This window comes from Streptomyces sp. RLA123, from assembly GCF_056270165.1.
The window spans coordinates 5,550,499-5,780,454 of sequence record NZ_JBWDOR010000003.1; the positions used below are offsets into that span (position 1 = coordinate 5,550,499).

The window sequence follows — 229,956 nt, forward strand, 5'->3', positions numbered from 1 at the left end:
CCGTTGATGTCAGATCCGGATGTCAAAGACCCCCAGCCCTGCCCGGCTGGGGGTCTTCTCGCTGGTGGGCGTGGACGGTTTCGAACCGCCGACATCTGCCTTGTAAGGGCAGCGCTCTACCGCTGAGCTACACGCCCGCTGGACATGCGAAAGCACACCCTACCCTGCCATACCCCCTGCCCAGCAATCGCACGCCCGCGGTCAGGAGTAGGTCACGCGGAGTTCCTTCACGCCGTTCAGCCAGGGGGAGCGGAGGCGGCGGGGGGTGCCGGCGAGGCGGATGGCGGGGGAGATGTCGGCGATGGCGTCGAAGATCAGGTCGATCTCGAGGCGGGCGAGGCCGGCGCCGAGGCAGAAGTGGGGGCCGCCGCCGCCGAAGCCGAGGTGGGGGTTGGGGTCGCGGGTGATGTCGAACGTGTCGGGGGCGGTGAAGACCTCGGGGTCGTGGTTGGCGGAGGCGTAGAAGAGGCCGACGCGGTCTCCGGCGGAGATCCTGGCGCCGCCGAGTTCCGTGTCCCGGGTGGCGGTGCGCTGGAAGGACGTGACCGGGGTGGCCCAGCGGACGATCTCGTCGTCGGCGGCGGTGCGCGGGCGCTCGGCGCGGAAGAGGTCCCACTGCTCCGGGTGGGTGAGGAAGGCGTGCATGCCGTGGGTGATGGCATTGCGGGTGGTCTCGCTGCCCGCGACCGCCAGGACGAGGACGAAGAAGCCGAACTCGTCGCTGGTCAGGCTGCCCTCGTCCTCGGCGGCGACGAGCGTGGTGACGATGTCGGGGGCGGGGCGGGCCTTGCGCTCGGCAGCCAGGTTCATGGCGTACGAGATGAGCTCGACGGACGCCTGGGCGGCGGTCTCCTCGGTGACCGCGAGTTCCGGGTCGTCGTAGCCGGTCATCCTGTTGGACCATGCGAAGATCCTTGCCCGGTCCTCCTGGGGGACGCCGATGAGTTCGGCGATGGCCTGCAGGGGCAGTTCGCACGCGATGTCGGTGACGAAGTCGCCGCTGCCCCGCGCGGCGGCCTCGGCGACGATGCGGCCGGCGCGCTCGCGCAGGGCGTCCTCCAGTGCGCGGACGGCGCGCGGGGTGAAGCCCCGCTGCACGATCCGGCGCAGCCGGGTGTGCTCGGGCGGGTCCATGTTGAGGAGGATCAGCCGCTGGACGTCGATACGGTCGCGCCGCATGCGCTCTTGGAAGCGGATGATCGCGGTGTTGGCACGCGAGGAGAAGACCTCGGGGCCGGTGGACACCGTCGTCACGTCGGCATGCCGGGTGACCGCCCAGTAGCCGTCGTCGCCGAAGCCGGCGAGGCCGTGCGGCTGGGGGATCCAGGCGACGGGGGCGGATTCCCGCAGGACGGCGAACTCGGGGAGGGGAACACGCTCCTGGTTGAGGCCGGGGTCGGTGAAGTCGAAGCCGTCGGGGAGGGCGGGGCAGGCGTGGCGCGTGGTGCGGGTGGCAGGGGGCATCGAGGGCTGTCTTCCGGCAGGTGGGGGATGTGGGCGGCCGGGCCGCGATCTGATGGGTCGTCAGTTACGGGTGTCGACGGTAGTTGCCGCCCCGCCACGTGGCAAGGACCTCCCGCGCGTCCTCGTGCACACCCCTTGCGCCCCTGTACCGGCGGTAAGCAGACTGCCTGACGCAAAGAACCGGAACGCGTACGAGCCGCCGCCGCGAAAGGGCGAGGTACATGGCCGCTGAACCCGTCATCGTCGAAGCCGTACGCACCCCCATCGGCAAGCGCGGCGGCACGCTCGCCGGCCTCCACCCCGCCCATCTGCTCGGGCAGACGTACCGCGAACTGCTCGCCCGCACCGGCATCCAGCCCGACGCCGTGGAGCAGATCGTCGGCGGCACGGTCACGCAGGCCGGGGAGCAGTCGGGGAACCCGGTACGCACCGCGTGGCTGGCGGGCGGCCTGCCGTACGAGACCGCGGCGACGACCGTCGACTGCCAGTGCGGCTCCTCGCAGCAGGCCAACCACATGGTCGCCAACATGATCGCGGCCGGCGTGATCGACATCGGCATCGGCTGCGGCGTGGAGGCCATGTCGCGGGTGCCGCTGGGCAGCGACTCCCGGCACGGTCCGGGCAGGCCCTTCCCGGACGAGTGGAACGTGGACCTGCCCACCCAGTTCGAGGCCGCCGAGCGCATCGCCCGGCGCCGCGGGCTGACCAGGGAGCATGTCGACGGGCTCGGGCTGATCTCCCAGGAGCGGGCGGCGCGCGCCTGGGCCGAGGAGCGCTTCAAGCGGGAGACCTTCGCGGTGCAGGTGCCCACCACCGAGGAGGAGCAGTTCGCCGGGCAGCGGCTGTGGCGCCCCGCCGACCGGGACGAGGGCCCGCGCGACACCAGCATGGAGGCGCTGGCCGGGCTGCGGCCGGTCATGCCGGCGGCCGTCCACACCGCCGGGAACTCCTCGCAGATCTCCGACGGTGCCGCGGCGGTGATGTGGGCGTCCAAGCGGGCGGCGCGGGCGCTGAAGCTGCGCCCGCGGGCCCGTGTCGTGGCCCAGGCACTGGTCGGCGCCGATCCCCGGTTCCACCTCGACGGGCCGATCGACGCGACGCGGGCTGTGCTCGGCAAGGCGGGCATGACCCTCGACGACATCGACCTCGTCGAGATCAACGAGGCTTTCGCCTCCGTGGTGCTGTCCTGGGCACGGGTCTTCGGCCAGGACCTGGAGAAGGTCAACGTCAACGGCGGGGCCATCGCGCTGGGGCATCCGGTGGGCGCGACCGGTGCTCGCCTGATCACCTCGGCTTTGCACGAACTGGAGCGCACGGATCGCGAGTTCGCCCTGATCGCGATGTGCGCGGGTGGCGCTCAGGCGACCGGGACGATCATCCAGCGGATCTGAGCGCGGCAGTGCGGCCCCGGACGGGACCGTCAGATACGGGTCTTGCGCCCCGTGAGCAGCACACCGAGACAGAGGACGGCGACCAGTCCCGTGCCGGCCACCCACCACACCGAGCCCCCGCCGGAGGACTCGGCGCGCTGCTCCGGCGGGGGTACGAGGGCGCTGAGCCGGGCGATCGGATCCCGGGTGGGGTTGTCGGTCGCGTACGCGGCGAGGGCCAGTTGGGCCAGTGCGGCAGGGTTGTCCTGCGACCACCCCTCGCCGTGGGCGGCCAGCCAGTTGTAGGCGCCCCGGGCGGCGTCGAGGTGGCCGCCGGCGGCGAGGGCGACCACCGTGTCGGCGGTGGTCCCGAAGTCGGGCATCTGCGGACCGGAGCTGAAGTAGCCCCCGCCCTCGTCCAGTTGGCGGACGAGCCAGGTGGCGCCCGCGTCGGCGGCGCTGCCCTCGCAGGCCGTGCGCGGCGGCATGTCCTGGGCGGGTGCCTCCACGACGAACCCGGCGCCCTCGGCGGCGCGCACCGCGTCCGCGGTGGCCTTGGCGTTCGCCGCCGGGCCTCCCGTGCCGCTCTCCCGCCGGTAGGCGAAGGCGCCGCCGTCCTTGTGACTGCAGGGCAGTTGCAGGGCGCGCAGCGCGTCGTACGGGTTCATCCCGTCGGTGGTCACGGACTTCACGTCGGTCCCGGCTGCCTTGAGGGCGCCGATGGCGACGCCGGTGGAGTCCGCGTCGGTGGTGCCCCCGGGGTTGTAGGACCAGCCGCCGTCCCGGTTCTGCACCTTGGCGAGCCAGTCGGCGCCGCGCCGGGCGGCGAAGTCGTTGCCGTGGGCGGCCAGGGCCTGCACGGCTATGCCGGTGGCGTTGGTGTCCTCGGTCGCGGTGTCGCACGGCACGGTCGGGTCCGCGCGGTACGAGGCGAAGCCGCCGTCCGCGCACTGCTGCCCGGCCAGCCAGTCCACCGCTCCCTCGGCCGGCGGGGTGTCCGCGGCGTGGAGTGCGAGCAGCGCGTACGACTGGCGCCACACGCCGTCGTACGTGGGGTCCGCCGCGCCGTAGAGGGCGGCGGGGCGCGTCGCGGGGGCGGGCGAGGCGGCGATCGCCAGGGTGCTGAAGGCGGCCAGGGCCGCCGCCGCGGTGCGGCGGAGAAGCATCGGCGGGTGCCTTTCGGTCGAGCGGTCGCGCGCGGCGGGGGAGCGCGGGACACGGCACCGGACGGGTCGTTCGGCCACACTTTAACCGGATGGCGGTACCTGGTTGTGACCACCCCGTGCGGCGATGCTCACACGACTCTCACAACGCCCTTACCGGAACGGCTCATACCGCCGCGTATGCGACCAGGCTCCTGCCTGCCGGGGACCGCCATGACTGGAACGGGTATCAGTTCCCCGGCGCGCCCGGTTCCGGTGACGCGTCAGCAGAGCGCGATGGCCCCCGCTCGGCCGGCCCCCCGCTCAGCCCGCCGGCTCCGCGGGGGCCGCGAGGTCGATCAGACGGCACGCGGTCTCGAGGTCGACCTCGACCTGGGCGATGGAGGAGCGGCCCGAGAGCCAGGTGACGAGCGCCGAGTGCCAGGTGTGCTCGATGACCCGGACGGCGGACAGCAACTCGGCGTCCGGCGGCCCGTCCAGCCGCATCGCGTCGAGGATGATCGCCGTAGTCAGCCGCGACACCGCGTCCACCTCGGGGCTGACCGAGCGGTCCGCGAAGGTCAGGGCGCGCACCATCGCGTCCGCGAGGTACGGATCCCGCTGCATCGCGCGGAACGCCCGCATCAGCGTCTCCGCCACCCGGTCCGCCGGCCCGGCGGCCGCGGGCGGGCGTTTGCGGAGCGTCTCGTGGAGGTGTTCCAACTGGTCCTGCATCGTGGCGACCAGCAGGTGGATCTTGGACGGGAAGTAGCGGTACAGCGTTCCCAGCGCGACATCCGACCGCTCGGCGACCTCGCGCATCTGCACGGCGTCGAAGCCGCCCCGGCCCGCGAGCGCCGCGCTGGTGCGCAGGATGCGGCGGCGCCGGGCTTCCTGACGTTCGGTCAGCGGCACCGGGGGCGGCTGGGGAGCTGCGGTCATCTGGCCCAATCCGGTGTGCGACGCGAGGATTCACCCCAGATTACCGCGCTCTCCCCATCCGCGGCGGGCTGTCCCGGACCCTTCCGGCGCCCCGTCAGGAACCCCCTCAAGACCCCCGCGGGACCCCTGTCGAGGGCCCCCGCGGCCGTGGTGCGGGGCGGTCGTGAGCGGCCCGCCGCGGGATTTCCCGGCGGGTTCCCGCACAGTGGCGCGAATCACCTGTCCCGGCCCAGGGTGCCCGCGCCGGGACAGGTATCTTCAAGCTCTCGGGCAACTCCCGGGTAACCGAATCTGGAACTTGTTCTAGCGAGGCGCGGGCGGCTACGCTCCGGCCGAAGTGCAGTGAGAAGGGGGCCGTGAGTGACCGCAGAGGCCAGGCCGCTCCGGATCGCGCTGCTCACCTACAAGGGGAACCCGTTCTGCGGGGGCCAAGGCGTCTACGTCCGCCATCTGTCCCGCGAACTCGCCCGGCTGGGCCACAGCGTCGAGGTGATCGGCGCCCAGCCCTACCCCGTCCTTGACGTCGTGGACGACCCCGATGGCGCAGTGACCCTCACCGAACTTCCCAGCCTGGACCTCTACCGCCAGCCGGACCCCTTCCGCACCCCGGGACGCGGTGAGTACCGCGACTGGGTCGACGCCCTCGAGGTCGCCACGATGTGGACCGGCGGCTTCCCCGAGCCGCTCACCTTCAGCCTGCGGGCCCGCCGTCATCTGGTCGCCCGGCGCGGTGCGTTCGACGTCGTCCACGACAACCAGACGCTCGGGTACGGCCTGCTCGGCGGCCCCGGCGCGCTCGGCGCGCCGCTGGTGACGACCATCCACCACCCGATCACCGTCGACCGGCAGCTGGAACTGGACGCCGCGCAGGGCTGGAAGCGTCGCGCCTCGGTGCGCCGCTGGTACGGCTTCACGCGGATGCAGAGGCGGGTCTCCCGCCGGCTGCCGTCGGTGCTCACCGTCTCCGGCACCTCCCGCCGGGAGATCGTCGACCACCTCGGGGTGCCTGAGGACCGGGTGCACGTGGTGCACATCGGAGCCGACACCCGGCTGTTCTCGCCCGACCCCTCGGTGCCCGAGGTGTCCGGCAGGATCGTCACCACCTCCAGCGCCGACGTTCCCCTCAAGGGCCTCATCCACCTCGTGGAGGCGCTCGCGAAGGTCCGCGCCGAGCAGCCCGACGCGCACCTGGTCGTGGTCGGCCGGCGCGCCGACGACGGTCCGGTCGCCGCCGCCATCGAACGCCTCGGACTCTCCGGCGCCGTGCGGTTCGTGAAGGGCATCAGCGACGCGGAACTCGTCGACCTGGTGCGCAGCGCCCAGGTCGCCTGCGTGCCCTCGCTGTACGAGGGCTTCGCGCTGCCCGCAGCCGAGGCCATGGCGACCGGCACCCCGCTGGTCGCCACCACCGGCGGTGCCATCCCCGAGGTGGCCGGCCCCGACGGCGAGACCTGCCTGGCCGTTCCGCCGGGCGACTCCGGCGCGCTGGCCGCCGCGCTCGGCCGGCTGCTGGCCGACTCCGGGCTGCGCCGCAGCCTCGGCCGCGCCGGCCGTGAACGCGTCCTGGCCCGCTTCACCTGGGAACGGGCCGCCATCGGCACCGCCGAGCACTACCGCGCGGTGATCGAGGCCGCCGGCGGCATGCGGCCGCCCCACGCCGCACGCACCCCCGCCACCCAGGCGGCGCGGATCTGATGCCGCGCCCCACACGACCGCCGCAAGAGAAAGGCGACGCTCCGTGCTGACCGTCGATTTTTCCCGGTTCCCCCTCGCCGCGGGGGACCGCGTCCTGGATCTCGGGTGCGGCGCGGGCCGCCATGCCTTCGAGTGCTACCGGCGTGGTGCGGACGTCGTCGCCCTGGACCGCAACGGCGAGGAGATCCGCGAGGTCGCCAAGTGGTTCGCCGCCATGAAGGAGGCGGGTGAGGCCCCGGCCGGCGCGACCGCCACCGCCATGGAGGGCGACGCGCTCAATCTGCCGTTCCCCGACGACAGTTTCGACCGGGTCATCATCTCCGAGGTCATGGAGCACATCCCGGACGACAAGGGCGTGCTCGCCGAGATGGTGCGGGTCCTCAAGCCGGGCGGCCTGCTCGCCGTGACGGTGCCGCGCTACGGACCGGAGAAGGTCTGCTGGGCGCTGTCGGACGCGTACCACGAGGTCGAGGGCGGCCACATCCGCATCTACCGGGCCGACGAGCTGCTCGGCAAGATCCGCGAGGCCGGCCTGCGCCCCTACGGCAGCCACCACGCGCACGCGCTGCACTCCCCGTACTGGTGGATCAAGTGCGCCGTCGGCGTGGACAACGACAAGGCCCTGCCGGTGAAGCTGTACCACAAGCTGCTGGTGTGGGACATCATGAAGAAGCCGCTGGCCACCCGGCTCGCCGAGAACGCGCTCAACCCGCTGATCGGCAAGAGCTTCGTCGCGTACGCCACCAAGCCGCACACCCCGAAGGCGGGCGTCGACGCGTGAGGCAGACCGAACACCTCGTCCTGCCCGGCGTCCTGACCTCGCAGCAGGCGGCGGCCACCGTCGCCGGCATCGTCGCGGTGCAGCGCCCCGACGGCGCGCTGCCGTGGTTCGCCGGCGGCCACCTCGACCCGTGGGACCACGTCGAGGCCGCCATGGCGCTGGACGCCGCCGGCGAGTACGACCGTGCCGACGCCGCCTACACCTGGCTCGCCCGCCGGCAGAACCAGGACGGTTCCTGGTACGCGGCGTACGGCTACGCCGACGGCGCCGAGGGCGAGCCCACCGACCGCGGCCGGGAGAGCAACTTCTGCGCCTACATCGCGGTCGGCATCTGGCACCACTACCTGTCCACCGGGGACGACGCGTTCGTGGAGCGGATGTGGCCGGTGCTGTACGCGGCGATCGAGTACGTGCTGGAACTCCAGCTGCCGGGCGGCGCGATCGCCTGGAAGCGGGAGGAGGACGGGACGTACCCGCGCGAGGCGCTGCTGACCGGCTGCTCGTCGATGTACCAGGCCCTGCGCTGCGCACTGGCCGTCGCCGAGCACCGCGAGGACCCGCAGCCCGACTGGGAGCTGGCCGCCGGCGCGCTCGGGCACGCCGTGCAGAGCCACCCCGAGCGGTTCCTGGACAAGGACCGCTACTCGATGGACTGGTACTACCCGATCCTCGGCGGCGTGCTGCGCGGCGCGGCCGCCAAGGAGCGCCTGGAGTCCCGCTGGGACGACTTCGTCGTGCCCGGCCTCGGCGTGCGCTGCGTCGTCCCCAACCCGTGGGTGACCGGCGGTGAGAGCGCCGAACTCGCCCTCGCCCTGTGGGCGATGGGCGAGTCCGACCGCGCCGTGGAGCTCCTGGCCGCGATCCAGCACCTGCGGGCCGAGGACGGCATGTACTGGACCGGGTACGTCTTCGAAGCGGATGCGCGGACAGGGGGCGCCCCGGCGTTCTGGCCGCAGGAGCGGACGACCTGGACCGCGGGTGCCGTGTTGCTGGCCGTCGCCGCCCTGGGAGGGGACGAGGCGACGACGGCGGTCTTCGGAGGCGACCGGCTTCCCCTGGGACTCGTCCCGGAGGCCGCGGGCTGCTGCTCCGGCAGCTGAGCCGGCCGGGGTGCCGGGTGTCAGGCCCGGTTGACCCGTCCTGCCACGGCGTGCCCGACGATCAGGTAGACCGCCGCCGGCAGACCGTAGTTCAGCAGGGTGCGGGCCCACTCCGAGTCGGGGGAGAAGATGTTGTGGGCCCAACCGCCGAGCCAGGTCGCCATGTCGTGGATCCACTCCACGAGATCGTTCGCCCGGTTGGCGTCGAGCATCCACAGCACGATCCACAGGATCAGGATGAATGCCGCCACATCCGCCACGACCATGATGATGGTGGCGGCGAGATTGCCGCGATATCGTCTGGACATACCTGCCGTCTTGCCCCGATCGGGTGACTGAAACGTCGGTCCCCGGCCAGTGCCTGACTCCCCGTATGGCCTGCTGCGCTGGCCGGTCGGCGGACCCCGGGTGAGGATGCGATCACGCACCGCATCCCTCACCGGAGAGTCCTTCATGCCCCTGCGCCGCGTCCTGACCGCCTTCCTGATGGCGGGTCTGCTCCTCCTCGTTCCCGCCTGTGGCGGCGACTCCGACACGACCGGAAGTGCCTCCGGCACCGCGAGCCCGACGGCCTCGGTGCAGAAGCAGAAGCTGGCCAAGACCCGCTTCGTCGCCAACGCCGGCCTCGCCGCCGGCGCCACCTACCAGTGGATCGTCAAGCCCTACCGGGCGGGCAAGTTCAAGAAGGGCGCCGACGGCCGCAAGACCGCGCTGGTCAAGGCGGGACTGGCCGGGGCGTTCGCGTACAACCGGCTGAAGGCCGCCTCCAACAACGCCAAGGGCGACCCCACCCTGTCCAAGGTGGTCGCGCCGCTCACGGCCGGTATCGACGCCCTGAAGAACCTGCCGTCCAAGCTCCGCAAGGGCGAGGGCACGGACGACGTGGTCGGCACCTTCCAGGACGCCATCACCAACGTGAAGTCGGCCGGCCAGCAGGGCGGCGCCAAGGTCACCGACCAGATCCCGTCCCTGGGCCAGCTCACGGGCGGCTGATCCCCCGTCGGCCCACCCCGTGGACGACAGAGCTGTGCCCCGGACCGTACGGTCCGGGGCACAGCTCTGTCGTGGACTGCGTCAGACCTGCTGCGTGGGGTTCGCGACGGGGGCGGCAGCGGGCGCGGGCGTCGTGCCGGCCGCCTCGTACGCGGGCGGCGCAGGCGGCGGCGCCATCATCGGCTGCGGGGCGGCGGGAACCCTGCTCCGGGCGGCCAGCCCGCGGAAGAAGTTGATCACCATCAGGACCGGCAGGATGAACGCCTTGAAGAAGATGACGTACCCGCCGCCGTCGAAGATGAATCCGAGGTAGATGCCGTAGCCGGTGAAGGCGAGACCGGCGAGCACGTTGAAGGCACGCCAGCCGCCGCTGAGGCCGGCGGAGTTGACCGCACCGATGATGATCATCGCGACGCCGCTGATGATCAGCAGTACGACGTACCAGGAGAAGAGCGGCTCGGCGCTGAAGTCGAGGTTCACTGAGATTCCCGTATGCAGATGTGACGATCGAGTGATCGCGGGGACAGGCGCGTACGGTACCGGTCCCCACGAACATTCATGCGTTTTATTTACCTGCGCTTGGGAAAGCAGTTCGCCCCACCGGCGGGGCCGGTGGGGCGAACTGGTGAAGGGTGCCGGGACGGTCAGCCGCGCTGGATGCCGCTGGTGTCCTGGAGGACGCCGCGACGGCCGTCCTGGGTCTGGGCGACGAGGGACTGGCCGTGCTGGTCCACCGCCAGGTACCAGGTGCCCGGGGTGAGTTCGGCGATCGGGGAGCCCGAGCCGTCCTCGGCGTACAGCGGGCGCGCCACCGGCACCGCGAACCAGAACGCCGCGAACTCCGCCGCGGGCTGCTGCTGCGGCTGCTGCTGTTGCGGGTAGCCGTACTGCGGCGCACCGCCGTCGAAGGGCTGCTCCGGGGCGGGTTGCTGCCCGGGGTAGCCGTAGCCGGTCTGTCCCGGCTGCTGGGCGCCCGGGTAGGGCTGGCCCGGCTGACCGTACGGCTGCGGCTCCTGCGGGCGCGGCGCCGGCAGCAGACCCGCCTTGAGGGCCGGCAGGCCCTGCAGGGAGAGCAGTATCACCGCGGCCAGCGCGGCGGCGGCGATGAAGGACAGGTAGGCGCCGGCGCCCAGCTCCCACGCCTCCTGACCGTTGAACAGCGACCACAGCGCGTCCCACGCCGCGGCGACCGCGAGCACCGCGCCCCACTGCTCCAGGCCGATGCCGAGCACCTTGCGGCCCTCGGGCTGGAAGCGCGCGGCGACGAACAGACCCGCCGCGATCAGGCCGAGCAGGTGCACCGACGGCAGCAGCGGGAACAGCTCGCTCTTCCACGCGCCGGCCCCGCACGCGTCGGAGCTGCATCCCTTGAGCGTGTAGAAGTTCAGGAACGAGGCGATCAGCAGCAGGAGCGCCGCGCCGATCACCGCGCCGTCTCCTCGGGTGAGGGAGCGGTTATTCACTAGGGGTCCTTCTCAGTCGTCTCGTCGTCGCTCTAGCCACGTGGTTCCCCATCGTATGGGGGGTGTTGCCGGCGGATGCGCCCGGTACGGCCTCCGGTGACAGGATCGGGACCCAACGCTCACCTGCCGCTCACCCACGGCCCTCCAAGTACGCCGTGATGCCGTCCGCGATACCCTGCGCGGCCTTCTGGCGCCATGCCGCGCTGGACAGCAGCGCCGCGTCCTTGGGGTCGCGCATGTTGCCGCACTCGATGAACACCTTCGGCACCCTGCTGAGATTGAGCCCGCCCAGGTCGCCGCGGACGTCCAGGCCCGTGCCGTGGCCGATGTAGTTGGACGGCTTCGTGGCGGTCGCCTGCTTGAAGTGGTTCTTGAGGGCGGTGCCCAGCAGCCGCGAGGGCTTGACGATCGCCCGGGTGTCCGCGACGCCCTTGTGGACGGAGGCGGGCAGGATGACGTGGAAGCCGCGGTTGCCGGCCGCCGAGCCGTCGGCGTGCACCGACACCACCGCGTCGGCCTTCGCGTTGTTGCCGATCCGGGCCCGCTCGTCGATGCACGGGCCGTAGGGGCGGTTGCCGTCCTGGGTGTACTTCACCGTCGCCCCCCGGGCCGCGAGCAGCTTGCGCACCCGACGGGACACGTCCAGCGTGTACGACGCCTCCGGGTACCCGGCGTTGGTGGCCGTACCGGTGGTGTCGCACTCCTTGCGGGCGGTGCCGATGTCGACCTTGCGGGCGATCTGGCTGGTGTGCCGGTTGTTCGTGGGGTTGTGGCCCGGGTCGAGCACGACGACCCGGCCCGCAAGCGGCTTGGTGGTCTGGGTTTTGGCGTCCGACGTTCCGGGCGAGTGCGGGGAGCCCGACGGCAGCGCCGCCACGCTCTGGGGGACGTCGCGGTCGCGCCCCTGGTCCGAGGGGTCGCTCGTCGCGCCCCACACCAGCCACGCCGCCGCACATGTCGGCACCAGCGCCGCGGTCACGACCACGGCGGTGCTGCCCATCGTCTTGAACACGTCCGCGATGCTATCGGCCGGGCGGGATTGCCGGGCCCGTACGCCGCAGGACATGCAGTGAACCGGTCACGGAGAGTTCGGTGAACGCCCCCGACTCCAGGGCCCGGCGGTAGATCCGCCACGGCGCCTGACCGCCGTCGGCGGGGTCCTCGAACACGTCGTGGATCACCAGCAGGCCGCCCTCGGCGAGATGCGGCACCCAGCCCTCGTAGTCGTTCGTGGCGTGCTCGTCGGTGTGGCCGCCGTCGACGAAGACCAGGCTCAGCGGCTTCCCCCACACCGCGGCCACCTGCGGGGAGCGGCCCACGACCGCGATCACGTACTCCTCCAGGCCGGCGGCGTGCAGCGTCCGCCGGAACGCCGGCAGCGTGTCCATCCGGCCCACCGCGGGATCGACCAGCGTCGGGTCGTGGTACTCCCAGCCGGGCTGCTGCTCCTCGCTGCCGCGATGGTGGTCGACGGTGACGGCGACGGTCTTCGCCTCCCGCGCGGCGGCGGCCAGCAGGATCGTGGACCGGCCGCAGTAGGTGCCGACCTCCAGCAGGGGCAGCCCGGGCAGCCGCGTGGCCGCGTCCACGGCGGCGGCGTACAGCGCGAGGCCCTCGTGCGGGGGCATGAATCCCTTGGCCGCGGTGAACGCGGCGAGCGCGTCCGCGGGGGGTTGGGGGGTGGGCATGCCCCCATCGTGCCCTACCGTACGACCGGGCTTTCCCCCCGCCCTCCCGCCCTCCCCCAACCCGGCGCGGTTCGGCTGTGGGGACCCCCACGGCGCTCGCGGTTTACCCCCACATCAATCGGCATCGACACCGCGGTCGCCGCTGCCCCTCCCGCAGCTACGGCTGGGGGAGACCCCGCCACACCCCCTCCGGGTGGGTGGGGCGACTGACGGCCGGTGGGGGTGGTGTCTGGGGTGTGACGGGTGGGCATTCGTGGGCGCTGCGCCAACGGCTGCCTGCGCACGGTCCCGTCCATAACCCCCCACCGGGGATCAGGCGCGAACCCTACGGAGGGGGCGGGGGTGTTGGGGCACCCCCGGCCGAAGGCTGGAGGAGGGCGGGGGGGGAAAACTTAGAGCCACCCGTTGTGGCGCGCCGCCCGCACCGCCTCCGTGCGGTTCCGCGTCCCCGTCTTCCCGATCGCGGAGGACAGATAGTTCCGCACCGTGGACTCCGAGAGCCGCACCCGCGTCGCGATGTCCGCGACCGTCGCCCCGTCGACGGCCGCGTTGAGGACGTCCTTCTCGCGCGCGGTCAGCGGGCTCGGCCCCGTGCTGAGGGCGGCGACCGCGAGGGCCGGGTCGATGACCTGGTGCCCGGCCAGGACGCGGCGGATGGCCGCGGCCAGCTCCTCGACGGGGCCGTCCTTGACGAGGAAGCCCGCGGCGCCGGCGTCCATCGCGCGGCGCAGATAGCCGGGGCGGCCGAAGGTGGTGAGGATGAGGACCTTGCAGGAGGGCAGCCGCTCCCGCAGTTCCGCCGCCGCGTCGAGCCCGCTGCGGCCGGGGAGCTCGATGTCGAGCAGCGCGACGTCCGGCCGGGCCTCCAGGGCGGCGGCCACGATCTCGTCGCCCGCGGCGACCTGCGAGACGACCTGCATGTCGTCCTCCAGGTCGAGCAGCAGCGCGAGGGCGCCGCGCATCATGCCCTGGTCCTCCGCCAGCAGGACCCTCACGAGACTGTCGGCGCTGCTCATGCGGCCTGTTCCTCCTCGACCGGAAGCTCCGCGACCACCCGGAAGCCGGTACGGGACGCCGCTCCCGCCCGCAGGGAGCCGCCCGCCGCGGCCAGCCGCTCGGTGAGGCCCTTCAGGCCCGAACCGGAGGTGACCGGCTCCGAGCCCACGCCCTGCCCGTCGTCGGTGATCTCCAGCCGTACCTGCCCGCCGCCGCTGGCCAGTGCGATACGGCAGGAGGCCGCGCCGCTGTGCCGTACGACGTTGGTGACCCCTTCCCGTACGACCCAGCCCAGCAGCGCCTCGGTCTGCGGCGGCAGGGGCGGGCCGGTCTCCACGACGACCGCTTCGACGCCGGCCGCGGTGAGCGCCGAGCGGGCCCGGTCCAGTTCGGTGGACAGGCTGCCCTCGCGGTAGCCGGTGACGGCCTCGCGGATCTCGGTGAGGGCCTGCCGGCCGACCGCTTCGATGTCGGCGACCTGGGCCAGGGCGGCGTCGATGTCACGAGGGGCGAGCCGCCGGGCGGCCTCGGACTTCACGACGACCACCGAGAGGGTGTGGCCCAGCAGGTCGTGCAGGTCGCGGGAGAAGCGCAGGCGCTCCTCGGCGACGGCGTGCCGGGCCAGTTCCTGCCGGGTGGCGCGCAGTTGCGCGATGGCGTCGAAGAGCCGCAGCATCGCCGCCGTCACCAGGCCCGAGATCAGTGAGCCGTAGCCCACGGAGACGCCGTTCCACAGATCGGCGCTGCGCCAGCCGGAGACCAGGCCCGCGGACAGGGCGAGGCCGACCAGGACGAGGCCCATGTGACGGCCGCGCACGACGATCCCGACGGCCAGCGACAGCAGCGGGAAGAACAGCAGCCAGCTGCCGCCGTAGCCGATGGCGAGCGCGTACGTGAGGGCGCCCAGCGGGAGCAGCAGCAGTCGCGGCACCCCGAGCGCCACGGCTCGGGGCTTGAAGGCGGTGAACGCGACGGCTACGTAGAGGGAGTTGAAGGTCAGCAGGCCGAGCCCGCCGAGCCAGGGGTTGGACGCCTCGCCCTGGAGGAGGTGGGAGAGCGCGCCCACGCCCATCAGCAGCCAGGGCAGGAAGCTCAGGGGGGTGGGGGCCTTGAGGTCCTCGATCGCCTCCGAGATGTCCCGCGGGCCGCGCGGGCGCCGCCGCTCCCACGCGCGCCAGGCGCGGGACGTCCACGGCGCCCGTGCCGTCCCGCACTCCTCGGACATCGTCATGGCCGTCCCGCCTTCCTCGTGCGTGCCTCGTGGCGTGTTCATCACACGGTGCGTGCCGAGCGACGGTACGCGTACACCGCGTACGCGCCGAACGCCGCTGTCCAGCCCGCCAGTACCACCACCGTGCCCAGGTGCGGCGCGGTTCCGCCGGTGACGCTCCAGCCGAGCTCCCCGAAGCGGTGGGACGGGGTCCAGCGGGAGACCGCCCGCAGCCAGCCGGGGAAGAGCGAGGTGGGGAACCACAGGCCGCCGACCACGGACAGGCCCAGGTTGCAGGCGACGTTGACCACGCCGGTGGTCTGCGCGGTCAGCCGGTAACCGTTGCCGAGCCCGAGCAGGGTGAACGGCGCGGTGCCGGCCCACAGCAGGGCGGCGACCGCCGCCCACTGCCACGGCCGCAGGTCGACGCCGTTGACGATGCCTCCGGCCAGCAGGACGGCGATGAGCGAGGGGAGCACGGTGACCGAGCCGCTGAGGCAGCGCCCGACGACCACCTGGGACGGCGACATCGGGGTGATGCGCAACTGGCGCAGCCAGCCGTGCCCCTTGTCCTCCGCGACACCGGTGCCGGCGGCCAGGGCCGAACCCAGCGCCCCGTACGCGGCCATGCCGATCATCGAGGCCAGCGCGGCGGCCTTGTCCTCATCGGAGCCGGAGACGCCGAGGTTGGTGAAGAGCAGGTACATCATGACCGGCATGCCGATCCCGAAGATCACGTATCCGGTGTCCCGCAGGGTGCGGCGGATCTCCAGCGCGACGTAGGCGAGCAGCATCAGACGGTCTCCTCGGTGAGATCGGTCGGGGCGGTGAGCGGGCCGGCCGGCGTGCCGTCGGCGTTCCGCGAGGTGAGGGTGAGGAACGCGTCCTCCAGACTGGCCGCGGTGACCTCCAGGCCGCGGATCATGCCGCGTTCCGCGAGCGCGACCACGGTGGCGTCGGAGTCCGAGCTGCGCAGGTGGGCACGGTCGCCGCGGACCTCCACGGAGACCACGCCGGGCAGTCGCCGCAGGCCCTCGGTGGCGGCGCCGGCCAGGTCGAGGGCGACCAGGTTGCCGCCCACCGCGCGCTTGATGCGCTCGCCGCTGTCGTCGGCGACGATCCGGCCGCGGTCGATGACGACGATCCGGTTGGCGTTCTCGTCCGCCTCCTCCAGGTAGTGCGTGGAGAACAGGATCGTGTTGCCGTGCGCGGCGTAGGCCCGCATGGAGTCCCAGAAGGCGCGCCGTGCCTCGACGTCGAGGGCGGCGGTCGGCTCGTCCAGCACGACCAGTTCGGGGTTGCCCGCCAGGGCGACCGCGAAGCGCACGCGCTGTGCCTGGCCACCGGAGAGCCGGTCGGCCCGGCGGTCGGCGAAGTCGGTGAGCCCGGCCAGTTCCAGGGACTTGGCGACGGGCAGCGGATCGGGGTAGGTGCGGGCCACGAAGGTGAGCAGCTCCCGCACGGTGACCCGGGGGATCGGCCGGCCGTCCTGGAGCATCGCGCCGACCCGTCCGGCCCGCACCGCCTCCTGCGGGGTGCCGCCGAAGAGCCGGACCTCGCCGCTGTCCGGGGTGTCGAGCCCCAGCAGGAGGCTGATCGAGGTGGACTTGCCCGCCCCGTTGCGACCGAGCAGGGCCACGGACTCACCGCGCCGGATCTCCAGGTCCACCTCGTCCACGGCGCGCACCGCGCCGAAGGTCTTGACCGCCCGGGTGAAGCTCACAGTCGTCGTCATGCCCACGACGGTACGGGGGGAGGACCGGGCAGGGGCAGAGGGGAAAGTACGCGGTTCCCCGGGACAAATGTCATGGGAGGCGCGGTGACTGACGGAATGTCAGCTCATCGGCAGGACGGGCGGGCGGCCTCCGCGAGACCCTCGCGGAGGCCGGGGTACCGCTCGCTCAGCGCAGGTGGGAGGTGTCGTTGAACAGCCGCACCGAGGCGTTGCCGTCCGCGAAGTACGCCACCGCGGAGAGCGCCGCCGCCGACAGTTCCATGCGGAACAGCGACTCCGGCGGCGCGTTCAGCGCGAGTCGCAGGAGCGTCTTGACCGGAGTGACGTGCGTGACGACCAGGACGGTGCGGCCCGCGTAGCGCGCGATCATCTTGTCGCGGGCGAGGGCGACCCGCCGCGCGGTGGAGGCGAAGCTCTCGCCGCCGGGCGGCGCGACCTTGGGCGAGGCCAGCCAGGCCGTCAGCTCCTGCGGGAAGCGCTCCTTGACCTCGCCGAAGGTCAGCCCCTCCCAGGCGCCGAAGTCCGTCTCACGCACGCCGTCCTCGATGCGCACGTCGAGGCCGAGCCGCTGCGCGACGATCTCCGCGGTCTGCCGGGTGCGCTTGAGCGGGGAGGACACGACGGCCTGGACGGTGCCACGGTCGGCCAGCAGGTCCGCCGCCCGGCGCGCCTGCCACAGCCCCTTCTCCGACAGCTCCGGGTCGGTGCCGCCGCTGCCGGAGAATCGCTTCTCCGGGGTGAGCGGGGTCTCGCCGTGCCGCAGCAGCACGAACGTGGTCGGGGTGCCCATGTCGGCGTCGCCCCAGCCCACCGCGGTCCCGGACTCGCCGAGCGGCTCGGGGTCGTCGTCCACCGCCGCCGGCACGACGGCCTCCGCCGCGGGGGCCGCAGCCGTCGCGAGGGCGGCCGTGGACCGGCTCGGCTCCCACTGCCGGCCCCGCTTGCCCGCGTCCATCGCCTCGTTGGCCAGCCGGTCGGCGTACTTGTTCTTCTCGCGCGGGATCCACTCGTAGGTCACCTGCGCGGGCGGCAGGACCGAGCGGGCCTCGGCGGCGAGCGGGCGCATGTCCGGGTGCTTGATCTTCCAGCGGCCCGACATCTGCTCCACGACGAGCTTGGAGTCCATCCGCACCCGCACCTGCGCCTCGGGGTCGAGCGCCCGGGCGGCCCGCAGACCGGCGATCAGACCCCGGTACTCGGCCACATTGTTGGTGTGCGTGCCGATGAACTCGGCGGCCTCGGCGAGCACTTCGCCCGTGGCGGTGTCGCACACCACGGCACCGTACCCGGCCGGGCCCGGGTTGCCCCGGGACCCGCCGTCGGCCTCTACGGTGAACGTCCGGGCCATTACAGGCCGGACTCGGGCGTGCGGACCAGGATGCGGCGGCAGTTCTCGCAGCGCACGATCGCGTCGGCCGCCGCCGTGCGCACCTCGTTCAGCTCGGTGATGTTCAGCTCCAGCCGGCAGCCCTCGCAGCGCTTCTGGTAGAGCCGGGCCGCGCCGACGCCGCCGGACTGCGCCCGCAGCTTGTCGTAGAGCTTCAGCAGGTCGGCCGGGACCGCACCGGCCATGATCTCCCGCTCCTTGGCGGCCGTCATGCCCTCGGCGTCGATCCCGCGCTGGGCCTCGTCCCGCCGGGTCTCGGCCTCACCGGCCTTGGCCTGCACCGAGTCCAGGCGCCCGGTCAGCTCCTGGACCCGCTCCTGGAGGGACTCGCGGCGCTCCATGACATCCAGGACGACGTCCTCCAGGTCGCTCTGCCGCTTGGCCAGCGAGACGATCTCGCGCTGGAGGTTCTCCAGGTCCTTCGGCGAGGAGACGGCGCCGGAGTCCATCCGCTCCTGGTCGCGGACGGCGCGCTTGCGCACCTGGTCCACGTCCTGCTCGGCCTTGATCTGCTCGCGGGCGGTGTCGCTCTCCTCGGTCTGGGCGGCGACCAGCAGGTCGCGCAGCTGCGTCACGTCGGAGGAGAGGCGCTCGATCTCCGCGTGTTCGGGAAGGGTCCGGCGCTTGTGGTCCAACTGCGCGATGCGCGCGTCGAGTGCCTGGACCTCGAGGAGTCGGATCTGGTCTGCGGGCGCGGCGTTCAGCGGGGGGCTCCTGAGGTCGTGGGTTCGAGGGAGACGTGCGGGACGTGCGGAGGGGCAGTGGCGGTGGCGTGGGCCGTCCACGGGTCGGTGACGGCGTGCGACACATGGGTGCGCACGTCCCAGCCGTTCCGTTCCGCGACCTCGTCGAGCCGGCGCGCGGCCTGCTCGCACCAGGGCCACTCGGTCGCCCAGTGGGCGGCGTCGACGAGTGCCGGGGGGCCTGCCTGCTGCGCCTCCGACACCGGGTGGTGGCGCAGGTCGGCCGTCACGTAGACATCGGCCCCGGACCTGCGCACGTCGTCGAGGAAGCTGTCGCCGCTGCCGCCGCACACCGCGACGGTGCGCACCTGCCGCCGGGGGTCGCCCGCGACGCGCAGCCCGGTCGCCGTCACCGGCAGGCCGCGGGCCGCCCGCTCGGCGAACTCCGCCAGCGTCATCGGCTCCGGCAGTTCGCCGAGCCGGCCGGCGCCGCGGCGCCCGGCCGGGTCCGTCGGGTCCGGCACCAGGGGGCCGGTGACGCGCAGTCCGAGGGCGGCCGCGAGGGCGTCCGAGACCCCGGGGTCGGCGCGGTCGGCGTTGGTGTGGGCGACGTGCAGCGCGACGTCGTTCTTGATCAGGGAGTGCACCACGCGGCCCTTGAAGCCGGTCGCGGCCACCGTCGTGGTGCCGCGCAGCCAGAGCGGGTGGTGCGTGACGAGCAGATCGGCGCCGAGGCGGATCGCCTCGTCGGCGACCTCCTGGACCGGGTCGACCGCGAAGAGCACCTGCCGGACCTCGGCGTCCGGGTCACCACAGACCAGGCCGACGGCGTCCCACTGCTCGGCCCACTCCGGCGGCCAGAGGACTTCGAGGGCGGCGATGACGTCGGACAGTTTCGGCACGGGGTCGAGGTTACCGCGCCGGTACCGGGCGGCAGGAATTCCCGGCTGGTCATGAGCACACCGAACGCACGAAGTCCGACGGAACCGGACGAGAGCCACCCTTATGTGTGAAGCACACCGACTCGTGTCGGGCGGCTGCGCGTGCGAAAACTAGCGTCGTGGTCAGGAGGTGAGCCACACCGATGACAGCCTGCGCAACCGAGACCGGCACCGGCGCCGGCGCCGTGCCGCGGGCCGGGTTCACGATCGCCGCGGACGGCTCCTACGCCGCGTGCCTGGTCCGGACGCCCGACGGCGGGGACGGCTGGTACCCCGAGCGCTGGACGCTCGGCGGGCCCGAGCCGTACACCGTGCCGCTGCCCGGCAACCAGCCCGAGGAGGAGTGCTCCGAGGTGCTGCCGCTGCCCGACGGCCGGGTCCTCATCCGCCGTCGCGTCGCCGACCGGCACGACGTCGCGCTGCTCTACCCGACCGGTCCCGGCACCGGCGAACTGCTGCTCGGCTCGGTCCCGGACGGCCCGGGCGGCCAGGACAGTGAGGTGCGCCTGCTGCCGCCGCCCGCGTCCGGGCTCGCGTTCGCCCTCGCCTACGACCCCGTGGTCACCCGCACCTCGGTGTGGCTGGTCCACGACGGCAGCGACGGCCCGCCACGCAGGCTCGCGGAGATCCACGGCCGCTGCGGGGGCGGCGCGTGGCTCGACCGGGCGGGCGGTGTGCTCGCCCTGGACCGCGAGACGGACGGGACGGTCAAGACCGTCGCTGTGGACCTGCGGGGCGGCGGCGCGGTCAGCCCGCTGCTGCAGATCACCGATGACAGCAACGACCGGCTGCTGCTCGCCGAGCCCGACAGCGGACTCCTCATAGTCCGCAGCGACGCCACCGGTGAGGACCGCATCGGCTGGGGCGTGCTCAGCAGCAGGCAGCCGATGCGGTTCGCGGAGTGCCTGCGCGTCCCCGACGCCGTCCTCACCCCGTTCGCCGCGCAGCCGGGCCAGGTGCTGATGCCCGAGTCCTGCGCGGTCGCGCTGCGTGCCGACGGCCCGCACGGCACGTCGCTGGCGGTCTGGCGGCCGGGGGAGCGCCGTGCCACCTGGCTCAACGCCCCCGAGGGCTGGCTCGCCGGGACCGGTATGTGGTCGCCGCGGGGTGTGCTGCGGCTGCCGTACGCGTGCGTGCACTGTCCCTGCGGCATCGTCGACTACGACGCCCCCGCGCCGCTTCCGCCGTCCCTGACCGCCGTTCCCGAGGGGGCCTCGGAGCCCGCGCCGGAGGAGTCCAGGAGCAGCCCGGTCCTTCCTCTGCAGAAGGCGCCGCTGGCGGCTGGATCATGACCGGTAGACTCCGACCGGGGGCTGCGCTGCCATTTCGGCGTGCGGTGGTACGACGGCGCGTCGGCAGCACGGTTCCTGCGCCCCGTAAGCCACCGACAGAGAGTCCTCGCATGTCAGACTCCCGATTCGAGAACGCCGCCGCGAGCCGGCAGGACGCGGCCGATCTCCATGGTCGCCACCGCGGCCCCGCCTCCTCCGAAGAAGTGCCCGCCGCGCCGCACGGCAGGCACCGCCGCATGGAGGCGTCCGGCGACGACGACTGAGCCGGACGGAACGTTCAGGCTCCCCGCAGACCGGCCGCCGTCCGCGCCAGCGCGCGGACGCGGGGCCAGTCGCGGGACCGGAGCGCGTCCCGCGGGACCATCCAGCTCCCGCCGACGCAGGCCACGTTCGGCAGCGCCAGGTACTCCGGCGCACGGGCCTGGTCGATGCCCCCGGTGGGGCAGAAGCGCACATCCGGCAGCGGCGAGGCCAGTGCCCTGAGGTACGCCGTGCCGCCCGCGGCCTCGGCGGGGAAGAACTTCAGCTCTGTCACGCCGCGTTCGGCCAGCGCCACCACCTCGGACGCGGTCGACACCCCCGGCAGATACGGCACCCCCGTCGCCCGCGCGGCGCCGAGCAGCCGCTCGGTCCAGCCGGGACTGACCAGGAACCGCGCCCCGGCGTCCACCGCCGCGGCTGCCTGCTCCTCCCGCACCACGGTCCCGGCCCCGACGAAGGCCTCGGGCACCTCTCGGGCGACGGCCCGGATCCCGTCCAGCGCGGCGGGAGTCCGCAGCGTGATCTCCACGACCGGCAGCCCGCCGTCCACCAGGGCCCTGGCCAGCGGCACCGCGTCGGCGGCGTCCTCCAGCACGACGACGGGGATCACGGGGGCGCGGTCGAGCAGCATGCCCGGGATGCTGCCGGGGCGACGCGACTGGCGCAACAGTCGTTGCAGCCCGCGCAACGCCGGTGTCTCAGTGGACGTCCGTCACCAGCACGTCGATGCGCCCCGGACCCTGCACCTCCACCCGGAAGCCCAGCTCCCGCAGCGCGTCGGCCAGTTCGGCCGGGCCGCCCGGCCGGGCCCCCGACTCCAGCAGGGCGCGCACCATGCGCCCCTTCGTCGCCTTGTTGAAGTGGCTGACGACCGTCCGGGTCTCGGCCTGCACGACCCGCACGGTCGCCGTCCGCCCGGCCAACGCGCCCTTCGGCTTCCACGCCGCCGCGTACGCCGACGACCGCAGGTCCAGCACGAGGCCACCACCGGCGGCCTCCGCCGCCTCCGGCAGGACGTCCGTCATCGCGTCCCGCCAGAATGTGCCGAGCGCCCCCGTCGCGGGCAGCCTGACGCCCATCGAACAGCGGTAGGCCGGGATCGCGTCCTTGACGCCGACCGCGCCCCACAGCCCCGAGAAGATCAGCAGCGAGCGCGCCGCGCGCCGCTTCGCCGCCGGGCTGAGCGTGGCCAGGCCCAGCGCGTCGTACAGCACCCCGGTGTAGATCTGCCCGGCCGGGCGCGCAGGAGCACGGTGCAGCCCGGCGTTGCGGGCCACCTCGCCGCGCAGGCCGGGGCTGAGACCCAGCACGTCGGCCGCCTTGAGTACGGCGTCGGCGTCGTCGCTCGCGCACAGCCCCACCAGCTCGTCCAGCACCGTGCGCCGCGCGGCGGTGAGTCCGGGCAGCGACAGGGCGTCCAGGTCCACGGCCTTCCCGGTGGCGGGAGCGGCCTTGCCCTCGGACGGCGGCAGCAGGACGAGCACGGTGGTTCTCCTTCACGTTCTCCTGTGTTCGTGAAGCCTACGGCCGCCGGAATTACGCTCGCTCCATGCCTCGTCGCCCCCTGCGCGTGAAGGCCGCCGACGGCGAGCCGCTGCGGAACGCGCTCAGTGCCCTGCGTACCGAACTGCACGTGCCCGCCGCCTTCCCGCCCGCCGTGCTCGCGGAGGCGGAACAGGCGGCCCGCACACCGGGCGTGAACGGCCACGAGGACGCCACCGGCCTGCCGCTGTTCACCATCGACCCGCCCGGCTCGCGCGACCTCGACCAGGCGATGCACCTGGCCCGCCGCGACGGCGGCTGACGCGTGCACTACGCGATCGCCGATGCCGCCGCCTTCGTCGCACCCGGCGGCGCGGTCGACACGGAGGCCCAACGCAGGGTCACCACGCTCTACTTCCCCGACGTCCGCGTCCCGCTGCACCCCACCGTGCTCAGCGAGGACGCCGCCAGCCTCCTGCCCGGCCGGGACAGGCTCGCCGTGCTGTGGCGCATCGACCTGGACGCGGACGGCGGCGTCACCGGCGTCGACGTCCGCCGCGCCCGGGTGCGCAGCCGCGCCCGGCTCGACTACGCGGAGGTGCAGCGCGACCTCGACGACGGCACCGCCGAGGAACCGCTGGCCCTGCTGCGGACCATCGGCCGGCTGCGCCAGGAACAGGAACGGCGGCGCGTCGGCATCTCCCTCGACGTGTCCGAGCAGGAGGTGGTCGAGCAGGGCGACGGCTACTCCCTGGAGTACCGCGCTCCGCTGCCGGCCGAGTCCTGGAACGCCCAGATCTCGCTGCTCGCCGGTATGGCCGCCGCCGAGCTGATGATCGCCGCGGGCACGGGCATCCTGCGGACGCTCCCGCTCGCCCCGCACGGCGAGGTCGCCCGGCTCAGGAGGGTCACCCAGGCGCTGCACATCGACTGGCCGCACATGACCTCGTACGCCGAGCTGATCCGCTCCCTGGACCCGGCCGCACCGGGCACGCCGCCTTCCTGCACGAGGCCACCAGCCCTTCCGCGGCGCCGACTACACCCCGTTCTGGCCCGGTCACCCGGCCTCACCGCTGCTGCACGCCGCCGTCGCCGACGCCTACACCCACTGCACGGCGCCGCTGCGCCGCCTGGTCGACCGCTACGCCGGGGAGTTCTGCCTCGCCGCCTCCGCCGGCCGCACCCCGCCGGACTGGGTCACCGGCGCCTACCGCGACCTGCCGCAGCGGATGCGCACCGGCTCCCAGCTCGCCGCCCGCATAGAGGGCGCCTCCGTCTCCGTCGTCGAGGCCGCCCTCCTCAAGGACCGGGTGGGCGACGTCTTCGACGCCTACGTCATCGACGTCCGCGAGAACGACCCCACCGCCGGCACCGTCCATCTGTGCGACCCCGCCGTCGTCGCCCGTGTCAGGGGCGGCAGCGTGCGCCTCGCCGAGGCCGACGTGGAACGGCACACGCTGCTTTTCGCCCCGGCATGATCGCCGGGTAACATGGCGGCACGGCAGACGAGCCGAGTGGACGGCCGCGTCAGGACCACGGTCCTGCCGAGGAACGTCCGGGCTCCACAGGGCAAGGTGGTGGGTAACGCCCACCCGGGGTGACCCGCGGGACAGTGCCACAGAAAACAGACCGCCGGGAGCCGCAAGGCACCCGGTAAGGGTGAAACGGTGGTGTAAGAGACCACCAGTGCCCAGGGTGACCTGGGCAGCTAGGTAAACCCCACCTGGAGCAAGGTCAAGAGGGGCGCTGTAACAGGTGCTCTGCGCGGACGTTCGAGGGCTGCCCGCCCGAGTCCGCGGGTAGACCGCACGAGGCCGGCGGCAACGCCGGTCCTAGATGGATGGCCGTCGCCCGGCCGGCCGCGAGGCCGACCGGGACACAGAACCCGGCGTACGGCTCGGCTCGTCTGCCGCTTCGCGTACGCCGGGCCCGGCCGGCGCTCTCAGTGGAAGCGCTTGACGAATCCGAGCGCGGTCTCGGCGACTTCGCGCCAGCCGCTGTCGATGGTCAGCGAGTGACCGCGGCCGGGGATCTCGGTGACCTCGGTGACGGCGTGCTCGTTGCGGTGCTGCTTCTTGTGCGAGGCGTGGGTGACGGCCCACGGCACGGTGTGGTCCTTCTCGCCGGAGACCAGCAGCAGCGGACCGCGCTCCGCGGTCTCCGTGTCGACCTTGGTCCCGCTCCACGGGTTGAAGTCGGCGACGGCGGCCTGGAACAGCGGCTCGCCGGGTGCGGGCACGGCGAATGTCCCGTACAGCTCGCGCGCCTCCTCCTCGCTCACCGCGTTGGCGAAGGCGTAGCGGAACCGGTCGTAGGTCAGCGGCACCGTGCGGTGGAAGTCGGCCGGATTGCCGAGGACCGGGCCGCCGAGCGCAGCGAGGAGAACGGCAGCGGCAGCACGCCCTGGAACGGCGCGGGATCGATGGCGACCGATGCGGCCGACAGGCCGCGTCCGGCGAGGATCCGGGTGATCAGGCCGCCGAAGGAGTGGCCTATGACGGCCGGCTTGCGGTCCAGCCCGCCGATGAGGCCGGCGAAGTGGTCGGCGACCTCTGGCGACCCCCTTGCGGGCGAAGACCTCGGGATGGGCGTTGGCCTCCTCCACGGTCTCCGGGTCGTCGGGCCATCCGGGGGTGACCGGGGTGTACCCGGTCTCCTCGAACAGGGCGGCCCAGCGGTCCCGGCCACTGGGCAGCAGCCAGAGCCCGTGGACGAAGACGACCGGGGGCCGGCCCGAGGCCTCGGCCTGCTCGATCCGCTCGGCGTCGTCTGCGGCGGTCACGGGAACCACTCCTGTTCGCGAGGGGGTTGGCGGCCCTCACCCTCGCAAACGCCGCCGGGCCCAGGGGGCCCGGCGGCGTGGATGTGCACGGTGCGAACAGATCCCGGCACCGTGGGAGGAGATCAGCAGTTCTTGTAGTCCGAGCGTGTGCTGTTGTAGCCGCAGGTGTCGGCCTTGGCGCCGCCGGCCTTGCGCAGGGTCGCGGTGTCCTTGTCGTTGTTCCAGACGTACCAGTCGCGGTTCTGGAAGCGGTTGCCCGCGGTGTTGCGGCCCGGGCCCGTGTGGACCTTGACGGTCTTGCCGGCGCCGAGGGAGTAGGCGCCGAAGGTGTACGTGTGGCGGGACGCGTCGGTGAGCGTCCAGCCCTTCAGGCTGACCGCGCGGGACGTGGAGTTGGTGATCGTGACCCACTCGGCGTTGAGGCTCGCGTCGGAACCGCGGTCGGCGCCGGGGCTGTTGTAGTAGATCTTGGCGAGGTGGACGGAGCCGGCGGCCTCGGCGGCGGGGGCCGCGAGGGTGAGCGTGGCGGCGGTCGCGGATATCGCCGTGAGCAGGCAGGTCAGCGTGGTACGGGTGCGCATGATGCGGGTTCCCCCCAAGGGTGGCGCGAATTCGATGGGTCAGCGTACAGAGAACGTGCACGAACAGCGCACGGAATCTTCACATGTGGCGGCGGGCGCGTGCGCGGCGCCCTCCGCCGCCCGTCGGCCACGGGTGCGGTCTGCGCCGCGCGGCGACGTCCTCGGCCCAGCCGGTCAGCACGATGGCCGCGCCGATCAGCGGCCAGGCCATGAGGAACTGGAACCAGGTGGCGTCCAGCGGCAGATGGGCCTCGAAGAAGGGCACCTCCCACATGCGGTCGATGAGCGGGACGCTGAGGAACAGCGCGACCTCGTGCCACAGATAGACCGTCACGGCACGGGCGTTGAGCAGCCCCACCGCGCCGTCCGCCACCGGTACGCGGCTCAGCCGGCGCGGGCGGAAGCGGAGCAGCACGAGGACGAAACCGACCGACCACAGCGCTTGTGCGAGCGGGATCTCGCCGAGGTCGAAGCCCTCGTCGGTCGGATGCGTGAGGGCGAACCAGCCGCCCGCCGCGAGGCAGAGCGCCGCCAGGCCCAGCACGGTGCGGGCGCGCAGCGCGTCCAGCCGCCCGTCCCGGTGCGCGAAGCCGAGCAGCCAGCAGGCCCCGAAGGTGGCCAGGTCGACGGCCGGGGTGAGCGCGGGCTCGGTCAGCGGGAGCCGGTCGTACTGGGCCAGGACGACCAGCACCCCGCACACGGCCAGGCAGGCCCTGGGCGCGGCGCGGAAGGCCTTGAGCAGCCACGGCGAGAGCAGGACCAGCCACAGATAGGTGCGGATGTACCACAGCGGGTCCGTCATCTGCTCGGCCCAGGCGATGCGGGGCGGGTCCGCCAGCGGCAGGACCCACAGCAGCATCCGCGGCCAGGAGCGGATGTGCCAGCCGTGCACGAGCATGGCGCCCACGACGACCGCCGCGAACAACCAGTACGGCACGAGCAGCCGCCGCGCCCGGCTGCGCAGCACCGAGGCGGCCGGGCGCTTGAGCGAGTGCGCCATCAGCGAGCCGGCGAGCGCGAACATCACGCCGATGGACGGGAAGGCGAAGGTCAGCCACGCCCAGTTGAAGGTGTGGAAGACCACCACCCGTACCAGGGCCAGCGCCCGGAGCAGGTCGAGATAGCGGTCCCGGCCCCCGCCGCCTCCCCCGGCGGCACCCGCCGTGGCGGCCGCACCGGCCGGGGCTCCGGCGGTCGCGAGGGGAGCGCCGCCCCGCGCCGGCGGCCCGTCCGGGCCGCCCGCCCGGTCCCGCTCCGGCGCGTCGACGGTGACGGTCGCGCCGTGCTCCGCCGCGACGCGGGCGCGCCGCCGCCCGCCCCCGGGACCGGGGACCGGCACGGGTACCGGGGGCGGTCCCGCCGGGCGGCCGCCGCGGGGGTCGTGGGCGTGCATGGGGTCCTCCGGGAAGGGGTGGTCGGACGGGCGGGGTGTCACCGTTCGCTCCCGGCGGCCACGGGCGGGGTGCCGACCTCGCCGGTGCGCCGCAGTTTGTGCCAGCCGAGCCGACCGCCGTTGATCGCGGTGATGCACGACTGCAGCAGCACCAGGTACATCAACTGCCGGTAGAGGACCTGCTGCAGCGGCAGCGGCCACAGGTCCCGCAGCCGCTCCCCGTCGAGCCGGAACGCGTACGCGGCGCACGCCGCCTGCACACCCAGCACCGCGACCCACGCGACCGCGGTGCGAAACGGATCCATGAACACCAGCCCGTAGACCGCGAAGACGTCGATCAGCGGCGCCAGCAGCGGGGCGAGCACCTGGAAGAGCACCACCAGCGGCAGCCCGACCCGGCCGAACCGGCCGGAGTGGCCGCGGTCCAGCACCGCCCCGCGGTGCTTCCACATCGCCTGCATGGTGCCGTAGCTCCAGCGGTAGCGCTGCTTCCACAACTGCCGCACCGTGGACGGCGCCTCGGTCCAGGCGCGGGCCCGCTCGGCGTAGACGACGTGCCATCCGGCCCGGTGCAGGGCCATGGTGACGTCGGTGTCCTCGGCGAGGGTCTCGTCGCTCATGCCGCCCACGTCGCGCAGCGCGTCGCGCCGGAAGGCCCCGCAGGCGCCGGGGATGGTCGGCATGCAGCGCATCAGGTCGTACATGCGGCGGTCGAGGTTGAAGCCCATCACGTACTCGATGTGCTGCCAGCGCCCGATCATCCGGCTGCGGTTGCCGACCTTGGCGTTGCCGGCGACCGCGCCGACCCGCGGGTCGGCGAAGGGCTGGACGAGTTCGCGGACGGTGGCCGGCTCGAAGACCGTGTCGCCGTCCATCATCACGATCAGGTCGTGCCGGGCGTGCGCGACGCCGTTGTTGAGCGCGGCCGGCTTGCCGCCGTTGGGCTGCCGCACCACCGTGACGTCGGGCAGGCCGAGGGCCTCCACGATGTCGGCGGTGCCGTCGCTGGACCCGTCGTCGACGACCACGATCTCGATCGGATGCTCCCCGGAGGCCAGGGAGTTGACCGTGTGGGCGATGCACTCCTTCTCGTTGTACGCCGGCACGATGACGCTGACCGGTTCGGTGACGGCCGGTCCCCAGCGGAAGCCGCGCCTGCGGCGCTGCCGGGCGTGCCGTCGGGCCAGCAGCAGCATCGCGGCGAACCGCGCCAGGACGAGCACGCCCACGGCGGCCAGCAGGACGGCGAGGGCCGGCACGGCGGCCTCGGACAGCTCCACGGCGGCCACGAAGATCCGCCCCTGCCACAACTCCGCCCCGGCGACCGAGTGGTTGGTGGAGCTGGCCCCGACCGCCTCGCCGACCGTCTCGAAGCGGTAGCCGCGCTCTTTGAGCAGCGGGATCAGCCGGTCGAGCGCGGCCACCGTCTGGGAGCGGTCGCCGCCCGCGTCGTGCATCAGCACGATCGCGCCCTTCCCCGGCTTCTTGGGGAGGGAGCCGTCGACGATCGCCTGGACACCGGGCCGGCGCCAGTCCTCGGCGTCCTGGTCGATGAAGGCGGTGACATAGCCCTTGCGGCCGACCTGCTGGACGATCGGCCAGGACAGGTCGTCCAGGGCGTCGGCCGTGGAGGAGTACGGCGGGCGGAACAGCGAACTGTGGATGCCGGCGGCTCCCGCGAGCGCGAGCTGCGTCTGCGACAGCTCGCGGTCGACCCGCCCCGGGGACTGGTACACCAGGTCCGGGTGGGCGAAGGTGTGCACGCCGATCTCATGCCCCTCCCGCACCATCCGGCGGATCAGATCCGGGTGGCGGGCGGCGTTGCTGCCGGTGACGAAGAAGGTGGCCCGCACCTTCTGCCGCCGCAGCACGTCGAGCACCTCCGGCGTCCAGACCGGGTCCGGTCCGTCGTCGAAGGTGAGGGCGATGGTGCGGTCCGGCGTGCGGTACGAGCGCGGGCGGTCGCCGGTGGAGTCCACCACCGGACCGCCGTCCAGTACCGCCTCGGGGACCTGGTCGGTGGCCACCGGCGGGTGCACCCGGTGGTCGGCCTCGAAGTCCCCGCGTACGTAGCCGCCGAGCAGCAGCACGCACACGAGCACGACGAGCGCGAGGACGGGAATGACGAGCCGGGGCCGCAGGGCTATCACGAGCCGCCCTGCGGTTGCTGGTCGGTGCCGTCGGCGGGCGGTACCGCGGGGACGGACGTGGAGGAGCCGGAGGGCTGCGCCGACGCCGAGACCGACGGACCGCCGGACGGGCTCACCGAGGCGCTGGGCGTCGGCGACACCGCGGGCGGGCCGGTCCTGGTCGCGCGCGGCGTGGGGGACGTGCTGGCCTTCGGGCCGGTGCTGCCGGTTGCGTGGCCGGTGGGTGTGGTGCGCGGGCCGGCGGAGGCGGACGTCCGCGGCCGGGCGCTGCCGGACGGGGACGGAGCCGGGCCCGTCCCCGCCCGGAACAGCCCTGCCGGTGCCGGGGGAGCGGCCTGGTCGGCCGGTACGTCGACCTCTCCCGTCCCCGAGGAGCCCGCGTCGTCCGGCGCTGTGCTCGGTACCCCCGGCAGCGGCAACAGCGTCTTCGGCGCGATCGGCGTCGCGCCGGAGAGGCTGAGTACGAGGGCGGCCGTGTAGAGGGAACAGGCGGCGCCGACCGCCCAGCCGGCCCTGCGGACCATGCGGGCCCGTCGCCCGCTGGAATCGACGAAGACGGGCCCGGGCAGCGATATGAGTTCGGTCTCGGGACCGTCGATCCCGGCACCGGCTTCCGGGTCGTCCACGGGCGGTGGTTCTGACCATACGTCACGGTGGTGCTTGGAGAGCATGCCGCAACGTAACGCGACGCAAGCGGGCCTATGGGACGTATTTCGCACTTGACCGATTCCGTAGGCGAATTGGTCGTTCTCTGCCAGGCTCAGCCGCGTCCGATATACGGCATCTCCGTCGCCATCACCGTCGCGAACTGCATGTTCGCCTCCGGCGGGAGGGATGCCATGTGCACGACCGTGCGGGCCACGTTGATCACGTCCATGCGCGGTTCTGGCACGAGGGCGCCGTTCGGCTGCAGGATTCCGTCCGCCATGCGCTCGGTCATGTCGGTCGCGGCGTTGCCGATGTCGATCTGACCGCAGGCGATCCGGTACGGGCGGCCGTCCAGCGACAGCGACTTGGTCAGTCCGGTCACGGCGTGCTTGGTGGCGGTGTACGCGATGCTCAGCGGACGCGGCACGTGCGCGGACAGGGAGCCGTTGTTGATGATCCGGCCCCCCTGCGGATCCTGCGCCCGCATCGCGGCGAACGCCGCCCGCGCGCACAGGAAGGCGCCGTGCAGGTTGACGTCCACGACCGCCCGCCAGTCGTCGTACGACAGCTCGTCCGGCGGGACGGCGGGGGCTCCCCGGCCCGCGTTGTTGAAGAGCAGGTCCACCCGGCCCCAGCGCGCGGCAACGGCGCCGAACAGCGCCTCCACCGCCTCCGGCCGGGTGACGTCCGTCGGGATGACGGCCGTCTCGCCGGCCGCCGTCGCCGCGGTCTCCCGCAGCGCCTCCTCGCGCCGTCCCGCCAGCGCCACCGTCCAGCCGGCGGCCGACAGTTCCCGGGCCACCGCCCGCCCGATGCCCGAGCCGGCGCCGGTGACGACGGCGATCTTCCTGTCCGCGGTCTTGTTGACGTCCATGGCCCCGCAGCGTAGGCGGTGCGACCATGGCGGCATGCCGCCCTACGCAGAGCCCCTGTCCCACAAGGAGATCGAGGACCGCCTGGCCGAGCTGCCCGGCTGGTCCCTGGCCGACGACGGCGCGACCCTCGAGCGCACCTACCGGCTCCCGCATCTGCCGGGGGCGGTCTTCGTGGTGCACATCGCGCAGATCCAGGACGAGGTCAATCACCACAGCGATCTGACGCTCGGGTACAACACGGTCGCCGTCGCCGTCACCACGCACGCCGCCGGCGGCCGGCTCACGAACAAGGACTTCGACCTCGCCCGCCGCATCCAGGACATCGCCCCGGCGCACGGGGCCGCGTAGCGGGTGCGGCGCCGCGTCGGCGCCATCGCGCCCCGGGTGCGCTGCGAAGCGTCGGGGCCTGTCCGTCTGCCGCTCGCGACCGGCGGCTTGGCGCGGTGGTTCTCTCCCCCTCTCGGAGTCATCGGTGATGCCCGGCCTTGGGGCGTGCGTGTGCAAGGGGCTGCGTAGCGGGTGGGTGGCCGGGGGCGTTCGTGCCGCGGTCTGCCGGACCGCGGGGGCCGGTCGCCTGCGACACCCCGCCGGGGGCTTCCCGTGGCGGGGGCCTCGGGCGGTCGGCAGCGACGTCGGGGCTCTTGCCCGCCGTGTCCGGCCGGGTGGTGCCGGGGGGTTGGCGCGGTGGTTCTCTCCGGCCTTGGAGTCGTCGGTGATGCCCGGCCTTGGGGCCGCGTAGCGGGTGGGTGGCCGGGGGCGTTCGTGCCGCGGTCTGCCGGACCGCGGGGGCCGGTCGCCTGCGACACCCCGCCGGGGGCTTCCCGTGGCGGGGGCCTCGGGCGGTCGGCAGCGACGTCGGGGCTCTCGCCCGCCGTGTCCGGCCGGGTGGTGCCGGGAGGTTGGCGCGGTGGTTCTCTCCGGCCTTGGAGCCGTCGGTGATGCCCTTGGGGCTGCGTAGCGGGTGGGTGGCCGGGGGCGTTCGTGCCGCGGTCTGCCGGACCGCGGGGGCCGGTCGCCTGCGACACCCTGCCGGGGGCTTCCCGTGGCGGGGGCCTCGGGCGGTCGGCAGCGACGTCGGGGCTCTTGCCCGCCGTGTCCGGCGGCCGGGTGGTGCCGGGAGGTTGGCGCGGTGGTTCTCTCCGGCCCTTGGAGCCGTCGGTGATGCCCGGCGTTGGGGCTGCGTAGCGGGTGGGTGGCCGGGGGCGTTCGTGCCGCGGTCTGCCGGACCGCGGGGGCCGGTCGCCTGCGACACCCTGCCGGGGGCTTCCCGTGGCGGGGGCCTCGGGCGGTCGGCAGCGACGTCGGGGCTCTTGCCCGCCGTGTCCGGCCGGGTGGTGCCGGGGGGTTGGCGCGGTGGTTCTCTCCGGCCTTGGAGCCGTCGGTGATGCCCTTGGGGCTGCGTAGCGGGTGGGTGGCCGGGGGCGTTCGTGCCGCGGTCTGCCGGACCGCGGGGGCCGGTCGCCTGCGACACCCCGCCGGGGGCCTCCGGCGGTCGGCGCCCCCGCGCTCCGGCTCAGGCCTCGCCGGGGTAGTGGACGCCGATGCGGTCGCGGACCGTGTCGAGCGTCCGCATCACGGCGAGGCTGCCCTCCACCGGCACCAGCGGCGACTCGGTCTCGCCCGCCCGCAGGCAGCGCATGACCTCCATCGCCTCGTGCTGCAGCCCGTGCAGTACACGAGGCCCGCTGCCCGACGGGGCGGCCGGCGGCCCGAAGACCTCCGGCTCGCTGCCCTCGCGGTGCAGCACGAAGTGCTCGGGGTAGAAGAAGCCGCGCGGGAACTCGATCCGTCCCGTCGTCCCGGTCACCACCGCCGTACGGGCCGTGTCGGCCGTCAGCGAGCAGCTCAGCACCGCCATCGCGCCGCTGTCGTAGCCGAGGACCATGCCGGTGGCGTCGTCGACGCCCTCGGGGGTGAGGTGCCCCCAGGCCTGGACCTCGTCCGGTTCGCCGAGCAGCAGATGGGCGAAGGACACCGGGTAGACGCCGAGGTCGAGCACCGCGCCCCCGGCCTGGGCCGGGTCGCGCAGCCGGTGGCTGGGCTCGAAGGGCCCGGCCAGGCCGAAGTCCGCGTGGACCGCCCGGATCTCGCCGATCGCCCCGTCGGCCACCAGGCCGGTGAGCCGGCGGATCACCGGGCTGCAGTACATCCACATCGCCTCCATCAGGAAGCGGCCGTGCCCGCGCGCGAGCTCGGCCAGCTCGCGCGCCTCCACCGCGTTGACGGTGAGCGGCTTCTCGCACAGCACCGCGCGCCCGGCCCGCAGGCACAGTCCCGCGGCGACGCGGTGCGCGGAGTGCGGGGTGGCGATGTACACCACGTCCAGGTCCTCGTCGTCGGCGAGCGCGGCCCAGCTGCCGTACGCGCGGGGTACCTCGAAGCGGTCGGCGAAGGCGCGCGCCGCCCCGGTACTGCGCGAGCCGACGGCGACGAGCTCCGCGTCGTCCTTGAGCTCCCGCAGGTCGCTCGCGAACGCCGACGCGATGCCGCCGGTCGCGATGATGCCCCACCGGATCCTGCGCCCGGATCCGGCGGAAGAGGCGCCGCCGGGCGTACCGACGGAACCACCGACTGAATCACTCACGGATCTGCCCCCACCTGGTCTCACCCACCTTGTGATGGCTGAGAGCATAGAGAACGATTCATCGACCACGGAGACGCAGATGCCGAAAGCCGGCCCGATCCCGCCCGACCAGATATCCACACCGCGGCCGTCAACCCCGGTACGACGCGCCGCAGACCGCCCAGGAGGCCGTACCGGACTGCTGGTGACTTTCGTCCTCGGCGGCCTCACCGCGCTCCCCGCGCTCTCCATGGACATGTACCTGCCGGCACTGCCGCAGGTCACGGAGTCGCTGCGCAGCCCCGCCGTCACGGTGCAGCTCACCTTGACCGCGTGCCTGGCCGGACTCGCCCTCGGCCAGATGGTCGTCGGCCCGATGAGCGACCGCTGGGGGCGCCGCCGGCCGCTGCTGGCGGGCATGGTCCTGTACGTGCTGGCGACCGCCGTGTGCGCGTTCGCCCCGAGCGCCGGGCTGCTGATCGCCTTCCGGTTGCTCCAGGGCCTGACCGGCGCCGCGGGCATCGTCATCGCCCGGGCCGTCGTCCGTGACCTGTACGACGGGGTCGCCATGGCCCGCTTCTTCTCCACGCTGATGCTGATCTCCGGGGTGGCCCCGATCGTGGCCCCCCTCATCGGCGGCCAGGTGCTGCGGATCACCGACTGGCGGGGGGTCTTCGTCGTGCTCACCGTGGTCGGTGCGCTGATGATCCTCCTGGTGTGGCGCTGCCTCCCGGAGACCCTGGAGCCGGCCGACCGGCACCGCGGCGGTCTGCGGTCGACCCTGCACACGATGCGCGGGCTGCTCGCCGACCGGGCGTTCACCGGCTACATGCTCACCTCCGGCTTCACGTTCGCCGCCCTCTTCGCCTATGTCTCCGCCTCCTCGTTCGTGGTTCAGGAGATCTACGGGGCCTCCGCGCAGACCTACAGCCTGCTCTTCGGTGTCAACTCCGTCGGCCTGGTCGCGCTGGGTCAAGTCAACGGCAAGGTGCTGGTGGGCAGGGTCAGCATGGACAAGGTGGTCGCCGTGGGCCTGGTGGTGATCACGCTGGCCGCGCTGGCCCTGCTGGCGATGACCTCCGGCCTGTTCGGCAGGGCCGGCCTGCTGCCGGTGGCCGCGGGCCTGTTCGTGCTGATGTCGGCGATGAGCCTGGTGCTGCCCAACACCAACGCACTGGCGCTGATGCGGACCCGGCACGCGGCCGGTTCCGCCTCCGCGCTGCTCGGCACGACCTCCTTCCTCGTGGGCGCCGTGGCCTCGCCGCTCGTGGGCGTCGCGGGCGAGGACTCGGCCGTGCCGATGGCGCTGGTGCAGCTGGGCAGCGTGGTGGCCGCGGCGGTCTGCTTCGTCGGGCTGTGCCGCCCCTGGCGGCGTACTGTTGAGGCACGGTGATCCCTGCGATCATTGCCGTGCCGAGTCAGGAGGCAGTGATGACCGAGCCGATCGACGAGAGCAAGTGGGCCTGGAAGACCGCGGACAGTTGCCTGCACACCGGGTCCGAACACATGATCGATCCGGAGGATCTGGTCATGGCCTCCGGCCGTGAGCCGACCCCGGCCCGGCTCGAACAGGCCCGCAAGTTGCTGGAGGAGCATGGCCCCGCGGCTGTCGAGAGGTACCTGCCCTGAAGCGGAGCTGCGCGCGGACGAGTTGAACCGGCTCGTCGGGGACATCACCCCCTTTCTGGAACCCTCGCCCGCCTCCGTGTACCCCTGGTGCGCGGGGGCCGTCGTCCTCGCGGGGCGCGGCGGCACCGTCGCCCTGCACGAGGCGGTGGGCTGGGCAGTGCGATACGGCGGGTACGACGAGCGGTCCGGTCGCGGGGTCGAACTCCCCCGGGACCAGTGGCTGCCGATGCGGCCCGACACGGTCTTCGACCTGGCATCCCTGACCAAGCTGTTCACCGCGGTCGTGGCCGTACGCCGGCTTGAGCCGGACCGCGAGGTGGCCGCCTACGTGCCCGAGTTCGCCGCCGCGGGCAAGCGGCGCATCACCGTGCGGCAACTGCTCGACCACACCTCCGGGCTCCGTCCCGAACTGCCCTTCCACGACCACGCCGACGCGCAGGCGCGAGCGCGGCTGCTGTGGGAGGAGGCGCCGGTCGCCGCGCCCGGCGCCGGGCGGATCTACTCCGACCTCAACCTCATCGCCCTCCAGCACGCCCTGGAACGCGAGACCGGCGAGTCCGTCGACGCCCTGGTGCGCGAGGAGATCACCGGCCCGCTCGGCATGTACGACACCCGCTACAACCCGCCCGCCTCCTGGCTTCCCCGTATCGCCGCCACCGAGGACCAGCGGCGCCCCTGGGGCCGGCTGGACCGCGGCATGCTCCGCGGCTCCGTGCACGACGAGAACGCCTACGCCATGGGCGGCGTCGCCGGGCACGCGGGCCTGTTCTCCACCGCCTGGGACCTGGCCCTGCTGTGCCGCTCCCTGCTCGACGCCAAAGGCTCCCTTCCTGGCTATCCGGGCTTCGAGACGGACGCGGCCTGGTTCATGGGAGCCCTCGCCGGGCGCGGCGCGGCCGGGCACACCGGTTTCACCGGGACCAGCCTGGTGATCGACCCGGCGACCGACTCGTTCCTGGTGCTGCTCGCCAACTCCGTGCACCCGTGCCGCCTTTGGCGGGACGGGAGCGCTCCCCGGGCGGCCGCGGGGACCCGGTTCGCCCGGGCGCTCGGGGTGGGGTGAGCCCGGCCCTGCCGTGATGCCGCCGACACCACAAAAAGGGAATATCGTCAGTAAGGGGACGGTTCGCTTGTTCGGGGGGTGAGGTCCGCCGCCGGAAGGGGAAAGCATGCGGAACCCCGCCGGAGTCGCCACGGACGCCGACGGCACCGGTGCCGCGGGTCCGGGCACGGAGCTGATCGACCCCCCACTGCTCCAGGTGACGCGCGAGACCGGCGCCTCCATCGGCCTGGTCTACCTCCTGGACCCCGACGACCGGACGCTGCATCTGGCGACGCTGGTCGGCGGCCCGCGGTCGTTCGCCGGGCTGTGGGCACGCATCCCGCTGGCCCAGCGCACCCCCGTCTCGGACGCGGTGCGCGACGACCGCCTGGTATGGCTCGGCGGCCCGCAGGAGACCGCCCGGGAGTATCCCCGGATCGCCCTGGTGCTCCCCTACGACTTCGCGCTGGCCGCCGCCCCGATCACGTCCGACGGCAGGTCCTGGGGCGCGCTCGTGCTCTTCCTGCCCGGCACCCACGCCCCCCAGCTGTCGCTGCGGGAGCGCAGCACCGTCCGGGCCGCCTGCCGCCACATCGGCGTACTGCTGCGGGAGGCGACCGACGAGGGATTCCCGCCGCTCCACGGACACCAGCCCAGGATGCTGTCCCCGCAGCGGGCCCGCGTCCACGGCCCCGGTGAGGCGCTGGCGGCGGCCGGTCTCGCCGAGCGGCTCCCCGAGGCGTCCTTCGCGCTGGACCTGGACGGGCGCTTCGCCTTCGTCACCCGGGCCGCCGCCCACCTGCTCGGGGCGGAGATCCCGGCGCTGCTGGGCCGCCGGCCCTGGCAGGTCCTGCCCTGGCTCGGCGACCCGGTCTTCGAGGACAGCTGCCGCGGTGCGCTGATCAGCCTGCGGCCGTCCTCCCTCGCCACGCTGCGGCCGCCCGACCGGTGGCTCTCCTTCGAGCTGTACCCGGACCCCTCCGGCATCAGCGCCCGCGTGACGGCGGCCCCCACCCCCGTGGACGCCGAAACCCCGGCCGCGCGGCTGCCCGAGACGGGCGCGCAGGACCGGGCCGTGGCGCTGTACCACCTCCTGCACCTGTCCGCGACGCTCACCGAGGCCGTCGGCGAGCAGGACGTCATCGACCAGGTCATGGAACAGATGCTGGCCGTCTTCGGGGTGCAGGGTGTCTCCCTGCTGACGGCGGAGGGGGAGCGGCTGCGGATCATCGGCTACCGCGGGTACACCGAGGAACTCATGGCCGAGCTCGACATGTCCCCGCTCACCATGGACAACCCCGCCGTGCGGGTCATGCGGACCGGCGTCCCCGGCTTCTTCGCCACCGTCTCGGAACTGCGCCGGTTCTACCCGGCCGTCGAGGTCCGCGACACCAAGGCGGCCTGGGCGTTCCTGCCGCTGATCGCCTCCGGCCGCCCCGTCGGCACGATCGTTCTCTCCTACGACCGGCCGCACCCCTTCCCGTCCGGGGAACGCAGCGTCCTGACCTCCATCGCCGGCCTGATCGCGCAGGCGCTGGACCGCGCCCGGCTCTACGACGCCGAGCACGACCTCGCCATCACCCTGCAGGCGCGCCTGCTGCCCCGGGTGCTGCCCGAGGTCCCCGGCCTGGACGTGGCCGCCCGCTACGTCCCGGCCACCCAGGGCATCGACATCGGCGGCGACTTCTACGACGTCATCAGCCTCGGCGCGCAGCTGACCGCCCTCACCATCGGCGACGTCCAGGGCCACAACGTCAACGCCGCCGCCCTGATGGGAGAGGTCCGCACCGCCGTCCGCGCCACCGCCGGGGCGTCCCCCAGCGAGGTCCTGGCCCGCTCCAACCGACTCCTGGTCGACCTCGACCCCGGCCTGCTCACCAGCTGCGTCTACGTCCACCTCGATCTGGTCCGGCACCGCGCCCACCTGGCCACCGCCGGCCATCCGCCGGTGCTGCTGCGACGCCCCGGCGGCGGCTGCGAGCTGCTGCGGGTGCCGCCGGGTCCGCTGCTCGGCGTCGACCGCGCCGCCCGCTATCCGACGATCGAGGTCCCGCTGCCGCCGGGCACGCTGCTCGTCCTGTATACCGACGGCCTGGTCGAGGCCCGTGGCGTCGACCTCGACGAGGCCACCGCCGCCCTGGCCGACCACGTCGACCGCGCCGGCGACCTCTCGCTGGACGAACTCGCCGACGCCCTGGTCGAGCAGGCCCGCAGCGCGGCCCCCCGCAGCGACGACATCGCCCTGCTGCTCACCCGCGTGACCTGACATCCGGCCCCTGATCCGGCCGGACCCTGACATGATGTGAAGCGCACGAATGAGGCATTGCGTGGGGGGATGCGTGACGCTAACGATGACCGGCGCGCTGCGTGAGCTGCGCACCGCGCAGAAGTCCGCCAAGGGTGTGTCGCTCTATTCGCGGTACGTGAACCGGCCGGCCGGCCGGGTGCTCGCCGCGGGCGCCTACCGGGTGCGGCTGACGCCCAATCAGGTCACCCTGGTGAGCGCGGTGTTCAGTCTGGGCGCGGTGGCCGCGCTCGCCCTGGCAGGGCCGTCCTGGCCGCTGGCCGGCGCGGTCTGGCTGGGCCTGGTCGTCGGCTTCGCCTTGGACTCCGCCGACGGTCAGCTGGCCCGCCTGCTGGGCCGCGGCAGCCCGGCGGGGGAGTGGCTGGACCACGTCGTGGACGCGGCGAAGATCACCGCGGTCCACTCCGCCGTGCTCATCTCCTTCCACCGCTTCTTCGACCTGCCCTCCGACGGCTGGCTGCTGGTGCCCCTGGGCTTCCAGTTCGCCGCCGTCCTGCTCTTCTGCGGGGGCCTGCTGGCGGACAAGCTGAAGCCCAAGGCCCCGCCCGCCGCGGGTGCGACGGCCGCCGCCCCCGCGCCGTCACGGCTGCGCGCCGTCGCCCTGCTGCCCGTCGACTACGGCGTCTTCTGCCTGCTGTTCCTCACCCTGGGCGCGCCGCGGGTCTTCCTGGCCGCGTACACCGCCCTGTTCGCGGTGTACGCCCTCTACCTGGCCGCCTTCCTGGTGAAGTGGTTCCGCGAACTGCGCTGAGGGGCGCTCCGCCAGGAAATGGCCGGCGCACCCGGTCCGGGCCCGGCTACCATCGGCACATGATCGCGACCGCCTCGTACCGCCGCATGATGCCCCGCTGCCGGGGCTGCTGAGTCGGACGCGTCGCGTTTTCCGAGGCCCTGGACCGGGGCCTCGGCTGTTGTGCGCGTCGGAGCCCCGCCCCCTTCGCAGGAGGTTCCGATGACCACGCACCCCCCGGGTCCCGCACCGACCCCGTTCTACGTCACGACGACGATCCCGTACGTCAACGCCCGCCCCCACCTCGGCTTCGCGCTGGAACTGGTGCAGGCCGACGTGCTGGCCCGGCACCACCGCCGCGCGGGCGGACCGGTGCGGTTCCTGAGCGGCACGGACGACAACTCTCTGAAGAACGTGCTCGCCGCCGAGGCCGAGGGCGTCCCCGTGCAGGAGTTCGTCGACCGCAACGCGGCCGCCTTCGCCGCGCTCGACGGGCCGCTCGCGCTGTCGCTCGACGACTTCATCCGCACCAGCCGCGACCCCCGGCACCGCGCGGGCGTGGAGCGGCTGTGGCACGGCTGCGCGGCCGCCGGCGACCTGTACCGGACGCACTACGAGGGTCTGTACTGCGTGGGATGCGAGCAGTTCTGGACCCCGGGCGAACTGGTCGACGGGCGCTGCGCCGAGCACGGTACCGAGCCGCAGCCCGTCGCGGAGGAGAACTGGTTCTTCCGGCTCTCGCGCTGGACCGGCGTGCTGCGCGAGCTGATCGAGGACGGCCGGCTGCGCATCGAGCCCGCCGCCCGCCGTAACGAGGTGCTGGCCCTCCTCGCCCGCGGGCTCAGGGACTTCTCCGTCTCCCGCTCGCAGCACCGCGCCCGCGGCTGGGGCATCCCCGTGCCCGGCGATCCCGGCCAGGTCGTCTACGTCTGGTGGGACGCGCTCGGCAACTATGTCACCAGCCTCGGGTACGGCGCGGACGGCGCGGACGGCGCGGGATCGCCGGAGTACGAGCGGTGGTGGGCCGGCGAAGGGCGCCGCGTGCACTTGGTGGGCAAGGGCGTGCTGCGCTTCCACGCCGTCTACTGGCCCGCCATGCTGCTGTCGGCCGGACTGCCGCTGCCCACGGACATCCTGGTCCACGACTACCTCACCGTCGGCGGCCGGAAGATCAGCAAGTCCGCGGGCGGCACCGTCGACCCGGTCGAACTGGCCGCCGCGTACGGCACCGACGCCGTGCGGTGGTGGCTGCTGCGCGAGGTGCCCAGGACCGGGGACGCGGACTTCACCCGCGAACGGCTCGTCGCCCGCGCCGACGCGGACCTCGCGGGCGGCTTCGGGAACCTGGTCAACCGGGTCGTCACCATGGTCCACCGTTTCCGCGGCGGCACGGTGCCCGCGGATCCCGGCGGGGCGCCGGAACCGGGTACGGAACGCCTGCGCGCGGCCTGCCGCGACGCTCCGGCGGACATCGCACGGGCCCTGCACGAGGTCGACTTCCGGGGCGCCGCCGCGGTGGTGTGGCGGATCGTCGACGAGGCCAACCGCTGCATCGACGAGACCCGGCCCTGGGAACTCGCCCGCGCGGAGCGCCACCACCGCAACGCCCCCGCGGGCGTGCGCCTCGACGCCGTCCTCGCCGCCCTCCTCGACGCCTGCCGCACCCTCGGCGACGAACTCGGGCCCTTCCTCCCGCAGGCCGCGTCCCGGATCGCCGCCCAATGCGCCGCCGGGCCCGAAGGCACCCTCCCGGCGCCTGTCCCGCTCTTCCCCCGTCTCGCGACGGCGCCGGAGGCGCCGTCGGCGCCCTGACCTGTCGGAGGACTCAGGCGGCTGCCGATCCGGGGCCGTCGGCCGTGCCGGGCGCCGATCCGCGGTGGCCCGGCCGCCGGTGGTGTCCGTGGGCGCGGGGCCGGTGCACGGCGGACGAGGGCGTAGGCATGTCGTACGTGCGCGTCCGCAGGGGCGTCGGTGCTCGGGGACGGGGTGGTCAGGCGCCTGCCGGGGTCGGTTCGCGGCGGATGAGGGTGACGCGGGTCCACGGGACGGCGGCTTTGCGGGTGGGCAGTTGGCGTGCGTGTCGGCGAGGCGGCGGCCGGGTCGGCGCCTTTCGGGTTCGCCTCGGGAGGCAGGGGCGGTGACGGCTGGTCGTACGTGCGCGTCCGTAAGGGGGTTGGTGCTCGGGGACGGGGTGGTCAGGTGCCTGCCGGGGTCGGTTCGGGGTGGATGAGGGTGACGCGGGTCCACGGGACGGCGGCTTTGCGGGTGGGCAGTTGGCGTGCGTGTCGGCGAGGCGGCGGCCGGGTCGGCGCCTTTCGGGTTCGCCTCGGGAGGCAGGGGCGGTGACGGCTGGTCGTACGTGCGCGTCCGTAAGGGGGTTGGTGCTCGGGGACGGGGTGGTCAGGCGCCTGCCGGGGTCGGTTCGGGGTGGGGGTCCTGGCCGGCGGTGGCGGCGGCGGTCTCGCGGCGGACGAGGGTGACGCGGGTCCACAGGACGGCGGCCTTGAGGGCGGAGCCGACGGCCAGGCCCCAGGCCGCGCCCGGGACGCCGGCCAGGGCATAGCCGGAGATCATGAAGGCGATGGAGGCGAGGGAGAAGACGACCTGGATCGGAAGGGTCGCCCGCGGCTGGAGAACGCGCAGGGTGAGCAGGGCGCTCGTGCCCGCCGCGATGGCGGCGTACTGGGTGCCGGTCGCGGGGAGCAGGCCCTCCGCGGCCGGCCATGTGGCGCCGAGGAGCTGGTGGCCGAACCGGCCGGGCAGGGCCGTCAGCACCCCGGTCCACGCGGCGGCGACGGCGGCCAGGATCCCGGCGAGCACGGCCGTGGCCCGGACCTGGCCGCGCATGCCGGGCACGCGGCCGAGCAGAGGCGGCCCGAAGGCGGTGGCGGAGTTGAAGAGCACGTTCATCGGCCCGAACAGGGTCGTCGTACCGCGCAGCGCGCCGACCGCCAACGGGCTGGCGAACAGACCGAGTCCGACGACCGCGAGCTGGCTGGAGGCGTTGCCGACCCCGTACTCGACCACGAACCGGCGCCCCAGGTGCCCCTTGCGCAGGAAGCGCCGCAGGTCCGACGGCGCGCCGCGCAGCCGGGGCGCGAGCAGCGCGATGCCCGCGAGCAGTGCGGGCACCGCAGACAGCCCCCACACGGCCACCAGGCGCGCGGGCCCGGTGCCGTGCGGCTGAAGGGCGAGCGCGGGCAGGGCGACCGCGAGCCGCAGCACGTCGCCGACGAGGGCGAGATGCGGCAGGCGGAGGGTGGAGAAGCAGTAGCGCAGCCCGTCCTGCGTGAGGACCAGGGGCAGTACCAGCCCGAGGACCGCCAGCGCCCGCGCCGTCGCGCCCGGTACGAGGACGAGAGCCGCCGCCATCGTGGCGCCGACGACCGACGAGGCGGCGGCGACGAATCCGGCCGCCGAGCGGCACGCGGCGCGTACCGCGGAGTCCTCGCCGCGCTCCAGCACCAGTGCCTGGCCGACGTAGGAGACGCTGACGCCGAGCAGCACGGAGAAGACGGCGTAGACCATGGAGAAGACCGAGAAGCCGGCCGCGCTGGACAGCCGGGCGGCGACCACGAGCACGAGGATGTTCGTGAGCGCGGCGACGCCCTGGTCGAGCACGGAGCAGACGATGGCGGCCTTGGCGCCGGGCGCCGGCCGCCCCGTCACCGGGTCACCGTGCGCAGTGGGATGGTGTCCGTCGTCTTGTCCTCCGCCGAGAGGGCGGGAGGCGTGGCCGTGGCCGGACTCTCGGTACCCGCACCGGTACCCGCACCGCCCGCACCGGCGCCCGTGCCGCCCGCACCGGTGGCCGCGGCGCGCGGCGCGGCGGCCTTGCGGTTGCGCCGGGCCAGCCGCCGCCGTGCCCATCGGCCGCCGCCCGGCGAGCTGTGCAGCACCGAGCCCAGCACGGTGCTGCCCGCGCCGCTGATGAGCTGCCGCACCCGGTCCAGGTCGGCGCGGTGCACCGCGTGCGGGTCGGCGACGACGAGGACGCCGTCGATGCGGTCGGCCAGCGCCAGCGCGTCCGCGTACGTCAGGACCGCCGGCGCCAGGACGACGACGGCCGACCCCGGCTCGTCGGCCTCCGCGAACAGCCGGCCGGCCGCGGACGAGGTGAGCGCGCGGGCCACATTGCGCACGCGGCGTCCCGGCACGAGGTCGAAGGAGCCCGACTCGCCCGCGTCGACGGGCACTTGCATGCCGGCCGGCCAGCCGCCCTCGCTGAGCTGCGGGGAGCGTGCCCAGCCGGGCCGGGAGCCGTCCGCCGCCCGCAGCCGTGCCGACAGACCGGGGGTGCGCAGATCGGCCTCGACCAGCAGCACGTCCATGCCCATCTCGGCGAACGAGGCGGCCAGGTTGACGGCCACCGCGGCGGCCGTCTCGCCGGTGCCGCGCGGGGCGACCACCAGCAGCCGCCGCCGGTCGGCGAAGCGCTGGTCGTAGGCGAGCCGGAAGGCGACGGAACGGTACTCCTCGGCGAGCCGCGGGTCGGCGTGGTCGACGGCGAGCAGCGGCCCGTTCCTGGTGCGCGGCAGCGTGCCCAGCACCGGCGCGCGCAGCGCCCGCACCACGTCCCCCTCGGAACGCGCGGTCGGGTCGAAGACCAGCCGCACCCAGGCGGCGAGCAGGCCGACGGCGACACCGACGAGCGCGCCGAGGCCGAGCATCATCGGCAGCCCGGGGCCGGAGGGCGCGGCCGGGGCGGTCGCGACGCGGTTCCAGCTGCCGGGGGTGGTGTCCAGCGACTGCAACTCCGTGATGCGGCTGCTGAGTTCGGAGATGCGGCCGACGAGCGTGGCCTGCACGGTGGTGGCCGCGTCGAGGGTGGGCCCCTCGCCGAGGTTGGCGATCTGGGCGTCGAGCTCCTTGCGCTGCTTGACGACCGGGTCGAGCTGCTTCTGCAGGCCGTGCACCGTGTTCTTGATGGTGTTCTCGGTGTTCTCCTTGCGCGCGTCCATGAACGCGGTGGCCAGGGCGTTGGCCCGGCGGGCCGACTCGTCCGCGTCGGTCCAGGTGTACGCGAAGCGCAGCACCACGGTGTTGGGCGGGTTGGTGACCTGAAGGTCGGACTGGAGCTCGGGTACCGCCCGGGAGGACAGCCCAAGACTCCTCGCGGCGCGCTTGGCGATCTCGTTGCTCATCGCGGTCTGCCGCTCCGAGCCGATGTTGATCGACTTGTCGGGCGAGGACGCCCCGGCGGCGAACGGGTCGGTCGTGGCCGCGCGCAGCACCACCTCGCTGGTGGCCACGTAGCTGTCGCTGCCCGTCAGCGCCAGGTAGCCGCCGCCCAGCAGGCCGAGCAGCACACCCGTCACGAGCAGCGCGCGATAGCGGATGAGCTGCCGGAACTGGTCCCGGAGAAGATCCGGTTCGTCCTGTGCCTCGGACATCTGCGAACCGTGCGGTTGATCACTCACGTGCGTGGAACCCCCCATGCGTCCGACCCCACAGGATCGGCACCTCGCGTCGTCGTGTCCAGTGCCTCGGCGAGCAGCGCGCTCATCCGTGACAATCCCGCCTCGCGGCTGAGATGTGCCGCCACGTACGCCGGGCCGCGGGCGCCCAGTTCGTCGGCGGCCTCCGGGTCCTGGGCCAGCGCCCTGACGGCCTTCAGGAACGCCTCCGGGTCCTCCGGCGCCACCAGCAGCCCGGCCTCGGAGCGCATGACCTCCTGGGCGGTGCCCCCCTCGGCGGCGACGGAGGCGACGACCGGGCGCCCGGCGGCGAAGTAGGAAGTCAGCTTGGACGGGATGCTCATGTCCAGCACCGAGGCGCGCTGCGTGACCGCCAGTACGTCGGCGGCGGCCAGCACGTCGGGGAACTCCGCGTCCCCGGCGGGCGGGGCGAACTCCAGGTTCGGCACGTCCGCGGCCAGCAGCCGCAGCCGTTCGCGCTGGTTGCCGTCGCCCATGAGCACGATCCGCACCGACGGGTCCCGGCGGGCCGCCTCCACCAGCACGTCCAGGCCCTGCTTGAGCCCCATGTTGCCGGAGTGCAGCACCACCGTCTGCTCCCGGGCCCAGCCCAGCCGGGTCCGGGTCTCCTCGCGCGGGAGCGAAGGACGGGCCACGTGCGACCAGTTGGGCACCAGGCGGATGCGGCCGCGGTCGACACCCATCGCGGCGACCTTGTCGACGAAGGTCTCGTGGATCACGCCGACCAGCGTGGCCCGCCTCAGCGCGTACGCCTCCGCCGCGCCCGCGACGGCCGCCGCCCGGTCCCCGCCGCGGATCCCGCTCTGCGCCGCCGCCGCACCCATGAGGTCCTGCACCACGGGTATGTACGGCACCTTGTGCCGTGCCGCGACCCGGGCGCCGATCACCCCGCCCGCCAGGCTCGGCATCTGCGCCACCACGGCGTCGGGCCGGATCCGCGGCGCCGCCACCATGCCGTGCGCAAGGACCGAGGCCTCGAACAGGGCACGCCGCAGAGCGGTCTGACGAGGCGGCACCGTGTGCCGGCGCCGGTGCACCGTGACCCCGGCGCGGTGCTCCTCGGCGCGCCACACCCCCCGGTAGGCCGGGTCGAGCCGCCACGACGGGTAGTGCGGCATCCCGGCGAGCACGTGGACCTCGGCCCCGCCGCCGTCGGGCGCCGCCCAGTGCTCGGCGATCTGCGTGGCGTACGGGCCGATACCCGCGTGCTCGGGTGCGTAGTTGGTGGAGACCAGCAGCAGAGTGCGGCCCTGGAACTCGGGCACGAGACGGACCCCTTCCCCCCAGAAGTGACCAGAAGCTCACCTTAACCGTTCACCGGAGAAACACGCTGCCTTCACGCTAATGTCTGAGACTCCGCAACTCGCGAGAAGGTTGTGTTCCTGTGGGGGGATTGACAACATGTCGCACCGAGTGGGCTATGCGCCCGGGGTCTACGACCTGTTCCACGTCGGACATCTGAACATCCTGCGGCACGCCCGCAGTCAGTGCGACTACCTCGTCGCCGGCGTGGTCTCCGACGAGATGGCCGCCCTCGCCAAGGGGCGCACACCGGTCGTCCCGCTCATCGAGCGCCTGGAGATCGTCCGCAGCGTCCGCTTCGTCGACGCCGCCTTCGTCGAGACCGTCCCCGACAAGCTGGAGACCTGGCAGCAGGTCCGCTTCGACGTCATCTTCAAGGGCGACGACTGGCGCGGCACCGACAAGGGGCAGCGGCTGGAGCGGGACTTCGCGACCGTCGGCGTCGAGGTCGTCTACTTCCCGTACACCGTGCACACCTCCAGTACGCAGCTGCGCCGCGCCCTGGACGCGCTGACCACGCCCGCGGCCGGGGCCTCCGCGCAGTAGGTACCCGGCGAACGGTCAGCGCAGCAGCCTGCGCCGGTCGGAGCGCAGGGTGGTCACCAGGGCGAAGCAGATCAGTGCCACGCCGATGCGGCCCGAGGCCTGGAGCAGCGGGCCGCGCAGCAGGATGAAGGAGTACCCGGCGACCAGCGGGATGACGATCGCCATGACGTTGCCGGGGCGGGTGTCGACGGCGGTCCGCCGGGCGTAGAGGCGGTCGCCGCGGGCCGCGAGGTAGCCGAGGCCGACAAACCCCGCGACGACGCCCCCGGCGCCGAAGTCGATCCACAGCTCCGCCCACATGGGGGAGGAGAGGTTGACGTTCTTCATCCCCATCCACTGGCCGATCATGACGCCGGTGTCGCGCGGTTTGCCCGGCCACACCGAGCGCGGCACGAAGAAGAAGACGGAGCCCGCGATCTGCCGGCCGTAGAAGTGGCCGGGCCCGCTGTCGGCGAAGGTGACGGTGTTGGCGAACATGCCCACTTGGTCGTAGTCCTTGACCGCCAGCGGCTCGAAGACCGAGGTGGTCTCCACCGGCTTGTAGCCGCCGTCGTCGTACCGGAAGCGGTCGGCGAAGGGGAAGACCACCAGGGCCCCGATGACCCCGAGGGCCAGCGCCGCCCGGTACATCGCGGGGCTTCGCGGGAAGGCGGTGAACAGGAAGGAGAACAGGACTGTCAGGAACCAGTAACGCGGGTTGGAGACGGGGTTGTTCACCACCGCGTTGAGCAGCAGCAGGGCGCCCCACGTGGCGATGACCAGCGGCCGTCGCCGGGCCCGCCGGGAGGTCACCAGCCAGCGCGTGAAGATCAGCAGGGCCACCAGCGCCGGCACGGTGCCGAAGCCGCGCAGGAAGGCCGAGCCCACATTGGACTCGGCGGAGGCGGCGCCGTCGGCGCGGATGGTGTCGGTGATCGCCTGCCTGCTGCTGAAGAACACCGAGGGGCCGCCGAGTTTGACGACCAGCAGCGCGCTGCCCACGAAGGCGATCGCCGCCAGCAGGAACACCCGCCTGCGGTGGAAGGACGCCGAGCGCTCACGTCGCCGGGCCCGCCGGATGGGGCGGTGCCGCGACAGCAGCGCGCCCACGTCGAACGCCGCGCAGCCGATGAGCACCAGCGCGACCGCCACCAGCAGGTCCGCCCGGGTGCCCACCACCGGCGTCGGCGTCTGGTCCAGCACGTCCTGGGCGAGCGGGGCGACGCCCATCGCCACGTACACGAAGAGCCAGAACGAGCCCTGGATCAGCTTGCGATGGGCCGTCAGCGCCATCACCGCGAGCCGGATGCCCGCGTAGGAGGTCAGCACCATCTGCAACCAGAAGACGCTGTCCTTCACGCCCGGCCCCGGCTGCACGGCGACCAGCGCGGGCAGGAACAGGCCCAGACCCAGGATCAGCGGCACCGCCAGCGCCCGGGACAGCAGCGCCCGCGGTGAGACGGCCGGGACCTCCACCTCCCCCGGCGGCAGGCCCCGCGACTGGATTTCGTGCGTCTGAACTGCCATGCAACAGCCCCCCAACGATTCCCCTCGGGCAGTCTATAGATCCGGCTGCCCCGCAACCGTGTACGCCGATAATCTGTGCGGACGGTGCCGGGGAGGGCACCGGTGCGGGGGGATACAGGGGGTGCGCCGTGACGGCACGTGATCTGTCGGCTTTCACACTGGCCGGGTACGACAAGGGGCGGGGCAAGGCGGTCCAGGCCTTGTGGTTCGCCGTGATGAACACCGTCTTCGCCGCCTGGTTCTGCCCGGCGCGGCTGCGGGTCGCCCTCCTGCGCGCCTTCGGCGCCACGATCGGCGAGGGGGTGCTCGTCCGCCACCGGGTACGGGTGCTGTGGCCCTGGAAGCTGACGGTCGGCGACCACACCTGGATCGGCGAGGGGGCCTGGCTGCTCAACCTGGAGCCCATCACGATCGGCGCCGACGTCTGCGTGTCGCAGGAGGCGCTGCTGTGCACCGGCAGCCACGACCACCGCGCCGCCGACTTCCGGTACCGCAACGCGCCCATCACGGTCGAGGACGGGGCCTGGGTCGCCGCGCGCGCCATCGTGCTCGCCGGGGTGACCGTCGGCCGGCACGCGGTCGTCGCCGCCGGCACCGTACTCGCCAAGGACCTGCCCGAGCTCACCCTGCACGCGGCCGACGGCACGCGCCCGCTCAAGGAGCCTCAGCGGTGAAGGTCCTGCACGTCGTCACCCTGCACACGCCCACCAACGCCTTCGGCGGCCCCACCCGGGTCGCCCTCAACCTGGCCGCCGGCCTGCGCGGGCGCGGCGTCGACGCCGAACTCGTCACGCTGGGGGACGGTTTCCCGCCGGGGCGGCTGCCGCAGGAGGTGGAGGGCGTGCCCGCGAGGGTCTTCCAGGCCCGGCACGTCCTGCCGCGCTTCGAGGTCTCCGGCATCACCTCGCCCTCGCTCCTGGCCGGTGCCCGCCGCTTGGTGCGCTCCGCCGACGTCGTCCACGTCCACCTGATGCGCGACCTGATCACCCTGCCGGTCGCGGTGGCGGCACTCCAGTGCGGCCGGCCGCTGGTGCTCCAGACCCACGGCATGATCGACCCGAGCGACAAGCCGCTCGCCAAGGTGCTGGACGCGCTCGCCACCAAGCGGCTGCTGCGCCGCGCCGACGCCGTCCTGCATCTCACCGAGTGGGAGCGCGGCGACCTGGAGGCCGTCGTGGGCCCCGGCGAACTGGCCCGTCCCGTACGGCTGCCCAACGGCACCGCGCTGCACCAGCAGCGCACGCGCAGCGGCCCGCCGACCGTCCTCTACCTGGCGCGCTTCCAGACCCGCAAGCGCCCGCGCGACTTCGCCGCAGCGATCCCCCCGGTGCTGGAGCGGTACCCCGACGCCCGCTTCGTGCTGGCCGGTCCCGACTCGGGGGAGCTGGCGGGCACCTTGGAGGCCGTTCGCGAACTGGGTGTGACGGACGCGGTGCGGCACGTCGGGCCGCTCAGCCACGCCGAGGCCCTGCAGGCCTTCCGCTCCGCCGACGTCTACGTCCTGCCCTCCGTGGACGAGCCGTTCGCGATGTCGCTGCTGGAGTCGATGTCGGTCGGCACGCCCGTCGTCGTACGGGAGTCCAACGGCCTCGCCCCCGACATCGAGCGGGCGGGCGCGGGCCGGGTGGTGCACCGACCCGGGGACGTGGGGAAGGCGGTCCTGGACCTGCTGGAGCCGGAGGCGAACCAGGCGGCCTCGTCGGCCGCCTGGCGCCTCATCAGGGACGAGCTGTCGCTCGACGCGGTGCTCGACATCCTCCAGGGGGTGTACGAGCGGGCTAGGAAGGCTCCCGCTCGCGGGTCTTCAGCCCGATCTGCCAGCGGTAGAAACTGAGCGCGAGCGCGTAGTCGAGGCCGGCGCGGCCGTCGAGGAAGCCCCGCCGCGCGACATAGGTGTAGCCGAAGAAGAGCAGCGGCTTGAACGGCACCTTCTGGAACAGCCGCCCCTGCCGGGTCTTCAGCCCGCGCACCTGCTCCTTGGCGCCCGGGTGGTGCTCCAGCCACGCCTCCCAGTCGGAGTAGCGGTTGTGCCGGTCGAACCAGGTGCGCACCGGGTCCAGGTCGCGGTGCTCGATGCGTTCTCGCAGCTGCCCGACCGGGCCGTCCGCCGTCGGCTGGTAGTGGCCCTCCTGCTCGCCCATGCCGGGCGCCGCCAGGTCGTCGACCTCGGGGTAGGAGACCCGGGTGCGGTCCAGCAGCGATCGCTTGACCACGGTGTGTCCGCGGCGCAGCGGGCGTCCGGCGAACCAGTACAGCAGCGGGATGTCGAAGGCGGCCGCCGCCACCGGCCGGGCGAAGACCTCCCGCAGCTCGGCGAGCAGTTCCGGCGTCGGCACTTCGTCGCCGTCCAGGAAGAGCAGCCAGGGCACGTCCGGGTACACGTTCTCCATGCACCACTGCTTCTTCTTCGGGTACCCGCCGTCCCAGGTGTACGGGACGACCTCGGCCCCGTGCGCCGAGGCGATCGCCCGGGTGTCGTCCGTGCTGCCGGAGTCCACGACCACGACCGCCTCGAAGTGACCGGCGACGGCGTCGACGGTCGTGGCGATGTTCTCGGCCTCGTTCCTGGTCGGGATCGCCACCACCACGGGCAGCCTGCTCACGAGTTCGGTCATCGGTCCTCCTTGGCCCATGCGAAGCAGCCGCGGGAGCCGAAGGTCCTGGCCGCGGTGGTGACGGTGACCTTGTGGGCGGTGCCGGACTTCGTCCCCACCGTCCAGGTGCAGTCCTTGGTGGGGGTCAGCGCGCGGTAGGTGCCCGGGGTGATGACGCTGCCCGCCTCCGCCTTGGCGCCGACCGTGTAGGAGCCGTCGGCGAAGCCGGTCTCGGCGGCCTCGAGGACGGACTCCTGCTTCGGGCACAGATGGGTGACGGCGCTCTGGGCGCCGCCGATCTGGCCGGCGATGATGCCGCCGATGGCGGCGTCCTTGTCGATCTCGGCGACGGAGGCGATGCGGTCGCAGGTCTCCTGGCCGAGCTGGAGCACGGCGGCGGGGTCGGTGCCCTTGGGGACCCGGCCGGTCAGATAGGCCTTCTCCTTCTTGGTGAAGGAGCCGGTGACCGGCGTCAGTTCGCTCCGGGGGACCTTGGGCCCGCTGGGTACGGCGTCGGAGGCGGGGTCCGCGGGCGCGGCCGGTGTGGCGGAGGCGGTGGCGGGTGCGGGCGACGACGACGAGGTGTCGGCGGCGGGTACGGTCGCCGGGGGAGCGGATCCGCCTTGCGCGGCCTCCTTGCCGCCGGAGCCGCTGGAGCAGCCGGTGAGCAGCACCGCCGCCGCCGTCACGAGGACGGCGGCGGCGACGCGGACCCGGCGGGGTGTGCGGGTCATCCGTTCTTCCCGAGGTTGTAGTGCTGGGCGATCTGCGCGGCCGACAGGACGCCCGGGTAGATCGCGGTCTCGTCGAGGGAGCCCGCGAAGTAGTTGCTGGTGGGGCGGCTGGTCCAGCCCGACAGGTTGTCCCCGCCCACGTGCCAGTAACCGGTGTAGTCCGTGCCCCCGGTGGTGAACGCACTGGACGCCTGCAGCGCGCCGTCGACGTACAGCCGCATCCCCGTCGAGCCCTGTGTGGCGACGACGTGGTGCCACTGGCCGTCGTTGTAGGCCGCCGAGGTGGTGACGGTGCGGTTGCTGCCGCTGCGCACGCCGAAGATCAGCCGGCCCGCGTTGGTCATGTAGATGTGCTTGTCCGTGGTGGCGCTGATCTCGGTGGTCCGGTCGCCGAAGCCGACGAGCTTCCCGCCGGCGGTGGTGGTCGTCAGGAACCAGGTCTCGATGCTGTACGAGGACGGCCGGCTGTGCTTGGCGTCGCTGTACGACCACTGCGTCGTGCCGTTGTACGTCACCGCCGTGCTTGCCGAACCGGTCAGCGCACCCGGGCTGACGCCACGGGTCGGGCCGCCGACGTGGTTGCCGCCGTCGTCCGCCGGCGAGTTGTCGGCGACGAAGGTGTTGGCGGTCTCGTTGTAGCGCCAGTACAGCGTCGCGCCGTCGGCGAGGACCTGGGTCGGGTACGCCTCGGGCACGGTCGCCGCGGTCACCGTCTGGGTCGGGGACTTGACGGTGGTGTTGGTGCCGTCGCTCGCGGTCACGCGGTAGGTGTAGGTGGCGCCGGCGGTCACGTCGGTGTCGGTCCAGGTGAGCTGCGGGCGCACCCAGGGCAGCGACGAGGCCGTCGTGGTGTACACCGGGGTGGTGCCGCCGTTCTTGTACACGCGGTAGGTCAGCGAGCTGTCGTCGAGGTCCAGGCTGGTCTGGATGCGTACCTTGACCGAACTCGGCGTCACGCTGGAGACGTTGACGTTCGGCGTCGTCGGGGCGCCGGTGTCCGGGCCGGAGGCGAAGCGGGTCAGGCCCTGCTGGGCGACGCCGTTGACGGTGGTGAACTCGCCGCCGACCCACAGGTAGTCGGTGCCGCCGGAGGAGGCCAGGCTCATGACGCGCGGGCCGATGCCCTCGCCCAGGCCGTCGTTGGTGTCGGGGAACCAGCCCAGCTTCGCGGTGTTGTCGACGCTCTGCGCGAGCAGGTGCTTACGCCGCTGGTTGGGGTACTCGTTCATGGTGCTGCAGTCGTGCGCGTGCGAGCCGCTGTACAGCACGTTGTTGTAGACCTCGACCGACTGGGTGGCGCCCAGGCAGGTGTCCCGCCAGCGCTGGTTGAAGTCGCTCAGGTTGATCGCGATACGCCCGTCGAAGACGCCGCCGCCGGTGCCCTCGTTGCCGGTGTAGAAGCCCGTCGCGTCGGTGGCGATGTCCTTGACGACCGAGGTCGACGGGACGAAGGAGGAGCCGTAGCCCTTGACCACCGCGCCGCTGCCGGCGTCGACGACGGCCAGCGCGTGCGAGGCGGTCCCGTTGACCCGGTCGAAGTCGCCGCCCAGGACGAGGTCGTTCCCGTCCGGGGTGAGCGCCAGCGCGCGGCCGGGCGCGTCGCCGTCGGCGGTGAAGGGGGTGACGGCGCCGGTGGTGCTCACGGCCGCGAAGTTGCTGTGGGCCTGGCCGCCGACGGAGGAGAAGTCGCCGCCCAGGTAGACGGTGTCCTCGCTGACGGCGAGGGCGCGGACGGTGGCGTTGACCGAGACCCCGAAGCCGGACTTCACGGCGCAGGTGGCGGTGTCGATGGCGGCCAGGCTGCTGACCGGCGTCCCGTTGACCGCGCCGAAGAAGCCGCCGGCGTACAGCGTCGTGCCGTCCGGTGAGACGGCGAGCGCGCGCACGGTCGCCGTGCCGGAGCCGACGGTGAACGACAGCTGGCAGCCCGTCGGTGCGCCGGTCGCCGCGTCGAAGGCGGCGAAGTTGACCGCTTCCTGCTCGCCTGCGCCGCCGGCCGCCGCCCCGGACGGCCGTACCGACGAGAAGGTGCCGCCCGCGAAGACGGTCCCGTTGGCCTCCGCCATCGCGAAGACGATGCCGTTGGTCTGCCAGGTCGGCAGGTTGTCGGCGGTGATCGACACCGGCGCGGTCAGCGCGCCGGCCGGCTGCGGTGCCACCGCGCCGGCCGCCAGCGAACCCGCTGCCACGGTCAAGGCGACGGATATGGATCTGAGCTTTCTCATGTGCCCCCCAAGGCCCCCAGAGCCCGGGCTTCCCCTGCGGTGCCCGTGCACCGCAGGGTAGGGCGTGGCATACGTCCGATGGACGTGGTTTGAAGAAAAAGTGAGCACTAAGGTGCGCCGAATGTCAGATCGAGTTCCGGACGGTTTCCGGTGCCCGCGGCCTCGCTCGACCACAGCCACAGTGCGTCCGTACCGGTGCTGGTGAGCGCCAGGTCGCAGGAGCCGCCCAGTGACCCGCTCAGCCCCGTGGCGCTCAGCGCCGCCGTGTACGTGGTCTGGGAGGCGGTCGCGCCGCTCAGCGTGCCCAGCACCGTGGCGGACAGTGCCGGCCGGTTGGTGTACGTCGTGCCGGTCTCGGTCCAGGCCCCGGTGACCGGGACGACGCTCTGGATGTCGGAGGACCCAGCGGTGGGATCGGAACTGGTGCGCAGCCGAAGCGCCGCCGACTTCAGCACGGTGCCGGCGGGCGCGGACGGCAGCGCGAAGCGCAGATAGCTGACGTACGCCGAACTGCCGCGCACCGCAAGCGATCCCGAGGTGCCGAAGTTGCCCGACGGCGCCCCGGCGTTGACGTAGGTGTCCTCGGCGGCCGCCACGGTGACCTGGGTGTCCTGCGGCGGCGGTGTGCCACCGCCGGTGCCCAGGGTGTGGTGGCCGGCGACCTGGGCGGCGGTCAGCACGAGCGGGTACACGGCGGTCTCGTCCAGCTGGCCGGCGAAGAAGGCACTGGCCGGCTGGAGGGGCCAGCCGCTGAGGTTGTCGCCGCCGATCCGCCAGTAGCCGGCGTAGTCCTGGCTGGTGGTGGCCGTGCCGCTGCCCGACAGGGCGCCGTCGACGTAGAGCCGCATGCCGTCGCCGCCCTGAGTGGCGACCATGTGGTGCCAGGCGCCGTCGTTGTAGGCGCCGGTGGTGGTGACCGTGCGGGCACCGCCGGACCAGACGCCGAAGACCAGCCGGCCGTCGTTGGTCATGTAGACGTGCTTGTCGTAGCTGGCGCTGAGGTTGTCGTCGACGTTGCGGTCGCCGAAGCCGATCAGCTTGCCGCCGGAGGTGGTCGTGGTGCGGAACCAGGTCTCGATGCTGTACGCGGCCGGGCGCGGGTGCCGGGCGTCGCTGTAGGCGTAGTCGTTGCTGCCGTTGAAGCCCATGGCCGTGCCCCCACCGGGCACCGCGCCCGGGGTCTGCCGGTACAGCGGCCCGTTGAGGTAGACCGCGTTGTCGTCGCCCGGCGAGGAGTCGGCGCCGAACTGGCCGGAGGCCTCCTCGTAGCGCCAGTACAGCGTCGCGCCGTCGGCGGCCACCCGCGCGGGGTACGCCTGTGTGCTGCCGGCCGCCGTCACCGACTGGGCGGCGGACTGTGCGCTGGTGTTGGTGCCGTCGCTCGCGCTGACCCGGTAGGTGTACGCGCTGCCCGGCGTGACCGCGGTGTCGGTGAAGGTGAGCTGCGGGCGCGACCACGGCAGCGAGGGACCGGTGGTGGTGTACACCGGCGTGGTGGAGCCGTTGCGGTACACGCGGTAGGTCAGCGGTCCGTCGTCCAGGTCCAGGCCGGACCGCCAGCGCACCGCGACCTCACCGGCCCGGACGCTGGAGACGTTCACCTCGGGCACGCTCGGCGCCCCGGTGTCCGGGCCGGAGGCGAAGCGGGTCAGGCCCTGCTGGGCGGCGCCGGCGACGGTGGTGAACTCGCCGCCCACCCAGAGGTAGTCGGTACCGCCGGAGGAGGCCACCGTCATCACCCGCGGTCCCAGGCCCTCGCCGATGCCGTCGTTGGTGTCCGGGAACCACGGCAGCAGCGTCGGGTCGTCCACCGGTTCCGCCAGCAGGTGCTTGCGGCGCTGGTTGGGGTACTCGCCCATGCTGCTGCAGTCGTGCGCGTGCGAGCCGCTGTAGAGGACCGTGCGGTACACGACGAGGGACTGGGTGGCGCCCAGGCAGTTGTCCCGCCAGCGCTGCCCGAAGTCGGTGGTGTTCAGGGCGATGCGGCCGTCGAAGACCCCGCCGCCGGTGCCCTCGTTGGCGGTGAAGACCGCCGTCGCGTCGGCGGTGAGGTCCTTGACCACCGAGGTCGGCGGTATGAAGCCCGCCGGGTAGGCGTGGGTCAGGGCGCCGTCCGCGGTGTCGACCACGGCCAGCGCGTGCGAGCCGGTGCCGCCGACGGTGTCGAAGTCCCCGCCGATGACGGCGTGCGCGCCGTCCGGGGTGAGCTGGATCGCCCGTCCGGGCTTGTCGGCGCCCGGGTTCCAGGAGCGCAGCGCCCCGGCGGTGGAGAGGGCGGCGAAGCGCGCTCTGGACTGGCCCGCGACGGAGGTGAAGTCACCGCCCGCGTAGACCGTGTCGCCGGTGACCGCCAGCGCTCGCACGGTGGCCGAGAAGGACGGGCGGAAGGAGGCCACGGGCGTGCAGGAGGCGATGTCGATGGCGGCCAGGCTGCTGACCGTGACGCCGTTGACGGCGTTGAACCAGCCGCCGGCGTACAGCGTCCGCCCGTCAGGGGAGACCTCCAGGGCGCGCACGGTCGCGGTGCCGGAGCCGATGGTGAAGGAGAGCTTGCAGCTCGTCGGTGCGCCGGTCGCCGCGTCGAAGGCGGCGAAGTTGACCGCGGACTGCGTGGTCGTGCCCGCCCCCGCGGAACGGATGACGGAGAAGGTGCCGCCGGCGAAGACGGTGCCGCCCTGCTGGGCCATCGCCCATACGACGCCGTTGGTCTGCCAGGTGGGCAGCGGATCGGCGGTCATCGCGACCGGAGCCGTGAGCGCCGCGGCGGGCGGCGCGGTCGCGACCCCTACCCCGGCGAGTGACGCCGCCGTCAGTGCGAGCGCGGCCGACAGTGTTCCCGCAGTACGCATGAGCCCCCCAGCCCTCGCGACCCCCGGCGGCGCAGCAACGGACCGCCTGGCACGGCAGCGTACGCCGTACCAGGCGGCCCGGAGGAGACCCCGGCGCGTACTTTCCGCCGGGGTCTCCGGATTGCCCTGCTAGGAGCCGAACGTGAGCACCAGCTTCGGCGTGTTCGCCGAGGACGGTGCCTGCCGCGACCACAGCCACAGCGCGTCGGTCCCGGTGCTGGTCACCGCCATGCCGTACGAGCCGCCGAGCGACCCGCTGAGCTGCGCGGTGTCCAGCGGCACCGTGTACGCCGTGGAGATGGTCGTGGCACCGGTGAGCGTGCCGAGCACCGTCGAGGACAGTGCCGGGCGGCTGGTGTACGTGGTGCCGGTCTCCGTCCACGTCCCGGTCACCGGTACCACCGAGGCGGTGTCGTTGGTCCCGGCCGTGGGGTCGCTGCTCGTGGTCAGCCGCAGGATCGCGCTCTTCAGGGTCTGGCCGGCCGGGGCCGACGGCAGGCTGAAGCGCAGATAGCTCAGGTACGCCGAGCTGCCGCGCACGGCGAGCGACCCGGAGGTGCCGTAATTGCTGGACGGCGCCCCCGCGTTGACGTACGTGTCCTCGGTCGCGGTCAGCGTGGTGACCGTGTCGGCGGGCGCGCTGGCCAGGTCGTAGTGATGGGCGATCTGGGCGGCGGTGAGCGCCGCCGGGTAGACCGCCGTCTCGTCGATCTGCCCGTTGAAGTAGTTGCTGGACGGTTGCAGGGGCCAGCCGTTGAGGTTGTCGCCGCCCGCGCGCCAGTAACCCGTGTAGTTCTCGTTGCTGGTCTGCGGGTTGGTGCCGGAGAGGGCGCCGTCGACGTAGAGCTTCATGCCGCCGCCGTCCTGGGTGGCCACCACGTGGTGCCAGCCGCCGTCGTTGTAGGACGCGCCGCTGGTGATGGTGTTGGTGGCACCGGTGTAGACGCCGAAGACCAGCCGGCCGTCGTTGGTCATGTAGACGTGCTTGTCGTACTGGCCGCTGGTGCCGGTGGTGGAGTTGCCGAAGCCGACGATCTTGCCTCCGACGGTCGTGGTGGTCCTGAACCAGGTCTCCACGCTGAAGGTGGCCGGCCGGCTGTGGCTGCGGTCGCTGTAGACCCACTGGTTGGAGCCGTTGAAGCCGATCGCCGTGCTGGCGCCGGTCACCGCGGCCGGGGTCTGCCGGTAGGACGGACCGCCGACGTAGTCGCCGTTGTCGTCCGTGCTGGAGGCGTCCGCGGCGGAGGTGCCGCCCGCCTCGTCGTAGCGCCAGTACAGCGTGGCGCCGTCGTCCAGCACCGCCGCCGGGTAGCTGTTGCTGCCCGAGGCCACGGTCACCGTGGCGGTCGAGGAGAGCGGGCTGGTGTTGGTGCCGTCGCTCGCCGACACCCGGTAGCCGTGCACGGACCCGGGGGTGAGCCCGGTGTCGGTGAAGCTCAGCTGCGGGCGCACCCACGGCAGGGAGGTGCCGGTGGTCGTGTACACGGGGGTGGGTCCCCCGTCCCGGTAGACCTTGTACGTCAGCACGCTGTCGTCGTTGTCCAGGCTCGCCTGCCAGGTCACCTTGACCTTGCCGGCCGACAGGCTGGCCGCGCCGGCCTCCGGGGTGGTCGGGTTGCCGGTGTCGGGGCCTGACGCGAAGCGGGTCAGGCCCTGTTGCGCGCCGCCGTCGACGGTGGTGAACTCGCCGCCGACCCACAGGTAGTCGGTGTCGTTCTTCGACGAGACCGCCATCACGCGCGGGCCGATGCCCTCGCCGAGCCCGTCGTTGGTGTCGGGGAACCAGCCGAGCAGATGCGGATCGGTCACCGACTCCGCCAGCAGGTGCTTGCGCCGCTGGTCGGGGTACTCGCCCATGCTGCTGCAGTCGTGCGCGTGCGAGCCGCTGTAGAGCACGCTCTCGTAGACCTCGACGGACTGGGTGGCGCCCAGGCAGTTGTCGCGCCATCGCTGGTCGAAGCTGCCCGCGTCGAAGGCGACGCGGCCGTCGAACACACCGCCGCCGGTACCCTCATTACCCGTGTAGAGGCCGGTGGCGTCGTCGGTGATGTCCTTGACGACCGAGGTCGCCGGGAAGAACCCCATCGGGTACGCCTTCGTGAGCGACCCGTCGCCGCCGTCGACCACCGCCAGGGCGTGCGAGTCGGCGCCCCCGATGGTGTCGAAGTCGCCGCCGATCATGACGTGTCCGCCGTCCGGGGTGACCTGCACCGCCCGTCCGGGCTTGTCCCCCGACGGGTTCCAGGAGGTCAGGGACCCCGAGGAGGTCAGCGCCGCGAAGTAGCGGCGGGACTGGCCGGCGACGGTGGTGAAGTCGCCGCCCGCGTAGACGGTGTCCGCGGTCGCGTCCAGCGCCCGCACGGTCGCGGAGACCGCCGGGTGGAAGGAGGCGATCGGGGTGCAGGTGGCCAGGTCGACGGCGGTCAGGCTGTTGACCTGGACGCCGTTGACGGCACTGAAGTAGCCGCCCGCGTAGAGCGTTCCGCCGTCCGGTGAGACCGCCAGCGCGCGTACGGTGGCGGTGCTGCCCGCTCCGATGGTGAACGACAGCTTGCAGCCGGTCGGCGCTCCCGTCGCCGCGTCGAAGGCGGCGAAGTTCACCGCGGACTGCTCGTCGCTGCCCGACCCCGATCCCGGCGGCCGGACGGTGGAGAAGGTGCCGCCCGCGTAGACGACTCCCTGTGCCTGGGCCATCGCCCAGACGATGCCGTTGGTCTGCCAGGTCGGCAGGTCGTCGGCGGTCATGGCCACCGGCGAGGTGAGCGCGGTCGCGGCGGGTGCCACTGCCATCCCCGCCCCGGCCAGCGCGCCTGCCACCAGCGCACCGGCGGCCGTCATTGCCCCAAGTCTTCGCATGTGCCCCCCAAGGCCCACTCGTGCACAAGCGGCCCATTCGCCCGCCTGTGGTCGGCACCATAGGGGTATGTGAACAGGGCCGGTAGAAAGTTTGACGAAATTGTGTTCACTGGATACCCGAGCGGATGTTGCCCGCCCGACATCTGCCGTGGCGGGTGCGTCCCGGTACGCCCCCGTACGCCCGGTTGCGTCCCGGGGGGAGTGGCGGAGCGCGGAGCCGCCGGGATCCCGGCGGCCGCGTCAGCGGTCGATGCGCACCGTGGCGCCCGCGAGCTGCTGCTCGACCTGCGCGCAGTCGGCGTCGACCATGATCCGGGCCAGCTCGTCCACCCGTACCGAGGGCTTCCAGCCCAGCAGTTCCCCGGCCTTGCTCGCGTCGCCGATCAGGGCGTCGACCTCGCTGGGGCGCTCGTACTTGGGGTCGTAGCGGACGTACTCGGCCGGGTCGAGGCCGGCGTGCGCGAAGGAGGTGTCCAGGAACTGCCGTACGGTGGCCGCCTCCCCGGTGGCCACCACGTAGTCGTCCGGGGTGTCCCGCTGCAGCATCATCCACATCGCCTCGACGTACTCGGGGGCGTAGCCCCAGTCGCGGACGGCGTCGAGGTTGCCCAGGTAGAGCCGGTCCTGGAGGCCCGCCTTGATGCGGGCGACGGCGCGGGTGATCTTGCGGGTCACGAAGGTCTCGCCCCGGCGCGGGGACTCGTGGTTGAAGAGGATGCCGTTGACCGCGAACATGTCGTACGCCTCGCGGTAGTTGACGGTCGCCCAGTAGCCGTACACCTTGGCGCAGCCGTAGGGGCTGCGCGGGTGGAAGGGCGTCCGCTCGTTCTGCGGCGGCGGGGTCGCGCCGAACATCTCGGACGACGAGGCCTGGTAGACGCGGGTGTCGACGCCGCTGGCGCGCACGGCCTCCAGCAGCCGGACCGAGCCGAGGCCGGTGACGTCGCCCGTGTAGAGCGGCGCGTCGAAGGAGACGCGGACATGGGACTGCGCGCCCAGGTTGTAGACCTCGTCGGGCCGCAGGTCGCGCAGCAGGTTGACGAGGGCCACGCCGTCGGAGAGATCGGCGTGATGGAGCGTGAAGGAACGATTCGCCTCCTGTGGCCCCTGGTAGATGTGGTCGATCCGCTCGGTGTTGAAGCTGGACGACCGTCTGACGAGGCCGTGCACCGCGTAGCCCTTGCTCAGCAGCAGCTCCGCGAGATAGGAGCCGTCCTGGCCGGTGACACCCGTGATCAGGGCGCTCTTGCCCATGCGCTGTCCCCCCCTGGGGTCGGATATGTTTCCTTTGCGTACTGATGTTTGGATTCAGCCCCTATGGGGTGACCCGGGCTGGCAGAATCCGCTGTCATGACCCAAGCGAACGCAACCCTGCCGGAGCGCGCCCGGATCTTCGTCGCGGGCCACCGCGGACTGGTCGGATCGGCGCTCGTCCGCCGGCTGGAGGCCGAAGGGCACGAGGTGATCACCCGCGGCCGCGACGAACTCGACCTGCGGGACGCGGTGCGCACCGAGGCGTTCCTGACCGGGACCCGCCCGGACGCGGTGGTGCTGGCGGCCGCCAAGGTGGGCGGCATCATGGCCAACAGCACCTACCCGGTGCAGTTCCTCGAGGACAACCTGCGGATCCAGCTGAGCGTGATCGCCGGCTCCCACGCCGCGGGTGTCGGGCGGCTGCTCTTCCTCGGCTCGTCCTGCATCTACCCCAAGCACGCGCCCCAGCCGATCCGCGAGGACGCGCTGCTCACCGGCCCGCTGGAGCCGACGAACGAGGCGTACGCGCTGGCCAAGATCGCCGGCATCGTCCAAGTGCAGTCCTACCGGCGGCAGTACGGCGCGTCCTTCGTCTCCGCCATGCCGACCAACCTCTACGGTCCCGGCGACAACTTCGACCTGACGTCCTCGCACGTGCTGCCGGCCCTGATCCGCCGCTTCCACGAGGCCCGCAGCGCCGGGGCCCCCGAGGTGGTCCTGTGGGGCTCCGGCACACCGCGCCGGGAGTTCCTGCACGTGGACGATCTCGCCGCGGCCTGCGCGCTGCTGCTGCGCTCCTACGACGGCGACGAGCCGGTCAACATCGGCTGCGGCACCGATCTGACCATCCGCGAACTGGCCGAGACCGTGCGGGAGGTCATCGGCTACGAGGGCGGCATCGCCTGGGACACCGGCAAGCCCGACGGCACACCGCGCAAGCTGCTCGACGTGTCGCGGCTGGCCGGTCTCGGCTGGAAGCCGGAGATCGCCCTGCGCGACGGCATCGCCGCGACGTACTCCTGGTGGCGGGAGCACGGCGCGGACTGAGCCCCCGGACCGGGACCCCGGCAGGTCGGGCATCAGTATGCTCCGCGGCCGTCGACCACGGCCCGGAGCGTACGGGCCATCAGGTCGACGTCGCTGGTGAACGTCCAGTTGTCCACATAGCGCAGATCGAGCTGGAGGGTCTCGTCCCAGGAGAGCTCGGAGCGCCCGCTGATCTGCCACAGGCCGGTCAGGCCCGGCTTCACCGCCAGCCGCCGCAGCTCGACCTCGTCGTAGCGCGCGACCTCCTCGGGCAGCGGCGGACGGGGGCCCACCAGGGACATGTCACCCCGTAGGACGTTGAGGAGCTGGGGCAGTTCGTCCAGCGAGCAGCGGCGCAGGATGCGTCCGACCCGGGTGACCCGGGGGTCGCGGCGCATCTTGAACATCAGGCCGTCGTTCTCGTTGGCGGGCGCCAGTTCCGGCTTGCGGTCGTCCGCGTCGGCCACCATCGTGCGGAACTTCCACATCGTGAAGGGCGCGCAGTCCAGCCCGTGGCGGATCTGCCGATAGAAGACGGGGCCCTTGGAGCCCAGCCGGATGGCCGCCGCGATGACCCCGAACAGCGGGGAGAGCAGCAGGAGTCCGACCCCGGCGCCGACCCGGTCGAGCGCCGACTTGAGGGTGACCTGCACCCCGCGCCGTACCGGCGGGCTGATGTGCAGGAGCGTGAGCCCGGCGGCGGAGGTGAGCTCCACGCGGCGCTCGGAGACGTCGGTCAGGCCGGGCAGGACGGCCAGCGGCACCCCCCCGTCGTGCACCGCCCACGACAGCCGGCGCAGCCGCTCCCCGGCCATCCGCGGGCCGGGCGCCACCAGCAGCAGGTCCGCGCCGAGTTCGCGGGCGGCGGCCAGGACGGCACCGGAGTCCCCGCTCGGGCGGGCCGGCGGCAGCGAGTCCAGCCGGGCGGCGACCGGGGCGCCGCACTCCAGATTGGCCAGACCGACCGGGACCGCGCCGACCACCACGTACTCGTGGTCGGTGCGTGCCGCCAGATGATCGACCACGTAGTCCGCCGCGCTCGGCTCGCCGACCACGAGCACCCGCCGCACGGCATGGGCCTCACGCCGCGAGGCAATCAGGTGATGGTACGTCAGTTTGCGGCAGGCGGCGGTCAGCAGGAGTCCCGGGGTGAGCGCCAGCAGCGCCATCAGCGGCTCGGAGGCCTCGCCCACCACGGTGCGGACCATGGCCAGCACGCCCAGCAGGATCAGCCAGTCCTGGAGCACCGAGCGCGCACTGCGCGACTCGCCCAGCACCCGGCCCGCGTAGCGGTGCCGCCCCGCCTGCACGCAGGCCCATGACAGCGCCGCGGTCCCCGCGCAGAGCAGGGGATGGGGCTGGCCCGTGGCGTCGAAGACGAGACCGACGGGCACGCCGACCCCGGCGGCATCCGTGACCAGCGCCGCCGGGAGATACCAGCGCGCCTTGTCGCTCGACCCGTGCGGAGCCGCGACCACGCGGCCCTGTACGGGAGTTGTTTCCATCTCTTCCGAACTGGGTATATCGACCCGCCGCATGGACCCCCCTGGCACAACGCGACAAAGTGGGCACACCTGCCACTTCCCCAAGTAGCTGTGTGCCGTAGTAAGCCGGAACGCTATGCCAAACAGTTGTACGTTCGCTGCGGTTTACGAAATTTCGGAGGGCCGTTGTCCTGAAGTTCACGTTCGGCTGGATCTGACCACTCCAGCGAAGCGTCCACTCCTTTGTGGCTGGTTGCGCCTGTTTTGCAGAATTTGGTGATCGATCGGCGGGTTTGCCCGCAACGGGACGGTCTTGTGTGCAACCGGCCGGGCGTGCTGCACCGGACCCCGGGGGAGCGGCGATTCGGTCGCCCGTTCGGCCGTCCGGGTGATGTGCGGGGCCGCGCGGCCGTGGACCGTCCCCTCGCGGAGCCCGCGCCGCCGGGGCCGGTGGTGGCGGAGAAGGCCCTTACCCTTGTCCCTTGTGTCCACTCTGCATGCCGCCCTCGCCGACCTCCTCGACGGGGTTCCCCCGGGCCGCGCCGCCCAGGCCGTCGACCGCCTGATCACCACGTACCGGGGGCGTACGCCCAGCAGCACGCCGATCCTCCGCGACCGCTCCGACGTGGCGGCCTACGCGTCCTACCGCATGCCCGCGACCTACGCGGCCGTGTACGCGGCGCTGGCGGAGTTCCGCGACCGGGCAGGCGCATGGGCGCCGGGCAGCCACGTCGACGTGGGCGGCGGCACCGGCGCCGCGACCTGGGCGGTCGCCGACGCCTGGGACGAGGGCACGCACACCAGCACCGTCCTGGACTGGTCGGAGCCCGCACTCGTCCTCGGCCGCGAGCTGGCCGGCGGCGCCGGGCACGAGGCCGTACGGCAGGCGCAGTGGGTGAAGGCGCCGCTCGGCATCGGGGCGCGGCTTCCCGAGGCCGACCTGATCACGCTCTCGTACGTCATCGGCGAACTGCCGGACGCCGACCGCGAGGCCGTCGTCGCCGAGGCCGCCCGGGCCGCGCGCGGCGCCGTCCTCGTCGTCGAGCCGGGCACCCCCGACGGTTACGCCCGTGTGCTCGCGGCCCGCGACGCCTTCGTCGCGGCCGGCCTGCACGTCCTCGCGCCCTGCCCGCACGACGGGGCGTGCCCCGTGCAGGCCCCCGACTGGTGCCACTTCGCCGCCCGCGTCGCCCGGACCTCGCTGCACCGCCAGGTCAAGGGCGGCTCCCTGCCCTACGAGGACGAGAAGTTCAGCTATGTCGCCGCGGCGCGCTTCCCCGCCGGGCCCGCGCCGGACCGGGTGGTGCGCCACCCCCAGATCCGCAAGGGGCAGGTGCTGATCGACCTGTGCACCGTCGAGGAGGGGCTGCGGCGCACCACGGTCAGCAAGCGGCAGGGCCCCCTGTACCGGGCGGCGCGCGACGTGGCCTGGGGTGACGCCTGGCCGCCCCCGGACGCCGCCGAGTAGCCGCCCCGCCCCGCGCCTCAGCCGCCCAGCACCGCCATGGCCGCGTTGTGGCCCGGGATGCCGCTGACGCCGCCGCCCCGCACGGCGCCCGCGCCGCAGAGCAGCACGTTGGCGTGGGCCGTCCCGACGCCCCAGGCGTCGGCGTCCGCTGCGTCGTGCCGGTCGTGCCGGTCGTTCCGGGCCTCCCGCGCGTAGGGGAAGGACAGGTCCCGGTGGAAGATGTGCCCGCCGGGGAGCCCGACCTCCCGCTCCAGGTCCAGCGGCGACTTCGCCTCGATGCACGGCCGTCCGTCCGCGTCGACCGCCAGGCAGTCCGCCAGCGGCTCCGCGAGCACCGCGTCCAGCTGTGCGAGCGTGGCCCCCAGCAGGGCGTCCTTCGCCCCGGCCGGGTCGGCCGCGAAGAGCCGCGCGGGGGCGTGCAGCCCGAACAGGGTGAGGGTGTGCATCCCTTCCGCGACGAGCCCGGGGGCCAGGATCGTGGGGTCGGTCAGCGAGTGGCAGTAGATCTCCGAGGGCGGTGCCGTGGGCACCGCGCCGGCCGCGGCCTCCTCGTACGCCGTCTGGAGCTGGGTGTACGACTCGGCGATGTGGAAGGTGCCGGAGAACGCCTCGCGCGGGTCCGCGTCCGCGTCCCGCAGCCGCGGCAGGCGGCGCAGCAGCATGTTGACCTTGAGCTGGGCACCCTCGGGCCTGTCGGGGGCGGTCTCGCCGAGCAGGCCGGCCAGGGCGTGCGGCGAGGCGTTGACCAGCACGTGCCGGGCCGACACCCGGCCGCCGTCGAAGTCCACCTCGGCCCGGGTCCCGTCCGTGGCGATCGCGGTGACCTCGGTGCCCGTGGCGATCTCCGCCCCGGCCGCCCGTGCCGCGTCCGCCAGGGCGTCGGTGAGCGCGCCCATGCCGCCGACGGGCACGTCCCAGTCGCCGGTGCCGCCGCCGATCACGTGGTAGAGGAAGCAGCGGTTCTGCAGCAGCGAGGGGTCGTGGGCATGCGTGAAGGTGCCGATGAGGGCGTCGGTGAGCACCACGCCCCGCACCACGTCGTCGTCGAACGCCGCCTCGACGCTCTCGCCCAGCGGCCGCTCGAACAGCTGCTCCCAGGCCCGCGGGTCGTCCACGATCCGCTCCAGCTCGCCGCGCGAGGGCAGCGGACCGGTCAGCGTGGGGAAGACCCGCTCGGCGACCCGCTGGGTCATTCCGTAGAAGCGCTGCCATGCCTCGAAGTCGCGGTCGGAGCCGGTGAGCCGCACGAAGCTCTCCCGGGTGCGCGCGGCCGACCCGGCGTCCACGAGCAGGCCGCCGTCCCCGTGCGGGGTGTACGAGGAGATCCGGCGCCGCCGCACCGCGAAGCGCAGGCCCAGGTCGTCGACGATCTTCCGGGGCAGCAGGCTCACCAGGTACGAGTAGCGCGACAGCCGCGCGTCGAAGCCGCTGAACGCCCGCGTCGAGACGGCCGCGCCTCCGGTCGAGGGAAGCCGTTCCAGCAGCAGCACCGAGCGGCCCGCCCGGGCGAGGTACGCGGCGGCGACCAGGCCGTTGTGGCCGCCGCCCACGATCACGGCGTCGTAGGTGGTCCGAAGGGGCCGGTGGGGGTGCGGCTGCTGAGGCATGGGCCCCTTCGTATCACGGTCAGTCGCGCAGCTCCATGGTGCAGCACTTCACGCTGCCGCCCGCCTTGTGCAGCTCGGACATGTCGACCGTGAGCGGTTCGAAACCGCGCTCCCGCAGCGGCTTGAGCAGTCCCTTGGCCGCGGCCGGGACCAGGACGTTCAGGCCGTCGCTGACGCAGTTCAGGCCAAAGGCGAGCGCGTCGTCGCGGGTGGCGATCAGCGCGTCGGGGAAGAGCCGGCGCAGCACCGACCGGCTGCCGGGGGAGAAGGCGTCCGGGTAGTACATGACCTCGTTGCCGGAGAGCACGCACAGCGCCGTGTCCAGGTGGTAGAAGTGCGGGTCGGTGAGCTCCAGGCCGATCACGGGTCTGCCGAAGTACTCCTGGAGCTCGGAGTGCGACAGCGGGCTGCTGCGGAAGCCCTTGCCGGCCAGCAGCCAGCTCTCGGTGACCGTGAAGTCGCCCTCGCCCTCGTTGATGTGCTGCGGGTCGTGGACGTGGGTGTAGCCGCGGCCGAGGAACCAGTCGCGGTGCGCCGGGGCCTCCGCCCTCCGCTCGATGTTGGCGAAGCGGGCGCCGAAGACCCGTCCGTCCACCACGGTCGCGCCGTTCGCCGCGAACACCATGTCCGGCAGGCCGGGCAGCGGCTGCAGGATATCGACGGCGTGTCCCAGCGAGCGGTACCGGTCGCGGAGGTCCTCCCACTGGAAGAGGGCGAGCGCGGGATCGACCGGCTTTGCGGGGTCCATCCAGGGGTTGATGGAGTAGGTGACCCGGAAGTACGTGGGAGGACACATCAGGTACCGCCGGAACGAAGCGGTTCGCGCTGCGCTCAATGAAGGCTCCTCGCGGTGTGGTTGAGGCCGTTGTGCTCATGGTGGACCCGCGACGGACATCGCGCACCGGATTGCGGACGGAAAAATGCCCGTTCGGCCCTGGTGGGCCGCCTCTAAGGTGAGCGCATGCCGACACCCAGTCCCGCGTCCCCCGACGCCCTGCTTCCCGAGACCCGCCGTGCTCTGCTGCACCGGATCGCGGTCGCCCAGTCCACCGCCCGTACGCCCTCCCTCGTGGCGGCCGTCGTGCGGGACGGCCGCACCGTGTGGACCGGCTCGCGGTCCTGCGTGGACGGGCACGCGCCGGACGCGGACACGCAGTACCGGATCGGCTCGATCACCAAGACCTTCGTGGCCGTGCTGGTCATGCGGCTGCGCGACGCGGGACGCCTCGGGCTGGACGACCCGCTGGACAAGCACCTCGGCGCCACCGCCGCGACCGGGGTGACGATCCGTCAACTCCTCGCGCACACCGCGGGACTGACCTCCGAGCCGCCCGGTCCGTGGTGGGAGCGCACCCCCGGCGCGCTGCGCCCCGACATCGACGGGCTGCTGGGCGAGCGCGCCCGGCTGCACCCGGCCGGTGAGCGGCACCACTACTCCAATCCGGGCTTCGCCCTGCTCGGCGCCGTCGTGGAGCGGCTCCACGACGGGCAGCCCTGGGACGAACTGCTCTGGTCCCAGGTGCTGGAGCCGCTCGGCATGACCCGCACCACGCGCCGCCCGCAGGCCCCGCACGCGGGCGGCTGGGCCGTGCACCCGTACGCCGAGCTGATGCTGCCCGAGGCGGTCCACGAGACCGGCCTGATGGCCCCGGCGGGCGAACTGTGGTCGACGGCGGACGACCTGTGCCGCTGGGCGGCCTTCCTGGCCGCGGGCCACGGGAACGTCCTGTCCGCCGCCACCATGGAGGAGATGCGCCGGCCCGCCGCGCCCGGCGGCGACCACGGCCTCGGGCTCCAGCTGACGACGGCGGCGGACGGCCGGCCGCTCGTCGGGCACGGCGGTTCCATGCCCGGCTTCGTGGCCGGGCTGTGGTGCGACGTCGCCGAGGGACTGGGCGCCGCCGTCCTCGCCAACTCCACGACCGGCGCCCAGACCGGGGCCGTCGCCCGCGACCTGATGCGGATCGTGACCGAGCGCGAGCCGCGCATCCCCGAGCCCTGGCGCCCGGTCTCCGACCCCGATCCGGAGCTGCTGGCGCTGACCGGCCCCTGGTACTGGGGCACCTCCGCCCATGTGCTGCGGGTCGCCGCGGGCCGCGACCTGGAGCTCGCCCCCGCGGACCCCGGCGGCGGCCGCGGCGCCCGCTTCCGCGCCGGGCAGGACGGCACCTGGACCGGCCGGGACGGCTACTACGACGGCGAGACGCTGCGCGTGGTCCGCTCGGCAGAGGGCACCGTCACCCACCTCGACGTCGGCACGTTCGTCTTCACCCGCACCCCCTACGACCCCGCCGCCCAGGTGCCGGGCGGCGTCGACGAGGCCGGCTGGGGGGCGCACGGGGCCTGAGGGGGGTTGCTCAGGCGGTGAGCGGGAACTCCCGTCCGAGCGCGCCCAAGACGGCCGCGTTGTGGGCGAAGGCCCGGCGGCACTCCTCGACGACGCGCTGCTTCTCCAGCTCGTCGGCCGGCAGGGCGTCCAGCAGGGCCCGGTACTCCCGTTTGAAGGCGGCGGGGTTGCCGATCGCCTCGAAGACGTAGAAGCGCACGCCGTCGCCCTTGCGGGGGAAGCCCCAGGTCCGCTCGGCGATGCCGCGGATGACCTGGCCGCCGGAGAGGTCGCCGAGGTAGCGGGTGTAGTGGTGGGCGATATAGCCGCCGGCCAGCGGTGGGCGGTCTCGGTGATGCGGGCGGCATAGGCGGCGGTCTCGGGCAGTGCCGCCGCCCGGGACCGCCAGCCGGCCCCGAGCAGGTGGCCGAGGTCACGTTCCAGGGCGGCGACCCGCGGCAGCTCCGGCCGCAGGAAGGGAGCGGCGACGGGGTCGCAGGCCAGGGTCCCGGCCGCGTCCTCCAGGGCCCGGTAGACGAACCACAACTGCTCGGTGTAGCGGGCGTACGCGCTCACTCCGAGACGCCCGCCGAGCAGGTCGCCGATGAACGTGGAGTTCTCCGCCTCGGTGTGACGGTCATGACTGGCGGCGCGGATCACCACGGAGAACGGGGTGGCTCCGGAGGGGCCGGCAGTCGTCAAGGGGAGCCTCCTGCGGTCGAGCCGTGCAGGAGTCGTGCCCACTGAGGGCAGCCTGAGTCGACGGCTTGCCGACAACCTGTCGGAAACCACGTTACGTCCTGGCGGTGCGATATGGGGGCATTTGCGGGTTACCATCCCCCATTCGAGGGACCTTCCGGGCACCCCGGGTGCGGACCGGATCGGTACAGGGCGCAGGATGGAAATCCACCATCCGTGGATTCCGCTTACGTCTTTTCCTTCGTTACGTAGGGTGGAGCGAGGGTTCGTACGGGCGAGGGAAGGGGCTCGATGGTCACCAAGGGCAGGTTGTCCGGCTGGTTGCGCCGGAAAGCGGGGGAGCGGGACGCCGACGGCGGGGACGGCCTCGCCCAGCGGACCCCGGGCGCCCGCGACCGGGACGACCTGCTGCTGGCAGCCGCCGCGGCCGGCCTGCCGCTGGCTCCCGCCGCGCACCCGTCCGCCGAGTCCGGCTACCGCTGCTCCTGCGACCGGATCGGCTGTCCCACCCCTGGCACGCACCCGGTCTCCTTCGCCTGGCATACCCAGGCCACCACGGACCCGGAGAAGCTCCAGCGCTGGCTGCGCACCCAGCCGCTCGCGAACTTCATCACCGCCACCGGCATCGCCCACGACGTCCTGGACGTCCCCGCAGAGGCCGGCCGGATCGCCCTGGAGCGGCTGGCCGCCGAGGGCGCCGAGACCGGGCCGGTCGCCGTCTCCGACGGCCGGACGCTCTTCTTCACCGGCACCCGCGCCACCGCCGACGAGGACGAGTGGTGGCCCTGCGAGCTGGACTGCCATCCCGAGACCCTGGACGAGCACCCCGGCCTGCGCTGGCACTGCCGCGCCAGCTATGTGCTGATGCCGCCCTCGCGCCTGCCGTCGGGCGCCGTCGTGGCCTGGCTGCCCGGCCACGGCCCCGACCGCCCGCTGCCCGACCCCCTGCCGCTGCTCACCGTCCTCACCGACGCCTGCGCCCAGATCGAGCACGAGCCGGAAACGGCCGGCTGGATCGGCTGAACCCCGCGGACGGCCGGCCCTTCCCGGGCCGCCGCGTCACTCCCCGCGGGCCGCGACCAGGCCGATGACCCGGCTGCGGAAGACGATCCGTCCGCCGTCCTTCTTCGCCGGGACGACGACGGCCTGCCGCGCGACCCGGCCCAGCGTCACCGACTTCTTCGCGGCGCCCGTCATCAGGGCCTTGGTGTAGGCGTTGACCGGCGGGGCGACGCCCGGCCGGAGCATCGTGATCTTCGCGGTGTGGTGCGAGGCGAAGAAGACCAGCGCCCCGCCGTCCTCGGTGCGCAGTGCCACCGGGGCGAACTCATCGTTCGTGGCGGGCTGGTCGGCGTACTGCGTCGCCGAGTCCGCGGTACGGGCGCCCTTGGCCCGCTCCGAGATCTGCTGCGAGGTCGCCGAGCCCGGGGCGAAGACGGAGGTGTCCTTGGCGTCGCCCTTGCCGAGGTAGCCGGCGTACGCCTTGCTCAGCGCGCCCGGTTCGACCAGCAGCCCCGAGCCGGCCTCGGGTACGGCCTCGACCCGGCCGTCCGCGTCGTGGGCGAACCGCGGCAGGGACCCGGCCCGGAAGACCGCGACGTAGGAGGCGCGCCAGCCCTCGGAGGCGGCGGCGCGCTCGAAGACCAGGAGCCAGCGATTCGCCGCGGGGGCGGCGCCGCCCACGCCCACGGCCGCGTCGGCGACGAACCACTTGGGCCAGCCGACCTGCCGCGGTATCAGGAAGTCGGCGTCGCTGAGGATGAGTTCGCGGAAGTCCGGGTTGCCGCCCGGTGCGGTCGCGTGCCGCGCCGTGAGACCGGCCTCGTCGACAGCGCCGAGGGGGCCGGTCTCCACGGTGGCGATCAGCCGTGCGTCGAGATTCTTGTTCGCCTCGTTGTTGACCTCGGCGAAGTGCGCCAGTGCCTTCGCGGCGTCAGCCTTCGTCACCGACGGGACGAGCGCCCGCTCCCCGTGCACCGTCACGCACCCGGCCAGCGGCGTCGTCATCGTCAACAGGGCGAGCGCTGGCAGGAGTCGGGACCTGCGGGTCATCGGACGTGGGCTCCTTCGAGGCGGCGGCGGGCGCCTTCGCGACCGGCGCGGCAACCCTACCGGGGCGCAGGAAGAAGAACATCGCCGGTACGAGGTACAGCGCCCAGACCGTGACCTGCAGCCAGGTCGGGTCCGGCTGGAAGTTGAACACTCCCTTGAGCAGCGTCCCGTACCAGGAGTCGGCGGGGATCTGCGCGCTGATGTCGAAGGCCCGCGCGCCCAGTCCGGGCAGCCAGTCGGCCTCCTGGAGGTCGTGGAAGCCGTACGCGAGCACGCCCGCCGCCACGACGACCAGCATCGCGCCGGTCCAGGTGAAGAACTTGGCCAGGTTGATGCGCACCGCGCCGCGGTAGAACAGCCAGCCGAGCACCACGGCCGTGAGCAGTCCCAGCGCCGCGCCGACCAGCGGTCGCACGCCGTCGTCGGTGGCCTGCACGGCGGTCCAGATGAACAGCGAGGTCTCCAGCCCCTCACGGCCCACCGCGAGGAAGGCGGTGACGATCAGGGCGCCGGTGCCCATGGCGACCGCGGCGTCCAGCTTGCCGTGCAGCTCGGCCCGCAGATGCCGCGCGGTGCGCCGCATCCAGAACACCATCCAGGTCACCAGGCCGACCGCGATGACCGACAGCGAGCCGCCGAGCGCCTCCTGCGCCTGGAAGGTCAGCTCGGAGGAGCCGAACTGCAGGGCGGCGCCGAAGCCGAGGCTCAGCAGCACCGCGGCGCCGACACCGAGCCAGACCGGCGGCAGCTTGTCCTTGCGGTCGGTCTTCACCAGATAGGCGACCAGGATGCAGACGACCAGGCTGGCCTCCAGGCCCTCACGGAGTCCGATCAGGTAGTTGCCGAACATCCGCCGTCACTTCCTTTCAGTTGTTCTCGAAGAGCGCGCGGCCCCACCAGTCGCCGGTGTCCCGGACGCCCGGCGGTACGGCGTAGACGGCCGAACCCACGTGCTGGATGTATTCGTTGAGCGCATCGGTCTTGGCCAGCCGCAGTTGCAGCGGGATGAAGCCGTCGCGCACGTCGCGCTGGTAGGCGATGAAGAACAGCCCCGCGTCCAGCCGTCCGAGGCCGTCGGTGCCGTCGGTGAACGAGTAGCCGCGCCGCAGGATCGTCACGCCGCTGTTGTCCGGGTGCGAGAGGCGGACGTGCGCGTCGGGCTTCATCGCCTTGAAGTCCGGGGTGTCCCGCTCGTGCTTCCTGCCGAGCGGGGCGCCCTCGCCCTTGGTCCGGCCGAAGACGTCCTCCTGCTCGCGCAGGGAGGTCCGGTCCCAGGTCTCGATGTGCATCCGGATACGCCGGGCCACCAGGTACGAGCCGCCGGCCATCCAGGACGGGCCGTCGCAGGAGGGGACCCACACATGCTTGTCCTGGGCGGACTTGTCGGAGCCGGCGACGTTGTGCGTGCCGTCCTTGAAGCCCATCAGGTTGCGCGGGGTCTGCTCGTCGGGCGTGGTCGAGGAGGTCTTGCCGAAGCCGAGCTGCGACCAGCGCATCGCGACCTTGCCGAAGCCGATACGGGCCAGGTTGCGGATGGCGTGCACCGCCACCTGCGGGTCGTCGGCACAGGCCTGGACGCACAGATCGCCGCCGCTGCGGCTCGCGTCCAGGTTGTCGCCGGGGAACTTCGGCAGGTCCACCAGGGCCTCGGGGCGCTGCCCGGTGAGCCCGAAACGGTCCTTGCCGTCCGCGCCCCGGAAGAGCGAGGGGCCGAAGCCGACGGTCAGCGTGAGCCGGGAGGGCTGCAGACCGAGGGCCTCGCCGGTGTCGTCCGGCGGGGCCTCGGCGAGACCGCCGACCGCGCCCTCGCCGACCGACCGGCCCTGCGTCATCCTGCGCGCGGCCTCGGTCCACTCCTTGAGGAGCGCGATCAGTTCCTCGCGGTCCTCGGTCGTGACGTCGAAGGACGCGAAGTGCAGCCGGTCCTGGACCGGAGTGGCGATGCCGGCCTGATGCGCGCCGTGGAAGGCGATCGCGCTGCCCGCGGACGCCGCGGGCTGCACGTCGTTCCCGTTGCGGACGGCGGCCACGGCGCTGCCGGCCGCGGCGGCGCCCAGGACGACCCCGGCGCCGGTCCAGCCCAGCAGCGTGCGCCGCGAGGTGGTGGTTTCCTCGGACATGGCTCCCCAGTCCTCCGTGACTACTTGGCGACGGCCGCGGCGAGCTTGGACAGCGGCTCGGCGAGCGCGTTGACGCTGTCCGAGAGGCCCTTGCGGTCGGCCTTGCCGACGGTGTCGTACGAGACGAACGTGTCGCCCTCGCGGTACTTGCCCAGCAGCCCCGTCAGGGCCGTGAACTGCTTGTCCAGTTCGGTGGTGAGCGCCGGGTCGTTCTCGGCGGCGACCGGCTTCAGCAGCTCGTACGCCTTCTGCGCGCCCTCGACGTTGGCCTGGAAGTCCGACAGGTCCGTGTGGGAGTAGCGGTCCTCCTCACCGGTGATCTTGCCGGTGGCGACCTCGTCCAGCAGCTCCTTGGCGCCGTTGGCCATGCTGGTGGCGGTGATCTCGGCCTTGCCGACCCGGGTCTGCCAGTCCTTGAGGTCGGTGACGAGCTGGTCGGCGAGGGTGCCCTCCTCGGCGCCGACCTTCTTGTCCTTCCACAGGGACTTCTCCAGGCGGTGCCAGCCGGTCCACTTCTGGCCGTCCTCCAGACCGTCCTCACGGGTGTCGGTCAGGGGGTCGATGTCACCGAAGGACTCGGCCACGGGCTCGGTGCGCTCCCAGCCGACGCGCGAGGGCGCGAAGAGCGACTTGGCCTTCTCCACGTCGCCTGCCTTGACGGCGTCGGCGAACTGCTGGACCACCGGGAGGGTCTGGTCGGCCTGCTCCTGGGCGTACGTGCGGTACGCGGCGACGGCCGCGTCCAGGCGCGGATCGCTCGTGACGGCGCCCTTGCCGGTCACGGTGATCTTCTGGCGGATGCCGTCGCCCTGCATGCCGGGCTTGCAGGCGATCTCGTACGAGCCGGCCTTGATCTCGGCGGTGATGGTGGCCTTGGTGCCCGGGCCGATGTTCTCCCGCTCGGTCACGATCTTGTCGCTGGGCGTGTAGACGTAGACCTCGGTGACCTTGGAGCCCTTGTTCTCCACGGCGAACTGCACATGCCCGGCCGGGAACGTGGTCTTGGACACGTCGCAGGCGGTGTCAGAAGCGGTCACGGCTATCGCGTCCGAGGAGGCGCTGTCCGCCTTCTCCGCGCACCCGGTCACAGCGGTGACGGCGACCACTATGCCGGCGGCGGCTACTGCGGACATGCGGACGGCGGACATACGGGCTCCTGGCGGATCGGTGTGGCGAGACTTAGGCAAGCCTTTCTGTGGAAAGGCTTGCCTAACCTACCCAAGCCTCATCTCGCCTTGCCCACTATTGGGTAAAGAAGAAGTAATGAAGGGCGCGGCGGCATTGGGTTGCGCGGGGTCGGCGGGGGGCACCTCAGGGCAGGGTCAGTACCTCGGCGCCGGTTTCCGTGACCACCAGGGTGTGCTCGAACTGCGCGGTGCGCTTGCGGTCCTTGGTGACCACCGTCCAGCCGTCCTCCCACATCTCCCACTCGTGGGTGCCCAGGGTCAGCATGGGCTCGATGGTGAAGGTCATGCCCGGTCTCATCACCGTGGTGGCGCGCGGGTCGTCGTAGTGCGGAACGATCAGACCCGAATGGAAGGACGTGTTGATGCCGTGGCCGGTGAAGTCGCGCACCACGCCGTACCCGAAGCGCTTGGCGTACGACTCGATCACCCGGCCGATCACATTGATCTGCCGGCCCGGCTTGACCGCCTTGATCGCGCGCGTCAGGGATTCTTGGGTGCGGTCCACCAACTGCCGTGATTCCTCGTCGACTTCGCCGACGAAGTAGGTGGCGTTGGTGTCGCCGTGCACTCCGTGGATGAAAGCGGTGACATCGAGATTGACGATGTCCCCGTCGCGCAGCAGCGTCGAGTCGGGGATGCCGTGGCAGATCACCTCGTTGATCGAGGCGCACAGCGATTTGGGGAAACCGCGGTAGCCGAGGTCCGAGGGGTAGGCCTGGTGGTCGCACATGTACGCGTGGGCGATCCGGTCCAGTTCGTCGGTGGTGACCCCGGGCGCGATGGCCTTCGCCGCCTCCTCCATCGCCTGCGCGGCGATCCGGGACGCGATGCGCATCTTCTCGACGGTCTCCGCGGACTGCACCTCCGGCCCGTCGTACGGCCGCGGGGCCGGACGGCCCACGTACTCGGGCCGCGGGATCGAGGCGGGGACATGACGCGTGGGGGTGAGCTTGCCGGGCACCAGGACAGACATGTCAGCGAGTGTATCGGCGGCCTGTCGGGCAGCATGGCGGCAGGACGTCGTACGAGGAGGAGCGATGGCGCCGTTCAGGAGGGTCCGCAAGCCGGCCGGAAAGCCCGGTGAGTGGTTCTACTGCATCGAGCACAGAAAGGTGGAGGAGGGTCCGGAGTGCCCGGCCAAGGACCGTATGGGGCCGTACCCCAGCCGGGCCGACGCCGAACGCGCGATGGAGACCGCCGCCGAGCGCAATCTGCAGTGGGAGAACGACCCGCGGTGGAAGGACCAGCCGCGCGAGGGCGAGGGCGGCTGAGCCGCCCCGCCGTGACCGGGCGCACTGTGCGGGGATGACGGGGGCGAGCCCGCACCGGCCGGGGTCCCGTGACGACATCGGTCTTCACGGGACCCCGGCCGGTGCGCGGCAGCCGGACTCCTCCGCGCCCGCGGCCGTTTCACCCGATTGGTCAGTCCCGGCGGACCGGCCCGCATCACCTGGCGTCCCGGCACGTCCTGGCGGCTGCCCGCGTCTAGCACATGACCCCCCTTCCCGTCCGAAGTTTCGAACGCATTGAGGTTCGGACCGAGGGCGCTCCGTTTCACAGGGCATGCGGACCGGATCCGACCACGGCAGGTCGGACGAAGCCGGAGGAAACTGGAGAAAAGGGGCCCCATGTCCAGGAAGCGCAGGCTCGGGACCAAGCAGAAGATCGCGCTGATGACGGGCGCGGCGACGCTGGCAGGCGGCTTCGCCGTGGCGACCATGGCCAGCGGTCACGCCTCCGTGGTGTGCGACGGCCTCGACCAGGCGATACGCAACAACCAGGCCTTCATCGCGGGGCAGCGGGCGAACCCCGACGCGCAGTCGGCGGCCCGTATCGCCAACCGTGAGGCGGTCATCCAGCAGATCAACGTGCAGCGCCGGGCCTCGGGTTGCGGTGCGGCCCCCGGGGCTCCCGCGGCCGCGGCCCCGGCTGCGCCCGCCGCGCCCGCGAACCAGGGGCAGAGCCAGGGGCAGGGCCAGGCGCAGCCGCCCGCCGCGCCGCCCGCGGGCGCGGTGACCGGTCAGGTCGTCTGCCCGGGTTCGACGGTGACGCTGTCCGGCGAGGCGGGCGCCCCGGCCGCGTCCAGCAATCAGTTCCCGCTGGGCACCAGGCTCAAGGTGACGAACCTGGACAACGGCAAGTCGACGACGGTCGCCGTGACGTCGACCTCCGGGAGCTGCGCGCTGCTCAACAACGCGGCCTTCGAGCAGGTCCGCGAGCCGGGCAAGTTCCTCATCCGCAAGGCGCGTATCGAGCGCGTCCGCTGATCCCGGCCGGCCCGCGCCCGTCCGCGCCGGCCGCCCGGCCCTCCGGGCCACCGCCGATCCAGGAAGCGGCGGTGGCCCGTACCTCTTGACGAGGGCACGACATTCGGCTTCAATCCGGCGTGATAGGTCCAGACCATCGGTCCAGACCACTTGCCCGGCACCGTCTGAACCCCCCGCCCCCCACTGGGAGGTCACGTGCTCTTCCGTCGTCAAGTCCCGCGGACCGGATCGCGCAGATCCCGCATCCTGTCCGTCGTCACCGCCGCCTTCCTGGCCGCCGCCGGCACCCTGATCGCCCTGCCCGGCACCGCGCAGGCGGCCAACCTCGTCAGCAACCCCGGTTTCGAGAGCGGCAGTCTGTCCGGCTGGTCCTGCTCGGGCGGCTCGGTCGTCGGCAGCCCGGTGCACAGCGGCACCAAGGCACTGGCCGGAGCCGTCAGCAGCAGCGACACCGCCCAGTGCACCCAGACCGTCTCGGTCCAGCCCAACACCGCCTACTCGCTCACCGGCTGGGTCCGCGGCGCGTACGTCTACCTCGGTGTCACCGGCGGCGCCTCCACCTGGACGCCGTCCGCCGCCTCGTACACCCAGCTGACGGTCCCCTTCACCACAGGGGCCTCGCAGACCAGCGTGCAGCTGTACGTCCACGGCTGGTACGCCCAGGGGACGTACAACGCCGACGACATCAGCCTCGACGGGCCGGGCGGCGGCAACGGCGGGGACACGCAGGCGCCCACCGCGCCCAGCGGCCTGACCTCCACGGGCAAGACGTCCTCCAGCGTCTCGCTGTCCTGGAACGCCTCCTCCGACAACGTCGGCGTCACGAGCTACGACGTCTACCGCGGCAGCACCCTGGCCACCACGGTGACCGGCACCTCCGCCACCGTCAGCGGCCTGGCCGCGAGCACCGCCTACACCTTCACCGTCAAGGCGCGTGACGCCGCGGGCAACACCTCGGCGGCCTCCAACGCGGTGAGCGTCACCACCAGCGCCGGCGGCGGCGGTGGCACCGGCTTCAAGCAGGCCGCGCCCTACCTCTTCCTCGGCTGGGGCGACCCGCCGAGCGCGACCAGCGTGATGAGCGCCACCGGCGTCAAGTGGTTCACGATGGCGTTCATCCTCTCCTCCGGCGGCTGCAACCCCGCCTGGGACGGCTCCCGTCCGCTGACCGGCGGCGTCGACCAGTCGACCATCAACTCCATCCGCGCGGCCGGCGGCGACATCGTCCCGTCCATCGGCGGCTGGCAGGGCAACAAGCTCGGCCCCAACTGCTCCACCCCCGAGGCCCTGGCCGGTGCCTACCAGCAGGTGATCAACGCCTACGGCCTCAAGGCGATCGACGTCGACATCGAGAACACCGACGAGTTCGAGTCCGAGGTCGTCCAGGACCGCATCCTGAACGCGCTGAAGATCGTCAAGCAGAACAACCCCGGCATCCGGACGATCCTCACCTTCGGCACGTCGACGACAGGACCGACCTACTGGGGCGGCCGCCTCATCGAGCGGGCCAACGCGCTCGGCGCCAACATCGACGTCTTCACGATCATGCCGTTCGACTTCGGCGGCGGCGCCGACATGTACGGCAACACCGTGAACGCCACCGAGGGCCTGAAGACCAAGCTGAAGTCCACCTTCGGCTGGGACGACGCCACCGCCTACGCCCACATCGGCATCTCCGGCATGAACGGTCTCAGCGACCAGCAGGAGACCACCACCCCGGCGATCTGGACCCAGATCCGTGACTGGGCCAACTCCCACCACATCGCACGGCTCGCCTACTGGGCCGTCAACCGCGACCGGCCGTGCGCCGGCGGCGGAGTGGTGAGCAACTGCTCCGGCATCAACCAGAGCACCTGGCAGTTCACCTCCATCACCGCCGGGTTCACCGGCTGACCGACGGCCCGGCCGGTGTTCCGGCCGGGCCCACCGACCGCCCCACGGGTCAGGCGGCGGGGGACACCACGTCCCCCGCCGCCGTCCGCATGCCCACCGCGTGCTCGTTGGTCCGCGCGTCGTAGGCCATCAGCGTCGGCAGGCACACCGCCAGCGTCCCCACCGCCGCCACGCACGCCAGGCCGCCGGTCCACACCGAGGTCCGCAGCCCCAGCACCGCCGCCGTGCCACCGGCCCGCACCTGGCCCAGCTGCGGGCCGGTCATGAACGACAGCAACTCGATGCCCGCGAGCCGGCCGCGCAGGGCGTCCGGGATGGTCTGGTTCCAGATCGTGGAGCGGAACACCCCGCTGATCATGTCCAGCGCGCCCGCCAGCGTGAGGAAGAGCAGCACCAGCCACACGTTGCGGGTCAGCCCGGCGGCCGTCATGCACAGCCCGAAGCCCGCCGCGGCCAGGACGATCGCCACGCCGTGCCGGTGCACCCGGGTGGACCAGCCGCTCGTCAGGCTCATCAGCATCGCCCCGGCCGGCAGTGCCGCGTACATCAGGCCCAGCGACCACGGGGCGTGGAGATCGTCCGCCATGAAGGGGAACACGGCGATCGGGAACGCCAGGCCCATCGCCGCGATGTCCACCACGTAGGTGCCCAGCAGTTCCTTGCGGCTCCACGCGTAGCGCGCGCCCTCGCCGATCGAGCGCAGCGACGGGCGCTCCGCGTCGTGCGAGGGCGGGGAGGGCCGCAGGCCCAGGCCCAGCAGCAGCGACACCACGAAGGTCAGGGCGTCGATGGCGTACGCCCAGCGCAGGCCCGCGTAGGCGATCAGCACGCCCGCCAGCGCGGGGGCCGCGATGGCGCCGAGCTGCCAGCGCAGCGCGTTCAGCGAGGCCGCCGCGGTGAGCTGGTCGTGGGGCACGATGCGGGGCACGATCGCGTCCAGCGCGGGGCGCTGCAGGCCCCCGAGCGCACTCGTCAGCGCCGCCACCACGTACAGCGGCCACAGCAGCGGACGCGGGAGCAGGGTGTTGGCCAGCAGCAGGGCCGACATCAGGCCGAGCGCCGCCTCCGTCCACAAGATCAGCTTCCGCCGGTCGAGCGCGTCGGCCAGGGCGCCCCCGTAGAGCCCGAACACCACCAGCGGGACCAGCTCCACCGCTCCCAGGGCGCCGACCGCGAGCGTCGAGCCGGTGAGGGTCTTGATCTGGACCGGGAGGGCCACGAACGTCAGGAAGCTGCCGAAGCTCGTGATCAGCCCGGCGCACCACATGAGGCGGAAGTCGCGGGAGCTGCGCCAGGGCGCGAGGTCGGGGAGGAGATTGCGCACTCCCGCATGTTTCGCGGGCGGCCGCCGGGGGCGCAACGCATTTTCCGCGGCCCCGGCGCCCGCTCGCGAGAGGGGGTCACGCCAGGAGGCCTGCCGCCTCGAGGCGTTCGCGGATGGCCTTCACCGCGGTGTCGTCCAGCGGCACCTGCGGCGCCGCGGTGGCAGGGCAGGGAATGACGCCCCGCAGGTGCAGCGCCGCCTTGAAGGCGCCGAGCGCCGAGGCGCTGCCGCTCATCGGGGCGGCCGCGGCACCGATGTCGACGATCGAGAAGAGCGCGGCGAGCCGGTCCTGCTCGGCGGCGGCCTCCCGCCAGCGCCCGGCCATCGCGTGCTCGTAGAGCCGCACATAGCCGTGCGGGTCGACGTTGCCGAGTCCGGGCACCACACCGTGGGCCCCGGCCAGCAGGGCGGCGTCGACGGTGAGTTCGGAGCCGGTGAGCAGCGAGAAGGAGCCGGACAGACCACGCCGTCGGAGCTCGACGAGCAGCCGGCGCATGCCGCCGTCGGCGCCGCTGCTGTCCTTGAGGCCGGCCAGCGTGCCGTTCTCCGCCAGCGCCAGCACCGTGGCCGCGGGCAGCTTGGTGTGCACGGCCGAGGGGATGTCGTAGGCGAACAGCGGCAGGCCGTCCGCGCCGTCGCGCACCCGGCGGAAGTGGTCGGCGATCTCGACCGGGTGCGTGGTGGTGTAGAAGGGCGCGGTCGCCACCAGCGCGTCCGCGCCCGCCGCGACGGCCGCGCGGACGTGGTCCAGCACCCGGGCGGTGGTCATGTCGACGACCCCGGCGAGCACGGGGACGCGCCCGCCGACCGCCTCGACGACGGTGGTGAGCGCGATCCGGCGTTGCGCGTCGGACAGATAGGCCGTCTCACCGCTCGACCCGAGCGCGAAGACGCCGTGGACGCCCGCCGACAACACATGGCCGACCAGGGCGCGCAGCCCGTCGGTGTCCACGTCGCCCGCGGGTGTGAGGGGAGTGCACAGAGGAGGTACGACGCCACACAAGGGGGCGTGCATATCGGTCATAACGCCCACTTCTACCAGCTTGCCGGCGGCGGTGACACGAACTGCTCGGCGAGCCGCGCGAGCCGCGGCAGCCGGTCCCGCAGCCGGACCCGCCGGCCCGCGGCGGCACTGACCAGGTGCTGCAGCAGCTCCAGCCCGACCTCGCCGGGCTCCGGCGGCACGGACAGCGCCTCATGGGCGAGGCCCGCGAGCTCCCCGTCGCCCGCGTCCATCGCCAGCACCTTCGCCCCGGCCCGCCGGGCGCCGTCCACGCGTTCCAGCAGCGCCGCCTCCGCCCGCTCGGGCGTGACGACCAGCACCGTCTCGCCGCGCCGCGCGGCCTCCAGCCGGCCCGTGCCGACCGCGAGATGGGCGGGCGCGCCCGGCGGCACGCGCTGCCGCACCAGGGTGGGGGAGAGCTCGGGCAGCCCGCTCCAGGCGGCTTCGTCGTCCAGATGGGCGGCCATGTGCCACGGCTCGTACCCGCCGCCGCCCACCAGCAGCAGCCCGCCGGGGGACCCGCGGCGGACCGCGCCGCGCAGCGCCCCCGCGAACGTCCGGGTCCGCTCCGGCCACTCGCTGCCGGCCAGCAGTTCACGGACGACCTCGACCCGTGCGGCATCCATGCCACGGCATCCTGGCGCATGTCCCCGCCGCCGGGCGGGGCTTCCCGCCCGGCTCACCCGAAGGGGGTCATTGCGGGGGAAGGGCGCGCGCGACCCTGGCCCGCACGTCGGTGAAGTGCCGGCGCATCGCCGCCCGCGCCGCGCCCGCGTCACCGGTGCGCAGGGCGCCGACCACCGCGCGGTGGTTGGCGATGATGCGCTCGACGGGGTCGTCGGCGGGCGCGAGGGCGGAGCCGACGTCCTGGTAGACGGTCCAGAACAGGTCGATGAGCTGGAGCACCAGTTCGTTGTCGCAGGTCGCGTACAACAGGGCGTGGAAGGTGCGGTCGGCGTCCGGGTCAGTGACCATCCGCGAGGCGAGCGCGTCGAGTTCGTCGAGCCGCTCCGGCGGTATGGTGCCGGCCACCTCGCCTATCAGCCCGGCCTCCAGCAGTTCGCGCACCGCCACCAGATCGGCCAGCGCCCGTACCCGGGAGCGGATGTGGAAGGTGAGCGAGGGCAGCAGCACCCGCAGCGGCGCGTCGGCCACGAAGGTGCCGGTGCCGTGGCGTATCTCGACGATGCCGAGCGCCTGAAGCGCGCGCACCGCCTCGCGGACGCTGTTGCGGCCGGCGCCCAGCAGATCCATCAGCTGGGGCTCGGTGGGCAATGTGGCGCCGGGGGCGAGTCGCTGCTCGTGGATGAGCTCGATGATGCGATCCTGAAGCGTCGGGCCGCGGCCCCCGCCGGCGGTTCTGGTCACAAGTGGCCGCCTTTCCCACGTGCTGTCGTGCTTTCTTGACGTGCCGTCAGTGTCCTGTCTACCGTCCCTTGACGACAAGGGACGTCCTACGTCTGCCATGCAAGGGCGCATCGGAGGCAACACCGATGTCATACCTCACATCCGTCCCCTACCGAGGCGGTACCGGGGGAACCTCCGGGGAAGACCCGGTGGCCGTCTACGCGAGCTTCCGCATCCCCGCGGTCGTCGTGACGGGCGCGGGCACCGTGCTCGCCTTCGCCGAGGGCCGGCACGCGTCGGCGGCGGACACCGGGCGCATCGACCTCGTCCTGCGACGGTCGCAGGACGGCGGCCGCACCTGGGACGACCTGCGGGTGGTGACGTCCAACGGCTCCGGCACGGCGGGCAACCCGGCCCCGGTCGTCACCGCGGAGGGCCGCGTCGTGCTGGTCCACGTGCGCAACGCCGGGACCGCCGAGGAACGGGACATCATCCGCGGCAAGGTGACCGACGAGGACGGCCGCCGGGTCTGGGTCCAGTACAGCGACGACGACGGCGTCACCTGGTCCGAGCCGCGCGAGATCACAGCCGCCGTCAAGCGCCCCGGATGGCGCTGGTACGCCACCACCCCCGGCCACGCACTCCAGTTGCGCGCCGGCCGGCACGCCGGGCGGATCGTCGTCGCCGGCAACCACACCTGCCCGCCCGAGGGCCCCGACACCGGCGCCGAGCCCCGCTACAACGGCGGCCACTGCCTGTACAGCGACGACCTCGGAGAGACCTGGCAACTCGGCTATGCCGACGACACGTCCGACGACTACGTCAACCCCAACGAGACCACCGCCGCGGAACTCCCCGACGGCACCGTCTACTTCAACACCCGCACCGACTCCCGCAGCCCCGGCAATCGCGCGGACGCCGTCTCCGCCGACGGCGGCTCCACGACTCCCGCAGCGGCTCCACCCTGGCTCCACCCTGGAACGCCGCTTCCGCCCGCAGGCCGGCCTGGTCGTCCCCGTCGTGCAGTGCAGCGTCCTGCACCTGGGCACACCCGACATGCTGCTCCTCTCCGGCCCCGGGCATCCCACCGCACGCGCCCTGATGACCATCCGGGCCAGCCACGACCGCGGCGTCACCTGGCGGACCGCGCACACCGTCGACGGCCTCCCCGCCGCCTACTCGGACCTGGTGCGGCTGGACGAGGACACCGTCGGACTGCTGTACGAGACCGGCGACTTCGGCCCGTACGAGACGATCACCTTCCGCCGCGTCCCCCTCGCGGAGCTGGTCTCTTGATCGGCCGGCGCGGCGTGCTGGCGGCGGCCGGCGGCACGGCGGCGGCGCTCGCCCTGCCCGGCTGCGCCTCCTCCACCGGAGCGGCGGGCCAGGGCACGACCCTCACCTTCTGGTCCTGGGTGCCCGGGATCGAGCGCAACGTCGCGCTGTGGAACCGGCTGCACCCCGGGGTACGCGTCGAACTGGAGAAGGTGGCCGCGAGCGGCGGCGCCCAGTACGCCAAGATGCACGCCGCGCTCAAGGCCGGCAGCCCGCCCGACCTCGCGCAGGTCGAGTACCAGATGGTCCCCGGATTCCTGCTCGACCAGGGCCTGGTGGACCTGGCCCGGCACGGCGCCGACCGCTACCGCTCCCGGTTCGCCGCCTGGCTGTGGCAGCAGAGCGTGTACGCGGGCGGCTTCTACGCCATCCCGCAGGACTCCGGCCCGACGGTGCTGTTCCAGCGCCAGGACCTGCTCGACCGCTGGAACATCGAGACCCCCGCGACCTGGGACGACTTCGCCGCGGCCGCACGCGTCGTACGCCGCCGCGGCGCGCACCTCACCGCCTTCTCGCCGTCCAACCCCGGCTGGTTCACCGCCCTGGCCTGGCAGGCCGGCGCCCGCTGGTTCCGGGCCGGCGGCGACACCTGGCTGGTCTCCGTCGATGACGAGCCCACCCGCCGCGTCACCCGCTACTGGGACCGGCTCATCAGGGACCGGCTGGTCACCACGCAGCCCATGATGCAGAGCGCCTGGTACGCCGGCCTCCAGTCCGGCGACCTCGTCAGCTGGACCGGCGGCAGCTGGGGCGACGCCCTGCTCACCGGGAACGCACCCGGCGGCGCGGGCAAGTGGCGGGTCCGGCCGATGCCGCAGTGGCACACCCCCGGCGCCGCCGCCCCGTCCTCCGGGAACTGGGGCGGCTCCACCACCGCCGTCTTCTCCGGCACCCGCAACCCGCGGGCCGCGCTGGACTTCGCGGTGTGGCTCAACAGCGACCCCGCCAGCGTCCGCCTGCTCATCCGGGGCGGCTACGGCTACCCCGCCCCCACCTCCGGTTTCACCCCGGCCGAACTCAACTCCCGCGCGGCCTACTTCGGAGGCCAGGACTACGGCGCGGTGGTCGCCGCCTCCGGCGCCGCGGTCGACCGCTCCTGGACCTGGGGCCCCACCATGGACACCTTCTTCCAACGGCTCACCGACGCCCTCAGCGGCGCCGTCAGCGACGGCACCTCCCTCACCGCCACCCTGCCGGGACTCCAGGCCCGCACCCTCGCCGACCTGCGCGACAAGGGCCTGAAGGCGGAGGCCGCGTGACCGCGCGGGCGGACGTCGTGCCGCCGGCTGCCCCCGGCTCCGCCCCGGTGTCCGGGGGCAGGCCGCACCGCAAGGACCCCACCCGCCGCCGGACCCGATCCCGTACCCGCTCCCGCGAGGCGCGCACCGCGGCCGGGTTCCTCCTGCCGTTCTGCGCGCTGTTCCTGCTCTGCTTCGTCGTTCCCATCGGATACGCCGTGCAGCAGAGCCTCCTGCGGACCGTGCGCACCGGGCCGCTCGGCTTCGGCGGCTCGCACGACGTCTTCGCGGGGCTCGCCAACTACGCGCACGCGCTGCGCGACGGCTCCTTCCTCGCGGGCTTCGGGCGCGTGCTGCTGTTCGGGGTCGTGCAGGTGCCGCTCATGCTCGCGCTGGCCGCCGCACTCGCGCTGCTCCTGGACAGCGCCTCCGCCCGCGGCGTCGGCTTCTTCCGCACCGCGTTCTTCCTGCCCTACGGCGTGCCCGGGGTGATCGCGTCGATCCTGTGGGGCTTCCTCTACGTCCCCGGGATCAGCCCCTTGGTGCAGATCCTGCACTCGGCCGGCCGGCAGGTCGACTTCCTGTCCCAAAGCACCGTGCTGTGGTCCATCGCCAACATCGTGACCTGGCAGTTCACCGGCTACAACATGCTGGTCCTGATCGCCCAGCTCAAGGCCGTGCCCGCCGAACTGTACGAGGCGGCCCGCCTCGACGGCGCGAACGCGGCACGCATCGCCTGGCACATCAAGCTGCCGCTGATCCGGCCGGCGCTCGTGCTGACCGCCGTCTTCAGCATCATCGGCACGCTGCAACTGTTCTCGGAGCCGCTCGTGCTGCGTCCGCTCTCCCCGGCCATCGACTCCGGCTACACGCCCAACCTGCACGCCTACAACGAGGCGTTCTCGGCCAACGACTACCACGTGGCCGCCGCGGAGGCGGTGCTGCTCGCGCTCGTCGCGTGCGCGCTGTCCTTCGGCTTCCTCAGCCTGGTCGGCCGCCGCGGCGGGGACGGGGCGCTGCGATGACCGTCCCGCTCCGCCACCGCGTCCTGACCGCGACCGCGCTCGCGCTGGCCGCCGTCTACTTCCTCGTCCCCGTCTACTGGCTCGCCGTCTCCTCGACCAAGTCCAGCGCCGACCTCTTCGGCAGCTTCGGCCTCTGGTTCGCGCACCCCCACCCGATCGACTACCTGGGCCGGGTGCTGACCTACGACGGCGGCGTGTACGTCCGCTGGTTCGGCAACAGCCTGCTGTACGCGGGCGTCGGCGCCCTCGGGGCGACCTGGCTGTCGGCCGCCGCGGGGTACGCCCTCGCGCAGTACCGCTTCGCGGGGCGCGAGGCGGTGCTGACCGTCGTCGTCGCCGGTGTCCTCGTGCCGTCCACGGCGCTCGCGCTGCCGCTGTACCTGCTCTTCACCGACCTCGGCTTCGCCAACACCTACTGGTCGGTCCTCGTCCCGGGCATGGTCAGCCCGTTCGGGGTGTACCTGTGCCGGATCTACGCCACGGCGGCCATCCCGCGCTCGCTGCTGGAGGCGGCCCGGCTCGACGGGGCGGGGGAGTGGCGGATCTTCCACGTCCTCGGGCTGCGTCTGATGACACCGGCGCTGGTCACCGTCTTCCTGTTCCAATTCGTCCACATCTGGAACAACTTCTTCCTGCCGCTGGTCATGCTCTCCGACAGCGACCTGTACCCGGTGACGCTCGGGCTCACCTCCTGGCAGGGCTACGCGGACCGGCAGCCGGAGCTCTACCAGTACACGGTCGGCGGCGCGCTGCTGTCCGTCCTGCCGCTGATGCTGCTCATGGTGGTGCTCCAGCGCCACTGGCGCGGCGGCCTCAGCGAGGGCTCCGTCACAGCCTGACCGGCGCGCCGCCGGACGCCGGATGCTGGCAGGATCACGTACATGACTGTTGACAGTGGCAATGACACCCCCGCCGCGAAGGCTCCCGCCAAGGACCCGTGGGACCTGCCCGATGTGTCCGGCCTCGTCGTCGGCGTCCTCGGCGGCACCGGTCCGCAGGGCCGCGGCCTGGCCTACCGGCTCGCCAGGGCGGGCCAGCAGGTGATCATCGGCTCCCGTGCCGCCGACCGGGCGCAGGCCACCGCGGAGCAGCTGGGACACGGCGTCCAGGGCGCGGACAACGCCGAGACCGCCCGGCGCAGCGACATCGTCATCGTCGCCGTGCCCTGGGAGGGCCACGCCAAGACGCTGGAGTCACTGCGCGAGGAACTCGCAGGGAAGCTCGTCGTCGACTGCGTCAACCCGCTGGGCTTCGACAAGAAGGGCGCCTTCGCCCTGAAGCCGGAGGAGGGCAGCGCCGCCGAGCAGGCCGCCGCGCTGCTTCCCGACTCCCGGGTCGCCGCCGCCTTCCACCACCTGTCCGCGGTGACGCTGGAGGACCCGGAGGTCGAGACGATCGACACCGACGTGCTGGTGCTCGGCGAGTCCCGCGCCGACACCGACCTGGTGCAGGCGCTGGCCGCGCGCATCCCCGGCGTCCGCGGGGTCTTCGCGGGCCGGCTGCGCGGCGCCCACCAGGTCGAGGCACTGGTGGCCAACCTGATCTCGGTCAACCGCCGCTACAAGGCCCACGCCGGGGTGCGCCTCACCGACGTCTGACCGCCGTGGGGCGGCGCGAGGGCGTGGGGGACAATGGGCGGGTTCGTGATCGACCCGACAGGAGCCGCCCCCATGCCCCGCCTCGCCCTCTACGCGCTCATCGTGTGCGTGCTGTCCGCGGTCGCCGCCGTCGTCTCCTTCGTCGAAGGCAGCTGGCTCGGCGTCCTGTGGCTCGCGATCACCGGCCTGACGAGCAACATGTGCTGGTACTACGCGCGCAAGGCCAAGCTGGAGAAGGCCGCGGGCTAGAAGTTGCCGCCCTCCCAGAAGCGGAACAGCTGGGAGCCAAGGACCGAATAGATCTCCGGCACGCCGAAAGCCTGCGTCACGCCGTACACGAAGCCGAAGAACGCCGAGTTCACCTCGGGGATCCACAGCACACCGAAGACGGCCAGCAGGCCGAAGGACGCGAACGGCTCCATCTGGCGCCGCACGTTGTACGACAGCCAGGGCTCGATGATCCCGTAGCCGTCCAGCCCCGGCACCGGCAGCAGGTTCAGGATCGCCGCGGTCACCTGGAGCATCGCCAGGAACGCCAGGGCCGCGGCGAACGCCAGCTGGTCCGGGTTCGTCGGGTCCACGAGGTGGAGGGTGAACGGCAGCATCGCCGCGATCGCGAACAGCACGTTCGTGAGCGGGCCCGCCGCCGAGATCAGGCTGTGCTTCCAGCGGCCGCTGATCCGGCCGCGCTCGATGAACACCGCGCCACCGGGCAGGCCGATGCCGCCGAGGATCAGGAAGACCAGCGGCAGCACGATGCTGAGCAGCGCGTGCGTGTACTTCAGCGGGTTGAGGGTCAGATAGCCCTTCGCGCCGATCGAGATGTCGCCGCCGTGCAGGGCGGTACGCGCGTGCGCGTACTCGTGCAGGCACAGGGAGACCACCCAGGCGGACACGACGAACAGGAAGACGGCGAAGCCGGTGCTGGAGGAGAACCCGGTCCACACCGCCCACCCGGAAACGGCCATGATCGCGACCAGCCCCAGGAAGATCGGGCTGATCTGCCGCTCACTGCGGGTTGCTGCGGTGGTCATCGTGCGGGCTCCTGCGGAGGGCTGTTCGGGGACGGTCGTCGTGCCGGCCGCCCGATCATGTCATCCGTCCGCGGCGGGGCACACCCACGGGCCGATAACGCTCCGCGAACGCGAGACGTTCCGGGATGCGGTTCCCCGCCCTCCCGCCCGTGTGCCCGGTGAAGTCTGGGCGCCCCGACGCGCGTGTGGGGGTGGGCCGGGTCCGGGGCCTCCGGGGCTGCACGTCCTGGACTGGATATTTACGTGCATTTCCAGCACCCGCCATCGTTCACCCTGGATGCCGCACACAAATATGCCGAACGTCCAGAACATCCACCCCTACGACCCCGCCCCCTCCCGTTGGGTCCGCGCCTGATCCCCGGTGGGGGGTCTGGAGGCAGTCCGGGGTAACGCGGTTGCCTGGATCACCCCCGCTGGCGGCTGTCAGGGCGCGCAGCCGACCGCGAGCCCCACGGGACTTCCCCAGGCCCCGTCCCGCTGAGTGCGCTGTCTCAACGGATGGCCCGGGCACGGTGCCGCCTCTACACCCCCACTGGGGATCAGGCGCGAACACAACGGAGGGGGCGGGGGTGTAGGGGTGGGTGTTCTGGACACTGGAGCATATTTGGGTGCGCCACCCCGGTGCGCAGTGCAAAGGCCCTGAGGCACCGAAATGTGCTGTCCAGAATGGCCAGCCCCGGAGACCCCGAACCCGGCCCCCAGACAACTTGCGTCGGGGCACCTGACTTCACAGGGCTGGGGGCACCCCCGGCCGAAGGTTGGGGGAGGGAGGGCGGGCGGGGAAAAAACCCAGGCGGCCAGCGCAAGCGGCACGTTGCGGTACGGCCTCGCTTTCGTCACCCCGGGTCGCCCGCCCCGCGGCCAGGGCAGGCTGCTCTGGGGTGGGACAGGTCCGCGGGGGCGGCCTGGTGGCCCGCCGAAGGGGGAGCGATGGGATGGAATCGGCTCGTTGTCCTGGCGGGACTCGGTGTCGCCGTGCTCGGCTCGCTCTCCGGCTGCACCGTGCCAGTCGCGGGCGTCACGGGCATCGCGGTGACGGAAGACGGAGAGCCGCTCGGTGTGATGCTCGTCTGCCATGACCGCATCGACGGCGCGACGCTCTACGCCGACGCCGCGGAGGATTCCGAGGAGGCCGATCCGGACCACCTCGGCCGGTGGACCCGCGGGAAGCCCGCCAAGGGATTCACCATGTGGCGGCTTGACTCCGGCGGCCGGGGCTGGCATACCGACAAGCCCTTGGCGGCCCTGGAGCCGCGGCGCACCTACAGCCTGTACGGCTGGACGCGCGACAACTCGGTGTCGGCCGAGAGCGTGGACTTCACCCTGGAGCAACTGGCGCGGCTCGAACCCGGCCAGGTGCGCTACTGGAACGGCGACCACGGCGGCTACGCGACCGTCGCGCTCGACGTCTTCCGCTCGCAGGCGTGCCGGGGCGTGTGAACAGGCGCGCCGTAACCGGGAAGCCCCGGTATCGGCCTCCGTGAAACATGTGTCGGGGAGGGCGGGACGACGGGAAAAAGAACCCGGGGGCCGAGCAGTGCACCGCTCGGACACAATGGGGGCGTGCGCTACGGCATTCTCGGGACGACACAGGCCCACCGCGACGACGGCACCGCCGTGCCCCTGGCCGGGACCCGGCTGAGGGCGGTGCTGGCGGCGCTCGCGCTGCGCCCCGGTCGGGTGCGCACGACCGAGGCGCTGATCGACGAGGTGTGGGAGGGCGAACCGCCCGCCGACGCGACCGGGGCGTTGCAGGCGCTGGTGGCGCGGCTGCGCCGGGCGATCGGCCACGGGGCGGTCCTCTCCGCGGACGGCGGTTACCGGCTGGACGCGGCGCCTGACGCCGTGGACCTGTTCCGTTTCGAGCGCCTGGTGGAGGACGGCGGCCGGGCGCTGGCCGACGGCGACGCCGCCAAGGCCGCCGGCGCGCTGGACGGCGCGCTCGGGCTGTGGCGCGGCCCCGTGCTGGCCGACCTTCCTGACCGGGTCTCCGTCGCCTCCCGCTACGACGCGCTGCGGCTGGACGCCCGCCGTCTGCGGATCACCGCCGAGATCGCCCTGGGCCGCGCCGAGCAGGTGCTCCCGGAGATCGTGGAGCTGGCTGCCGCCCATCCGCTCAACGAGCCGGTGCAGGCGCTTCGGCTGCGGGCGCTGCGCGAGGCGGGACGGACGGCGGACGCCCTGGTCGCGTACGAGCACGTGCGCCGGGAGCTCGCCGACACGCTCGGTGCCGACCCGGGGCCCGAACTGCGCGCGCTCCACGCCGAACTGCTCGTGCAGGCGACGCCGGCCCCCGCTCCGGCCCCCCTTCCGGCCGTCGCGCCGCTCCCGCCGCAGCGCCGGGGCAATGCGCGTGCCCGGCTGACCAGCTTCGTCGGCCGCGAGTCGGACCTCACGGCGCTGGCGTCCGATCTGTCCACCGCCCGGCTGGTGACGATCACCGGCCCCGGGGGCACCGGCAAGACCCGGCTGTCGCAGGAGGCCGGGGACGCGGTCGCCGGCCACTGGCCGGACGGCGTGTGGTTCGCCGAACTCGCCCCCGTCGAAGACCCCCGCACGGTGGCCGTCGCCGTGGTCAACGCGCTCGGTCTGCGCGAGACCCTGCTGCACCCGGGCTCGGCCACCGAGGCCGCGCTCGCCGCCGAGGCGAAGGGCGCGGTCGCCAAGGACCCGCTGCTCCAGCTGACCGAGTACTGCGCCGATCGCCGACTGCTGCTCGTCCTGGACAACTGCGAGCATGTGATCGGCGCCGCCGCCGAGCTGACCGAGCGGCTGCTCGCGGACTGCCCGGACCTGGTGGTGCTCGCCACCAGTCGTGAACCGCTCGGCGTACCGGGGGAGTTGATCCGGCCGCTGGATCCGCTGCCCGAGCCGCCGGCGCTGCGGCTGCTGGCCGACCGCGGCGCCGCGGCCCGCCCCGGCTTCACCCCGGACGACGACCCCGAGGCGTGCGCGGAGCTGTGCCGCCGGCTGGACGGGCTGCCGCTGGCGATCGAGCTCGCGGCCGCCCGGCTGCGGATGATGGCGCCGCGTCAGCTCGTCGACCGGCTCGACGACCGCTTCCGCATCCTCACCGCGGGCAGCCGTACGGTGCTGCCCCGCCAGCAGACGCTGCGCGCCGTGGTGGACTGGAGCTGGGACCTGCTCACCGAGGCCGAACGGACCGTGCTGCGCCGCTTCGCCGTCTTCGCCGGCGGCTGGGACCTGGCCGCGGCCGAGGCGGTGTGCGGCGGGGGCGGCGACGGCTCCGTGGACCCGCGCGATGTCGCACATGTCCTGGCCTCGCTGGTCGACAAGTCGCTCGTGGTGGCCGATCTCAGCGAGGACGGCGCCCGCTACCGCACGCTGGAGACCATCGGCGAGTACGCGGCGGAACGCCTCGAGGAGGCCGGCGAGCGCGAGACCGTGGGGCGCCGCCACACCTCGTACTTCCGCGAGTACGTCCGCACCGCCGACCCCGCACTGCGCGGGGCGCGCCAACTGCTGTGGCTGGAACGCCTGGAGCGTGAGCACGAGAATCTGCGGGCCGCCATCCGCCGGGCGGTGGACACCGGCGACGAGCAGGAGGCGCTCTGCCTGGTGCTGTCCTGCGGCTGGTTCTGGGAGATGCGCAACTACCGCAGCGAGATGGGCTATTGGCCCGGTGTCGTGGCGGAGATGAGCCCGGTGGACGCCTTCGCCGGACCGCGCCGGCTGCCGCCCCTCGACCGCGGCCCGCTGGACGACCCGCTGCCGATGACGCCCCAGCTGCTCACCGAGGCCCGGCGCTGGGTGCGCACCGCGCAGATGTTCGCGCACATGGAGGATACCGACGTCTGGGACGACCCGCGGTGCGTCGCGCTCGGCGAGGTGCTCATCGAGGCCTACCCGCCGGAGCTGCCGCAGTCCAGCCTGCGGCCCGGGCTCTTCCGCATGATGGGGGCCATGCTGACCGGCCGCTTCGACCTCATGCCGAGGCTGATCGACGACACGGTGGACAGCTGCCGGCACTTCGGCCGGACGTGGGAGCTGGCGTTCGCGCTGCAGTTGCGAGCCAAGGTCATGAACGACGAGGAGGGCCGGCTCGCCCAGTCCATGGAGGACATCCGCGAGGCCCGGGCCCTGTTCGGCGAGGCCGGCGACGACTGGGGCCTGGTGGAGGTGCTGGCGGCCGAGGCCGAGTCGACCGCCAACGCGGGGGACTGGGCCCGCGCCGCCGAGAGCTGCCGCGAGGCCATCGACATCGCGATCAAACTCGGTGCCCACCAGCAGGTCCCGATGATGACGGTCCGCCTCGGCGACGCCCTCGCCAACAGCGGCCAGGAGGAGGAGGGCGAGCGGCTGGTCCGGGAGGGGATCGCCGACGCCCAGCGCTTCCGTCCGGTCGGCGACGACGCGAGCTACTACGGCAGGGTGCTGCTCGTCGCGATGCTCGCCCGTCGCGGCGACCTGGACGAGGGCTTCGAACTGCTCGACGCCATGCAGGCCGATCCACCGGGGGGGATGCCGTCGTTCATCTCCGGGCTGCTGGCCGCGATCCGCGGCTGGCTGATCGGCATGTCCGGCGACCCGTACGGCGGCCTGCCCCATCTCCGCCAGGCCGTCGACTACATGGACGCGCATCCGCTGAGCCCGGTCATCGGGCCGCGTCTGGGCGTCCTGCTCTTCCCGCCCGCCGTCACGCTCTTCACCGGCATCGCCGGACTGCGGGACGGCGACGGCGCGGCGGAACCGGCCCGCCGCGCCGCGCTGGTGCTCGGCGCGCACGACGGCCTGCGGCAGACCGCCTGCACTCCGTGGGAGCGCCACAGCCTCGACGAGGACGCGGCCCGGCTGCGGGTCCAGATGGGAGAGGAGGCGTACGCCGAGGCCTACCGCGAGGGCGAAACCCTCACCTTCGCCGAGGCGATCGTGCTGGTGCGCGCACCCCTTTGACGTCGCGCGGCGAGACGTCCGCCGGTGTCAGCCCGCCTTCTTCCGCGCCGGCGCCTTCTTGGCCGCGGTCTTCTTCGCGGTGGTCTTCTTGGCCGCCGCCTTCTTCGCAGGTGCCTTCTTGGCGGCCGTCTTCTTCGCGGCGGCCGTCTTCCCGGTGGTCGCGGCCTTCCCGTCGGTCCCGGTCCTCTCGCCGCCACGGGCGTCGATGCTGGCCTGGAGCGCCGCCATCAGGTCCACCACGTTGTCGGGGGCGGCGGTCACCTCGGCCGTCTCGGGCACCGGTTCGCCCTCCAGGCGGGCGGCGACCACGGAGTCCAGCGCCTTTTGGTACTCGTCGTGCAGGGACTCCAGGTCGAAGTCCTCGGAAAGGGTGTCCATCAGGCTCTGTGCCATCTTCAGTTCCTGCGGCCGCACGGCGACGTTCTCCGGCGGCGCCAGTCCTCCGGCGTCACGGACCTCGTCGGGCCAGTACATGGTGTGCAGGACCAGCAGCTCCTCGTGGACGCGGAGCAGCGCCAGCGACTCGCGCGTTCGGAGGGCGATCTTCGTGACGGCGGCCTTCCCGCTGGTGGCCAGGGCCTCGCGCAGCAGGACGTACGGCTTGGACGCGGCGGCCTCGGCGCCCACGTAGTAGGCGCGGGACAGCGACAGCGGGTCGATCTCGTCGGTGTCGACGAAGGCGAGGACGTCGATGAGCTTGCGGCTGGGCAGCGGCAGCTCGGCCAAATCCTCGTCACTGAGCACGGCAGTCCGGCCGCTCTCGTCCTCGTACCCCTTGGCGATCTCCGCGTAGGGGACCTCCTTGCCGTCCTTCTCGCAGAACCGCTTCATGCGGATGCGGCCGCCGTCCTCGGCGTGCACCTGGTGCAGGGAGACGCCGTGCTCCTCGGTGGCCGCGTAGAGCTTGACGGGAATGGAGACCAGCCCGAAGCCGATCGCACCTTTCCACATGGATCGCATACTTTCGTCCCTTTCCGGGGACTTTCCACACTATGCCCGCCCCGTCAGCCTCGCCCGACCGGCAAGCGGCCGAGGTGGACGGCCGTCAGGTGGTCCTCACCCACCTGGACAAGGTCGTCTTCCCGGCGACCGGCCACACCAAGGCGCAGTTGCTGCGGTACTACGCCCAGGTCGCCGCGGTGATGGTGCCGCACGCCACCGGCCGCCTCGCCTCGTTCGTCCGGGCGCCGGAGGGGCCGCACGGGCAGGCGTGGTTCGCCAAACGGCCGCCCGCCGGCACGCCCTCCTGGGTGACCACCGCCGGCGACCCGAAGGAGCCGCACGTCGTCGTCGACTCCACCGCCACCCTGGTCACCATGGCCAACCTCGGAGGCTGGGAGGTGCACGTCCCGCAGTGGACGGCGGCCGCGGGACGCGACGGCCACGACCGGCTCGTCCTCGACCTCGACCCGGGCGAGGGCGCCGACCTCGTCCTGTGCTGCCGGGTCGCCGAACGGCTCCGCCAGATGATGGACGACGACGGGCTCACCGCCTTCCCCGTTACCTCCGGCAGCAAGGGCCTGCACCTGTACGCGCCGCTGGAGCCCGTGACCGGGAGGGCGGTCAGCGGCTACGCCAAGGCGCTGGCCGGGCGGATGCAGGGCGAGCACCCCGGCCTCGTCCTGGTCTCCATGACCCGCAGCCTGCGCCCCGGCAAGATCTTCATCGACTGGTCGCAGAACGCCTCCGCGAAGACCACCGCCTGCCCCTACACCCTGCGGCTGCGCGACCGCCCCGGCGTGGCCACGCCCGTCACCTGGGACGAGGTCGCCGCCTGCCGCGCGCCGGGCGACCTGGTCTTCGGCCCCGAGGACGTACTCGGCCGCGTCGACCGCCACGGCGACCTGCTGGCCGGCCTCGACGACGGCGCCGCCCAGGGGCGGCTGCCGTGACCGATCCTGTGCCGCCGCCCGTCGTGGTGATGCTCGCCCGGCGTGTGGAGACCGTCCCCGAGCCGGACGCCCTGCCCGGCGGCTGCGCGTACGAGCCGAAGTTCGACGGCCACCGGATGGTCGTCCTCACCGGCCCGGTACGGCTTCAGACCCGTTCCGGAAGGATCGTCACCGACACCTTCCCCGAACTCGCCGAAGCCGCGCGGGCGCTGCCGCCCGGCACCGTCGTGGACGGCGAGGTCGTCATCTGGCGCGACGGGCGGATCGACTTCGGCGCGCTCCAGCGGCGCGCCCTCGGCGGCACTCGCAGGCGCCTGCCGGGACCGCCCGCCAACTACGCGGCCTTCGACCTCCTCGCGGCCGGCGGCACCGACCTGCGCGGCCGCCCCTACGACGAGCGCCGTGCCGCCCTGACCGCCCTCCTCACCCCGCTCGGCCCGCCGCTGCAGCCCGTCCCCATGACCACCGACCGCGCCGAGGCGCTGAACTGGTACGCCTCCCTGGCCGCCACCGGCATCGAGGGCCTGGTCGTCAAGGGCCGCGCCCAGCGCTACCGGCCCGGCCGCCGCGACTGGCTCAAGCTCCGGCACTCCGTCCCGCAGGACGCCGTCGCCATCGGTTTCACCGGCACCCCCCGCGCCCCGCGCGCCCTCGTCCTGGACCTCGGCGACGGCCCGCTGGCCTCCGCCGCCCTCGACGCGCCCCTCCGTTCCCAGCTCGCCGCCCTCCTCACCCCCGCGCCCCCTGCCACCGCGACCCTCGACGACGGCACCCCCTACCGCCCGCTGCCCCAGCCGCTTCCCGTCGAGATCCTCCAGGGCGCCGGCCGCCACGCCCTCACCACGGTGCTGCGCCTGCGCCCCGTGCGGTGACCTGGCGGAAGGGGCCCGGCACCGCCGCGTGGAAAGGCGTTGAGCGGTGGCCGGTGCCCGCATACGATGACGCGTCGCCACTCGGCCGTCGCCGCCCGTGAGTCCCCGCTCCCCAGGAGACCCTTTCCGTCATGCGCGCGTTCTTCCATGCCGTCCGCCTCCTCGGGCTCCTGCTCGGCTTCTACGTCATGGCCCTCGGCCTGCTCGCGGTGATCGTCGCCGTGAACGTCGCCCTCTTCGACGCGGCGCTCAAGGGGGGTTACGTGAGCTTCGTGTTCGTGGGCATCAGCGTCGCCTTCGCCTCGCCACTGGTCTCGGGGTTGGTTGCCTCCGTCCGCGGGACGAACCGCCACCGGCCCGACGGGCTGTGCGTGAGCGCGGACGAGCAGCCGGAGTTGTGGGCGCGCGTCCTCAAGGTGGCCGCCGCGACGGGCACGTCCGGCCCCGTCGAGCTCTGGCTCGTGGCGGAGCCGGTAGCGGCGGTCTGGCAGTCCTCCTGGCTGCTCGGGCTGGTGGCCGGACGCCGGCGGATGGTGCTCGGCATCCCGTACCTCGTCGGCCTGACGGAGCATCAACTCGACGCGGTCATCGCCCACGAGATCGGCCACTTCGCCCGGCGCGACACTTTCCTGTCGGGACTGTCCGCCCGCAACCGCATCGGTCTGACGCGGGTTCTCGATCGGTACGCCGGGGACGGCAACGGCATCGGCCACGCGATGGGCTCGCTGTTCGCCGGCTACGCCCGCTTCTGCCTGCGGGTGACGCAGACCGAAGCGCGCCTCGGGGAACTCGCCGCGGATCGCGCCGCCGCGCGGATCGCCGGACGCGACACCACCGCCGCCGCTCTCCGCCGGATACCTCTCGTCTCCGCCGCGTACTTGCGCTACCTGCGCGAGTACGCGGGCATCGGCATCGAGCTCGGTCTGCTCCCACCGGTCGAGGAGGTGCACTCCGGGTTCGCCGCGTTCCTGGACAGCGACACCTGGCGCGAGGAGGAGGGGCGTCTGCTCGCCGACCCGCCGCGGGAGAAGACCTCGCCCTACGACTCGCACCCTCCGATGCGCGAACGGGTCGCGGCGATCGAGGCGCTGCCCGCCGACGACGAGGGGGCGCGCCCCGAGGAGACGCGGCAGGCGGCGATGGGCCTCCTCGTGGATCCCGCCGGTACCTCCGCGCAGACGGTGCGGGTGCTGCCCTGGGCGGCGGAAGTGCGGCAACTGCCCTGGCGGGAACTGGCTGTGGCGGTGGGCTCGGCCGAACTCGCCGCGGAGACGGTACCGTTGCTGCGGGCCGCCCGTGCGGCCCTGCGAGGACCGGCGGACCTGGGGGCGGTACTGGACGCCGTCGACGCGGCGAAGTGGACCGAGATCGTCGACTGCATGCCGCGTCCCGGGTACGGGGGCCACATGCTGCTCGACGACTCCCTGCGGGCCCGCGCCCGCGCCGATGCCGCCGACGCGTTGTACTCCCTTGCCCTCGTGGCATTGGCCGAGGACGGCCGGGTCCGCTGGGAGCTGGACTGGGAGCGCGGCAGGCACCTGGAGTTCGACGAGGGCCTGCGTGCCGCCCTGGACCGCGCCGTGGACGCCGCCATCGATCCACAGGACGGCGCCGGGCCGGACACCACCGCGCTGCGCGATCTCGTCGGGCGCGCCGCCGAGCGGGCCCCGGCTCAGGCCTGAGCCGTGCCGGTCGGCACCTGCCGGGTGCGGGTCCAGTGGAGCAGGGCGTCCGCATGCCATGTGTTGACAACGCGTTCCGACGGGACGCCGCACTCCTCGGCGCGGGCGCAGCCGAAGATCTGCCAGTCGAGCTGGCCGGGGGCGTGGGCGTCGCTGTCGACGGAGAACAGGACGCCGGTGTCGACCGCTTTGCGCAGGAGCCTGCGCGGCGGGTCGAGGCGGTCGGGGCGGCTGTTGATCTCCACCGCGACGCCGAAGCGCTCGCAGGCGGCGAAGACCAGGTCCGCGTCGAACTCCGACTCCGGGCGGGACTTGCCGCGCACCAGGCGGCCCGTGCAGTGGCCGAGCACGTCCACCAGCGGATTGCTCACGGCCGAGACCAGGCGCCGGGTCATCTCGTCCCGTTCCATCCGCAGCTTGGAGTGGGCGGAGGCGACCACCACGTCCAGCTGGTCCAGCAGTTCCGCGCTCTGGTCGAGCGATCCGTCCGCGAGGATGTCGCACTCGATGCCGGTCAGCAGCCGGAAGGGCGCGGGCAGGCGTTCGTTCAGTTCGGCGACGACCGCCAGTTGGGCGCGGAGCCGGTCGGCGGTCAGGCCGCGGGCGACGGTGAGCCGCGGGGAGTGGTCGGTGAGCACCGCCCACTCGTGGCCGAGCGCCGCCGCCGTACGGGCCATGGTCTCGATCGGGCTGCCCCCGTCGGACCAGTCGGAGTGCAGGTGGCAGTCGCCGCGCAGCGCCGCCCGCAGCCGCTGCCCCGCGTCCCCCTCGGGCCGGGGCACGGCGTCCGTCCCGCCGCCCTCCTCCAGCCGGGTGAGGTAGGCGGGCCTGCCGCCGTCCAGGGCCTCCCGGACGACGGCGGCGGTCTTCGGTCCCAGGCCCTTGATCTCCTCCAGGGCGCCGGAAACGGCCGCGCGCCGCCGGAGCTCGTCCGGCGGCAACGCGGTGACCGCGGCGGCGGCGCCCCGGAAGGCCCGTACCCGGTAGGTCGGGGCGCCGTCCCGCTCCAGCAGGAAGGCGATCCGGTCCAGCGCCTCGACGGGGTCCATGCCTCCAGGATCAGGTCTTGTTGCGGAACCTCGCCACCGCCAGCGGCGCGCTGATCACCGTGATGCCGACGGCCCACATGAGCGTCATCATGACCGAGTGCGCCACCGCGCCCCCGTTGATGAGGTTGCGGGAGGCGTCCGCGAGGTTGGACAGCGGGTTGTACCGGGTGAAGGCCTCCAGCCAGCCCGGCATGGTGGTGGGCTTGGCGAAGATCGAGCTTCCGAACTGCAGCGGCAGGACGACGATCATGGACAGCCCCTGGACGGACTGGGGGGTCCGGGCGACCAGACCCAGAAGGATGAAGACCCACATCAGCGAGGCGCCGAAGGCCAGGGAGAGCACCACCGCGCACACCAGGCCGAAGACGCCGTTGTCCACGTGCAGGCCCAGGATGAAGCCCATCGCGAGCAGGATGACCGTGGCGACCAGCGCCCGGCCGATCTCGACGACGATCTTCGCCAGCAGCACGGAGGAGCGGGCGATCGGCATGGTCCGGAAGCGGTCCATGACCCCGGTCTTGAAGTCCGAGTTGACTCCGGTGCCGACGGCCATCGCGATGTTCATGCCCATCATGGCCATCAGGCCGGGCACCATGTAGTTGACGTACTTCTCCTGGCTGCCCTCCAGCGCGCCGCCGAAGACGTACACGAACAGCAGGGTGAAGACGATCGGCATCAGCAGGGCGTCGAACATCGACTCCGGGTCCTGCCGGATCTGCAGGACGTTGCGGCGCACCAGGGCACCGATGTGCCGGAGGTTGGCCCGCAGTCCGATCCGCGGATCGGTGTCCACGGCCGCGGCGGTGGGCGCGGCGGGGGCGGTGATGGCGGTCATGCGGCGAGTTCCTCTCGGTCCTTGGGGGTGCCGCTGCCGTGCGTGACGGCCAGGAACACCTCGTCCAGGCTGGGCAGATGGGTGTCGATGCCGGCGATCGCGAAGCCGTGCTCGCCGAGTGCGGCCACGACCTGCGTCAGCTGCTCGTCGCTGATGATCGGTACGTTGAGCACGCCGCGCGCGTGGTCCGGGACGGCCTGCGCCCCCGTGCCGAGGGCCGCCGCCATGGCGTTCAGCGTGCCCGGGTCGACCGGGCGCACCTGCAGGGTGCGGCCGCCGACCTTGGCCTTGAGCTCCTCGACCCGGCCGCCGGCGATGACCCGGCCGCGGTCGATGACCGTCAGCTCGTGGGCGAGCTTCTCGGCCTCCTCCATGTACTGCGTGGTCAGCAGCACGGTCGAGCCCTCCGCGACCATGTTCTGCACCTCGTCCCACACCTCGTTGCGGGTGCGGGGGTCCAGGCCGGTCGTCGGCTCGTCCAGGTAGAGCACGGCCGGGCGGCCGATCATCGACGCCGCCAGGTCCAGGCGGCGGCGCATGCCGCCGGAGTACTCCTTGGCCGGCTTGCGGGCCGCCTCGGTGAGCGAGAACCGCTCCAGCAGCTCGTCCGCCCGCAGCCGGGCCTCTCGGCGCGGCAGGTCGAGCAGCCGGCCGATCATGTACAGGTTCTCGCGGCCCGACAGCGACTCGTCCACCGAGGCGTACTGCCCGGTCAGCCCGATCACCCGGCGCAGCTGCCGCGGCTGCGCCATCACGTCGTAGCCCGCCACCATCGCCGTACCGGCGTCGGGCCGGACCAGCGTGGACAGGATGCGCACCAGCGTCGTCTTCCCGGCCCCGTTCGGTCCCAGTACCCCGAGCACGGTCCCCTGCCGCACGTCCAGGTCCACTCCGTCGAGGGCTTTCGTCTCCCCGTAGCGCTTCACGAGCCCCCGTACCCTCACGGCGGCCTCCGCGCTCTTCACGTCTCGCTGTGTCATGCCCGTACTCTCGCCCCACCCACCGACACGGCGCCGACATATCGCTGACAGAGCCACCGATACGGTGCCGACACGGCGCCGACGGGCCGCCGACGGCGGCACCGCCGGTGTTCCGCCGCCGCGGACGTCCTGATCCTGCGGGACCGAGTCGCCCGGGAGGTCAGGGGCCCGCTCCCGGGCCGGCCGGAGCGGCGATGCGCCCCGGGACCGAGCATCGTCGCAGGCGCCTGAGCAGCGCGAACGGCCGGAGGGGGACGCGCTGTGCGCGTCCCCCTCCGGCCGTTCGCCCCGCGGGGCTCAGACGTTCACCGACACCAGCCGCTGTCCCTGCGCCGTGATGACGTCAAAGCGCGCGATGTCGTCCGGCTGCATCCCCGCGGACCCGTCGAGCGTCAGCGGCTGCGGCTGGGCGGAGGTGCCGTAGCCCGCCGTGGGGACGCTCCAGGTGGAGACGGTCTGCTGGGAGCCGTCCTTGCCGATGGCGACGAGCCGGCAGGTGAGCGGGCCCTGGACGCCGGCGAGGTTGAGGCCGATCTCGCTGCCCCACTTCTTCTCGTTGACGCCCACCGTGGCCTTGACGCCCGTGGAGCTGTCGGAGCTCTTGAACTCCTGGGCGTAGGCCTGCGTCGCCGGGGAGTCCGAGCCGCCGGAGGCCACCACCGCGACCGTCGGGCCGCCGATGATCAGGGCGACGGAGGCCGCGAGCGCGAACATCCGGCGCCGGGCGCGGGTCTTGCGCTCGTCGGAGACCTTGCCGAGGAGCTTGCCGAGGACCGCGTCGCCGCTGGGCGGCTGCGGCGCGCCGGCGCCGGCGGGGGCGAGTTCGGCGAGCACGGGCACGAGCCCGCTCAGCTCGTCGAGCTGCTGGCCGCACTGGTGGCAGATGGCGAGGTGCTCCTCGAAGCGCGCCATGTCGGCGTCGTCGAGCACGCCGAGCACGTAGGCCCCGACGTCGACATGCGGATCGTGAGGCGCACCTGCCCCGGAACCGTAACCGTAGACCGTCACGAGGTGGTCACACCCCTTTCCTCAAGAGCGATTTTCAGTGAGCGGAGGGCATAGAAGACCCGCGAGCGCACGGTGCCGGGCGGTACCCCCAGCGTCGCCGCGGCCTCGTTGACCGTCCGGCCCTTGAAGTACGTTTCGATCAACACCTGGCGGTGGGCCTCGGTGAGATCTTCCAGTGCGTCGGAGATCGTCATCAGCCTCAGGGAGCGTTCGAGTTCGTCCTCGGCCGGGAGCTGGTCGAGGGCGGCCGGGGAGGCCTCCGGGGGCCGTGCCTGACGGCTGCGGTGGCCGTCTATCACGATCCGTCGGGCGACCGTCACCAGCCAGGGCCGCAATGACCGGGCGCCCGGGTCGAGCCGCGAGGCGCTCTTCCATGCGCGCAGGAGGGTTTCCTGCACGACGTCCTCGGCGAGGTAGCGGTCACCGCCGACCAGCCGAAGGACATATGCGAAGAGCGCGCCCGCGTGTTCGCGGTAGAGCGCCCGCATGAGGTCCTCTTCGGGGACCCCACCTGAGCGATGGTCGGCCACGAGCGCATCCTGCCCTACTGATCGCTGCGGGTCGAGTCCTCGCAATGCCTGCTGTCCCATCAGTATCCGTCTGACCCGTTCTGGGTGGTGGCGCTCTTCGCCCGTGTACCGGGCCCGGCCTTCTCGCCTTGGGTGTCGGCCGCGAACCAGACCGTGTCCACGCCCTGGCCCTTGGTGTCGCCCGGGTTCTTGTCGCCCATGAAGCGGTAGAGCGGCCAGCCGTTGAGCGTGAGCTGGAGGGAACCGTCAGGACGCTTGACGCTGCCGACCAGGTTCTGGTCCACGCCCTGCACCTGGGTGTCGGAGACCGCGGCGGCCGGCTGCCACCGGGTCGCGCACGGGCCGGCGCAGGTCGAGGTCGGCGGGACGTTCTTGTCCTGGTCGAAGCGGTAGAGGACCCAACCCTGGTTGTCGGTGACGAGGGTGCCCAGCTGGGCGTTGTCCACGGTCCGCAGTCCCGCCGCCGGCTGTGGGGCGGAGGGCTGGGGAAGGACCGCGTCCACCGGGGGACCGCTGCCGCCGCTCGCGTTGCAGGCGGTGGCAGCGATCAGCATCGTGGCGGCGAAAACCCCCGCGATCACTGATCGGTGCAGCTTGGTAAGGCTCACGCCAAGGCCCCCGGCATTCCTGTTCCGTGCTCCGCCCCCTGGTGGGCGGCTGCCCACTCATACGGGCGGGGGGCCGGGTGTACTCAACCGTCCCGGAAAAAACTTCCGCCCCGGGGAGGGGGATTCCCGGGGCGGAAGCAGGCGGCAGGGCGCACCGCCGCTCAGGAGGGTCTTCAAAGGGCCGGACCCCGGCGGGGGCGACCGGCGGACGACCTCAGTGGAAGCTGTGCTCCGCGGCGGGATAGGCCCCGCCGGTCACGTCCTCCGCGAAGGCCTTCGCGGCGCCGCCGAGCGTCTCGCGCAGGGCGGCGTACTGCTTGACGAAGCGCGGCACGCGGCCGCCGGTCATCCCCGCCATGTCGGTCCACACCAGCACCTGGGCGTCGCACTCCGCGCCCGCGCCGATGCCGACCGTCGGGATGTGCAGACTGCGGGTGACCTCCGCGGCCAGCTCCGCCGGGACCAGCTCCAGGACGACGGCGAAGGCACCGGCGTCCTGCACGGCCTTGGCGTCGCGCAGCAGCTGCTGCGCCGCCTCCTCGCCGCGGCCCTGCACGGTGTAGCCGCCGAAGGCGTTGACCGACTGCGGAGTGAGGCCGATGTGGGCCATCACGGGGATGCCGGCCTGGACCAGCAGCTCGATCTGGTGGGCGGAACGCTCGCCGCCCTCCAGCTTCACCGCGCCGACCCCGGCCTCCTTCAGCAGGCGGGTGGCGCTGCGCAGCGCCTGCGTCGGGCCCTCCTGGTACGAGCCGAAGGGCAGGTCGCCGATCACCATCGCGCGCTTGGTGCCGCGCACGACGGCGGCGGCGAGCATCGTCATCTCGTCCAGCGTGACCGGGACGGTGCTGTCGTAGCCGAGGTGGCAGTTGCCCATCGAGTCGCCGACCAGCAGGACGGGGATCCCGGCCTCGTCGAAGACGGACGCGGTCATCGCGTCGTAGGCGGTGAGCATGGGCCACTTCTCGCCGCGCTCCTTGGCGGCGGCGATGTCCCGGACCGTGATGCGCCGGGTGCCCTTGCCCCCGTACAGCGCCTTGCTGCTGTCGGATGCGGACGGGGCAGGCGGCTGGGCAGCGGAAACGGCGTGCGTCATCGCAACGCTCCTTGTGTTCATCTCGAGGCGCCCTGACGGCGTCCCCGGACCGTTTCCATGCTGACACGACCTGTCGTCCGCGCAAAGGGGGACTCCGGTCACTTCGTTTTGCCGAGGCTTTACAATACGAGACGGTCTCGTATCGAAATGCGGGTCTAGCGTGGAATCATGTCCGCCGACGTGCCGCAGAGCCGGCCCCTCAGCGTCCCGGAGGCGGTCCACCGCCGCCGCTGGGCGATTCTCAGCGTCCTGTTGCTCAGCCTCCTCGTGGTGGTGCTGGACAACTCGATCCTCAACGTGGCGATGAAGACCATCGCCGAGCCCGCCCCCACCGGCCTGGGTGCCACCCAGAGCCAGCTGGAATGGGCGATCAACTCCTACACGCTGGTCTTCGCGGGTCTGCTCTTCACCGCCGGCCTGCTCGGCGACCGGATCGGCCGCAAGAAGGTGCTGCTCTTCGGCATGGTCGTCTTCGGCATCGGATCGGTGCTGTCGGCCTTCGCCGGCTCCTCCGGGGAGCTGATCGGCTTCCGCGCCGTCATGGGATTCGGCGGCGCGTTCGTCATGCCCGCCACCCTCGCCATCATCATCAATGTCTTCGAGCGCGAGGAGCAGCCCAAGGCGATCGGCATATGGACCGGCGCCGTGGGCCTGGCCATCGCCATCGGCCCGGTCACCGGCGGCCTGCTGCTCCAGCACTTCTGGTGGGGCTCGGTCTTCCTGGTGAACGTGCCGATCATCCTGGTCGCGCTGGTGGCGATGGTGCTGCTCGTCCCCGACTCCCGGGACCCGCGGCCGGGCCGGCTCGACCCGATCGGTGTGCTGCTGTCCATCGTCGGCCTCGTGCTGCTGGTGTACGGCATCATCAAGGGCGGCCAGCTGGCCGACTTCGGGGCCCCGGAGGCCTGGACGACCATCGTCGGCGGCCTGGTGATCCTGGGCGCGTTCGTCTGGTTCGAGGCGCGCAGCACACACCCCGCCTTCGACGTGGCGTACTTCCGCAACCCGACCTTCTCGGCCTCGGTCTCCGCGATCGGCCTGGTCTTCTTCGCGCTCATGGGCGTGACGTTCTTCATGGTCTTCTACATGCAGAGCGTGCGCGGCTACAGCGCCCTGGAGTCCGGTCTGCTGCTGCTCCCGCTGGCCGTCGCGCAGCTGATCTTCGCGCCGCGGGCCCGGCTCGTCGTCGACCGCATCGGCGCCCGGGCGACCTGCGGCGCCGGCCTCGGGCTGATCGCGCTGTCCTTCCTCGGCTTCCAGCTGCTGGACTCCGACAGCCCGATCTGGATCCTGGAGCTGCTGTTCTTCCTCATGGGCACGGCCATGGCGCACGTGATGCCGCCGGCGACCGTCGCGATCATGTCCTCGCTGCCGCGTGAGAAGGCCGGCTCGGGCTCCGCCGTCAACAACACCTTCCGGCAGGTCGGCGGCGCCCTCGGCGTGGCAGTCCTCGGCTCGGTGATGTCCACGGTCTACCGTGACGGCATCAAGGACCATCTGACCGGCCTCCCCCCCGGCGTACAGCACCAGGCCGGCGAGTCCATCGAGGCCACCCGGGCCATCGCCGAGCACATGGGGCCCGCGGGCAAGGCGCTGATCGCCCCCGCCACCGACGCGTTCATCCACGCCATCCACGTCACCGCCTGGGCCTCGACCGCCGTCGCACTGCTCGGGATGCTCGTCGTGCTGATCTTCCTGCCGCGCAAGGGCGCCGAGTCGCGGCCCGCGGGCGGCGAGGAGCGTGAGGCCCGTCCGGTCGAGGTGAGCCGATGACGGTGCCGGTACCGGCGACGCCCGCGCGGGAGCACTCCGAGGCCGGACGGCCCCGGTGCCCGCGCGGGCGTCCGCGCAGCGCGAAGGCCGACTCGGCGATCGTCGAGGCCGTCCTGCGGCTCATCGAGGAGGGCGCCACCATCGGCGGGCTGTCCATGGAGGGCATCGCGCGCGCCGCGGGCGTCGGCAAGGCCACCGTCTACCGGCGCTGGCCCGGCAAGGACGCCCTCATGCTCGACGTCCTGCGGTCCGTCGACGAGGAGGCGCCCGAGCTCGCGGGCGTCTCGGTCCGGGACGACCTGGTGACCTGCGTGGAGTTCATACGGCGCCGCGCCCTGGTGAAGCGGTCGTCCGCGCTCATGCGCAACGTCCTCGCCCAGTTCCAGAACGTGCCCGAGCTGTGGGCCGCGTACCACGACACGGTCATCGTCACCCGCCGCCGGCAGGTCGCCGAGGTGCTGGCGCGCGGCGTCCGCGAGGGCGAACTGCGCGACGACGTGGACCCGGAACTCCTCAGCGACCTCTTCGTCGGCCCGATGCTCTCCCGTGTGATGCTGCGGCCCGAGGCCTCTCTTCCGGACGGGCTGTCCGAGCAGATCGTGGACTCGGTGCTGCGTGGTGTGCGTACCGCGCCGTGAGTGAGCGGGGAGCAGCGGGCGGAATGTGCCCGTTGTGTCACAGGCGGCCACCCGCCACCCCTCGCGGGAACCCGCCGTCCGGCGCGCCCCGTCCTCCTTGCGTCGATCCCCTATGGTCGACTGAGCACTTCGCAAGACAGTGAGGACTTCCCCCATGGCGCAGGCGTACGACGCGAACGTGACCACCGAAGGCGGCGGAAAGCCGCGACGCGGGTCCGGCGCGGCGGGACGATTCAGGCGTTATGTCGGGAAGTTCAGGGACGGCATGTGGCGGCGCGGCATCATCACCGCCGTACTGGCCGTCCTCACGGCCCTGTTGATGGGCTTTCACGGGACCCTGCCCAACCGGATCGGCAATGTGGGCAGCCTGCTGGAGACCTTCCTGCCGTGGGTGGGGCTGGCGATCCCGGTCCTGCTGGTGGTGGCCGTGCTGCGGCGCTCGGCGACCGCGCTGATCGCGCTCCTGCTGCCGTTGCTGGTCTGGGTCAACTTCTTCGGCGGCCTGCTGTCCGACAAGCACACCGGCGGCGGCGATCTGACCGTGCTCACGCACAACGTCAACGCCGACAACCCCGACCCGACCGGCACCGCTCACGACCTCATCGCCTCCGGCGCCGACGTGATCGCCCTGGAGGAGATCGCCGCCGGTCAGGCGCCCTCGTACGAGAAGGGCCTCGGTACCGCGTACCCGTATCACTCGGTGCAGGGCACGGTCGGGCTGTGGAGCAAGTACCCGCTCACCGGCGTGCACCCGGTCGACATCGGGCTCGGCTGGGTCCGCGCCATGCGCGCCGCGATCGCCACGCCGGACGGGAAGGCCGCAGTCTACGTCGCCCACCTGCCCTCGGTACGCGTCAAGTTCAACGCGGGCTTCACGGCGGGGGAGCGGGACCACAGCGCCGACGACCTCGGCGAGGCCATCGCCGGGGAGAAGACGCCCGACGTGATCCTCATGGGCGACCTCAACGGGACCATGAACGACCGCTCGCTCGCCAACATCACCTCGCAGATGCGCTCCACGCAGGGCGCGGCCGGCCACGGGTTCGGCTTCAGCTGGCCCGCCGACTTCCCGATGGCGCGGATCGACCAGATCCTCGTGAGGGGCGCGGAGCCCACCGACTCCTGGGTGCTGCCGCCGACCGACAGCGACCACCGGCCGGTGGCCGCGAAAGTGGCACTTTCGCAGTGAGCGGGTTTAACGTGCCGTTCGTCTGTGGGTGACACCACGGGAAGAATGGTCGGGGAGAGTTTGTTCCGAAGATAAACTAATGGTACTCCCCGCCTCCCACCACCCCGGAAGGGTCACTCATGCCTCTCGCCCTGCTCGCACTGGCGATCAGCGCATTCGGCATCGGTACGACGGAGTTCGTGATGATGGGCCTGCTGCCCAACGTCGCGGACGACCTGCACACCTCCATCCCGACCGCCGGCTACCTCATCTCCGGCTACGCCCTCGGTGTCGTCATCGGCGCGCCCCTGCTGGCCGCCCTCACCACGCGTATGCCGCGCAAGGCCCTGCTCATCATGCTCATGGGCCTGTTCACGGTCGGTAACACCCTCTCCGCGCTCGCCCCCAGCTTCGGCTGGCTGCTGGCCGGACGCATCGTGGCCGGACTCCCGCACGGCGCCTTCTTCGGCGCGGGCGCGGTCGTGGCGGCCGGGATGGTCGACCCGGCCCGCAGGGCCCGCGCGGTCTCCCTCATGATCGCCGGACTCACCGTCGCCAACGTCGTGGGTGTCCCCGCGGCCACGCTCATGGGCCAGCACCTGGGATGGCGGGCCACCTTCCTCACCGTCGGCGTGATCGGTCTCGTCGCCATGGCCAGCATCGCGCTCCTCGTCCCGCGCCTGCCCGTGACGCCGGGCGGCGGACTGCGGCACGAACTCTCGGCCTTCCGCAGCGGACAGGTCTGGCTGGCGCTGGCCACCACGATCTTCGGCTTCGCCGCGGTCTTCACGGTCTACAGCTACGTCACGCCGCTGCTCACCGAGGTCGCCGGATTCGACGAAGGCAGCGTCACGATCGTGCTGGCGCTCTTCGGGGTCGGCGCCACCATAGGCAACCTGCTCGGCGGCCGCCTCGCCGACCGGGCCATGCGGCCCGCCCTGCTCGGCAGCCTCGGCGCACTCGCGGTGGTCCTGCTCCTGTTCACGGTGACCGCGCACGCGCGATGGAGCGCGGCGCTCACCGTCGTCCTCCTCGGGATCGCCGCGTTCGCCGCGGGTTCGCCCCTGATGATGCTCGTCATGGACAAGGCCCGGCACGCCCCCGGCCTGGCCTCCGCCGCCAACCAGGCGGCATTCAACCTCGCCAACGCGGGCGGCGCGTGGCTCGGCGGCTTCGTCATCGCCGGTGGCTTCGGCTACGTCGCGCCCGCGGTCGCGGGCGCGGGGCTCGCGGTGAGCGGCGTCGCGATAGCGGTGGCGGCGGGACTGCTGGAGCGCCGTTCAGGCGCCGCGGCGTCGCGGGTCGTGGCGGCTGGGGCGCTGCGGGGGTCGCCCGAGCGGGTCGGCTAGCGCCTGGCTGCCTGGGTTTTTCCCCCGCCCGCCCGTGTGCCCGGCGCAGTCACGCGCCCCGACGCGCGTGTGTGGGCGGGCCTCCGGGGCCGGACATTCCCGGCAGCACATTCAGGTGCCTCGGGCGTTCTCCGTTGATCACCCCGGGTTGTGCACCCGAACACCCACCCTCCCCCCAGCCTCCGGCCGGGGGCGCCCCCAACACCCCCGCCTCCTCCGTTGTGTTCGCGCCTGATCCCCGGTGGGTGGTGTGGAGGCGGCCGCGGCTCGCGCCACCGTCGGCGCAGCGCGGCCGGGCCTCATCAGAACGCGCCGGGACTGTTGAGATCGGACGGCGCCCACTCCTCGGTCGACAACCACAGCGCATGGGCCGCCACTTGCGCCGGCGAGCGAGTCCTGACCGACAACGCACGGCGTCACCGCAAGAGCTTCGCCTGGTCGCAGGCGCGCCTGCCGATCCCGGTGCGGTCGGCAACCTCACTTGCGCCCACCGTCCGCAGACCAACGGTGACGTCGAACCACCACCGCCGCCACATCGCACGCGGCGGTCAACACCCCCTTTGCCGCGGGGTGATCATTCCCGTAACCCGACTGCGCCGCGCCGACGACGGCGCGAGCCACCGCCGCCCGCCACGCCTCACCGGGCGTCCGGCGTCGCGCACACAGCGGGAGGGAACGCCAGGCAACCCCATGGGCTCACAGCCGGCTGCACGCCCTGACCGCCACCGTGGGGCCGCGTGCAGGCAACCGCGACCACCCAGGACCGGCTCCACACCCCCCCACCGGGGAGGGCGGGGGTGGTGGGGCACCCCCGGCCGGAGGCGGGGGGGGCGGGCGGCGGGCGGGGAGAAACCCCGGCCCGGACGCGAAGCGTCAGGCGTGTTCGCGCCAGCGGTTCGTGATCGGAAGCCGCCGGTCCTTGCCGAACCCCTTCGCCGAGATCTTCGTACCCGGCGGATACTGCCGCCGCTTGTACTCCGCCGTGTCCACCATCCGCAGCACCTTCGAGACGAGCTCCGCGTCGAACCCCGCGGCGACGATCGCGTCGCGCCCCTGGTCCTGGTCGACGTACATCGCCAGCATCCGGTCGAGGACGTCGTAGTCCGGGAGGGAGTCCGTGTCCACCTGCCCCGGCCGCAGCTCCGCACTGGGGGGCTTGACGATGGAGTTCTCGGGGATGGGCGAGGTCTGGCCGCGCTCGGCCGCGGCGCGGTTCCGCCAGTGCGCGAGGCGGAAGACGGTGGTCTTGTAGACGTCCTTGATGGGCCCGTACGCGCCGACGGAGTCGCCGTACAGGGTGGAGTAGCCGACCGCGAGCTCGCTCTTGTTGCCCGGGGCGAGGACGATGTGCCCCTCCTGGTTGGAGATGGCCATGAGCATCGTGCCGCGCAGCCGGGACTGGAGGTTCTCCTCGGCGAGGCCGGTGAGCCCGAGGGCGCCCATGTAGGCGTCGAACATCGGGGCGATGGGGACGGTGCGGAAGTTGAGCCCGGTGCGCCGGGCGAGCTCGGCGGCGTCGTCCTTGGAGTGGTCCGAGGAGTACCGGGACGGCATGGAGACGCCGTAGACGTTGGCCGCCCCGACCGCGTCGCACGCGATGGCCGCGACGAGGGCCGAGTCGATGCCGCCGGAGAGCCCGATGAGCACCGAACGGAAGCCGTTCTTGGCGACGTAGGCGCGCAGGCCGACCACGAGCGCGGTGTAGATCTCCTCGTCGTCGCCGAGCCGGGCCGCCTCTTCGCCGCGGACCTCCGGCTCGTACGCCGGGAGCGGTGCGGCGGAGAGCGTGACGTGCTCGATCTCCAGGCCGTCGTCCACGACACCGCTGGGCACCTTGGCGGGGTCTGCGGCCGGCAGGTCGAGGTCGAGCAGGACGCACCCCTCCTCGAACTGCGGGGCGCGCCCGATCACGTCACCCGAGGCGGAGACGACGATCGAGTCGCCGTCGAAGACCAGCTCGTCCTGGCCGCCGATCATCGCGCCGTAGGCGAGGGTGCAGCCGGCCTCCTGGGCCCGCTTGCGCACCAGCTCCAGCCGGGTGTCGTCCTTGGCGACCTCGTACGGGGAGGCGTTGATCGCGACCAGCAGCCCGGCCCCGGCGGTGCGGGCGGCGGGCACGCGGCCGCCGTCCTGCCAGAGGTCCTCGCAGATGGCGAGGGCGACGTCGACCCCGTGCACCCGGATGACCGGCAGGGTGTCGCCGGGCACGAAGTAGCGGAACTCGTCGAAGACGCCGTAGTTGGGGAGGTGGTGCTTGGCGAACTTCAGCACGACCTTGCCGCCGTGCAGCACGGCGCCGGCGTTGCGTGGCGAGCCGGCCGGCTGGCCGTAACGCGGCTGGGCCTTCTCACTGCGGTCGAGGTAGCCGACGATCACCGGCAGGTCCCCGAAGCCCTCCGCGGCCAGCCGGGCCGCGAGCTGCTCCAGGGCGGTCCGGCTGGCTTCGACGAAGGAGGAGCGCAGCACGAGATCCTCGACGGGGTACCCGGTCAGCGCCATCTCGGGGAACGCCACGAGGTGGGCTCCCTGCTCGGCCGCGTGCCGGGTCCAGCGCACCACCGACTCCGCGTTGCCGGCGAGGTCGCCCACGGTGGAGTCGATCTGATTCAGAGCGAGGCGTAGTTGAGGCACGGCGCCCAGTGTAATCGTCAAATCGACGCGATGTAGGAGTGCGCGCTGTGTGGCGGGGACCACGTCCTGGCCGTCCTGACTGTCGGAGTGGTGCGACGGATGCGTAATCTTGTCGAAACCGCGGCGGGTGATACTGGCGTGCCCCCGCCATGCCCTCGGCTGTGGTGTACAGGCCTTATGACCTGCAAGGATGTAGCTATGGACAAGCAGCAGGAGTTCGTTCTCCGCACCCTTGAGGAGCGGGACATCCGCTTTGTGCGGCTTTGGTTCACGGACGTGCTGGGTTATCTGAAGTCCGTGGCCGTCGCGCCTGCCGAGCTGGAGCAGGCCTTCGACGAGGGCATCGGCTTCGACGGCTCCGCGATCGAGGGCTTCGCCCGGGTCTACGAGTCCGACATGATCGCCAAGCCGGACCCCGGCAGCTTCCAGATCCTGCCCTGGCGCGCCGAGGCGCCCGGCACCGCCCGGATGTTCTGCGACATCCTCATGCCCGACGGCTCCCCGTCGTACGCGGACCCGCGCTTCGTTCTCAAGCGGTCCCTGGCCAAGGCCTCCGACCTGGGGTTCACCTTCTACACGCACCCCGAGATCGAGTTCTTCCTGCTGAAGAACCTGCCGCTGGACGGCACCGTGCCGGTCCCGGCGGACAACTCCGGCTACTTCGATCACACGCCGCAGAACGTGGGCCAGGACTTCCGCCGCCAGGCGATCACGATGCTGGAGTCGATGGGCATCTCGGTGGAGTTCTCCCATCACGAGGGCGCCCCCGGCCAGCAGGAGATCGACCTGCGCTACGCGGACGCGCTGTCCACCGCCGACAACATCATGACCTTCCGGCTGGTCATGAAGCAGGTCGCACTGGAGCAGGGCGTGAACGCCACCTTCATGCCCAAGCCCTTCAGTGAGCACCCGGGCTCAGGCATGCACACCCACCTGTCCCTCTTCGAGGGCGACCGCAACGCCTTCCACGAGTCCGGTGCCGAGTACCAGCTCTCCAAGGTCGGCCGCTCCTTCATCGCGGGCCTGCTGAAGTACGCCGGCGAGATCTCCGCGGTCACCAACCAGTGGGTGAACTCCTACAAGCGCATCTGGGGCGGCGCCAACCGCCCCGCCGGCGCCGGCGGCGAGGCCCCCTCGTACATCTGCTGGGGCCACAACAACCGCTCCGCGCTGATCCGCGTCCCCATGTACAAGCCCGGCAAGACCGGCTCCACGCGCGTCGAGGTCCGCTCCCTCGACTCCGGCGCCAACCCCTACCTGGCCTACGCCGTGCTCCTCGCGGCCGGCCTCAAGGGCATCGAGCAGGGCATCGAACTCCCCCCGGGCGCCGACGACGACGTCTGGGCCCTGTCCGACGCCGAGCGCCGCGCCCTCGGGATCGAGCCCCTGCCGCAGAACCTCGGCGAGGCCATCCACCTCATGGAGCGCAGCGAACTGGTCGCCGAGACGCTCGGCGAGCACGTCTTCGACTTCTTCCTCCGCAACAAGAAGCAGGAGTGGGAGGAGTACCGCTCCGAGGTCACGGCCTTCGAGCTCCGCAAGAACCTCCCGAACCTGTAGTCGCAGGTCCGCGGGGTTTCCCGCGAATGGCGCGATCCGGGCCGGCAGCAGATCCACAGACTGCCCGACGCGCCGGAAGCTTACGGGGCCATGATCACTCGCGCCAAAGCAGCTCCCGCCCAAAAGCCGCTCCGCCGACCTCATCGATACCCTGTGGATCTCTGCTCCGAAGGGATCGGCAATGGAAGACCGCACGCGCTAACCGAGATGCTCGACACCGCGCGTAGCAGCGAGCGGGTGGCCCACTGACAGGCTCGGCGGGCCAACCGGCAAGCCGCGTCGCGGGTGTGTCGGCGGCTGACCCTAGGGTGCCCCCGTGAATGTGGATGATCTTCAGTGGCAGTTGAGCAACCTCGGCGGCGTCCTGCCGCGGATCGTGGACGAGATCCTCGAACGCGGCGGCCTGGAGGCCCTAGTGGAGGCGGCACGGGAGCGTGAGGACTGGTTCTGCGCTGCGGGTGCGGTGCGGGGGTTGTGTGCGGTGGGGGAGTTCGGACGGGCCTGGACGGTGGTGGAGCCGTTCGCGGCTACCGGTTGGCAGCCGGCGGTGCGGGCGGGCGCCGACGTCCTGTTGCGGTGGGGCCGCGTCGACCAGGCGCTGGAGCTGGCGCACCCCAAGAGGCCGCAGGAAAACGCGGTCGACGCGTGGCGGGACTACGCCGAGGCGCTGGTCCGGGCCGGGCGGGTGGACGACGCGATCGGCGTACTCGGCCCGCACCTGCGCGGCGGGCGCCTGCTGGGGGCCCTGGTGGAGATGACCGAGGGCCAGGGATGCGACGAGCGGGTGTTGGAGCTGCTGGCCCCGATCGCCGAGGAGTTCCGGCACGACCCGAAGCAGTGCGACGACCTGTGGGGTGCCCTCCCTGCCCAGGCCCGGGTCTTGGAGCGGTCCGGCCGGGCGGACCAGGCAATCCGGCTGCTCGGCGCGGACATGGCCGCACGCCGGTACGGGCCGCAGAACAATGTCAAGTTCTATGCCGAGCTGCTGGCCCGACACGGTCGGGTCGAGGAACTTCGCGACCTTTCCGACACCCAGAGGTACGCCGCCGTAGGCCCGTACGTGACGGCCCTGGAGAACCTGGGCCGAGCCGGGGAAGCGGAGGCGTACCTGCGCGACCTCATCGCCGCCAAGGATCCGGGCTGGCACGAGAGCACACTGATGGGACTGCTCATCCGTCAGGGCCGGGTAGACGACGCGATCGAGGCGGTGGAGCACACGTTCGACGACCTCTACGACGGGAACCTTCTCCAGGCGACCCTGATCGTGCTCGCCGACCGGGGCCTGCACGACAGAGCCCTTGGACTCACGGAAGGGCGCAGCCCCGAATTCCTGGCGGAGAACGATGAGTTCTGGCTCCGGTCCAACCGGTGGTGGCTGATGGGAGAGTCGGGACGCGCCAGGGAGGCAATCGCGGAGATCCAGGCGTTGCCAGCCGACAGGGTCGAGGACCGCGAGCTGACCATCGCCTGGCTGCTTGCCCAGGACGGCCGCGTCGAGGAGGCCATCGCCCTCCTACGCCCATTGCCCGGCGAACGGGCCGCGACCGACCTGGCCGAACTACTGATCCGGCAGGGCCGCCTCACCGAGGCCATTGCCGTCATCCCCGACGTGGCCGCCCAACGGGAGGAGAAACGACGCCACCAGCCCGGCAGACCTGAGCGACCGAGCAGCCAATAGTTCGCATCGAGAAGGTCACCAGCGCAGATCCCCGTGCCACTCTCGTGCCAGAACGGGCGGGGACTCAGAGGGAATCAGGGGGCGCAGGGGGACGCGCCGCCGAATCTGCCCAAGGCAGTGAACCCGCAGGTCAGGCTTGTGACCACCTCACCTCGCTCCTAAAGCGGTGATCCACACTGCCGGGTGAGATCATCCGTGGATGGCGCACGCACAGCTACCGTCGGGTTGGACGCTTCAGCGGATCCGCGACGTATCCGGCGACCAAGGGGCTATCGTCCTAGACCCAAACCGGGCAGCGAAGTGGGTTGCCTCCGACCCTCACGAGGTACTGCACCCGGAGATCGTTCTCGGGTTCCACAGCCTGTGCATCGTGAAGCCTGTCGATGATGACGACTGGTACATGGGCAGCCTGTGTGACGATGGCAGCATCGACTGTTGGACAGCCTACGACGATCTCCATGAGGCGCTACGCGGCCTGTGACGGGATGCGGGCTGAGTGTCTAACTGCGCTACAACTGTGGCGCACAGAGGCGCACAACCACGGACGCTCGCGGACAGTTCGTGCAGGTCACCGGTCGTCCGGCCGCAGGTCACACAGCCGCTCCCATTGCTTCGGGACGAAGAGGCCGCTCAGTTAGGGTGTCGACGTGACCAGCGATGCTCCCGTCTGCCCCGAGTGCGGCCAGCTCATGAAGGATGGCGGCCTGGCGCTCTTCAAGCGGGAGGATGACGGCCGGCGGGTCTGCCGGTCGCTGTGGAAGTGCGCCAACTGGCATGTCTGGTGGAAGTGGGCCGACCGGCCGGACGAGCCATGGGAGGTCTGCCCGTGGCCGAAGCTCTTCCGCTGACATCCAACGATGACATCAACGGCCACGAACGCCCCCGGATCAGGTTGGCTGCTGGGGAACCCGACTCAGTCGGCGACCACGTGGTTTCCGCAGGTGCCCCCGGACCCCAATCGAACTCCTAGAGCGAGTGTCGACCTACAAGCCGAGCACTGTCGCGGGGCCGTCTCTGGGCCGTCCGAGGGCGCCCAGGGGCGGCCAAGGCTGACAACTGTTGACGGGCTGATCGCAGGTCACAGGGCTCCTCGCCCCGGTAACCCCAGGTCGGCGGAAGTCCGATCTACTTCCTCCGCAACAAGAAGCAGGAGTGGGAGGAGTACCGGTCCGAGGTCACGGCGTTCGAGCTCCGCAAGAACCTCCCGAACCTGTAGCCGCGATCCGGGCCGGCAGCGCGATGCTGTCGGCCCGGATCGGTCTCAGCCGGCGAGGGCGCGCAGGCGGCTGCCGGACCCGGCTCGCAGGGCTCGCCTGCGCGGAGGCGGTGTTCTGCCCGAACCGCGGGACGCCCCGCACCGATCAAGGTGCGGGGCTGTTTGTTTCGCTGGGTGCCGTGCGCGACGTGGGTACGACGTCCCTCGTGATGCTGATCCGGCCGGGTCCCGGAATCTCCATGGTGACCCGGGGCGCAACGGCGGCAGCGGTGGGCAACGTGGCACAGCCGTGCCGGGCATGGTGCAGCCGGACCACCCGCAGCCCCGCTTGCGCGGCACCCCGGGTGGAGGGCTGGCAGATGTTCCTCGGCTCCACCGGGCGGTCGTTCCGCCTCGCGAAGACGTGGACGTCTCGCGCTGCCGGAGACGGTGCGGGCGCAGCGGCGCGTTGTGCAGGGCCCGACTGGGGACGACCTGGCTGCGGCGGTTCCTCGGGTCGCCGCGCAGCGTCTCGTTGGCGCGCGTGCAGCACGCGGGTGTCCTGGGCCAGAGGGCGTGCCTTGACAGGCCGCATCACGGGACCGACCATGGGATCCATGGAAACTGAAAACGTTTCTCGGGTTTCCACGTCTGAGCAGCAGCGCGCTGACGTGATCCTGGCGGCGGCTGCCCGGCTGTTCCTCGAGCCGGGGTTCACGCGGGTGAGCATGAGCGATCTCGCCGGCGAGCTGAGAATGAGCAAGAAGACGATCTACCGTTATTTTCCGGACAAGCGCAGCCTGCTCACTGCGGTGCTGGAGCAGCAGCTCACAGCGGTGGAAGACACGCTGCTGGAGGCGGTTCGGGATGCGGCCGGGCAGCCGTTCGCTGTGCGGGTGCAGCGGTTCCTGATCGCCGCGGGCAGCGAGCTCGGCCGGATCGGCGCGGCCCAGCTCGCAGTGGGGCGGTCCGATGTGATGCTCCGCCAGTACGTCGAGCAACGCGTGGAAACGGGGGTCTTCCAGCGGCTCGACGAACTGTTCCGGGACGGGCACCGGCAGGGACTGGTGCAGGTGCCGCCCGAACTGCTCAGCGAGATCACCCGCGGCGCGCTGGAGCGGCTGACCACCTCGCGGCTGCCGCGCGAACTCGACTGGTCGGCGGCCGATCTGCTGCGGGCGACCGTCGACACGGTGCTCTACGGGGCGATGCGCCCGGCGGATGCCGAGAGCGTCGGCACCCAGCGCGGGACGGCGGCATCGACGGCTGCCGACGACGAACGGTAGAACGGTGGGCCACATCCAGACGTTCCTCGGCCGGCACACCGAGGGTGAAGCTCTGGCCCATTACAAGACTTTCATCGCACCGCACTGCACCACTGACGGTCAGGCCGACCTCGCCGTGGGCCGGCGCGCTATCGCTGCGGTATCCGCCGAACTCGGCGTCCCCGCCACCGTTACCGCGACCGATTTCTACCGCACCGCGATCACCACGCATGAGCATCCCGAATCGGGGATCACGTCCACGACCATGGACTTGAGATCCACCGCTTTAATCGGCGCCTCTCGTCGGAAATGCACCAGAGTGGCGAGCGAACTCGTGCAGTCCTGTCGGACGGCACGCAAAAAATGGGCACGTACGGCCGGCTTCATCGCTTAGCCGCCGGTGACGGCGCGTGCGTTGCCCAGTGGACGCGCCGTTCGCCCGGACCGGCGCGGCGAAGGCATCAGGGTCGGTGACCAGCGGCGATGGTGGTCGAGTTCACCCATGATGCGGTGACGCGGTAACGCGGTAACGTGGATCAGCGACCGGTGATCGGCGGCCCGGGCTTCCGCGCGGAAATACCCCACCGGGTCGGACGTCCATTCGGCCAAAGGGGCAATGGTGGGCATTCAGTCGACCCCGTTCACGGGCACGGGATGCACAACTGCCGACACGCCACCGCGTGCGTGGTGGCTTAGTCGTTTCCCCGTCGGCCAATGGGAATCCATATCTTGGAAGGGGTCATCATGAGCACTCGGAGTCAGAAGGTCGCGGTCATCACCGGCGCGTCGCAGGGAATCGGAGCCGGCCTGGTCGCCGCCTACCGCAAGCTCGACTACAGCGTCGTCGCCACGTCCCGCAACATCGCTCCTTCCGATGACCCGGGCATCCTGACCGTCCAGGGAGACATCGGCGACCCGGCCACCGGCAGGCGCGTCATCGAGGCCGGTGTGGAACGGTTCGGCCGCATCGACGCTTTGGTCAACAACGCCGGCATCTTCATGGGCAAGCCCTTCACTGAGTTCACCGACGACGACTTCGCCTTGCTGCTCGCCGTGAACCTGGGCGGCTTCTTCCGCATCACGCAAGAGGCCATCCCGCACATGCTCGCCCAAGGCGGCGGGCACATCGTCCAGATCACCACCAGCAACGCCGACCACGCGATCTCGACCATCAACGGCACCCTGGCCTCGCTGACCAAGGGCGGCCTGCAGTCCGTGACCAAGGCACTCGCCATGGAGTACGCGACCCAGGGCATCCGCTTCAACGCCGTCGCCCCGGGCGTCATGAAGACCCCCATGCACCCCGTCGAGACGCACGAGTTCCTCGACTCACTGCACCCGATGGGCCGCATGGGCGAAGCGAGTGACATCGTCGACGCCGTGATCTACCTGGAGAACGCCCCGTTCGTCACCGGCGTGATCCTGCCTGTCGACGGTGGCCAGAGCGCCGGCCGCTGACGACTCGCCCTGTCCGCCGGCCGCCTGCCAGGAGCAGGGTCCAGTCCATCGCCTCGCCCCAGAACCGGGCCATGGCCCGCGGGTCCTCGCAGTCGGCGACCACCGCGGCGATCGGTCCGGTGTCCCGGTAGATCTCCCGGGGCTCCAGCACGCAGAACTCGTTGCCCTCCGGGTCGGCGAGGACCGTCCACGGGACGTCGCCCCGCCCCACGCGACGGGCGTCGCACCGAGAGCCCGGAGGCGCGCGACCATTCGGCCTGGTCAGCCCGCGGACGCGGTGGCGAGGTCGAGGTGCACCCGGTTCTTCGCCGGTGTCCTGGGCTCCGGGACGGGGACGACGTCGATGCCGACGACGACCGGGTCCGGCCGGACGAGATCGCCGCCCGGTCCGACATAGGGGGTCGCGCCGGGGCCGTGCGCACTCCAGCCGAGCGCCTCCGCCCAGAACCGGCCGACCGCCGAGTGATCACGTGCCGTGATGTTCACCTGCACAGGTCGCAGCGCCATTCCGCCGATCCTAGGCACCGGCTACGCGGCCGCACCGGCGCCGCGCAGAGCGGCGTCAGGAGGCCCGCGGGGACCGGATCCAGCCGACGGAGCGTTCGACGGCGCGCTTCCAGCAGTCGTACTCGGCCTCCCGGCGTACGGGTTCCATGGCGGGCAGCCACTGGGCCGCGCGGTGCCAGTTGCGGCGCAGGACCTTCAGGTCCGGCCAGTAGCCGGCGGCGAGCCCGGCGGCGTAGGCGGCGCCGAGGGAAACGGTCTCGACGACCATGGGGCGCACCACGGGGACGTCGAGCACATCGGCGAGGAACTGCATGAGGAGGTTGTCGGCGGTCATGCCGCCGTCGACCTTGAGCTCCTTCAGGGCGATCGAGGAGTCGGCGTTCATCGCGTCGACGACCTCGCGGGTCTGCCAGCCCGTGGCCTCCAGGACGGCGCGCGCCAGGTGGCCCTTGGTGATGTACGAGGTGAGGCCGACGATGACGCCGCGGGCGTCGCTGCGCCAGTGCGGGGCGAACAGCCCGGAGAAGGCGGGGACGATGTAGCAGCCGCCGTTGTCCTCGACCGTCCGTGCCAGGGTCTCGATCTCGGGGGCACTGCTGATCAGGCCGAGCCGGTCGCGGAACCACTGGACGAGGGAGCCGGTGACGGCGATCGGGCCCTCCAGCGCGTAGACCGCGGGCTGCCCGTCGATCTTGTACGCGATGGTGGTGATCAGCCCGTGCGTCGAGCGTACGAGGCGGTCGCCGGTGTTGAGCAGCAGGAAGCTGCCGGTGCCGTACGTGCACTTCGCCTCGCCGGGGGAGAAGCAGGTCTGCCCGAACAGCGCGGCCTGCTGGTCGCCGAGGGCGGCCGCGAGACGGACCCCGGGGAGCACGACCTTGGCCTCGCCGTAGACCTCGGCCGAGGCGCGGATCTCCGGGAGCATCGCGCGGGGCACGCCGAAGAAGTCCAGCAGCTCGTCGTCCCAGGCCAGCGAACGGAAGCTCATCAGCATGGTGCGGCTGGCGTTGGTGACGTCGGTGATGTGCAGGCCGCCGTCCGGTCCGCCGGTGAGGTTCCACAGCAGCCAGGTCTCCATGGTCCCGAAGAGCACCTCGCCGTTCGCGGCGCGTTCGCGCAGCCCCGGGGAGTGCTCGAAGAGCCAGCGCAGCCGGGGCGCCGAGAAGTAGGTGGAGGGCGGCAGGCAGCACCGCTCCATGAAGAACTCCTCCCCGGGATCCCGCAGCAGTTCGTCGACGAGGTGGGCGGTGCGGGTGTCCTGCCAGACGATGGCCCGGCCCAGCGGGGTGCCGGTGGCGCGGTCCCACACGACGGAGGTCTCCCGCTGGTTCGCGATCCCGATGGCGGCGACCTCCTCGGGGGTGATGTCCGCCTCGGACAGCGCCTGCGGCACGATGCGCTGGAGGTTGCGCCAGATCTCCAGGGCGTCGTGCTCCACCCACCCCGGCTTCGGGAAGTGCTGCTGGTGCTCACGCTGCGCGACCGCCACCAGGCGCCCGCGGTGGTCGAACAGGATGCATCGGGTGGAGGTGGTGCCCTGGTCGATGGACAACACATACCGTTCAACCATGTCGGGGGCCTGCCTTCCGATGCGTTCGGGGCCAGCTGCGGGACTGCTACCAGCGGGCGGCGCCCAGGTCTCTGGAGATCGCCCGCGCCGCCTCCCTGAGCAGGGTGACCATGGCCGGGTGCGGCCGGCCCTTGGAGTCGCAGATCCGCTCGACGGGGCCGGTGACGCCGATCGCGCCCACCACCAGCCCGCCGTGCCCGCGGATGGCCGCCGCGACTCCCGCCTCGCCCATCGACATCTCCTGCACCTCCGCGCCCCAGCCCTGCTCGCGGACCTCTGCGAGGGCGCGGCCCAGGTCCTCGGGATCGACCAGGGTGTGCCGGGTGTACGCCTCCAGCCCGTGGGCGACCGCCGCCTCCACGGGGCTGGCCCCGAACGCCAGCAGCACCTTGCCGAGGGCGGAGGCGTGCAGCGGAAGCAGCGCCCCCACGTCGAGGGTCTGCAGGCTGTCGTCGGGACGGAAGACGTGGTGGACGATGAGCACCTGGCCCTCCAGGGGGGTGCCCAGCCGTACCGCCTCGCCGCTGCGCGCGGCCAGGGCGTCGGCCCAGTTGATGGAGCGCGAGCGCAGGTCGTTGACGTCCAGGTAGCTGCTGCCCAGATGCAGCAGAGCGGCGCCGAGCTGGTACTTCCCGGTCGAGGGGTCCTGCTCGACGAAGTCGACGTGCTGGAGGGTGCGCAGAATTCCGTGGGCGGTGCCCTTCGCCAGACCCAGTGAGGCCGCCACCTCGCCGAGTCCCAGCCGGCGGGAGCCGCCGGCCAGCAGACGCAGGATCGCCGCCGCCCGTTCGATGGACTGGAGCGGGCCGGCCATGTATCGATCGTAGCCCGGCTGTTACGGGTCGGCAGCGGACGCGGTGCCCGGCCCCCTCCGGAGGCGGAATACGGCGTTCGGTAATGCCGACCCGGTTTCGTTGCCCTTCACCCGGACTGTCAATACCGTTCCTTCGACGTCCGGGTGCCCACCGCCCGGCCGGGCTGCTCGGAGGGAGGGCACATGGCGGCGGAGCCGAACACGTTGCCGCAGCGTGAGGACGTGCACGTCGCCCCGCTGTCGCACATTCCCGGAGCCCTGTCCGTGGTGCGCCGGCGGGTGCGTGTGGTCCTGGCCGACTGGAACCTCTGCCCGGAGCTGGCCGAGGATGTGCTCCTGGTGATCTCCGAGCTGACCACCAACGCGATCGTGCACGCCCTGGGCCCCGCGACACTGCGGGTGTCCTGGACCGTGCTGGACGGCCTGAGCGCTCTGCACATCGAGGTGACCGACTCCGGGCCGGCCGCCCCCTGCGGACCGCCCGGCGGGATCGACCCGGACGAGCACGGCCGGGGGCTCGGCATCGTCAAGGCCCTGTCCGCCCGCTACGGCATGCGTACCGACTGCGACGGGGTCACCCGCTGGGCGGACCTTCCCGTGCGGGTGGTCGCCGCCTGATCCCGGCCGCCCCGCCGGGCGCTATCCGAGGTAGGCCGGCGCCAGCGCGGCCGTGGCCATTCTCCGCGCCTTCCCGGTTCCGTCGGCCGGCACGGTCCACAGGTCGGCGCCGAAGTCGCCCGCGAGGGCGTAGACGATCGTGCGGTCGTCCCGCCAGACGACCTGGTCGTCCACGCTGCGCTCCTCCGCGAGCGGCCGCTCGCGCATCGTGGCGAGGTCCAGCACGTACAGCCGCCACGGGGCGTCGGGGGACAGCCCCTCCACACGCTTCTTGAAGACCAGGCGGGTGCCGTCGGGGGACAGCGAGGGGCATTCGACGTTGGTGCGCAGGGTGCGTACCGACTGTGCGGCCACGTCGCCGCGCACGAGGTAGGTGCGGCCCGCGGTGCCCAGGGTGGCGTAGAAGTGCCCGTCGTCGGCGAAGGTCACGCCCCAGAAGTTGACGTCGGCCGCGTGGTAGGGCCTGCCGTCCCTGGTGATCGCGAAGTCCTCCAGGTTGGCGCGCAGGTCCCAGGTGCGCGTGTCGAGGACGGAGGTGCGGGTGGAGAAGTCGGTGCCCGCGTAGGAGTCGCCGCCGACGAAGACCGTCCAGGCGACCATGCGGCCGCTGGGTGAGACCCGGGCCCGGGTGGGGATCCCGGCCAGCGGGTAGCTGCGCAGCTTCTTCAGGTGCGCGTCGAGCACGACCGCCCGGTAGGTGTCCTGGACGGTGCCGTGCACGGCCTGGAGGCAGATGCCGGTGCCGGCGGCCGCGTAGAAGCGCAGGCACTTGGTGCCGGAGGCGGTGCGGGCCCCCGTGGGCTCGTCGGCGGGGACCGTCGCCAGCTCGTCGCGGTGCGGGCCCCAGGCCATGTTCCGGAAGACCATGCGGGGCGCGTCCGGCGCGAGCGAGACGCTGCCCTCGGTGACCGCCGGGCCTCCCGCCTGGGGGCGGTCCTTCTCCGCGGCCCGGCCCGCGGCGTGCAGCACCGCCGCCGCGGCGACGGCCGCCAGCACCGCCACGGCGGCCAGCAGCACGAGCAGGCGGTTCCGGGGGCTGAGGGGGGCGGTGTCCATGCGCAGCCTTTCTGCGGGGGTCAGGGGGCCGGTGCCGGTGGGGCCGGGCGCAGCCGCACCGCGCAGGCCGCGCACACTGCCAGGGCCACGGTGGCGGTGGTCAGGGCCGTACGGTCGCCCCAGGCGGTCCAGGCGGCGCCGAAGGCCAGGGACGCGGCGAAGCGGGCCGCGGCCTGACCGGTCTGGATGAGGGCGAGCCCGGCGCCGCGCAGCTCGGCGGGCACCGCCGTGGAGGCGGCGGCCATCAGGACGCCGTCCGTGGCGGCGTAGAAGGCGCCGTGGAGCAGCAGTACGAGGTAGGCGGGCCCGTGCGCGAGCAGCAGGGCGTACGCGCCGAGCAGTGCCGCGTGCCCGGCCAGGAACATCCGCCAGCGCCCCAGGCGGTCGGCGAGGCGTCCCAGCGGGATCGCGAGCAGCAGGAAGGCCGCCGCCGTGCCCAGCGGAAGCAGCGCGAACCACCGGTCGGGCACCCCGAGGCGGTGCTGGAGCAGCAGGAAGACGAAGGAGTCGCTGACCGTCGAGAGCCCGAGCAAAGTGGCGCAGACCGTCAGCCGCCGCACGTCCTGGCGCCGCAGCAGCGCCACCGACGCGCGCAGCGAGGGCTGCACGGCCGGGGCTGTGGGGGGCGCGGGGGCCGCCGGGTCCGCCGCCGGCGTCATCCCGCCGCGCGGGACGAAGAGCAGCAGCACGAGCACGCCCACCGCGGCCACGCAGAAGCTGACCGTGAAGACGGCGTCGTACCCCTCGGCCGCCTGCCGCAGGATGAGGAAGGCGACCAGCGGGCCCAGCAGCGCACCGGCGGTGTCCATCGCGCGGTGCACACCGAAGGCCCGCCCGCGCGCCTCGGGCGTGGACGAGAGCGAGATCAGCGCGTCGCGCGGCGCCGTGCGCAGGCCCTTGCCCGTGCGGTCGACGGCGAGCACCGCGCCGATCAGCGGCAGGCTGTGGACCAGCAGCAGGGCCGGTTTGCACACCGCCGACAGGCCGTAGCCGAAGGCGGCGACGGCCTTGTGGCGGCCGCCGCCGCGGTCGGCCAAGTGGCCGCCGATCAGCCGCACCAGTGCGCTGAAGCCGTTGTAGACGCCGTCGAGCAGGCCGAAGCCGAGCGGTGAGAGGCCGAGCCCGGCGACCAGGTAGAGCGGCAGTACGGCCGTGACCATCTCCGACGAGACGTCGGTGATGAGACTGACCGTGCCCAGGACGAGGACCGTGGGGGCGACGGCGGCCCCGGTGCCGGCGGCGCCGCGGCTGTCCGCGACGTACACGCTCAGCTCGCCCAGATGCCGGTGATGTCGGAGGCGGAGGCGGCGTTGCCCGCGTGCGTGGTGAGACCGGCCAGGTCCTCCAGCGTGCGGAGCACGTTGTAGTGGTTGTAGGTCGTCGCCGAGGTCGAACCGGCCCTGACCGGCTGGCCGTACAGGACCGTCGGGATGCGGTTGCCCGCCAGGCGGTTGTCCTCGTCGAAGGTGACGACGAGCACGCTGTTGTGGGTCTTGGCCCAGGTGGCGTAGGCACCGAGCTTGTTCTTCAGCCAGGTGTCACCGGTGGAGACGGAGCAGTCGTGCATGTCGCTGCACAGGTTCGGCGTGACGAAGGAGACCTTCGGCAGCGTGGTGAAGTCCGTCGGGAACTGCGTGAAGGTCTTCGCCGTCGACGTCGGGACGTTGCTGAAGGCGAACCACGGGTTGTGCTTGCGCGCGTAGTCGCCGCTGCTGCAGGTGGTGGACCCCTGGCTCGGCAGCGTCTCGTTGTAGCTGGCCCAGCTCTTGCCGGCGGCGATCAGCTCGGAGGCGAGGTTGGCCGCCTTGCTGAAGCCGGGGGTGTAGCAGCCGTCGTCCGTGACGCCCTGGTTGCCGCCCGAGAAGATCTGCATGTAGTTGGGCTGGCTCGGGTGCGTGACGCCGTACGACTGCGTGAGGCCGGCGCCGCCGGCCTTCAGCGTGTTGTTGAGGTACGGGGCGCTGGAACTGCCGATGACCTGGTTGTACGCGTGGTTCTCCATCATCACCACGACCACGTGGTCGGGGTTGGGCACGCTGCCTGCGGCGTGGGCGGTTTCGGAGCCGCCGAGCGCGGCCCACAGGCCGAGCGAGGCGGCGGCGATGCCGCAGGCGGATGCGAGAGCGGTGACAGTGCGGCGGGGACTGGACAGGGACCAGCCGGACACGACGGACCTCCGGGGCGGGGGACAAGGAGTGGCGCCGCGCCAGGTTAGGAGGGGGCCGCGGAAGCCGGAAGCGCTCCTCAGATGAAGCTACGCGGAACGCTGCGTAGGACCGGGGGCCGGGCGGTCAAGCGCAGGCAAAGGGCCCGGGGAACGCGCACATCGCGTTTCCCGGGCCCCTGCTGTCAGAGCGTCACCTCACGTCATTTGATGTAGGTGATGCCGTCGGTGGTGATGGCCGGACGTCCCGAGGTGCCCACCACGACGATCTTCAGGGTGTGCTTGGCGCTGGTGCTCCAGGACGTGGACCAGATGGTCTGCCGGTACAGCGTGCTCGAGGACTTCAGGTCCACGGTGGCGGTCTTCTTGCCGTCCACGTAGACGTACGCCTGTCCCGAGGTCGAGGCCCGCGAGACCACCCAGCCCACCGAGCGTCCGGTGAACGTCCAGGAAAGCGAGGCGTTCTTGGAGCTGGAGGTGAGCGACTTGCCGCCGAGGTAGCTGCTGGAGCTCTTCGCGGACCACGATCCGGTCCTGACCGCCGAGGTCTCCTGGATGATCGCCGCCGTGCGGCTCACCGAGGCGGCGGTGTAGTTGCCGGCCATGTCGGTGGCCCTGAGGCCGTACGTGACGGCGCTGCCGGCCTTGCCCGCGGTGCTCCAACTCGTCGTCGTGGCACCGAAGGAGGCGACGCTCGGGGCGGTACCCGAGGAACCCTTGAGCACCGTGTTGTCCGCGGCCTTCCAGGTCACCGTGACCGGCACCGAGGTGGTGGACACCGTGGCGTTGCGGATCTTGACCGACGGGGCGGTGGTGAACGTCGGCTTGGTGGTGTCGCCGGTCACCGCGAGCGACGCGGACACCGACGTCTTGTTGTTGATGTGGACCGCGCGCACCGCCACCGTGTGCGCCCCCGTCGGCACCGTGATCGCGGCCGAGGTGGCCGTCGGGGTCGCCGTGGCCTTCACGGCGCCGTCGACCAGCACCTCGAAGCGTTTGACGAGCACGGTCGGCGTCGTGGTCTTCCAGGACACCGTCATGGCGCCCTTGGTGTAGTACGTGGTGCCGGACTTCGTGGCACCGGTCGGCGTGCCGAGCGTGGGCTTCGCGACGGGGCCGGCCGCGTAGGAGCGGATCGTGGGCAGCTTGTCGTACAGGTTCTGGCCGGGGCAGGCGGTGGCGAAGCCGTCACGGTGCCCGGAGATCGCGTTGAACGCGTACTTCTTGCCCAGGACGAAGGGCTTGCTGTCACTCGCGCCCTCCGTGAGCGTCTGCGTCTTGCTGCCCGGGTTGGGGTTGACCCCGTACTGGCCGAGCTTCCACGCGGCGAGCGCCGCCACCGAGCCCAGCATCTGCGAGCTGATGGGCGTGGCGGCCTTGCCGTCGATGACCTGGTAGGTGCCGAGCACCGCGATGCCGAAGCTGCGGGTGTTGAAGCCGTAGGTGTGCGCGCCGATGACGGGCAGGTCGATGCCGCCGAAGCGGCCCTCGAAGATCTTGCCGCACCGGTCGACCAGGGCGTTGTAGCCGATGTCGCGCCAGCCCTCGGCCTGCACGTGGTACGCGTAGACCGAACGCACGATGCTCGCCGAGGCGGAGCAGTCGTAGTTGACGGCGGTGTCGGTGTGGTGGACGAAGACGGCGGTCACGTCGGTCGCGTAGTCCGGGTCGCCGGCCTCGCGGATCTTCTCGTCGGCGCCCCAGCCGGCCCGGGTGACGATGGCCGGCTTCGCCACGGTCGACGGGCGCGCGACCGGCCGGGTCGAGGTCGGCGTCGGGGTGACGCTCTTGCTCGGCGTCGCGGTCGGTGAGGTCTTCGTGGGCGTCGCGCTCACGGACGGCGAGGTGGTGGCCGGCGGCGTCGTGGTCTGCGAGGCGGAGGCCGTTGCGGACGGGCTCTCGGTGGTCACGGCGGTGTCGGAAGGGTCCGGCGTGGTGCCGGTCGCGGTGTCCGTCGGCGTGGGCTCGCCGGGGGTGGCGCTGGAGGACTCCTCGCCGTCGGCGGCGTCCGCCGCGAAGGCCGCGGGGGCCATCGCCAGGTCCGAGCCGCCGGAATGGCCGGAGCCGCCGTGCGCGGCGTCGCCGACGAGATCCAGGCGCATCCCCTCGGGGAGCTTCCCGGACTCGCCGTGCGCGGAGACGACCTTCAGCTGCACACCGTCGGAGGGCCCCACGTACAGCGGCGCGGAACCGCCGCGCATGCCCTGCTCGGCGCCCGGGTCCGGCGCGTCGTCGTTGTGCGGGTCGACCGTGTACCAGCCGGACCACTGGCCGGTGCCCACCGACCGGGTCCGTACCCGCACGGTGCCGTCCAGCACCGTGCGCGGGTCGTCCCACGTCACGCCGACCATCCCGAAGGCGTCGGTGGCGCGCTGCGGCACGGTGCGCTCGCCGCCCTGGCCCTGGAGCTTCACCGAGCGGACGACGGTCGGCACGGGCTTGCCGGCCACCGACGCGGCGGTGCCCTCCGGGCCCTGTGCGACGGTCACGGCCGTGACCGCTCCCGCACCGCCCAGCACGACCGCCCCGACCGCGAGCCAGGCCCGCTTGCGCAGCGGCGGCAGTCCGGGCAGTCTTCTCGACCCTGCGGATCTCCTGGATCCCTTTGGCATTTCGTGGTCCCGCCCCTGATGACCGATCGGTCGGCTGGTTGTACGTTCAAACGACCAACGCTTTGTATCAGATGGCCCATTGGTCACTCACGCCGCGGTCGGGGCTATGTGAAAGCGCCCATACCGTTGCATATCGGAGCAAGAACGGGCCGGATACTCTCTGAAAGTGGGGATCGGCGCGGCCGCGGGCCGGACGCCGCGACGCCGGGAGACGGCGGAAGGTGGTCGGAGTGCTGGAAGGGCGACGGGACACCAGGTTCGGGCGGCTGCTCAAGCGGGGCTTCGCCGACGCCGTGGCCGCCGAGCGGCTGCTGGGCGGCGAGGAACTGGGCTCGGTCGGCAGCGACCCGGTGCTCCTGGACGCCCTGGGCGCCACCGCGGACCCGGACCAGGCGCTGACCGGCCTCGTGCGGCTGGTGGAGGCCCTGGACGAGGGCGAGCGCCGCACCCTGCTCGACACGATCACCGCCGCCAAGCCGCTGCGCGACCGGCTGCTCGGGGTGCTGGGCGCCTCCGAGGCCCTGGCCGACCACCTGACCCGGCACCCGCGCGACTGGCACGCGCTGGTGACCTACGAGCACGCCGATCTGCACCCGGGGACAACGGAGTTCGAACGGGGACTTCGCACCGCCTTCGATCCCGACGCGCTGCGGGCCGCCTACCGGCGCTGCCTGCTGGGTATCGCCGCCCGTGACGTGTGCGGCACCAGCGACCTCGTGCAGACCGCCGCGGAACTGGCCGACCTGGCGACCGCGACGCTGCGGGTCGCGCTGGCCCTGGCCGAGGCGGAGGCCCCCGGCGACGCCGCGCAGTGTCGGCTCGCGGTGATCGCCATGGGCAAGTGCGGCGGCCACGAGCTCAACTACATCTCCGACGTGGACGTCATCTTCGTCGCCGAGGCCCGGGCGGAGACCGAGGGCCTGGAGGACGAGGCCAAGGCGGTCCAGGCGGCCACCCGGCTGGCCTCGCGCATGATGCGGATCTGCTCCGACACCACCGCCGAGGGCAGCATCTGGCAGGTCGACGCCAACCTGCGCCCCGAGGGCCGGCGCGGCCCCCTGGTGCGGACGCTCTCCAGCCACGTGGCGTACTACAAGCGGTGGGCGAAGACCTGGGAGTTCCAGGCGCTGCTCAAGGCCCGCCCGGTCGCCGGTGACCCGGCACTCGGCCAGGAGTACGTCGAGGCCCTCGCGCCGATGGTGTGGCAGGCCGCAGAACGCGACCACTTCGTGCCCGACGTGCAGGAGATGCGGCGCCGGGTTGTGGAGAACATCCCCGTCGCGCACGTGGACCGGGAGCTCAAGCTGGGCCCCGGCGGTCTGCGGGACGTGGAGTTCGCGGTGCAGCTGCTGCAACTCGTGCACGGCCGCACCGACCCCGCGCTGCGCAGCGGCACCACCTTGACCGCGCTCGCGCAGCTCGCCGCCGGCGGCTACGTCGGGCGGGCGGACGCGGCGGCGCTCGACGCCTCGTACCGGTTTCTGCGGACGATGGAGCACCGCATCCAGCTGCAGAAGCTGCGCCGCACCCACCTCGTGCCCGAGGACGAGGCGGACCTGCGCCGGCTCGGCCGCTCCCTGGGCTTTCGCGCCGACCCCGTCGCCGAGCTGCACCGGGAGTGGAAGCGGCACGCCCGGGAGGTGCGCCGCCTGCACGAGAAGCTCTTCTACCGGCCGCTGCTGGACGCCGTGGCCCAGCTGGCGCCCGGCGAGGTCGGCCTCACCCCGGATGCGGCCAAGCAGCGCCTGGAGGCGCTCGGCTACGCCGATCCCGCCGCCGCCCTGCGCCACCTGGAGGCGCTGGCCTCCGGCGTCAGCCGCAAGGCCGCCATCCAGCGCACGCTGCTGCCGGTGCTGCTGGGCTGGTTCGCCGACTCCGCCGACCCGGACGCGGGCCTGCTGAACTTCCGCAAGGTCAGCGACGCGCTGGGCCGGACCCCCTGGTACCTGCGGCTGCTGCGCGACGAGGGCGCCGCCGCAGAGAACCTCGCCCGCGTGCTGTCCTCCGGGCGGCTCGCCCCCGACCTGCTGATGCGCGCCCCCGAGGCGGTCGCGCTCCTCGCGGACGACGAGGGCCTGCAACCGCGTTCCCGGGCCGCGCTCGACCAGGAGGTGCTGGCCGCCGTCCACCGCGCCGGCTCCGCCGAGCAGGCCGTGGCCGCCGTGCGCGGTGTCCGGCGCCGCGAGCTGTTCCGTACCGCCGCGGCCGATGTGACCGGGGTCCACCGGAGGGCGCCCGACGCCGTGGGCGCTGCCCTCACCGACGTCAACGCGGCCGCCGTCGCCGGGGCCCTGCAGGCCGCCGTCAACGCCGTGGAGGCGGCGGACGGCGAGCCGCTGCCGACCCGTTTCGCCGTCATCGGCATGGGCCGCTTCGGCGGTCACGAACTCGGCTACGGCTCCGACGCCGACGTCCTGTTCGTCCACGAGCCGTACGAGGGAGTGGAGGAGCACCGCGCCTCCCGTACGGCGGTGAAGGTCGCCAACGAACTGCGGCGCCTGCTGCAGATCCCGACCACGGACCCGCCGCTCCTCATCGACGCCGACCTGCGCCCGGAGGGCAAGAGCGGCCCCCTGGTGCGCACGCTGGCCTCGTACGCCGCCTACTACCGGCGCTGGTCCCTGGCCTGGGAGAGCCATGCCCTGCTGCGCGCCGAACACGTCGCGGGCGACGAGCAGCTGGGCGCGCGCTTCATGGAGCTCGCCGACCCGCTGCGCTACCCGGCGGGGGGACTGACGGAGGACGCGATCCGCGAGATCCGCCGTCTCAAGGCCCGCATGGAGTCCGAGCGTCTGCCGCGCGGCGCCGACCCCACGACCCACGCCAAGCTGGGACGGGGCGGGCTCAGCGACGTCGAGTGGACCGTGCAGCTCTTCCAGCTCGAGCACGGCGCCCGGATCCCGGGGCTACGGACCACCCGGACCCGGCCCGCGCTCGCCGCGGCGACCGAGGCGGGCCTGCTCGGCGAGGAGGACGCCGAAGTCCTGGACGCCGCCTGGGTCCTGGCCGGCCGCGTCCGCAACGCCGTGATGCTCGTCCGCGCCCGCCCCGGCGACACCTTCCCCGGCGACGGCAGGGAACTCGCCGCGGTCGGCCGCCACCTCGGGTACGAAGCCGGGCACGTGGGCGACATGGTGGAGGACTACCGCCGCACGACCCGCCGCGCCCGTGCCGTGGTCGAGCGCCTCTTCTACGACGCCTAGGCGGGACGGGGCGGGGTGAGGACCCCGCCCCGCGGAGCTACGCGGTGGCGACCCGCACCTGGCGCGGGAGTTTGTACGCCAGCCCCCCGTAGACCGCCCAGGAGGCGGCGAAGCCGACCGTGAGGCAGGCGGTGCCGCCGGCCGCGTCCAGCCAGAAGTGGTTGGCCGTGGACACGATCACGAGCAGCGTGGTGACGGGGTAGAGCACCCCGAGCACCCGGACCCAGGTGTGCCGCGCCAGCATGGCGACCGTGATGCCGCACCACAGCGACCACCCGATGTGCATCGAGGGCATGGCCGCGTACTGGTTGGACACATGCGCCAGGTCTCCGGAGGCCATGGAGCCCCACGTGTGGTGGATCCGCACGGTGTCGATGAACCCGCTGCCCATCAGGCGCGGCGGCGCCAGCGGGAAGAAGTAGTACCCCAGTAGCGCGATGCCGGTCGTGACGAACAGCACCAGCCGGGTGGGGGCGTAGCGCCCCGGGTGCCGGCGGAACAGCCAGACGAGCACCGCCAGGGTAACCACGAAGTGCAGCGTGGCGTAGTAATAGTTCATCCCGACGATGAGCCACGTTACGGAATTCACGGCATGGTTGATCGCGTGCTCGAAGGCGAGGCCGAAGGACTGCTCCAGGTCCCATACGCGGTCGGCGTTGCGCATGGCCGCGGCCTGCTGTTCGGGCACGGCATTGCGTACGAGTGAGTAGATCCAGTAGCTGACGGCGATCAGCAGGATCTCGAACCACAACCGTGGCCGGCGTGGTGACAGCCGTCCATTGCCCGTCGTCGCTCCATCGGCGTCACGGGAATCGATGGAGCGCGGCGGGTCTGCCGTTGCGGTACGGCGTGCCAGGATCTTCGCGGTCGATTCCCCCATGGGGGGATAGTCTGCCATGCGGCGGTAGGCCGTCCGATCAGCCCCCGGTCGGATTGTGTGCATCGCGCGTACGCCTCCAAGCCGACTGCTGTACCGGTACGGCTGCCCCGGCCCCGGGACCTGATGCCGTCGAACCGCGTACGACCAGTTCAGGCAGGAAGACGAACTCGCTGTGCGGCGCCGGGGTACCCCCGACCTCCTCCAGCAGGGCGCGCACCGCGGCCTGGCCCATCGCCGTGACCGGCTGGCGAATCGTGGTGAGCGGCGGATCGGTGAACGCGATGAGCGGGGAGTCGTCGAATCCGACGACCGAGACGTCCCCGGGCACGGACAGGCCGTGCTGCCGGGCGGCCCGGACGGCGCCGAGCGCCATCATGTCCGAGGCGCACACCACGGCGGTGCAGCCGGCCTCGATCAGCCCCGAGGCGGCCGCCTGGCCGCCCTCCAAAGTGAACAGTGAGTGCTGGATACCGTCCTCGGCCAGCCGCGCCGGTATGCCGAGCACCTGGTCCATGCTGCGCAGGAAGCCCTCGATCTTGCGCTGCACCGGAACGAAGCGCTTGGGCCCGACCGCCAGGCCGATCCGCTCGTGTCCGAGCGAGGCCAGATGCGTGACGGCCAGCCGCATCGCGCCCCGGTCGTCGGGGGACACGAACGGGGCCTTGATCTTGTCGGAGAATCCGTTGATGAGGACGAAGGGCACGCCCTGGCCCTGCAGTCGGTCGTAGCGCTCCATGTCGGCGGTGGAGTCGGCGTGCAGGCCGGAGACGAAGATGATCCCGGAGACGCCTCGCTCGACCAGCATCTCCACCAGCTCGTCCTCGGTGGAGCCGCCGGGGGTCTGGGTGGCCAGCACGGGCGTGTATCCCTGGCGGGTCAGCGCCTGGCCGATGACCTGCGCGAAGGCCGGGAAGATGGGATTCTCCAGCTCGGGCGTGATGAGTCCGACGAGGCCGGCGCTGCGCCGGCGCAGCCGGACCGGCCGTTCGTAGCCGAGCAGATCGAGTGCGGCCAGCACGGATTGGCGGGTTGCCGCGGAGACCCCGGGCTTGCCGTTGAGAACACGGCTGACCGTCGCTTCGCTCACCCCCGCCTGGGCTGCGATGTCGGCAAGCCTTGCGGTCACAGGATTGGACTGTACCGGTCGCATCTCAGATCGCCCACCAGATGCACGAATGGGCCGGAAGACGGATGTTTCCGCCGGTGGGCGCCACGGGATCGCTGGAGAGCAGCAGCCGCCCGGGAACGGGCAGTTCGACGGGCGTGGAGCGGGTGTTCACGGTGCAGACCAGACCGGGCCGGGAGAGGGCCAGCACGCCCTCGGGGGCGTCCAGCCACCGCATGGGGCCGTCGCCGAGGCCGGGCAGTTCGCGGCGCAGCCGCAGAGCGGCGCGGTACAGCTCCAGGGTGGAGGCGGGGTCGCCGGTCTGCGCCTCGACGCTCAGGCCGGCCCAGGAGGCGGGCTGCGGCAGCCAGCTGCCGCCGCTGCCGAAGCCGTACGAGGTGCCCTCGGCCGTCCACGGGATCGGCACCCGGCAGCCGTCGCGCAGGCCGTCCTGGCCGTTGTCGCGGAAGAAGGAGGGGTCCTGGCGGACCTCGTCGGGCAGGTCGGTCACCTCCGGCAGGCCCAGCTCCTCGCCCTGGTAGACGTAGACCGAGCCGGGCAGCGCGAGCATGAGCATCGCCGCCGCCCGCGCGCGGCGCAGACCGGTGGCGCCGCCGCCGTAGCGGGTGACGTGGCGGACCACGTCGTGGTTGGAGAGCACCCAGGTGGTGGGGGCGCCGACGGAGACGGTGGCGGCCAGCGACTCGTCGATCACCGCGCGCATGGCGGCGGCGTCCCAGTCGCAGCGCAGGAAGTGGAAGTTGAAGGCCTGGTGCAGCTCGTCCGGGCGCACATAGAGCGCCATCCGCTCGGGGGTGGGGGCCCAGGCCTCGGCGACCCCGATGCGCGGGCCGGGGTAGCCGTCGAGCAGCCGCCGCCAGGAGCGGTGGATCTCGTGCACACCGTCCTGGTCGAAGAACGGCAGCACCTGGGAGCCGATCAGCTTGACCTGCTCCTGGTGCCCGATGTCGGGCAGACCGGCGGCCTTGACCATGCCGTGGGCGACGTCGATGCGGAAGCCGTCGACGCCGAGGTCGAGCCAGAAGCGCAGGATCTGGTCGAACTCCTCCCGTACCTCGGGGTGGTCCCAGTCGAGGTCGGGCTGTTCGGGCGCGAACAGGTGCAGATACCAGTCCCCGTCGGGGACGCGGGTCCAGGCCGGGCCGCCGAAGACCGACTCCCAGTCGTTGGGCGGCAGTTCGCCGTGCTCGCCCTTGCCGGGACGGAAGTGGTAGCGCCCGCGGTCCGGGCCCCCGTGCCGGTCCGCGAGCGCGGCCAGGAACCACGCGTGCCGGTCGGAGGTGTGGTTCGGGACGATGTCCACGATCACCCTCAGGCCCAGGTCGTGCGCGGTCCGGACGAGGTCGTCGGCGTCCGCGAGGGAGCCGAAGAGGGGATCCACGGTCCGGTAGTCGGCGACGTCGTAGCCGCCGTCGGCCTGCGGGGAGGCGTAGAACGGCGTCAGCCAGACGGCGTCGGCCCCCAGATCCGCCAGATAGGGCAGGCGCGCCCGGGCGCCGGGCAGGTCGCCCACGCCGTCTCCGTCGCCGTCCGCGAAGGAGCGCACGTACACCTGGTAGATGACGGCGCTGCGCCACCAGCCGGGGTCCGTGCCCGCGGGCTGGTCCGCGGCCGTGTGGGCCGCGCCGTGGACGGCGGGGGCGAGCTCTTGGGTCATGTCGGTCCCTCGTGAGTCGGCGCCGGTTCCTGCCGATGATTCCCATCCACCGCCCGATCGGCAATGCCTTTCAGAATTTTGCGGAAGATGGCGTAACGACTTCCAGGCTGCCGCTTTCTCCCTGCCGCATCTCCCCTCGGCAACTGCGGAGACACGTGGGCGTAACGATCGGAAGATCTTGCAAGTCTTTGCAGCAAGGTCTTTCGGGAAGCTTTCATCCCTGTTACGTTCCTCGACAGCCCGGCGGCCGCAACGGTGCAGTCGACAGGGGGGACGCGGAGACGCGCCCCGCGCTATCACGGGCTTTCATCCTGGAGGAGATCACATGCGGCGTGGCATAGCGGCCACCGCGCTGGTTGCGGCGCTCGGGCTCGCGGCGACGGCTTGCGGCGGCGACAGCGGCAGTGACAAGGCCGACGGTCCCGTCACCATCACCTGGTGGGACACCTCGAACGCCACCAATGAGGCGCCGACCTACAAGGCCCTGGTCGCGGACTTCGAGAAGGCGAACGCGAAGATCAAGGTCAAGTACGTCAACGTCCCCTTCGACGCGGCGCAGAACAAGTTCGACACCGCCGCCGGCAGCAAGGGCGCCCCCGACGTGCTCCGCTCCGAGGTCGGCTGGACGCCCGCGTTCGCCAAGAAGAGCTACTTCCTGCCGCTGGACGGCACCGAGGCCCTCGCCGACCAGGACAAGTTCCAGGCGTCCCTGCTCAAGCAGGCCCAGTTCGCCGGCAAGACCTACGGTGTCCCCTTCACCACCGACACCCTGGCGCTGGTCTACAACAAGAAGCTCTTCCAGCAGGCCGGTATCGCCGACGCCCCCAAGACCTGGGACGACCTGAAGGCCGCCGCCAAGACCATCAAGGCGAAGACCGGTGCCGACGGCTTCTGGCTGAACACCGCGTCCTACTACGCCCAGCCGTTCCTGTACGGCGAGGGCGCCGACATGGTCGACACCTCCGCCAAGAAGATCACCATCAACAGCCCCGCCGCCGTCAAGGGCCTCACCACCTGGCAGAGCATGTTCTCCGGCGCCGGACTGCACAAGGCCGACACCACCGCGGACGGCTACGCCCACATCCAGGACGCCTTCGTCAACGGCAAGGTCGCCGCGATCATCCAGGGCCCGTGGGAGATCACCAACTTCTACAAGGGCTCCGCGTTCGCCGACAAGGGCAACCTCGGCATCGCCCCGGTCCCGGCCGGCTCCGCCGGATCTGCCGGCGCCCCCACCGGTGGCCACAACCTCGCCGTCTACGCCGGCTCGGACAAGGCCCACCAGGAAGCCGCGCTGACGTTCGTCAACTTCATGACCTCGGCGAAGAGCCAGACCACCATCGCCCTGAAGAACTCCACGCTGCCGACCCGCTCGGACGCCTACACCGCGCAGGTGACCGCCGACCCGGGCGTCAAGGGCTTCCAGGCGGTGCTGTCCTCCGCCCAGCCGCGTCCCGAGCTGCCCGAGTACAGCTCCCTGTGGGGCCCGTTCGGCGACGAGCTGACCAAGGTCGCCGGTGGTAAGGAGCCGCTGGACAAGGGCCTGGACAACGCGGCCCTCGCGATGGCCAAGCTGCTGCCCGACTACAGCAAGTGACCCCCGCGGCCGCCGGCCCCGCCCCCGAACCGGGCGGGCCGGCGGCCACCGGCCGTTGTACGCCGGAGGACACCCCGGAAGTCACCCCGCAAGACACCCGGCACGACACCCCGTGGAGAAGGCCCCAACGATGACAGTCGCCGTCGAGGGCGCGGTGCGGAAGTCCCGCGAAACGCGCGGATCACGCCCCGGTCCGATCGAGCGCCTCAAGCGCTCCTACCAGAAGCACTGGTACGCGTACGCGATGATCGCCCCGGTGGTCGTCGTGCTCGGCGTCCTGGTGGGCTATCCGCTCGCCCAGGGCCTGTACCTCACACTCACCGACGCCAACAGCCTGAACTCGGCCCGCACCATCGGTGTCAACCACATCGACGCCACCTACCAGTTCATCGGCCTGCACAACTACGCCGACATCCTGTGGGGCCCGACCTCCTACGACCGCTTCTGGTCGCACTTCATCTGGACGGTGGTCTGGACCGCGGTCTGCGTCGCCCTCCACTACGGCCTGGGCCTGGGCCTGGCCCTGCTGCTCAACCAGAAGCTGCGCGGGCGCACCTTCTACCGCATGATGCTGATCCTGCCCTGGGCGGTGCCGACCTTCGTCACCGTCTTCTCCTGGCGGATCATGCTCAGCGACTCCGGGGTGGTGAACTCCGTCCTGGGGGGTCTCCATCTGCCGCAGCCGCAATGGCTGGAGGACACCACCTTCCAGCGGATCGCCGCGATCGGTGTCAACACCTGGGTGGGCGTGCCCTTCATGATGGTCTCGCTGCTCGGCGGTCTCCAGTCGATCCCGTCGGAGCTGTACGAGGCCGCCGAGATGGACGGCGCCAACGCCTGGCAGCGCTTCCGCAACGTCACCCTGCCGGGTCTGCGCTCGGTCAGCAGCACCGTCGTGCTGCTCGGCATCATCTGGACGTTCAACCAGTTCGCCATCATCTACCTGCTCTTCGGCAGCGGCGCACCGGACGCGCAGATCCTCGTGACCTGGGCCTACCAACTCGGGTTCGGCCAGCAGCCGCGCGACTACGCGCAGTCCGCCGCCTACGGCGTGCTCCTGCTGTCGATCCTGGTCGTCTTCACCACCTTCTACCGCCGCTGGCTGGCCCGCCATGACCAGCTCGCCGCCTGAGGGGATCAGCATGAGCACCACGACCCAGACCACGATCGCGGACTCCGGTCCCGCCGGCGACCCGCAGGGCGCCGCGTCCGGGAAGCAGCGCCCGGGCGGCTACCGGCGCGGCCGCCGCAGCCGCACCGCCTCGGTGCTGTCGCACGGCGTACTGACCGGCGCCAGCCTCATCGCCCTCTTCCCGATCGGCTGGCTGGTCTTCCTCTCCCTCGGCCCGGACAAGGACGACTACCTGCACCCCGGCCGGATCCTGGACAAGGCGGGCTTCTCCAACTACTCCTTCGTCCTGGAGCACACGGGTTTCCTCACCTGGTTCGGGAACACCCTGATCGTCGCCGGGGCCACCTGCGTCATCGGTGTGCTGATCGCGGCGACCACCGGCTACGCGGTCTCCCGCATGCGCTTCCCGGGCTACAAGAAGTTCATGTGGGCGCTGCTGATCACCCAGATGTTCCCGGTCGCCGTCCTCATGGTCCCGATGTACGTGATCCTCTCGGACCTGGGACTGATCGACACCTACGGCGGCCTGATCCTCATCTACTGCAGCACCGCCGTGCCGTACTGCGCGTGGATGCTCAAGGGCTACTTCGACACGATCCCCTTCGAGATCGACGAGGCCGGCCGCGTCGACGGGCTCAGCCCGTTCGGCACCTTCTGGCGGCTGGTGCTGCCGCTGGCCCGGCCGGGCCTGGCGGTGGCCGCCTTCTACACCTGCCTCACCGCCTGGGGCGAGGTCGCCTTCGCGACCACCTTCATGCTCGACGACGGCAAGTACACCCTCGCCGTCGGCCTGAGCAGCTTCGTCAGCGAGCACGACGCGCAGTGGAACTACATGGCCGCCACCGCGGTGCTCATCGCCATCCCCGTCAGTTTTGTGTTCTACCTCGTGCAGAAGCACCTGGTCACCGGCCTCACCGCCGGCGCGGCCAAGTCCTGACCGCACGACCCGGGGCACCCGGCCGGACCGGCCGGGTGCCCCGGCCCTGCCGTCATCGCCGTACCGTGCCTTCAATCCTCCAAGGGATCACCATGACCCAGTACCTGGCGGACTCCACCCGTCACCCGCACGCCTCAGACCAGCCCGTGGCCGCCACGGACTGGTGGAGAGACGCGGTCATCTACCAGGTCTACCCCCGGAGTTTCGCCGACGCGAACGGCGACGGCATGGGCGACATCCCCGGCGTCCGCGAGCGCCTTCCGTACCTGCGCGACCTCGGTGTCGACGCGGTCTGGCTGAGCCCCTTCTACGCCTCCCCGCAGGCCGACGCGGGTTACGACGTCGCCGACTACCGGGCCATCGACCCCATGTTCGGCACCCTCCACGACGCCGACGGCCTGATCCGCGACGCCCACCGGCTGGGTCTGCGGATCATCGTCGACCTGGTCCCCAACCACTCCTCCGACCAGCACGAGTGGTTCAAGCAGGCGCTGCGCGAGGGTCCCGGCTCCCCGCTGCGGCAGCGCTACCACTTCCGTCCCGGCAAGGGCGAGAACGGCGAACTGCCGCCCAACGACTGGGAGTCCATCTTCGGCGGGCCGTCCTGGACGCGTACCGAGGACGGCGAGTGGTACCTGCACCTCTTCGCGCCCGAGCAGCCGGACTTCAACTGGGAGCACCCGGCCGTCCAGGACGAGTTCCGCTCGATCCTGCGCTTCTGGCTGGACATGGGCGTCGACGGCTTCCGCATCGACGTCGCGCACGGTCTGGTGAAGGCCGACGGCCTGCCCGACATCGGGGCACACGAGCAGCTCAAGCTCCTTGGCAACGATGTCCTGCCCTTCTTCGACCAGGACGGCGTCCACGAGGTCTACCGCTCCTGGCGGCGCATCCTCGACGAGTACTCGCCCAGCCTTCGGCCGGGGGTGCCCCCACGCCCGCGCATCGCCGTCGCCGAGGCCTGGACCCCCACCGTCGAGCGCACGGCCCACTACGTCCGCCCCGACGAACTGCACCAGGCCTTCAACTTCCAGTACCTGGGCACCAAGTGGGACGCCGTCGAGCTGCGCGAGGTCATCGACCGCTCGCTCGACGCCATGCGCCCGGTCGCCGCGCCCACCACCTGGGTGCTGTCCAACCACGACGTCGTCCGACACGCCACCCGGCTGTCCGCCGACGAGAAGAGCTACGACCCGCGCCGAGCCCGCGCCGCCTCCCTGCTGATGCTGGCCCTGCCCGGTTCCGCGTACGTCTACCAGGGCGAGGAGCTGGGCCTGCCGGAGGTGACCGACCTGCCCGACGAGGCCCGTCAGGACCCGGCGTTCTTCCGTGCGGCAGGCCAGGACGGCTTCCGCGACGGCTGCCGGGTGCCGATCCCGTGGACGGCCGAGGGGACCTCGTACGGCTTCGGCAGCGGCGGCAGCTGGCTGCCGCAGCCCGCCTCCTGGGCCGGCCTGAGCGTCGAGGCGCAGACCGGCGACCCCGCCTCCACCCTGGAGCTGTACCGCGCGGCCCTGCGGCTGCGCCGCGACCTGCCCGGCCTCGGCGCGGGGGAGTCGGTGCACTGGCAGGACGCCCCGGAGGGCGTGCTGGTCTTCCGCCGCCCCGGTTTCGCCTGCACCGTCAACACCACGGGCGCCCCCGTGACCCTGCCGGCTCCGGGCACGGTGCTGCTGAGCACCGTCCCCGTCGAGGTCACGGCGGACGGGGTGGTCCTCCCGTCCGACACGACCGTCTGGTGGGCCGTTTGACGTGCGCCGCGGTCGCATAGGCTCGGGCACCGTGAACACCACGGCCCGCCTCGCCGACATCGCGGCACAAGCGGGGGTCAGCGAGGCCACCGCCAGCCGCGTGCTGAACGGGAAGGCGGGGGTCGCCCCCGCCACCCGGCAGAAGGTGCTGGCCGCACTGGACGTGCTCGGCTACGAGCGCCCCGTGCGGCTGCGCCGGAGCAGCGCCGGCCAGATCGGGCTGATCACCCCCGAGCTCAACAACCCGATCTTCCCCGCCTTCGCCCAGGTCATCGAGCAGAACCTGACCGGCTACGGCTACACCGCGGTGCTGTGCACCCAGCACCCCGGCGGCTCCACCGAGGACGAACTGGTGGAGGCGCTGGTGGAGCGCGGGGTGCGCGGCGTCGTCTTCCTGTCCGGCCTGCACGCCGACGTCACCGCCGACCCCGAGCGCTACGCCCGGCTCCTCGGGCAGGGCGTGCCCTATGTGCTCGTCAACGGGTACAACCCGGCGATCGCCGGGCCGTACATCTCGCCGGACGAGCGCGCCTCGGCGCGTATCGCCGTGCAGCACCTGGTGGAGCTCGGCCACCAGCGGATCGGCCTGGCCGTCGGGCCCAACCGCTACGTGCCGGTGCACCGCAAGGTCGACGGCTTTGTGGAGGCGCTCGGTTATTTCCTGGGCCTGGACGAGGAGGCGGCGGCGGACTGCGTGCAGCACACCCTGTTCTCCGTCGAGGGCGGTCACGCGGCCGCCGGCGCGCTGCTGGACCGGGGCTGCACGGGCATCGTGTGCGGCAGCGACCTGATGGCGCTGGGGGCCGTGCGGGCGGTGCGGGAGCGGGGGCGAGACGTCCCCGGGGACGTGTCGGTCGTCGGGTACGACGACTCGCCGCTGATCGCCTTCACCGACCCGCCGCTGACCACGGTCCGGCAGCCGGTCGAGGCGATGGGTGCGGCCGCCGTCAACGCGCTGCTGGAGGAGATCGGCGGCAATCCGGTGCAGCGTGGGGAGTTCGTCTTCCAGACGGAGCTGGTCGTCCGCGGCTCCACGGGCCAGGCGCCCGGCGGCGGCCGGCGCTCCTGACGCCAGGTCCGTCCGAGGGGGCCGTCCCGAGCGGGGCGTGCGGGGGGGCCTCGTCGGCCCCGGGGTCCGCCTCCGTCGATGTCTCCGGTCCGGCCGGCCGGGCGCGTGGGGCCGCAGTCAGGCGCGGACCCCCGGCCGGCCGGACCGGGATGAAGAGGAACGTAACAGCGCTTCACAGCGGGACGGAAGGCCCCTGTAGAAACTTTCTGCAAGATTCTGCAGGTGAGGGGCGGCCGGGCGGTTCAGGGCGCGATGCCCACGCCCGGCAGCCGGCCGAGCGCCCGCTCCCGTGCCGCGGGCAGCGCCGGCCGGTGCCGCGCCCCCCGGCCGCGGGTACACGCGGGTGGCGTACGGGCGCGGGGAGTAGTCCGGGGCGAAGAAGCAGCCGGTGCCGTAGACGGCGTCGAACGCCGGGCAGGAGGCCGCGACCGGGGCCGGCGTGGGCTTGCGGCCGGTGCGTACCCATCCGGCCAGCGCTTTGACGGCGTCGGCGTACTCCGCGGCGCTCAGCTCGCTGTGCTCGGTCTCCCGCGCGAAGGTCTGCCCGAGACGGACCCCGCGATGAGCGCCGTGGCTGCTGCGGGCGCCCTCCAGGGACGCCCGGTAGGCCGCCTCGTGCTCGACGAACGCCGTGGGGTCGTCGATGGCGTGCATCGTGAGGACGGGGAGGGAGACGGCGCCGGTGATGTCGCTGTCGAAGGACAGGTCCCGCTGAGCGGTGGGGTGGCCAGGAGCGCGGCGACCGCCGCGACCGTCAGGGAGATGCGGCGTCGTGCGGATCGGGACCGGGGGCGGTGGGGGGAGTGCCCGGTGACCATCGTCTCGTCCTTCCGTCGTCGTCCGGCGCGTCGATCGCGCGGGTCCCCGATGCTCGGTGACGCCGGCGGCGGGGGGCCGGAGCCGTGGCCCTTGCGTTCGTAGTGTTCGGTGATCCGAGGCGGCGGACCGTGATGTGACGATGCGTCAGAGTCCGAATGCCGGTGTGACGACGGGTCCGTTGGAAATCCTTGCGACATCTTGCTGTAAGACCTGCGCAAGAGGTACGGTCCCGCTCACGGTCCGGCACCGCCGCCGGGCCATGGCTCATGGCGCGTGGGCTCCCAGAGGTACACCCGTCCGCACACGGATTCCGCAAGGAGAACCCCCGTGGCCCAGCCCACCGGGCTGCCCGCGTCCGCCGCGCGTTCACGCGCGTGCAGACGCGGAGCCGCAGCCGTCGCGGTGGCGGCCCTCGCCGCCGCCTTCGCCGTCCCCGCCTCGGCTCCCGCCGCCTCGGCGGCCGCCCCGCCCCCGCCCCCCTCGGACTCCGCGCTCGCCGCACAGCCGGCACGCCACGACCTGACGCGGGAGCAGTTCTACTTCGTTCTGCCGGATCGTTTCGCCAACGGCGACTCCTCCAACGACAGGGGCGGTCTGACGGGCACCCGGCTCAGCACCGGCTACGACCCCGCCGACAAGGGCTTCTACCAGGGCGGCGACCTCAAGGGGCTGACCCGGCGGCTCGACTACATCAAGAACCTCGGCACCACCGCGATATGGATGGCGCCGATTTTCAAGAACCGGCCCGTGCAGGGGACGGGGGACCAGGCCTCGGCCGGGTACCACGGCTACTGGATCACCGACTTCACCCAGGTCGACCCGCATTTCGGCACCAACGCCGACCTCAAGTCGCTGATCTCCAAGGCCCACGCCAAGGGCATGAAGGTCTTCTTCGACGTCATCACCAACCACACCGCCGACGTCGTCGACTACGACGAGAAGTCCTACGGCTACCTCTCCAAGGGCGCGTTCCCCTATCTGACCGAGGACGGCGTGCCCTTCGACGACAGCGACTACGCCGGGGGCGGCAAGGGCTTCCCGGCCGTCGACCGCGACTCCTTCCCCCGCACCCCTGTCGCCACCGCGAAGAGCAAGGTCCCGTCCTGGCTCAACGACCCGGCGATGTACCACAACCGGGGCGACTCCACCTTCGCCGGCGAGAGCGCCGACCACGGCGACTTCTCCGGCCTGGACGACCTGTGGACCGAGCGTCCCGAGGTCGTGAGGGGCATGGAGGAGATCTACGAGAAGTGGGTCCGCGACTTCGCCGTCGACGGCTTCCGGATCGACACCGTCAAGCACGTGGACCTGCCGTTCTGGACCCAGTGGGCCACGGCGCTCGACGCGTACGCCGCGAAGCACGGCCGCAAGGACTTCTTCATGTTCGGCGAGGTCTACTCCGCCGACACGGCCATCACCTCCCCGTACGTCACCCAGGGACGGCTGGACTCGACGCTCGACTTCCCCTTCCAGGACGCCGCCCGCCAGTACGCGTCCCAGGGCGGCTCCGCGGCGCGGCTCGCCTCGGTCTTCGGCGACGACTACCGCTACACGACCGACAAGGCCAACGCGTACGAGCAGGTCACCTTCCTCGGCAACCACGACATGGGCCGCATCGGCACGTTCCTGGAACAGGACAACCCGAAGGCGGACGACGCCGAACTCGTGCGGCGGGACCGGCTCGCCGACGAGCTGATGTTCCTCTCCCGCGGCAACCCCGTCGTCTACTACGGCGACGAGCAGGGCTTCACCGGCGCCGGCGGTGACAAGGACGCCCGCCAGACGATGTTCGCCTCCAAGGTCGCCGACTACCTCGACGACGACCAGCTCGGCACCGACCGCACCCACGCGAGCGACGCCTACGACACCGGCGCCCCGCTCTACCGCGCGATCGCGAAGCTGTCCGCACTCCGCAAGGCGAACCCGGCCCTGGCCGACGGCGCCCAGACCGAGCGCTACGCCGCGGACGGGGCCGGGATCTACGCCTTCTCGCGCACGGACGCGAGGACCCGCACCGAGTACGTCGTCGCCGTCAACAACGCCACCGGGGCGAGGACCGCCGAAGTCCCCACCGGCTCCGCGAACACCGCCTTCGCCGCCCTCTACGGCACGCGGGGCTCCGTCCGCAGCGGCGCCGACACCAAGATCGCTGTCACGGTCCCCGCGCTGTCCGCCGTGGTCTACAAGGCCGGCAAGCCGCTCGGTGCCCCCGCCGCCGTCCCGGCCCTGACCCTGAAGGCCCCCGCCGCGGGTGCCATCGGCACCGTCGAGCTCTCCGCCGACGTCCGGGGCGGCCGGCTGAACCGGGTCGTCTTCGCCGCACAGACCGGCAACGGGCCGTGGAAGGTCCTCGGCTCGGCGGACCACGCGCCGTACAAGGTCACCCAGACGGTCGGCGGCGACGTGACGCCCGGCACCGCGCTGCGGTACAAGGCGGTCGTGATCGATTCCGCCGGCCGCACCGCGAGCGCCACAGCTGAGTCCACCAGCGGCACCCCGGCCCCGCCGCAGCCCCCGGTGGCGAGCAGCCGCGACTACGCGATCGTCCACTACAAGCGCGCCGACAACAGTTACACCGACTGGCGCCTGTACGCCTGGGGCGACATCGCCGACGGCGAGGGCACCACCTGGCCCGCCGGGCACGACTTCATCGGCCGCGACGCCTACGGCGCCTTCGCCTATGTGAAGCTCAAGCCGGGCGCCTCCAGCGTCGGTTACCTCGTCATCGACAAGGACGGCAACAAGGACGTCGCCGCCGACCGCTCCATCGACGTCACCAAGACCGGCGAGATCTGGGCCGAGCAGGGCAAGGAGGCCGTCGCGACCCAGGCCCCGTCCGGCACCGAGCCGGGACAGGACCGCTCCAAGGCCGTCCTCCACTACCACCGGGCCGATGGGGGTACCTCCCAGGCCGGAGGCTCTGGGGGAGACTACGCCGGCTGGGGCCTGCACACCTGGACCGGCGCGGCCAACCCCACCGACTGGACCGCCCCGTTGCAGCCGGTGCGCACCGATGCCTACGGCGCCGTCTTCGAGGTGCCGCTCGCCGCGGGCGCCACGTCGCTCAGCTACATCCTCCACAACGGCGACACCAAGGACCTGCCCGCCGACCAGTCGCTCGACCTCGCCACCTACGGACACGAGGTGTGGCTCCTGAACGGCACCGAGAAGTACCTCCTGCCCTCCACCGCCGGCTCCTCCGCCGACCTCGACCTGTCGTCGGCCAAGGCCCAGTGGATCGACGCGGACACCGTCGCCTGGAAGACCGGCGACACCGCGGCGAGCGTCCAGCTGGTGTACGCCCCCGGCGGCGGCCTGACGATCAAGGACGGAGCACTCTCCGGCGAGGGCCACTGGCTCCGCCTCGACCGGGTCGCGGGCGGCCTCACCGACGCCCAGAAGGCCCGCTTCCCGCACCTGAAGGACTACGCGGCCTTCACGATCGACCCCCGCGACCGCGACCGCGTCCGCACGGCCCTCACGGGGCAGGTCATCGCCACGCAGCGGCTTGCCAATGGCGCGCTCCTTTCGGCGACCGGCGTCCAGCTCCAGGGAGTGCTGGACGACCTGTACGCGGCGAAGGCGACCAAGGCCGTCCTCGGCCCGGTCTTCTCCCAGGGCAGGCCCACGCTCTCCGTATGGGCCCCGACCGCGCAGTCCGTCTCCCTCGATCTGGCGGGCGCCACCGTCCCGATGCAGCGCGACGGTTCCACCGGAGTGTGGAGCGTCACCGGTGAGCGGAGCTGGACCGGCAAGCCGTACCGCTACGCCGTGAAGGTCTGGGCGCCCAGCGTCCAGAAGGTCGTCACCAACACCGTCACCGACCCCTACTCGGTCGCCCTGACCGCCGACTCGAAGCAGAGCATCGTCGTCGATCTCGATGACAAGGCGCTCGCCCCGAGCGGCTGGTCGCACCTGGCCAAGCCCGAGGCCGTGGGCCTGAACAACGCCCAGATCCAGGAACTCCACGTCCGGGACTTCTCCGCCGAGGACGCCACCGTCCCCGCCGGGGACCGGGGCAAGTACACGGCCTTCACCGACACCGGCTCCGCGGGCATGACACACCTGCGGGCGCTCGCGAAGTCCGGTGTCTCCTACGTCCACCTGCTGCCGGCCTTCGACTTCGCCACCGTGGCCGAGAAGAGCGCCGACCAGGCCCGCGTCGACTGCGACCTGGCCGCCTTCCCCGCCGACTCCGGCAAGCAGCAGGAGTGCGTGGCGGCCGTCGCCGCCAAGGACGCCTACAACTGGGGCTACGACCCCTTCCACTACACCGTCCCCGAGGGCTCCTACGCCACCGACCCGGAGGGCACGCGGCGCACCGTCGAGTTCCGGAGGATGGTGCAGGGCCTCAACACCTCCGGGCTGCGGGTCGTCATGGACGTGGTCTACAACCACACCGCCGCGAGCGGCCAGGACGACACGTCCGTCCTCGACAGGATCGTGCCCGGCTACTACCAGCGGCTGCTGGACGACGGCACGGTCGCCGACTCCACCTGCTGCTCCAACACCGCGCCCGAGAACGCGATGATGGGCAAGCTCGTCGTCGACTCGCTCGTCACCTGGGCCAGGGAGTACAAGGTCGACGGCTTCCGCTTCGACCTCATGGGCCACCACCCCAAGGCGAACATCCTCGCCGTCCGCAAGGCGCTGGACGCGCTGACCCCCGCGAAGGACGGCGTCGACGGCAAGAAGATCATCCTCTACGGCGAGGGCTGGAACTTCGGCGAGGTCGCCGACGACGCCCGCTTTGTGCAGGCCACCCAGAAGAACATGGCCGGCACGGGCGTCGCCACCTTCTCCGACCGCGCCCGCGACGCGGTGCGCGGCGGCGGCCCCTTCGACTCCGACCCCGGCGTCCAGGGCTTCGCCTCGGGCCTGTTCACCGACCCCAACGGCTCCGCCGCCAACGGCACCGAGGCCGAGCAGAAGGCCCGCCTGCTGCACTACCAGGACCTCATCAAGGTGGGCCTGACCGGCAACCTGGCGTCCTTCTCCTTCACCGACAGCAGCGGCAAGGAGGTCACCGGCGCCGAGGTCGACTACAACGGCTCGCCCGCCGGTTACGCGGACGCGCCGGGCGACGCCCTCGCCTACGCGGACGCCCACGACAACGAGGCGCTCTTCGACGCCCTCGCCTACAAGCTGCCCAAGGACACCTCACCCGCCGACCGGGCCCGGATGCAGGTGCTCGCCGAGTCCGTCCCGGCGCTCTCGCAGGGCCCGGCGCTCTATCAGGCCGGCTCCGACCTGCTGCGCTCCAAGTCCCTGGACCGCAACTCCTACGACTCGGGCGACTGGTTCAACGCCGTCCACTGGGACTGCCGGGCCGGCAACGGCTTCGGCCGCGGCCTGCCCCCGAAGGCCGACAACGAGTCCAAGTGGCCGTACGCCAAGCCGCTGCTGACCGCGGACACCCTCACGGTCGGCTGCCCGGAGATCACCGCGGCCTCGGCCGCGTACCAGGACCTGCTGCGCATCCGCTCCACCGAGCCCTTCTTCGGGCTCACCACGGCCGCGCAGGTGCGGGAGCGGCTCTCCTTCCCGCTGTCCGGCAAGGACGAGACCCCGGGCGTGATCACGATGAGGCTCGGCGATCTGGTGGTGGTGCTCAACGCCACCCCGCAGGCCCAGGAGCAGCGGGTCGCCGCCCTCGCCGGCACGGCCTGGACCCTCCACCCGGTACAGGCCGCGGGCTCCGACCCCGTGGTCAGGCGGTCCGCCTACGACAGCGCGTCGGGCACCTTCACGGTCCCGGCGCGGACCGTCGCGGTGTACGTCCACGGGTAACGCGACGTTCCGTCACCGCCCGGTCGGCGCGCCCCTTGCGGGGAGCCCCGGCCGGGCGGTGCCGCGTACGGGCGGTGCCGCGTACGGGCGGTGCTGCGTACGGGCGAAGTGCGGGCCCATCCGGATGAATTCGCGGCGTGTCGGTCCGGGGGGACGGGTGGGGAGGGGTACGTATCCGCGCGGCCTCGGTGACGCAGTGTGACCGGGGTTCCGGAAACCCGGTTCCCGTCGTCCCATGGAGGACCCTTGAAGCGGCGCCAGCGAATATCGCTCACCACTCTTCCTGCTCTGCTCGTCCTGCTTGTCAGCACCCTCATCGGCGCGGTCGCCCCCGCGCACGCCGACGACCGGGGCCCGGGCACGCACCTCCCGGCTCCCTCCGTCCGTCCCGCCGCGGGTCCTGCCGCGCACCTGGTGGCCCCCGGCCGGCCTCTCGTCGCCGGACCGCACACCCCTCGCATCTGCATCGGTGCCACGTTCACCGTCCCGACGTTCTTCTGCGGCGATCCGCGGCTCGGCCCGCGGGTCCTGCCCAGCAAGGGACTGATCGGCGCGATGCTGGCCGGCTACCGGCGCCTGGACGGACAGAACGCCAACGGATTCCTGACGACCTGGTACGACTCCGCGGCGGGCCGGTACCGGTTCCCGCCCGACGACGGCTTCCTTCCCGACACCCCCACCACGACCCTCAACCTCGGCATCGGCCAGAGGATCGACCGCTTCGGCGGCGAGGGCGGCAGGTTCCTCGCGCCGGCCGGCTCGCCGTACGCCCAGCGCTCCATCGCACCGTCGAACCTCAACACCTTCGACGCGGGCTACCCCTTCAACTACCACCTGTACAAGGTCGTCCATCGCTTCGAGGTCCGGGCGGGGCTCGTGGCGCCCTTCTACGGCCAGCCGGGCAACGGGCTCCAGTACGTGCTGGACAGCGGCGACAGCGTGGCCAACCACATCGCCAACGGCGATCTCGTACGGCTGAACTGACGGGCCCCGTCCATGGACCGGCGTGAACTGTGCGAGGCGCTCGCCTCCGAGGGGGTGCCCGGCGGCCTGTACGAGATCCCCGGCTTCCACGAGTTCGACGTGCGGCCCCCGGACTTCAGGTACCTCCGGCAGGAGGGCGACGCCTGGGTGGTCGGCACCTGGGAACGGGGCGTGTACGACCCGCACCGGCACTTCGGCAGCGAGGACGCGGCCTGCCGCCACCTCCACGAACAGCTCACGAACCGGGGGCCGGGTCCCGGCCCCGGCGTCGACGGGGAGATGGAGGCGGTCCTGCGGGACCGTGAGGAGATCCGGCGTGCGGCCGACGCGGCGTACGACCGGGCCCGCCGCGAACCGTCCTGACCCGCGAGCCCTGGCACCCCCAGCGGCGGAGCGGCCCGCCCCGGACCTCCGGGCGGGCCGCTCCGCTTCCGCGGCTTTCGGCTACAACGCCTTCTCCAGCAGGGTCACCGCGTACGGGCCGCCCTTGCCGCCCTGCTTGAGGGGCTGCTCACCGACGACCGTGTACCCGGCCTCCTCGTACCAGCCGCGCAGCCGCTCGTTGCCGGCCACGCAGTCCAGCCGGGCCCAGCGGCGTCCCGCGGCGGCGATGCGGCGCTCGGCCTCGGCCAGCATCGCCCCGCCGGCGCCGCGCGGGGCCGCCGCGCGGTCCACCATCAGCCGGTGCACATAGCCGGCGTCCGGGGGCCGTACGCCCCAGGCGGACTCGTCCGTCCACCACAGCTCCCAGCCGCCGACGACCTGGCCGCGGTTCTCGGCGAGCCACACCTCACCCTCGGCCATACGGGCCCGGAAGTGGTCCTCGCCCATCTCGCCGGGCTTCCACTGGTCGATGCCGTGCTCCTGCATCCACCGCGCGGCGCCGTCCCGGAGACGTACGAGGAGGGAGGCGTCTGAGTGCTCCGCGAGCCGGAAGCCGAGGTCGTTCATGCGGCCATTGTCGCCGACCGGTCCCGGACCCCCGCCGCGCGGGTCCGGTCTCCCCCGGGGAGCGCGTCGCCGAGGGGGAGTGCGTGAAGGCCGGGGCCGCCGGGCCGGTGGCGCGGACGGCCACCGGCCCGGCGGCCCTCAGGGGTCAGCGCAGCGTGCTGATCGCGGTGCCCGAGTCGAGCTCCGCGGACAGCTCGGCCCGGGCGCCCTGCCCGGCCCGCACCGCCATCGTCGGGCCCTGGGCCGAACCGGTCACACCGCCGGTGGCGGTGATCCGGGCGACGTCGGGGCTGCCGGCCGCCAGCAGGTACCAGTGCCCCGCCGTGGACTTCCACAGCACCCCGGCCAGCACCTGGGGCACCGACCGGCCGCACGCCCCGGTGTCCTTCGTGCTCTGGCCCACCGGCGCACCCGGACTCGCCGGCTCGGCGACCGGCGGCAGGAACAGCGCCAGGGTCCTGCCGTTCGTGCCGGTCCACGTGTCGGCGCGGGTGCACACCCAGGCGGCCCGGCCGTTGTCCTCGGGCAGCCGCTGGTCGGCGTACTGCCAGGCGTTGACCGTGCGCACCCCCAGGCCCCGCATCGAGCCGAGGTGGCATACCGTGCGGGCCCAGCTCGCCAGGGCGTCCTTGCCGCCGGTCTCGACCGGAGCGGCACTGTCCGCCGGCTGGTACGTCAGGTGCACCGGTACGAGGTCGCCCAGGTCGGTGAGGAGGAACGGCTTACCCGTGCCCGTGCCCTTCGCCGCCTGGAACTCCAGCGCCGGCCAGGAGGTGCCGCACGGCCCGTTCGCGCCGGCCGCGGAGCTGTCGCTCTCCGCGCCCGGCATCCGCACGGGGTCGGTCACCCCGTCCGCGGCCCGGCGCAGCTTCTGCTCGGGCGCGTCCGGCGCGAGCAGATCGCGGGACGCCGTACCGGTCACCCAAGGGGCGGTCAGGAAGCGGGTGTTCCCGTCGGTCCGGCCCAGGACGACGGCCGCGGTCGACACGTCGGCGCCGTCCACCCGCGCGAAGTCCAGGGCGGCCTGGCCCTTGCCGTCGCGGGGCTCCGCGTAGCGCACCAGCCGCATGCCGTCGTACATCAGCACCACGCCGGCGGCGTCCACGTCGCCCGCGTACAGCAGTTGCGGGGGCTGTGCGGGCAGGCCCTCGGTGGTGCCCTTGGTGGCCGAGACCGCCACCCGTTCGCCGGGGTGCGCCCACACCTCCAGCGCCCGGCCCAGCAGCTCCGCGTCCTTGACGCGGCCGCCGCGGGACGGCCAGACGGTGAAGTCCACCCGGGAGGCACGCGTCCACGCGGCGCCGTCCACCCGGACCAGCCGCGCGGGGTCCAGGAAGCCCGCGCCGTACGCGTTCGGCGGGCCGCCCGCCGAGTACGGCTCCGGGCCGCCGCCCAGCACGGCCACCAGGACCGCGGTGACGGCCACCGCGGCGGCCGCGATCAGCCCGACCCGGCCGTGCTGACGCCTGCGCAGCAGATCCGTCGGCCGGGCCTGCACCGTGCACGGGTCGAACCCGCCCGCGCCCAGCAGTCCGTACGGCACCGCCTCGGCGGCCTTGAGCGCGGCCCGCGGGTCGGGCGCGTCGGCGGCGGTGAGCAGCTTGCGCACCTCGCGGCCGTCGGAGCGCCGCAGGCTCTCCAGTTCCAGGAGCACGTACGCCGCCCGCGCCGGGGCGTCGAGACCGGCCAGCGCCCGGTCCAGGGCCGCCTCGTCCGTCCCGCCCGCCTTCGGGTGCAGCCGCAGGCCCCAGACGTGCGGCGGCAGGACAGCCGTCGCCACCTTCCGCAGCCAGCCGCGCGCGCCCTCCTCCTGCTCGAACGCCAGCGCCGCGCAGAGCACTTCCTGCCGCATCAGCGCGTACGACCGTTCCACCGGACCGCGCGGACCGGGCACCTCCAGGGACGCCGGGTCCGGCTCGCTCGCCGATCTCGGCAGGGTGCGCTGCACCAGACTGTGCGCGGTCATCACCCGGCGGTGCCTGCCGAGCCCCGCGGGAAGGATCAGATACGCCAGCCGGACCAGATGCGGGTAGTTCTCGACGAGCGCGGCCTCGGCCTCCTCGACGTCCACGATCACGGGAGTGCCGCGCCGGGTCCGGGGGGCGGTCGCTTGTTGAGAAGTCACGTTCCGGAGAACGAGTGAATCCCGGCTTGGTCACCCCGCCGCGCACCGGGCGAACCCGGCGTGGCACGGAAAATGCCCTCTCCGTAGAGGATGTGACGGGGTGTGAGGTCGAAAGGGCTGACGGACAGGCGGGCTGACGGGCTGGAAGACGGGCGGACGCCGAGCACGACGTCCGGATCCCGCCGGACCACCCGGCAGGTCGCGGCGAGGCTGGGGGCATGACCACGACGCAGACCTCCCCTTCTCCATCCCCTTCCGCTTTCCGTGTCCGTGCCATCGGCCCGGCCGTTCTCGAGCGACTGCGCGTCACCGACGACGCGGGGCTGACGCCCGAGCCCGCGGTCGACGGCGAGGGCGGCGCCCCGCTGCGCTGCTGCCTGCGCCGCAGCACTGCGGGTGAGCGCATCGCCCTTGTCGCGTATGCCCCGTTGCGCCGCTGGGCGGCCGCCACCGGCGCCCGGCCCGGCCCGTACGACGAGACCGGCCCGGTCTTCGTCCACGCCCGCGCGGAGGACTGCCCGGGGCCGCCCGCGGGCACCGGGCTCGCCCCGGCGCTCGGCCTCCACGGCGAACGGCGGGTCCTGCGCTCGTACGACACCCAGGGCCACATCCTCGGCGGCCGCCTGGTGCGCCTCAGCGCGGAGGAAGCCGCGGCGGGCGCCGCAGAGGCCGTGCTCGCCACCCGCTTCGCGGACCCGGGGGTCGCGCTGGTGCACGTCAGGGCCGTGGAGTACGGCTGCTTCCTCTACGAGGCCGTGCGCGCGCGGTGAGACCGCACGCGCCGAGGGCGCCCGTCGTCGTGACGGGCGCCCTCGGCGCGCGGAAGCGGTGGTCGCGGGCCGGCGCTCAGACGAGGCCGGCCTTCTCCAGGGCGGTGCAGCAGGTGTCGACGATGAGGCGGGTGACGGTGTAGGGGTCGACGTTGGCGTTGGGGCGCCGGTCCTCGATGTAGCCCTTCTTGTCGACCTCGACCTGCCAGGGGATGCGCACCGAGGCACCGCGGTCGGAGACGCCGTAGCTGTACTCGCTCCAGGGGGCGGTCTCGTGGGCGCCGGTCAGGCGGGTCTCGACGCCTGCGCCGTAGTTGCGGATGTGCTCCAGCGGCTTGTCGTCGCGGCCCAGGGACTCGGCGGCCTCGATGATCGCGTCGTAGCCCTCGCGCATGGCCTTGGTGGAGAAGTTGGTGTGGGCGCCTGCGCCGTTCCAGTCGCCCTTGGCGGGCTTGGGGTCCAGCGTGGCGGAGATCCCGGAGTCCTCGGCGGTGCGGTAGAGCAGCCAGCGCGCGACCCACAGCTGGTCGGCGACCTCCAGCGGGGACAGCGGGCCGACCTGGAACTCCCACTGGCCGGGCATGACCTCGGCGTTGATGCCGGAGATGCCCAGGCCCGCGGCCAGGCAGTTGTCCAGGTGGGCCTCGACCACGTCACGGCCGTGGATCTCGTCCGCGCCGACACCGCAGTAGTAGCCGCCCTGCGGGGCCGGGTAGCCGCCCTCGGGGAAACCGAGCGGGCGGCCGCCCTGGAAGAACGTGTACTCCTGCTCGATGCCGAACAGCGACTCCTGCGCGGCGAACCGCTCGGCGACCGGGCGCAGCAGCGCGCGGGTGTTGGACTCGTGCGGCGTGCCGTCGATGTTGAACACCTCGCACAGCACCAGCAGGTTGTCCCCGCCGCGGATCGGGTCCGGGTAGCTGGCCACCGGCTTCAGCACCCGGTCCGAGCTGTGGCCCTCGGCCTGGTTCGTGCTCGACCCGTCGAAGCCCCAGACACCCGGCTCCGCGCCATCGGCGAGGATCTTGGTCTTCGAGCGCAACTTCGCGGTCGGCTCGGTACCGTCGATCCAGATGTACTCGGCCTTGTAACTCACGGGTGTCATCCTTGGGGGCGCGTGCCTTGCGGGGCGAGGGTCTGTTCCGCAGCAGCGTCACAATCCGCGATTTCGCATCCATTGCCCTTGTGTTAACCCGGTGTGAACGCGACCGCGTTCCGCGTGCCAGGCGCCGCCCGGGCCCCGGCACCCCTGCCCGACAGGGCCTCTGGGCAGCGCATACGCTGTGTGCCATGCCTCACATCACCGTGGACTACTCCGCCGAACTGGCAGACGCGTTCGACCGGCGCGGGTTCGCCCTCGCCCTCCACCCGCTCATCGCCAAGATCATCGACACAAGGGCCGAGGCCTGCAAGACCCGCTTCCGCCGCGTCGAGGAGGCGGTCATCGCCGACGGCGGTGCGGAGCACGCCATGGTGTACACGCAGATCGCCGTCATGGCCGGGCGCAGCCCGCAGGTCAAGGCCGAGCTGAGCGAGGCCGTCCTGGAGCTCCTGGCCGCCCACTTGGCGGCCACGCCGCGGCTGCGGGTGCAGAGCGCCGTCGACATCACCGACCTCGACCCCGCCTGGTACCGCAAGCACACCCAGCCCGCCAAGGAGGCATGACCATGCGCATCGGACTGCTCGGCACCGGCCCGTGGGCGGAGATCGCCCACGGTCCCGCCCTCGCCGCCCACCCCGACGTCGAGTTCACCGGGATCTGGGGCCGCCGCCCGGAGGCGGCGACCGCGCTCGCCGAGACCTTCGGCACCCGTGCCTACACCGACGTGGACGCCCTCATCGCCGACGTGGACGCGGTCGCGATCGCCCTGCCCCCGGACGTCCAGGCCCCGTTGGCGGCGCGCGCCGCCGAGGCAGGCCGGCACCTGCTGCTCGACAAGCCGGTCGCCATTGCCGTGGCCGACGCCCACCGCGTCGCCGACGCCGCCGAGGCGGCCGGGGTCGCGTCGGTGGTGTTCTTCACCCTCCGCTTCGACGCCGGGAGTTCCGCCTGGATCGACGAGCAGGCGGCCAGGGACGACTGGTTCACCGCCCGCGCGGAGTGGCTCGGCTCGGTGTTCACCTCCGGTGACAGCCCCTTCGCCGCGTCCCCCTGGCGGCGCGACAAGGGCGCGCTGTGGGACGTCGGTCCGCACGCCCTGTCCGTGCTGCTCCCCGTCCTCGGCGACGTCACCGCGCTCACCGCCGTCCAGGGGCCCGCAGACACCGTCCACCTGGTGCTGCGGCACGAGAGCGGCGCCTCCAGCACGGCGGCCCTCAGCCTCACCGCCCCGCCCGCGGCCGCCGGCATGACGGTCGAACTGCGCGGCGCCTCCGGCGTCGCCACGCTCCCCGGCCGCGCCGACGGGCCCGTGCCCGCCTTCCGCAGTGCCATCGACGCCCTGCTCACGGCCGTGCGTACCGGCGTCCCGCACCCCTGCGACGCCCGTTTCGCGGCGCGGGTGACGGAGCTGCTGGCCTCCGCCGACCCTGTGTGACGCGCCGTCAGGCGCCAAACCCTGGCGGGGGGCTTGCGAAGTCCCTATCGTTTTGGGTATGGCAGCGGACTGGTGGTCCATCGAAGTCCTCAACGCCAGCACATCCGCCGCGGCATGGCGCGACGCGTACGCGCCGGCGCTCGTGGAGTCCGCGGTCACCAACCGTGCGCTGGCGTGGGAATGGCACATGTTCGGCTGGGGCGTGGTCTTCGAGTTGTGCTTCCGCGAGGAGGAGCACTGGCTCGACTGGCGCGCCCTGCCCGGCATCCGGGCGGCGCTCGACGCCGTACCCGATCCGGTCTCCGGCGTGCTGGTGCACCGCGGCCGCGGCGGCACCAGCGGCGCTTTCGTCCCGCGGTCCCCGCGCCGCTCCCCGGGCTCGGCGGCGCGCGCGCTCCCCGAGCCGGCGCCGGCGCCCGGGGGCGGCCCCGCCGTACTGTGCGAGGGGATCGGGCGCGTCTGACCCCGCGGCCGCCGGGAACGGGAAGAAACCCGCTCCGGCGGGACTTGTACGGATCATGAAGGCGATCGTGTACACGGAGGGCGGCGGCCCGGAGGTGCTGCGCCTGACCGAGCGTCCCGTTCCGGAGCCGGCTCCCGGCGAGGTACGGGTGCGGGTCGAGGTGTCCGGGGTGAATCCCACGGACTGGAAGTCGCGGACGGCCGCTCCGCCGGGCGGCGGCGAGCGCGTGCCGAACCAGGACGGCGCCGGCGTGGTCGACGCGGTGGGCGAGGGCGTCGACCCGGCCAGGAACGGGCAGCGGGTGTGGATCTGGGAGGCGGCCTACCAGCGTCCCGGCGGTACCGCGCAGGAGTACGTGACGGTGCCGGAGAAGCAGGCCGTTCCACTGCCCGACGGAGCCTCCTTCGACCTCGGCGCGAGCATCCCCATCCCCGCGATGACCGCGCACCGCGCGCTGACCCTGCTGGAGGGCGGCCCGCACCGGCTCGGTCCCGGCACGCTCCGCGGTCGCACGGTGCTGGTCGCCGGCGGCGCGGGCGCGGTGGGCAACGCGGCGATCCAGCTGGCGCGCTGGTCGGACGCGACCGTGGTGGCCACGGTCAGCAGTCCCCGCAAGGCGGAACTGGCCAGGGCCGCGGGCGCCCATCACGTGGTGGACTACCGGGCAGGGGACGCGGCGGAGGAGATCCGCCGGGCGGCCCCCGACGGTGTCGACATCGTCGCGGAGGTCTCGGCGGCGGTCAACGTACGGCTCGACCTCGCCGTGCTCGCGCCGAACGGCGTCGTCGCCTACTACGCGGACAACGGCGGTCCCGAGGTGACGCTGCCGGTGCGGGAGACCTTCTCCCGCAATCTGCGCTGGCAGGGCGTGCTGGTCTACACCATGCCGGCCGTCGCCAAGCGCGAGGCGATCGCGGCGATCACCGCCGCCCTGACCGTGGGCGCCCTGCAGGTGGGGGAGGAGGCGGGGCTGCCGCTGCACCGCTTCCCGCTGGAACGCACCGCGCAGGCGCACGCCGCCGTCGAGGGCGGTGCCGTCGGCAAGGTGCTCATCGACGTGTAGGGCCCCTCCCGCCGAACCGGCGCCGCCGGGGTGGGGGCACCTCCCGGCGGTAGCTGGGGGCGCGTTTGTTCAAGACCGGATGCCGCCCGCGTTCCTAGCGTGGGCGGCATGACCGATCTTCACGCGTACATGACCGAGGCCGCCGCCGAGGCCGCCCGTATCGCCCGCGGTGTCCGCCCCGGCCCGGAGCAGCTCGCCGCCCCGACGCCCTGCGCGGCATGGGACACGCGGGCCCTGATCAACCACTGGATCCTCTACACCTCGTACGGCCTGGAGCACCGCGCCCTGCGCAAGCCGCTCCCCGAGGAGCTGACCGCCCGGGACTTCACCGCCGGCCCGGACTGGGCGCGGGCCTACGCGCGGCAGCTGGACCGCGCCGTCGCGGCCTGGGCCGATCCCGTGGTCTGGGAAGGCGAGATCGATCTCGGCCCCGCGCGGATGCCCGCGGCCGAGACCGCCTCGATGATCATCAAGGAACTGGCCGTCCACGGCTGGGACGTCGCCCGGGCGACCGGCCAGGAGTACCGCTGCGGCGAGGGCCTCGGGGAACTCGTGCTCGGTGTCGTCGAACGCCACGCGGAGGTCTACCGCCGGTACGACGGCTTCGCCGCGCCCGTCGAGCTCCCGGGCGCCGCCGCTGCGCCGGCCTTCGACCGCGCGCTGGCCCTGTCCGGCCGCGCGCCCCGGGCCTGACCGGACTCAGGCGGCGATGGCGTCGGTGGCGAGCAGGCCGAACAGGAGGGCGCCGATGATGAGGCGGTAGATGATGAAGGCGTTGAAGGAGTGCTTGGCGACGAACTTCAGCAGCCAGGCGATCGAGCCGTAGGCGACCACGAACGAGACGAGGGTCCCGACGACCAGGGGCGCGGTGTCGATGCCGGCGCCGAGCGCGTCCTTCAGCTCGTACAGGCCCGCGCCGACGAGGGCCGGGATGCCGAGGAAGAAGGACAGGCGGGTGGCGGCGACCCGGTCCAGGTCGAGGATGAGTGCGGTGGACATGGTCGCGCCGGAGCGGGAGAAACCGGGGAAGAGCAGTGCGAGGATCTGCGAGGAGCCGACGAGCATCGCGTCCTTGAACGTGGTGTCGTCCTCACCGCGCTTGTGGCGGCCCATCTGGTCGGCGGCCCACATCACGCCGCTGCCGACGATCAGCGAGCCGGCGACGACCCACAGGGAGGCCAGCGGTCCCTCGATGAGGGGCTTGGCCGCGAGGCCGACGACCACGATCGGGATGGTCGAGAAGATCACCCACCAGGCGAACTTGTAGTCGTGGTGGTACCGCTCCTCGCGGTTGGCCAGGCCGGTGAACCATGCCTTGCAGATCCGGACGATGTCCTTGAAGAAGTAGACCAGGACGGCGGCGATGGCGCCGGACTGGATGACTGCGGAGAAGGCGACGACGGCCTTGTCGTCGACCTGGATGCCCATGAGGCCTTCGGTGATCTTCAGATGGCCGGTGGACGAGATCGGAAGGAATTCCGTGACCCCTTCCACCACGCCGAGCACAGCTGCCTGACCGATACTGATGGCGCTCATGGGACCCATCTCTGCGGAGTACGTGGCGTGCCTGCGACCGTCACGGCCGGAGCCCTACGGAGTGTAAAAGACATCTCGCGCCCCCCGCGAACCAGGGCGCTGGTCCCCTCCGCCGTCGCACGGCTCCCGGAACCCGTCGCCGCTTCGCGCCCGCCATCCCCCGTGCGACGGGCCCTTGGGCATACTGGCGCAGGCCAGACGCGTTCAGGAGCCCTTCATGTCAATGATCAGCAATCTCCGCAAAGCCATCCGTTTCGATCATCTGCGCCACCGGCGCGTGGACCTGACCCACCCCGGGCGCTCGCCCCTCGGCAGCGCGGTGGTCAACTGCGTCGTCTACCAGGAGGGGCTGCGGCAAGGTGACTGCGCGGCGTACGAGGCGATAGCCAGGGTGCGCAAGTCGGGCCGGGGGTTCGTGTGGATCGGGCTGCACGAGCCGTCCGAGGCCGAATTCGCGGGCGTCGCCGAGCTGTTCGGGCTGCACCCGCTCGCTGTCGAGGACGCCGTGCACGCCGAGCAGCGGCCCAAGCTGGAGCGGTACGGGGACACCCTCTTCACGATCCTGAAGACCGTCCGCTACGTCGACCACGACCGGTTGACGGCGACCAGCGAGGTCGTGGACAGCGGCCACGTCATGGTCTTCACCGGTGCCGACTTCGTCATCACCGTGCGGCACGGCGGGCACGGCTCCCTCGGGCCGCTCCGCGAGGGGCTGGAGACCGTCCCCGACCAGCTGGTCAAGGGACCGGCGGCGGTGCTGCACGCGATAACCGACCACGTCGTCGACCAGTACCTCTCCGTCACCGCCGCCGTGCAGCGGGACATCGACGACGTGGAGGCCGATGTCTTCGCCGACTCCCGCGGCCGCGGCACCGACGCCGGCCGTATCTACCAGCTGAAGCGCGAACTGCTGGAGCTCAAGCGGGCGGTGGCCCCGCTCGGCCGGCCTCTGCAGTCCCTCTCCCAGGACCGGTTGCCCGGCGTCGACGCCGATCTGCGCGCCTACTTCCGCGACGCCGCCGACCATCTCGCACGCGCCACCGAGCAGGTGACCGCCTTCGACGAACTGCTCAACTCGATCCTCCAGGCGAATATCGCGCAGGTGACGATGGCTCAGAACGAGGACATGCGCAAGATCAGCGCCTGGGTCGCCATCCTCGCCGTGCCGACCATGATCTGCGGGCTGTACGGCATGAACTTCGAGCACATGCCGGAACTGCGCTGGACCTACGGCTATCCGCTCGCCATCGGGGTCATGGTCGTGGCGTGCTTCGTCATCCACCGCGGATTCCGGCGCAACGGGTGGCTGTGAGGCCGGAACGAGGCCCGTCGTGAGCCTGTTCGCGCGGCGTGCTGTGTGACATATTACTGAGGTGAGCAGGCCGACGAACTGCGATGTCGTGGTCGTCGGCGCCGGAATGGTGGGCGCGGCATGCGCCTACTACGCCGCTTCGGCGGGGCTCCGCACGGTCCTGGTGGACCGCGGACCCGTCGCCGGCGGCACCACCGGGGCCGGCGAGGGCAATCTGCTGGTGTCCGACAAGGAGCCGGGTCCGGAGCTGCGGCTCGCCCTGCTGTCCGCGCGCCTGTGGCGCGAACTGGCAGGGCTCCCCGGCCTCGGCCGGGCCGTGGAGTACGAGCCCAAGGGCGGGCTGGTCGTCGCCGCCGACGAGGCGGGCGCGCGAGCGCTCGGCGCGTTCGCCGCGACCCAGCGGCAGGCGGGCGTGGACGCCGTACCCGTCGCCGCCGACGCCCTGCACGACCTCGAACCGCACCTCGCGCCCGGACTCGCGGGCGGCGTCCACTACCCTCAGGACGCCCAGGTGCAGCCCGCGCTCTCCGCCGCCCACCTCGTGCGCGCCGCCCGCGACCGGGGCGCGGAACTGCGTACCGGGTCCGTCGTCACGGCGCTGCTGCGCGCGGCGGACGGCTCGCTGCGCGGGGTGCGCGCCGGGGCGGAGGAGATCCACGCCCCCGCGGTGGTCAACGCCGCGGGCACCTGGGGCGGCGAGATCGCCGCCCTCGCCGGGGTTGCGCTGCCCGTGCTCCCGCGGCGCGGCTTCATCCTCGTCACCGAGCCGCTGCCGCCCGGCACCGTCCGGCACAAGGTCTACGCGGCCGACTACGTCGCCGACGTCGCCAGTGACTCGGCCGCCCTCCAGACCTCCGTGGTCGTGGAGTCCACCGCCGCGGGTCCCGTGCTCATCGGCGCCAGCCGCGAACGCGTCGGCTTCGACCGCACGCTCTCCCTCCCCGCCCTGCGCCTGCTGGCCGCCCAGGCGGTCGCGCTCTTCCCGCGGCTCGCCGACGTCGCCGCGATCCGCGCGTACGCCGGCTTCCGCCCCTATCTGCCGGACCACCTGCCCGCGATCGGCCCCGACCCGCGCGTCCCCGGCCTCCACCACGCCTGCGGCCACGAGGGGGCGGGCATCGGACTCGCCCCCGCCACCGGCCACCTGATCGCCCAGGTGCTGACCGGCGCGCCGCCCGATCTCGACCTCACACCCTTCCGCCCCGAGCGCTTCCCCGCGATGGAGACCCCGTGACCCGCCGCACGCCGCTCCGCCTCGCCCGCGCCGCACCCGGGCCCGCCTTCACGGTCACGCTCGACGGGCGCGAGATCACGGTCCTGCCCGGCCGCACCGTCGCCGCCGCGCTCTGGTCCGCCGGCGTCGTCGCCTGGCGCACGACCCGAACGCGCGGCGAACCGCGCGGGGTCTTCTGCGGGATCGGTGTGTGCTTCGACTGCCTGGTCACGGTCAACGGACGCCCGGGGCAACGGGCCTGTGTGGTCGAGGCGCGGCCGGGCGACGTCATCGAGACGGGCGAAACGGCAGGGACGGACGATGCGGGAGCGACGGAGGAGGGGCCGTGAGTGCACATCTTGTCGTCGTCGGAGCCGGACCCGCCGGGGTCGCCGCCGCCGTGGCGGCGGCCGACGGAGGGCTGCGGGTCACCCTCGTGGACGCCGCGCCCGAGACGGGCGGCCAGTACTACCGGCAGCCCGCCGCCGGGCTCGGCGCCCGCCGGCCGCAGGCCCTCCACCACGCCTGGCGCACCTGGCGGCGGCTGCACGGCCGGCTCGAGGCCCACATCGCAGCGGAGCGCATCACCCACCTGGCGAATCATCAGGTCTGGTTCCTCGAGCCCGGGTTCACCGTGCACACCCTGGAGTCGGGCGCCCTGCGGGCGGACGGGGTCGTCGTCGCCACCGGCGGCTACGAGAAGGTGCTGCCCTTCCCCGGGTGGACGCTGCCCGGCGTCGTCACCGCGGGTGGCGCCCAGGCCATGCTGAAGGGCGGGCTCGTCCTGCCGGGCCGCACCGTCGTCGTCGCCGGGACCGGGCCGCTCCTGATGCCCGTCGCCGCCGGCCTGGCCGCGGCCGGCGCGCGCGTCGCCGCCCTCGCCGAAGCGGCCGACCCCCTCGCGCTGCTGCGCCGCCCCCGGTCCACGCCGCCCGGCAAGCTCGCCGAGGGCGCCGGGTACGCCGCCCGGCTGGCCCTCCACGGGGTCCGGCCGCTGCGCAGGCACACCGTCGTCGCCGCCCACGGCACGACCCGTGTCGAGGCCGTCACCCTGGCAGGGCCCGGCGGCGCCCGGCGCACCGTGCCCTGCGACACCCTCGCCGTCAGCCACGGCATGCTGCCGCACACCGACCTCGCCGATGTACCGCACACCGACGCCGAGCAGCGTGCCCCCGGCCCCGGTCTGTGGGCCGCGGGCGAGACCACCGGCATCGGCGGGGCCGCACTCGCCCTGGCCGAGGGCGAGATCGCCGGCCGCTCCGCCGCCGCCCGCCTGCGCGGTACGGAACCCGATCCCGCCGCCTGGGCCCGCGCCGCCCGCGTCCGCGACCGGCTGCGCCGCTTCGCCGCGGCCCTGGACGCCGTGTACCGCGTCCCCGAGGACTGGGCCGGCACCGTCGTCACGGACGAGACCCTCGTGTGCCGCTGCGAGGAGGTGCCCGCCTCCGCCGTGCGCACCGCCGTACGCGACCTCGGCGCCGGCGACCTGCGGACGGTCAAGCTGCTGACCCGCGCGGGCATGGGCCACTGCCAGGGACGGGTCTGCGGCCCCGCCGTCGCCGCGGTCGCCGGCTGCCCCTTCACCCCGCCGGCCCGGCCCTTCGCCCGCCCCGTACCGCTCGGCCTGCTCGCCGGCGGCACACCGCCCCCGCCGGGGGCGGACCACGACCACAGCGCAAGCACGACCAGAGGCAGCCACACGAGAGGGGACGCAGGATGACCCGGAGCGAAGGACGGCCGTGGCGGGGGGTGCTCGTCGCGACCGCGTTGCCGCTGCGGGCGGCCGATCTCGCGGTGGACTACGACGCGTACGCCGAGCACTGCCGGTGGCTGGTCGCCGGCGGCTGCGACGGGGTGGTGCCCAACGGCTCGCTCGGCGAGTACCAGGTGCTCACCCCCGCCGAACGGGCACGGGTCGTGGAGACCGCGGTCGCCGCGGTCGGCGGGGAGCGGGTGATGCCCGGGGTGGCCGCGTACGGGTCCGGCGAGGCGCGCCGCTGGGCCGAGCAGGCGGCGGACGCGGGGTGCGCGTCGGTGATGCTGCTGCCGCCCAACGCCTACCGGGCGGACGAGCGTTCGGTGCGCGCGCACTACGCGGAGGTCGCCAAGGCGGGCCTGCCCGTGGTGGCGTACAACAACCCGCACGACACGAAGGTCGACCTGACGCCGCCGCTGCTGGCCGCGCTGCACGCCGAGGGACACATCCGGGCCGTGAAGGAGTTCAGCGGCGACGTGCGCCGGGCGTACGAGATCGCCGAACTCGCCCCGGAACTCGACCTCCTGGTCGGCGCCGACGACGTACTCCTCGAACTGGCCGCCGCGGGCGCCAAGGGCTGGGTCGCGGGCTTCCCCAACGCGCTCCCGCAGGTCACCACCGCGCTGTACCGCGCGGCGATCGCGGGGGACCCGGCGGCGCAGCCGCTGTACCGGGCGCTGCACCCCCTGCTGCGCTGGGACTCCCGGACGGAGTTCGTGCAGGCGGTGAAGGTGTCGATGGACGTCGCCGGCCGGTACGGCGGCCCCTGCCGCCAGCCGCGCCGGCCGCTCCTGCCGGAGCAGGAGAAGGCCGTCCGGGCCGCGACCGAACAGGCCCTCGCGGCCGGCGCGAACTGAGCGGGGGGCCCGCGATGCGCAGCTCACTCGTCCTGCACGCCGTCGACTCCCACACCGAGGGCATGCCCACCCGTGTCGTCACCGGCGGCATCGGCACCGTCCCCGGCGCCACGATGAACGAACGCCGCCTGTACTTCCGGGACCACCTCGACCACATCCGCCATCTGCTGATGGACGAACCGCGCGGCCACGCCGCCATGAGCGGGGCCGTCCTCCAACCGCCCACCCGCCCGGACGCCGACTGGGGCGTCCTCTACATCGAGGTCTCCGGCTATCTGCCGATGTGCGGCCACGGCACGATCGGTGTGGCCACCGTCCTCGTCGAGACGGGCATGGTGCCGGTGACCGAGCCGGTCACCACGATCCGCCTGGACACCCCGGCCGGCCTCGTCGTCGCCGAGGTCGCCGTCAGCGGCGGCGCGGCCACCGCCGTGACCCTGCGCAATGTGCCGTCGTTCGCCGTCGCGCTGGACCGCAAGGCCACCCTCGCCGACGGCCGCACGGTGACGTACGACCTGGCCTACGGCGGCAACTTCTACGCGATCCTGCCGCTGGAGGCCTTCGGCCTGCCCTTCGACCGGGCCCGCAAGGACGACATCCTCGCCGCCGGCCTGGCCCTCATGGACGCCATCGACGCCGAGGACCCGCCCGTCCACCCCGAGGACCCCACCATCCGGGGCTGCAAGCACGTCCAGCTGCTCGCCCCCGGCTCCGACGCGGCCCGCTCGCGGCACGCGATGGCCATCCACCCCGGCTGGTTCGACCGCTCCCCGTGCGGCACGGGCACCAGCGCGCGCATGGCGCAGCTGCACGCCCGCGGCGAACTGCCGCTCCACGAGGACTTCGTGAACGAGTCCTTCATCGGCACGCACTTCACCGGCCGCCTGACCGGCACCACCGAGGTGGCAGGGCGCCCCGCCGTGCTGCCCTCGATCACCGGCCGCGCCTGGATCACCGGAACCGCCCAGTACCTGCTGGATCCGGACGACCCCTTCCCGGCCGGTTTCGTGCTGTAGCCGCCCGGCCCCGATACTGTTCGCCGACCCCATGCCCGGCAGCCGAGGAGGACCGGCCCGATGACCGCTGACGACGGCCCCGTCCTGCCCTCCCTCGGCGGGCAGCGGCCCAGCTACCGCGAGCGCGTCGCGGACGCCCTGCGGGCCGCGCTCGTGGCGGGCGAGCTGCGCCCGGGGGAGGTGCACTCCGCGCCCGCCCTGGCGGGCCGCTTCGGGGTCTCGGCCACCCCGGTGCGCGAGGCGCTGCTCGACCTGGTGAAGGAAGGCCTGGTGGACCCGGTGCCCAACAAGGGCTTCCGGGTCACCGAGGTCTCCGAGCGGCAGCTCGACGAGTACACGCACATCCGCGCCCTCATCGAGATCCCCACCGTCGCCGGCCTGGCCGCCGTCGCCGACCCCGCCGCGCTGGAGGCGCTGCGTCCGGCCGCCGAGGCCATCGTCGGCGCCGCGGCGACCGGCGACCTCATCGGCTATGTCGAGGCCGACCGGCGCTTCCACCTCGGCCTGCTCGCCCTGGCCGGCAACGCGCACCTGGTCGAGGTCGTCGGCGACCTGCGCAAGCGCTCCCGCCTGTACGGCCTGACCGCGCTCGCCGAACGCGGTCTGCTGACCGCCTCGGCCGAGGAGCACCTGGAACTGCTCGACGCCCTGCTCGCGCGCGACGAGGAGGCGGTGCGGGCGGTGATGACGCGTCACCTCGGGCACATCAGGGGCCTGTGGGCGCGCTGATACGGTGGCCGGACCCCGAACCACCGGTCACCGGGCGCTGGAGCGTGAAGCGCATGACCCTGCCCGTTCCGTCCGTCCCGCCGGCCGCCGCGCGCGCTGCCGGCGACCGGTGAGGGGGCGGTATGGGGCCCTTCTTCACCCTGCGCGCGGAGCCCGGGGAGCCGCGTGCCGAGGGCTTCGTCCCGCTGGCGGAGGTGTACGACGGTCCCGCGCGTGAGGTGCTGGCCGGGCGGGTCGCCGAGGCCGGTCGCCGGCTGGGCACGGACGAACGGCGCGTCGCGGCCTCGCTGGCCCATCAGGGGCTGGCGGCCCGCCTGTGGTCGGTCGCGCTCGGCCCGGCGGCGCTGACCGGGTACCTGCCCGACCTGGCCGGCGGGCGTCTGTGGTGGCACCCGCGGCGCGCCGTGCCGGACGAGCTGTGGCTGCCCGCGGCAGGGGAGCGGCTCCCGGCGGACCGGCTCGGCGAGGCCGTGCTGCACGGGCACCTCGTACCACTCACCGAGGCCGTCCGCGCGGAATCCGGCGTCTCCGCCGGACTGCTGTGGGGGAACGCCGCCTCGGCACTCGCCGGGACGCTGCGCGTGCTGCACGCCTGGTGCCTGGGCGAGGGCGGGCGGCCCGGGGCGGCCGCCCGCGCGGCGGGTCTGACGGCATCGCTGCTGGCCGACCCCCTGCTGCGGGACGCCGGCACCCTCGACCTGACCGGACCCGCCGCACCTGCGTACACGCGCCGCAGTTGCTGCCTGTACTACCGGGTGCCCGGCGGCGGCCTGTGCGGCGACTGCGTGCTGCGCTGAGGGCGGGCCGGCCGCCCCGGCGGGTGCCGGGCGGAAAGACGATCAACCGTGGGATGGACGCCCCTGGGACCGCAGGTGCGACCGCTCCGAAGGCCGATGGGCCGGCCACGCCCTCGTCCACCATGCTGATGCGCTTATTCCGCTGTTGCAACCCTTATGCAATAGGGGTCCGGGCCGGGCGTCGACACGGGCCGGTCGGTCGCGTCCCGCATTCGGTCCTCTGGCGGATCCTCTCCCCGGACGGCGGCCCGGGACCGCCCGTCTGCTGAGTGCGGCTTCCCATCGGTCACGGCGGGGTGACGCGGGGAGCCAGCGTCGCGGACTCCGCGCCCGACAGTTCGTCCAGCGAGCGCCCGCGGGTCTCGATGCGGAAGCTCCACGTCACGAGGAGGCCCAGCGCGTTGGTGGCGGCCACGCCGTACAGCAGCGCGCTGGTCCCGACGGCGTTCAGCAGCACCGGGAAGAGGAAGGTCCCCAGCGCCGCGCCGAGTTTGCCGCAGCCCGCGGCGAAGCCGTGGCCCGCGGCCCGTACGTCGGAGGGGAAGACCTCGGCGGGCAGGGTGAACGTCGTCGCGTTCGGGCCCAGGTTCATGAAGGTGTTGAACAGCGCGAAGCCCACGAACACCAGCGGCAGGTGCGCGTCGCCCCCGCCGGGCAGCTGCTCCGCCACCGCCAGCAGGCACAGCGCCACGGTCATCATCGCGAAGCCCGCGAGTTGCAGCGGCACCCGCCCGACCCGCTCCACCAGGATGATCGCCAGCACGAAGCCGATCACCAGGAAGACGTCCAGGAGCGCGGTGCCCTCGGTCGAGGCGATGTCGTCCGCGATGAACGTCGCGTTCGCGCCGCCCAGCGCCAGCCCCGCCAGCAGGGTCGGGGTGAAGATCCCCACCCCGTACGTCGCGATGTCCATCAGGAACCACGGCACCGCCGTGAAGACCGTGCGCCGCGCCAGCCGGCGGGAGAACAACTGCGGTTGCAGGAAGGCCTTCAGCCCTTCCGGGGGCGCCTCGCCGCGCTCCCGGTCCGCCTCGGTCACATGGCAGTCCCGCCCGGTCATCGCCCGCGTGATGGCGCAGGCCTCCGCCTCCCGCCCGTTCTGCGCCAGCCAGCGCGGGCTCTCCGGCACGTTGCGCCGCAGCCAGATGATCACCAGTGCCGGCACCACCCCGAAGCCCAGCATGAGCCGCCACGACCCGGTCTCCGGCAGCGCGAGCAGGATCACCACCCCCGTCACCGCGCCCAGCACGATCCCCACCGCCTGGAGGCTGAACGCGCTCACCAGCCACCGCCCGCGGTTCCGCGCGGGCAGGATCTCGGCCACGTAGCTCGCCGCGATCGGGTAGTCCAGCCCCACCGCGACGCCCAGCAGCAGCCGGAACACGATCAGCGACCAGATGTCCCACGCGCAGGCGCACGCCACCGAGAACACCACGAACAGCCACAGGTCGACCTTGAAGATCCGGCTCCGCCCGATCCGATCCCCCAGCGGCCCCAGCGCGGCCGCCCCGAACACCGCCCCCACGATCGCCGCCGACGACAGCAGCCCGCGCTCGGCCGCGCTCCCCCCGAAATCCTCCGCGATCAGCGGGTTCGCGACCCCGATGATGAAGAAGTCGAACCCGTCGAGCAGGATCCCGAGCCCCGCCAGCAGCCAGAACCTCCTGTGGAGCCGCGACATGGGCGCACTGTCCAGCGCCGCACCGAGCGGTCGCGACGTGAGGGGAGAGCTGTTGGTCACCACACGCACGGAGTGAAGGTCACCGGCTCCGCCCGATCAACGTGCCACGCCCGCCCGCCCCCAATGGTCACCGGCGGCCACCCGCCCGGTGGAACCAGCCCGTGGCACGGGCTCCGTGGCGAACTGGCCTCCCTGGCCGGTGACTTGCCGAAACCCGCAACGGCCGCCGCCCGTGTCCCTCGGCATGCGGGGGGGACACGGGCGACGGCCGGAACAGCGTGGAGGCGGGCGGGTGACCCGCGGTCCTGTCAGACGTCGAAGTAGAGCTCGAACTCGTGCGGGTGCGGGCGCAGCGCGATCGGCGCGATCTCGTTGACCCGCTTGTAGTCGATCCAGGTCTCGATCAGGTCCGGGGTGAAGACCCCGCCCTGGAGGAGGAACTCGTGGTCGGACTCGAGGGACTCCAGGACCGCCGACAGCGAGGTCGGGACCTGGGGGACGCCCGCGTGCTCCTCGGGGGCGAGCTCGTAGAGGTCCTTGTCGACGGGCTCGGCCGGCTCGATCTTGTTCTTGATGCCGTCGAGGCCGGCGAGCAGCAGCGCCGAGAAGGCCAGGTACGGGTTGCCGGAGGAGTCCGGGGCGCGGAACTCGATGCGCTTGGCCTTGGGGTTGGCACCCGTGATCGGGATGCGGATGGCCGCGGAGCGGTTGCGCTGCGAGTAGACCAGGTTGACCGGGGCCTCGAAGCCGGGCACCAGGCGGTGGTAGGAGTTCACCGTGGGGTTGGTGAACGCCAGCAGCGCCGGGGCGTGCCTGAGGATGCCGCCGATGTAGTAGCGGGCGGTGTCGGACAGGCCCGCGTAGCCCTGCTCGTCGTAGAACAGCGGGGCGCCGTTGGTCCACAGGGACTGGTGGACGTGCATGCCGGAGCCGTTGTCACCGAAGATCGGCTTGGGCATGAAGGTCGCGGTCTTGCCGGCGCGCCAGGCGACGTTCTTCACGATGTACTTGAAGAGCATCAGGTCGTCGGCCGCGGCGAGCAGCGTGTTGAACTTGTAGTTGATCTCGGCCTGGCCGGCGGTGCCCACCTCGTGGTGCTGGCGCTCGACCTGGAGGCCGGACTTCATCAGCTCGAGGGTGATCTCGGCGCGCAGGTCGGCGAAGTGGTCGACCGGCGGGACCGGGAAGTAGCCGCCCTTGTACTTGACCTTGTAGCCGCGGTTGTCCTGCTCCGCACCGGTGTTCCAGGCGCCGGCCTCGGAGTCGATGTGGTAGAAGGACTGGTTCGCGCTGGTCTCGAAGCGGACGCTGTCGAACACGTAGAACTCGGCCTCGGGGCCGAAGTACGCGGTGTCGGCGATGCCGGAGGAGGCGAGGTAGGCCTCGGCCTTCTTCGCCACGTTCCGCGGGTCACGGCTGTACTGCTCGCCGGTGATCGGGTCGTGGATGAAGAAGTTGACGTTGAGCGTGGAGTCCTTGCGGAACGGGTCCAGCTTGGCCGTGGACAGGTCCGCGATCAGCGCCATGTCGGACTCGTGGATGGCCTGGAAGCCGCGGATCGAGGAGCCGTCGAACATCAGCTGCTCGTCCGGGTCGAAGGACTCGACCGGGACCGTGAAGTGCTGCATCACACCGGGCAGGTCGCAGAACCGGACGTCCACGAACTTGACGTCGTTGTCCGAGATGAACTTCTTCACCTCGTCGGCGTTTTGGAACGACATCCAACTCCTCCTTGGCCCGGCCCGGGAGGCCGGATTGCAGCTCATGGGTGCGACCAGTGCGGTGGCGCACGTTGGGGGTCACGATAGAGACCGGGCATTTCCCCGTCGTGACCCATTTGTTTCTTGCAGGTTAACCGAGCGGTCCCGTCGGCGACGGGTCGGGCGCGGGCGCCGCGCGGCGGGCGCGTACCGTGGACGCGTGGACAACAGGGATGTCATCGGATCGTGGATCGAGGGCCCGAAGGCGGCCGCGGAGCGGATGGGCGTCGAGTTCGGCTACCGCGGCAAGCGCCTCGGCCTGCCTGAGGAGGGCCCCGGTTCGATCGCCCCGGTCGGGCGGCGGATCGCGGCGCTCTTCATCGACTGGGGCCTGTGCGCGCTGATCGCCTACGGCCTGATCGCGCACCGTGACGCGGCCGCGGCCAATCCGTGGACCACGGTCGTCTTCGGTGTCATGAGCGTGCTGCTGCTGGGCACCGTCGGCACCACCCCGGGCAAGCGCCTCCTGGGACTGCGCGTGGTCCGGGAGGACGGCGGGCGGCTCGGCCCCGGCGCGGCCGTGCTGCGCACGTTCCTTCTGCTGCTGGTGATCCCGGCGGTGGTCTGGGACCGCGACACCCGCGGCATGCACGACCGGGCGGTGAAGGCGGTCCAGGTCCGGATGTGACCCGGCGCGGCCCCGGCGGGCGTGCGCGCCGCGGAGCCGCCGCGAACGCCGTGGAAACGGGCCGTGCCCCGGACGAGTCGACTCGTCCGGGGCACGGCCCGTTTCCGTTTCGTATGCGATCGTGCGGGGCTCAGCGGCCCTTCGGCATCCGCATGCCCTTGGGCATCGGGCCCTTCGGGACCGGCATGTTGCTCATCAGGTCGCCGAGCGCCCGCAGGCGGTCGTTCACCTCGGTGACCTTGGGCCCCGGCACCACGCGCGGCAGCTTCAGCAGCGTCGCGCGGATCTTCTGCAGGGAGACCGCGCCCTCGCCGTCGCCGACGATGATGTCGGTCACCGGCACGTCGTAGACCACCCGCGCCATCTTCTTCTTCTCGGCGGCCAGCAGTCCCTTCACCCGGTTCGGGTTGCCCTCGCCCACCAGCACGATGCCGGCCTTGCCGACCGCGCGGTGCACGACGTCCTGGTTGCGGTTCATGGCCACCGCGGGCGTCACCGACCAGCCCCGGCCGACGTTCTCCAGCACGGCCGCCGCGGCGCCCGGCTGTCCCTCGAGCTGGCCGAAGGCCGCCCGCTCGGCACGCCGTCCGAAGACGACCGCCATCGCGAGGAGGGCCAGCAGCAGGCCCAGGATGCCCGCGTAGATGGGGTGACCGATCGCGAAGCCAATGGCGAGGATGACACCGAAGGTGACGACTCCCACAGCCGCGAGGACGAGCCCGACCTTGGAGTCGACCCGTCTGGTCATCTTGTAGGTCTGGGCGATCTGCTTGAGGCGCCCAGGATTGTTCTCGGATGTTTCCCTCGCCATGCCGCACAGGATACGTGTCCTGCGCCGCGCCGGCCCCACCGGAGGGGGTCGGGAGCCGCCGGACGGCGGCCGGAAGGGGGTTAGAAGGTGTCCGGGCGGCCCGAGCGCGCGGAAACCAGGGCGTCCATGACGTGCTGGGCCTCGCGGCGGTCCCTGGCGCGCTTGCGGTCCTCGACCACGGCCGACCAGGCGTTGCGGCGCGCGGTCGCCTCGGCGCCGCGGAACAGGAAGGACTCCACGGCGCGCAGCGCGCCCGCCGCGGCGCCGGGAATGGTGCTCTGGCGATGGAGCTGTGCGGCCTCGGCGTGCATGGTGGTGTCCCCCTCAGGACGGCTCGGACGCATGCGGATGTTGCGCTTATCCAGAGTCACCACATTGTGTTACCAGCCCGTGACTGGCCGGTCAAACCGTCGTGAAACCCTGGCGGTCCCCTTGCGTCGGCCTGCCGCTTCCGCCGCATGTCACAGACGCGTCAGGGGCCCCGGTGGGGCCCCTGACGTGACGAACCGCACGTTCGCCGCCCGAGTGCGGTGGGTGATCAGACCGCCTCGGCGGCCACCGCGCCGCGCCGCTCCATCGCCTGCTGGAAGAGGCGCCCCGCCCGGTACGAGGACCGCACCAGGGGGCCGGACATGACACCGGCGAAGCCGATCTCCTCGGCCTCCTCCTTGAGCTCCACGAACTCCTGGGGCTTGACCCAGCGCTCCACCGGGTGGTGGCGCAGGCTCGGCCGCAGGTACTGCGTGATGGTGATCAGCTCGCAGCCCGCGTCGTGCAGGTCCTGAAGGGCCTGGCTGATCTCCGCGCGCTCCTCGCCCATGCCGAGGATCAGGTTGGACTTGGTCACCAGACCGGCCTCGCGGGCCTTGGTGATGACCTCCAGCGAGCGCTCGTAGCGGAAGCCGGGACGGATCCGCTTGAAGATCCGCGGGACCGTCTCGACGTTGTGCGCCAGCACCTCGGGGCGGGCGCCGAAGACCTCGGCGAGCTGCGCGGGGTCCGCGTTGAAGTCCGGGATCAGCAGCTCGACCTTGGTACGGCCGGCCGCGCGGGCACCGGTCATGGCGTGGATCTGCCGCACGGTCTCGGCGTACAGCCAGGCGCCGCCGTCCTCCAGGTCGTCGCGGGCGACGCCGGTGATCGTGGCGTAGTTCAGGTCCATCGTGACGACGGACTCGCCGACACGGCGCGGCTCGTCACGGTCGAGGGCCTGCGGCTTGCCGGTGTCGATCTGGCAGAAGTCGCAGCGCCGGGTGCACTGGTCGCCGCCGATGAGGAAGGTGGCCTCGCGGTCCTCCCAGCACTCGAAGATGTTGGGGCAGCCCGCTTCCTGGCACACCGTGTGCAGGCCCTCGCGTTTCACCAGGCCGTGCAGCTCGGTGTACGCGGGGCCCATCTTCGCCCGGGTCTTGATCCACTCGGGCTTGCGCTCGATGGGGGTCTGGCTGTTGCGGACCTCCAGACGCAGCATCTTGCGGCCTTCAGGTGCCACAGCTGACACGGTCGACTCCCTCTCGAGACTTCATTTCATCGGTGAACATCAGCCTACGCCCGTGGATTCCCACCTCAGACCGCGCGCGGCAGCGGCTCCGCCGACTCCAGAACCGCACGCAGGTGCTTCTCCACGACCGGCAGCACGTCCGTGACGGCGATCTCACGGCCCAGCTCGTTGCTGAGCGAGGCCACGCCCGCGTCCCTGATGCCGCACGGCACGATCCGGTCGAACCAGGTGTTGTCCGGATTGCAGTTGAGCGCGAAGCCGTGCATGGTGACGCCCTTGGCGACCCGGATGCCGATCGCGGCGAGCTTGCGGTCCTCGCGGCGCTGCCCGGCGTTGGAGGGGGCGTACTCGGGACCGGACAGCCGCGGGTCGAACTCGTCGTCCTGCAGCCGCGGGTCGAAGTCCAGGGTCAGCCCGGGGATGACCGGCGGGCGGTCCTCGATCGGGTCACCGAGCACCCACACCCCGCTGCGGCCCTCCACGCGGGTGGTCTCCAGGCCGAAGTCGGCACACGCGTTGATCAGCGCCTCCTCCAGCCGGCGCACGTGGGCGACGACGTCGACGGGGCGCGGCAGCTTGAGGATCGGGTAGCCGACGAGCTGGCCGGGGCCGTGCCAGGTGATCTTGCCGCCGCGGTCCACGTCGATCACCGGCGTGCCGTCCAGCGGGCGCTCGCTGTCCTCGGTGCGGCGGCCGGCGGTGTACACCGGCGGGTGCTCCAGTAGCAGGCAGGTGTCGGGGATCTCGTCCGCGAAGCGCGCGGCGTGCACCCGGCGCTGCTCCTGCCATGCCTCCTGATACTCCACGGCGTCCTCGCCGAAGCCCAGATGGACGAAGTGCAGCTCACTCACGGCCGCTCCCTTGTGATCGCCTGCTGCGGCGCCTGTTTCATCGATATCGGACGCCCTGGCAACTGTACGTCCGCCGCGGCCTCGCCTTGCAGCGGGCTGTGGATAGCACCAGCACCGAGCGGAGGGATGGATTCCGGGCTTTTGCGGGGGAAGGTTCACCCGTTACAGCGAATGCGAGGCTCTGGTAGTGAGCGTCTCGGCACAGAACGTTACATTCGCGCCGTTCTGGAGATAGCCCGGAAGGCAGGGGACCGCACCACTGATGTCCGACCGTTCCTCGCAGCGCACTCCCAACCGCCAACTGGCGGCCCTCATCGCCGAAGCCGGCTTCTCCAACGCGGGGCTCGCCCGCCGCGTGGACCAACTCGGCATCGAGCACGGGCTCGACCTGCGGTACGACAAGACCTCCGTCACCCGCTGGCTGCGCGGCCAGCAACCGCGTGGCACCACCCCCGCGCTGATCGCCGAGGTCTTCACCCGGCGGCTCGGGCGGCGGCTGTCCGCCCACGACCTCGGCCTCGACGCGGTGGCCCCGGTCTACGCGGGTCTGGAGTTCGCCGCGTCCCCCGAGGAGGCCGTGGAGATCGTCTCCGGGCTGTGGCGCAAGGACACCGGCAGCCAGGCCGACCTGCGCAAGATCGCCTTCACCCCGGCGGGCCTGGTCGTCCCCAGCCGCGACTGGCTCATCGGACGCGCCGACGACCGCGTCGGGCGCAACGCCGACCCCGGCCCCCCGGCCGGTGGCGCGCCCCGGCTCCCCGCCCAGCGCACCCGCGGCGACGCGGCGCCCCAGGTGCCCGGAGGCCCCGGCGGGAACCGCGTCACCATGGGCGACCTCGCCGCCCTGCGCTCCGTCGGCGAACTCTTCCGCTCCCTGGACAACGCCTTCGGCGGCGGCCACGCCCGCCAGGCCCTCGTCCGCTACCTGGAGCACGAGGCCGAACCGATGCTGCGCGGCACCTACGGCGAGACCATGGGCCGCCGGCTGTTCGCCGCCGTCGCGGACCTGACCCGCCTCGCCGGCTGGACCTCGTACGACATCGGCGCCCACGGGCTCGCCCAGCGCTATTTCGTACAGGCCCTGCGGCTCGCCCAGGCGGCCGGCGACCGGGCCTACGGGGGCTACGTCCTGGTCACGATGAGCCGCCAGGCGGTCTACCTCGGGCACGGCCGCGAGGCCGTCCAGCTCGCCCGGGTCGCCCAGCAGGGCGTGGGCAGCGCCGCCCCGCCGGTCGTCCAGGCACTGCTGCACGCGGCCGAGGCCCGCGGGCACGGCCTGCTCGGCGAGGTCCGGGCCTGCACCGCGGCGCTCGTACGCGCCGAACGCGCCCTGGAGGCCGCCCGCGCCGGTGACGACGTGCCGCCCTGGGCCCGCTTCTTCGACGAGGCCCAGCTCGCCGACGAGTTCGGCCACTGCCACCGCGACCTCCAGCAGTACCGTGCCGCCTCCCAGCACGCCGAACGCTCCCTGCACCTGCGGCCCGCCGCCTACGCCCGCAGCCGGCTGTTCTGCCGCACCGTGCTCGCCACCGCCCGCCTCGGGCTCGGCGAGGTCGACGCGGCCTGCGCACTGGGCGCCGAGGCCATGCAGGCCGCTGTCGAGATGCGCTCGGTGCGCGCCCTGGAGTACGTCAGGGACTTCGGCCGCCGCCTCGACACGCACCGCGACGCGTCCTCGGTACGGGCCTTCCACGACCGGGCCGCGGCCCTCGGGGTCCTCGTGGGCTGACGCGCGACGGCCGGCCCCGGGGCGTCCCTCCCTCCCCGCGGCCGGCCGGGTCCGCTCACGCGGCCAGCGGCTCCGTCCTGGACCCCGGACGCAGGCCCACATCGCGCAGCAGCCGCTGCGCCGCCCGGCGCCCGGAGAGCATCGCGCCCTGCACCGTGCTGGTGTCGCGGTGGTCGCCGCAGACGTACAGCCCCTGAAGGACGCGTACCGGGCGGCGCAGATCGTGCGGCGCGGGCATGGCGGGCACGGCCTCCGGGTCGTGGTGCACGGCCAGCCGCCGCCAGCCCGCGGTCGAAGTGCCGTAGAGCTCGGCGAGGTGGGCGCGCACCGCGTCGTCGTCCGGGTCGGGGACGGCGGCGGCACCGAGGAGCACCGAGGTCACCAGCGTCCGGCCGACCGGCGCGCGGGACGGGTCGACCAGGCTCGCCGGGAGCGAGTGCGAGACCGGCCCGCGCCGGTCCGCGTCCAGCACGAGCGCGGCCTCCCGCAACGGCGCCGCCGGGGCGGAGTGGTGGACCACGGTGACGGCGTGGAAGTCCGGCACGCGCAGCCCCGGCAGGAGATCGGCCGCCGCGCGGGCCCCGGTGGCCACCACCACGGCCCGGCACGGCAGTTCCTCCTTCTCCTCGGTCAGCACCGCGTTGGTGGAGGCCGCCACCGCGCGTGTGCCGAGACGCAAGGACCCCTCCGGCAGCGCGCCCGCGAGCTGCCGCGGCAGGGCCTCGGCGCCCCCCGCGGGCAGGCAGGTGCGCCCCAGGGCGAAGGCCCGCAGCACCAGGTCGGCGCAGCGGCTGGACGTCGTCAGATGGGGGTCGCACAGCAGCGCGGAGAGCAGCGGCCGCAGGTAGCCGTCGACCGCGCGGGGTGCGAGCCCGCGCGAGGCGAGCGCCTCGGCGGCCGTCGTCTCGGGCCGCTCCAGGAGGCGTTCGACCGGAGTGTCGGCCAGGCGGTGGAGCGAGGCCCGCAGCCGGGCCTTGTCCAGCGGCGACCCCAGCGGGGCGCGGGCCGCCGCCAGTGCCCCGCGCGGGTCGCCGACGCGGTAGCCGCGGCCCGCGGCCCGCACCAGGACGGCGGGTGAGAAGGGCCGCAGCTGGAGGTTGTCCAGACCCGGTGTGCGGAGCAGCTCCGGATAGGAGGTGTTGAGCAACTGCGGGCCCCGGTCCAGAAGGAAGCCGTCCACCTCGTCGGTGGCCATGCGCCCACCGACCCGGTCGGCGGCCTCCAGGACGGTCACCTGGAGCCCTGCGCTGATCAGATGATGCGCCGCCGACAGGCCGGCGACACCGGCCCCGATCACGCATACGTCCGTAGAAGAACCGGTAGAGCGTGCTGTTGAGAGCACGTTGCCCCTCCCCGAGGTCGGCACGTTTCCCCGCTCGCGTCAGCTGGCGCTGGAAGCGTCATGCCCAGAACTTCGCCAACTGATGCCGGGGAAGGGCCGCGTGGTGGCATTCAGTGCCTTTCTTCGGCCAGCGCCGCGCGGATCGCCTCCTCGATTCCGGGGTGGGCGAAGGTGAAACCGGTGTCGAGGAGCACGCGCGGCACGGCCCGCGTGCTGCCGAGGATCTCGGTGGAGAACTCCCCGACGACGGTGCGCAGAACGGGCCCGGGGACCGGGAACAGCGCGGGCCGGCGCAGTACCCGGGCCATGGCGGCGGTCACCTCGGCGTTGGTCGGCGACTCGGGCGCGCACAAGTTGACCGGCCCGGCGACCGTGTCGTGGTCGATCATGTGGCGCAGCGCCGCGACCTGGTCGTGCAGCGAGACGAAGCTCCAGTACTGCCGCCCGCTGCCCAGCCGTCCGCCCAGTCCCGCCTTGAACAGCGGGAACAGCCGCCCCCAGGCGCCGCCCCGACCGGAGACGACCAGACCCGTGCGGGCGAACGCCGTGCGGATTCCCGCGTCCTGCGCGGGGGCCGCGGCGGCCTCCCAGTCGCGGCACACGCCGGGCAGGAAGCCTTCCCCGTACGGGGCGCTCTCGTCGACCCTGCGGTCGCCCGTGTCCCCGTACGCGGTGATCCCGGACCCGCTCACCAGGACGCGCGGCGGCGCGGCCAGCGTCGCCAGCGCCCGGGCGAGCGTCGCGGTGCCGCGCACCCGGCTGTCGTGGACGGTCCGCTTGTAGGCCTCCGTCCAGCGGTGGTCGCCCACCCCCGCCCCGGCGAGGTTGACCACGGCCCCGGTGCCCTCCAGGGCCGCGGTGTCGATCCCGCCCCCCTCGGGGTCCCAGCGCGACTCGTCCGCCGTGGCCGGCGGGCGCCTGACGAGGCGTACGACCTCGTGGCCGTCGGCGAGCAGGGAACGGACCAGGGCGGAGCCGATGAGGCCGGACGAACCGGTGATGGCGATGCGCATGGGGACATGGTCGCGCGGCGGCGGGCCTTGTTGTGACAGGGTGACGCGCATGTCCGGTATACGTGTGCGTGCCGCCCTGCTCGCCGACGACCCCGCCCTGGCGCGGCTGGACCGTGCCACGTGGTCGACGCTGCACGCGGTGGCGCCGCGGCCGGAGGAGCACGGGGACTTCTTCGGGGAGCGCTTCGGCCCGGACGCGTACCGGGTCGCGGAGGTGGACGGCCGGGTGGCCGGGTACATCCGGTTCGTGCCGCCGACACCGCTGGTCTGCAACGCCCACGTACGCCAGGTCCAGGGCCTGGCGGTCGACACATGGGCCCGCGGCCGCGGCGTCGGGCTCGAACTCGTCATGGCGGCGATGGAGGCCGCCCGCGGGCAGGGGGCGCGGCGTATGACGCTGCGGGTGCTGGGCCACAACACCCCGGCCCGGCGGCTTTACGAGGCGGCCGGCTTCGTGGTCGAGGGCGTCCTGCCCGGGGAGTTCCTGCTGGACGGTGCCTTCGTGGACGACGTGTTCATGGGGCGGGCGCTGTGACGGCCGCCGCGCCCGTCGCCGCGCGGGCGTGGCTCAGCCGAAGCGCTCCCACAGCCGGGGGAAGCGCTGCGCCACCGCGTCCGCGTTCTCGAAGTCGACGTAGACGCCCTCCGGCTCGGCCGGCTGTGGCGGCAGGTCCAGATCCGGCAGCCGCATCCCGGTCAGCTGCTCGTACGCCTCGTCGGCCGCGTACCCCAGATCCTCGGCGTCGCCGTCCACCTCGGGGTCGAAGTGCCCGGCCAGTTCCGCCAGCGCGTCGGGGTCGTGCACCGCGCCTTCGAAGACATGCCGGCCCTGCCCGATCAGCCAGCACCGGAAGAAGTCGAACGCGTCGTCACCCGCGCCGCCCAGCATGAGATCCGCGGCGCCCCACACGTCCCACCGGTACGCCCGGTTGAAACGGCTCTCGAAGTGCCGCGCGAAATCGACGACGGACTCCGGGTCGAGCTGCGTCAGCCGCTCCACCAGCAGATCGGCGTGCTCCTCCGGGTCCCCGCCCGCCGCTGTCCGGGCACTGTCGACGATCTCCCAGAACTCCGTCTCGTCCATCACCGCTCCAGCATCCTGTCTGCGGCCTGCCCCCGCACGTGGAGAGACGCGGATGCGCCCGTGTCGTGACGTTACTCGCCCCGTGCGGGGGCCTGCGCACGCGGGTGTTGACGCCGCCGCCGGTGCGGGCGGGCGGCACGGGAGTTGGCGGGGCGGCAATCAGCCGGCGTAGGCCGCCGCCATCGCGCGGGCGGCGTCGGCGAAGCGGGCGCGGAGCGGGGCGGGGGAGAGGAGTTCGGCGCAGGGGCCGAGGGCGAGCAGCTGGTGGTAGGCGACGTCGAGGGACTCCACGGCGAGCGTGACGGTGACACGGCCGTCCGCGTCGGGCGGCGGGGCCGCGGCCAGGGCGTCGCGGGCGGCGGCCCCGTCGGCGACGTACGGCAGGTGCCGGGCGCCGTCCGGGGTGAGCCGCAGCACGACCTCGGCGCGCAGCACGGAGCGGGCGAACTCGGCTGCCCGCGCCTCCCAGAACGCGGGCAGGTCGAACCCCGGGTCCCTGACGAATCGTTCGGTCAGGACGTCCGCGGCGGTGAAGCGGTCCACCCGGTACACGCGGACATCCCCCTCCGCGCCCGCGACCGCGTACCAGACGCCCGCCTTCAGCACGAGCGCGTACGGTTCCAGCGCACGTTCCACCTCCGCGTCCGCGCGCCGGTACCGCGCCCGCAGCCGCCGGTCGCCCCACACCGCCTCGGCCAGGGCCGGCAGCAGCGGCGGCGTGGCCGGCTCCTGCCACCACCCGGGCGCGTCCAGGTGGAAGCGCTGTGCGGCGGTGTACGGGGCGTCCCGCAGTTCGGGCAGCAGCGCGGCCGACACCTTCAGCCGGGCCGCCGATCCCGCGTCGTGCAGCCCCATCGCCTCCAGCGCGGCGGGCACGCCGGACAGGAACAGCGCCTCCGCCTCCGCGCGGGCGAGCCCCGTGAGCCGGGTCCGGTAGCCGTCCACCAGCCGGTAGCCGCCGGCGCGCCCCCGCTCCGCGTACACCGGGACGCCCGCCTCCGACAGGGCCAGCACGTCGCGGCCGACCGTCCGCTCGGACACCTCCAGGACCTCCGCGAGCTCGGCCGAGGTCATCGAGCCGTGGGACTGCAGGAGAAGGACGAGGTGGATCAGCCGTGCCGCGCGCATGCCGTCGAGGCTAAGCCCTCGGTCCGACACCGCGGCGGGGCCGGCCCGGACATCCGGGCCGGCCTCCGAGGTGCCCGCTGCGCGCGCCTTGGCGCGGGGGAAGGTCGACGCAGCGTGCGACCCGCAAGGGCGTTGAGGCCACTGAGGGGGGCGGTGCCTCCCCGTCCTTGCCGGCGGTGCATGGCCATGCCCCCTCCTGTACGGACGCCGCGCCCCAACCACTCACCGCGGCACGGGATTTCCCGCGGGAACGGCCGAGGCCCCAGCCCGGGAAGGGGCTGGGGCCTCGGCCGTCGTACGGTCCCGCGAGGACTCCGGTCGGTTACAGACCGAGGTCGCCCTCGAACTCGCCGGCCTCCAGGCGGGCCTTGACGTCGTTCAGGTAGCGGGCGGCGTCCGCGCCGTCGACCAGCTGGTGGTCGTACGACAGGGTCAGGTACGCCATGTCGCGGATCGCGATCGTCTCACCCAGGTCCGGGTGGTTGATCACCATCGGGCGGCGCACGGTGGCGCCGATGCCCAGCTCGGCGACCTGCGGGTAGTTCACGATGATCGTGTCGAACAGCGCACCGCGCGAGCCGGTGTTGCTGATCGTGAACGTGCCGCCGGACAGGTCGTCCGGGCTGATCTTCTTGTTGCGGACCTTGCCGGCCAGCTCGGCGGTCTTCTTGGCGATGCCCGCCAGGCTCAGGTCGCCGGCGCCCTTGATGACCGGGACCATCAGGCCCTGCTCGGAGTCGACCGCGATGCCGATGTTCTCGGCGTCGTGGTAGGTGACCGTGCCATCGTCGTTGATCTTGGCGTTGACGACCGGGTGGGCCTTCAGCGCCTCGGCGGCGGCCTTGACGAAGAACGGCATCGGCGAGAGCTTGACGCCCTCGCGGGCCAGGAAGGACTCCTTGGCCCGGGCCCGCAGCTTCATGATCTTGGTGACGTCCACCTCGACCACGGTCGACAGCTGCGCCTGGCTGTGCAGGGCCTTCATCATGTTGTCGGCGATGACCTTGCGGATGCGCGACATCTTGACGGTCTGCCCGCGCAGCGCGGCGGCGGCGGCCGGCACCGTGACACCCGCGGACGGGGCGGGCGCGGTCGGCGCGGCAGCGGCGGCCTTGACGGCCTCGGCGGCGGCCAGGACGTCCTGCTTGCGGATACGGCCACCGACACCGGTGCCCTTGACCGAGGCCAGGTCCACGCCGTTCTCGGCCGCGAGCTTGCGGACCAGCGGGGTCACGTACGCGCCCTCGTCGGTCGGCGCCGTGGCCGAGGGGGCGGCGGCCGGAGCCGGAGCCTGCGGGGCGACCGGGGCGGGCGCCGCGGGGGCCGGAGCCACCGGGGCCGGAGCGGCTACGGGGGCGGGCGCCGGGGCCGGAGCGGCGACCGGGGCGGGCGCCGGGGCCGGAGCGGCGACCGGGGCGGGCGCCGGGGCCGGAGCGGCGACCGGGGCGGGAACCGCGGGGGCAGGAGCCGGAGCGGCGGGGGCCGGGGCGGCCGCGGGGGCGGTACCCGCGGCACCGATGACGGCGAGCCGGGCGCCGACCTCGGCGGTCTCGTCCTCGCCGACCAGGATCTCCAGCAGGGTGCCGGCGGCGGGCGACGGGATCTCGGTGTCGACCTTGTCGGTGGAGACCTCGAGCAGCGGCTCGTCGGCCTCGACGGTCTCGCCGACCGACTTCAGCCAGCGGGTGACGGTGCCCTCGGTCACCGACTCGCCCAGCGCCGGCAGGAGCACCGGGGTGCCCTCGGCGGCGCCGGCCGGGGCCGGAGCGGGGGCGGGGGCCGCGGCGGCGGGTGCCGGAGCGGGGGCGGGGGCCTCCTGCACCGGAGCCGGCGCGGGCACCGCGGCGGCCGGGGCGGGAGCGGCAGCGGGGGCGCCCGTGCCGTCGTCGATGACGGCCAGCTCGGCGCCGACCTCCACCGTCTCGTCCTCGGCCACCTTGATGGACGAGAGGATGCCCGAAGCGGGCGCCGGGATCTCGGTGTCGACCTTGTCGGTCGACACCTCGAGCAGCGGCTCGTCGGCCTCGACGCGCTCACCCTCGGCCTTGAGCCAGCGGGTGACGGTGCCCTCGGACACGCTCTCGCCGAGCGCCGGCAGGGTTACGGAAACCGCCATGGTTTCGGTTGCTCCTAACGATCTGTGCGGATTGGTCTGCGTGTCCGTGGGTCAGTCGTGCGCGTGCAGCGGCTTGCCGGCCAGCGCCAGGTGAGCCTCGCCGAGCGCCTCGTTCTGCGTCGGGTGCGCGTGGATGAGCTGGGCGACCTCGGCGGGCAGGGCCTCCCAGTTGTAGACCAGCTGGGCCTCGCCGACCTGCTCGCCCATACGGTCGCCGACCATGTGGATGCCGACCACGGCGCCGTCGCGGACCTGGACGAGCTTGATCTCGCCCGCGGTCTTGAGGATCTTGCTCTTGCCGTTGCCGGCCAGGCTGTACTTCAGGGTGACGACCTTGTCGGCACCGTACAGCTCCTTGGCCTTGGCCTCGGAGATGCCCACGGAGGCGACCTCCGGGTGGCAGTACGTGACGCGCGGCACGCCGTCGTAGTCGATCGGCACGGTCTTCAGACCGGCCAGCCGCTCCGCAACGAGGATGCCCTCGGCGAAGCCGACGTGGGCGAGCTGCAGGGTCGGGACCAGGTCGCCGACCGCGGAGAGGGTGGGCACGTTGGTGCGCATGTACTCGTCGACCAGGACGTAGCCGCGGTCCATCGCGACCCCGGCCTCCTCGTAGCCCAGGCCCTGCGAGACCGGGCCGCGGCCGACGGCGACGAGCAGCAGCTCGGCCTCGAACTCCTTGCCGTCGGCGAGGGTGACCTTGACGCCGTCGGCAGTGTACTCGGCCTTGGAGAAGAAGGTGCCGAGGTTGAACTTGATGCCGCGCTTGCGGAAGGCGCGCTCCAGCAGCTTGGAGCTGTTCTCGTCCTCGACGGGCACGAGGTGGGGCAGGCCCTCGACGACCGTGACGTCGACACCGAAGGACTTCCACGCGGAGGCGAACTCGACGCCGATGACGCCGCCGCCGAGCACGATGGCGGACTTCGGGATGCGGTCCAGGACCAGCGCGTGGTCGGAGGAGATGATCCGGTTGCCGTCGATGGCCAGGCCCGGGAGCGACTTCGGCACGGAACCGGTCGCCAGGAGCACGTGTCGGCCGGTGTAGCGCTGGCCGTTGACGTCCACCGACGTCGGGGAGGACAGCCGGCCCTCGCCGGTCACGTAGGTGACCTTGCGGGAGGCCACCAGGCCCTGCAGACCCTTGTAGAGGCCCGCGATCACGTCGTCCTTGTACTTGTGCACCCCGGCGATGTCGATGCCCTCGAGGGTGGCCTTGACACCGAACTGCTCGGCCTCGCGGGCCTGGTCCGCGATCTCACCGGCGTGCAGCAGAGCCTTCGTGGGGATGCAGCCGCGGTGCAGGCAGGTGCCGCCGAGCTTGTCCTTCTCGATCAGCGCGACGTCCAGACCGAGCTGCGCCGCGCGGAGCGCTGCGGCGTAGCCGCCGCTACCGCCACCGAGGATCACTAGGTCGAAAACGGTGCTGGCGTCGTTCGCCACGTCACGTCCTCCATGCATGGATACGCCGGAGCCGGTCCGTCATGACCGGGCGGCGGCTTTTGTTCGGCCGCTTCTGTTAAACGGGGCCCTGTCGTGCCGAGACAACATCTTCGCACTTGTTCGGGGCGGACGAGGCACCGGGCCGGGGTGTGAGACGTACGGAACGTCCCTGGCCGGCACTACTCGCCGGTATCCCTTGCGAAATACGGCAGCACATTGTCCCTTTGCTCGCTCTTGGCGAACGCGTACGGCCCCGGATGCCATACCCGGGGCCGTACCGAATGTGCCGAGGCTTACACCGTGGCTAGAACAGCTCGCCCTCGCCGGCCTTCTCGGCCAGCCGCACCAGGGTGCGCACGGCGGAGCCGGTACCACCCTTGGGGGTGTAACCGAACGGGCCGGACTCGTTGAAGGCGGGGCCCGCGATGTCCATGTGGGCCCAGGTGATGCCCTCGCCGACGAACTCCTTCAGGAACAGGCCGGCCGCCAGGCCGCCGCCCATGCGCTCGCCCATGTTCGCGATGTCGGCGGTGGGGGAGTCCATCGCCTTGCGCAGGTCGGCCGGGAGCGGCATCGGCCAGGACTGCTCGCCGACCTCGCCCGCGGTCTCGTGCACGGCGGTGCGGAAGTCGTCGTCGTTGGACATGACGCCGAAGATGCGGTTGCCGAGCGCCAGCACCATGGCACCGGTCAGGGTCGCCACGTCGATGATCGCGTCCGGCGTCTCCTCCGAGGCGCGGGTGATCGCGTCGGCCATCACCAGGCGGCCCTCGGCGTCGGTGTTGAGCACCTCGACGGTCTTGCCGCTGTACATCTTCAGCACGTCGCCGGGACGGGCGGCGGCGCCGGACGGCATGTTCTCGGCGAGCGCGAGCCAGCCGGTGACGGTGACGGGCAGGCCCAGGCGCGCGGCGGCGACCACGGTGGAGAACACGGCGGCGGCGCCGCTCATGTCGCACTTCATGGTCTCGTTGTGGCCGGCCGGCTTCAGGGAGATGCCGCCCGAGTCGTAGGTGATGCCCTTGCCGACCAGCGCGAGGTGCTTCGCGTCGCGGCCCTTGCCGCCGCTGTAGACGACCTTCACCAGGCGGGGCGGGTTCGCCGAGCCCTGGCCGACGCCCATGATGCCGCCGTAGCCGCCCTTGATGAGCGCCTTCTCGTCCAGCACCTCGACCTTGAGGCCGTGCTCCTTGGCGGCCTCCTGCACGAGGGTGGCGAAGACCTTGGGGGTGAGGTCGTTCGGCGGCATGTTGATCAGGTCGCGGGAGCGGTTGACCTCCTCGGCGATGACCGTGGCGCGCTCGGCGGCGGCCTTGAAGGCCTTGTCGCGCGGCTTGGCGCCGACCAGCGCCACCTCGGCCAGCGGCGCCTTGCCGTTGGCCGCCTGGTACGTGGTGAACGCGTACGCACCCAGCAGCGCGCCCTCGGCGATCGCCTGGGCGGCCGCGGCGTCCTCCACCGGCAGCGCGAGGGCGGCCTTCTTGGAGCCGGCCAGGGTGCGGGCGGCGACACCGGCCGCCCTGCGCAGCACCTCGGTGTCGAAGCCGGCACCGTCGACAGGGGCCTCACCGAGGCCGACCGCCAGCACGACCGGTGCCTTCAGCCCGGCCGGGGCGGGGAGTTTGGTCACCTCGCCCTCAGCGCCCGAGGCGCCCAGCGTCCCGAGCGTCACGGCGAGCCGGCCGTCGAAGGCCTGGTCGACCGCCTCCGCCCCGGGGGCGACCTCGGGGCCCTTCGTCCCCTTGGTCACGCCGACGACGACGGCGTCCGCGCGCAGCGCCGCGGCGGAGGAAGTGCTGAGAGTCAGTGCAGTCACGGTGATGGAGATCCTGTTCCTTCAGAGGCCCGAATTCTTGGCACCGGGCATCGCCCGGCGGCGCGGGGCGGGGTGCAGGACCGACTTTACGCTCACTCCTGACACTTCCGCCCGCGGTGTGCGCCCCGAGCCCGAAGGCGCGGGTTTTCCCTATCCCGTGCCCCTGCCCACGGCCAGCACGACGAGGGCCGCGGTGCACGCCGTCTCGCACAACGCGCCGAAGACGTCGCCCGTGACACCGCCCAGCCGGACCCGGCAGCGCCGCAGCAGCAACTCCGCGGCGCCCAGGGCGAGCAGGGCCGCCGCGGCGAACTGCGCGGCGGCGTACGGGCCGAACGGCAGGCCCGCCGCTGCGCAGAGCGCCACCACCGCGCCGGCCACCCCCCACGCCGCCCGCGCCGGGACCGCCCCTGCCACCGCCGCGCCCAGGCCCTCCGGCCGGGCCGCGGGCACCCCTTCCCGGCAGGCGAGCGTCATGGCGGTGCGGGCCGCCACCGACGCCACCGCGAAACCGGCCGCCCCGCGGGCCCACGAGGTCCCGTACGCCCCGGCCAGCGCGGCGACTTGGCCGAGCAGGACCAGGACCAGGGTCAGCACGCCGAAGGGCCCGATGTCCGACTGCCGCATGATGCGCAGCGCGTCCTCGGCGGGCCGGCCGCTGCCCAACCCGTCGGCGGTGTCCGCGAGCCCGTCCAGATGCAGTCCCCGGGTGAGCGCGGCGGGCACCGCGACCGTGCCGGCCGCGGCGAGCAGCGGTCCGCAGCCGAGCAGCAGCAGCACCCCGCCGGCGGCCGCCGCGAACAGCCCGACGACCAGGCCGGCCAGGGGCGCGCACACCATCCCGGCCCGCGCCGCCGGGCGGTCCCAGCGGGTGACCCGCACGCGCAGCACGGTCAGGGTGCCGAAGGCGAACCGCAGTCCGTCGGCGGGGGTCGCGGCTGCGCGGCTGGCGGTCATGGCGTGCAGGCTAACGGCCGCTCCCTGACCGTATAGTGCGCATATCGGGCGGGACGGGAGCAATCGATATGGGCGACTGGTGGTACCGCAACATCATCGAGCCGGGAAAGCTGCCGCTGCTCCTCGCCCTGTTCGCCTTCGTCGCGACCTTCGTCATCACACGGACCATCACCCGCCTGATCCGCGCCGGGAAGGGCCCGTTCCGGAACATCTCCTCGGGCGGGACGCACATCCACCACGTGGTGCCCGGCATCATCCTCATGACGATCGGCGGCTTCGGGGCCGTGGCCAGTTCCACACAGGGGTTCGGGGCGGGGCTGGCGGCCGTGGTCTTCGGGATCGGGGCTGGGCTCGTGCTGGACGAGTTCGCGCTGGTGCTCTACCTGGACGACGTGTACTGGAGCGAGCGCGGCCGCAAGAGCGTGGAGGCCGTCGTGATCACGTTCTCCCTGGTGCTCATGCTGCTCGGCGGCCTCGCCCCCTTCGAGGTCAACTCGCTCTCCGCCGACCAGCAGCAGAGCCGTCTCACGGCGATCCTCACCATCGTCGTCAACTTCCTCTTCGTGCTGGCCGCCCTGGTGAAGGGCAAGCTCCGTACTGCCGTCGTCGGCGTCTTCGTGCCCTTCGTCGCCCTCGTCGGCGCGCTGCGGCTGGCCCGGCCGGACTCCCTGTGGGCGGAGCGGCTGTACGGGCGGCGCCCGAAGGCGGCACGCCGCGCGGAACTCCGCGCCGCCAAGAACGCCGCCCGCTGGCGCGGGCCGACGCGGCGCTTCCAGGACTGGCTCGGCGGCTTCACCGAGCGCTGATCCGGCCGGGGCCTGCGGTACAGGACACGCGCCGCATCGGCCGGCCCGCGCCTGCTGGGAGTTCCGCCGGGCGGTGGGCGGTGGGGTGCGTGCGGTCTTCGTCGGCGAGGTGAGGGCGCTGCGGTCGGTGTACGCCGGGGAGGTCGTCCGCCGCGGTTCGTGGGCCGGATCGGTCGGCGGCGCGCGCCGCATCGGCCGGCCCGCGCCTGCTGGGAGTTCCGCCGGGCGGTGGGCGGTGGGGTGCGTGCGATCTTCGTCGGCGAGGTGAGGGCGCTGCGGTCGGTGTACGCCGGGGAGGTCGTCCGCCGCGGTTCGTGGGCCGGATCGGTCGGCGGCGCGCGCCGCATCGGCCGGCCCGCGCCTGCTGGGAGTTCCGCCGGGCGGTGGGCGGTGGGGTGCGTGCGATCTTCGTCGGCGAGGTGAGGGCGCTGCGGTCGGTGTACGCCGGGGAGGTCGTCCGCCGCGGTTCGTGGGCCGGATCGGCGGCACCGGTCCGGCCCGCCACCGCGTGCCGCACCTGGGCCGGCGGCCGGTGCATCGCGAAGTTCGCCCGGACCTGTTCAAGGGTTCGGCGCGACCGCGTCCGCGTGCCGGATCACGGCAACCGGTGCGGATCCCGAGGCACGAAGCGGAGCAGGCCCGCCGCGCCCTTGGCATCGGCACACCGTCCACTGCCGCGGCGCGGACCTTCCGGTGACGCCTCGTCCGCTGCGTGCACCCGGCGAAGCGGGGCGGGTGACGCGGGGGTCCACCTGCCGCACGCTGCGCACGGCCGGCCGGTCGTGCCGGTCACGCGTCCGGGTCCGGGTCCGGGTCCGCCGAGGCCGTCAGGCCTCAGGGGCGCTCGGGCAGTTCCGCGGAGAGGGCCGCGGCCGCCTTGAGCAGCGGAAGCACCAGCAGCGCGCCCGTGCCCTCGCCGGCCGTCACCTTCAGGTCCAGCTGCGGTTCGATCGACAGCCGGTCCAGCGCCTTGGCCTGTCCCGGCTCCCCGCTCGTCTGCCCGGCCAGCCACCAGTCCGGCGCCCGGAAGGCGATGCGCTGCGCGACGAGCGCGCACGCCGCCGACACCACGCCGTCCAGGACCACGGGCAGCTTGCGCACCGCCGCCTGGAGCAGGAAGCCGGTGATCGCGGCCAGGTCCGCGCCGCCCACCGCGGCCAGCAGCTCCAACTGGTCGCCCAGCACCGGCCGTGCCCGGCGCAGCGCGTCCCGGATCGCCGCGCACTTGCGCATCCAGGCCACGTCGTCGATGCCGGAACCCCGGCCCGTCACCACGGACGCGTCCGTGCCGCAGAGCGCGGCGATCAGCACCCCGGCCACCGTGGTGCCGCCGACGCTCAGATCGCCGAGCAGAATCAGGTCGGTGCCGGAGTCCGCCTCCTCGTCGGCGACCGCCATGCCGGCACGGAACGCGGCCTCGGCCTCCTCGGCCGTCAGCGCGTCCTCGACGTCGATCCGGCCCGAGCCGCGCCGCACGCGGTGCGCCGTGACCTCGGCGGGCAGCTCCTCTGCCGGGGCGTCAACGCCGACGTCCACCACCCGGACCGCCGCGCCGTACTGACGCGCCAGCACGTTCACCGGCGACGCGCCGTCCAGGACCGCGCGGACCAGCTCCACGGTCGTGCCCGCCGGGCGCGCCGACACCTTCAGTGCCGCCACACCGTGGTCGGCCGCGAACAGCACCGCCTTGGGGTGTTCGATCGGCCGCACAATGGCCGCGCTCTGCGCCGCGGAGAGCCACTCCGCGAGCTCGGCCAGATTGCCCAGCGCCCCGGCCGGGCGCACCAGCCGCTGCCAGCGGTCGTGCGCGTCACGGCGTACGCCGGCGTCCGGGCGCTCCACGCGGGAGGCGAAGTCATCGAGATTCAGGCCGCTCACGGGATCGAACACTACCGTTCCGCCGGGCCCCGCGCCGAGGTCAGCCCCGCAGCGTCAGCGTCTGCCCGGCCACGACCAGCAGGACGTGCTCCGATTCGCCGGCCACCATCGCGTTCAGGCGGCCCAGTTCGTCACGGAAACGGCGCCCGCTCGCGGTGGCCGGGACCACGCCGGAGCCCACCTCGTTGCTCACGGCGACCACGGTCCGCCGGGTGGCGCGCCACGCCGCAGTCAACTCCTGCACGCGACCGCGCAGTTCGTGCTCGGCGCGGGCCGCCCAGCGCGTGTCGTCCCAGGCGCCGGCCTCGTCCATCGCGTGCGTCAGCCACAGCGACAGGCAGTCGATCAGCAGCGCCGGGCCTGCGTCCTGTGCGAGGAGCGGCACCAGGTCGCAGGTCTCCAGCGTCCGCCAGCCGCCCGGCCGCCGCTCGCGGTGCAGCGCCACGCGCCGCGCCCACTCCTGGTCCTCGTCCCGTGTCCCGCCGGTGGCCACGTAGAGCACGTCGGGGAAGGCCCACAGCCGCCGCTCGGCCTCCGCCGACTTGCCCGAACGGGCCCCTCCCAGTACGAGGGTGCGGCGCGGGACGTCCGGCACCTCGTGGAAGTCGCCGACGGCCAGCGTCGTCCCGTCCGGCACCGCGCGGGCCCCCAGCGCGGCCAGTCGGCGGCGCGTCTCCGGGCCGGGGTGCACCGCGTGGTCCAGGTGCACGGCGACCACGTCCGTCGTGCCGGTGACCGCTCCCGCGGCACGCAGCCGGGCCAGCGCGTCGGGCCGCGCCACGACGTCCAGCAGCACCGTCCCGTAGGGCCGTTCCGTCTCCGCCGGTCCCGCCGGGCCGCACTCCGGCGGCAGGTACAGCAGCCGCCCGCCCGACGGCGCGGCCACCTCGTACCCGGCCCCGGGCGCGTCCACCGGCACCGACCGCACCCGGTGCCCCGTCGGCAGCGTCACCTCCTGCCCGGCGGGCAGCCGCGCCGGGGCGGGCAGTCCCGGCGGGATCTCCACCGCGGGCCCGTCGTGCGGATGCGACAGCAGCACCTGCAGCACGCCGGTCAGCGAGTGCCCCGAACGGGCGGCCGCCAGCGCCACGCCGGGCGTCAGATCGAGCAGCAGCACCCCGTCCACGAGGACGGAGGTGGCCGCCCGCGCCCGCTCGCCCACCGCCACCGCGCACGCAGCACACGGGCAGCCGGGCAGCGGCAGGCCCTCGGGGCCCCCGGTGCCGAGAAGTGTCAGTTCCACGTCCCGATTCTTTCGCGTCCGCGCACGCTACGCTGCCGGGCAGGCACCCCCAGGGACGAGGAGACGGACATGGCGTGGACCTGGCGTTTCGAGAAGACCGACGGCACGGAGGTCGCACCCGCCGTCGAGCCCGAGGAGTTCACCACACAGGGCGACGCCGAGTCCTGGATCGGCGAGGTCTGGAAGGACCTGCTCCAGGGCGGCGCCGACCAGGTCGTCCTCTTCGAGGACTCCACCAAGATCTACGGCCCCATGAGCCTCCACGGCGACGAGTAGCCGGGCGCCGTCGCGCCCGCGGCGTGGAGGGCGCGACCGCGCCCTCCACGCCGGGTTCCGCCGGGCTTCCTCAGAGCTCGCCCAGTGTCACGGCGACCGTCTTCTCGTTGCCGTCGCGCACAAAGGTGACGTCCACCTTCTTGCCCGGAGCGGACGGGGCCAGGGCCTCGGAGAGCGCCTGGGAGGTCTGGATCTCGGTGTTGCCCACGCCGATGATGATGTCGCCGGGCTCGATGCCCGCCTTGTCGGCCGGGCCGTTCTTCACGACGGAGATGACGGCGACTCCGGCCGGGGTGAAGTCCGGCCCGAGCACGGTGCGGCCGGTGACGCCGAGGGCGGCCCGCCCGGACGAGGTGACCTTGCCGTTCTTGATGATCTGGTCGGCGATGCGGGTGATCGTCGACGAGGGGATGGCGAAGCCGATGCCCGGCGCCGAGTTGCTCCCGTTTCCGGAGGTCGGGTTGACCGCCCCCAGGGTGGGGATGCCGATGATCTCGCCGGAGAGGTTGACCAGCGCGCCGCCGCTGTTGCCCGGGTTGATGGGCGCGGAGGTCTGCACCAGGTTGGCGATGGTGGCCCCGGGGGCGCCGCCTGCCGCGGTCTCGGTGACGGTGCGGCCCAGCGCGGAGACGATGCCCTGGGTGACGCTGCCGCTGAGCCCCAGCGGGCTGCCCATGGCGAGCGCGATCTGCCCGACCTCGACCTTCGCGGAGTCCGCGAAGCGGGCCGCGCGCAGGTCGGACGGCGGCTTTTCGAGGGCGATCACCGCGAGGTCCTGCTCCGGGTAGCTCGCGACCAGCGTGGCCTTCAGCGGCTCGTTGCCGTTGGCCAGGGTCACCTGGAAGGTGGTGTTCTTCCCGACGACATGGGCGTTGGTGACGATGTGGCCCTTGGTGTCGTAGACGATGCCGGAGCCGAGCTCCTCCGACGTCGTGATCTGCACGACCGAGGGCAGCACGTTCCGGACCACGTCCTGGTAGTTGTCCTGGAGGTCGCGGGCGCCGGACGCCTCCGAGACCTCCGGCGCCGCGGACGTCTTCGCCGCGGGGGACTGGGGTGAGGAGGGCGAGCCGGAGGTGCATCCGGCGAGCATCACAAGCGTCGCGGTCGCCGCGCACAGTGCCCCGAGCGTCCGTCGGGAGGTCGGCATGGAATCGGTCATGCCGGAAGTGTCGCTTTCGGCGCACTGTGTGGCGTGCAGCCCGCCCCGGTCAGTCCCGTACGCCGCACAGATGCAGCAGTGCCGCCACCGAGCGGTACGGATCGGTGCGTCCGGCGAGCTCCTCGGCCGCGAGTAGTTCCTCCTGCACCTCGGCCGGCGCGGTGCTGTCGCCGTCCGGAGCGGTGTCGGTGAAGACCCGCACCCCGTACCAGGCGTGGAGCGGCGCCCCGATGCCGCTCAGGGTGGCGGTGAGGGCGGCGAGCCGGTCGGCGCGGGCGGTGACTCCCAGCCGGTTGGTGTACGTGGCGTGACCGCCCGAGAGCGCGGCCAGCGCGGCCGTCCAGTCGCCCTGCAGCCCGGGCCGCATCGCCAGCGCGTCGGCGTTCCGCACCAGCAGGGAGAGCAGCCCGCCCGGGGCCAGTACGCGGGCCAGTCCCGCGAGCATCGGGTCGGGCTCGGGCACGTACATGAGCACCCCGTGGCAGAGCACCACGTCGAAGCTGCCCGGCCCGAAGTGCCGGCCGGTCTCCCGGCCGTCGCCCTCGATCAGCGTGACGCGCTCGCGTATGCCCTCGGGCTCGATGGCCAGCGCCTCACGCAGCGCGGCGGCCATCGCCGGATCGGCCTCCAGGCCGGTGATGAGGTGGCCGGCGCGGGCCAGCCGCAGCGCCTGGGTGCCCTGGCCGGGGCCGACGTCGAGGACGCGCAGCCGCCGGCCCACCGGGAAGCGGGCCGTGATCTGCTCGTCGAGCTGTCGTGCCACCAGTTCCTGGCGCACCGTGTTCCGGAGCCCGCCCAGCCTGTCCAGCCATCGGCCGGAGACGGAGGCGAACCCGCCGTCCGCGCTCAGAACTGCTTCGTGCCGCGCTTGACCTGCGGCTTGGGCAGGCGCAGGCGGCGCATCTGGAGGGACCGCATCAGCGCGTAGGCGACGGCGCCCCGGGTGTTCTGGTCCGGGAAGCGCTTGGCCAGCTCGCGGCGCAGGAGCAAACCGCTGACGGCCGAGTCGACGACGATCAGCACGATCACCACCAGCCACAGCAGCAGCGAGAGGTTCTTCAGCGCCGGGCTCGGCACCACGCTCAGCACGAGGATGACCACGGCCAGCGGCAGGAAGAACTCGGCGGCGCGGAAGCGGGAGTCCACGTAGTTGCGGGCGTACTTGCGCACCGGGCCCTTGTCACGCACGGGCAGGTAGCGCTCGTCGCCGTTCATCAGCGCCTCGCGCTGCCTGGACATGTCGGAGCGGCGCGCGTCGCGCGCCTGCTTGGTCGCCGCCTTGCGGTCGCCCGGCGCGGTCACGACCTTGCGCCGCTGGGTCTGGGCGTCGCTGCGCTTGGGGGTGGGGCGGCCCTTGGGGGCCTGCGGGTCACGGGCCAGCTGGTCCCCGACCACCGTGGTGGCTGAGGCCTGCTCATCTTGAGAACGACGTCGGAACACAGCACCAAGGTTACGTGGTCGCCGGCCGGACCCCCAGCCCCTCACCTACTCCCTGGGCCTGAGGTCACCGAACTGTGATCGTTCTCAAGGATGAGCGCATCCACAACAGAACAGTGGGGTAATGGAACCACGCCCCGTACTGTGGGGTCTGTAGATGGTGTGCCGGCCAGCCGACTGAAGGGGGCGCGCGAGGCCCATGAGCGGTGTCATGAAGCGGATGGGGATGATCTTCCGCGCGAAGGCCAACAAGGCCCTTGACCGGGCCGAGGATCCGCGCGAGACCCTCGACTACTCGTACCAGAAGCAGCTGGAGCTGCTGCAGAAGGTACGCCGGGGGGTGGCGGACGTCGCGACGTCCCGCAAGCGTCTGGAGCTGCAGCTGAACCAGCTGCAGCAGCAGTCCGCGAAGTACGAGGACCAGGGCCGCAAGGCGCTGGCCCTGGGCCGTGAGGATTTGGCCCGCGAGGCGCTGTCGCGCCGGGCCGCGCTGCAGCAGCAGGTCACCGACCTGGAGACGCAGCACCAGACCCTCCAGGGCGAGGAGGAGAAGCTCACCCTTGCCGCCCAGCGGCTGCAGGCCAAGGTGGACGCCTTCCGTACCAAGAAGGAGACCATCAAGGCCACCTACAGTGCCGCCAAGGCCCAGACCCAGATCGGCGAGGCCTTCTCCGGCATCTCCGAGGAGATGGGCGACGTCGGCCTGGCGATCCAGCGGGCCGAGGACAAGACCGAGCAGCTGCGCGCCCGCGCGGGCGCGCTGGACGAGCTGCTGGCCTCCGGCGCCCTGGACGACCCGACCGGCATCGCCAAGGACGACATCCAGGCCGAGCTCGACCGGCTGTCCGGCGGCAGTGACGTGGAGCTGGAACTGCAGCGCATGAAGGCGGAGCTGGCCGGGGGTTCCCCGCAGCAGGCCCTCGAGAGCGGACAGCCCGGCCAGACGGGCCGGCAGCAGGCGCAGCCCCAGGACCAGCCGCGTTTCGACAAGCAGTGACCGGCAGTGGGAAGAAGCGTTGAGGCACCCCTGAGGAGGGCGTCGTGATCGTAAGGATCATGGGGGAGGGCCAGGTGACGGTGGCGGAGAGCCACCTCGCCGAACTCAACAAGCTCGACGACGAGCTCCTGGCCGAGATGGAGAGCGGCGACGAGGCCGCGTTCCGGCGCACGCTGACCGCACTCCTCGACGCGGTCGGCAGGCTCGGCACACCGCTTCCGGACGACTCCCTGGAGCCGTCCGAGCTGATCCTGCCGCGCCCGGACGCCACCTTGGAGGAGGTCCGGGCGATGCTGCGGTCGGGGTCCCCCCAGACGGAGTCCGGTGGAGGCCTCATCCCCGGCTGACGCGGCCGACCCGAGCGCACCCGACCGTGCCCCGGCCCCGGTTCCGTACCGGGCCGGGGCACGGTCGTCCCGTCGGGCCCGTACCGTTGGTGAGCGTGCAGCATCGTTCCATGCGGGACCGGGCCCGCCTGTGGCCGACGGCCCACCCCGTCGCCCTCGACGCCGGCCTTGCGGCCGTGGTCCTGTCGATCATCCTCGGCAACATGTTCATCGGGCCGCACGCGGAGCGGTACAACGCCTCCGCCACCGACATCGTGCTCAGCGTCGTCGCCTGTGCGGCCCTGCTGCTGCGCCGCCGCAGCCCCCTGGGCGTGCTGGTGTTCACCGGCGCCGTCACCGTCGTCTACCTGCTCACCGCGAGCGGCGACAGCCGGGGCCCGGTGGCCGGCGCCGTCGTCGTCGCGCTGTACTCCGCCTCCGCCCGTACCGACCGCGCCACCACCTTCCGCATCGGCCTCGCCTCGTGCCTGGTGCTGACCGCCGTCGCCATGCTCTTCGGGGCCAGGCCCTGGTACTCCGCCGAGAACATCGCCCTGTTCGCCTGGTCCGGCATGGCCGCCGCGGCCGGTGAGGCAACCCGCAGCCGGCGGGCCTACATCATCGCCGTCGAGGAGCGGGCCGAGCGCGCGGAACGGACCCGGGAGGAGGAGGCCAAGCGGCGCGTCGCGGAGGAGCGCATGCGCATCGCCCGCGAGCTGCACGACGTGGTCGCCCATCACATCGCCCTGGTCAACGTCCAGGCGGGCGTCGCCGCCCACGTCATGGACACCCGGCCCGACCAGGCCAAGCAGGCGCTCGCCCACGTCCGCGAGGCCAGCCGATCGGCCCTGGACGAGCTGCGCGCCACCGTAGGGCTGCTCCGCCAGTCCGGCGATCCCGCGGCGCCCATGGAACCCGCGCCGGGACTCGGCGTCCTGGACCAGCTCGTCGAGGGCTTCCGGCGTGCCGGGCTGCCGGTCGACATCGCCGAGGACGGCGCAGGCATGCTGCCGGCGACCGTCGACCTGACCGCCTACCGGCTGATCCAGGAGTCGCTGACCAACGTCCACAAGCACGCCGGCCGGGGTGCGCGGGCCGAGGTGCGGATCGCCCGCGCCGCCGGCGCCCTGGAGGTCACCGTCGTGGACCGCGGCGGCCGTCCCGCCGCCGTTGTCCCCGCCCCGGCCGACCCCGGTGGCGGGCACGGCCTCATCGGCATGCGGGAGCGCGCCGCGGCCCTCGGCGGTACCTGCGAGGCCGGTCCCTGCCCGGACGGCGGGTTCCGCGTGCACGCCCGGCTGCCACTGGCGGTGACCGCTTGAGCAGGGCATCCGGCGGGCAGTGGGAGGATGCCCCCATGATCAGGGTGCTGCTCGCGGACGACCAGGCGCTGCTGCGGGGCGCGTTCCGCGTCCTCGTGGAGTCCGAGCCGGACATGGAGGTCGTCGGGGAGGCGTCCGACGGCGCGGAGGCGATCGTGATGGCCCGCAGCACGCGGGCCGACGTCGTGCTCATGGACATCCGGATGCCCGGCACGGACGGCCTGGCCGCGACCCGGGCGATCACCGGCGACGAGGACCTGGTGGGAGTGGCGGTGCTGGTCCTGACCACCTTCGAGGCCGACGAGTACGTGGCCCAGGCGCTGCGCGCCGGCGCCGCCGGATTCCTCGGCAAGGGCGCCGAGCCCGACGAGCTGCTGGGCGCGATCCGCACCGTCGCCGCCGGCGACGCGCTGCTGTCGCCGTCCGCGACGAAGAGCCTGATCGGGCAGTTCCTTGCGCAGGCCGGCACACCGTCCCGCCCGGCCCCCGAGCTCGACGCGCTCACCGCCCGCGAGCGCGAGGTGCTGATCGAGGTCGCGATGGGCCTGCCGAACGACGAGATCGCCGAACGCCTCGGCGTGAGCCCGCTCACCGTCAAGACCCATGTGAACCGCACCATGGCCAAGCTGGGCGCCCGCGACCGCGCTCAGCTGGTCGTGGCGGCGTACGAGTCCGGCCTGGTGCGCCCGGCCGGGCGCTGAACTACGCCCGGCGCCGTACCGCAGCCGCAGTACGCGACCACCGCACACCACGACCTCGGAGTGAGGAAACCCCCCTTCCGGACAGGGGAAGCTGGGGTGGTCTGATGACCGATATCTGTATCCGCATCCTCTGACCCAGAGAAGAGACCGCACCACGATGTCCTGGCTGTCCAGAATCAGCCTCGCCCAGCGCGCCCTGATCGCGCTCATGGCCGTGGTCGCCGTCGTATTCGGCGCGATCGCGATACCTTCGCTCAAGCAGCAGCTGCTGCCCTCCATCGATCTGCCCATCGTCTCGGTGATCACGACCTTCCAGGGTGCCTCGCCCGACGTCGTCGAGAAGCAGGTCGTCGAGCCGATCGAGGACGGCATCAAGGGTGTCGACGGGATCACCGGCATCACCTCGACGGCCAGCGAGGGCTCGGCCGTGATCATGGCCCAGTTCGACTACGGCAACGACAGCGACAAGCTGGTGGCCAACGTCCAGCAGGCCGTGAACCGGGTCTCCTCGCGTCTGCCGGAGGCCGCGGACCCGCAGGTCGTAGCCGGCTCGACCGACGACATCCCGACCGTCGTGCTCGCCGCCACCTCCACCGGGCTGGACCAGCAGGCGCTCGCCGACGGCCTGGACCGCTCCGTGGTCCCCGCGCTGCAGGACATCGACGGCGTCGGCCAGGTCACCGTCACCGGCGTCCAGGACCAGGTCGTCACGGTCACCCCGGACGACGCGAAGCTCGCCAGGGCCGGGATCGGCGCGGCCGCCGTGGTGCAGGCGCTGCAGGCGGGCGGCCACCCGGTGCCCGCCGGTTCCTTCGACGAGAACGGCAAGAGCCGTACCGTCCAGGTCGGCGGCGAGTACGCCTCGCTGGACGAGATCAAGGACCTGCGCGTCCCGGCGGCCGGCAAGCCCGTGCGGCTCGGTGACATCGCCACCGTCGTCGAGGCGCCGGACGCCACCGACTCCATCACGCGCACCGACGGCGAGCCGAGCCTCGGCATCGCCGTCACCATGACCCAGGACGGCAGCGCCGTCGCGGTCTCCACGGCGGTCAAGGACAAGCTGGCGGACATGGCGCGGGACCTCGGCAAGGGCGCGAAGCTCACCGTCGTCAGCGACCAGGGTCCGGCGGTCTCCAAGTCGATCCACGGCCTGACCACCGAGGGCCTGCTGGGCCTGCTCTTCGCGGTCCTCGTCATCCTGGTCTTCCTGGCGTCGCTGCGCTCGACACTGGTGACCGCGCTCTCCATCCCGCTGTCGGTCGTGCTGACACTGATCGTGCTGTGGACCCGCGACCTGTCCCTCAACGTCCTCACGCTGGGCGCGCTGACCATCGCCATCGGCCGGGTCGTCGACGACTCCATCGTGGTGCTGGAGAACATCAAGCGGCACCTGGCCTACGGCGAGGAGAAGCACTCGGCGATCATCACCGCCGTGCGCGAGGTCTCCGGCGCGGTCACCGCGTCCACGCTCACCACGGTCGCGGTCTTCCTGCCGATCGGCCTGGTCGGCGGCCTGGTCGGGGCGCTGTTCGGCTCCTTCTCGCTGACCGTCGCGGCCGCGCTGCTCTCCTCGCTGCTGGTCTCGCTGACGGTCGTGCCGGTGTTCTCGTACTGGTTCCTCAAGCCCCCGGCCGACGCCGGCACGGTGGACCCGGACGAGATCCGCCGGGCGGCGGAGGCGAAGGAGGCCGGCAGCCTCCTGCAGCGGCTGTACGTCCCGGTGCTGCGCTTCGCCACGCGCCGCCGCATCACCAGCGTCGTGATCGCGGTCGCGGTGCTGCTGTGCACCTTCGGGCTGGTCCCGCTGCTGAAGACCAACTTCTTCGACCAGGGCGACCAGGACACCCTGACGGTCAAGCAGCAACTCGCGCCGGGCACCAGCCTGAAGACCTCCGACGCCGCGGCCGGCAAGGTCGAGAAGCTGCTGGGAAGCATCGACGAGGTCAAGGACTACCAGGTCACCGTCGGTTCCTCCGGCTTCCTGGCGGCCTTCGGCGGCGGTACCGGCGCCAACCAGGCCAGCTTCCAGGTCCGTCTGAAGGACGCCGGCGACACCGCCGCCGCCCTGGACAAGATCCGCGCCGGCCTGAAGACGCTCGACGGCGCCGGAACCACCTCGGTCTCCGCGGGCGGCGGCTTCGGCAGCCAGAACCTGTCGGTCGTGGTGAAGGCCGCCGACGGCGACACCCTGGCCAAGGCCGCCGACCAGGTCCGCGCCGCCGTGGCCGGACTGGACGACGTCACCGACGTCACCAGCGACCTCGCGCAGTCCGTGCCCCGGATCGAGGTCCACGCCAAGCAGGCCGAGGCCGCGAAGTACGGCCTCAACGACACCACCATCGGTGCCGCCGTCACCCAGGCCGTGAAGGGCACGAGTGTCGGCAAGGCGGTGCTGGACGACACCGAGCGCGATGTGCGGGTCACCTCCGAGCAGGGCGCCACGACCCTCGCCGGGCTCAAGGCGCTCACCATCGAGACCCCCGTGGGCTCGGTGAAGCTGGACAAGGTCGCCGACGTGGTGGAGGCCCCCGGGCCGGTGCAGAAGACCCGGATCGACGGCGCGCGGGCGGCGACGATCACGGCGACGCCGACGGGCGACAACACCGGCGCCGTCAGCACCGCGCTGCAGGCGAAGATCAAGGCGCTCGACCTCCCCAAGGGCGCGACCGCCGAGATCGGCGGCGTCTCCTCGGACCAGGGCGACGCCTTCTCGGGGCTCGCGCTGGCGATGCTCGCCGCCGTCGCCATCGTCTTCATGCTGCTGGTCGGCACCTTCCGCAGCCTGATCCAGCCGCTGGTGCTGCTGGTGTCGATCCCGTTCGCCTCGACCGGCGCCATCGGCCTGCTGCTCATCACCGGCACCCCCCTGGGTGTGCCGTCACTGATCGGCATGCTGATGCTCATCGGCGTCGTGGTGACCAACGCGATCGTGCTGATGGACCTCATCAACCAGTACCGTGCGCAGGGTTACGGCGTGGTGGAGGCGGTCATCGAGGGTGGCCGGCACCGTCTGCGGCCGATCCTGATGACGGCGCTGGCGACCATCTTCGCGCTGCTGCCGATGGCCCTCGGGGTCACCGGTGAGGGCGGCTTCATCGCCCAGCCGCTCGCCGTGGTCGTCATCGGCGGTCTGCTCTCCTCGACGCTGCTCACGTTGCTGCTCGTGCCGACCCTCTACACGATGGTCGAGCTCCGCAAGGAGCGGCGGGCCAAGCGGAAGGCGCTCAAGCGGGCCGCGAAGGCGGGCGGTTCCGGCGCGGGCGAGGCCGAGCAGACGCCCGAGCTGACCAAGGTCTGACACCTGTGAGCAGGGCCTGACGACGAAGGGGCCAGGGGCGAACGCCCCTGGCCCCTCCGTCCGTTGCGGCCGCGCAGGGCTCTCACCCGAAGAATCCCGAGGGGATGTACGGCTCCGGCGGCCGCATTCCGCGCAGGCAGATCCAGCCTGACGTGCTGAGTTCCAGGCCCGCCGTCAGGCCGACGTCCACCGCCCACTGCTGCTCGGCCGTCAGATTGCCGACCTGTGCCGGGGTGCCCTCGGGCAGGCTCAGCAGCGCGGCCGTGAGCAGCCGGGTCGCGAGTCTGCGGGAGGTGGCGGCGAGCAGCCGTACGTTCCCGTACCGGTCGACGTAGCAGTAGCCGCTGCCGGCCAGGTCGTCGACCACCAGCAGGCCGCTCTCGGTGAGCAGTTGGTCGTGGTCGGGGCCGTGGGCGCCGCCCCGGGTGCGCCGGTCCACGGAGTCCATCATGTCGCGGTGCTTGGCCGACCCCTCGTGCACCGCCCCGTCCGGCGCCGGCAGGTCGCCCTTGCGGACGGCACCCTCCAGGCGCATCGCCGGGTGCAGCGCGAAGCCCGCCCGGCGGTAGGTCGCCGCCGCCCGCGCGTCGGGGGAGCTGCAGATGATGCCGCGCAGGCAGCCGCGCCCGTATGCGAGGGCGGCCGCGAGCAGTTCGCGCCCGACCCCCTGGCGCTGCGCGGACGGCAGCACGGCTAAGAGCGACAGCCCCCATGTCCCCTCGCGGCGCGTCGACATGGAGACGCCCAGCGGCATGCCGGAGGTCTCGTCCACGGCCAGCCAGCAGCCACCGGGGTCGGTGCGCGCGACGTACCGGTTGCGGCGGTGCAGCAGAGCGGCCAGCTCGGGGGGCATCTCCTCGGGCGGGCCGCCGCTGGGCAGTGCGTCGGAGGCGCCGAACGCGGCGGCGGCCACGACCGCTATCGCGTCGGCGTCCTCCTCGGAGTCGCGGAGAGGGCGAAGGATCATGCGCCCATCCTGCCCGTTACGGCAGGGCGAGCATCCGCTCCAGCGCGAGCTTGGCGAAGTGCTCGGTCTCCTTGTCGACTTGGATGCGGTTGACGACCTTGCCGTCGGCCAGGGACTCCAACGTCCACACCAGGTGCGGCAGGTCGATCCGGTTCATCGTCGAGCAGAAGCAGACGGTCTTGTCCAGGAAGACGATCTGCTTGTCCGGGTGCGCCTTGGCCAGCCGGCGCACGAGGTTGAGCTCGGTGCCGATCGCCCAGGACGAGCCGGCCGGGGCCGCATCGAGCGCCTTGATGATGTACTCGGTCGAGCCGACCTGGTCGGCCGCGGCCACGACCTCGTGCTTGCACTCGGGGTGCACCAGGACGTTGACGCCGGGGATGCGGGCGCGGACGTCCTCGACCGACTCCAGCGAGAAGCGGCCGTGCACCGAGCAGTGGCCGCGCCACAGGATCATCCGGGCGTCGCGCAGCTGCTCGGCGGTGAGGCCGCCGTTGGGCTTGTGCGGGTTGTAGACGACGCAGTCCTCCAGGGAGAAGCCCATGTCGCGGACGGCGGTGTTGCGGCCGAGGTGCTGGTCGGGGAGGAAGAGGACCTTGTTCTCCCGGCCCTCGCCCTGCTCGAAGGCCCACTCCAGGGCACGCTTGGCGTTGCTGGAGGTGCAGATCGTGCCGCCGTGCCGGCCGGTGAACGCCTTGATGTCCGCGGAGGAGTTCATGTACGAGACGGGCACGGTGACGTCGGCGACGCCGGCTTCGGTGAGCACGTCCCAGCACTCGGCGACCTGCTCGGCGGTGGCCATGTCGGCCATCGAGCAGCCGGCGGCCAGGTCGGGGAGGATCACCGCCTGGTCGTCGGAGGTGAGGATGTCCGCGGACTCGGCCATGAAGTGCACACCGCAGAAGACGATGTACTCGGCCTCGGGCCGGGCGGCGGCGTCGCGCGCCAGCTTGAAGGAGTCGCCGGTGACGTCGGCGAACTGGATGACCTCGTCGCGCTGGTAGTGGTGGCCCAGGACGAAGACCTTGTCGCCGAGCTTCTCCTTGGCGGCGCGGGCCCGTTCCACCAGGTCCGGGTCGGAGGCGGCAGGCAGGTCGCCGGGACAGTCCACACCGCGCTCGCTGCGGGGATCGGACTCGCGGCCCAGGAGAAGCAGCGCGAGCGGGGTCGGCTGGACGTCCAGCGGTTCGGTGGTGGTGGTCACGGGCCCGGAGCCCTTTCTCTGCGGAACTGCGGCTCAACCTTTTCGTCTACTTGACGCTATCTATCATAACCCGTTCGCGTCAGGATGACGATGGGCATCGCGTCACTGTGACGCATTACCTGGAGCAGCCCCGGTGTGCGAGCATGGATGACGCGAAAGACGGTCGGACCCGGAGGAATGAATCCGGGAAGCCACCGGTTGACCGTCGTGGCAGCAGTCCGTACAACCCGGGAGTGATCAGATGACGGTTCAGGACGAGACCAGCCAGAGCGAGGGCATCCTGCTGTCCGACGCAGCGGCCTCCAAGGTCAAGAGCCTGCTCGAGCAGGAGGGCCGCGAAGACCTCGCGCTGCGTGTCGCCGTCCAGCCGGGCGGCTGCTCCGGTCTTCGCTACCAGCTCTTCTTCGACGAGCGCGCGCTCGACGGCGACGTCGTCAAGGACTTCGGTGGCGTCAAGGTCGTCACCGACCGCATGAGCGCCCCGTACCTCGGCGGCGCCTCGATCGACTTTGTCGACACCATCGAGAAGCAGGGCTTCACGATCGACAACCCGAACGCGACCGGCTCCTGCGCCTGCGGCGACTCCTTCCACTGAGTCCCGGCGCGTACGCGCACCCGCACGGAGGCGGCGGACACCCGAACGGTGTCCGCCGCCTCCGTCGTTCCCGCGACCGGCGCTACGCGTGCGGCACGGTGCTGCCGTCGGAGAGGTCCACGACCTTCCGGTCGCCCAGCGGCCCGTCGAGCGGGACCGTGCGGGTGAACTTCTTGGCGATCATGATGCATGCCTCGCCGGGGTTCTTCTCCACCGAGGTGACGCGCACCTCCACCACCCGGCCCGAGTCGTCGGCGGTCGCCGCGTAGCTGCTGCAGACGCCGCCCCAGAAGTGCAGGGTCAGCTTCGAGCCCTCCACGGCGTACGACTCCACCTTTGTCATCCCCGCCCGCGGCCCCGTGCCCGCGCCGGGCCGGCCGGGTGAGCCGGGGACCGTCTCCGAGGGGGAGGGGCCCTGGCCCGGCGGGCCGCTGCGCACGTACGCCGGGTCCACGGCGGGCTGCGCCACCACCGAGGTGCCCCGCACGCCGGGCTGCGTCAGCGTGAACAGCCACGACGGGACCAGCGCCCGGCCTCCGGCCACGAACTGCGCCGACAGCCCGAACTCGGCCTTGCGCACCTCCTGGCCCCTGGGCCCGTACGGCAGGCACGGCACCTGCCTCGGCAGCACCGGGTCCCCGCCCGGTGCGCGCGACTCCTTGGGCACCACCGTCGGGCAGTTGCGGAGCCCCAGGTCGCCGCCGGTGCCCGGGCGCCTCAGCTGCTCCAGTGCCTTCCCGGCCGACACCACGGGATAGGTGTCACCCCGGGTCAGCGGCGCCATCACGCCGTACGCGGTGACCACGCCGTCGTGGCCCACGGTCAGCACCGTGCGCCACCCGTGCGTCGGCAGGCCCGCGACCTTCGGGTCCGCGGTGACCCTGCGCAGGGCTCCCGCGGACTCGCCCGCGTCGGTGCGGGCGTCCTTCAGCCCGAGTGCCGCGAGTACCGGGGCCGCATCGCGCAGCGCCCGGTCCTCGGGTACCGCGTGGTCGTCCGGGGCCGGCAGCCGCTTCTGCCGCGGTGCGGCGGTGTAGAGGGAGTACGCCCAGTCGCCGGGCGCCTGCCGGCTCACCCGCAGCGCGGGCCCGCCGCCGTCCGGGGTGCCGCCGGCCTTCCACATCCCGTGGTCGGAAAGGACCGTCCCGGGCACCCCCAGGGCGCGTGCCAGCTTCTCCACGGCGGCGCGCGGGACCGTGCCGGGGCGCTGTACGGCGGCGGAGGACGGCCCTGCGGGCAGAGACGTCCTGAGCACCGGGTCGCCGACCGCGCCGTGCGTGGTGCCGTCGAGTTCCAGCGGAGGCGGGGATTGGCCGGCGCCACCGCTGCCGCCACCGCCGGACGCACGAGGCGTCACGCCCTGGGCGCCGGCCGCCGCCCAGTAGGCGCCGCCGCCCCCGGCGGCCAGCACGGCCGCGGCGACCGCGGGGACGGCCCAGGACGACCTGCGCCGGCGGTGCGGCGGCGCGCTCTCGCTCTCCACGATGGCTCCTTCGGCTCCGTACCAGGGGTACAGCACATGACGCCCCTGTGACTCAGGAGCGGGACGTCACTTGGACGGGCCGGAGCGCGTCGCGGTTCCGATCAGTCCCCGTATTCGGCCATGCCCTCGACGACGTGCGCGGACGCCTCGGGCACCGTGATGCCGTGCAGTCGGGAGGGGGCGACCCGTGGGGCCTCCGGCGTCGCGGAGGTCTCCCAGTGCTGGGCCATCTTGCGGCAGTCGCCGAGCAGCTCGGCGAGCGTCTCGGGTTCGCCGAGCGGAGCGGCGGGCAGGGAAGGGGTCATAAGCCGACCCTAGGCATCCTGAATCACATGAGAAAGCCCTACTATCGGGTAGTTTCTCCGTGTCGCGTCCACCGGCCCAGCCGGTAACGTTGACAGGTCCGTCACCCGCCCGCCCTCCGCAGGAGCAGCCCAGCCGTGCGTATCGCAGTCACCGGCTCCATCGCCACCGACCATCTGATGACCTTCCCCGGCCGATTCGCCGACCAGCTCGTCGCGGATCAGCTGCACACGGTCTCCCTGTCCTTCCTGGTCGACACCCTCGACGTGCGCCGCGGAGGCGTCGGCGCCAATATCTGCTTCGGAATGGGCCAACTGGGTGTACGGCCCGTCCTCGTCGGCGCCGCCGGCCCCGACTTCGACGACTACCGGGCGTGGCTGGACCGGCACGGCGTGGACACCGCGTCCGTGCGGATCTCCGAGGTCCTGCACACCGCGCGCTTCGTCTGCACCACCGACGCCGACCACAACCAGATCGGCTCCTTCTACACCGGTGCCATGAGCGAGGCCCGCCTCATCGAGCTGCACTCCGTCGCCGCTCGCGTCGGCGGTCTCGACCTGGTCCTCATCGGTGCCGACGACCCCGAGGCGATGCTCCGCCACACCGAGGAGTGCCGGTCCCGGGACATCCCGTGGGCCGCGGACTTCTCGCAGCAGATCGCCCGCATGAACGGCGACGAGATCCGGATACTGCTGGACGGCGCGGCCTACCTCTTCTCCAACGAGTACGAGAAGGGCCTCATCGAGTCCAAGACCGGCTGGACCGAGGCGGAGATCCTCGGCCGGGTCGGCACCCGGGTCACCACCCTGGGGTCCCGCGGCGTGCGCATCGAGCGGGTGGGCCAGGAGCCGATCGTCGTCGGCTGCGCCGAGGAGGAGGCCAAGGTCGACCCCACGGGCGTGGGCGACGCCTTCCGCGCGGGCTTCCTGTCCGGCCTTGCCTGGGGCGTCGGGCACGAGCGCGCCGCGCAGGTGGGCTGCATGCTCGCCACCCTGGTCATCGAGACCCTCGGCACCCAGGAGTACCAGCTGCGCCGGGCGCACTTCATGGACCGCTTCACCAAGGCCTACGGCGACGAGGCCGCCGACGAGGTCCGCACGCACCTGCGCTGACGCCTTCCCGCGCCGGCCCTTCGCGCCCCGCCGTCCCCTGGGCGGCGGGGCGTCGTGCGCGGCGGGTCAGGACAGGCGGCGCACCCAGTAGGCGACGCCGTGCGGCGCCTCGTGCGCACCGGCGTACTCCTGGCCGCGCATCTCGCACCACGCGGGGATGTCGAGCCGGGCGGCCTCGTCGTCGGACAGGACGGAGACGATCCCGCCGACCGGCACGTCCTCGATGACCTTGGCCAGCTCGATCACCGGGATCGGGCACCGCTTGCCGAGGGAGTCCACCACCAGGTCCGGCAGGCCCTCCTGCGACGCTCCGGTCGGCCGGGCCGAGGGCTCGGGAGCGCCGAGGCGTTCGCGGACGGTCGCGACCACGCCGGGCAGCGCCTCCAGGAAGCCCTCGACGTCGTCGGCCACCGCGCCCGACGGGAGCGACACGCGGACGTTCCCCTCCGACAGCACGCCCATGGCCTTGAGGACATGGCTGGGCGTCAGGGTGCTCGACGTGCACGACGACCCGGAGGAGACGGACCAGCCTCCCCGGTCGAGTTCGTGCAGCAGGGCCTCGCCGTCGACGTAAAGGCAGGAGAACGTCACGATGTTGGGCAGCCGCAGCGACGGGTGCCCGACGACCTCGACGTCCGCCACCTGCTCCGGCACCCGGGCGCGGATCCGGTCGACCAGCGCCGACAGACGGGCCGCCTCCGCGACCGCCTCCGCGCGCACCGCCCGCAGCGAGGCGGCCGCCGCGACGATCGCCGGAAGGTTCTCGAAGCCGGGGGCGCGGCCGGACTCCCGTTCGTCCGCGGGTCCCTGGGGGGCGAAGCGGGTGCCCTTGCGCACCGCGAGCAGCCCGACCCCGGACGGCCCGCCCCACTTGTGGGCGCTCGCCGCCAGCAGGGACCAGGGGCCCTCGACCGGCCCCCAGCCCAGCGATTGCGCGGCGTCGACCAGCAGCGGCACCCCGGCCGCCCGGCACAGTTCCGCCGCCTCCGCCACCGGCTGCACCGTGCCCACCTCGTGGTTGGCGGACTGCAGGCACGCCAGTGCGGTGTCCGTCCGCAGTGCCTGCCCGAAGGCCGCGGCGTCGACCAGGCCCGTGCGGTCCACCCCCACCTCGGTGACGGCGCCGCCCTCCACCGCGTGCAGGACGGAGGAGTGCTCGACCGCCGAGACGACCACGTGCCGCCCGACCCGCCGCCGTCCGGCCAGCGTCCCGGAGACCGCCGCGTGGACCGCGCGTGTCCCCGAAGGAGTGAAAACCAGTTCGTCCGGCCGGCATCCCACGGCCTCCGCGGCGGCCTCGCGCGCCGCGTCCAGCAGCAGCCGGGCCCGGCGTCCCTCCCGGTACAGCCGAGCGGGGTCGGCCCAGCCCTCGTCGAGCGCGGCGAGCAGGGCCTGACGGGCGACGGGATGCAACGGAGCGGCGGATGCGGCATCGAAATAGGGCACGTCCGGCACGGTACGCCCCGGCGGTCCGGCCGGCGTCTGGGCCTGCGTCAGAACACCCCGGAACGGGGGCTTCCGCGCCCGCGGAACGACGTCCGACACCCCTTCGGGGGCCGCCCCGGCGCGTTGGCACCCCTCCCCGCGCGGCCCAAAAACGAGTCCAGTAGGGTTTGGTCCGCATAAACATCCACACCACTGCCCGCGCCAGGGCGACCGACCAGCACAGGCCGGGAATCCCGACGCGCGGGCGAGACTCTCGGGAAGGCGCTACGTGAGTCCCTACGGCTCCGACCGCTCGTCGCGGCGCCCGATGCGGCGGATTCTGCCGCAGGCGCTGGCCGCGGGCCTGGTCCTTGCGACCGCCACCGGTTGCACATACGAGGACTTCCCCCGCCTCGGCATGCCCAGCCCCGCCACCGTCGAGGCACCGCGGATCCTCTCGCTCTGGCAGGGTTCCTGGGCCGCCGCGTTCGCGGTCGGTGTGCTCGTCTGGGGACTGATCCTCTGGAGCATCATCTTCCACCGGCGTAGCCGCACCAAGGTGGAGGTGCCGCCGCAGATCCGGTACAACATGCCGATCGAGGCGCTCTTCACCACGGTCCCGCTGGTCATCATCTCGGTGCTCTTCTACTTCACCGCCCGGGACGAGTCCAAGCTCCTGGAGACCTCCAAGCGGCCCGACCACGTCATCAACGTCGTCGGCTTCCAGTGGAGCTGGGCGTTCAACTACGTCGAGGACGTGGACGGCAACCCGTCGACGCCCGCGGCGGGCACGGTGCCTGCGGAGCTCTCCACGATCTCGGCGAAGAAGCTGGACGCGCCCGCCGGCGCGGACGGCGTCTACGACTTCGGCTCCGCGGCCACCCGGGACCCGGACACCGGCAACCCGGGCCCGACCCTGTGGCTGCCCAAGGGTGAGACGGTTCGTTTTGTGCTCACCTCGCGTGACGTCATCCATGACTTCTGGGTGGTCCCCTTCCTGATGAAGATGGACGTCATCCCCGGCCACACCAACGTCTTCCAGGTGACTCCCAACAAGGAGGGCACCTTCATGGGCAAGTGCGCCGAGCTGTGCGGCGTGGACCACTCCCGGATGCTCTTCAACGTCAAGGTCGTCTCTCCGGCGCAGTACCAGCAGCACCTGAAGGACCTGGCGAAGAAGGGCCAGACCGGTTACGTCCCGGCAGGCATTGCCACCACCGGCAACGCCAAGAACGCGGAGACCAAGACCCAGTGAGCATTCTCAACGAACCCCACGGCGCGGCCGCGGCGCACGAAGACACGTACGAGGACGAGCTGCCGCTCCGCACGAAGCAGCCCGGCGCGGCGGTCGTGAAGTGGCTGACCACGACCGACCACAAGACGATCGGCTCGCTCTACCTCGCGACCTCGTTCTTCTTCTTCATCATCGGCGGCATCATGGCGCTCATCATGCGCGCCGAGCTTGCCCGCCCCGGCACCCAGGTGGTGTCGAACGAGCAGTTCAACCAGCTCTTCACGATGCACGGCACCGTGATGCTGCTGATGTTCGCGACGCCGCTGTTCGCCGGCTTCGCGAACTGGATCATGCCGCTGCAGATCGGCGCCCCCGACGTCGCCTTCCCGCGGCTGAACATGTTCGCCTACTGGCTCTACCTGTTCGGCTCGCTCATCGCGGTCGCCGGCTTCCTGACCCCGAACGGCGCCGCCGACTTCGGCTGGTTCGCCTACTCCCCGCTCACCGACGCGGTCCGCTCGCCGGGCATCGGCGGTGACCTGTGGATCATGGGTCTGGCCTTCTCCGGCTTCGGCACGATCCTCGGCTCGGTCAACTTCATCACCACGATCATCTGCATGCGCGCCCCCGGCATGACGATGTTCCGGATGCCGATCTTCGTCTGGAACGTGCTGCTCACCGGTGTGCTGGTGCTCTTCGCCTTCCCGGTGCTGGCCGCCGCGCTGCTCGCCCTGGAGGCGGACCGCAAGTTCGGTGCCCATGTCTTCGACGCCGCCAACGGCGGCGCCTTGCTATGGCAACACCTGTTCTGGTTCTTCGGGCACCCAGAGGTGTACATCATCGCGCTGCCGTTCTTCGGCATCATCAGTGAGGTCATTCCGGTCTTCTCCCGGAAACCGATGTTCGGTTACGTCAGCCTCATCGCGGCGACCATCTCCATCGCCGGCCTCTCGGCGACCGTGTGGGCGCACCACATGTACGTCACCGGCGGTGTGCTGCTGCCGTTCTTCTCGTTCATGACCTTCCTGATCGCGGTACCGACCGGTGTGAAGTTCTTCAACTGGATCGGCACGATGTGGAAGGGCTCACTGAGTTTCGAGACACCGATGCTCTGGGCGATCGGCTTCCTGATCACTTTCGCCTTCGGTGGTCTGACCGGTGTCATCCTGGCCTCGCCACCGCTGGACTTCCACGTCTCCGACTCGTACTTCGTGGTGGCGCACTTCCACTACGTCGTCTTCGGAACCGTCGTCTTCGCGATGTTCTCCGGCTTCCACTTCTGGTGGCCGAAGTTCACCGGCAAGATGCTGGACGAGCGGCTGGGCAAGATCACCTTCTGGACGCTGTTCATCGGCTTCCACGGCACGTTCCTCGTCCAGCACTGGCTGGGCGCCGAGGGCATGCCGCGCCGCTACGCGGACTACCTGAGCGCGGACGGCTTCACCACGCTGAACACCATCTCGACCATCAGCTCGTTCCTGCTGGGCCTGTCGATGCTGCCGTTCTTCTACAACGTGTGGAAGACCGCCAAGTACGGCAAGCCGGTCGAGGTCGACGACCCGTGGGGCTACGGCCGCTCCCTGGAGTGGGCGACCTCCTGCCCGCCGCCGCGGCACAACTTCCTCACGCTGCCGCGCATCCGGTCCGAATCCCCGGCCTTCGACCTCCACCACCCGGAGATCGCGGCTCAGGACCAGCTGGAGAACGTCGGCCCGGCCCCCAAGGCCGTCTCCGGCGGCGATGAGAAGGAGACGGGCAAGTGAAGTTCCAGGGCAGGCTGTTCCTGTGGCTCTCCTTCTTCTTCCTGGCCATGGCCATCGTCTACGGCCTGTGGTCCAAGGAGCCGGTCGGCACCACGGCGCTCTTCCTCTCCTTCGGCCTGGCCGTGATGATCGGGTTCTACCTGGCCTTCACCGCCCGCCGGGCGGACACCGGGGCGCAGGACCGTGAGGACGCGGACGTCGCGGACGACGCCGGCGAAATGGGCTTCTTCAGCCCGCACAGTTGGCAGCCGCTGCTGCTGGCCTTCGGTGGTGCCACCGCCTTTCTCGGCATCATCTTCGGCTGGTGGCTGATCTACTTCGGCGCGCCCTTCATCCTCTTCGGGCTGTGGGGCTGGGTCTTCGAGTACTACCGGGGCGAGAACCGCACCCAGTGAGCTCTTGGCGCACACGGGCGAGGCCCGGACACCCGAATGGGGTCCGGGCCTCGCCCGTTCGCACGCGCCCGACGCGCGCGGACGGTCTCTTATGCATACCGTGTGATCATGGGTCTCTTTTCTCCCCGCCGAATGGCGATCGCACTCGTGACAGCGGTGGTGGCAGCTCCACTGGCTGCCTGTTCGGGTGGCGGCGATCCGTTGGCCAAGGCTCCCTACGACGCCTCGGGTGACGTGGTGTGGGCCGCGGGCACGGGCACGAAGAAGGCCGACCCCGGGAAGCCGCTGGAAATCACCGTCAAGGGTGACAGCAAACGCATCACGGATGTGACGGCCACCGACGCCTCCGGCCGGTTCATCCGCGGGCGGCTCTCCAAGGACGGCAGGCACTGGCAGAGCACCTCCGCACTGGGGGCGGGGGCCCACTACACCGTCCGGGTGAGCACCGAGGACAAGGACGGCCGCCAGGGCCGCAAGACGCTGGCGCTCGACACCCGCGCCCCCGACAAGCTGCTGCGGGTCACCTTCGGCCCGGAGAGCGGCACCTACGGCGTCGGACAGCCCGTCACCGCCGAACTCAGCGCTCCGGTCAAGGACATCAACGCACGCATCGCCGTCGAGCGCAGTCTGCACGTCGACTCCGCTCCCTCGGCCGGCCAGGGCGCCTGGTACTGGGTGGACGACCGCACCCTGCACTACCGCCCGCGCGCCTACTGGCCCGCGCACGCCCGGATCGAGGTGCGCAGCACCCTCGACGGCCTGCACATCAAGGGCGGCATGTACGGCGGCCCGGCCAAACCCCTGACCCTGCGTACCGGGGACCGCGTGGAGGCGCTCACGGACGCCGAGACGCACACCATGACGTTCAAGCGCAACGGCCGTGTCGTGCGCACCATCCCGGTCACCACGGGCAAGCCCGGCTTCTCCACCCGCAACGGCATCAAGGTCGTGCTGGGCCAGGAGGCCAACGTACGCATGCGCAGTGAGACCGTGGGCATCGCGTCGGGCAGTTCGGACGCCTACGACCTGCCCGTGCAGTGGGCCACCCGGGTGACCTGGAGTGGCGAGTACGTGCACGCCGCGCCCTGGTCGGTGGGCTCGCAGGGCGTCGCCAACGTCAGCCACGGATGCACCGGTATGAGCACGGACAACGCCCACTGGTTCTTCGAGAACGTACGGCGTGGAGACATCGTGGTGGTCTCGCACAGCCTGGGTGAGGAGATGGCGCCGTTCGGGAACGGATTCGGCGACTGGAACCTCAGTTGGGCCGACTGGCGCAAGGGCAGCGCCGCCGGGGCGCGGGCCGGCACCGACCCGGCCGCGGCGGACGACACGGACGACCCGCAGGCCCGCCTGCGGCCGGTTCTGTGACCTCCGCGCCGCTGCCTAGGTGTCGATGGACAGACGCTGCCTGAGCAGCCCCGCCAGGGCCGCGCTCAGCTCGACCGGGTCGACGGGGTGGCTCACCGCCGCGTCGGCCCGGCTCCAGCTGGCCAGCCAGGCGTCCTGGGGGCGTCCGATCAGGACCAGCACCGGCGGGCAGCGGAAGATCTCGTCCTTGACCTGGCGGCACACACCCATGCCGCCCGCCGGCACGGCCTCGCCGTCCAGCACGCACACGTCGATGCCGCCGTTCTCCAGCGCGCTCAGCACGGCGGGAAGGGTCGCGCACTCCAGGTACTCCACCGGCGGCAAGTCGGCTGCGGGGCGGCGTCCGACGGCCAGACGGACCTGCTCCCGGGTGTTCCTGTCGTCGCTGTAGACCAGCACCGCCGCGGTCGTCTGCATCCGTGCCTCCTCGCCTTCGTGGAGTCGCCTGCCTGTGGCCGAACCTTACTCCTGAGCAGGGTCCTTCGAGGAGTGTTAGCTCCTTCGGGCGATCTCCACCGCTGTCCCAACGGCCTTGACACACCGAATGGCACCCCCCGGAGTGAGCGCGAGATAAGGGACCGACATAATGTCGGTCGTGGCGACAGCAACAGCAGTAGAAACCGGGCACGCGCACCCGTCGGTCAACCGGCCGAACCTCACCAGCGTCGGAACCATCATCTGGCTGAGTTCCGAGCTGATGTTCTTCGCGGCCCTCTTCTCGATGTACTTCACTCTCCGTTCGGTGACGGGTGCCGAGTACTGGAAGGCCCACGCCGCCTTTCTCGACATCCCGTTCTCGGCGACGAACACGACGATCCTCGTGCTCTCCTCCTTCACCTGCCAGATGGGTGTCTTCGCGGCCGAGCGCGGCGATGTGAAGAAGCTCCGCGCCTGGTTCACCGTGACCTTCATCATGGGCGCGATCTTCGTCGGCGGTCAGATCTTCGAGTACACGAACCTGGTCAAGGAGGACGGCCTTTCGCTCTCCTCGGACCCGTACGGTTCGGTGTTCTACCTGACCACCGGCTTCCACGGTCTGCACGTGACGGGCGGTCTCATCGCCTTCCTGCTGGTCCTGGGACGGACCTACGCGGCCAGGCGGTTCACCCACGAACAGGCCACCGCCGCGATCGTCGTCTCCTACTACTGGCACTTCGTCGATGTCGTCTGGATCGGCCTCTTCGCCACGATCTACCTGATCAAGTAAGCGGACAGCCGCGGCAGCCGCGGCCATCGGTCCGTATCCCAGACCCATCGACGCAAGAGATCCTGACACCGGGGTAATCCGTGAAAAAGCTCTCCGCACGACGGCGCCACCCGATGGCGGCGCTTGTCGTCCTACTTCTCGCGCTCACGGCCATCGGGGGGCTGTACGCGGCGGTCGCGCCCGCGCCCAAGGCGCAGGCCGACGACAGCTCCCAGTCCCTCGCCATCGAAGAGGGCAAGAAGCTGTATGCCGTCGGTTGCTCCAGCTGCCACGGTACGTCGGGCCAGGGAAGCAGTGACGGCCCGAGCCTGGTCGGCGTCGGCTCCGCGGCCGTGGACTTCCAGGTCGGCACCGGCCGCATGCCGGCCCAGCAGCCCGGCGCTCAGATTCCGAGCAAGAAGGTCATCTACTCGCAGAAGCAGATCGACCAGCTCGGCGCCTACATCGCGTCGCTGGGCCCCGGCCCGTCCACGCCCACCAAGGAGCAGACCAACCCGAGCGGCGCGGACACCGCGCGAGGCGGGGAGCTGTTCCGCACCAACTGCGCGCAGTGCCACAACTACCAGGGCAAGGGTGGCGCCCTGACGAACGGCAAGTACGCCCCGTCGCTCTCGGGCGTGAGCAACAAGCACATGTACGAGGCCATGCTCACCGGCCCGCAGAACATGCCGTCGTTCCCCAACAGCACGATGCCCGAGCAGAACAAGCGCGACATCATCGCCTACCTGAACGCCGTCAACGGCGACAAGGCGCCGAGCCCCGGCGGTATGTCGCTGGGCAGCCTCGGCCCGGTCACCGAGGGCCTGTTCGGCTGGATCTTCGGTCTCGGCGCTCTGATCGTCTGTGCGTGCTGGATCGGCGCCCACACCACCAAGGCCAAGAAGTCATGAGTCAGGACATGTCAGAAGAGAACCTGCCTGAGCGTTCGGCTCACGGCGCCGGCGAAGTCAGCCGCGCGGATGAGCACCCGTTCGCGGACCCGGGCCTGCCCGCGCACCTCCCGCGCCGCCAGGACATCGACGAGAAGGCTGCGAAGTCTTCCGAGCGCACCGTGGCGCTGCTGTTCACGGTCTCGATGATCGCCACGCTCGGCTTCATCGCGAGCTTCGTCGTCCTCCCGATCGACAAGATCGTCTACGTCTGGCCGCTGGGTCACGTCAGTGCGCTCAACTTCGCGCTGGGCATGACGCTGGGTGTCTCCCTCTTCGCCATCGGCGCCGGCGCGGTCCACTGGGCCCGCACCCTGATGGACGACACCGAGCGCCCGGCCGACCGGCACCCGATCGAGGCCGACACCGAGACCCGGGCCCAGGTGATGCGGGACTTCGGCGACGGCGCGCGAGAGAGCCAGCTCGGCCGCCGCAAGCTGATCCGCAACACGCTGTTCGGTGCGCTCACCCTGGTCCCGCTGTCCGGCGTCATGCTGCTGCGCGACCTCGGCCCGCTGCCGGAGGAGAAGCTCCGCCACACCCTGTGGGCCAAGGGCAAGCTGCTGGTGAACCAGAACACCAACCAGCCGCTGCGTCCCGAGGACGTCGCCGTCGGTTCCCTGACCTTCGCCGTGCCCCAGGGGCTGGAGGAGGACCAGGAGGACTTCCAGGAGCAGATCGCCAAGTCGGCGCTGATGATCGTCCGGATCGAGCCGGAGGACATCAAGGACAAGCGAGCGCGTGACTGGGCGCACCAGGGCATCCTCGCCTACTCCAAGATCTGCACCCACGTCGGCTGCCCGATCAGCCTGTACGAGCAGCAGACGCACCACGTGCTCTGCCCCTGCCACCAGTCGACGTTCGACCTGTCCGACGGTGCCCGGGTGATCTTCGGTCCGGCAGGCCACGCCCTGCCGCAGCTGCGGATCAGCGTGAACGACGAGGGCTACCTCGAGGCGCTCGGCGACTTCGAAGAGCCCGTGGGCCCTGCCTTCTGGGAGCGAGGATGACTACCAACGAGAGCGCGAGCGCCAAGCCGCGCGGCAAGGCGCCCGCCGGCGAGCGGGTCGCCGACTGGGCCGACGGCCGGCTGGGTATCTACAGCCTGGCCAAGGCCAACATGCGGAAGATCTTCCCGGACCACTGGTCCTTCATGCTGGGCGAGATCTCCCTCTACAGCTTCATCATCGTCATCCTGACCGGTGTCTACCTGACGCTGTTCTTCCACCCGGCGATGAACGAGGTCGTCTACGACGGCTCGTACACCCCGCTGCAGGGCATCAGGATGTCCGAGGCGTACGCGTCGACGCTGCACATCAGCTTCGACGTGCGCGGCGGTCTGCTGGTCCGGCAGATCCACCACTGGGCGGCCATCGTCTTCGTGGCCGCGATGCTCGTGCACATGATGCGCGTCTTCTTCACCGGCGCCTTCCGCAAGCCGCGCGAGGTCAACTGGCTGTTCGGCTTCCTGCTGCTGTTCCTCGGCATGTTCGACGGCTTCATGGGCTACTCGCTGCCGGACGACCTGCTGTCGGGCACCGGTATCCGCTTCATGGAGGGCGCGGTCCTGTCCGTGCCGATCGTCGGCACGTACTTGTCGTTCTTCCTCTTCGGCGGGGAGTTCCCCGGGCACGACATCGTGCCGCGGTTCTACACGATCCACGTGCTGCTGATCCCGGGCATCATGGCGGGCCTGCTGGTGGCCCACCTGATCCTGGTCTTCTACCACAAGCACACGCAGTTCCCGGGTCCCGGCAAGTCCGAGAAGAACGTGGTCGGCATGCCGCTGCTGCCGGTCTACACCGCGAAGGCGGGCGGCTTCTTCTTCCTGGTCTTCGGTGTCATCGCGGCCATGTCCGCGCTGGTGTCCGTCAACCCGGTCTGGGCGTACGGCCCGTACCGTCCGGACCAGGTGTCGACCGACGCCCAGCCCGACTGGTACATGGGCTTCTCCGAGGGCCTGATCCGCATCATGCCGGGCTGGGAGATCAGCCTGTGGGGACACACCCTCGTCCTGGGTGTGTTCATCCCGCTGGTGATCTTCCCGATGGTCCTGGGCTTCATCGGCGTCTACCCGTTCCTGGAGTCGTGGGTCACCGGTGACAAGCGCGAGCACCACCTGCTCGACCGCCCGCGCAACCGCCCGGTCCGCACCGGCATCGGCGCGGCCTGGATCAGCCTGTACCTGATCCTGCTGGTCGGTGGTGGCAACGACCTCTTCGCCACCCGCTTCCATCTGTCGATCAACGCGATCACCTGGGTGGTCCGGATCTCCTTCTTCGTGCTGCCGGTGCTGGTCTTCTTCGTCACGAAGCGGATCTGCCTGGGCCTCCAGAGGCGCGACCGCGACAACGTGCTGCACGGTCGTGAGACCGGCATCATCAAGCGGCTGCCGCACGGCGAGTTCATCGAGATCCACGAGCCGCTGGACCAGTCCAAGCTGTTCACGCTCACCTCGCACGAGCAGCCGGTGCCGCTGGCCGGCGGCCCGGAGACGGACGAGAACGGCGTGGAGAAGAAGGTCGGCCTCACCACGCGAGTGCGCGCGATGCTGTCGCGCGGCTACTACGGCGAGGGGACGCAGATCCCCAAGCCGTCGGCCGAGGAGTACGAGGAGATCACGAGCGGCCACGGCCACCACTGATCCCGAACGCTGTGCCACCGGGCGGGGCCCTGTTCGTCGGAGTTCATCCGATGGACGGGGCCCTTTCCCGTTCCCCGCCGCCGATAGGCTGGGGCCGAACCCATCCATTGCACGTCAGACCACCCGGAGTGTGGACCGTGAGCGTTGTGAACCCCGCTGGAGGCGACACCGCGGCGGGTCGCTCCTGGCCGGAGATCCTGGGAGCCCTGCTGGCGGGACAGGACCTGAGCACCGCGGAGACGGCCTGGGCGATGGACCGCATCATGAGCGGCGGGGCGTCCGACGCCCAGATCGCCGGATTCATGGTGGCCCTGCGGGCCAAGGGCGAGACCGTCGACGAGGTCACCGGTCTCGTCGAGGCGATGTACGCGCACGCGCAGCCGCTCGACATCCCCGGGCCGGCCGTCGACATCGTGGGCACCGGCGGCGACCGGGCCAGGACCGTCAACATCTCGACGATGTCCGCCATCGTCATCGCCGGGACCGGGACCAAGGTCGTCAAGCACGGCAACCGGGCGGCCAGCAGCGCCAGCGGCGCCTCCGACGTGCTGGAGAAGCTGGGCATCAACCTGGACCTGTCGCCCGACCGTGTCGCCCGGGTGGCCGAGGAGACCGGCATCACCTTCTGCTTCGCGGCCAGGTTCCATCCCGCGATGCGCTACGTCGCCTCGGCGCGGCGCGACCTGGGGGTCCCGACCTCCTTCAACATCCTCGGCCCGCTGACCAATCCGGCCCGCGTCGGGGCGTCGGCGGTCGGCTGCTTCGACACCCGGATGGCCGGTCTGATCGCGGGAGTGCTGGCGCGGCGCGGCTCCTCCGCGCTGGTGTTCCGCGGCGACGACGGACTGGACGAGCTGACGGTCACGTCCACCTCCCAGGTGTGGATCGTGCGTGACGGGGCCGTGGAACAGGTTCCCTTCGACCCGCGCGACGTCGGTATCGAGCTGGCCCCGATCGAGGCGCTGCGGGGCGCCGACGCGGCCTACAACGCCGATGTGGCGCGCCGGCTGCTGGCCGGTGAGACCGGGCCGGTGCGCGACGCCGTCCTGCTGAACTCCGCCGCCGCGCTGGTGGCGCTGGAGTCCGGGGCGGGCGCCTTGGAGGAGCGGATCGCCGCGGGAATGGCACGGGCGGCAGAGTCCATCGACTCGGGTACGGCGGCGAAGACGCTGGAGCGGTGGGCGGCGGCCACGAACGCGTAACCGCGGGGACGTTCGCGCGGAAGGGCCGGGGCCGCTCGCCCCGGCCCTTTCGCGTCCCCGTCGCGGCCACCGTGCGAGGTGCGCCGGGGGCAGCGGTCCGCGATGTCCGGGATGCGGACCGCGGCTTGCGGCGCCGGCCGGCTGTGGCAGGATGCTGCGCAGGTCACGAGTGACAGCGACACGGCCCCGGCCCGCTGTCCGGCAACCCTCCTTCCGTGGCGGGGTGCCCCGGGTGATGACCAGGCCGCAGGCAGCGAGGTCTGCGGCAAGCGCGGTCATGAGGAGTTCTTCCGTGAGCAAGCGAATGCGCTAGGGCCCGAAGGCCCTATTCCCCCCTCCCCGGGCGCGCCCTGCGTGCCGTCCGGCATTCCGAGGGCTTTCCCGTCGAACCCTGACGCCCTGTCGCTTCCCCCTGCCCACAGGAGAATTCGCCATGTCCGTGCGCCCTGCCGAGACCGTCCGCACCACCCCGCTCCCCGTCCTCGGCCGCGATGTCCTCGTCCCGCTCGTCACGGGCGGCGAGGTCGGCTACGCCGCCCTCGACTACGCCGCGAGCGCGCCCGCGCTGCAGCGGGTCTGGGACGACGTGGCCGCCTACGCGCCCTACTACGGCAGCGTCCACCGGGGCGCGGGGTACCTGTCGCAGCTGTCGACCGACCTGTTCGAGCAGAGCCGCGCGGAGGTGGCCGCCTTCCTGGGCTGCCGGGTGGACGACCAGGTGGTCTTCACCCGGTCGACCACGGACTCGCTCAATCTGCTGGCGTCCGTCGTGCCGGACGGGACCCGGGTCTTCGTCTTCGAGACCGAGCACCACGCCTCGCTGCTACCCTGGCGGGACGGCGATGTCACCTATCTGAGCGCGCCGCGGACCCCCGCGGAGGCCGTGGCCGTGCTGGAGCGCGCGCTGGCCGCGCGCGAGCCGTACGGTCCGGCGCTGGTCTGTGTGACGGGTGCGTCCAATGTGACCGGTGAGCTCTGGCCGGTGCGCGAGCTGGCGGCGGCGGCCCACGCGCACGGCGCGCGCATCGTGGTCGACGCGGCCCAGCTCGCGCCGCACCACCCCGTCGACGTGGCCGCGCTCGACGTGGACTGGGTCGCCTTCTCCGGGCACAAGCTCTACGCGCCGTTCGGCTCCGGCGTCCTGGCCGGCCGCGCCGACTGGCTCCGCGAGGCCGAGCCCTACCTCGCGGGCGGCGGCGCCTCACGGCGCGTGGCCCGCCGCGCCGACGGCGGCGTCGAGGTGGACTGGCACACCACGGAGGCCCGCCACGAGGCCGGCTCGCCCAACGTCATCGGCGTGTACGCCATCGCCTCCGCCTGTCGGGCCCTGCGCGAGGCGGGCTTCGACGGCCTCGTCGAGCGCGAGCAGGCGCTGGTCGCCCGCGTGCGCGAGGGGCTGGCGGGAATCCCGCAGGTGCGGGTGCTGTCCCTCTTCGGCGAGGACGCCCCCCGAGTGGGCGTCCTGTCCTTCGTGGTCGACGGCTGGAACAGCTCCCACTTCGCCGCCGCCCTGTCCGCCGAGTACGGCATCGGCGTCCGCGACGGGCTGTTCTGCGCCCATCCCCTCGTCCGCACGCTGCTGGGCGACCACACCGAACCGGGCGACTGCGGGGGCGAATCCACCCTCAACGCGGTCCGCGTCTCCTTCGGCGCGGGCACCCCCGACGAGCACGTCGACCGCTTCCTCGCCGCCGTCGCCACCCTCGTCACCGACGGCGCCCAGTGGCGCTACCGCACGGAGAACGGCCGCTGCGTCCCCGCGTAGCGACGCGCCGGAGGAGCGCCGGCGGGGCCTAGGAGTCGAGGCCGAGGGCGAACGCGGCCTCGAGGTCGTGCTGGGAGTACGTGCGGAAGGCCACGTGCGTGTCGGTGGCCTCGACGCCGGGGATCTTGCTGATGCGGCCGGGGATGACGTCCGCGAGCTGGTCGTGCTGGGCGACCCGGACCATGGCGACCAGGTCGTAGGTGCCGGTGACGGAGTAGACCTCGCTGACGCTGTCGAGCGCCGCGATGGACTGCGCGATCTCGGGGATCCGGTCGACGCTGGTCTTGATGAGCACGATCGCGGTGATCACGGCTGTAGGTCTCCTTGGGTCGCCCTGGGTGCGGGCTCAAGCTTAGGCCTTGCCCGGTAGCAGCCCCATGCGCACAGGAAGCCGAAGAGGAAGCCGGTGATGTGCGCCAGGTACGCCACGCCCGGACCGGACTGCTGGGCCTGTCCGGCGAGGGACTGGAGCACGAACCAGAAGACGAGCACCATCCACGCCGGGAAGCGCAGCGGCAGAAAGAAGAGGAAGGGGAAGAGGCTCGTCACGCGCGCCCGGGGATAGAGGTACAGATACGCGCCGAGGACACCGGAGATGGCGCCGGACGCGCCGACCAGTGCCTGGGTGGACGTGGTGTGCGCCAGGGCGTAGCCGTAGGTGGCCAGGTAGCCGCACACCACGTAGAAGACGAGGTAGCGCAGCCGGCCCATGCGGTTCTCGACGTTGTCGCCGAAGACATAGAAGAACAGCATGTTGCCCAGCAGGTGAACCCAACTCCCGTGCACGAACAGCGCCGTGAGCACCGACACGAAGGGCGACCGCCCGATGTCAGCCGGCGGGGGGCATCCGGTCGGCATCACGACCGACGCGGCGGCCACGTGCCCGTGCCAGAGCTCCGCGGGGATGACACCCCACCGGGCGAAGTACGAGGCCTGGGCGCACGCGAGTTCATGGCCGGTGCCGTACACGGGGTTGAGCCCCGAGGCCGGGCCGATGAGGAAGACCGCCACGCAGAGCCCGATCAGGGCGTACGTCACCACCGGTCTGCGGCGGACAGGGTTCTCGTCGTACACCGGGATGACCATGGATCGATCATGACGGACCGGGCGCAACCGTCACAGGACGCCTCGCCGCAGCGCCGGATCCCGCCGAGGCCGTAGGGTGACCGGAACGCAAACGCGCGACCTAGGAGCAGACCCGATGACGGTTCCCCTGCCGACCTCCACGACCCGGTGGCGCTGCACCCTCTGCGGAAACCTGACCCGGTTCGACGTCACGCGCTCCAGCAGGGTCGTCGAGTACGTGCACCTGGACCTGGCCGGGGAGCCCAGGGTGGAGGAGCGCGAGGTGCTGAGCGAGACCGTCGAGTCGGTGCGCTGCCGCTGGTGCAACGCCGTGGACCGGGTCGAGCTGGTGGACCGTCCCGACGCGGCGGCTGCGCAGGCCTGACCGCCGCCGGGGACAATGGAGGGGCGCGGCGCGACCTGAGGAGTCGGGGGAGGCCGGGGAGGCGCCGAAGAACTGGACAGGAGTGACTGGTGGACCGGACCGACGGTAATCCGGGCCACGGCGACGAGGCGGCCGGGCCCGCGGCTCCGGCTGCCCCGGACGGCTCGGCCGCGCCCGAGGCCCTCGACCGCCCGTTGCCCGAGGGCGTGCGCCATCGCGTGGTCTCGCTGGCGGCCGACGCCTTCGGCGGGCTGACCCTGGGCGAGCTGCCCGCGGTGCTGCGCCCGTATGCCCGGTTCACCCCGACTCGCCGCGCCAAGTTCGCGGCCACCGCCATGGCCACCGCCCTGGAGGGCGATCCCGCCTTCCGGCAGCGGGTCGCCGGACGGCTGCGCGAGGCGGAGCCCGATCTGTGCAAGGCGCTGGACGCCGGCACCCCGCCGCCGGCCGTGGATCCGCTGGACGTGGCCGCGGCCGCCTATCTGCTGCGGCCCGCGGGCTGGGCGAAGCTGGTCGCCGCCGCCGGTGAGGAGGCGCAGCGCGCCAGCGCCGAACGGGCCGGCGAGGAGGTGCTGCGCGAACTGCGGCAGCTGAAGGCGGAACTCGACGAGGTGCGGGCGCATGCCCGCACCGAGGCCGTCCGGTCCCGTTCCGACCTCGACGCGGCCCGCAAGGAGGCGGAGGCGCTCCAGCGCAAACTGCGCAGCGCCGGCAGCGATGTGAAGCGCGCCGAGGCGGCGCTGCGCAAGGTCGAGGCCGAACTGGACGAGGCGCGGTCGTCCGCCGCGGCGGACAAGGCGGCCGCGGACGGCGAGGCGCGCCGGCTGCGGGCCCGGCTGGCCGAGGCGGAGTCGGCGGTCGAGGCCGGCCGCCGGGCGGCGCGCGAGGGCCGCACTGTGGAGGACATGCGGCTGCGACTGCTGCTCGACACCGTGCTGGACGCCGCGTCCGGACTGCGCCGGGAGTTGGCGCTGCCGCCGCGCGACACCCTGGGCGTACGCCCGGCCGACACCGTGGACGCGGTGGCGCCGGGGGCGATCAGCCCGAAGGACATCGCGCGCCGCGCACTGTCGGAGGACGACCCCGCGCTGCTGGACCAGTTGCTCGCGCTGCCGCAGGCCCATCTGGTCATCGACGGCTACAACGTCACGAAGACCGGTTATCCCGCCCTGCCGTTGGAGAAGCAGCGGCTGCGGCTGCTGGGCGGCCTGGCGGTGCTGGCCGCGCAGAGCGGCGCCGAGGTCACCTGTGTCTTCGACGGCGCGGACCTGGACGTGCCGGTGCTGCTCGCCCCGCCGCGCGGGGTGCGGGTGCTGTTCAGCAAGGCCGGTGAGACGGCCGATGAGTTGATCCGGCGTCTGGTTCGGGCGGAACCTCCCGGTCGTCCGATTGTGGTGGTTTCGTCCGACCGTGAGGTCGCGGACGGGGTGGCCCGCGCCGGCGCCCGCCCGGTCGCATCCATCTTGTTGCTCAAGCGACTTGCCCGGGTGTGACCTGGAGCACACCGTGGGGCGGGTGGGGTCGTTTTTCGGAGCTCTGTGTCAACTCGCCATCACTACGCGTGTGATGTGTGTAAAGAAAACGCGAGTGAAAGACTTTTTTCCTTCAGAGATTTGATCCGATCACGAGATGGTCACTAGGGTCAGGCCTCGAACCTCTGCGCAGTCGATCACCCAATCGGGGTGGCGGCGGAGGTCCCGCCGATCCGAAGTGGCGTGCGTACGACGGGGGACGCCGACGCTCGGGGCCGGGGAACCGTGGTTCCCGATGCACGCGGCAGGCGGCTGGAGGAAGAAGGAGCTCGCCCGAGTGGCGTCCCACCGTCGTCCCAAGCAGACCAGTCGCGCACGTGTCACTGTGCTCACCGCGACCGCCGCCGCAGCCGTGGCGCTCTCCGCCCAGGCCGCCCAGGCCGCTCCTGCCAAGCAGTCCGTCAAGAGCGTCAAGGCCAAGGTCGACGCTCTGTACGAGCAGACCGAGCAGGCGACCGAGAAGCTCAACGGCGCGACGGAGAAGCAGGACAAGCTGCAGAAGCAGGTCGAGGTCATCCAGGACGAGGTCGCCCGCCAGCAGGGCGACCTGAACGACCTGCAGGACGACCTCGGCACCCTCGCCAGCGCCCAGTACCGCAGCGGCGGCATCGACCCGACGCTGCAGCTCTTCCTCTCCGCGGACCCGGACAGCTACCTCGACAAGGCGTCCACCCTCGACCAGGTGAGCACCAAGCAGGCCGAGTCGCTCCGTCAGATCGCGGAGAAGAAGCGCACGCTCAACCAGCAGAAGGCCGAGGCGGCGGGCAAGCTCTCCGAGCTCGACCAGACCCGCACCGAGCTGCGCAAGAAGAAGAAGGAAGTCCAGGGCAAGCTGGCGGAGACGCAGCGGCTGCTCAACTCGCTGAACGCCGCTGAGCGCGCCGCGCTCGCCGCCGAGGACGCGCGCTCCAGCCGCAGCAACGAGCGCGTCGACCTGGGCAACGACACCGCGGCCTCCGGCCGCGCCGCCGCCGCCCTCGCGGCCGCCACGAGCAAGCGGGGTGCGCCGTACGTCTACGGCGCCACCGGCCCGAGCTCCTTCGACTGCTCCGGCCTCACCTCCTGGGCCTACGCCCAGGCCGGTGTCTCCATACCCCGGACCTCCCAGGCCCAGGCCAACGCCGGCACCCGCTTGTCGATGAGCCAGCTGATGCCCGGCGACCTGGTCATCTTCTACGGCGACCAGCACCACGTCGCGCTCTACGCGGGCAACGGCATGGTCCTGCACGCGCCGCGCACCGGCACGGTCGTCCGCTACGAGTCGATCAACAACATGCCGTTCCAGTTCGGCGTCCGCATCTGATCGCATCCGAGCGGCCCGGTTGAACCTATCGGGTGATCTCGTACGGTGACGGCCGGGCGGTGACCTGCACAAGTGGCGCACCGCCCGGCCTTCGTGCGTCCCGGGGTCTTTGAACTCCGCGTGCACGGCTGACTACTGTCGGTCGACGTGCCTTCACATCGACGCATTCCGCAGCCGGGCCAGGGCCCCCGTACCGCACGGGTCACGGTCCTGACCGCCGCTGCCGCCACCGCCGCCGCGGTGGCGGGTGCCGCCTCCGCGGCGAGCGCGCAGGCCCGGCCCGCGGAGACCGCGACCGACGTGGCCACCCGCATCGACCACCTCTACGAGCAGGCCGAGCGGGCGACCGAGCAGTTCAACGCGGCCAAGGAGCGCTCGGAGCAGCTGCGCGGCCAGGTGGAGGTCCTCCAGGACCGCGCCGCGCGCGGCCAGGAGCGGGTCAACGGGCTCCGCGACGACCTCGGCATGCTCGCCGGCGCCCAGTACCGCAGCGGGGGAGTGGACCCCACGCTCGCCCTGCTGCTCTCCCCGGATCCCCGCACCTACCTCGACCGGGCCGCCACCGTCGACCGGATCAGCAGCCGCGGCGACGCCCGGCTCGGCGAACTGCGCGACGCCCAGCGGGTGCTGGACCAGGAGCGGACCCAGGCGGCCGGCCGGCTGGTGGAGCTGGAGCGGGCCCGGACCATGCTCAACGCCCGCAAGCAGACGGTGCAGCGCAAACTGATGGCCGCCGCGCGCCTGGTCAACTCCCTCACCGACGAGGAGCGGGCACGGCTCGCCTCGCGCCTCGAGCAGCGTGCCTCCCGGTCAGGACGGCTGATCGACATCCCGGACCTCGCGGCGTCCTCCGCACGCGCCGCCGCCGCCGTGTCGGCCGTGCGCTCCGTCGTCGGCGCCCCCTACGCCTGGGGCAGCACCGGCCCCGGCGCCTTCGACTGCTCCGGGCTCATGGTCTGGGCGTACCGGCAGGCCGGTGTCGGACTGCCGCGCACCTCCCAGGCACAGATGCACGCCGGGCGGCAGGTGCCGCTCAGCCAGGCACGCCCCGGCGATCTGGTCGTCTACCGGGGCGACGCCGGCCATGTCGGCATGTACGTCGGGAGCGGCCAGGTCGTGCACGCCCCCTACCCCGGGGCGCGCGTGCGCTACGACCCGATCGGCATGATGCCGGTCGCGGCGGTGACCCGGCCCGCGTGAGCCGATCCGCGGGGCGCGAGCCGCGCGACCGCGGGACCGTACGATCGGCGGCGTGGCCCGTATACGTCGTCCTCTCGTCCGTCCCGCCGCCGCCGCGCTGTGCTGCGCGGCGGTGCTGGCCGGCTGCGGGCCCATCGGCGCGTCCGGCGACCGCCCGGACCGGACGGCCGTGCAGCGGCTGCTGGACCGGCGGGCGACGGCACTGCTGGACCGGGACGAGCGGGCCTACCTCGCCGGGGCCGTGCCCTCCCGCCGGGCCGCCGAACGGCAGGTCTTCCGCAATCTGAAGGACGTGCCGCTGGCCTCCTGGTCGTACCGGGTGATCTCGGTGGACGGCGGCGACCGGCCGGCCGCCCGCGTCGAACTGGACTACCGCGTCAAGGGGTACGACAGCGCGTCCGTCGCCTCGCAGGAGTCGGTGCGGCTGGGAAAGGGGGGCGACGGGCGGTGGCGTGTCGCCGCCGAGGGCGCGGACGGCGACCAGTTGTGGGAGCAGGGCCCGGTGCGGGTGGTGCGCGGCACGCACAGCCTCGTCCTCGGCACCGTCGGCACCGCCTCGCTGCGGTCGTACGCCGCCGACGCCGACCGGGCGGTCCCCGCCGTGCTGCGGGCCTGGGGGACACGCGGCTGGAGCGGCAGGATCGTCGTCGAGGTCCCCGCGTCGCTGCGGAGCATGGGCGCACTGCTCGGCGCCCCGCCCGACGCCTACCAGGGCATCGCCGCCGTCACCACGGGCGAGGCCGGCGGCCCCGCCTCGCACGCCCCCGGCGGCCGCGTCATCGTCAACCCCGAGGCCTTCGGGGAGTTGTCCGCCTTCGGCCGCCGCGTCGTGCTCACCCACGAGGCCACCCATGTCGCGACCCGCTCCGCCACGGCCCCCGGTACCCCGCTCTGGCTCTCCGAGGGCTTCGCCGACTGGGTCGCCTACCGCGGCACCGGCCGCTCCGCCCCGGCCATCGCCCCCGAACTCGCCCGTGACGTCGCCGCGGGCCGGACGCCCCGGGCCCTCCCCTCCGACGCGGACTTCGGGACACGGGCCGCCGGGCTCGCGCAGGCCTATGAGGGCGCGTGGCTGGCCTGCCGGTTCATCGCGGAGGAATGGGGCGACGCCCGGCTCGTCGCCCTGTACCGTGCCGGTGCGGACACGCGCCGTGTGCTGGGGATCGGCACGGACGATCTCACCGAGCGCTGGCGCGCCTACGTCGAGCGGGAGTTGGGATGACCGAGGACTTCAGCCCCGCCGAGACCGAACGCGGCAGGGCGCTGCGCCGGGCCCAGCTGCCGCCCCTGCTGGGGGGCCGCCTCGCCGGTCTCGCCCTCCTGCTCGTCCTCGGCCTCACCCCAGCGGGGGCCGCACTGACCGGGGTGTTCGGCGGCGCGTGGGGGCTGCGCGTCCTGGCCGGCGGGCTGCTCCTGGTCCTGCTCCGGCAGGCGGTCACGCTGCCCTTCTCCGCCCGGGTGCGGGTGGTGCGCCACCGCTACGGCCTGGTCACCCAGGGCTGGGGCGGCTGGACGGCCGACGTCCTGCGCGGCCTGCTGGTCTCCGTGCCGCTCGTCCTCGCCGCCCTGTACGGCTTCTACGGGCTCGGCTGGGCCTGGGCCGCGCTTGGCGCGGCCTGCGCGGCCGCTGCGCTGTCCTGGCTTGCCCCCGTCGTCCTGGAACCGCTCTTCAACCGCTTCCAACCCATGGACGCGGGGCCGTTGCGGGACGCGCTGCTGGCGCTGGCCGCGCGCGACGGCATCCCGGTGCGCGACGTCCTGGTCGCGGACGCCTCGCGGCGCACGACCGCCCTCAACGCGTATGTCTCCGGCTTCGGCCGGACCCGGCGCATCGTCGCCTACGACACCCTGGTGACGACCGCCCCGGCCCGCGAGGTGGAACTCGTCGTCGCCCACGAACTCGGCCACGTCAAGCACGGCGACGTCCTGCGCGGCACTCTCTTGGGCGCGCTGGGCGCGGCCGCGGGCGTCTGCGTCCTGGCCGCCTTCCTCTCCGCGGCCTCCCCCTACGCCGCCGACGACCCCCGCGGTCTCTTCCTGCTCGCCGCGGCGGCGGCCGTCGGCTCCGCCCTGGCCGGGCCCCTCGGGTGCGCCGTCAGCCGCCGCGCCGAGCGCCGCGCGGACCGGCACGCCCTCGAACTCACCGGCGACCCGGCCGAGTTCATCGCCATGCAACGGCGTCTCACCGTCGCCAACGTCTCCGACCCCGACCCGCCGCGCGCCCTCCACCTGCTCTTCGGCACCCACCCCACTCCCGTCCAGCGCATCGCCGCCGCCCGTAGGTTCGCGGCCGGCCCCGTCTGACCCGCCCCCGGGCGGTCACCAGGTGAGGAGTTTGCGGCCCTCGTCAGGTTCGGGTTCGGTCTCTGAGGCGGGACGGTCCGCGGGAGCGGCGGGGAAGGGGCCGGGGTCGCGGGCCGTGGCGGTCCACAGGCGGCGGCAGGCGACGAGGCAGGCGGCGACCAGCAGGCCGTTGCGGAGCACGAGCAGCGTGATGCCGAGCGGGGTGCTGGTGACGACGTCGCCGAAGTGGATCGGGAACTCGTAGAGGGTGGCGGCGGTGGCGACGACCACGAGCCCCGCGGGCAGGGCCATGACGCTCGCGCGCAGCGTGAGGCAGACGGCGGCCATGCCGATCAGCCAGATCATGTACTGGGGGCTGATGACCCGGCTGGTCGTGGTGAACAGCAGCACGGCGGTGAAGGCCGCGTCGAAGGGCGTCGCCCCGCCGAGCGCGCGGGCCCGCACCCGCCACAGCAGCAGCCACGCGAAGGCCGCGACGGTGAGGGTGAGCGCGATGTCGCTGACCAGGTCGACGTACGGGCCGAGGAACTCCACGGAGCCGTAGTTGAGCAGTACTTGGCCCTGCCAGCCGTGGTGCCGGGCGATGTGGAAGACCAGGGAGCCCAGCGACTCGACCTCGGTGCCGCGCTCGCCCTGGAACCGCAGGAAGGCGAAGGCCCCCGGCATCCACAGCCAGAAGCCCAGCGCGAGGACCCCCGCGCCGGCCACCGCGGCCGCCCACACCCGCCGGTCGCGTACCCCGGTCAGCAGCAGCACGGGCCAGACCTTGAGCATCGCGGCGAACGCGAGCAGGGCGCCGGCGACCTTGGGTCGCCGCACGGTCGCCAGCAGCGCCGCCACGGCCACGGCGGTGACCATCACGTCGTACCGGGCGTAGGCGGTCGGCCCCAGCAGCGGCACGCCGGCCACCCACACATAGGCGCCCGCCTGCCGGCGCCCCTCGCCGCGTGAGCCGCGCAGCAGCAGGGCGAAGGTGACGGCGTCGGCCGCGCAGGCGAGCCAGAAGAATGCGGTGGTGTAGTCGAGGAACGGCAGCAGCCCGGGGGAGAGCACCGCCAGCGCGGCGGCGGGCGGGTACTGCCAGGTGACGTCGTCGAGCGGGAAGGTGCCGGAGCGCAGCACGTCGTACCAGCCGTGGTAGATCCCCGAGACGTCGCTGGTGACGTCGATCGGCGACACACTGAACACCTTGAACACGCACAGCAGCAGCACGATCCGGGTGATCACCCAGGCGAGGACCGGCCCCGCCGGGGACCTCCCGCCATTACTGCCTGCCATGTCCACCTCGTCGTATCGCCTTGGTGTGATGATGCACGATGCCGGTCGCGCCTGTGGACGGGCCCCGGTTCTCAAGGACGCGTCCGCGGCCTCGGTCGGTTGCCGGGGCCCGCAACCGCTACGCTCGGCGCCGTATGGACAAGACCTTGATCGTCACGAACGACTTCCCGCCCCGTCCCGGCGGCATCCAGGCCTTCGTGCACAGCATGGCGCTCCGCCTGGACCCCGGGCAGGTGGTGGTGTACGCCTCCACGTGGCGCGACGGCTCCGAGGTCGCCCGCTTTGACGCCGAGCAGCCCTTCCCCGTCGTCCGCGACCGTACGTCGATGCTGCTGCCGACCCCGCGCGTGACCGGGCGGGCCGTCGATCTGCTGCGCGAGCACGGCTGTACGTCGGTGTGGTTCGGTGCGGCGGCGCCGCTGGGCCTGATGGCGCCCGCGCTGCGGAAGGCCGGGGCCTGGCGGATCGTGGCGACGACGCACGGCCACGAGGCGGGGTGGGCGCAGTTGCCCGGCAGCCGTCAACTGCTGCGCCGGATCGGGGAAGGCACCGACACGATCACCTATCTGGGTGAATACACCCGGTCACGGATCGCTCCCGCGCTCACCCCGCGCGCCGCGGCGCGCATGGTGCAGCTGCCGCCGGGTGTCGACGAGAAGGCCTTCCACCCCGCCTCGGGCGGCGGCAAGGTCAGGGCCCGGCTCGGGCTGGCCGACCGGCCGGTGGTGGTGTGTGTGTCCCGCCTGGTGCCGCGCAAGGGTCAGGACACCCTGATCCTCGCGCTGCCGCGCATCCTGGCCGTCCAGCCGGACGCGGCGCTGCTGGTCGTCGGCGGCGGGCCGTACGAGAACGAGCTGAAGCGGCTCGCGGCGCAGACCGGGGTGACCGGCTCGGTCGTCTTCACCGGGGCGGTGCCCTGGGCGGAACTGCCCGCCCACTTCGGCGCGGGCGACGTCTTCGCCATGCCCTGCCGCACCCGGCGCGGCGGGCTGGACGTCGAGGGGCTCGGCATCGTCTACCTGGAGGCGTCCGCGACCGGGCTGCCCGTCGTGGCCGGCGACTCCGGCGGCGCGCCCGACGCCGTGCTCGACGGCGAGACCGGCTGGGTGGTGCGCGGCGGAGTGCCGGAGGACGCGGCCGACCGCATCCTGGCCCTGCTCGGCGACGCCGAACTGCGGCAGCTGATGGGTGAGCGCGGACGCAAGTGGGTCGAGGACGCCTGGCGCTGGGACCTGCTCGCCGACCGGCTCAAGGCCCTGCTCTAGCCCGCCCGGGAGCGGGCGCCGGGGCCCCGGAAAGCCGGTGGCCGCCGTCCGCGCGAGGCGTACGGCGGCCATCGGCGACGGTCGTCAGGAACCGTCGGTCCCAGCCCGTGGAACGGGCAGGTCTCACGTGGCGTAGATCGCGGCGATCTCGGCCGCGAACTCCCGCAGCACCACGTTCCGCTTCAGCTTCAGCGACGGCGTCACATGCCCGGACTCCTCGGTGAACTGGGTCGCCAGGATGCGGAACTTCTTCACCGCCTCCGCCTTGGACACCGCGGCGTTGCCGTCGTCGATCGCCGACTGCACCTCGGCCAGCAGCTCCGGGTCCTCTCGCAGTGCCGTGACCGTGCGGCCGGCCTTGCCGTGCTGCTCGGCCCAGCGGGGCAGGAACTCCTCGTCCAGGGTCACCAGCGCGCCGATGAAGGGCTGTCCGTCACCGACCACCATGCACTCCGCGACCAGCGCGTGGG

Annotated in this window: 194 protein-coding genes, 1 tRNA gene, 1 other RNA gene, 9 pseudogenes and 1 riboswitch (1 of these 206 only partly in view); of the genes and pseudogenes, 103 read left to right on the forward strand and 102 right to left on the reverse strand. The window is 72.5% G+C overall.

From position 1 onward, the window contains the following. Positions 1-62: 62 nt before the first annotated feature. Positions 63-137 (reverse strand) — tRNA-Val (locus RV983_RS25350). A gap of 64 nt (positions 138-201) precedes the next feature. Next, complete coding sequence (locus tag RV983_RS25355; protein ID WP_475988030.1) at positions 202-1,464, reverse strand: cytochrome P450; 1,263 nt, start codon at positions 1,462-1,464, stop codon at positions 202-204. 221 nt (positions 1,465-1,685) lie between these two features. Here RV983_RS25355 and RV983_RS25360 point away from each other — a divergent pair, with 221 nt between their 5' ends. Next, positions 1,686-2,855, forward strand: a complete 1,170-nt coding sequence (locus RV983_RS25360; protein WP_475988031.1) for a steroid 3-ketoacyl-CoA thiolase — start codon at positions 1,686-1,688, stop codon at positions 2,853-2,855. 29 nt (positions 2,856-2,884) lie between these two features. On the opposite strand, the gene RV983_RS25365 is transcribed toward RV983_RS25360, so the two are convergent. Continuing rightward, positions 2,885-4,000: a prenyltransferase/squalene oxidase repeat-containing protein gene (locus RV983_RS25365; RefSeq protein ID WP_475988032.1), complete on the reverse strand. Its 1,116-nt coding sequence runs from the start codon at positions 3,998-4,000 to the stop codon at positions 2,885-2,887. Between the two features lie 300 nt (positions 4,001-4,300). Then, on the reverse strand, positions 4,301-4,918 hold the full coding sequence (locus tag RV983_RS25370; RefSeq protein ID WP_475988033.1) for a TetR family transcriptional regulator: 618 nt from the start codon (positions 4,916-4,918) through the stop codon (positions 4,301-4,303). A gap of 360 nt (positions 4,919-5,278) precedes the next feature. On the opposite strand from RV983_RS25370, the gene RV983_RS25375 reads away from it, so the two are divergent. Genes RV983_RS25375 through RV983_RS25385 form a run of 3 tightly spaced genes read left to right on the forward strand, consistent with a single transcriptional unit; the run spans position 5,279 to position 8,494 of the window. Next, complete coding sequence (locus tag RV983_RS25375; RefSeq protein WP_475988034.1) at positions 5,279-6,613, forward strand: glycosyltransferase family 4 protein; 1,335 nt, start codon at positions 5,279-5,281, stop codon at positions 6,611-6,613. Positions 6,614-6,656: 43 nt separating this feature from the next. Next, positions 6,657-7,394 carry a class I SAM-dependent methyltransferase gene (locus tag RV983_RS25380; RefSeq protein ID WP_475988035.1) on the forward strand — a complete coding sequence of 246 codons (738 nt, stop codon included), beginning with the start codon at positions 6,657-6,659 and terminating at the stop codon, positions 7,392-7,394. Continuing rightward, complete coding sequence (locus tag RV983_RS25385) at positions 7,391-8,494, forward strand: prenyltransferase/squalene oxidase repeat-containing protein (protein ID WP_475988036.1); 1,104 nt, start codon at positions 7,391-7,393, stop codon at positions 8,492-8,494. Before RV983_RS25380 ends, RV983_RS25385 begins: the two co-directional genes overlap by 4 nt. Before the next feature lie 20 nt (positions 8,495-8,514). On the opposite strand, the gene RV983_RS25390 is transcribed toward RV983_RS25385, so the two are convergent. Continuing rightward, a complete protein-coding gene (locus RV983_RS25390) occupies positions 8,515-8,802 on the reverse strand; it encodes a hypothetical protein (RefSeq protein ID WP_475988037.1) in 288 nt (95 codons plus the stop codon). 106 nt (positions 8,803-8,908) lie between these two features. Here RV983_RS25390 and RV983_RS25395 point away from each other — a divergent pair, with 106 nt between their 5' ends. Then, positions 8,909-9,487 carry a hypothetical protein gene (locus RV983_RS25395; RefSeq protein ID WP_475988038.1) on the forward strand — a complete coding sequence of 193 codons (579 nt, stop codon included), beginning with the start codon at positions 8,909-8,911 and terminating at the stop codon, positions 9,485-9,487. Positions 9,488-9,568: 81 nt separating this feature from the next. On the opposite strand, the gene RV983_RS25400 is transcribed toward RV983_RS25395, so the two are convergent. The 11 genes from RV983_RS25400 to RV983_RS25450 form a co-directional block, all read right to left on the reverse strand. Continuing rightward, positions 9,569-9,967 (reverse strand): hypothetical protein, encoded by a 399-nt coding sequence (locus tag RV983_RS25400; protein ID WP_475988039.1) that lies wholly within the window; start codon positions 9,965-9,967, stop codon positions 9,569-9,571. Positions 9,968-10,131: 164 nt separating this feature from the next. Then, positions 10,132-10,950 carry a hypothetical protein gene (locus tag RV983_RS25405; RefSeq protein WP_475988040.1) on the reverse strand — a complete coding sequence of 273 codons (819 nt, stop codon included), beginning with the start codon at positions 10,948-10,950 and terminating at the stop codon, positions 10,132-10,134. A gap of 130 nt (positions 10,951-11,080) precedes the next feature. Next, a complete protein-coding gene (locus tag RV983_RS25410; protein WP_475990449.1) occupies positions 11,081-11,950 on the reverse strand; it encodes an N-acetylmuramoyl-L-alanine amidase in 870 nt (289 codons plus the stop codon). A 22-nt stretch (positions 11,951-11,972) separates the two neighbouring features. Further along, the gene (locus RV983_RS25415; protein WP_475988041.1) at positions 11,973-12,638 is read right to left on the reverse strand and encodes a class I SAM-dependent methyltransferase; all 666 of its coding nucleotides are present in this window, start codon (positions 12,636-12,638) and stop codon (positions 11,973-11,975) included. Between the two features lie 392 nt (positions 12,639-13,030). Continuing rightward, positions 13,031-13,654 (reverse strand): response regulator, encoded by a 624-nt coding sequence (locus RV983_RS25420; RefSeq protein ID WP_475988042.1) that lies wholly within the window; start codon positions 13,652-13,654, stop codon positions 13,031-13,033. Then, a complete protein-coding gene (locus RV983_RS25425) occupies positions 13,651-14,859 on the reverse strand; it encodes a sensor histidine kinase (protein WP_475990450.1) in 1,209 nt (402 codons plus the stop codon). The genes RV983_RS25420 and RV983_RS25425 overlap by 4 nt, the downstream gene beginning before the upstream one ends. A gap of 47 nt (positions 14,860-14,906) precedes the next feature. Continuing rightward, positions 14,907-15,638 (reverse strand): ABC transporter permease, encoded by a 732-nt coding sequence (locus RV983_RS25430; RefSeq protein ID WP_475988043.1) that lies wholly within the window; start codon positions 15,636-15,638, stop codon positions 14,907-14,909. Continuing rightward, the gene (locus tag RV983_RS25435) at positions 15,638-16,579 is read right to left on the reverse strand and encodes an ABC transporter ATP-binding protein (RefSeq protein ID WP_475988044.1); all 942 of its coding nucleotides are present in this window, start codon (positions 16,577-16,579) and stop codon (positions 15,638-15,640) included. The genes RV983_RS25430 and RV983_RS25435 overlap by 1 nt, the downstream gene beginning before the upstream one ends. A 166-nt stretch (positions 16,580-16,745) precedes the next feature. Then, positions 16,746-17,927 (reverse strand): bifunctional RNase H/acid phosphatase, encoded by a 1,182-nt coding sequence (locus tag RV983_RS25440; RefSeq protein ID WP_475988045.1) that lies wholly within the window; start codon positions 17,925-17,927, stop codon positions 16,746-16,748. Beyond that, positions 17,927-18,670, reverse strand: coding sequence for a zinc ribbon domain-containing protein (locus RV983_RS25445; protein WP_475990451.1), 744 nt, complete (start codon positions 18,668-18,670; stop codon positions 17,927-17,929). The genes RV983_RS25440 and RV983_RS25445 overlap by 1 nt, the downstream gene beginning before the upstream one ends. Then, positions 18,667-19,551 carry a Nif3-like dinuclear metal center hexameric protein gene (locus RV983_RS25450; protein ID WP_475988046.1) on the reverse strand — a complete coding sequence of 295 codons (885 nt, stop codon included), beginning with the start codon at positions 19,549-19,551 and terminating at the stop codon, positions 18,667-18,669. The genes RV983_RS25445 and RV983_RS25450 overlap by 4 nt, the downstream gene beginning before the upstream one ends. A 182-nt stretch (positions 19,552-19,733) precedes the next feature. On the opposite strand from RV983_RS25450, the gene RV983_RS25455 reads away from it, so the two are divergent. Next, positions 19,734-20,882 carry a hypothetical protein gene (locus RV983_RS25455; protein WP_475988047.1) on the forward strand — a complete coding sequence of 383 codons (1,149 nt, stop codon included), beginning with the start codon at positions 19,734-19,736 and terminating at the stop codon, positions 20,880-20,882. A 110-nt stretch (positions 20,883-20,992) separates the two neighbouring features. Beyond that, a complete protein-coding gene (locus RV983_RS25460; RefSeq protein ID WP_475988048.1) occupies positions 20,993-21,145 on the forward strand; it encodes a hypothetical protein in 153 nt (50 codons plus the stop codon). Positions 21,146-21,159: 14 nt separating this feature from the next. Here RV983_RS25460 and eda read toward each other — a convergent pair whose 3' ends face one another. Beyond that, positions 21,160-21,774 (reverse strand): bifunctional 4-hydroxy-2-oxoglutarate aldolase/2-dehydro-3-deoxy-phosphogluconate aldolase, encoded by a 615-nt coding sequence (gene eda / locus RV983_RS25465; RefSeq protein WP_475988049.1) that lies wholly within the window; start codon positions 21,772-21,774, stop codon positions 21,160-21,162. Positions 21,775-21,841: 67 nt separating this feature from the next. Beyond that, on the reverse strand, positions 21,842-22,627 hold the full coding sequence (gene yaaA / locus RV983_RS25470; RefSeq protein ID WP_475988050.1) for a peroxide stress protein YaaA: 786 nt from the start codon (positions 22,625-22,627) through the stop codon (positions 21,842-21,844). A 65-nt stretch (positions 22,628-22,692) separates the two neighbouring features. On the opposite strand from yaaA, the pseudogene RV983_RS25475 reads away from it, so the two are divergent. Continuing rightward, positions 22,693-24,103, forward strand: a pseudogene (locus tag RV983_RS25475) (RNB domain-containing ribonuclease). A gap of 28 nt (positions 24,104-24,131) precedes the next feature. After that, positions 24,132-24,534: RNase P RNA component class A (gene rnpB / locus RV983_RS25480), an RNA gene on the forward strand. 33 nt (positions 24,535-24,567) lie between these two features. Here the strand turns inward: rnpB and RV983_RS25485 are convergent. The 4 genes from RV983_RS25485 to RV983_RS25500 form a co-directional block, all read right to left on the reverse strand. After that, positions 24,568-25,407, reverse strand: a complete 840-nt coding sequence (locus tag RV983_RS25485) for a lipase family protein (protein ID WP_475988051.1) — start codon at positions 25,405-25,407, stop codon at positions 24,568-24,570. Positions 25,408-25,529: 122 nt separating this feature from the next. Continuing rightward, a complete protein-coding gene (locus tag RV983_RS25490; protein ID WP_475988052.1) occupies positions 25,530-25,988 on the reverse strand; it encodes a lamin tail domain-containing protein in 459 nt (152 codons plus the stop codon). A 79-nt stretch (positions 25,989-26,067) separates the two neighbouring features. Continuing rightward, positions 26,068-27,423: an acyltransferase family protein gene (locus RV983_RS25495; RefSeq protein ID WP_475988053.1), complete on the reverse strand. Its 1,356-nt coding sequence runs from the start codon at positions 27,421-27,423 to the stop codon at positions 26,068-26,070. Further along, positions 27,420-29,531, reverse strand: coding sequence for a bifunctional polysaccharide deacetylase/glycosyltransferase family 2 protein (locus tag RV983_RS25500; RefSeq protein ID WP_475988054.1), 2,112 nt, complete (start codon positions 29,529-29,531; stop codon positions 27,420-27,422). Before RV983_RS25500 ends, RV983_RS25495 begins: the two co-directional genes overlap by 4 nt. 57 nt (positions 29,532-29,588) lie before the next feature. On the opposite strand from RV983_RS25500, the gene RV983_RS25505 reads away from it, so the two are divergent. Next, positions 29,589-30,011, forward strand: a complete 423-nt coding sequence (locus tag RV983_RS25505) for a hypothetical protein (RefSeq protein WP_475988055.1) — start codon at positions 29,589-29,591, stop codon at positions 30,009-30,011. Positions 30,012-30,291: 280 nt separating this feature from the next. Here the strand turns inward: RV983_RS25505 and RV983_RS25510 are convergent, their stop codons facing one another. Continuing rightward, positions 30,292-31,053: an SDR family oxidoreductase gene (locus tag RV983_RS25510; RefSeq protein WP_475988056.1), complete on the reverse strand. Its 762-nt coding sequence runs from the start codon at positions 31,051-31,053 to the stop codon at positions 30,292-30,294. Positions 31,054-31,087: 34 nt separating this feature from the next. On the opposite strand from RV983_RS25510, the gene RV983_RS25515 reads away from it, so the two are divergent. Further along, the gene (locus tag RV983_RS25515) at positions 31,088-31,402 is read left to right on the forward strand and encodes a 4a-hydroxytetrahydrobiopterin dehydratase (protein WP_475988057.1); all 315 of its coding nucleotides are present in this window, start codon (positions 31,088-31,090) and stop codon (positions 31,400-31,402) included. Between the two features lie 1,165 nt (positions 31,403-32,567). On the opposite strand, the gene RV983_RS25520 is transcribed toward RV983_RS25515, so the two are convergent. Next, positions 32,568-33,569 carry a Gfo/Idh/MocA family protein gene (locus RV983_RS25520; RefSeq protein WP_475990452.1) on the reverse strand — a complete coding sequence of 334 codons (1,002 nt, stop codon included), beginning with the start codon at positions 33,567-33,569 and terminating at the stop codon, positions 32,568-32,570. 148 nt (positions 33,570-33,717) lie between these two features. Here RV983_RS25520 and RV983_RS25525 point away from each other — a divergent pair, with 148 nt between their 5' ends. The 6 genes and pseudogenes from RV983_RS25525 (at position 33,718) to RV983_RS25550 (ending at position 41,135) form a co-directional block, all read left to right on the forward strand. Continuing rightward, positions 33,718-35,010, forward strand: a complete 1,293-nt coding sequence (locus RV983_RS25525) for a multidrug effflux MFS transporter (RefSeq protein ID WP_475990453.1) — start codon at positions 33,718-33,720, stop codon at positions 35,008-35,010. A 38-nt stretch (positions 35,011-35,048) separates the two neighbouring features. Next, positions 35,049-35,246 carry a hypothetical protein gene (locus RV983_RS25530; RefSeq protein ID WP_319662505.1) on the forward strand — a complete coding sequence of 66 codons (198 nt, stop codon included), beginning with the start codon at positions 35,049-35,051 and terminating at the stop codon, positions 35,244-35,246. After that, positions 35,212-36,303, forward strand: a pseudogene (locus RV983_RS25535) (serine hydrolase domain-containing protein); the annotation flags it as partial. The gene RV983_RS25530 and the pseudogene RV983_RS25535, both read left to right, overlap by 35 nt. A gap of 112 nt (positions 36,304-36,415) precedes the next feature. Further along, positions 36,416-38,554 (forward strand): SpoIIE family protein phosphatase, encoded by a 2,139-nt coding sequence (locus RV983_RS25540; RefSeq protein WP_475988058.1) that lies wholly within the window; start codon positions 36,416-36,418, stop codon positions 38,552-38,554. An 85-nt stretch (positions 38,555-38,639) separates the two neighbouring features. Further along, entirely contained in the window at positions 38,640-39,344 is a 705-nt protein-coding gene (locus tag RV983_RS25545) for a CDP-alcohol phosphatidyltransferase family protein (RefSeq protein WP_475990454.1), read from the forward strand. Between the two features lie 201 nt (positions 39,345-39,545). After that, the gene (locus tag RV983_RS25550; RefSeq protein ID WP_475988059.1) at positions 39,546-41,135 is read left to right on the forward strand and encodes a methionine--tRNA ligase; all 1,590 of its coding nucleotides are present in this window, start codon (positions 39,546-39,548) and stop codon (positions 41,133-41,135) included. Positions 41,136-41,723: 588 nt separating this feature from the next. On the opposite strand, the gene RV983_RS25555 is transcribed toward RV983_RS25550, so the two are convergent. From RV983_RS25555 to RV983_RS25565, 3 genes are read right to left on the reverse strand one after another with little or no spacing between them, the layout of a single operon-like run. Then, positions 41,724-42,992, reverse strand: a complete 1,269-nt coding sequence (locus RV983_RS25555; RefSeq protein WP_475988060.1) for an MATE family efflux transporter — start codon at positions 42,990-42,992, stop codon at positions 41,724-41,726. Continuing rightward, positions 42,989-44,716, reverse strand: coding sequence for a lipopolysaccharide biosynthesis protein (locus tag RV983_RS25560; RefSeq protein ID WP_475988061.1), 1,728 nt, complete (start codon positions 44,714-44,716; stop codon positions 42,989-42,991). The genes RV983_RS25555 and RV983_RS25560 overlap by 4 nt, the downstream gene beginning before the upstream one ends. Positions 44,717-44,739: 23 nt before the next feature. Continuing rightward, complete coding sequence (locus RV983_RS25565; protein WP_475990455.1) at positions 44,740-45,996, reverse strand: glycosyltransferase family 4 protein; 1,257 nt, start codon at positions 45,994-45,996, stop codon at positions 44,740-44,742. Between the two features lie 166 nt (positions 45,997-46,162). On the opposite strand from RV983_RS25565, the gene RV983_RS25570 reads away from it, so the two are divergent. Next, positions 46,163-46,609 (forward strand): FAD synthase family protein, encoded by a 447-nt coding sequence (locus RV983_RS25570; protein ID WP_475988062.1) that lies wholly within the window; start codon positions 46,163-46,165, stop codon positions 46,607-46,609. A gap of 15 nt (positions 46,610-46,624) precedes the next feature. Here the strand turns inward: RV983_RS25570 and RV983_RS25575 are convergent, their stop codons facing one another. Beyond that, the gene (locus tag RV983_RS25575; RefSeq protein ID WP_475988063.1) at positions 46,625-48,115 is read right to left on the reverse strand and encodes a hypothetical protein; all 1,491 of its coding nucleotides are present in this window, start codon (positions 48,113-48,115) and stop codon (positions 46,625-46,627) included. A 128-nt stretch (positions 48,116-48,243) separates the two neighbouring features. Between RV983_RS25575 and RV983_RS25580 the strand changes: the two genes are divergently transcribed. Further along, positions 48,244-48,789 (forward strand): WcaF family extracellular polysaccharide biosynthesis acetyltransferase, encoded by a 546-nt coding sequence (locus RV983_RS25580; protein WP_475988064.1) that lies wholly within the window; start codon positions 48,244-48,246, stop codon positions 48,787-48,789. Then, positions 48,786-49,949, forward strand: coding sequence for a glycosyltransferase (locus RV983_RS25585; RefSeq protein ID WP_475988065.1), 1,164 nt, complete (start codon positions 48,786-48,788; stop codon positions 49,947-49,949). Before RV983_RS25580 ends, RV983_RS25585 begins: the two co-directional genes overlap by 4 nt. Here RV983_RS25585 and RV983_RS25590 read toward each other — a convergent pair. The 6 genes from RV983_RS25590 to gmd form a co-directional block, all read right to left on the reverse strand. Further along, on the reverse strand, positions 49,894-50,730 hold the full coding sequence (locus RV983_RS25590; RefSeq protein WP_475988066.1) for a glycosyltransferase family 2 protein: 837 nt from the start codon (positions 50,728-50,730) through the stop codon (positions 49,894-49,896). The two genes, RV983_RS25585 and RV983_RS25590, sit on opposite strands and share 56 nt — an antisense overlap. Further along, on the reverse strand, positions 50,727-51,443 hold the full coding sequence (locus RV983_RS25595) for a hypothetical protein (RefSeq protein WP_475988067.1): 717 nt from the start codon (positions 51,441-51,443) through the stop codon (positions 50,727-50,729). Before RV983_RS25595 ends, RV983_RS25590 begins: the two co-directional genes overlap by 4 nt. Further along, a complete protein-coding gene (locus tag RV983_RS25600; protein ID WP_475988068.1) occupies positions 51,440-53,668 on the reverse strand; it encodes a LamG domain-containing protein in 2,229 nt (742 codons plus the stop codon). Before RV983_RS25600 ends, RV983_RS25595 begins: the two co-directional genes overlap by 4 nt. Positions 53,669-53,775: 107 nt before the next feature. Continuing rightward, positions 53,776-56,517 (reverse strand): LamG-like jellyroll fold domain-containing protein, encoded by a 2,742-nt coding sequence (locus RV983_RS25605; protein ID WP_475988069.1) that lies wholly within the window; start codon positions 56,515-56,517, stop codon positions 53,776-53,778. Between the two features lie 129 nt (positions 56,518-56,646). Next, positions 56,647-59,355 (reverse strand): LamG-like jellyroll fold domain-containing protein, encoded by a 2,709-nt coding sequence (locus RV983_RS25610; RefSeq protein ID WP_475988070.1) that lies wholly within the window; start codon positions 59,353-59,355, stop codon positions 56,647-56,649. A 258-nt stretch (positions 59,356-59,613) separates the two neighbouring features. Further along, a complete protein-coding gene (gene gmd / locus RV983_RS25615) occupies positions 59,614-60,627 on the reverse strand; it encodes a GDP-mannose 4,6-dehydratase (RefSeq protein WP_475988071.1) in 1,014 nt (337 codons plus the stop codon). A gap of 96 nt (positions 60,628-60,723) precedes the next feature. Here gmd and RV983_RS25620 point away from each other — a divergent pair, with 96 nt between their 5' ends. Further along, positions 60,724-61,674: a GDP-L-fucose synthase family protein gene (locus RV983_RS25620; protein WP_475988072.1), complete on the forward strand. Its 951-nt coding sequence runs from the start codon at positions 60,724-60,726 to the stop codon at positions 61,672-61,674. 32 nt (positions 61,675-61,706) lie between these two features. Here the strand turns inward: RV983_RS25620 and RV983_RS25625 are convergent, their stop codons facing one another. Further along, on the reverse strand, positions 61,707-63,158 hold the full coding sequence (locus tag RV983_RS25625) for a sugar transferase (RefSeq protein ID WP_475988073.1): 1,452 nt from the start codon (positions 63,156-63,158) through the stop codon (positions 61,707-61,709). Between the two features lie 463 nt (positions 63,159-63,621). On the opposite strand from RV983_RS25625, the gene RV983_RS25630 reads away from it, so the two are divergent. Next, a complete protein-coding gene (locus tag RV983_RS25630) occupies positions 63,622-64,605 on the forward strand; it encodes a small ribosomal subunit Rsm22 family protein (RefSeq protein WP_475988074.1) in 984 nt (327 codons plus the stop codon). 17 nt (positions 64,606-64,622) lie between these two features. Here the strand turns inward: RV983_RS25630 and RV983_RS25635 are convergent, their stop codons facing one another. Both RV983_RS25635 and ddaH read right to left on the reverse strand, forming a co-directional pair. Next, positions 64,623-66,212: a phytoene desaturase family protein gene (locus RV983_RS25635; protein WP_475988075.1), complete on the reverse strand. Its 1,590-nt coding sequence runs from the start codon at positions 66,210-66,212 to the stop codon at positions 64,623-64,625. Between the two features lie 19 nt (positions 66,213-66,231). Then, on the reverse strand, positions 66,232-67,047 hold the full coding sequence (gene ddaH / locus RV983_RS25640) for a dimethylargininase (protein ID WP_475988076.1): 816 nt from the start codon (positions 67,045-67,047) through the stop codon (positions 66,232-66,234). A gap of 126 nt (positions 67,048-67,173) precedes the next feature. Between ddaH and RV983_RS25645 the strand changes: the two genes are divergently transcribed. Further along, positions 67,174-68,559, forward strand: coding sequence for a serine hydrolase domain-containing protein (locus tag RV983_RS25645; protein WP_475988077.1), 1,386 nt, complete (start codon positions 67,174-67,176; stop codon positions 68,557-68,559). Between the two features lie 10 nt (positions 68,560-68,569). On the opposite strand, the pseudogene RV983_RS25650 reads toward RV983_RS25645, so the two are convergent. Further along, positions 68,570-69,240 (reverse strand): annotated as a pseudogene (locus tag RV983_RS25650) (biliverdin-producing heme oxygenase). Between the two features lie 288 nt (positions 69,241-69,528). Here RV983_RS25650 and RV983_RS25655 point away from each other — a divergent pair. After that, positions 69,529-70,260, forward strand: a complete 732-nt coding sequence (locus tag RV983_RS25655) for a bifunctional DNA primase/polymerase (RefSeq protein ID WP_475988078.1) — start codon at positions 69,529-69,531, stop codon at positions 70,258-70,260. Between the two features lie 36 nt (positions 70,261-70,296). Here RV983_RS25655 and RV983_RS25660 read toward each other — a convergent pair whose 3' ends face one another. The 5 genes from RV983_RS25660 to map form a co-directional block, all read right to left on the reverse strand. After that, positions 70,297-71,289: an SCO2278 family lipoprotein gene (locus RV983_RS25660; protein WP_475988079.1), complete on the reverse strand. Its 993-nt coding sequence runs from the start codon at positions 71,287-71,289 to the stop codon at positions 70,297-70,299. Next, the gene (gene efeU / locus RV983_RS25665; protein WP_475988080.1) at positions 71,171-72,139 is read right to left on the reverse strand and encodes an iron uptake transporter permease EfeU; all 969 of its coding nucleotides are present in this window, start codon (positions 72,137-72,139) and stop codon (positions 71,171-71,173) included. The genes RV983_RS25660 and efeU overlap by 119 nt, the downstream gene beginning before the upstream one ends. A 16-nt stretch (positions 72,140-72,155) precedes the next feature. Next, complete coding sequence (efeB, locus tag RV983_RS25670) at positions 72,156-73,409, reverse strand: iron uptake transporter deferrochelatase/peroxidase subunit (RefSeq protein WP_475988081.1); 1,254 nt, start codon at positions 73,407-73,409, stop codon at positions 72,156-72,158. A 20-nt stretch (positions 73,410-73,429) separates the two neighbouring features. Beyond that, the gene (efeO, locus tag RV983_RS25675; protein WP_475988082.1) at positions 73,430-74,557 is read right to left on the reverse strand and encodes an iron uptake system protein EfeO; all 1,128 of its coding nucleotides are present in this window, start codon (positions 74,555-74,557) and stop codon (positions 73,430-73,432) included. A gap of 163 nt (positions 74,558-74,720) precedes the next feature. After that, positions 74,721-75,569, reverse strand: coding sequence for a type I methionyl aminopeptidase (gene map / locus RV983_RS25680; protein WP_475988083.1), 849 nt, complete (start codon positions 75,567-75,569; stop codon positions 74,721-74,723). Between the two features lie 64 nt (positions 75,570-75,633). Between map and RV983_RS25685 the strand changes: the two genes are divergently transcribed. From RV983_RS25685 to RV983_RS25695, 3 genes are all read left to right on the forward strand, one after another. Then, the gene (locus tag RV983_RS25685) at positions 75,634-75,867 is read left to right on the forward strand and encodes a hypothetical protein (RefSeq protein WP_319662240.1); all 234 of its coding nucleotides are present in this window, start codon (positions 75,634-75,636) and stop codon (positions 75,865-75,867) included. A 357-nt stretch (positions 75,868-76,224) separates the two neighbouring features. After that, positions 76,225-76,863, forward strand: coding sequence for a hypothetical protein (locus RV983_RS25690; RefSeq protein ID WP_475988084.1), 639 nt, complete (start codon positions 76,225-76,227; stop codon positions 76,861-76,863). A gap of 243 nt (positions 76,864-77,106) precedes the next feature. After that, on the forward strand, positions 77,107-78,756 hold the full coding sequence (locus tag RV983_RS25695) for a carbohydrate binding domain-containing protein (RefSeq protein WP_475990456.1): 1,650 nt from the start codon (positions 77,107-77,109) through the stop codon (positions 78,754-78,756). Between the two features lie 49 nt (positions 78,757-78,805). Here the strand turns inward: RV983_RS25695 and RV983_RS25700 are convergent, their stop codons facing one another. From RV983_RS25700 to RV983_RS25715, 4 genes are all read right to left on the reverse strand, one after another. Further along, the gene (locus tag RV983_RS25700; protein ID WP_475988085.1) at positions 78,806-80,080 is read right to left on the reverse strand and encodes an MFS transporter; all 1,275 of its coding nucleotides are present in this window, start codon (positions 80,078-80,080) and stop codon (positions 78,806-78,808) included. 76 nt (positions 80,081-80,156) lie between these two features. Then, entirely contained in the window at positions 80,157-81,104 is a 948-nt protein-coding gene (locus RV983_RS25705; protein WP_475988086.1) for a dihydrodipicolinate synthase family protein, read from the reverse strand. An 11-nt stretch (positions 81,105-81,115) separates the two neighbouring features. Next, complete coding sequence (locus RV983_RS25710; RefSeq protein ID WP_475988087.1) at positions 81,116-81,709, reverse strand: hypothetical protein; 594 nt, start codon at positions 81,707-81,709, stop codon at positions 81,116-81,118. Positions 81,710-81,776: 67 nt separating this feature from the next. Beyond that, positions 81,777-82,451: a FadR/GntR family transcriptional regulator gene (locus RV983_RS25715; protein WP_475988088.1), complete on the reverse strand. Its 675-nt coding sequence runs from the start codon at positions 82,449-82,451 to the stop codon at positions 81,777-81,779. Between the two features lie 125 nt (positions 82,452-82,576). Between RV983_RS25715 and RV983_RS25720 the strand changes: the two are divergent. From RV983_RS25720 to RV983_RS25745, 6 genes and pseudogenes are all read left to right on the forward strand, one after another. Beyond that, positions 82,577-83,726: pseudogene (locus RV983_RS25720) on the forward strand (sialidase family protein). A 140-nt stretch (positions 83,727-83,866) separates the two neighbouring features. Further along, positions 83,867-85,024: pseudogene (locus RV983_RS25725) on the forward strand (ABC transporter substrate-binding protein); the annotation flags it as partial. A gap of 47 nt (positions 85,025-85,071) precedes the next feature. Next, positions 85,072-86,028, forward strand: coding sequence for a carbohydrate ABC transporter permease (locus RV983_RS25730; protein ID WP_475990457.1), 957 nt, complete (start codon positions 85,072-85,074; stop codon positions 86,026-86,028). Further along, positions 86,025-86,867: a carbohydrate ABC transporter permease gene (locus RV983_RS25735; protein WP_475988089.1), complete on the forward strand. Its 843-nt coding sequence runs from the start codon at positions 86,025-86,027 to the stop codon at positions 86,865-86,867. The genes RV983_RS25730 and RV983_RS25735 overlap by 4 nt, the downstream gene beginning before the upstream one ends. Positions 86,868-86,909: 42 nt before the next feature. Continuing rightward, entirely contained in the window at positions 86,910-87,626 is a 717-nt protein-coding gene (gene npdG, locus RV983_RS25740; protein ID WP_475988090.1) for an NADPH-dependent F420 reductase, read from the forward strand. Between the two features lie 72 nt (positions 87,627-87,698). Further along, the gene (locus RV983_RS25745; RefSeq protein ID WP_475988091.1) at positions 87,699-87,875 is read left to right on the forward strand and encodes a hypothetical protein; all 177 of its coding nucleotides are present in this window, start codon (positions 87,699-87,701) and stop codon (positions 87,873-87,875) included. On the opposite strand, the gene RV983_RS25750 is transcribed toward RV983_RS25745, so the two are convergent. Further along, on the reverse strand, positions 87,872-88,660 hold the full coding sequence (locus RV983_RS25750; protein ID WP_475988092.1) for a site-2 protease family protein: 789 nt from the start codon (positions 88,658-88,660) through the stop codon (positions 87,872-87,874). The genes RV983_RS25745 and RV983_RS25750 overlap by 4 nt on opposite strands. Positions 88,661-89,590: 930 nt before the next feature. Between RV983_RS25750 and RV983_RS25755 the strand changes: the two genes are divergently transcribed. After that, positions 89,591-90,100, forward strand: a complete 510-nt coding sequence (locus tag RV983_RS25755) for a hypothetical protein (protein WP_475988093.1) — start codon at positions 89,591-89,593, stop codon at positions 90,098-90,100. Positions 90,101-90,223: 123 nt separating this feature from the next. Beyond that, on the forward strand, positions 90,224-93,574 hold the full coding sequence (locus RV983_RS25760) for an AfsR/SARP family transcriptional regulator (protein WP_475988094.1): 3,351 nt from the start codon (positions 90,224-90,226) through the stop codon (positions 93,572-93,574). A 27-nt stretch (positions 93,575-93,601) separates the two neighbouring features. On the opposite strand, the gene ku is transcribed toward RV983_RS25760, so the two are convergent. Then, positions 93,602-94,534, reverse strand: coding sequence for a non-homologous end joining protein Ku (ku, locus tag RV983_RS25765; RefSeq protein WP_475988095.1), 933 nt, complete (start codon positions 94,532-94,534; stop codon positions 93,602-93,604). 32 nt (positions 94,535-94,566) lie between these two features. Between ku and ligD the strand changes: the two genes are divergently transcribed. From ligD to RV983_RS25780, 3 genes are all read left to right on the forward strand, one after another. After that, positions 94,567-95,466: a non-homologous end-joining DNA ligase gene (gene ligD / locus RV983_RS25770; protein WP_475988096.1), complete on the forward strand. Its 900-nt coding sequence runs from the start codon at positions 94,567-94,569 to the stop codon at positions 95,464-95,466. Continuing rightward, positions 95,463-96,338, forward strand: a complete 876-nt coding sequence (locus tag RV983_RS25775) for an ATP-dependent DNA ligase (protein WP_475988097.1) — start codon at positions 95,463-95,465, stop codon at positions 96,336-96,338. The genes ligD and RV983_RS25775 overlap by 4 nt, the downstream gene beginning before the upstream one ends. A 131-nt stretch (positions 96,339-96,469) precedes the next feature. Next, complete coding sequence (locus RV983_RS25780; protein WP_475988098.1) at positions 96,470-98,020, forward strand: M48 family metallopeptidase; 1,551 nt, start codon at positions 96,470-96,472, stop codon at positions 98,018-98,020. On the opposite strand, the gene RV983_RS25785 is transcribed toward RV983_RS25780, so the two are convergent. The 7 genes from RV983_RS25785 to panB all read right to left on the reverse strand — a co-directional run bounded on the left by RV983_RS25785 (position 98,011) and on the right by panB (position 104,126). Next, positions 98,011-99,069, reverse strand: coding sequence for a PHP domain-containing protein (locus RV983_RS25785; protein ID WP_475988099.1), 1,059 nt, complete (start codon positions 99,067-99,069; stop codon positions 98,011-98,013). The two genes, RV983_RS25780 and RV983_RS25785, sit on opposite strands and share 10 nt — an antisense overlap. A 10-nt stretch (positions 99,070-99,079) precedes the next feature. After that, a complete protein-coding gene (locus RV983_RS25790) occupies positions 99,080-99,904 on the reverse strand; it encodes an ABC transporter permease (RefSeq protein WP_475988100.1) in 825 nt (274 codons plus the stop codon). Continuing rightward, positions 99,901-100,884, reverse strand: a complete 984-nt coding sequence (locus RV983_RS25795) for an ATP-binding cassette domain-containing protein (protein ID WP_475988101.1) — start codon at positions 100,882-100,884, stop codon at positions 99,901-99,903. The genes RV983_RS25790 and RV983_RS25795 overlap by 4 nt, the downstream gene beginning before the upstream one ends. Before the next feature lie 297 nt (positions 100,885-101,181). Continuing rightward, positions 101,182-101,892, reverse strand: coding sequence for an anti-sigma factor family protein (locus RV983_RS25800; RefSeq protein ID WP_475988102.1), 711 nt, complete (start codon positions 101,890-101,892; stop codon positions 101,182-101,184). After that, a complete protein-coding gene (locus tag RV983_RS25805) occupies positions 101,889-102,482 on the reverse strand; it encodes a sigma-70 family RNA polymerase sigma factor (protein WP_475988103.1) in 594 nt (197 codons plus the stop codon). Before RV983_RS25805 ends, RV983_RS25800 begins: the two co-directional genes overlap by 4 nt. Next, the gene (locus tag RV983_RS25810) at positions 102,482-103,030 is read right to left on the reverse strand and encodes a hypothetical protein (RefSeq protein WP_475988104.1); all 549 of its coding nucleotides are present in this window, start codon (positions 103,028-103,030) and stop codon (positions 102,482-102,484) included. The genes RV983_RS25805 and RV983_RS25810 overlap by 1 nt, the downstream gene beginning before the upstream one ends. 214 nt (positions 103,031-103,244) lie before the next feature. Then, on the reverse strand, positions 103,245-104,126 hold the full coding sequence (panB, locus tag RV983_RS25815; RefSeq protein ID WP_475988105.1) for a 3-methyl-2-oxobutanoate hydroxymethyltransferase: 882 nt from the start codon (positions 104,124-104,126) through the stop codon (positions 103,245-103,247). 168 nt (positions 104,127-104,294) lie between these two features. Between panB and RV983_RS25820 the strand changes: the two genes are divergently transcribed. The 4 genes from RV983_RS25820 to RV983_RS25835 all read left to right on the forward strand — a co-directional run bounded on the left by RV983_RS25820 (position 104,295) and on the right by RV983_RS25835 (position 109,054). Then, positions 104,295-105,899 (forward strand): MFS transporter, encoded by a 1,605-nt coding sequence (locus tag RV983_RS25820; RefSeq protein WP_475988106.1) that lies wholly within the window; start codon positions 104,295-104,297, stop codon positions 105,897-105,899. Then, on the forward strand, positions 105,896-106,537 hold the full coding sequence (locus RV983_RS25825; protein ID WP_475988107.1) for a TetR/AcrR family transcriptional regulator: 642 nt from the start codon (positions 105,896-105,898) through the stop codon (positions 106,535-106,537). Before RV983_RS25820 ends, RV983_RS25825 begins: the two co-directional genes overlap by 4 nt. Before the next feature lie 265 nt (positions 106,538-106,802). Beyond that, complete coding sequence (locus RV983_RS25830; protein WP_475990458.1) at positions 106,803-107,726, forward strand: endonuclease/exonuclease/phosphatase family protein; 924 nt, start codon at positions 106,803-106,805, stop codon at positions 107,724-107,726. A 119-nt stretch (positions 107,727-107,845) separates the two neighbouring features. Further along, positions 107,846-109,054: an MFS transporter gene (locus tag RV983_RS25835; RefSeq protein WP_475988108.1), complete on the forward strand. Its 1,209-nt coding sequence runs from the start codon at positions 107,846-107,848 to the stop codon at positions 109,052-109,054. A gap of 873 nt (positions 109,055-109,927) precedes the next feature. Here RV983_RS25835 and RV983_RS25840 read toward each other — a convergent pair. Next, a complete protein-coding gene (locus RV983_RS25840; RefSeq protein ID WP_475988109.1) occupies positions 109,928-111,685 on the reverse strand; it encodes an NAD+ synthase in 1,758 nt (585 codons plus the stop codon). Between the two features lie 198 nt (positions 111,686-111,883). Here RV983_RS25840 and RV983_RS25845 point away from each other — a divergent pair, with 198 nt between their 5' ends. The 5 genes and pseudogenes from RV983_RS25845 to RV983_RS25865 all read left to right on the forward strand — a co-directional run. Further along, positions 111,884-113,245 carry a glutamine synthetase family protein gene (locus RV983_RS25845; protein WP_475988110.1) on the forward strand — a complete coding sequence of 454 codons (1,362 nt, stop codon included), beginning with the start codon at positions 111,884-111,886 and terminating at the stop codon, positions 113,243-113,245. A 322-nt stretch (positions 113,246-113,567) separates the two neighbouring features. Beyond that, entirely contained in the window at positions 113,568-114,923 is a 1,356-nt protein-coding gene (locus RV983_RS25850) for a hypothetical protein (protein WP_475988111.1), read from the forward strand. Between the two features lie 199 nt (positions 114,924-115,122). Continuing rightward, on the forward strand, positions 115,123-115,404 hold the full coding sequence (locus RV983_RS25855) for a hypothetical protein (protein WP_475988112.1): 282 nt from the start codon (positions 115,123-115,125) through the stop codon (positions 115,402-115,404). 166 nt (positions 115,405-115,570) lie between these two features. Further along, positions 115,571-115,771 (forward strand): dehydrogenase, encoded by a 201-nt coding sequence (locus tag RV983_RS25860; protein WP_475988113.1) that lies wholly within the window; start codon positions 115,571-115,573, stop codon positions 115,769-115,771. A gap of 278 nt (positions 115,772-116,049) precedes the next feature. Then, positions 116,050-116,139, forward strand: a pseudogene (locus RV983_RS25865) (glutamine synthetase); the annotation flags it as partial. 167 nt (positions 116,140-116,306) lie between these two features. Here RV983_RS25865 and RV983_RS25870 read toward each other — a convergent pair. Next, positions 116,307-116,637 (reverse strand): annotated as a pseudogene (locus RV983_RS25870) (site-specific integrase); the annotation flags it as partial. A gap of 98 nt (positions 116,638-116,735) precedes the next feature. Here RV983_RS25870 and RV983_RS25875 point away from each other — a divergent pair. The 3 genes from RV983_RS25875 to RV983_RS25885 all read left to right on the forward strand — a co-directional run bounded on the left by RV983_RS25875 (position 116,736) and on the right by RV983_RS25885 (position 118,841). Next, complete coding sequence (locus tag RV983_RS25875) at positions 116,736-117,404, forward strand: TetR/AcrR family transcriptional regulator (protein ID WP_475988114.1); 669 nt, start codon at positions 116,736-116,738, stop codon at positions 117,402-117,404. 4 nt (positions 117,405-117,408) lie between these two features. Then, the gene (locus RV983_RS25880) at positions 117,409-117,777 is read left to right on the forward strand and encodes a hypothetical protein (protein WP_475988115.1); all 369 of its coding nucleotides are present in this window, start codon (positions 117,409-117,411) and stop codon (positions 117,775-117,777) included. Between the two features lie 350 nt (positions 117,778-118,127). Next, positions 118,128-118,841: an SDR family NAD(P)-dependent oxidoreductase gene (locus RV983_RS25885; protein ID WP_475988116.1), complete on the forward strand. Its 714-nt coding sequence runs from the start codon at positions 118,128-118,130 to the stop codon at positions 118,839-118,841. Positions 118,842-118,875: 34 nt separating this feature from the next. On the opposite strand, the pseudogene RV983_RS25890 reads toward RV983_RS25885, so the two are convergent. From RV983_RS25890 to RV983_RS25900, 3 genes and pseudogenes are all read right to left on the reverse strand, one after another. Continuing rightward, positions 118,876-119,348, reverse strand: a pseudogene (locus RV983_RS25890) (VOC family protein); the annotation flags it as partial. 55 nt (positions 119,349-119,403) lie between these two features. Next, complete coding sequence (glpK, locus tag RV983_RS25895) at positions 119,404-120,918, reverse strand: glycerol kinase GlpK (protein WP_475988117.1); 1,515 nt, start codon at positions 120,916-120,918, stop codon at positions 119,404-119,406. 46 nt (positions 120,919-120,964) lie between these two features. Continuing rightward, positions 120,965-121,732 (reverse strand): IclR family transcriptional regulator, encoded by a 768-nt coding sequence (locus tag RV983_RS25900; RefSeq protein ID WP_475988118.1) that lies wholly within the window; start codon positions 121,730-121,732, stop codon positions 120,965-120,967. A gap of 183 nt (positions 121,733-121,915) precedes the next feature. Here RV983_RS25900 and RV983_RS25905 point away from each other — a divergent pair, with 183 nt between their 5' ends. Next, positions 121,916-122,350, forward strand: coding sequence for an ATP-binding protein (locus RV983_RS25905; protein ID WP_475988119.1), 435 nt, complete (start codon positions 121,916-121,918; stop codon positions 122,348-122,350). A 21-nt stretch (positions 122,351-122,371) separates the two neighbouring features. On the opposite strand, the gene RV983_RS25910 is transcribed toward RV983_RS25905, so the two are convergent. The 4 genes from RV983_RS25910 to RV983_RS25925 all read right to left on the reverse strand — a co-directional run bounded on the left by RV983_RS25910 (position 122,372) and on the right by RV983_RS25925 (position 128,182). After that, entirely contained in the window at positions 122,372-123,406 is a 1,035-nt protein-coding gene (locus RV983_RS25910; protein ID WP_475988120.1) for a TolB-like translocation protein, read from the reverse strand. Between the two features lie 20 nt (positions 123,407-123,426). Next, positions 123,427-124,671, reverse strand: coding sequence for an MFS transporter (locus tag RV983_RS25915; RefSeq protein ID WP_475988121.1), 1,245 nt, complete (start codon positions 124,669-124,671; stop codon positions 123,427-123,429). 2 nt (positions 124,672-124,673) lie between these two features. After that, on the reverse strand, positions 124,674-125,573 hold the full coding sequence (locus RV983_RS25920) for an alkaline phosphatase family protein (RefSeq protein WP_475988122.1): 900 nt from the start codon (positions 125,571-125,573) through the stop codon (positions 124,674-124,676). A 200-nt stretch (positions 125,574-125,773) separates the two neighbouring features. Next, a complete protein-coding gene (locus RV983_RS25925) occupies positions 125,774-128,182 on the reverse strand; it encodes a peptidoglycan recognition protein family protein (protein ID WP_475988123.1) in 2,409 nt (802 codons plus the stop codon). A gap of 230 nt (positions 128,183-128,412) precedes the next feature. Between RV983_RS25925 and RV983_RS25930 the strand changes: the two genes are divergently transcribed. Continuing rightward, positions 128,413-131,385, forward strand: coding sequence for a bifunctional [glutamine synthetase] adenylyltransferase/[glutamine synthetase]-adenylyl-L-tyrosine phosphorylase (locus RV983_RS25930; protein WP_475988124.1), 2,973 nt, complete (start codon positions 128,413-128,415; stop codon positions 131,383-131,385). A 37-nt stretch (positions 131,386-131,422) separates the two neighbouring features. Here RV983_RS25930 and RV983_RS25935 read toward each other — a convergent pair whose 3' ends face one another. The 3 genes from RV983_RS25935 to RV983_RS25945 are packed head-to-tail and all read right to left on the reverse strand — an operon-like array spanning position 131,423 to position 135,048. Then, a complete protein-coding gene (locus tag RV983_RS25935) occupies positions 131,423-132,265 on the reverse strand; it encodes a phosphatase PAP2 family protein (RefSeq protein ID WP_475988125.1) in 843 nt (280 codons plus the stop codon). A 37-nt stretch (positions 132,266-132,302) separates the two neighbouring features. Then, entirely contained in the window at positions 132,303-133,391 is a 1,089-nt protein-coding gene (locus RV983_RS25940; protein WP_475988126.1) for a LacI family DNA-binding transcriptional regulator, read from the reverse strand. A 25-nt stretch (positions 133,392-133,416) separates the two neighbouring features. Beyond that, positions 133,417-135,048 (reverse strand): glycoside hydrolase family 13 protein, encoded by a 1,632-nt coding sequence (locus RV983_RS25945; protein ID WP_475988127.1) that lies wholly within the window; start codon positions 135,046-135,048, stop codon positions 133,417-133,419. 325 nt (positions 135,049-135,373) lie between these two features. Between RV983_RS25945 and RV983_RS25950 the strand changes: the two genes are divergently transcribed. From RV983_RS25950 to RV983_RS25970, 5 genes are all read left to right on the forward strand, one after another. Further along, positions 135,374-136,645, forward strand: coding sequence for an extracellular solute-binding protein (locus tag RV983_RS25950; RefSeq protein WP_475988128.1), 1,272 nt, complete (start codon positions 135,374-135,376; stop codon positions 136,643-136,645). A 130-nt stretch (positions 136,646-136,775) separates the two neighbouring features. Further along, positions 136,776-137,777 (forward strand): carbohydrate ABC transporter permease, encoded by a 1,002-nt coding sequence (locus RV983_RS25955; RefSeq protein ID WP_475988129.1) that lies wholly within the window; start codon positions 136,776-136,778, stop codon positions 137,775-137,777. 10 nt (positions 137,778-137,787) lie between these two features. Next, on the forward strand, positions 137,788-138,714 hold the full coding sequence (locus tag RV983_RS25960; protein WP_475988130.1) for a sugar ABC transporter permease: 927 nt from the start codon (positions 137,788-137,790) through the stop codon (positions 138,712-138,714). Positions 138,715-138,806: 92 nt separating this feature from the next. Beyond that, complete coding sequence (locus RV983_RS25965) at positions 138,807-140,465, forward strand: glycoside hydrolase family 13 protein (RefSeq protein ID WP_475988131.1); 1,659 nt, start codon at positions 138,807-138,809, stop codon at positions 140,463-140,465. Between the two features lie 31 nt (positions 140,466-140,496). Further along, positions 140,497-141,534, forward strand: a complete 1,038-nt coding sequence (locus tag RV983_RS25970) for a LacI family DNA-binding transcriptional regulator (protein WP_475988132.1) — start codon at positions 140,497-140,499, stop codon at positions 141,532-141,534. A gap of 242 nt (positions 141,535-141,776) precedes the next feature. Here the strand turns inward: RV983_RS25970 and RV983_RS25975 are convergent. Then, a pseudogene (locus RV983_RS25975) lies at positions 141,777-142,263 on the reverse strand (hypothetical protein); the annotation flags it as partial. A gap of 417 nt (positions 142,264-142,680) precedes the next feature. On the opposite strand from RV983_RS25975, the gene pulA reads away from it, so the two are divergent. The 3 genes from pulA (at position 142,681) to RV983_RS25990 (ending at position 149,490) form a co-directional block, all read left to right on the forward strand. Further along, positions 142,681-148,143, forward strand: coding sequence for a pullulanase-type alpha-1,6-glucosidase (gene pulA, locus RV983_RS25980; protein ID WP_475988133.1), 5,463 nt, complete (start codon positions 142,681-142,683; stop codon positions 148,141-148,143). A gap of 246 nt (positions 148,144-148,389) precedes the next feature. Further along, on the forward strand, positions 148,390-149,127 hold the full coding sequence (locus RV983_RS25985; protein ID WP_475988134.1) for a TNT domain-containing protein: 738 nt from the start codon (positions 148,390-148,392) through the stop codon (positions 149,125-149,127). Between the two features lie 12 nt (positions 149,128-149,139). Continuing rightward, positions 149,140-149,490: a hypothetical protein gene (locus tag RV983_RS25990; RefSeq protein ID WP_475988135.1), complete on the forward strand. Its 351-nt coding sequence runs from the start codon at positions 149,140-149,142 to the stop codon at positions 149,488-149,490. Positions 149,491-149,571: 81 nt separating this feature from the next. Here the strand turns inward: RV983_RS25990 and RV983_RS25995 are convergent, their stop codons facing one another. Together RV983_RS25995 and RV983_RS26000 are read right to left on the reverse strand one after the other, a co-directional pair. After that, positions 149,572-150,078, reverse strand: a complete 507-nt coding sequence (locus RV983_RS25995) for a GNAT family N-acetyltransferase (RefSeq protein WP_475988136.1) — start codon at positions 150,076-150,078, stop codon at positions 149,572-149,574. A 145-nt stretch (positions 150,079-150,223) separates the two neighbouring features. Next, positions 150,224-152,203, reverse strand: coding sequence for a hypothetical protein (locus RV983_RS26000; RefSeq protein WP_475988137.1), 1,980 nt, complete (start codon positions 152,201-152,203; stop codon positions 150,224-150,226). A gap of 218 nt (positions 152,204-152,421) precedes the next feature. On the opposite strand from RV983_RS26000, the gene RV983_RS26005 reads away from it, so the two are divergent. Next, the gene (locus RV983_RS26005; RefSeq protein WP_475988138.1) at positions 152,422-152,973 is read left to right on the forward strand and encodes a DUF1203 domain-containing protein; all 552 of its coding nucleotides are present in this window, start codon (positions 152,422-152,424) and stop codon (positions 152,971-152,973) included. 76 nt (positions 152,974-153,049) lie between these two features. On the opposite strand, the gene glnII is transcribed toward RV983_RS26005, so the two are convergent. Beyond that, on the reverse strand, positions 153,050-154,069 hold the full coding sequence (gene glnII / locus RV983_RS26010; RefSeq protein WP_475988139.1) for a glutamine synthetase: 1,020 nt from the start codon (positions 154,067-154,069) through the stop codon (positions 153,050-153,052). Between the two features lie 194 nt (positions 154,070-154,263). Here glnII and RV983_RS26015 point away from each other — a divergent pair, with 194 nt between their 5' ends. The 5 genes from RV983_RS26015 to RV983_RS26035 all read left to right on the forward strand — a co-directional run bounded on the left by RV983_RS26015 (position 154,264) and on the right by RV983_RS26035 (position 157,729). Continuing rightward, positions 154,264-154,638 (forward strand): 5-carboxymethyl-2-hydroxymuconate Delta-isomerase, encoded by a 375-nt coding sequence (locus RV983_RS26015; RefSeq protein WP_475988140.1) that lies wholly within the window; start codon positions 154,264-154,266, stop codon positions 154,636-154,638. Positions 154,639-154,640: 2 nt separating this feature from the next. Further along, a complete protein-coding gene (locus RV983_RS26020; RefSeq protein WP_475990459.1) occupies positions 154,641-155,510 on the forward strand; it encodes a Gfo/Idh/MocA family protein in 870 nt (289 codons plus the stop codon). 58 nt (positions 155,511-155,568) lie between these two features. Continuing rightward, the gene (locus tag RV983_RS26025) at positions 155,569-155,973 is read left to right on the forward strand and encodes a hypothetical protein (RefSeq protein ID WP_475988141.1); all 405 of its coding nucleotides are present in this window, start codon (positions 155,569-155,571) and stop codon (positions 155,971-155,973) included. Positions 155,974-156,028: 55 nt separating this feature from the next. Continuing rightward, complete coding sequence (locus RV983_RS26030) at positions 156,029-157,036, forward strand: NADPH:quinone reductase (protein WP_475988142.1); 1,008 nt, start codon at positions 156,029-156,031, stop codon at positions 157,034-157,036. A 108-nt stretch (positions 157,037-157,144) separates the two neighbouring features. Further along, positions 157,145-157,729: a TIGR03086 family metal-binding protein gene (locus RV983_RS26035; protein ID WP_475988143.1), complete on the forward strand. Its 585-nt coding sequence runs from the start codon at positions 157,145-157,147 to the stop codon at positions 157,727-157,729. Between the two features lie 6 nt (positions 157,730-157,735). Here the strand turns inward: RV983_RS26035 and RV983_RS26040 are convergent, their stop codons facing one another. Further along, positions 157,736-158,572 (reverse strand): undecaprenyl-diphosphate phosphatase, encoded by an 837-nt coding sequence (locus RV983_RS26040; protein ID WP_475988144.1) that lies wholly within the window; start codon positions 158,570-158,572, stop codon positions 157,736-157,738. A gap of 217 nt (positions 158,573-158,789) precedes the next feature. Here RV983_RS26040 and RV983_RS26045 point away from each other — a divergent pair, with 217 nt between their 5' ends. The 8 genes from RV983_RS26045 to RV983_RS26080 all read left to right on the forward strand — a co-directional run bounded on the left by RV983_RS26045 (position 158,790) and on the right by RV983_RS26080 (position 166,252). Beyond that, a complete protein-coding gene (locus RV983_RS26045) occupies positions 158,790-159,884 on the forward strand; it encodes a magnesium and cobalt transport protein CorA (protein WP_475988145.1) in 1,095 nt (364 codons plus the stop codon). A gap of 61 nt (positions 159,885-159,945) precedes the next feature. Then, positions 159,946-161,118 carry an NAD(P)/FAD-dependent oxidoreductase gene (locus tag RV983_RS26050; protein ID WP_475988146.1) on the forward strand — a complete coding sequence of 391 codons (1,173 nt, stop codon included), beginning with the start codon at positions 159,946-159,948 and terminating at the stop codon, positions 161,116-161,118. Continuing rightward, positions 161,115-161,447 (forward strand): (2Fe-2S)-binding protein, encoded by a 333-nt coding sequence (locus RV983_RS26055; protein ID WP_475988147.1) that lies wholly within the window; start codon positions 161,115-161,117, stop codon positions 161,445-161,447. The genes RV983_RS26050 and RV983_RS26055 overlap by 4 nt, the downstream gene beginning before the upstream one ends. Beyond that, complete coding sequence (locus RV983_RS26060; protein ID WP_475988148.1) at positions 161,444-162,817, forward strand: FAD-dependent oxidoreductase; 1,374 nt, start codon at positions 161,444-161,446, stop codon at positions 162,815-162,817. Before RV983_RS26055 ends, RV983_RS26060 begins: the two co-directional genes overlap by 4 nt. Next, a complete protein-coding gene (locus RV983_RS26065; protein ID WP_475988149.1) occupies positions 162,814-163,710 on the forward strand; it encodes a dihydrodipicolinate synthase family protein in 897 nt (298 codons plus the stop codon). The genes RV983_RS26060 and RV983_RS26065 overlap by 4 nt, the downstream gene beginning before the upstream one ends. Before the next feature lie 14 nt (positions 163,711-163,724). Further along, positions 163,725-164,726: a proline racemase family protein gene (locus RV983_RS26070; RefSeq protein WP_475988150.1), complete on the forward strand. Its 1,002-nt coding sequence runs from the start codon at positions 163,725-163,727 to the stop codon at positions 164,724-164,726. A 60-nt stretch (positions 164,727-164,786) separates the two neighbouring features. Continuing rightward, positions 164,787-165,455 carry a GntR family transcriptional regulator gene (locus RV983_RS26075; protein WP_475988151.1) on the forward strand — a complete coding sequence of 223 codons (669 nt, stop codon included), beginning with the start codon at positions 164,787-164,789 and terminating at the stop codon, positions 165,453-165,455. A gap of 122 nt (positions 165,456-165,577) precedes the next feature. Next, positions 165,578-166,252 (forward strand): (2Fe-2S)-binding protein, encoded by a 675-nt coding sequence (locus RV983_RS26080; protein WP_475988152.1) that lies wholly within the window; start codon positions 165,578-165,580, stop codon positions 166,250-166,252. 286 nt (positions 166,253-166,538) lie between these two features. On the opposite strand, the gene RV983_RS26085 is transcribed toward RV983_RS26080, so the two are convergent. Together RV983_RS26085 and glnA are read right to left on the reverse strand one after the other, a co-directional pair. Further along, positions 166,539-167,933 (reverse strand): MFS transporter, encoded by a 1,395-nt coding sequence (locus tag RV983_RS26085; RefSeq protein WP_475988153.1) that lies wholly within the window; start codon positions 167,931-167,933, stop codon positions 166,539-166,541. Positions 167,934-168,241: 308 nt separating this feature from the next. Further along, positions 168,242-169,654: a type I glutamate--ammonia ligase gene (gene glnA / locus RV983_RS26090; RefSeq protein ID WP_475988154.1), complete on the reverse strand. Its 1,413-nt coding sequence runs from the start codon at positions 169,652-169,654 to the stop codon at positions 168,242-168,244. A gap of 199 nt (positions 169,655-169,853) precedes the next feature. On the opposite strand from glnA, the gene RV983_RS26095 reads away from it, so the two are divergent. Further along, positions 169,854-170,321: an RDD family protein gene (locus RV983_RS26095; RefSeq protein WP_319662170.1), complete on the forward strand. Its 468-nt coding sequence runs from the start codon at positions 169,854-169,856 to the stop codon at positions 170,319-170,321. Between the two features lie 130 nt (positions 170,322-170,451). Here the strand turns inward: RV983_RS26095 and RV983_RS26100 are convergent, their stop codons facing one another. From RV983_RS26100 to lipB, 4 genes are all read right to left on the reverse strand, one after another. After that, complete coding sequence (locus tag RV983_RS26100; protein ID WP_475988155.1) at positions 170,452-171,132, reverse strand: DUF4191 domain-containing protein; 681 nt, start codon at positions 171,130-171,132, stop codon at positions 170,452-170,454. A gap of 80 nt (positions 171,133-171,212) precedes the next feature. Then, positions 171,213-171,443, reverse strand: coding sequence for an SCO2195 family GlnR-regulated protein (locus RV983_RS26105; protein WP_475990460.1), 231 nt, complete (start codon positions 171,441-171,443; stop codon positions 171,213-171,215). Positions 171,444-171,670: 227 nt separating this feature from the next. Then, complete coding sequence (gene lipA, locus RV983_RS26110) at positions 171,671-172,633, reverse strand: lipoyl synthase (protein WP_475988156.1); 963 nt, start codon at positions 172,631-172,633, stop codon at positions 171,671-171,673. A gap of 65 nt (positions 172,634-172,698) precedes the next feature. Beyond that, entirely contained in the window at positions 172,699-173,484 is a 786-nt protein-coding gene (gene lipB / locus RV983_RS26115; RefSeq protein WP_475988157.1) for a lipoyl(octanoyl) transferase LipB, read from the reverse strand. Between the two features lie 262 nt (positions 173,485-173,746). Here lipB and RV983_RS26120 point away from each other — a divergent pair, with 262 nt between their 5' ends. Next, on the forward strand, positions 173,747-175,213 hold the full coding sequence (locus RV983_RS26120) for a regulator (protein ID WP_475988158.1): 1,467 nt from the start codon (positions 173,747-173,749) through the stop codon (positions 175,211-175,213). A 55-nt stretch (positions 175,214-175,268) separates the two neighbouring features. Here RV983_RS26120 and RV983_RS26125 read toward each other — a convergent pair whose 3' ends face one another. Beyond that, the gene (locus tag RV983_RS26125; RefSeq protein WP_475988159.1) at positions 175,269-176,510 is read right to left on the reverse strand and encodes an NAD(P)/FAD-dependent oxidoreductase; all 1,242 of its coding nucleotides are present in this window, start codon (positions 176,508-176,510) and stop codon (positions 175,269-175,271) included. Positions 176,511-176,665: 155 nt separating this feature from the next. Then, positions 176,666-177,568, reverse strand: a complete 903-nt coding sequence (locus RV983_RS26130) for a TIGR01777 family oxidoreductase (RefSeq protein ID WP_475988160.1) — start codon at positions 177,566-177,568, stop codon at positions 176,666-176,668. Positions 177,569-177,617: 49 nt separating this feature from the next. Between RV983_RS26130 and RV983_RS26135 the strand changes: the two genes are divergently transcribed. Then, a complete protein-coding gene (locus RV983_RS26135; RefSeq protein WP_475988161.1) occupies positions 177,618-178,103 on the forward strand; it encodes an N-acetyltransferase family protein in 486 nt (161 codons plus the stop codon). Between the two features lie 33 nt (positions 178,104-178,136). On the opposite strand, the gene RV983_RS26140 is transcribed toward RV983_RS26135, so the two are convergent. From RV983_RS26140 to RV983_RS26165, 6 genes are all read right to left on the reverse strand, one after another. Beyond that, positions 178,137-178,652: a DUF4240 domain-containing protein gene (locus tag RV983_RS26140; RefSeq protein ID WP_475988162.1), complete on the reverse strand. Its 516-nt coding sequence runs from the start codon at positions 178,650-178,652 to the stop codon at positions 178,137-178,139. Positions 178,653-178,811: 159 nt separating this feature from the next. Beyond that, a complete protein-coding gene (locus RV983_RS26145) occupies positions 178,812-179,780 on the reverse strand; it encodes a helix-turn-helix transcriptional regulator (RefSeq protein WP_475988163.1) in 969 nt (322 codons plus the stop codon). Between the two features lie 322 nt (positions 179,781-180,102). Further along, the gene (gene sucB / locus RV983_RS26150; RefSeq protein WP_475988164.1) at positions 180,103-181,896 is read right to left on the reverse strand and encodes a 2-oxoglutarate dehydrogenase, E2 component, dihydrolipoamide succinyltransferase; all 1,794 of its coding nucleotides are present in this window, start codon (positions 181,894-181,896) and stop codon (positions 180,103-180,105) included. Positions 181,897-181,947: 51 nt separating this feature from the next. Next, entirely contained in the window at positions 181,948-183,336 is a 1,389-nt protein-coding gene (lpdA, locus tag RV983_RS26155; protein WP_475988165.1) for a dihydrolipoyl dehydrogenase, read from the reverse strand. Between the two features lie 304 nt (positions 183,337-183,640). Continuing rightward, positions 183,641-185,152 carry a leucyl aminopeptidase gene (locus RV983_RS26160; protein WP_475988166.1) on the reverse strand — a complete coding sequence of 504 codons (1,512 nt, stop codon included), beginning with the start codon at positions 185,150-185,152 and terminating at the stop codon, positions 183,641-183,643. 150 nt (positions 185,153-185,302) lie between these two features. Beyond that, the gene (locus RV983_RS26165; RefSeq protein ID WP_475988167.1) at positions 185,303-186,109 is read right to left on the reverse strand and encodes an adenosylcobinamide-GDP ribazoletransferase; all 807 of its coding nucleotides are present in this window, start codon (positions 186,107-186,109) and stop codon (positions 185,303-185,305) included. A gap of 68 nt (positions 186,110-186,177) precedes the next feature. Here RV983_RS26165 and RV983_RS26170 point away from each other — a divergent pair, with 68 nt between their 5' ends. Continuing rightward, the gene (locus tag RV983_RS26170; RefSeq protein WP_475988168.1) at positions 186,178-186,915 is read left to right on the forward strand and encodes a hypothetical protein; all 738 of its coding nucleotides are present in this window, start codon (positions 186,178-186,180) and stop codon (positions 186,913-186,915) included. An 834-nt stretch (positions 186,916-187,749) separates the two neighbouring features. Here the strand turns inward: RV983_RS26170 and cobT are convergent. Together cobT and RV983_RS26180 are read right to left on the reverse strand one after the other, a co-directional pair. Further along, positions 187,750-188,793, reverse strand: coding sequence for a nicotinate-nucleotide--dimethylbenzimidazole phosphoribosyltransferase (cobT, locus tag RV983_RS26175; RefSeq protein ID WP_475988169.1), 1,044 nt, complete (start codon positions 188,791-188,793; stop codon positions 187,750-187,752). Positions 188,794-188,833: 40 nt separating this feature from the next. Further along, positions 188,834-190,036 carry a bifunctional adenosylcobinamide kinase/adenosylcobinamide-phosphate guanylyltransferase gene (locus RV983_RS26180; protein ID WP_475988170.1) on the reverse strand — a complete coding sequence of 401 codons (1,203 nt, stop codon included), beginning with the start codon at positions 190,034-190,036 and terminating at the stop codon, positions 188,834-188,836. A gap of 69 nt (positions 190,037-190,105) precedes the next feature. Here RV983_RS26180 and RV983_RS26185 point away from each other — a divergent pair, with 69 nt between their 5' ends. Beyond that, positions 190,106-190,312, forward strand: coding sequence for a hypothetical protein (locus RV983_RS26185; RefSeq protein ID WP_401583924.1), 207 nt, complete (start codon positions 190,106-190,108; stop codon positions 190,310-190,312). A gap of 70 nt (positions 190,313-190,382) precedes the next feature. Here the strand turns inward: RV983_RS26185 and RV983_RS26190 are convergent, their stop codons facing one another. Genes RV983_RS26190 through RV983_RS26200 form a run of 3 tightly spaced genes read right to left on the reverse strand, consistent with a single transcriptional unit; the run spans position 190,383 to position 192,914 of the window. Then, entirely contained in the window at positions 190,383-191,474 is a 1,092-nt protein-coding gene (locus RV983_RS26190; RefSeq protein WP_475988171.1) for a S1C family serine protease, read from the reverse strand. A gap of 49 nt (positions 191,475-191,523) precedes the next feature. Further along, complete coding sequence (locus RV983_RS26195) at positions 191,524-192,273, reverse strand: class I SAM-dependent methyltransferase (RefSeq protein WP_475990461.1); 750 nt, start codon at positions 192,271-192,273, stop codon at positions 191,524-191,526. Between the two features lie 47 nt (positions 192,274-192,320). Beyond that, positions 192,321-192,914 (reverse strand): DUF3043 domain-containing protein, encoded by a 594-nt coding sequence (locus RV983_RS26200; protein WP_475988172.1) that lies wholly within the window; start codon positions 192,912-192,914, stop codon positions 192,321-192,323. Positions 192,915-193,110: 196 nt separating this feature from the next. On the opposite strand from RV983_RS26200, the gene RV983_RS26205 reads away from it, so the two are divergent. The 5 genes from RV983_RS26205 (at position 193,111) to RV983_RS26225 (ending at position 199,555) form a co-directional block, all read left to right on the forward strand. Continuing rightward, positions 193,111-193,908 (forward strand): PspA/IM30 family protein, encoded by a 798-nt coding sequence (locus RV983_RS26205; RefSeq protein ID WP_475988173.1) that lies wholly within the window; start codon positions 193,111-193,113, stop codon positions 193,906-193,908. Positions 193,909-193,952: 44 nt separating this feature from the next. Further along, positions 193,953-194,255 (forward strand): PspA-associated protein PspAA, encoded by a 303-nt coding sequence (gene pspAA / locus RV983_RS26210; protein ID WP_475988174.1) that lies wholly within the window; start codon positions 193,953-193,955, stop codon positions 194,253-194,255. A 110-nt stretch (positions 194,256-194,365) separates the two neighbouring features. Beyond that, positions 194,366-195,556: a sensor histidine kinase gene (locus RV983_RS26215; protein ID WP_475990462.1), complete on the forward strand. Its 1,191-nt coding sequence runs from the start codon at positions 194,366-194,368 to the stop codon at positions 195,554-195,556. A 35-nt stretch (positions 195,557-195,591) separates the two neighbouring features. Next, positions 195,592-196,257, forward strand: a complete 666-nt coding sequence (locus RV983_RS26220; RefSeq protein WP_389251489.1) for a response regulator — start codon at positions 195,592-195,594, stop codon at positions 196,255-196,257. Between the two features lie 157 nt (positions 196,258-196,414). Next, a complete protein-coding gene (locus RV983_RS26225; RefSeq protein WP_475988175.1) occupies positions 196,415-199,555 on the forward strand; it encodes an efflux RND transporter permease subunit in 3,141 nt (1,046 codons plus the stop codon). 82 nt (positions 199,556-199,637) lie between these two features. On the opposite strand, the gene RV983_RS26230 is transcribed toward RV983_RS26225, so the two are convergent. Then, entirely contained in the window at positions 199,638-200,522 is an 885-nt protein-coding gene (locus RV983_RS26230; RefSeq protein WP_475988176.1) for a GNAT family N-acetyltransferase, read from the reverse strand. Between the two features lie 16 nt (positions 200,523-200,538). Next, on the reverse strand, positions 200,539-201,726 hold the full coding sequence (nadA, locus tag RV983_RS26235; protein ID WP_475988177.1) for a quinolinate synthase NadA: 1,188 nt from the start codon (positions 201,724-201,726) through the stop codon (positions 200,539-200,541). Positions 201,727-201,967: 241 nt separating this feature from the next. Here nadA and RV983_RS26240 point away from each other — a divergent pair, with 241 nt between their 5' ends. Then, on the forward strand, positions 201,968-202,321 hold the full coding sequence (locus RV983_RS26240; RefSeq protein ID WP_319662142.1) for a HesB/IscA family protein: 354 nt from the start codon (positions 201,968-201,970) through the stop codon (positions 202,319-202,321). Positions 202,322-202,403: 82 nt separating this feature from the next. Here the strand turns inward: RV983_RS26240 and RV983_RS26245 are convergent, their stop codons facing one another. Together RV983_RS26245 and RV983_RS26250 are read right to left on the reverse strand one after the other, a co-directional pair. Further along, the gene (locus tag RV983_RS26245) at positions 202,404-203,804 is read right to left on the reverse strand and encodes a hypothetical protein (RefSeq protein ID WP_475988178.1); all 1,401 of its coding nucleotides are present in this window, start codon (positions 203,802-203,804) and stop codon (positions 202,404-202,406) included. A gap of 101 nt (positions 203,805-203,905) precedes the next feature. Next, positions 203,906-204,109 carry a hypothetical protein gene (locus RV983_RS26250; protein WP_475988179.1) on the reverse strand — a complete coding sequence of 68 codons (204 nt, stop codon included), beginning with the start codon at positions 204,107-204,109 and terminating at the stop codon, positions 203,906-203,908. Between the two features lie 135 nt (positions 204,110-204,244). On the opposite strand from RV983_RS26250, the gene RV983_RS26255 reads away from it, so the two are divergent. Beyond that, positions 204,245-205,219, forward strand: coding sequence for a carbohydrate kinase family protein (locus RV983_RS26255; RefSeq protein ID WP_475988180.1), 975 nt, complete (start codon positions 204,245-204,247; stop codon positions 205,217-205,219). 66 nt (positions 205,220-205,285) lie between these two features. On the opposite strand, the gene RV983_RS26260 is transcribed toward RV983_RS26255, so the two are convergent. After that, positions 205,286-206,665, reverse strand: a complete 1,380-nt coding sequence (locus RV983_RS26260) for an aminotransferase class V-fold PLP-dependent enzyme (protein ID WP_475988181.1) — start codon at positions 206,663-206,665, stop codon at positions 205,286-205,288. Between the two features lie 268 nt (positions 206,666-206,933). Here RV983_RS26260 and ctaC point away from each other — a divergent pair, with 268 nt between their 5' ends. The 4 genes from ctaC to RV983_RS26280 all read left to right on the forward strand — a co-directional run bounded on the left by ctaC (position 206,934) and on the right by RV983_RS26280 (position 211,407). Beyond that, positions 206,934-207,899 (forward strand): aa3-type cytochrome oxidase subunit II, encoded by a 966-nt coding sequence (gene ctaC / locus RV983_RS26265; RefSeq protein ID WP_475988182.1) that lies wholly within the window; start codon positions 206,934-206,936, stop codon positions 207,897-207,899. Next, positions 207,896-209,641, forward strand: a complete 1,746-nt coding sequence (gene ctaD, locus RV983_RS26270) for an aa3-type cytochrome oxidase subunit I (RefSeq protein ID WP_475988183.1) — start codon at positions 207,896-207,898, stop codon at positions 209,639-209,641. Before ctaC ends, ctaD begins: the two co-directional genes overlap by 4 nt. Further along, positions 209,638-210,036: a cytochrome c oxidase subunit 4 gene (locus tag RV983_RS26275; RefSeq protein ID WP_475988184.1), complete on the forward strand. Its 399-nt coding sequence runs from the start codon at positions 209,638-209,640 to the stop codon at positions 210,034-210,036. Before ctaD ends, RV983_RS26275 begins: the two co-directional genes overlap by 4 nt. Positions 210,037-210,168: 132 nt before the next feature. Continuing rightward, the gene (locus RV983_RS26280; RefSeq protein ID WP_475988185.1) at positions 210,169-211,407 is read left to right on the forward strand and encodes a L,D-transpeptidase; all 1,239 of its coding nucleotides are present in this window, start codon (positions 210,169-210,171) and stop codon (positions 211,405-211,407) included. 15 nt (positions 211,408-211,422) lie between these two features. Here the strand turns inward: RV983_RS26280 and RV983_RS26285 are convergent, their stop codons facing one another. Next, on the reverse strand, positions 211,423-211,824 hold the full coding sequence (locus RV983_RS26285; protein ID WP_475988186.1) for a response regulator transcription factor: 402 nt from the start codon (positions 211,822-211,824) through the stop codon (positions 211,423-211,425). Between the two features lie 169 nt (positions 211,825-211,993). Here RV983_RS26285 and ctaE point away from each other — a divergent pair, with 169 nt between their 5' ends. The 6 genes from ctaE (at position 211,994) to RV983_RS26315 (ending at position 219,154) form a co-directional block, all read left to right on the forward strand. Further along, on the forward strand, positions 211,994-212,614 hold the full coding sequence (ctaE, locus tag RV983_RS26290) for an aa3-type cytochrome oxidase subunit III (RefSeq protein ID WP_475988187.1): 621 nt from the start codon (positions 211,994-211,996) through the stop codon (positions 212,612-212,614). A gap of 80 nt (positions 212,615-212,694) precedes the next feature. Beyond that, the gene (qcrC, locus tag RV983_RS26295) at positions 212,695-213,504 is read left to right on the forward strand and encodes a cytochrome bc1 complex diheme cytochrome c subunit (RefSeq protein WP_475988188.1); all 810 of its coding nucleotides are present in this window, start codon (positions 212,695-212,697) and stop codon (positions 213,502-213,504) included. Then, positions 213,501-214,553 carry a cytochrome bc1 complex Rieske iron-sulfur subunit gene (gene qcrA, locus RV983_RS26300; RefSeq protein ID WP_475988189.1) on the forward strand — a complete coding sequence of 351 codons (1,053 nt, stop codon included), beginning with the start codon at positions 213,501-213,503 and terminating at the stop codon, positions 214,551-214,553. The genes qcrC and qcrA overlap by 4 nt, the downstream gene beginning before the upstream one ends. Continuing rightward, positions 214,550-216,187, forward strand: a complete 1,638-nt coding sequence (gene qcrB, locus RV983_RS26305) for a cytochrome bc1 complex cytochrome b subunit (protein WP_475988190.1) — start codon at positions 214,550-214,552, stop codon at positions 216,185-216,187. Before qcrA ends, qcrB begins: the two co-directional genes overlap by 4 nt. Before the next feature lie 137 nt (positions 216,188-216,324). Continuing rightward, complete coding sequence (gene trpD / locus RV983_RS26310) at positions 216,325-217,389, forward strand: anthranilate phosphoribosyltransferase (RefSeq protein ID WP_475988191.1); 1,065 nt, start codon at positions 216,325-216,327, stop codon at positions 217,387-217,389. A 161-nt stretch (positions 217,390-217,550) separates the two neighbouring features. After that, positions 217,551-217,667, forward strand: a riboswitch (SAM riboswitch). Positions 217,668-217,822: 155 nt separating this feature from the next. Beyond that, the gene (locus RV983_RS26315) at positions 217,823-219,154 is read left to right on the forward strand and encodes an aminotransferase class V-fold PLP-dependent enzyme (protein WP_475988192.1); all 1,332 of its coding nucleotides are present in this window, start codon (positions 217,823-217,825) and stop codon (positions 219,152-219,154) included. A 28-nt stretch (positions 219,155-219,182) separates the two neighbouring features. Here the strand turns inward: RV983_RS26315 and RV983_RS26320 are convergent, their stop codons facing one another. Together RV983_RS26320 and RV983_RS26325 are read right to left on the reverse strand one after the other, a co-directional pair. Then, entirely contained in the window at positions 219,183-219,464 is a 282-nt protein-coding gene (locus RV983_RS26320) for an Lrp/AsnC family transcriptional regulator (RefSeq protein WP_475988193.1), read from the reverse strand. Next, complete coding sequence (locus RV983_RS26325; RefSeq protein WP_475988194.1) at positions 219,461-220,240, reverse strand: rhomboid family intramembrane serine protease; 780 nt, start codon at positions 220,238-220,240, stop codon at positions 219,461-219,463. The genes RV983_RS26320 and RV983_RS26325 overlap by 4 nt, the downstream gene beginning before the upstream one ends. Positions 220,241-220,355: 115 nt before the next feature. Between RV983_RS26325 and RV983_RS26330 the strand changes: the two genes are divergently transcribed. The 6 genes from RV983_RS26330 (at position 220,356) to RV983_RS26355 (ending at position 226,943) form a co-directional block, all read left to right on the forward strand. Further along, positions 220,356-220,604 (forward strand): hypothetical protein, encoded by a 249-nt coding sequence (locus RV983_RS26330; RefSeq protein WP_475988195.1) that lies wholly within the window; start codon positions 220,356-220,358, stop codon positions 220,602-220,604. Positions 220,605-220,693: 89 nt separating this feature from the next. Further along, on the forward strand, positions 220,694-222,097 hold the full coding sequence (locus RV983_RS26335) for an NYN domain-containing protein (RefSeq protein ID WP_475988196.1): 1,404 nt from the start codon (positions 220,694-220,696) through the stop codon (positions 222,095-222,097). Between the two features lie 316 nt (positions 222,098-222,413). Next, positions 222,414-223,439, forward strand: a complete 1,026-nt coding sequence (locus RV983_RS26340; protein ID WP_475988197.1) for a C40 family peptidase — start codon at positions 222,414-222,416, stop codon at positions 223,437-223,439. A 147-nt stretch (positions 223,440-223,586) separates the two neighbouring features. Continuing rightward, positions 223,587-224,639, forward strand: coding sequence for a C40 family peptidase (locus RV983_RS26345; protein ID WP_475988198.1), 1,053 nt, complete (start codon positions 223,587-223,589; stop codon positions 224,637-224,639). A gap of 52 nt (positions 224,640-224,691) precedes the next feature. Next, positions 224,692-225,861 (forward strand): hypothetical protein, encoded by a 1,170-nt coding sequence (locus RV983_RS26350; protein WP_475988199.1) that lies wholly within the window; start codon positions 224,692-224,694, stop codon positions 225,859-225,861. Then, the gene (locus tag RV983_RS26355; protein WP_475988200.1) at positions 225,858-226,943 is read left to right on the forward strand and encodes a M48 family metalloprotease; all 1,086 of its coding nucleotides are present in this window, start codon (positions 225,858-225,860) and stop codon (positions 226,941-226,943) included. The genes RV983_RS26350 and RV983_RS26355 overlap by 4 nt, the downstream gene beginning before the upstream one ends. A gap of 15 nt (positions 226,944-226,958) precedes the next feature. On the opposite strand, the gene RV983_RS26360 is transcribed toward RV983_RS26355, so the two are convergent. After that, entirely contained in the window at positions 226,959-228,221 is a 1,263-nt protein-coding gene (locus RV983_RS26360) for a glycosyltransferase 87 family protein (RefSeq protein ID WP_475988201.1), read from the reverse strand. A gap of 134 nt (positions 228,222-228,355) precedes the next feature. Here RV983_RS26360 and RV983_RS26365 point away from each other — a divergent pair, with 134 nt between their 5' ends. Then, positions 228,356-229,486: a glycosyltransferase family 4 protein gene (locus RV983_RS26365; RefSeq protein ID WP_475988202.1), complete on the forward strand. Its 1,131-nt coding sequence runs from the start codon at positions 228,356-228,358 to the stop codon at positions 229,484-229,486. A 123-nt stretch (positions 229,487-229,609) separates the two neighbouring features. Here the strand turns inward: RV983_RS26365 and RV983_RS26370 are convergent, their stop codons facing one another. Beyond that, a protein-coding gene (locus RV983_RS26370; protein ID WP_475988203.1) for an AMP-dependent synthetase/ligase crosses the window boundary here: on the reverse strand, positions 229,610-229,956 show its end. The gene runs 1,450 nt beyond the window's last position; 347 of the gene's 1,797 nt are visible here — the last part of the coding sequence; its start codon lies beyond the right edge, outside the window; its stop codon occupies positions 229,610-229,612.

Bases quoted from the DNA above. Each gene is read 5' to 3' on its own strand.
- RV983_RS25795 (WP_475988101.1), bottom strand. From the start codon at position 100,884: ATGACACAGCGAGACGTGAAGAGCGCGGAGGCCGCCGTGAGGGTACGG.
- RV983_RS26190 (WP_475988171.1), bottom strand. From the start codon at position 191,474: ATGACCGATTCCATGCCGACCTCCCGACGGACGCTCGGGGCACTGTGC.
- RV983_RS26105 (WP_475990460.1), bottom strand. From the start codon at position 171,443: ATGCACGCCGAGGCCGCACAGCTCCATCGCCAGAGCACCATTCCCGGC.
- RV983_RS25835 (WP_475988108.1), top strand. From the start codon at position 107,846: ATGCCTCTCGCCCTGCTCGCACTGGCGATCAGCGCATTCGGCATCGGT.
- sucB (WP_475988164.1), bottom strand. From the start codon at position 181,896: ATGGCGGTTTCCGTAACCCTGCCGGCGCTCGGCGAGAGCGTGTCCGAG.
- RV983_RS26135 (WP_475988161.1), top strand. From the start codon at position 177,618: ATGTCCGGTATACGTGTGCGTGCCGCCCTGCTCGCCGACGACCCCGCC.
- RV983_RS25655 (WP_475988078.1), top strand. From the start codon at position 69,529: ATGGTCACCAAGGGCAGGTTGTCCGGCTGGTTGCGCCGGAAAGCGGGG.
- RV983_RS26315 (WP_475988192.1), top strand. From the start codon at position 217,823: ATGTCCGTGCGCCCTGCCGAGACCGTCCGCACCACCCCGCTCCCCGTC.
- RV983_RS25660 (WP_475988079.1), bottom strand. From the start codon at position 71,289: ATGACCCGCAGGTCCCGACTCCTGCCAGCGCTCGCCCTGTTGACGATG.
- ligD (WP_475988096.1), top strand. From the start codon at position 94,567: ATGCCCGCCCCGTCAGCCTCGCCCGACCGGCAAGCGGCCGAGGTGGAC.
- RV983_RS26220 (WP_389251489.1), top strand. From the start codon at position 195,592: ATGATCAGGGTGCTGCTCGCGGACGACCAGGCGCTGCTGCGGGGCGCG.
- RV983_RS26170 (WP_475988168.1), top strand. From the start codon at position 186,178: ATGGGCGACTGGTGGTACCGCAACATCATCGAGCCGGGAAAGCTGCCG.
- RV983_RS26285 (WP_475988186.1), bottom strand. From the start codon at position 211,824: ATGCAGACGACCGCGGCGGTGCTGGTCTACAGCGACGACAGGAACACC.
- RV983_RS26070 (WP_475988150.1), top strand. From the start codon at position 163,725: ATGCGCAGCTCACTCGTCCTGCACGCCGTCGACTCCCACACCGAGGGC.
- npdG (WP_475988090.1), top strand. From the start codon at position 86,910: ATGACTGTTGACAGTGGCAATGACACCCCCGCCGCGAAGGCTCCCGCC.
- RV983_RS25540 (WP_475988058.1), top strand. From the start codon at position 36,416: ATGCGGAACCCCGCCGGAGTCGCCACGGACGCCGACGGCACCGGTGCC.
- RV983_RS25455 (WP_475988047.1), top strand. From the start codon at position 19,734: ATGACAGCCTGCGCAACCGAGACCGGCACCGGCGCCGGCGCCGTGCCG.
- RV983_RS26145 (WP_475988163.1), bottom strand. From the start codon at position 179,780: ATGCGCGCGGCACGGCTGATCCACCTCGTCCTTCTCCTGCAGTCCCAC.
- efeU (WP_475988080.1), bottom strand. From the start codon at position 72,139: ATGTTCGGCAACTACCTGATCGGACTCCGTGAGGGCCTGGAGGCCAGC.
- efeO (WP_475988082.1), bottom strand. From the start codon at position 74,557: ATGTCCGCCGTCCGCATGTCCGCAGTAGCCGCCGCCGGCATAGTGGTC.
- qcrB (WP_475988190.1), top strand. From the start codon at position 214,550: ATGACTACCAACGAGAGCGCGAGCGCCAAGCCGCGCGGCAAGGCGCCC.
- RV983_RS26025 (WP_475988141.1), top strand. From the start codon at position 155,569: ATGGCAGCGGACTGGTGGTCCATCGAAGTCCTCAACGCCAGCACATCC.
- RV983_RS25905 (WP_475988119.1), top strand. From the start codon at position 121,916: ATGGCGGCGGAGCCGAACACGTTGCCGCAGCGTGAGGACGTGCACGTC.
- RV983_RS25545 (WP_475990454.1), top strand. From the start codon at position 38,640: ATGACCGGCGCGCTGCGTGAGCTGCGCACCGCGCAGAAGTCCGCCAAG.
- RV983_RS25910 (WP_475988120.1), bottom strand. From the start codon at position 123,406: ATGGACACCGCCCCCCTCAGCCCCCGGAACCGCCTGCTCGTGCTGCTG.
- RV983_RS25560 (WP_475988061.1), bottom strand. From the start codon at position 44,716: ATGTCCGAGGCACAGGACGAACCGGATCTTCTCCGGGACCAGTTCCGG.
- RV983_RS25875 (WP_475988114.1), top strand. From the start codon at position 116,736: ATGGAAACTGAAAACGTTTCTCGGGTTTCCACGTCTGAGCAGCAGCGC.
- RV983_RS26365 (WP_475988202.1), top strand. From the start codon at position 228,356: ATGGACAAGACCTTGATCGTCACGAACGACTTCCCGCCCCGTCCCGGC.
- RV983_RS26355 (WP_475988200.1), top strand. From the start codon at position 225,858: ATGACCGAGGACTTCAGCCCCGCCGAGACCGAACGCGGCAGGGCGCTG.
- glnA (WP_475988154.1), bottom strand. From the start codon at position 169,654: ATGTCGTTCCAAAACGCCGACGAGGTGAAGAAGTTCATCTCGGACAAC.
- RV983_RS25830 (WP_475990458.1), top strand. From the start codon at position 106,803: ATGTGGCGGCGCGGCATCATCACCGCCGTACTGGCCGTCCTCACGGCC.
- RV983_RS26100 (WP_475988155.1), bottom strand. From the start codon at position 171,132: ATGGCGAGGGAAACATCCGAGAACAATCCTGGGCGCCTCAAGCAGATC.
- RV983_RS26130 (WP_475988160.1), bottom strand. From the start codon at position 177,568: ATGCGCATCGCCATCACCGGTTCGTCCGGCCTCATCGGCTCCGCCCTG.
- RV983_RS25900 (WP_475988118.1), bottom strand. From the start codon at position 121,732: ATGGCCGGCCCGCTCCAGTCCATCGAACGGGCGGCGGCGATCCTGCGT.
- RV983_RS25935 (WP_475988125.1), bottom strand. From the start codon at position 132,265: ATGGGGGAATCGACCGCGAAGATCCTGGCACGCCGTACCGCAACGGCA.
- RV983_RS25750 (WP_475988092.1), bottom strand. From the start codon at position 88,660: ATGACCACCGCAGCAACCCGCAGTGAGCGGCAGATCAGCCCGATCTTC.
- RV983_RS26215 (WP_475990462.1), top strand. From the start codon at position 194,366: ATGCGGGACCGGGCCCGCCTGTGGCCGACGGCCCACCCCGTCGCCCTC.
- RV983_RS25515 (WP_475988057.1), top strand. From the start codon at position 31,088: ATGCCGCCCTACGCAGAGCCCCTGTCCCACAAGGAGATCGAGGACCGC.
- RV983_RS26225 (WP_475988175.1), top strand. From the start codon at position 196,415: ATGTCCTGGCTGTCCAGAATCAGCCTCGCCCAGCGCGCCCTGATCGCG.
- efeB (WP_475988081.1), bottom strand. From the start codon at position 73,409: ATGTCCGAGGAAACCACCACCTCGCGGCGCACGCTGCTGGGCTGGACC.
- RV983_RS26165 (WP_475988167.1), bottom strand. From the start codon at position 186,109: ATGACCGCCAGCCGCGCAGCCGCGACCCCCGCCGACGGACTGCGGTTC.
- RV983_RS26330 (WP_475988195.1), top strand. From the start codon at position 220,356: ATGACGGTTCCCCTGCCGACCTCCACGACCCGGTGGCGCTGCACCCTC.
- RV983_RS25990 (WP_475988135.1), top strand. From the start codon at position 149,140: ATGGACCGGCGTGAACTGTGCGAGGCGCTCGCCTCCGAGGGGGTGCCC.
- RV983_RS25710 (WP_475988087.1), bottom strand. From the start codon at position 81,709: ATGGATGCCGCACGGGTCGAGGTCGTCCGTGAACTGCTGGCCGGCAGC.
- RV983_RS25525 (WP_475990453.1), top strand. From the start codon at position 33,718: ATGCCGAAAGCCGGCCCGATCCCGCCCGACCAGATATCCACACCGCGG.
- RV983_RS26140 (WP_475988162.1), bottom strand. From the start codon at position 178,652: ATGGACGAGACGGAGTTCTGGGAGATCGTCGACAGTGCCCGGACAGCG.
- RV983_RS25570 (WP_475988062.1), top strand. From the start codon at position 46,163: ATGTCGCACCGAGTGGGCTATGCGCCCGGGGTCTACGACCTGTTCCAC.
- RV983_RS25965 (WP_475988131.1), top strand. From the start codon at position 138,807: ATGACCCAGTACCTGGCGGACTCCACCCGTCACCCGCACGCCTCAGAC.
- RV983_RS25955 (WP_475988129.1), top strand. From the start codon at position 136,776: ATGACAGTCGCCGTCGAGGGCGCGGTGCGGAAGTCCCGCGAAACGCGC.
- RV983_RS26075 (WP_475988151.1), top strand. From the start codon at position 164,787: ATGACCGCTGACGACGGCCCCGTCCTGCCCTCCCTCGGCGGGCAGCGG.
- RV983_RS26280 (WP_475988185.1), top strand. From the start codon at position 210,169: ATGGCGATCGCACTCGTGACAGCGGTGGTGGCAGCTCCACTGGCTGCC.
- RV983_RS25415 (WP_475988041.1), bottom strand. From the start codon at position 12,638: ATGCCCACCCCCCAACCCCCCGCGGACGCGCTCGCCGCGTTCACCGCG.
- RV983_RS26085 (WP_475988153.1), bottom strand. From the start codon at position 167,933: ATGTCGCGGCTCCACAGGAGGTTCTGGCTGCTGGCGGGGCTCGGGATC.
- RV983_RS26230 (WP_475988176.1), bottom strand. From the start codon at position 200,522: ATGATCCTTCGCCCTCTCCGCGACTCCGAGGAGGACGCCGACGCGATA.
- RV983_RS25355 (WP_475988030.1), bottom strand. From the start codon at position 1,464: ATGCCCCCTGCCACCCGCACCACGCGCCACGCCTGCCCCGCCCTCCCC.
- RV983_RS25595 (WP_475988067.1), bottom strand. From the start codon at position 51,443: ATGACCCGCACACCCCGCCGGGTCCGCGTCGCCGCCGCCGTCCTCGTG.
- RV983_RS25430 (WP_475988043.1), bottom strand. From the start codon at position 15,638: ATGCTGCTCGCCTACGTCGCGCTGGAGATCCGCCGCACCCTGCGGGAC.
- RV983_RS25645 (WP_475988077.1), top strand. From the start codon at position 67,174: ATGCCGACACCCAGTCCCGCGTCCCCCGACGCCCTGCTTCCCGAGACC.
- RV983_RS26325 (WP_475988194.1), bottom strand. From the start codon at position 220,240: ATGGTCATCCCGGTGTACGACGAGAACCCTGTCCGCCGCAGACCGGTG.
- RV983_RS25855 (WP_475988112.1), top strand. From the start codon at position 115,123: ATGGCGCACGCACAGCTACCGTCGGGTTGGACGCTTCAGCGGATCCGC.
- map (WP_475988083.1), bottom strand. From the start codon at position 75,569: ATGTCTGTCCTGGTGCCCGGCAAGCTCACCCCCACGCGTCATGTCCCC.
- RV983_RS25600 (WP_475988068.1), bottom strand. From the start codon at position 53,668: ATGAGAAAGCTCAGATCCATATCCGTCGCCTTGACCGTGGCAGCGGGT.
- RV983_RS26045 (WP_475988145.1), top strand. From the start codon at position 158,790: ATGTCAATGATCAGCAATCTCCGCAAAGCCATCCGTTTCGATCATCTG.
- RV983_RS25425 (WP_475990450.1), bottom strand. From the start codon at position 14,859: ATGTCCGAGGAGTGCGGGACGGCACGGGCGCCGTGGACGTCCCGCGCC.
- RV983_RS25435 (WP_475988044.1), bottom strand. From the start codon at position 16,579: ATGACGACGACTGTGAGCTTCACCCGGGCGGTCAAGACCTTCGGCGCG.
- RV983_RS25510 (WP_475988056.1), bottom strand. From the start codon at position 31,053: ATGGACGTCAACAAGACCGCGGACAGGAAGATCGCCGTCGTCACCGGC.
- RV983_RS25395 (WP_475988038.1), top strand. From the start codon at position 8,909: ATGCGATCACGCACCGCATCCCTCACCGGAGAGTCCTTCATGCCCCTG.
- RV983_RS25960 (WP_475988130.1), top strand. From the start codon at position 137,788: ATGAGCACCACGACCCAGACCACGATCGCGGACTCCGGTCCCGCCGGC.
- RV983_RS25390 (WP_475988037.1), bottom strand. From the start codon at position 8,802: ATGTCCAGACGATATCGCGGCAATCTCGCCGCCACCATCATCATGGTC.
- RV983_RS25460 (WP_475988048.1), top strand. From the start codon at position 20,993: ATGTCAGACTCCCGATTCGAGAACGCCGCCGCGAGCCGGCAGGACGCG.
- RV983_RS26015 (WP_475988140.1), top strand. From the start codon at position 154,264: ATGCCTCACATCACCGTGGACTACTCCGCCGAACTGGCAGACGCGTTC.
- RV983_RS25620 (WP_475988072.1), top strand. From the start codon at position 60,724: ATGACCCAAGCGAACGCAACCCTGCCGGAGCGCGCCCGGATCTTCGTC.
- RV983_RS26040 (WP_475988144.1), bottom strand. From the start codon at position 158,572: ATGAGCGCCATCAGTATCGGTCAGGCAGCTGTGCTCGGCGTGGTGGAA.
- ku (WP_475988095.1), bottom strand. From the start codon at position 94,534: ATGCGATCCATGTGGAAAGGTGCGATCGGCTTCGGGCTGGTCTCCATT.
- RV983_RS25370 (WP_475988033.1), bottom strand. From the start codon at position 4,918: ATGACCGCAGCTCCCCAGCCGCCCCCGGTGCCGCTGACCGAACGTCAG.
- RV983_RS25735 (WP_475988089.1), top strand. From the start codon at position 86,025: ATGACCGTCCCGCTCCGCCACCGCGTCCTGACCGCGACCGCGCTCGCG.
- RV983_RS25590 (WP_475988066.1), bottom strand. From the start codon at position 50,730: ATGACCGAACTCGTGAGCAGGCTGCCCGTGGTGGTGGCGATCCCGACC.
- RV983_RS25605 (WP_475988069.1), bottom strand. From the start codon at position 56,517: ATGCGTACTGCGGGAACACTGTCGGCCGCGCTCGCACTGACGGCGGCG.
- RV983_RS26065 (WP_475988149.1), top strand. From the start codon at position 162,814: ATGACCCGGAGCGAAGGACGGCCGTGGCGGGGGGTGCTCGTCGCGACC.
- RV983_RS25885 (WP_475988116.1), top strand. From the start codon at position 118,128: ATGAGCACTCGGAGTCAGAAGGTCGCGGTCATCACCGGCGCGTCGCAG.
- RV983_RS26250 (WP_475988179.1), bottom strand. From the start codon at position 204,109: ATGACCCCTTCCCTGCCCGCCGCTCCGCTCGGCGAACCCGAGACGCTC.
- RV983_RS25845 (WP_475988110.1), top strand. From the start codon at position 111,884: ATGGACAAGCAGCAGGAGTTCGTTCTCCGCACCCTTGAGGAGCGGGAC.
- RV983_RS25360 (WP_475988031.1), top strand. From the start codon at position 1,686: ATGGCCGCTGAACCCGTCATCGTCGAAGCCGTACGCACCCCCATCGGC.
- RV983_RS25755 (WP_475988093.1), top strand. From the start codon at position 89,591: ATGGGATGGAATCGGCTCGTTGTCCTGGCGGGACTCGGTGTCGCCGTG.
- RV983_RS25690 (WP_475988084.1), top strand. From the start codon at position 76,225: ATGTCCAGGAAGCGCAGGCTCGGGACCAAGCAGAAGATCGCGCTGATG.
- RV983_RS25785 (WP_475988099.1), bottom strand. From the start codon at position 99,069: ATGGACCCCGTCGAGGCGCTGGACCGGATCGCCTTCCTGCTGGAGCGG.
- RV983_RS26205 (WP_475988173.1), top strand. From the start codon at position 193,111: ATGAGCGGTGTCATGAAGCGGATGGGGATGATCTTCCGCGCGAAGGCC.
- qcrA (WP_475988189.1), top strand. From the start codon at position 213,501: ATGAGTCAGGACATGTCAGAAGAGAACCTGCCTGAGCGTTCGGCTCAC.
- RV983_RS25805 (WP_475988103.1), bottom strand. From the start codon at position 102,482: ATGGGACAGCAGGCATTGCGAGGACTCGACCCGCAGCGATCAGTAGGG.
- panB (WP_475988105.1), bottom strand. From the start codon at position 104,126: ATGACGCACGCCGTTTCCGCTGCCCAGCCGCCTGCCCCGTCCGCATCC.
- RV983_RS25825 (WP_475988107.1), top strand. From the start codon at position 105,896: ATGACGGTGCCGGTACCGGCGACGCCCGCGCGGGAGCACTCCGAGGCC.
- RV983_RS25550 (WP_475988059.1), top strand. From the start codon at position 39,546: ATGACCACGCACCCCCCGGGTCCCGCACCGACCCCGTTCTACGTCACG.
- RV983_RS25635 (WP_475988075.1), bottom strand. From the start codon at position 66,212: ATGCCTCAGCAGCCGCACCCCCACCGGCCCCTTCGGACCACCTACGAC.
- RV983_RS26080 (WP_475988152.1), top strand. From the start codon at position 165,578: ATGGGGCCCTTCTTCACCCTGCGCGCGGAGCCCGGGGAGCCGCGTGCC.
- RV983_RS25820 (WP_475988106.1), top strand. From the start codon at position 104,295: ATGTCCGCCGACGTGCCGCAGAGCCGGCCCCTCAGCGTCCCGGAGGCG.
- RV983_RS25530 (WP_319662505.1), top strand. From the start codon at position 35,049: ATGACCGAGCCGATCGACGAGAGCAAGTGGGCCTGGAAGACCGCGGAC.
- RV983_RS25410 (WP_475990449.1), bottom strand. From the start codon at position 11,950: ATGGGCAGCACCGCCGTGGTCGTGACCGCGGCGCTGGTGCCGACATGT.
- RV983_RS25685 (WP_319662240.1), top strand. From the start codon at position 75,634: ATGGCGCCGTTCAGGAGGGTCCGCAAGCCGGCCGGAAAGCCCGGTGAG.
- RV983_RS26035 (WP_475988143.1), top strand. From the start codon at position 157,145: ATGACCGATCTTCACGCGTACATGACCGAGGCCGCCGCCGAGGCCGCC.
- eda (WP_475988049.1), bottom strand. From the start codon at position 21,774: ATGCTGCTCGACCGCGCCCCCGTGATCCCCGTCGTCGTGCTGGAGGAC.
- RV983_RS25625 (WP_475988073.1), bottom strand. From the start codon at position 63,158: ATGGAAACAACTCCCGTACAGGGCCGCGTGGTCGCGGCTCCGCACGGG.
- RV983_RS25745 (WP_475988091.1), top strand. From the start codon at position 87,699: ATGCCCCGCCTCGCCCTCTACGCGCTCATCGTGTGCGTGCTGTCCGCG.
- RV983_RS26020 (WP_475990459.1), top strand. From the start codon at position 154,641: ATGCGCATCGGACTGCTCGGCACCGGCCCGTGGGCGGAGATCGCCCAC.
- RV983_RS26005 (WP_475988138.1), top strand. From the start codon at position 152,422: ATGACCACGACGCAGACCTCCCCTTCTCCATCCCCTTCCGCTTTCCGT.
- glpK (WP_475988117.1), bottom strand. From the start codon at position 120,918: ATGGTTGAACGGTATGTGTTGTCCATCGACCAGGGCACCACCTCCACC.
- RV983_RS25945 (WP_475988127.1), bottom strand. From the start codon at position 135,048: ATGACCCAAGAGCTCGCCCCCGCCGTCCACGGCGCGGCCCACACGGCC.
- RV983_RS25780 (WP_475988098.1), top strand. From the start codon at position 96,470: ATGCGCGCGTTCTTCCATGCCGTCCGCCTCCTCGGGCTCCTGCTCGGC.
- RV983_RS25365 (WP_475988032.1), bottom strand. From the start codon at position 4,000: ATGCTTCTCCGCCGCACCGCGGCGGCGGCCCTGGCCGCCTTCAGCACC.
- gmd (WP_475988071.1), bottom strand. From the start codon at position 60,627: ATGGGCAAGAGCGCCCTGATCACGGGTGTCACCGGCCAGGACGGCTCC.
- ctaE (WP_475988187.1), top strand. From the start codon at position 211,994: ATGTCGGTCGTGGCGACAGCAACAGCAGTAGAAACCGGGCACGCGCAC.
- RV983_RS25950 (WP_475988128.1), top strand. From the start codon at position 135,374: ATGCGGCGTGGCATAGCGGCCACCGCGCTGGTTGCGGCGCTCGGGCTC.
- RV983_RS26185 (WP_401583924.1), top strand. From the start codon at position 190,106: ATGGCGTGGACCTGGCGTTTCGAGAAGACCGACGGCACGGAGGTCGCA.
- RV983_RS25995 (WP_475988136.1), bottom strand. From the start codon at position 150,078: ATGAACGACCTCGGCTTCCGGCTCGCGGAGCACTCAGACGCCTCCCTC.
- RV983_RS25490 (WP_475988052.1), bottom strand. From the start codon at position 25,988: ATGCGCACCCGTACCACGCTGACCTGCCTGCTCACGGCGATATCCGCG.
- RV983_RS25420 (WP_475988042.1), bottom strand. From the start codon at position 13,654: ATGAGCAGCGCCGACAGTCTCGTGAGGGTCCTGCTGGCGGAGGACCAG.
- RV983_RS25440 (WP_475988045.1), bottom strand. From the start codon at position 17,927: ATGGCCCGGACGTTCACCGTAGAGGCCGACGGCGGGTCCCGGGGCAAC.
- RV983_RS25790 (WP_475988100.1), bottom strand. From the start codon at position 99,904: ATGACCGCCATCACCGCCCCCGCCGCGCCCACCGCCGCGGCCGTGGAC.
- RV983_RS26030 (WP_475988142.1), top strand. From the start codon at position 156,029: ATGAAGGCGATCGTGTACACGGAGGGCGGCGGCCCGGAGGTGCTGCGC.
- RV983_RS26240 (WP_319662142.1), top strand. From the start codon at position 201,968: ATGACGGTTCAGGACGAGACCAGCCAGAGCGAGGGCATCCTGCTGTCC.
- RV983_RS26120 (WP_475988158.1), top strand. From the start codon at position 173,747: ATGTCCGACCGTTCCTCGCAGCGCACTCCCAACCGCCAACTGGCGGCC.
- RV983_RS26360 (WP_475988201.1), bottom strand. From the start codon at position 228,221: ATGGCAGGCAGTAATGGCGGGAGGTCCCCGGCGGGGCCGGTCCTCGCC.
- RV983_RS25705 (WP_475988086.1), bottom strand. From the start codon at position 81,104: ATGACCGATATGCACGCCCCCTTGTGTGGCGTCGTACCTCCTCTGTGC.
- RV983_RS25575 (WP_475988063.1), bottom strand. From the start codon at position 48,115: ATGGCAGTTCAGACGCACGAAATCCAGTCGCGGGGCCTGCCGCCGGGG.
- RV983_RS25925 (WP_475988123.1), bottom strand. From the start codon at position 128,182: ATGCCAAAGGGATCCAGGAGATCCGCAGGGTCGAGAAGACTGCCCGGA.
- RV983_RS25610 (WP_475988070.1), bottom strand. From the start codon at position 59,355: ATGACGGCCGCCGGTGCGCTGGTGGCAGGCGCGCTGGCCGGGGCGGGG.